Raw genomic sequence first — 229,094 nt, 5'->3', positions numbered from 1 at the left:
GGTGTCATGCAGTGGAAACAGGGTCGCAGAACCCTCAGTAGCCCCTTGTTCGTGATAAATGCCGTCTGGGAGTTTCCACCTGCACAGGTCGTCGTTAGGATCGTGCGATATCCCAAATCCCGCCGTCCGGCTCAGCCCGTAGCCGTAGGCGGCGATTGCCGTCAACATGGTCCCGGCTGTCAGCAACCATGCGGCACGCCTGCGCCGTTTCGGCGTGTCCAGGGCACGTGTTCTCGTTCGCTCACGAAGCACGACGAGCAGGCCCGAAGCGGGCAGCACCCCGGCACCCACCGCGAGCAACGGCCAACCCATCACGAGGACGGGCACCATCACGAGGTAAACCGGCGCCAACACGTAGTCCATGAGCTCCATAGCGCCCGACACCCTAGCGACCACGGCCACCTCGGTCCAGTGCCATCGCCCCTGGTCATCCCGCCTGCCCGACCCACACACCGTGGAGTGGGCCTGCCTCAGGACGGCACGGTGGAGCGCCCGACCGGACGAACGACCTCTGCCGCCCTGGCGCTTGATGCCATTCCGCGGATGCCCGGTGAACCTCGGAATTGCCGGTCCTCGTGTGGGTGCGGGCGTGCTCCCCCGGTGACCAGGCCGTGCCCGGCCGCCATCGTCGAAGGCGTAAGGCCGGCCGCGCGGCCGGCCTGCGTGCCAGGGTGCGCCGCGTCAGCTCTGCCGGGAGGGAATCACACGTAGCAGGGGTGCGGCGTGATGGTGTCGCCGTCGTCGTCGACCTGGATGCAGCGGTGCAGCCCCTTGTTCTGCCAGATGCCGAGGCTCTTGAGGACCACGGTCCCTGCGACCGAGCCGTTGAACACCTCGAACTGCTGGTAGCTACCAGAGTTGCAGGCGTTCGTGCGCACCCCCGACTCGGGAATGGGCGGCCTGCCCGGCGCGGTCCGCACGTGGCCGTGACCTCGGAGAGTCGTCTGCGCCTCAGGCGCTACCCGAGAGGCGCTACTGTGAAGCCTTTTCCACCAGCCGCTTGCCATCGGCGGCGAAAACCTCCGTGGTTCGGTGGTCAGGCTGTGCGCAGGCCCCCGTACATTCCCGCACTCCACTCCTACGGACCGTAGGCCTGCACCTCGTAGTCCTTGACCCGCAGCACGCGGCCTCCGATCACCACCGCGTGGTGAAGCTGCGAGCTGTAGGTCGCGCTCAGCACCAACGACCCGTTCGTCGGCGACAAGATGATTCCCGCCATGTACAGCAGGCCGCCGGCCCGGATGGGTCGACTGTTCGGTACGCCTGCCCGGCGCCAAAGCGGGCGGCCGTCTTCCGCGTCGTACGCAGTGACGTTGTCCTCGCGCGATACATAGACGCGGCGGCCATCCGCGGCCAATTTGCCGGCCGCCATCGGGGTCGACCAGATGACCTCGCCTGTCGCGGCATTCAGGGCTGCAAGCTGGTCGTCGGGCCCGCTGACATAGAACTGGTTGCCTGCGGGGTTGGAGGCGAGCACCGACCACGCGGTGTCCGACCTCCAGAGGACCCTTCCCGTCGTAGCGGCCACCGCGAACGAGCCTGCGTCGACTCCGGTGAGCAGAAGCCGCCCGGTGGCGGAGACCGGGTTGCCCAGCGCCCCCTCCTGTTCCCACATGGAGGCGCCGTCGCTTGCTCGGTAGCCACTGACCAGGTAACTGGAGCAGATTTCACACACCGAATAACTGATCAGCATGCCCCGGTCCGCGACCACACTCTCCGTTGCGCTTCCCTCAAGGACGGTCCAGCGCACGTTGCCGGTCTTCGCATCGAACGCGATGATGTGCCCGCTGGGATTGCTGACACCGAAGCAGTTGTAGCCCGTACTGATGACCAGCCCGCCGGCGACGGTCATCGTCCGGTGAACCAGATCTTGAAGAAATGTCGTGTTGTTCCACAGCCGACGTCCGGTCTTGAAGCTGTAGGCACCGACTCCACCGCCATCAATCATGAACATGCGGCCGCTGGCGACCACCGGTGTGGTCTGCTCCTGGCAGTCCCCGATATCCGGTCGCGGCGTCGCCCGCCATTTAAGGCGCAGCTTCTTGATCCTGCTGGCATTGACGACGGACTCCGCCGGGTTGTAGCCCGTGTTGCCGGGGCCGTAGCCGTCATGCGTCCAGGCCGGCGTCGACGCCTGCGCTGCCGGCGGTGCGCTCAGCGGGGAAAGGCTGAGCAACACTCCCGCCAATAGCAGGCACACCGTACGCCGAACGCCAAGCGATCGCGTCCCCACAGCACCCCATCCCTTCCGCCACCTCCCCCGATGATGGAGGCGACGGGCGTGGCTGCGGGCCGATTCGTCAGCCTGCCGGGGCAACTTCACTCTGCTCACGCGGCACTGCGAACAGAACGGTGTCTGCTCCGCGTAGCCATCGGGCAGAACGGGTAGGGCAGCCGAGGGTCCGGGGGCACAGCCACACCGTGTCCCCCGACCGGCACGGCGAGCGCCGCGCAGCTCTGGGAGGAAGGCGCTGGGTCCAGCAGAATGGGCGCCCCGACCCCTGTGCCGATCACGACGCCTGGAAGGCGCTGCCCAAGGTGGCGGGGCTGCTCTGGAATACGAACCGAGGGGGTGGTTCGAGTTCCTTGGGCCGATCTATACGTTAGATCGGTTTAGAGATCGTTCTACGGTTTGATGCAGATATAGATCACGTATGGCTTCAAGATGAATCGGATATCTCTGCGCTTCATTGCGTGGCGATGCATTTCTGAGGCAAATTCGTCCAGCCTATGAATTACATGATCATGACAATACCCATACGTGGCGGTGACACGGGTTTGTGTATGTTGCCCTCGATCCATAATTCACGAGGGGATTTTGCATTGCGAATCGGTAGACGTCTCTCCACTGTCATGGCGGCCGTACTCGCCGCAGTCCCTCTGGCCGCCTTCGCTGGCAGTAGCCCCGCTGCCGCCAGCACGGATCCCCCGCCAGTGACGGGCGAATGGCAAATCGCCTTCGACTTGGACCTGAGGTCGAATGCCGCCAAGATTCGTTGCGTCGAGGTTCGCGACAGCTCCAAGTCCGACAATGCGCCGATCCAGTTGGCCACCTGTCGGCCGAATTCTCCGAATCAACGGTGGCGCTTCACCCATTTTATTGGCATCGACAACTGGGAAGTTATCAACATCAACAGCGGGAAATGCATCCAGGTCAAAGACAACTCCAGAAATCCCAACGCCGAGATTGTCCAGCATACCTGCGCCAAGAGTGAGTTCTGGGACCTGAACAACGACATCCACTACAAAGAGGGAAAACTCGACTACCACCAATTTCTGAACCGTTTCACCAATGGATGCATGGAGTCAAACCAGTCCGTGGGGAAGCCCTTGCACCAGAGACCTTGCGAGGTCACCAACCCCAACCAAAGGTTCGCCTGGCGGAAGCCGGCCGCCTGAGCGAAATGCCCGCCTCCGACTGGACCGGCGTCGACAGTCCGCCGTTGCTAGCGACCAGCGCACCGGCCGACGTCAAAGGCAGTGACGGCGACGACATCCCGCTGGCAGAGTGCGCGGAGATCGAAGGACCGTTTCGTGGACCGGCCCCCGGCCCCTGGAGCGGTTAACGCTTGTCGGCTGCCCCGTGCTGTCGTGCCCATGAGCGTTGTCGACAGCGGCGCGGCGGCTTGATCGATCGGAAGACCCCGGCGAGGCGGAAGTTGCGACGCTTTCAACCCGAACCCGGGGTCTAATTGAGACCGGACGGGCCACCGAGAGATCGGTGGCCCGTTCCGGTGCTGGTCGGAACGGTGGGCACTGTTGGTTTCGAACCAACGACCCCTCGCTTTCCCGGTTGCTGTCGGGGTTGCTGTCAGGAGCCCCTTTGCACTTCGTGCAGACGGTCATGAAGCGACTCGGGTGTATTGCCCTGCACAGGCGTCTCTGGATATCGGGTCGACGTCGGAGTGGTCTCTTGGCATGATGCCCATCCATGGTGGGGTACCGACCCGGATTGCGGCCGACTCTGAGCTCCTGGACGGAGGTCGACCCGGCGCTGTACCCGTTCGACCCGAGCGACGTTGCGGCATCAATGCCAACGGGGCTGCCCGGGCCTGGGCAGTCCGAGTTCCAGCAATGGCGCGAGGCGGTCAGCATCGGCTTGTCCGGTCGTTACGGGCCATGGGCCTACTTCTGGTATTGGTCGCCCGAGGGTCGCGGGCCGTACAACTGGGTCACTCGCTTTCCCCCGCCGGCCGACGCGCCGGCGTTCGCCGCCGACTCGCTGCGAACCTGGCGGCGGTGGTTGGAGAGGATCGCCGAGCGATTCGACGAGTTCCTACCCTTGCTCGAGCGGGCTGCAGTCGCCGGACCGGCCGATCTCGCCGCCACCTGGGAGTCTGCCACCATAGCCCTGATGCGGACCGCCATCGCATGGGTCATTGACGACGACTATTGGCCTGGCTCGTGCCGCACGGTTCTCAAATGGTTTCTCACCGCCACCGGCGTTCCGGCGGAACAGGCTGGGACGTTGGTCGCGAACGCCATCGACGGGCGCTTCGATGACTGGTTACCGCCGAGATCGGCCGACATAGCCGACGTGGCCGAACGACTTACCCGAAGCGTGCTCGACCTTTCCGGCACCGCCCAGGACGCCGTTACCGGCGAGTGGCCGGACACCTGGCCCCAGAACTGGCCGATCTGGCGGGCGACGAACACAACAGGTTCCCCGTCGGCCTGATCGGATCCCGGCACCGGACGTCCGGATTTGCCGCGGACAAGGGCACGTCCCGCCTCCGGCGCCCGTCACCGTGTATGCGCGGTGCGCCGGCCAACGGCAGGCGTACCCCGTCCCAGCCGAGGGGGCGGCCAAACTCGCGAGCATCGAGATCAGTGGGATTTAGCTGTGCCGAACCTCAGCGAGACTGGTGCCGGGATCTCCGGCGTTGTTCTTCTCGGTTCTCACTCGGTTGGTCACCCGGCCACCACTCGGTCTCGATCGGCCCTCCCTCCATCAAGCCGCATGGCGCTGTCTGGCGGTAGCTCACGCGCGCGTCTCCCGCTCTCCGGGCAAGCGTTCATTTGCTTCCCGGATGATGCGGCGGACTTCTGCGGCTTCGGGGCTGTCGCCTTGTTACTTTTTGGCTTCCTGGTCACGGATGTACGCCTCGATCTCTTCCTCGGTCGGATCTGCGAGGTAGTCGTAGGTGGCGACCGAAACACCCTCGCAAACCTGACGGGGATCGTCCTCGGACGCGTCCGGATCCAGATCCCCCGCCCAGCGCGAGCCCATGGAGAAGATCGCGAAGCCAGGCTCGAAACGGTAGCCGATATCAACGGGCTCGTATCGGTAGCCTTTCGCCGCCAGATCGGCCACCACGTCGTCCATGAACCGAAACGTCAGCTGGACGCCGTCGAAGAACACCTCTTCCGCGCCGTCACCGGAGTACTTGATCTCGACCAACTCGACCAGCTCGTCATCCGTGTAGGTCAGCACCAGCAACGGGCTTGTCGCATACACCGCGCGGCTCGCCCGGCCAGGGTGGAGGGGCGGCCCCAGCCGACTCTCAACTACGTCGCGGGCCTCCCCGACCTTCGCCATCGCTACACCTTCACCAGGCAGAATCTCCATGCAGCGCATGGTGCCAGGGCCAAGCCTGGATCGCCCACCCGTCGGCGTGGTGTTGATCGGATATCGCCGCCGCTGTCCGGACCGACGTACAGCGGATTCGACTCGCCCCCTCGGCGTCAATAACGTCCTCACGCGCGGCCAACTGGCGTCGAGAGTCGGTGACGGGTGCGGTGACGCGCGACGCTGAAACGGGCGGCCGCCAGGCCGGCGCGCGCGACGCGAAGCGCCCTTGAGCTTGGAGGGGCGGCCCGGACACAATGCGCGCCGCCGCGCATGGCTCCGACGACCGCAGCCCGCCCGACGGCCTGACGCGGCAGCTCGCCGCGGCCCGGACCTGCTTCCCACGCCAGCCGACGGGCGTTGGCATGGGCCGCCGGCGATCTCCCGGCCGGCGGCCCATGACGCCCTGGGCGGCGGCGTTGGCGGCCCGTTTCGGGCCGCATTACGGACTTCAGGTCCAACATGTACGGACGTTCCTCGACGGGTTCCGCAACAAGTGCTTGTGCTGTGGTCTTCCCGTCCGAGCTAGGCACCCCGATGGAACCGCGCAACCCGAACCGGCACTTCGCCCGCCTCCGGACAACGGCCGGGCTCCCCGGCATCCGGCTGCACGACTTCCGCCACACCGTCGTATCGATGCTCATGGAGCTGGGCGTACCGCCGCACGTCGTCCAGGCGATCGCACGGCACGCCGACGTGAAGATCACGTTGAAGATCTACTCGCACGCCAACCCGGACGCGATGCGTCAGACGCTCGGCAAGTTGGATGGGCGGCTGTCCTGAACCTCGTTGCTGTCAACAGCCGCCCGATGGATCTTGCGGATTGCTCCGCTGCTGGTCGGAACGGTGGGCACGGTTGGTTTCGAACCAACGACCCCTCGCTTGTAAGGCGAGTGCTCTCCCACTGAGCTACGCGCCCGCTTCGCACGGCGAACCGGAGCCGTCATCGTACCCTGATGTCCGCCTCAAGGTCCGCGATGGCCTGCCGCCAGATCCGCTGGTCGCGCGCCTGGCCGGGCGCGCCCACCTCGGCGAGGCGCACCACCCCGGCCGCGTCGATCAAGAACGTGGCCCGCTCGGCGTGGCCGCGGGTCTCGTCGAGGACCCCGTACGCGCGGGCGACCGCCCCGTGCGGCCAGAAGTCGGCGAGCAGCGGGAAGTCCCAGCCTTCCCGCTCGGCCCACACCTTGTGGCTGTACGGCGAGTCGACACTCACGGTAAGCACCTGGACGGCGTCGTTGGCGTACGCGGGCAGGTGCGCCTGGATCTCGCCCAGCTCGCCCTGGCAGGTGCCGGTGAACGCGAGCGGGTAGAAGACCAGCAGGACCGCCTTGCGGCCCCGGAAGTCGCCGAGCGTGATCTCCTGGTTGTTCTGGTCCCTGAGGGCGAAGTCGGGCGCCGGCGCGCCGATGTCGACAGGCATCGCGGCTATTTCTTCTTCGCGCCCCGGGGCGAGACCAGCCGGTGGGCGGTCCAGTCCTTGCCGGCGTTGACCGTGGAGGTCTGTTGCAGGCCCGCGGTGGGCGCGGACTCGCTGATCTCGCTGGGCTCGACGTGGCCGTCGCGGCCCGCCTTGGGGGTCAGCAGCCATACGACGCCGTTGTCGGCGAGGGGGCCGAGGGCGTCGGTGAGCAGCTCGAACAGGTCACCGTCGCCGTCGCGGTACCAGAGCAGCACCGCGTCGACCACCTCGTCGGTGTCCTCGTCGACCAACTCTCCCACGCGTTCGGTCAGGGCCTCACGGAGATCCTGGTCGACGTCCTCGTCGTAGCCCATCTCCATGACCACCATGTTCGGCTCCAGGCCGAAGCGGTCCGCCAGGCTACGTACGCCGTCGGCGGCCTGACCAGCGGTCGCGCTCACTGTCGAATGCCTCCTCACCTCTTGCTGTGTGGTCGGCCACGGGCGCCGACCTTGTTTGGGGGTAGTCCACACACTTGCTGGCCCGGGCGCAAGTGGCGCACCGAGTGTGAGGCAATTTACCGCGCCAGCAGGGCGTGGGCACCCTGTGTGATGGCATCTTCCCCGATCAGGACGTGTTGCGCCGCCGGTCCGAGCGGAATGAAGGTGTCGGCGGCGGCGATCCGGCGGGCGGCGCCCACGTATCCGCCGTCCACCAGCGTCGCCAGGATGCCCTCGCCCACACCGCCGGTGCGGCGGGTCTCGTCCACGATCAGCACCCGGCCGGTGGCCGCGGCCTCCCTGGTCAGGTCGGCGGCGGGCAGCGGATTGAGCCAGCGCAGGTCGACCACCCGGGACCCGTGGCCCTGCCCGGCCAGGCGCGCCGCGACCCGCAGGGACATGGGTACGCCGTTGCCGAACGTGATGATGGTCAGGTCTTCCCCGGAACCGATCATGTACGTCCGGGCGCGGCCGATCGGGACGTGTCCGGCGGCCCACTCGTCCGGGGGCGCGTACGCCGACACCCACTGGTCGTCGCCCGGCTGGTAGAGGTCCCGCGCGTGGTACTGCGCCGCGGGCTCCAGGAAGACGCAGACGGAGCCGTCGGCCGTGGCGGCGGCCAGGCAGGAGCGCAGCATGGGTGCGGCGTCGTCGGGGCGGGCCGGTACGGCCACGATCAGCCCGGGCACGTCGCGCAGGGTGGCGACGGAGTGGTCGTCGGGGGCCTGGTCGTCGGCCGCCTGCGGGCGGGCGAGCCCGGCGACCCGCACCACCATCGGTGTGGGCAGCCCGGCGGCGCTCAGGAACGGCAGCGTGGCCGCCTCGCCGCGCATCTGGGCCGCGGCGTGGTGCAGGGCCGTCAGGTGCCGGATCTGCGGGATGGGCAGCAGCCCGGCCAGGGCGAGACCGAACCCGAGGCCGAGGACGGAGGTCTCGTCGCCGAGGATGTCGAAGACGCGTTCCGGGCCGAACCGTTCGCGCAGTGGCGCGGTGATGCCCGCGCCGGTGCCGCGGGCCGTCACGGCGGTGCCGTACACGACCCCGTTCGACGCGGCGAGCAGGGCGTCGGTGAGCGCGGCGGTCATCGTCTGCGCCAGGGTCAGCGGCCCAGCCTGCTCGGGCGGCCGGCCACCGAAGGCGGCCGACCGGTCGGCGGCCCCGCAGACCCGTGCGGCTTCGGCGACCGTACGGGCGACGCGGACGGGCCGGCGGGGGGCGACCGGGGCCATGACCTCGACGGCCGTGGTGAGCTTCGGTTCGCCCAGGACCTCCTCGGCGACCTTGCGGACCTGCCAGCCCACCTCGTCGTAGCGGGCGATGATTTCGCCCGGGGTGGCCAGCCCGGCGTCGACGAGCAGCCGGGCGGTGCCGACCAGGGGGTCCCGGGCGAGATCCGTGGCGTGATCCGCGGGCGTGCGGGCGGCGGGGATGGCGATCGAGCCGGTCAGGGCGGCGGGGATCGTGGCGGCGGCGCGGGCGGCCGGGATGCCGGCCATCCCGGCGCGGGCCGCGGCGCCGGAGTCCGCCCCGGCGGGGCGCAGGAGCGGCACCATCGACAGGTGCAGCACGGCGGGGCGGCGGTGCTCCCGGACCCAGGTGGCGGCCTCCGCGGCGGCCTCGTACGTGGCGACCAGGTCGCATCCGTCCGCGGCCGTGTATCGCAGGCCGGGCCGGGAACGCAGCACGTCGGCGGCCCACCCGGTGGACGTGGCGCCCGCGCCGGTGTCGTCCTCGCAGACCAGCAGCAGCGGAAGCCGCTGTCCGGCGTGGTCGTAGCGCCCGGCGGTGTTGAGCGCGGTGACCGCCGCCAGGTGGTCGATCGTTGCGGCGGACAGGGAGGCGATCACGATCGCGTCCACGGGCCACCGGTGGTGCACGCCCCCGCCCAGTTCACCCGTACGGGTGAGCCCGAACGCGAGGCCGACCGCGCGGAGAACGTGCGCGGCGGCCGTCGGGGCGGTGGGGACGACGTGCAGATCGGTACGGCCGAAGATCGTGTACCGGCCGCCGGAGGTGGGTTCGCTCGCGGACGCGACCACGCCACGCAGCACGTCCCGGGCGGTGTCGACCAGCGGGTCGGCGGTCCCGGATGCGGTGTCGGCGGCCGGGGTCGCGGCGTCCTGACCTGGGCCGGCCCCGGCGAGGGTGATCGGGACCGTCGCCGGGGCCGCCGCGGCGGCACGGGCGCAGGTGAACGCCGCGCCTTGGTCGTGCAGCAGGACCGGATCGTCGGCGCGCACGGCGGCGGCCAGGGCGGCGCTGCCCTCGTGGCCGGCGGAGCCGACCGCTTGGAAACCCTCGTGGAAGCTGCGCAACCATCGGGCGGCGAGGTCGAGGTGGCGACTGGTGAGCTGGGCGTCGAACAGCATGCGGGCCCGCGCGCCGGAGATGGCGGCGCCGTCGCGGACCGGCTCGTCGGGCGTACGGCGCGAGGACGGGGACGGCAGCGCCGACACCGCGTCGCGGAACCGCTCGTCGAGGTTCTGCGGGGTGGTCACGCGACCCAGCATTGCCGACCCGCGCGAGGGGTGCCATGTCAGAAGTACGCCTTGACAACTTCCCCGAAGCGCTGCGGCGGCCCCTCGGCCGGTGCTGTACTCGATACATGATCTTGCGGTCGCTTGTGGTGCGACTGGCGCTGGGGGCGGTCTGGTTCGCCGCGGTGGCACTGACGTTCCTGGTCCTCGACCTGTACACGTGAGACAGCGAGCGGGGAGCGGCAATGGGGGGCAGGCCGGGGCTCGAACGGGCCGGTGTCGTGGCCGTGATCGCATTGCTGACCGCGGCAACCGGCTGCTCGGGCGGAGCTCCGCGGGATGCCGGGCCGCACGCCACATCGGCCGGCAGTCCGGCGAGCCCGTCCGGGACGGGCGCAGCGCAGTCCGGGGTGGGCAAGGCGCCATCGGGGGCGGGCACGGCACCCGCCGGGACAGCGGGCCCGGTGCCGTCGGCGGGCGGCTCGGCCGGGCAGGCACAGGGAAACGCGGCCGCAGCGCCGCCGGGCGCCGCCGCGGCCGGCAGCGCCGTCCTGATCGGCGCCGGCGACATCGCCACCTGCGAGGGATCGGCGGACGACCGGACGGCCGCGCTCGTGGCGGCGCAGCCGGGCACCGTGTTCACCCTGGGCGACAACGCCTATCCCGACGGCACGGCGGCGGATTTCCAGCGGTGCTACGGGCCGGGCTGGGGCCGGTTCCGCGGCCGCACCCGGCCCGCACCGGGCAATCACGAGTATCACGTCGCGGGGGCCGCGCCGTACTTCGCCTACTTCGGCCGGGCGGCGGGACCGCGTGGCCGCGGCTACTACTCGTACAACGTGGGCGGCTGGCACGTCGTGGTGCTCAACACGAACTGCGGCGCGGTGGCCGGCGGGTGCCGTACCGGGTCGCCGCAGCAGCGCTGGCTGCGGGCGGATCTGGCGGCCTCGGGCGCGCGGTGCACCGTGGCGATCGTCCACCATCCGCTGTTCACGTCGGTCGCCCGCCACCCGCCGGACACGGCCACCCGCCCGTTGGTGCGCACGCTCTACGCGGCGGGCGCCGAGCTGCTGCTGGCCGGGCACAACCACACGTACGAGCGGTTCGCGCCGCAGGACGCCGACGGGCGCTCGGACCCGGCGCGCGGTATCCGGGCGTTCGTGGTCGGCACCGGCGGGGCGCCGCTGCACACGTTCGGGCGGCGGGCGGCGCACAGCCAGGTACGCAACGACCGGACGTTCGGGGTGCTGAAGCTGACGCTGTCGGCGGGCGCGTACCGGTGGCAGTTCCTGGCCGTGCCGGGGTCGCACTTCACCGATTCGGGCGGCGGGACGTGTCACTGACCGCTGACCGTGCCGGGGCGGCGTGACAGACTCGGCGGGTGCGTACCGAGGTGATCACCGTCCGGACCGGCGACCGGCCCACCGTCCACGACATCACCCGGGAGGCGGAGAACTTCGCCGAGGGCCGCGGCGACGGGCTGCTGCACGTGTTCGTGCCGCATGCGACCGCCGGGGTGGCGATCATCGAGACCGGGGCCGGATCCGACGAGGACCTGCTGACCGCGATCGGCGAGCTGCTGCCGGCCGACGACCGGTGGCGGCACCGGCACGGCTCGGCCGGGCACGGCCGTGACCACGTGCTACCCGCGTGGATCGCACCGTACGCGACACTGCCCGTGATCGGCGGACGGATCATGCTGGGTACGTGGCAGTCGATCTGCCTCGTCGACCCGAACGGCGACAACCCGAGCCGGCAGGTCCGCTTCTCGTTCCTCGAAGGATAAGAAGTTACTGGTCAGTACGTGTGTCGAGCGTCGCGTACGGGGCCGGTAGGCGTGACGCCAGCCACCGCCAGGGGGCAGGATGGAGACATTCCCGCGCGCCCGGACCCGAGGGGCCCGCGGTCCGACACGAACCCAGAGGAATGCCTGTGGCCACGGAGCGCAAGCGTCCGGTGATCAGCGATGGCCTGCCGAGCCAGCTCCCGGACATCGACCCCGAGGAAACCTCGGAGTGGGTGGAGTCGCTCGACGGAGTCATCGACGACCGCGGGGCCAAACGAGCCCGGTACGTCATGCTGCGCCTGCTGGAGCGCGCCCGGGAGCGGCACGTCGGCGTCCCGCCGCTGACCGCCACCGACTACATCAACACGATCCCGCCGGAGGCGGAGCCGTGGTTCCCCGGTGACGAGAGCCTGGAGCGCCGGATCCGCCGCTTCGTGCGGTGGAACGCCGCGATGCTGGTGCACCGGGCGCAGCGCCCGGAGATCGGTGTGGGCGGCCACATCTCGACGTACGCGTCGAGCGCCAGCCTCTACGAGGTCGGCATGAACCACTTCTTCCGCGGCAAGGACCACCCCGGCGGCGGCGACCACATCTTCTTCCAGGGGCACGCCTCGCCGGGCATGTACGCCCGGGCGTTCCTGGAGGGCCGGCTCAGCACCGACCAGCTCGACGGGTTCCGCCAGGAGCTGTCGCACCCCGGTGGCGGCCTGCCGTCGTACCCGCACCCGCGGCTGATGCCGAACTTCTGGGAGTTCCCCACGGTCAGCATGGGCCTGGGCCCACTGAACGCGATCTACCAGGCCCGGTTCAACCGGTACCTGCACAACCGCGGGATCAAGGACACCAGCGACCAGCGGGTGTGGGCGTACCTGGGTGACGGCGAGATGGACGAGGTGGAGTCGCTCGGCGCGATCGGCCTGGCCGCCCGCGAGGAGCTGGACAACCTCACGTTCGTCATCAACTGCAACCTGCAGCGCCTCGACGGCCCGGTACGCGGCAACGGCAAGGTCATCCAGGAGCTGGAGTCGTTCTTCCGCGGCGCCGGCTGGAACGTCATCAAGGTCATCTGGGGCCGGGAGTGGGACCCGCTGCTCGCCGCGGACGGCGACGGTGCACTGGTCAACCTCATGAACGTCACCCCGGACGGCGACTACCAGACCTACAAGGGCGAGTCCGGCGCGTACGTACGTGAGCACTTCTTCGGCCGTGACCCGCGCACCCGCAAGATGGTCGAGGCCATGAGCGACGACGAGATCTGGGGTCTCAAGCGCGGCGGCCACGACTACCGCAAGCTGTACGCGGCGTACCAGGCGGCGGTGAACCACACCGGACAGCCGACCGTGATCCTGGCCAAGACCATCAAGGGCTGGACGCTGGGTTCGCACTTCGAGGCGCGCAACGCCACGCACCAGATGAAGAAGCTGACCCTGGACGACCTGAAGCACTTCCGGGACACGCTGCACCTGGAGATCAGCGACAAGCAGCTCGAGGAGAACCCGTACCTGCCGCCGTACTTCCACCCGGGCGAGAAGTCCGAGGAGGTGCAGTACCTGCAGGAGCGGCGCCAGGAGCTGGGCGGCTACCTGCCGTCGCGGCGGACCACGTCGATCCCGCTGGCGATCCCGGCCACGGAGAAGTTCGGCGACGTGAAGCGGGGCTCGGGCAAGCAGAAGGTCGCCACCACGATGGCGTTCGTCCGCCTGCTCAAGGACATCATGAAGGACAAGGAGTTCGGGGCCCGCTGGGTGCCGATCATCCCGGACGAGGCGCGTACGTTCGGCATGGACTCGTTGTTCCCGACGCGGAAGATCTACTCGCCGCACGGCCAGACGTACACGTCGGTGGACCGGGAGCTGTTCCTGTCCTACAAGGAGGCCACCAACGGCCAGATCCTGCACGAGGGGATCAACGAGGCCGGTTCGTGCGCCAGCTTCACCGCGGCGGGCACGGCGTACGCCACGCACGGCGAGCCGATGATCCCGCTGTACATCTTCTACTCGATGTTCGGCTTCCAGCGCACCGCGGACGAGTTGTGGGCGGCGGCCGACCAGATGGCCCGTGGCTTCCTGCTGGGCGCGACCGCGGGGCGGACCACGCTCAACGGCGAGGGCCTGCAGCACGAGGACGGGCACTCGATGCTGATCGCGGCGACGAACCCGGCCGTGGTGGCGTACGACCCGGCGTTCGCGTACGAGATCGCGCACATCGTGGAGAACGGCCTGCACCGCATGTACGGCGAGAAGCAGGAGAACGTCTTCTACTACCTGACGGTCTACAACGAGCCGATCGTGCAGCCGGCCGAGCCGGACGGGGTGGACGTCGAGGGCGTGCTCAAGGGCATCTACCGGTATGCGGCGGCGCCGCAGACCGGCGGCCCGGGCGCGCAGCTGCTCGCCTCCGGCACGGGCATGCAGTGGGCGCTGAAGGCGCAGCAGCTGCTGGCCCAGGACTGGAACGTGGGCGCGGACGTGTGGTCGGTGACGTCGTGGACGGAGCTGCGCCGCGACGCCGTGGAGACCGAGGAGCACAACCTCATGCACCCGGGTGACGAGCCGCGCAAGCCGTACATCGCGCGCAAGCTGGAGGGCTCGCGCGGCCCGGCGGTGGCGGTCAGCGACTGGATGCGGGCCGTACCGGACCTGGTGTCGCGGTGGGTGCCCAACGACTGGACGTCGCTGGGCACGGACGGCTTCGGCATGAGCGACACCCGGCACGCGCTGCGCCGCCACTTCCACGTGGACGCGGAGTCGATCACGGTGGCGACGCTGCGACAGCTCGCGCTACGCGGTGAGGTGCCGCCGCACGTCCCGGCGGAGGCTGCCAAGAAGTACGCGATCGACGACGTCAACGCGGCACCGGTCGGGGAGACCGGCGGGGACAGCTGACCCGTATCCGGCCCGGGGGCCCGTCGCTTCGCGGCGGGCCCCCGCGCATCCTGGCCTGCTGTTAGGGTCTGCCGCTTACCGACACGGGGAGCCGGAATGCAAGCGGACACATCAGAGACCAACCAAGAGCAGAAGATCGGGATGGCCAACGCCGGAGTGGCGGCGCCGGAGCTCGCTGCGGCGGCCGAGCGGGCCGCGGCCGGGCGGCTCGGGCAGCAGACCCGGACCCACTACCGGGCCGGCATCGCCACTGGCAAATTCCTTCTTCTGTACGCGGGCCTGATCCTCGGGTCGATCGTGCTGATCGCGGTGGGACTGTTCGGCGGCCTCCTCATCGGTTCCTCGGTCGGGGTTCCGGGCGCGCTGATCGGCGCGCTGCTGATCGGGGGGTCGATCACCATCATGCTGATCATGCCCAAGCAGCGGTCCGCGCTGGTGCTGTTCGAGCACGGGTTCGCCCTGGCCACGCCGGGGAAGGTGGACATGGTGCCGTTCGCCGACGTGCAGGAGCTGTTCATCAACGTCGAGCGCGTGTGGCAGGCGACGCAGAACCGCTACCGCACCGACTACCGCTACACGGTGCACCGGGCAGGGGCGCCGGAACTCATCTTCGACGGCGGCTACACCGAGGTCACCGTGCTCGCCGAGGGGCTGGAGACCGGGGTGGCTCGCGCGAAGCTCGGGCCCGCGCTGGAGGCACTGTCGGCCGGCCGGGAGCTGGAGTTCGGCGCCATCCGGGCCCGCGCGGACGGGGTGTCGTGCCCCGACGGCCAGGCGATCTGGGCGCAGATCACGGACGTGTCGATGAAGAACGGATGCCTGGTGATCGATGCGGCCGAGGGCGGTTTCGGCTGGTCGTACGAGAAGATTGCCAACGCACGACTGCTCGTCGCGATCGTCAATCTGGGCCGCCGGGGCGAGCTGCGCCTGGGCGGCTGATCGCGGGCCCTTCCCGGGCCCCTCGGCATCCACTAATCTCCGAGCAACTTTCGCGTTCTCGGGGAGGGGCCATGAGCGTCACCCAGGGCGCGCCGGCGGCGTTCGCCGAGCCGGTCGCACCGGTCCGGCGCTCGTGGATCGGGCTGCTGTTCGCCGCGAACCTGGGCCTGTGGATGGCCTTCTTCACCCCGGTCCAGATCCTGCTGCCCGAGCAGATCACCGCGCTCGGCGTGACCGGCAAGGAGGCGGCGCTCGGGTGGGTCACCGGCGTCGGGGCGCTGGTGGCCATCGTGGTCAACCCGCTCGCCGGTGCACTGTCCGACCGGACCCGGCTGCGCCTGGGCGGCCGGGCGTACGGGCGGCGGCACGTCTGGACGCTCGGCGGGACGGCCGTCTCCGCGGTGTCGCTGGTGCTGCTGGCACAGCAGGACACGGTCGCCGGCGTCGCGGCGGGCTGGGCGGGCGCCCAGGTCGGCCTGAACGTGATGCTGGCCAGCCTGTCCGCGGCCGTACCCGATCGGGTGCCGATCCATCAGCGCGGCCTGGTGTCCGGCTGGGTCGGCATGCCGCAGGCGCTGGGGCTGGTGCTGGGTGCGGTGCTGTGCACCGCCCTGGTGACCGGCGTGGCCAGCGGCTACCTGGCGATGACCGTGCTGGTGGTGCTGCTGGCGGTGCCGTTCGCACTGCTGACCCCGGACGACCCGCTGCCCGCCCACCACGAGGCTCCGGCGCGGCAACGTACCCCGCCGTGGTGGGCGGTGTTCCGTGACCACCCGGACTTCATGTGGGCGTGGGGCACCCGCTTCCTGGTACAGCTCGGCAACGCGCTGGGCACGTTGTACCTGCTGTACTTCCTCACCGACCGGGTCCGCCTGGCCGACCCCGAGACCGGCCTGCTGATCATGATCCTGCTGTACACGCTGGGAATGGTCGCCACCGCGGTGGTCGGCGGGCGGCTGTCCGACCGCCTGGGACGGCGCAAGCCGTTCGTGGTCTGGTCCGGGGCGGTGATCGCGGTCGCCGCGCTGCTGCTGGCGATCCGGCCCACCTGGGGCGCGGCGCTGGCCGGGTCGGTGCTGCTGGGCGCCGGCTACGGGGTGTACCTGGCGGTGGACACCGCGCTGATCACCCAGGTGCTGCCGGCCGCCACGGACCGGGCCAAGGACCTCGGGGTGATCAACATCGCGACGGCGGCGCCGCAGGTGCTCGGCCCGGCGCTGGCCGCCCCGCTGGTCACCCACCTCGGTGGCTACCCCACCCTGTACGCGGTGACCGCCGCGGTCACCCTGCTCGGGTCTGTGATGGTGGTGAAAATCCGTTCGGTCGCCTAGGTAGGCTGAGCGCGTGACAGTACGCGTACGCTTCGCCCCGTCTCCGACCGGAATGTTCCATGTCGGGAGCGCCCGCTCCGCCCTGCAGAACTGGATCGTCGCTCAGCAGTCCGGCGGCGTGTTCGTGCTGCGGATCGAGGACACCGACGCCGCCCGCAACCATCCGCAGTGGACCGAGGGCATCCTGACCGCGCTGGAGTGGATCGGCATCGCCCAGGGCGCGTACGAGGGCCCGCTCTTCCAGTCGTCGTACGCGGCCGAGCACTCCGCGGCGGCGGCCCGCCTGCTCGCCGAGGGCAAGGCGTACTACTGCGACTGCACCCGCGACGACGCGGTCGCCCGCACCGGCAACAAGCACACCGGCTACGACGGCTTCTGCCGCGACCGGGGCCTCGGCCCGGGCGAGGGGCGTGCGCTGCGCTTCCGTACGCCGGACGAGGGCGAGACCGTGGTGGTCGACCTGGTCCGGGGCGAGCCGACGTTCGAGAACAAGCTGATCGAGGACTTCGTCATCGCGCGCAGCGACGGCTCGGCGGTGTTCCTGCTCGCCAACGTCGTGGACGACATGACCATGGGCATCACCCACGTGGTGCGCGCCGAGGAGCACCTGCCCAACACCCCGAAGCAGCAGTTGCTCTGGGAGGCGCTGGGGGTCAAGCCGCCGGTGTGGGCGCACGTGCCGGTCATCGTCAACGAGAAGCGGCAGAAGCTGTCCAAGCGCCGCGACAAGGTGGCGCTGGAGGCGTACCGGGACGAGGGCTACCTCGCGGACGCGATGCGCAACTACCTGATGCTGCTCGGCTGGGCACCCTCGGGCGACCGGGAGATCGTGCCGTGGTCCGTCATCGAGCAGGAGTTCCGGCTGGAGGACGTCAACCACTCCCCCGCGTTCTTCGACGTCAAGAAGCTGCGGGCGTTCAACGGCGAGTACATCCGGGCGCTGTCCGCGCAGGACTTCGCCGCCGCCTGCGGCCCCTGGCTGTACGGCACGCAGACGATCCCCGCGCCGCCGTGGCGGCCCGAGGCGTTCGACCCGGCCGTGTTCGCCGCAGTGGCCCCGCTCGCGCAGACCCGCATCGCGGTGCTCGGCGAGATCGTCGAGTACGTCGACTTCCTCTTCCTCGACGAGCCGCCGGTCGATGACGCGTCCTGGGCGAAGGCCATGAAGGAGGGGGCGGCCGACATCCTCGACGCCGCCGCGCAGGCGTTCGGCGCGCTGGACAGCTGGACGGCGGAGCCGCTGAAGGCCGCGCTGGAGAGCGTCGGCGAGCAGCGCGGGCTCAAGCTGGGCAAGACCCAGGCGCCGATCCGCGTCGCGGTGACCGGGCGCACCGTGGGCCTGCCGCTGTTCGAGTCGCTGGAGGCGCTGGGTCGCGAGCGCACCCTGGCCCGGCTCGCCGCGGCCCGCACCCGCCTGGCGGCGTGACCGCACAGGCACCGGCCGCACCGGTGTGCGGCGCCCCGGTGTTCGCTGCGCCACATTGACGTGTATCACCCGCCACATCGAGGCCGTTTCGGCGGCCGAAACGGGCCTGAAACGTTGGCCGCCATGTGCGTTTCACGGTGAGCTGCGGTGATTTGCGCCGGGCGAGGGCACGCCAGATTTGCACCAGTGATCCGATTTCCATAGCGGACAGTCGCGCGAGCATGACGGTCAGCTAGACGGGTGACCACGCCCCACCAACTTGCGATCTGTGGGTACTATTCGGCCGCTGATCAACGGCTGTCGTCGCCGCTCAGCCGTTCCCTGATAGCAACCATTCGGCCATTCGGCAGATGCCTGCCGACCGCCGTCCGGGAAAGGCTGGCAGTACCACGCCGTGCCGACGCCGGATCCACCTGTCCGCCGTGGCGCGACCAGCTCTACACGAAGCCATGTCCACGGGGCGGGGAGGCCGGACGATGGTACGAGGGGCGTTTGCACGGCTCATGTCAGCGACCGGAGCGGCGGCGGCTGCCGGCGTGCTCGCTTTCGGACTCGCGCCCGTACCGGCCCATGCCGCATCGGACCATACCGCATTTGCACTGCCCGCAGCCGCCCGGTCGCTCACCGCAGCCGGCCCGCTCGCGGGGCCCAAGGCGCCGGACAAGCCGACCTCTCTGGAGATCACCGGCCAGGAGTTCGAGGGCAAGCTGGTCGTCGACGCCGCCCACCCCCAGATCTTCGACCGGATGCTGAGCGAGGTGAGCTGGCTCGCCACCGCGCAGGCACAGACCGTCGCCCCGCCGGCGGGGCGCCTCGGCCCCAAGTACACGGTCACCGTCATGGTCAAGGACGACCCGGCCCAGGTGTACGAGCTGTTCCCGCTGGCCAAGGGCGGGCCGCGCGCACACCGGCCCGGCCGCCAGCCGGAGGGCCGCAGCTCGGACGGCTGGTTCTACGGGCGGCTGAGCATGTCGGAGTCGCTGCGCGTCAGCGGGGTGCCGCTGGAGGCCAAGCCGGACGTGCTCAGCGGCGGCATCGGCGGCGGCATGGGCGAGGACGTGGAGGTCGACGAGCTGGACCCGGTGGCCGGCGTCAACGCGTTCCTGACCCAGATGCGCCGGCTCATGATGGTCAACGGCGCGGTGCTGGTGGTGATCCTCATCGGGGTCGGCAGCATCGCGTACCTGATCCGCCGCAAGGTCTGACACCGGCTCACCGCTGCTGGGCGGCCACCTCCACGAGCCGGACCAGGTCCTCCAGGTCGGCGTCGAATTCCGCGACCGCATCCGCCTGCGCCTCGTCGTCACCCGGGGGCAGCCCGCCGGTGACCTCACCGGTGGTGTAGCCCAGCAGGAACGCGCAGATCATCCGGGTCAGCCGCGGCACGGCCGGGGCGGGCACGTGCGCATCGTGCAGGGTGCCGCGCAACGCCGCGGTCAGCCAGGCTGCGGAGGCTCCGGCCGCGGGCCGGTTCAGCAGCAGCGGGTACGCGGCGGGATGCTTACGGGACAGGCTCCGCACCGCCCGGCCCAGGGCACGCAGCCGGTCGCGCCAGTCGATCTCGGAGAGTTCCGACCCGTACGCGGTCCCGAGCTCGTCGTGCAGAAGGTCGACAAGCCCGTCGAGTAGGGCGTCCTTGCCCCCGACGTACGGATACAACGCCATCGAGGTGAGCCCGACGCGTTCCGCGACGGCCCGCATCGACATCGCTCCCAGCCCCTGCTCGTCCACGAGTGCCAAGGCCTGATCGAGGATGAGCCGCCGTTTGTCGTCCACCTCGTCACGGTGTCCGGGCGAGTGCCCGCAGGGCGCCGGACGCGCCCGGTCCCGCCTCACCAACCACCCGAGTGGGTGAGGCGCTCAGCACCACCGGCCCGGTGGGCGGCCGCGGCCGGTCGCGCGGCGGCGCGGGCGGACCGCGCCGTGCAGGTGCGCTCCGGCCCAGCCGTGCAGAGTGGTGCGGCAGGCGCCACGGTGCGGGACGTCGCCGACCGGCTCGTCGGCAGCGGACGCGGCCACCGGTGGCTGTGCCTCGTCGGCGGGGAGAGCATCGTCGTCCGCGCGCATCGGAATGCCCGGCTGATCCGTCATCTCGCCCCCCTCGCTGTCGTCCCGGCACACCCGCTCGTGTGCCGTGGTGCTCGACGTTTCATCGGCACCGACGGGCCCGGCATTACCTTCAGCTGCGCCGTGGCCGGCAATGCTAGGCGAAACCCTGCCAGGTCACCGACCGAAGTTGCAGCCGGGGCGCACCGCGATTTCGGACACCCGACCCCAAGCCGGGGCACATGGCCGGAAAAAATTTTCGCCTTCGACGCCGCAACGAAAAATCCCGGTGCCCGCTCCGGGCGCCGCGCCCGGGCGTGACACGCTGGACCGCGTGGCACAGACGGTGACGCCGGGGGCGGGGGCGGACAAGCCGCCGCTCGCCGCCACACTGCGCCGCATCGAACGGCAGGCCGGCGCGCTGGCCACCGCCAGCGTCACCCGGATGGACGAGACCCTCCCGTGGTTCCGGGCGCTGCCCGCGGACCAGCGGTCGTGGGTCATGCTCGTGGCCCAGGCGGGGGTGCGCTCGCTGGTCGAGTGGCTGCGCTCGGGCGGGGCCGCGGCGAGCAGCCCGCAGGAGATCTCCGACGAGGTGTTCGCCGCGGCGCCGCGGGCGCTCGCCCGGTCGATCACGCTGACCCAGACCGTCCAGCTGATCAAGGTCACGATCGACGTGGCCGAGTCCCAGGTACGCGACCTCGCCGCCGCCGGCGAGGAGGAGGCGCTGACCACCGCGATCCTCAAGTTCTCCCGGGAGATCGCCTTCTCCGCCGCCCGGGTGTACGCCCGCGCCGCCGAGTCGCGGGGCGCGTGGGACGCCCGCCTGCAGGCCCTGCTGGTGGACGCGCTGCTGCGCGGCGACTCCCCGGACGTACTGGCCAGCCGGGCGGCAGCGCTGGGCTGGGCGGACGCCCCACCGGTCGCGGTCGTGGTGGGCCGCTCCCCCGGCGGGGACATCACCGCGGTGCTGCACACCGTCTACCGGGCGGCGCGCCGGGCCCGGATCGAGGTGATCGGCGGGGTGCACGGCGACCGGCTCGTGGTGGTCATGGGCGGGGTGCTGGATCCGGTCGCGACCGCGGGGCAGCTCGCCGCGAGCTTCGGCGAGGGGCCGATCGTGGTCGGGCCGGCCGTACCGTCGCTGGATCAGGCCACCGAGTCGGCGCGGGCCGCGCTGGCCGGGTTCCGGGCCGTCCCGGCGTGGCCGGGCGCTCCGGTGCCGGTGAGCGCGGACGCCCTGCTTCCCGAGCGGGCGCTGGCCGGGGATCTGGAGGCGCGGCGGGCGCTGCGGCACGACGCGTACGGGGCGGTCCTGCGGGCGGGCGGGGGCCTGCTGGAGACACTGGACGCGTTCTTCTCCGCGGGTGCGGTGCTGGAGAGCGCGGCCCGCGAGCTGTACGTGCACCCGAACACGGTGCGTTACCGGCTCAAGCGGGTGGCCGAGGTGACCGGGTTGTCCCCGCTGGACGGGCGGGACGCGTTCGCGCTGCGGATGGCGCTCGCGATCGGCCGGCTCGACCCCGCGAGCTGACAAACCAGGGCAAAACTCGCGTATCAACCAGCGGTTTGTAGGAATACCACAACGCTCGTAGTACGGTTTCGTGCCTGGCGGCTACCGCGTCGCAGCCTCGCATCCGGAAGAGTCAAGACGTGCTCGCCGTACTCGCGCCCGGACAGGGCGCCCAGAAGCCCGGTTTCCTCTCCTCCTGGCTCGACCTGCCCGGCACCGACGCCCGCCTGCGGTGGTGGTCTGCGCTCTCCGGTGTCGACCTGATCCACCTCGGCACCCAGGCCGACGCGGACGAGATCAAGGACACCGCACGCACCCAGCCGCTGCTGGTGGCGGCCGCCCTGATCGCCGGAGAACACCTCCCCCTCTACGACGTCGGCCTGGTCGCCGGGCACAGCGTCGGCGAACTGGGCGCCGCCGCCCTCGCCGGAGTGCTGCCCGCCGAGGCCGCCATCACCCTCGCCGGCGTCCGTGGCCGCGAGATGGCCGCCGCGTGCAAGGCCGAACCGACCGGTATGTCCGCGGTCCTGGGCGGCGACGAGGCCGAGGTGCTCGCCGCCATCGACGAGCTGGGCCTGTACACCGCGAACCGCAACGGCGCCGGCCAGATCGTGGTCGCGGGCGCCACGGACGCGCTCGGCAAGTTCGCCGCCGAACCGCCGGCCAAGACCCGGATCGTGTCGCTGTCGGTCGCGGGCGCGTTCCATACCCCGTACATGTCGCCGGCCGAGCAGGCACTCGCCGCGATGGCCGGCGGGGTGACCGTGAGCGACCCCGCCCGTATCCTGCTGTCCAACCTCGACGGCGCCGCGGTGATCCACGGCCGCGAGATGCTGCAGCGCCTGGTCCGCCAGGTGACCGCCCCGGTGCGCTGGGACCTGTGCATGCGTACGCTGCGCGACCTCGGGGTCACCGGGGTCATCGAACTCCCGCCGGCCGGCACCCTGGCCGGCCTGATCAAGCGCGAGCTCAAGGCGCACGGCGTCCCCGAGATCGTCACGCTGAACACCCCCGACGACCTGCCCGCCGCCCGCGACCTCATCGCCCGGCACGGCATGGCACCCAGCCTCGAACCGACCCCGCTGTTCCACGTGGCGGTCGCGGCGAGCGCGGGCATGTTCCAGCCCGCCGAGGGCCTGGAGGAAGGTCAGGACGTGCGCGCCGGCCAGGCGATCGGCCAGATCGTCACGCGGCAGGGCAATGTGGAGGTGACCGCGCACGCCGGCGGGGTACTCACCGAGTGGCTCGCCCACCACGACGACCCGGTGGCGCCCGGCCAGCCGGTCGCCCGCATCGGCGGACAGCAGTGACCCGGGGGATCGCGACAGAAGGGAGCAGGGCATGACGGCGGGTTCCCGCATCGTCGCGATGGGCCACTACCAGCCCTCGCGCGTCGTCACCAACGACGACCTCGCCAAGATCATCGAGACCAACGACGAGTGGATCCGCGACCGGGTCGGCATCGCGCAGCGCCGCGTGGCCGACTCCGAGACCGTGGCCGACATGGCCACGGCCGCGGCCGAGAAGGCCCTGGCCAACTCGGGGCTGACCGCGGCCGACATCGACCTCGTCACGGTCGCCACCTGCTCCTCGGTGGACCGCTGCCCGAACGTCGCCACCCGGGTCGCCGCCCGGCTGGGCATCACCGCCCCGGCCGCATACGACCTGAACACCGCATGCTCCGGCTTCTCGTACGCGCTGGGCACCGCCGACCACGCCATCCGCGCCGGCGCGGCCCGCAACGCGCTGGTCATCGGCGCCGAGAAGCTGTCCGACGTCACCGACTGGACCGACCGCACCACGGCCGTGCTGTTCGGCGACGGGGCGGGCGCGGCCGTGGTCACCGCGGTACCCGACGGCGAGGAGCCCGGCATCGGGCCGGTGCTGTGGGGCTCCGTGCCGGACAAGGGCGACGTGCTGCGCATCGAGGGCTGGCGGCCGTACATCAAGCAGGAAGGCCAGATCGTCTTCCGCTGGGCGACCACCGCGCTGCCGCCGTTCGCACGCCAGACCTGCGAGAAAGCCGGAATTCAGCCGGAGGAACTGGCAGCGTTCATCCCGCATCAGGCCAACACCCGCATCATCGACGGCATCGTCAAGCGCCTCGGACTCGGCCCCGACGTGGTCGTGGCCAAGGACATCGTCGAGTCCGGCAACACCTCCGCGGCAAGCATGCCGCTGGCCCTGTCCAAGCTGATCGAGCGCCGCGAGGTGCCCTCGGGCGCCCCGGTCCTGCTGTTCGGCTTCGGCGGCGGCCTCACGTACGCCGGCCAGGTCGTGCGCTGTCCCTGAGCAGCCCGACCCGGCCGCCGGCAAGTCCCACCATCGAGAGGAAACCAACCGACAATGGCAACCCGCGCTGAGATCACGTCCGGCCTCGCCGAGATCCTGGAGGAGGTCGCCGGGGTGAACCCGGACGACGTCGCCGAGGAGAAGTCCTTCACCGACGACCTGGACGTCGACTCGCTGTCCATGGTCGAGGTGGTGGTGGCCGCCGAGGAGAAGTTCGGCGTCAAGATCCCCGACAACGAGGTGCAGAACCTGAAGACCGTCGGCGACGCCGTGTCCTACATCGAGGCGAACCACTGACATGAGCACCACCGACGTCGTCGTCACCGGGCTCGGCGCGACCACCCCGTTGGGCGGGGACGTCGCGTCCACCTGGGACGCCATGCTGGCCGGCCGCTCCGGGGTGAGTCCGCTCGCCCAGGAGTGGGCCGCCCAACTGCCCGTACGCATCGCCGCGCAGCTCGCGGTCGAGCCCTCCGAGGTGATCGACCGGATCAAGATGCGCCGGCTCGACCGCGCCGAGGCGATCGCGCTGATCGCCGCGCAGGAGGCCTGGGCCGACGCGGGGCTGGCCGACACCGGCCTCGACCCCGAACGGCTCGCGGTCAGCTTCGGCACCGGCATCGGCGGGGCGCAGACCCTGCTCATCCAGGACGACATCCTGGAAGCGTCCGGGCCGCGGCGGGTCAGCCCGCACACCGTACCCATGCTCATGCCGAACGGCCCCGCGGCCTGGATCGGCCTGGAGCTGGGCGCACAGGCCGGGGTGCACTCGATGGCCAGCGCGTGTGCCACCGGCGCCGAGGCGCTGGCCTGGGGCCTGGACATCATCCGCTCCGGCCGGGCCGACGTGGTCGTGGCCGGCGGCGCCGAGGCGGTCATCCACCCGCTGCCCATCGCGGGCTTCGCCGCCATGCGCGCCATGTCCACCCGCAACGACGAGCCGGAGAAGGCGTCCCGGCCGTGGGACAAGGCCCGCGACGGGTTCGTCCTCGGCGAGGGTGCCGGCGCGATCGTGCTGGAACGCGCCGACCACGCGGCCGCCCGCGGCGCCACCGTGTACGCCCGGCTGGCCGGCGCGGGCATGACCTCCGACGGCTACGACATCGTCCAGCCGCACCCGCAGGGCCTCGGCGGTATCCGGGCGATGAAGCGGGCCGTGCAGGACGCCGGCCTGTCCCCGGTGGACGTCGTGCACGTCAACGCCCACGCCACCGCCACGCCGGTCGGCGACATGGCGGAGATCCACGGTGTCCGGACCGCCATCGGCGGGCACCCGGTGCTCACGTCCACCAAGTCGATGTCGGGGCACCTTCTCGGCGCTGCGGGGGCCTTGGAATCCATCGCTACGATTCTTGCCATCCGGGACAGCGTCGTACCGCCCACGATCAACCTCGACGATCCCGACGACGGGCTCTCGCTCGACGTGGCCGCCCACAAGGCGCGGCCGATGGAGATTCCGGCAGCGCTGAACAACTCGTTCGGCTTCGGTGGCCACAACGTGGCACTGATCTTCACCCGCGCGTGACCTCGCACCCCGACTTGGAGACCTCACCGTGACCGCTACTCTTCCCGCCACCGACTCCTCCACCGTCGACCACCGCGATCCCGAGCTGCGGCTGCGCTCGATGTTCGACGACGGCACCCTGCGCCTGGCCACCCCCCGGGACGACTCCGGCGTGCTGTGGGCCCGCGGCGAGGTCGACGGGACCCCGGCCATCGCCTTCGCCACCGACGGCACCCGCATGGGTGGCGCCATGGGCCTCGAGGGCTGCCAGCACATCGTCGACGCGATCGACACCGCCATCCGGGACCGGGTGCCGGTGCTCGGCCTCTGGCACTCCGGCGGCGCCCGCCTCGCCGAGGGCGTGGTCGCCCTGGACAGCGTCGGCCAGGTCTTCGCCGCCATGGTCCGGGCATCCGGCCGGGTGCCGCAGATCTCCGTCGTGTTCGGCCCGGCGGCCGGCGGCGCCGCGTACGGGCCCGCCCTCACGGACATCGTCATCATGAGCAAGGGCGGCCGGATCTTCGTGACCGGCCCCGAGGTGGTCCGCAGCGTCACCGGCGAGCAGGTCGACATGGAACGCCTCGGCGGCCCCGAGCCGCACGGCCGGCGTTCCGGCGTCGTGCACATCACCACCAAGGACGATGAGACCGCGATCCGCGAGGCCCGCAAGCTCACCGCGCTGCTGGGCCACCAGGGCCGGCTCAGCCCCGCCGACGCCGAGAACAGTGCCGGGCACGACCTCGGCGCGGCCATGCCCGCCGAGGCCAACCGGGCGTACGACGTCAAGCCGGTGGTCAAGGCGCTGCTCGACGAGCCGGGCGTGGAGCTGCACGGCAAGTGGGCGCCGAACGTGGTAACCACGCTGGGCCGCTTCGCCGGCCGTACGGTCGGGGTCATCGCGAACAACCCGCTGCGCCTGGGCGGCTGCCTCGACGCGTCCAGCGCCGAGAAGGCGGCCCGGTTCGTGCGCATGTGCGACTCGCTCGGCGTACCGCTGATCGTGCTGGTCGACGTGCCTGGCTACCTGCCCGGCCTCGGCCAGGAGTGGGACGGCGTGGTGCGCCGCGGCGCGAAGCTGCTGCACGCGTTCGCCGAGGCGGTGGTGCCGCGGGTGACGCTGGTGACCCGCAAGGCGTACGGCGGCGCGTACATCGCCATGAACTCCCGTTCGCTGGGCGCCACCGCGGTGTTCGCCTGGCCGAACGCGGAGGTCGCGGTGATGGGCGCCAGCGCGGCGGTCAACATCCTGCACCGCAAGAAGCTCGCGGCGGCCCCGCACGAGCAGCGTGAGGCGCTGCGGGCGGAGCTGATCGAGGAACAGACAAAGGTCGCCGGCGGCGTCAACCGCGCCCTGGAGATCGGCGTCGTGGACGCGGTCATCGAGCCCAGCGAGACGCGGCGCCGGATCGCCGAGGCACTCGCCGCCGCCCCGGCGGCGCGCGGCGCGCACGGCAACATCCCGCTCTGATCCACAGCGAAGCGCCCGGCCGGAGGTCCGGCCGGGCGTTTCGCATGCTGCGGTTCAGGTCACGCAGGCGCTGCGCGGCAGGCCCGCGACCGGCACCGGTGAGCGGCCCGGCGCGGTGGCCTTGCCCGCGATCACCGCGGCCAGCGCGGTCAGCGACAGCTTGCTGGACGAGTACGTCGCCACGAGCGTGGGCGAATCCGCCGCCGACAACAGGTACGGGGCGTCCATGCCGACCGTGACCGCCGCGGCGGCGCTGAGGTCGGCGCGCCGGTCGCCGTACCCGACAAGGTGGACCACCGTGCCGCCGGACGGCTGCACCGGTACGCCCGCCTCCTGCAGCGCGGTGACCAGGGTGCTGCGGGCCAGTTCGCGCCCGCCCGACGCGGTGACCGTGACCGGGCCCGTGACCAGCGGCCCGGAGCAGCGTCCCCGCAGCACGGTGACCGCGGCGGCGTCGGCGGCCAGCACGGCTCGCTGATGCTCGGCCGCGCCGAGCACGGAAAGCTCGGGCTGTGCACTGGCCGCGGTGCGGAACTTGAGGGTCAGGACCCGGGTGACCGCCTCCACGAGACGCTCCCGCGGCAGGCTGCCGTTCTTGAGCCCGGCCAGGATGCCGTCCCGGGCCGCTCCGATGTCCGGCGGCATGAGCAGCACGTCGTTGCCCGCGTTGAGCGCGCGCACGGCCGCCTCACCGGCGGGCCACTTGCGGGCCGGGGCCATGTTCATCGCGTCCGTGATCGCGACGCCGGTGAACTTCAGGCGACCGCGCAGCACGTCCGTCATCACCTTGCGGGAGAACGTGGCGGGCACTCCAGGGTCGACCGCGGTGAGGTCGAGATGGCCGGACATCACGACGCCCGCACCGGCCTCGATGCCGGCGGCGAACGGCGGCCAGTCCTGCCGTTCCAGCGCGTCCCGGCTCTGCGCCACGACCGGCAGCTCGTCGTGGCTGTCGCCGGTCGTGTGCCCGTGGCCGGGGAAATGCTTGAGCGCGGCGGCCACCCCCGCACCCTGCAGGCCGCGCACGGCCGCGGCGACCTGGTCGCCGTTGGCCTTCGGATCGTCACCGTACGAACGGGAGCCGATGACCGGGCTGCCCTGCGCGCCGAGGGTGTCCGCGACCGGTGCGAAGTCGACCGTGATCCCCATGGCGGCCAGTTCCGAGCCGGCGGCACGCCACGCGGCCTCGGTGAGCCGGGGCGTACGGGCCGCCCCGAAACTCATCGCCGAGGGCAGCATGGTCACGCCGTCCCGGATCCGGGTGACCACCCCGTACTCCTGATCCGTGCCGATGAGCAGCGGGGCCCGGGCGGGCAGTTGCGCGGCGGCGTTCTGCAGCCCGGCGGTGAGTTCACGGACCTGCTGCGGGTTCTCCACGTTGGTGGCGGGGTTGGTGGCACCGGTCGGGTCGTCGGCCGCGAAGCTCACCAGGATCAGCCCGCCGAGGCGGAACTTCGCCACGATGGCCGCGGGGGTGTCGACGCCCGCAAGGCGCCGGTTCCCCGCCGCGGAGGCCGCATCGACGCTGGTCGCGGAGTTTCCGTACGCGTACGGCATCAGCACCTGGCCGGCCAGGTCCTCGTCGGACAGCTGGGCGACGAGGGCGGCGGCCCGCTCGGCCGGATCCCCCGACGCGACAGCCGCCACGGCCGGGGTCGTGGCGGACGGGGCGGCGGCCGGCGTGGCCGGGTCGTCGCCGCATGCCGCGGAGATCAGGACGATCGGTAACGCCGACGCGATCCGGAGCACCTTTCTCACGAGCGACATTGGAACAGGTCCGGGCAACACCGGCACAATCAGGCGTCCGGGTGGCGCGCTCAGCCAACCCGGGTGAGCAGGGTCAGCGGTGCGCCGTCGCCCGCGTACCGATACGGCTCCAGCTCCGCGTCCCACGCGGTGCCCAGCGCTTTGTCCAGCGCGTGGGACAGGGCCTCCGGCGCCCGGGCCGACGCCATGATCGAGCGCAGCCGGTCCTCGCCGATCTGGATGTCGCCGGATGCGCCCGTGGTGCCCCGGAACAGCCCCCGGCCGGGCACATGCATGAAGCGCTCGCCGTCGCAGCCCGGGCTGGGTTCCTCGGTCACCTCGAAACGGACCATGGGCCACTGCCGCAGGGCAGCAGCCAGCTCCGCGCCGGTCCCGGGGCGCCCGGTCCAACTGCACTCGGAGCGGCGCATGCCGGGGTCGACCGGCTGGGCCGTCCAGTGCAGGTTGACCGGCGCGGTCAGGACGCGCGCGATCGCCCACTCGACGTGCTGGCACACGGCGAGCGGGGTCGAGTGGACGTATACGACGCCACACGTTGGCACGGTGACCTCCCGGGGACCGAGGTGCGTCTTCCCCTACGACCTCGACCGCGGTTGATCGTGTCCCATGATGCCGGGTGGTACGGATGGTGCGCCAGAGAAACCGCAATATCGACAAAGAGACTGGCCGTAGTGGCACACCCTGCTCAACGTTCGGACCCGGTCCGGCGGCACGGCATTCGTCGAAGCGTGTAGGATTGCCGCGGCAATTTCTGCCGACCACCTGCTTGTTCCAGCTTCTCAAGGAGTACCGCCGTGGCGAGCAACACCTCCAAGACCGCCCGCGCATCAGTCCGCGCCGGCCAGGCTGGTCAGAGCGGCGCCCTGAGCGTGCTCGGTGAGTTCAAGTACCTCATCCCGCTGGCCAACGGCCGCTTTGCGTACGTGCGCAACCTGACCAACGGCAAGACCAACCACCTCAAGACCGACTCCGAGGCGTTCGTCGAGGAGATCCGGGTCCTCTCGGCCGCCGGACACGGCGCCAAGATCCGGGCCGAGCTCGGCGCGCTCAGCGAGGCTCACCCGAACGACGGCTGGGACGCCACCGAGAAGCGTCTCGTGGACGCCGGCGTCTTCGAGGGCTGAGCACCCGCAACATCGACGAAGGCCCTCCCGGTTCATCCGGGAGGGCCTTCGTGTGTGTTCAGGGTGGCGTCAGAGCTGCTCGACCCAGCCGGTGTCGAGGTCGTAGACCGCGCCGACCACCTCGACCCGGCCGGCCGCGACGGCCTCCGCCACGCCGGGCGCGTCGCGCAGCCGCCGCACGGTACGCGCAACGTGGATCCGCATGGCCTTGCCCTCCACGTCCGGGTCGTCCGTGCCGACCGCCTGCACCGCGGGGGCGATCTCGTCGACGAGGTAACCAAGGTCGCCCTCGGGGCGCCGCCCGTCCTTCAGCGCCTCGACGGTGGCGGCCACCGCCCCGCACCGGACGTGCCCGAGCACCATGATCAGCGGGACGCCGAGGGCCGAGACGGCGAAGCCGACCGATCCCAGCACCGCGCGGTCCAGGACGTGCGCGCCGGAACGCACCACGCAGATCGACCCGAACGTCTGGTCGAAGATCGCCTCCAGCGGCACCCGCGAGTCGATGCAGCCGAGCACCACCGCGTGCGGCTGCTGCCCGCCGGACGCGGCGGCCGCGGCAGCGACGATGTGGCCGTGCGCGGGGCGGCCGGTGACGAAGCGTTTGTTGCCCGCGAGCAGGTTGGCGAGCGCGTCGCCGGGACGGGTGATCGGCGCACCGGCCGCGGTGCCGCTGACACCGGGCGGCGGGGCGGCGGTGCCGGACTGAACGGGAGCGCCGGGCTGGGCGGAAGCACCAGGCTGGGCAGCGGGCGTGGAGGCCGTCATAAGCCCCGATTGTCGTCGAGTGGTCGCCGCCGGTCAGCTACTGCGAGCGAGATCACGTCACGGTCGGTGTTACCGGCGGGTACACCGCCGAAACGGGTATCGGGCACCAGGCAAGACATCGGACAGATCGCCGACGAAGATCTGTTTCGGCAGTGGTAATTCCGTCATCGGCGCGTGATGCTTATTACCCGTGGGTACAACGGGGCCGTACATGCGGAGGTGCCCATGCCAGACCACTCCGAGCTGACGCTCGCCGACGGCGTCCGGCTGCACGTGCAGACCAGCGGGCCGGTGGACGCACCGGTGACCGTCGTGCTGCTGCACGGCTGGTGCCTGGATCGCCGTACCTGGCATCACCAGATCCGGGCGCTGAACGCCCGCGACGAGGTCCGCGTGGTCGCCTACGACGCGCGGGGGCACGGGCGCTCGACCGCCACCCGGCGGCTGTCCGCGACGCTTCCGCAGCTCGGCGACGACCTGGCCGAGGTGCTGAACACGTACGCCCCACGCGGCCCGGTGGTGCTCGCCGGCCATTCGATGGGCGGCATGACGATCATGGAGTACGCGCACCGGCACCCGGAGGACTTCGCCTCCCGGGCCGCGGGTCTGCTGTTCGCGGCCACCACCGCCGAGGGCACGACGCACACCAGCTACGGCCTGTCCCCCCAGCTCGCGGTGTTGTTGCGGGCCGCCGAGACGACCGGCGCGGGCGTACTGGCGCGGTGCGGGGCGTGGCGGCCGCACCGGGCGGTCCTGCCGGCGCTGCGCCCGGGGATCCGCTGGCTGCTGTTCGGCGACGGACACGGCGAGGACGCGGTCGAGGTCACGATGCGTGCGGTGGCCCGGGCATCGCTGCGCTCGATCGGCGGCTTCCGGGCCTCGATCGGCACCCAGCAGCGGCTGCAGACGCTCGCCGAGCTGGGCGACGTACCTGCCGCGGTGCTGGTCGGCGACCGCGATCGGCTGACCCCGCCGGCATGCGCGGCGTCGATCGCGCACGCACTGCCCGGTACGGAGCTGACCGTCTGCCCCGGCGCCGGGCACATGCTGATCGTGGAGCGGCCCGACGAGGTCACCGCGGCGCTGATCGCCGTGACAGAGCGTGCCGCCCGGAGCACGGCGGCCCAGCGGGCGCGGCGCCGGGCTCGGGCCCAGCGGCGCGGCGGCTACGACCGGGCCGCATAGCCCGGACCGGCAAGCCCCGGAACCAAGATCTAACGCAACGTACGCTGGAGACAACGCTGCGCTGCTGCAGGGCGTGCCGACATCGACGCGGGCACCCCGACAGGAGTAAGTTCGATTGCCCCCTGGCGCCCGCACAGGTGGCAGCGAATCGCCGACCGTGTTCTTCCAGGGAGCCTGAGCCACCTTGACCGACGCCAGCGTCCTGCAGCAGGAGATCGCCGCCGAGCAGCAGCACGTCGATCGGGTGTACACCCGGCTCGCCGAGCTGCGCCGCGCCGCATCCCGCGCCGAGAAGGAGGGCTACCAGCTCGCCGGGGTCGGCACCCACGGGGCTCTGGTGGAGCGCGACGCGATGGTCTTCCATGCGGCCCGCCGCCGGCACGCCCTCGACACGGAGTACGAGGGCCTGGTCTTCGGGCGGCTCGACCTGGGCACCGGCGCGGTGCACCACGTCGGCCGGATGGGCATCCGCGACGAGCAGTCCCACCCGCTGGTCGTCGACTGGCGCGCCCCGGCCGCCGCCGCGTTCTACCGGGCCACCGCCGCCGAGCCGCTCGGCGTGGTGCGGCGCCGGATGATCCAGTCCCGCGGTGAGCGGGTCACCGGCATCGAGGACGACCTGCTGGACCCGGAGGCTGCCCCGCCGGACATGCGCGTGGTCGGCGACGGCGCGCTGCTGGCCAGCCTGTCGCGGGCCACGGGCCGCGGCATGCGGGACATCGTCGCGACCATCCAGCGCGAGCAGGACGAGGCGATCCGCTCCCCCGCCGCCGGGGTCACCGTGGTCACCGGCGGCCCCGGTACGGGCAAGACCGCGGTCGCGCTGCACCGGGCGGCATACCTGTTGTATTCCGACCGCAACCGGTTCGCGGGCGGCGGCATCCTCGTGGTCGGCCCGTCCGGGGTGTTCGTCGACTACATCGCGACCGTGTTGCCGTCGCTGGGCGAGGACACCGCGACGCTGCGCTCGCTGGGTTCGCTGATGGCGGGCTACGACGCGAGCCGCACCGATCCGACCGCGGTGGCCGCGGTGAAGGGGTCGCTGCGGATGCGTACGGTGCTGGAACGGGCCTCGCACGACGCGGTGCCGGGCGCCCCCACCGAGCTGCGGCTGCTGTACCGGGGCACGCTGCTGCGCCTGGACGCGGCCGAGCTGGACCGGATCCGGCGCCGGGCCCTGCCGCGCGGGGCACGCCGCAACGAGGTCCGCGGCGCGGGTTTCGACGGCGTCTTCGGCGCACTGTGGACCCAGGCGCGCGCCCACCTGCGCAACCTGCCGGAGCGGGCGGAGTTCGAGTCGGAGCTGGCCGACCGCCAGGACTTCCGGGAGTTCCTGAAGGCGTGGTGGCCGCGGTTCACCCCGATGCGGGTGCTGCGCTGGCTGGCCGACCCGGCGCGGCTGCAGGCGTACGCGGAGGGGGTGCTCTCGCGCGCGGAGATCAAGCTGCTGCAGGGCACGTTCGACGCGCTGGGCGAACACGGCCCCACGATCGCGGACGTGGCGCTGCTGGACGAGCTGGACGAGCTGATGGGCCGCCCGAGGCAGCCGCAGCGGCGCAACCGGGACCCGTTCCACGTGCGCGACGGGGTACGCGAGGTCAGCACGTACGCCGACCGGCAGGCCGCGGCCCGCGCCCAGCAGATCCGCCGCGACGACGACTACCGCGAGTACGCGCACGTGGTGGTGGACGAGTCGCAGGACGTGTCGCCGATGCAGTGGCGGATGATCGGGCGCCGCGGCCAGTACGCATCGTGGACGATCGTCGGCGACCCGGCCCAGACCGCGTGGGCGGGCGACCCCGCGGAGCTGGACCGGGCCCGCGACCGGGCGCTCGGCTCGCGCGCCCGCCGCACGTACGCGCTGACCACGAACTACCGCAACTCCTCGGAGATCTTCGCGGTGGCCGCGTCGGTGATCCGGGTGATCATGCCGGATCTGCCGCTGCCCTCGGCGGTGCGCAGCACCGGGGTCGAGCCGGTCGACGTCGTGGTGGACGCCGCGGTGCTGCCCGCGGCCGTGCGCGAAGCCGCGGAGAAGCAGCTCACCGAGGTCGACGGCACGGTCGGGGTGATCACCGCGGTGCCGCGGCACGACGAGGTGACCGGTTGGGTGGCGGGCCTGCCCGAACGCGTCCAGGTGGTCACCGCGCTGGAGGCCAAGGGCATGGAGTACGACGCGGTGGTGCTGGTGGAGCCGGGCGAGATCGCGGTGGACCGGCCCGGCGTGCGCACGCTGTACGTCGCACTGTCCCGGGCCACCCAGCGCCTGACCACGGTCGGCACGGACCCCGCCTGGCACCCGTGATCAGGGGCCGGGGCACCGCCACGGCGGTGTACGGCGTGTCCGCGGTCGCCGGCGTGGTGAAGCGCGCGTTCGGCAGGTAGAACCGGTCGCCGAACTCGGCGATGGTCGTGGGCACGTCGAAGTGCGGGTCCGTGGTGCGCGACAGCACCGTGCCGTGGCCGTCCGCGCGGTCCAGCCGATCTTGGCGATGACGTCGAGCCGGTTCTGTACGACGTACAGCGTGCGGCCGCGCAGCCACATCCCGTCGCCGTTGGGCGCGCGACAATCGCGAGAGTACGTCCGGGCACAGAGCTTCCTTTCCCGACAGATCGAACATTTCTCTCGCCAGTACCCCAAGTCGGCTACCGAACCGCAACTTGCACACATAGCAATGTGAACATACATTGACCGGGGCGCGCCGCCGCGCCGGAAAGGTGGGGCAATGGGAGCCGGGCACGACCACGGTGGCCAGGTGCTACGCGCCGGCGCGCGACACCGCGCCCGGCTGTGGTGGGCCGCCGCTCTCCTGGCCGCGTACCTGGTCGTCGAGGCCGCGGTCGCCATCGCCACCGGCTCACTGGCGCTGCTCTCCGACGCGGGCCACATGTTCACCGACGTACTCGGCATCGGCATGGCCCTGGCCGCGATCACCGCCGCCGCCCGCGCGGACACCCACCCCCAGCGCACCTTCGGCCTGTACCGGCTGGAAGTGCTCGCCGCCCTCGCCAACGCGGTGCTGCTCACCGGCGTCGCCGGATACGTGCTGATCGAAGGGGTCCGTCGGTTCACCGAGCCGCCCGCCGTGCCCGCCGCCCCGATGCTGGTCGTGGCGAGCGGCGGGCTCGTGGTCAACCTGATCGCGTTCGCCCTGCTGCGGTCCGGCGCCCGCGAGAACATCTCGATGCGGGGGGCGTACCTGGAGGTCATCGGCGATCTGATCGGCTCCGCCGGGGTGATCATCGCCGCGGTGATCATCGCGGTCACCGGCTGGGCGTACGCGGACCCGATCGTCGCCGTCGCGGTCGCCCTGATGATCCTGCCCCGTACGTTCGGGCTGGCCCGCACCGCGACCCGCATCCTCGTGCAGGCCGCCCCCGCACACCTGGACGTGGTGGTCGTCCGGGACCGACTCGCGGCCGTACCCGGAGTCTGCGGGGTGCACGACCTGCACCTGTGGACCCTGACCTCGGGAATGGAGGTGGCCTCCGCCCACCTTCAGCTGGAGCCGACCGCCGAGCTCGGTGCGGTGCTCGCCACCGCACGGCACGCCCTGCACGAGGACTTCGCGATCGATCATGCGACATTGCAGGTCGAACCGGCCAACGGGGGCGGCTGCGCGCCTGCCGACTGGTGAACAGCTATGGCGATCATCACCCCTCATTGGGCACGATCGTCACAACCGTCACCGGCTGCGCCGACGGCCGGATCGTGACCCACGACCTCCTTACACTTCGTGGCTATGCAAAAGCGGAGGGAAACCATGGCTGTGCCCGTGATCCATCAACCCCGGGTGGCCTGGGAGGGCGCCCGGGCGTTCGTCCGCGCCGCGTGCGGACCGGAGTACGCCGCTTTCGCCGGCCAGGTGGTCAGCCGCCTCGGCGAAGACCTCTACGGCGAACTGTCCGACACCCGTGCTCGCCTGCTCGACGCGCGGACCCAGACCGGGGGCGACCGCCGGATGACCGACATCGAGCTCGGCCGGTGGCGGGTCCGGCTGGAAGACCTGCTGCGTACGCACCCGGAGCTCACCGGCGCGGTGCAGGACCTCATCGCCGAGCCGCGCTGACCTCAACTTCGGCGATCCGCCACGCGCAACCGGCCCATCGGTGACACTTGTGGGCATGAGTGCGCCTGTGCCCCATCCCACCTCGGCGCCGACATGACCAAGCCCAGAATCCTGATCACCAACGACGACGGCATCGACGCACCCGGGCTGCGCTGGCTCGCCCGCGCGGTCGCCGGGGCCGGCCATGACCTGGTGGTCGCCGCCCCGCTCACCGAGGCCAGCGGCAGCAGCGCCGCCATGACCGCGGTCGAGCAGGACGGGCGCATCGTGGTGCAGCCGCGCGAACTGCCCGGCACCACCAACGTGACCGCGTACGCGGTGGCCGCGTCCCCCGCGTTCATCGTACTGCTGGCGCTGCGGGAGGCGTTCGGGCCGCCACCGTCCATCGTGCTGTCCGGCATCAACCGGGGAGCGAACGCGGGCGCGGCGGTCGTCCACTCCGGCACGGTCGGGGCGACGCTGACCGCCTCCCACGCCGGCCTGCACGGTCTTGCGGTCTCGCTGGACGTGCTCACCCCCGCCGCAGCCACGGCGATCAGCGGGGGCGCGGCCATGGACCGCGGCGACGACGAGCTGCGGCACTGGAGCACCGCGGCCGACCTGGCCGTGCAGCTGCTGCCCACGCTCGTGCACACCCCGCCCGGCACGATTCTCAACCTCAACGTGCCGGACCTGCACCCCGACGGTGTGCGCGGCGTGCGCCGCGCCGGCCTGGCCCGCTTCGGCCAGGTGCAGATGAGCATCGCCGAGGCCGGCGAGGGCTACGTCCGGACCGCGGTGCAGGCCGCCGACGAACCCCTGGAGGAGGGCACCGACCTGGCCGCCCTCGCCGACGGCTTCGCGGTGGTGACGCCGCTGCGCGCCCCGGGCGAGGCCCTCGACGTACGGCTGCAGCTGGAGGGGATCCACTTCGCCGTGGCCGCCCACTAGAGCGGTCAGCCGAACTGCCAGCCGAGCAGATTCCACTGCCACAGAAACCAGGTCAGCCCGGCGGGCACGGCCAGCAGGACCACCTGGTGGATCCGTGACGCCACGCGGGCGCCGGAGCCGCGCCAGCCGGTGACCGTACCGGCCAGCGCGACGGCCGCGAGCGCCAGCATGACCAGCGGAAGCGTCAGCAGCACCCGGAACGACGTGGGCACCGCATAGAGGAAGTCGCCCGTACCTGTGGTGAGGGTGACGGTCAGACCCACCAGGAACGCAACGGCCAGCAGCGCTGCCGTGGCGGCCAGCGCCCTGGACACCCGCCACCGGGCAGCGAGTACCGGGCCGCGGGGCCGCAACCGCCGCCACCCCGCCGCGAGGGGCACCGCGACGGCACTGAGCCCCAATCCGAGCACAGCCAGCACGACCGCCGCGTTCACCAGCGGCTCCTCGGCGGAACCCAGCAGCTCGTACGCGGGGCCGTCCGTGGCCACGTACCGGGCGCTGCCGGGGCCGGACCGGAACATCAGGTGGTCCTTGCCGTCGTCGCGGCGGTACACCCCGTCGCCCTGCGGGATCCAGGTACGGCCCTTGAAGTGCACCGTGCCGTCGCCCGCCACGGTCAGCCGGAACTCGCCGAGCAGCGTGGTGAGTCTCTCGACCGTCGTGGCCGCGCGCCGGGTGGGTGCGTAGAACCCGGGCTGGGCCACTGCCGGTGAGGTGCCGCCCACGCCCGCAACGGGTGCTCCGGTGGGATCGGCCGCCCCGGTGGGCGGCGCGAAGCGGCCCATGAAGCCGTCGACCACGGCGCTGACCGTGTCCACGCCGTTGGTGCCGTTGGCGGAGACGAACAGGCCGAGGTCGCATCCGGGCACCAGCACCAGGGCACTCTGGAACCCCTCCCAGCTGCCGTCGTGCATCAGCACCCGGTGCCCGTTCATGACCCGGTCCATGAAGCCGTGGGCGTACCCGCCGAGCCGCGGGTCCGCACCGAACGACCGGGCGTGCATGAGCGCGGTGGTGTCCGGCGACAGGATGCCGCGGCCGCCGTCCAGGTGCGCGGTCATGAACTTCGCCATGTCGGCGGCGCTCGCGCTGATCGCGCCGTCCGGGCTCAGCGTGTCGAACGTGAACGGGATCGGCGCCGGCGGCTCGGCATCCGAGTCGTAGCTGCGGGCCAGGTCGCCCGCCAGCGCCGGCGGCACCGGCTCGGTGGCCGTACTGTGCGCCATGCCCAGCGGGTCGAGCAGGTGGCGTTGCACGTACCGGTCCCACGGCTCGCCGCTCACCTGCGCCACGACGTACCCGGCCAGGGCCGCGCCGTAGTTCGAGTAGGCGGTGATCTCCCCCGGCGGGCGGACCCGCGCGGGCATGGCGGCCGCAAGTTCGTCGGCCAGCGGCGGAACATCGCCCGCGGTGCGCGCGCCCGTGCCGATGACCCGGTCCTCGAAGCCGGCGGTGTGGCTCAGCAGCGCGCCCAGGGTCACCGGCGCGGGGAACGTGGCAGGGACGCGGAAACCGGTCAGGTACCGGTTCACGTCGGCGTTCAGGTCGAGCCGTCCGGCCTCGACCTGCTGCATCACGGCCGCCCACGTGAACAGCTTGGTGATCGACGCGATGCGCACGAGCGAGCGCTGCGGATCCATCGGGGTGTGCCGGGCCACGTCGGCGAAGCCGTATCCGCGGGCGAACTGGGTGCGGCCGCCGGAGACCACCGACATCACCGCGCCCGGCACCCGGTCGCGGCTGAGCCGTTGGGGCATGGTGCTGTCGGCGTAGCCGGCCACCGCGGCGGCCGTCACGCGGCCGCAGCCGGGCTGGGACCGGACCGCGGCGGCGCTGGGCGCCGGGATCGCGGTGACGCCGAGCAGCACACCGATGATCAGGGACGGCAGGCGCATGGAGGCTCCTCCAGGAACGGACGATCAGGGATGCGCTGAGCCTGCCGTCCGGTCCGGGCGGTCACATCGCCGCCGGGTCGCAAGCCGGGTACGACTTCCGTCGCAGTACCGCTCCGCCTCGGCGGCCTGGGCGGGACGGGACGCCGTCGATAGGCTGCCCCGCGTGAAGATCCAGATGCCGGTCTCGTGGCGGGCTCTGTTCGCCGACCCGCGCGTCGCCGACGGCGCCGTCGTGCTGGTCTGCCTGCTGCTCACGGCGTTCGCGGTGAAGGGTCACTGGGTGAGCCTGCCGCGCCCGGTGATCGCACTGGCGGGGCTGGCGGGCACCGCGGCGCAGTGGACGCGGCGTACCCGGCCGCACCTCGCCGCGCTGGCCGGCGCGGTGGCCTACCCGCTGTCCGGCAACCCCGCCCCGTTGCTGGCCGGCCTGTACGCCGCCGGGGTGCACGCTCCCCGCCGGCACCTCTGGGCGCTGGCCGGGACGGGCTGGGCCGGCATCGCCGGATGGTCCTGGATCGACGACGGGCACCTCGGTACGGACGACCTGATGATCGGCCCGGTCATCACCGGCCTGGCCCTCGGCGTGGGGGTGTACACCGCGACCCGCCGGGCGTTGCAGGAGTCGCTGCGGGAACGCGCCGAGCGCGCCGAGGCCGCCCGGGTGCTGCGCGAGGAGCAAGCGCGGGCGTCCGAACGCACGCGCATCGCCCGGGAGATGCACGACGTGCTGGCGCACAAGGTGTCGCTGATCGCGCTGCACGCGGGTGCGCTCGAGCTGCATGCCGACGGGCGGCCGGTGCTGGCCCAGACCGCGGGACTGATCCGGGTCACCGCCCGCGACGCGTTGCAGGAGCTTCGTACGGTCCTGGGGGTGCTGCAGGAAGGTGAGGCTCCGGCCCCGCTGACCGAGCCGGTCGGCGACCCGCAGGAGCTGGTGTGGGCAGCGACACAGGCCGGGAATTCCGTCACGCTGTGCGACGACGCGGGAGACCTGCCGCCCGGGACCGCCCGGGTGGTCCACCGGGTGGTCCGGGAGGGGCTCACGAACGCCCGCAAGCACGCCCCGGGCGCCCCGGCGACGGTCACGGTGCAGCGTCACACGGACGGGACGGTGGGGGTCACGATCGACAACGGTCCGCCCACCGGAGCCCCGCTCGACCTGCCCGGCTCCGGTGCGGGACTGATCGGCCTGGCCGAACGCCTCCGGCTGGTCGGTGGCCACCTGCACAGCGGCCCGGACGGGGCCGAGGGCTGGCGTCTGGCCGCGGTCGTGCCGTGGATCGAACACTCGGCGACGCCGGAGGGCCGGTCATGATCTCGGTACTGCTGGCGGACGACGAGGCCCTGGTCCGCGCGGGCCTGCGCATGATCATCGAGTCGGCCGAGGACCTCACCGTGGTCGGCGAGGCCACCGACGGCCGGGCCGCGCTCGACACGGCCCGCCGGTGCCGGCCGGACGTGGTGCTCATGGACATCCGGATGCCCCGCCTCGACGGCATCTCGGCCACCGCGGCGCTGCGCGCGGCCGAGCCCGCCATCGCGGTCGTCGTGCTCACCACGTTCAACACCGACGACGACGTGTTCCAGGCGCTGGAGGCGGGCGCGACCGGATTCCTGCTCAAGGACACCCCGCCGGCCGAGCTGCTGCACGCCGTCCGGCTCGCCGCCGCCGGTGACTCGATGCTGTCCCCCGCGGTCACCCGGCAGGTCATCACGCGGTTCACCGCGGAAGACCGGTCCCGGCGCCGCCGCGAGGCGCTGGCCCGGCTCGACGCGCTGACCGAGCGGGAACGCCAGGTGCTGGTCGAGGTAGGGCTGGGGCACTCCAACGCGGAGATCGCGGGGCGGCTGTTCCTGAGCGAGGGGACCGTGAAGACCCACGTGACACACCTGTTCGAGAAACTCGCCACCACCAACCGGGTCCAGCTCGCGATCGCCGCGTTCCGGGCCGGGCTGGTCGACTGACGGGCCGGGCAGGTCGACAGACGGGCCCGGCCGGTCGATCAGGCGGGAGCGCCGGCCGGTGTGCCGGACTCGTCGTGCGGCTGGGGGGTGCCGAACAGGCCCAGCAGCCCGGCCACCCACAGCTGGCGGTGCGCGAACCGGCTCGGCTGGGTCACCACGAGCTGCGTGCCGCCGACGCGCGCGAGCTGGAACGCGGCGACGAGCGCACTGATGCCCGTGGAGTCGATGAACGTGACGCCTTGCATGTTGAGTTCGATACGGGCTGGTTTCGCCGCAGCGAGCTGGGCGGCGACGGCTTCCCGGATCTCGTAGGCGTTCTCGACGTCGATCTCGCCGAGGGGCGAGACCTCCACCACGCCTGTGGTCAGCGTCGACGTCACTATCGACAGCGTCACGGCACTACCTCCACCCGCCCGGGATGCCCCGGGCGTCTCCTCTGTGCGCGGACCGCAACGCAGCGTACTTCTGCGGGCCGCCGCCGGGGGCACACTCTGCATCCCCCGCTGGGCTCTGGTGAAACTGACCGAAAGGTTAGTCCGTGAACCTGACAGGCGGCTGTGCGCCCCGTATGAAAATCAAGGCCGATCTTATCGAGCGGCGTCCAGCCAATTACCCGGAGTGACCTGCATCACAACAGATGGTCACCACTGGAAGCGGGGATGGCGGCGGCGCACAAGATTTGCTTTCCAGGCCGGGAAGGTCCGGATTGAAGGGTCCGCCGCGCCTGCTCGGTTCTGCCCCGCCTGGTGCCGAGAGCGGCGTTTTTCTTCCTTTACGCGCACCACATCGGCTTTGCATCGCGCGCGTTCACATTCACCGCGCAGCACGCCTGGTGGCGGCGCCTTCTGTTAACAAATGCATCGCACATCCCCATTCCGAGTCGGCCGCCGGACAGCGATATTGAAATGGATCAATTAAATTCGTTCATCGAATGTCATTTACGGAAAGGGGAATTCCGTATGAGATCGATCATCAGATCGGCGTCCGTCGCGGCGACCGCCCTGGTGGTGACGCTGAGCGGGGGCGCGGTGGCGCAGGCCCAGCCGTCCGCCGCGGCGTCAGGGAACGCGAGCACGGTCGCCCGGACAGCCGACGGGCAGGCGGTGACCAGCCCGGCCGCCGTCGCGGCGGTTCAGGCGTACTGGACCCCGGCGCGCATGGCCGCCGCCGTGGACCTGGACCTCAAGGCGCCCGACCCGTCCGGTTCCGGTACGCCCGCGGCACCGCACGGCAAGCCCGGCAGCATCGCCCCCGCGCTGCCGTCGCGGGGTCTGAGCGCGCTGAACCAGTCCATCGTCGTCGGCAAGGTGTACGTGACCGTGCCCGGCGGCACCGGCCAGTGCTCCGCCAGCGCCCTGAACAGCGGCAAGCGCCGCCTGGTGCTCACCGCCGGGCACTGCGTGCACGCCGGCGCGGGCGGCGGCTGGTACTCGAACTTCATCTTCGTGCCCGGCTTCCGGCAGGGCAGCTCGCCGGTGGGCCAGTTCGTGGCGGGCAGCCTGACGACCCGGACCGCGTGGATCAACAGCAGCAACAGCGACGAGGACATGGCCATCGCGATCATGAACAACGGCGGCATCTACAACGCCAAGGTCGTCGACACGGTCGGCGGCATGGGCCTGCGATGGAACTGGGGCTACTCCGTCACGGTGACCATTCTCGGCTACCCGGCGACCGGTGGCTTCCCCGGTGATCTCCAGTACTTCTGCCAGGGCACCACATGGAACGGCCACAACCAGCAGGTACGCGCCTGGTGCAACATGACGCAGGGTTCCAGCGGCGGTCCGTGGCTGCAGGAATACAACGATCAAACCGGCCTCGGCTACTCCAACAGCGTGGTGAGCCACCGCCACGACAACGCCGACCAGATGGACGGGCCGTACTTCGACGACGACATCAAGAGCCTGTTCGACTACGCCGAAGGATTGTCCCCGGCGTGATCTGCCCGTGATCGAGCGGCGGAGACCCGGCAGCGTCGCCGGGCCTTCGTCGTACCCGCCTGAATGCGAAATCTTGGGAACGTACGGGAAACCGCCGCCGTCCGAGCCGGTATGACGACCAGATGGTGGCCATTGCTCGCGGCGGTGACGCTCATGTCGATCACGGGATGCGGCCGGGACGGCGCCGCCGCTCAGCCCTCCCCCGCAACGGCCCTCGCCGGCCGGACGTTCGTCTCCGTGCCCTCCGCCTCCGGGCCGGGCCACAGCCCGGCCGGGCCACAGCCCGGCGGCGACCCGGCCGGGCCACCGGTCCCGGGCACCCGGGTGCGGCTGACCTTCCAGCCGGACACCGTGACCGCCGATGCCGGCTGCAACCACCTCAGCGGAAAAGTCGCCGCCCACGACGACCGGTTGGTCGTCTCAGAGCTCGGCGGCACGCTGATGGCCTGCTCACCCGCCCTGACGGCGCAGGACGCGTGGCTGACCGGCTTCCTCCAGGCCGGGCCCCGCTGGCAGCTCACGGACGACACCCTGCTGCTGAGCACCGGCACCGACCGGCTGCGGCTGATCGACCTCAGGTCCGCCGAACCCGACCGCCCGCTGGCCGGTCCGAGATGGTCACTGCGGACGCTGATCGACGGTGGCACCGCCGCGTCCGTGCCGGCCGGGGCCGACGTACATCTGACGTTCCGGGATGGACGGGTCACCGGCACCACCGGCTGCACTGGGCTCGACGGCCCCGCCACCATCGGCGACGGAACCGTCACGTTCGGCAATCTGACCACCCGTGCGGCGCAGTGTCCGCCGGCTCTGCGGGCATTGGACCGTACCGTCCGGGATCTGCTGCGTGGCCAGCTTTCGGTCCGGATATCGGGCACCCGGCTCGTACTGGCCCACCCGGACGGCCGGGCCTTGCAGTTCACGCCGGATCCTGACAGAGGGTGACGCCACACCGTCGCCTGTGGGACAGCGGTCTGTGGCTGGGGCTCGGTACAGTTGTCCGCGACCCGGCTCCGCCGCGAAATGTCGGAGCCATGCCCGCCTCTAATAGATAAGGTCCGCTGGTGCTCAGTTCGGGACACCTTCTGGACAACCGCTACCGGTTGGACGAGCGCATCGCGACCGGCGGCATGGGCGATGTGTGGCGCGGCACCGACGTCGTGCTCGGCCGTACGGTCGCCGTGAAGGTGTTGCGGCAGAACATGATGGCCGACCCGGAGTTCGCCGCCCGCTTCTACGGCGAAGCCCGGATGATGGCGGCGTTCCGCCACCCCGGCGTCGTCGAGGTGTACGACTACGCCAGCGCCGGCGACCCGGCCGACGAGACCCAGTGCGCGTACCTGGTGATGGCGTTCGTCGACGGTGAGCCGCTGTCCACCCGGCTCAAGGAGCAGGGCCAGCTCGGCGTCGCGGAAACCATGTCGATCGTCGCCCAGGCCGCCGACGCGCTGCACGCCGCGCACGAGAACGGCACGGTGCACCGCGACGTCAAGCCAGGCAACCTCATCGTCAAGCCGAACGGCACGGTGATCCTGGTCGACTTCGGAGTGGCCCGGTCCAACGCGGTCACCAGCGTCACCGGCCTCAACGCGATCGTCGGCACGGCCCTGTACATGGCCCCCGAGCAGGTGGCCAAGGGCAACGTCACCCCCGCCACGGACATCTACGCCCTGGGCGCGGTGGCGTACCACTGCATCGCCGGGCAGCCGCCGTTCGACGGGGACAACGCGCTGCAGGTCGCGCTGCGCCACCTGGAGGACGAGCCGGAGCCGCTGCCCGGCGACGTCCCCCTGCCGGTGCGTCACCTGATCAGCCGTGCGATGGCCAAGTCGCCCGCCGACCGGTTCGCCAGCGCGGCCGAGTTCGCGGACGCGGCGCTGGCGGCCGGCGGCCCGATGGACTGGCGCAGCCTCACGGGCACCGGCATGACCACGGCTCACCTCACCTCGGCCCGGCTGGCCGGCGCCGCCACCACCGGGGCCCGGCTGACCGGCACCCAGCTCACCGCCCCGCCCATGCAGCCGCGGACCGTGCCCGTGCCCCGCGGCGTCCCGGAGGCGGCTCCGCCCCGCCGCAGCTTCGGCCAGCGGACCCGGTTCGCCGGGCTGCTCGTGGTGCTCGGTCTGGTCGCCCTGGCCAGCGGCATCGCCCTCGCGTTCGCGTCGGTGGGCGGTGGCGGCCGGGAAAACACCGGCGGCACGACGAAGGCCCCGCCGATCGAGGCCACCACGGACCCGGCCGAGCCGGACCTGCCGGTGCTGCCGGCCCGCACCTTCGCCCCGACGAAGGCCCCCACCAAGACGACCGGCACCCCGCAGCACGAGAGCGCGTCCGCCCCGCCGCCCAGCTCGGCCCCGCCGTCCGCGCCACCCTCGACGAGCGCCGCCCCGACGGTGAAGCCCACGACCACCCCGCCGACACAGCCGACCACGACCGCCCCGCCGACACAGCCGACCACGACGCCGCCGGCCACAACGCCGACGACGGGCAACATCGGCGGCGGCACGAGCGTCGTCGGCACCGCCGGCGAGGGCTGATCCAGCGGGCCGGCGCGAGGTCAACCCGGCGCTGAGGTATTCCAGAGGGAGACTTGACCCCGGTCCCGGTCAAGTCCACCGGGGCGGGGCCGATGGGGCGGGAACTGGCGCGGTGTTGCAACCGGGCCGCTCCTCGAAAGGCCCCCGACATGACGACGCAGGCCTCGTACGGCCAGGACCTCGCGGGATCCCCGCACACGTCCGACCCGTACCTCTCGCCGCCCCGGCTGCCGGTGCCGCAGTACCCGACCGCGCCGCCGTGGGCACAGCAGCCGCCGGCCCCGCCGTACGCGGCCGACCCGGGCATGCCGCACACGCGTCACGGTCAGGTCCTGGTCCGCTACCCGGAGGAGTTGCGCCTGGCGGCCCGTCCCCGGCCGCCCGCGGTGTGGCCCGTCGCGGTGTGGACACTCCTGTTCGGTGTCTTCGGCGTCGTTTCGGTGCGGCGCCGCGCCGCGTCCGCGCGGCGCATCCGGTCGTCGACCGCGCCGTACTGGATCGTCTTCTGCCTCGCGCTGGTGGTCGGTGGTCTCGTGACCGCCGGGCTGGCCCGGACGGTCGCCGTGCCCGCCTACCTGGAATATCGCGAGACCGCGGTGCTCAAGCAGCTCCAGGAGAACATCGTCACCGACGGCGAGCTGCAGAAGTCGGCCCGGCTGACCGCGACGCAGGCGACGTGCCGGGCGCTCGGCGACCGCGGCAGCAACGGCCTGCGCAACTACGAATGTGAGCTCACGCTGGACGGCGGGCGGTTCCGTCCGCTGCGGGTGACAGCGGACGAAACCGGCGATTGGACGGTCATGAAGAAGAAGCAGTGAGCCCAGGGGCCGGTCAGAAGACGGGCACACCCGCCCGGACCAGCCGCCAGTTGGCGACGAAGAAGTCCGCGGGATCGATCTGACCCTTGGCCTGTGCCCAGTCGATGAGCAGCTGGCGAATCTCCAGCTGGGCGTTGTAGACCTGCGACTTCACGATGCCGGGGAAGTTGCCCCCGCCGCTGCGGCGATAGTTGTTCACCGCGACGACGAAACGCGCGTCGGCCGGCACGTCGGCGCCCCCGAACTGCAACCGGGTGATCCGGTCCCCCACCGGCCGGCTGATGTCGATGTCATAGTCCACGCCGGACAGGACGTCGTAGTTGTAGTCGGGCACCGCCGGGTCACTGAGCGTGGCCGGATCCACCGGAGCCTGCGGGTCCAGCGTCACGAAGTACTTCGCGGAATACTCCAGGTACGCCTTCACCTCCGCCCCGGTGAGCACGACCGCCTCCAGCGTGTTGTCGTAGATGTACAGCCCGGCGACGTCCTTGATCTTCACCTCGCCGCGGGGGAACACCGCGGTCCGGCTGAACGGCGCCGCGATCGACAGCACCGGCAACGCCGCGTCCGCGGTACCCGCCAGCGCGGCGGCAACCGTGTCGGTCTGCACCCTGTTGATGTAGTCGAGGATCGGCGTGTCCCGGTACCGCGACTCGGCGGCCGACAGCTCCGCGGTGGACGTGGCGACGACCTGGTTCACGTACGCGACCGTCTTGGCGTGCTGGGCCTGCACCGCCGCCAGAACCGCCGGGTCCTCGGCCACCGTGTTGGTGTTGAGCGTGGTCGACGACTTGCCGGTGACCTGCCAGCGGCCCCGGTCGCGGGTGAGCGTGAAATCCATCCGGGTCAGCCGCTCGCCCCACTTCGACGGCTCCGACAGCAGCACCTGCGCGCCGGTGGCGGCGTTGGTGACGAACCGCTGTGCGACCTCGGCGTGCGCGTGCCCGAACAGGATCGCGTCGATGCCCGGCACCTGCGCGGCGATCAGCGCGGACGGGTTCTCGTTCGGCAGCTCGGGGCCGTAGCTGGACGTGCCGCTGTCACCGCCGTGCGCGCTGATGATCACGAGGTCGGCGCCGCGGGCGCGGATGACCGGCACCCAGTGTGCGGCCGTCGCCACCATGTCGCGGAACTCGAGCTTGCCCTCGACGTTGGCCCGGTCCCAGATGGCGACGCCCGGGTTGGTCAGGCCGAGGATTCCCACGCGCAGCGTCGGCGCGCCGGGCCCGAGCGACACCTTCTTGATCACGTACGGGGTGAAGGCCGGCCGCCCGGTTGCCGCGTCGACCGCGTTCGCGGCCAGCGCCGGGAACCCGAGCTGGCGGATCCACAGGTTGAGCAGCGGAAGTCCGTAGTTGAACTCGTGGTTCCCGAGGGTCACCGCGTCGTAGTGCAGCACGTTCATGGCCCGCGACATCGGGTGCTTCTCACCGGTGGAGGTGATCGGCTCCTGCTTGGCGTAGTACGTCGCCAGCGGGGTGCCCTGGATCGTGTCGCCCGCGTCGAGCACCAAGGTGGCCTTGCCGCACCGCTGTGCCCGGATCTGGTTCACCAGCGCGGCGAGCTTGGCCACGCCGACGTCGTTGTGCGCCTTGTCGTCGAACTCACGGTCCAGGTAGTAGTCCCAGTTGAAGACGTTGCCGTGGGTGTCGGACGTGCCGAGCACGGTCAGGTCGTACGTCTTCGGGGCCGGGCGGCGCGGCCCCGCCTCCGCGCTGCCGGGCAACGCGATCGGAGCGGCGACGGAGGCGGCCGCGACGGCCAGGATGCTGCGTCGCGACACACGGGACGGAAGGGTCATCACGTGCCTTTCGGAGGGGCGAGAGGGCGCCTCGTGAGCGCCCCCCGCACCCTAACCGTCAAGACATCGACAAGCGAGAGTGGATGACGTCACGGACCGAGGAGAGCGGCCAGCGGCCGGGGCGCGCTCACAGCCGGTCCGGGGTGGCGATGCCGAGCAGGTCCAGCCCCTGGCGCAGCGTCCGGGCGGTCAGATCGCAGAGCGCCAGCCGGCTGTCGCGCACCGCGGGCGGGGCGGTCAGCACCGGGCACTTCTCGTAGAACGCGCTGAACGCGGTCGCGAGCCCGTACAGGTAACCGGTGAGCCGGTGGAAGTCCAGCGATCCGCCGACCCCGGAGACCATGGGCGCGAAAGCGGTCAGCTCCAGCGCCAGCGCCCGTTCGGGCGCCTCGGTCAGCACCACCTGCCCGGGCGCGGCGGTCCCGGCCCGCCGGAAGATCGAGCAGATCCGGGCGTACGCATATTGCAGGTAGGGCCCGGTGTTTCCGGTCAGGGCCAGCATCCGGTCCCAGTCGAACACGTAGTCCGAGCGCCGGTCGGCGGACAGGTCGGCGTACTTGATGGCGCCCGTGCCGACCAACCGGCCCACCCGGGCGAGCGCGGCCGGGTCCAGGTCCGGGGTCTTCGCCGCGGCCAGCGCCGACGCCCGCTGCGCGGCCTCGTCGAGCAGCCCGGCCAGTTTCACCGTGCCGCCGGCCCGGGTGCGCAGCATCCGGCCATCCGCGCCGAGGATCGAGCCGAACTCGACATGCTCGGCGGACACCCCGCCGGGCAGCCAGCCCGCCTCCCGCGCCACCGCGAACACCAGCTGGAAATGGGTGCGCTGCGGCGAGCCGACCAGGTACAGCATCCGCGTGGCGCCGAGCGTCCGTACCCGGTGCCGCAGCGCAGCCAGGTCGGTCGCCGCGTAGCCGAAGCCGCCGTCGCTCTTGCGCACGATCAGCGGCATCGGCTCTCCGTCGCGACCGGTGAAACCGGCCGGAAACGCACACAGCGCGCCGTCGCTGACCCGCAGCAGCCCCTTGTCGTCCAGCTCCGCCACCACCGACTCGAGCTGGTCATGGTAGCTGCTCTCGCCCGCGAAGTCGGCCGCGGTCAGGCTCACGCCGAGCAGGTCGTAGACCGCGAGGAAATGCCGCTCGGACGCCGCGAGCAGCCGCCGCCACAAGCGGGTGGTGTCCGGGTCGCCGCCCTGCAGGGCCACCACCCGCAGCTGGGCCCGCCGCTTGAACTCCGCGTCGGCGTCGAACTTCACCCGCGCAGCCTGGTAGAACGCGGTGAGGTCGGCCAGCGACCCGTCCCCCGTGTCACCGAGATCGACCAGATGCTCGATGAGCATCCCGAACGGCGTGCCCCAGTCGCCGAGATGGTTGGCCCGGATCACGGTGTGGCCCTGCCATTCCAGCAACCGCGCGGCCGCGTCCCCGATGACGGTCGACCGCAGATGGCCGACGTGCATCTCCTTGGCCACGTTGGGTGCGGAGTAGTCGACCACGATCGTCTCGGGCTTGCCGGTGGCCGCCAGGCCGAGCCGCGGGTCGGCGGCGATCGTGTTCGCCAGCTCCGCGAGCAGTTCGTCGGCGACGGTCAGGTTGAGGAAGCCGGGACCGGACACCTCGGCCACCGCAACGCCGGCCAGGTCGGCCCGGGCGACCACCTCGGCCGCGATCTCGCGGGGCGGCCGGCCGAGCTGCCGGGCCAGCGGCAACGCTGCGCCGGACTGGAAGTCGGCGTGCTGCGACCGCCGGACGGCCGGATCCACGTCGCCACCGGCCACGGCGGAGAACGCGGCGGCGAGCCGGGTGCAGAGCAGAGCTTCGAGATTCATCGGCAGACTCCTGGAACCGTACGCAGGGAGGCGGGCCGATCCGTGCCACAGACCGTGACGCCGGCGGGTCGACCCGCCGGCGGAAGACATGCGTCAGCGCTGGCGGACGGGGCGGACCCGGCGTCGCGCGCGACGGACGCAGTTGCTGTGCATGGCGCCATGCTAGCGGGTACGCCCGCCCCACGGGGACCCGATATGTGCCCGGCGCCCGCCAGGATGGGCGGATGGACGATGGCTGGGATCTCGACGCCCCCGGAGTGCTGACGCTGCCGTCCGGGCGGCGGATCCGTGGCCGCGCCCTGCGCCGCCCGCCTCCGCCCGGCCCGCATCCGCAGTTCGGGGTCTACCTGCTCGGCGATGCGCCGCCGCCGGTGCCGTGGGCGAGCCGTTGGGTGCCCTGGCCGGACTTCCGGCTGCCGCGCGACTCCGGACTCGCCGCGCGCATGCTGCGGGAAGCGTGGGAGCGGGCCGCCGGCGAGCGGGTGGAGGTGGCGTGCGCCGGGGGGCGCGGCCGGACCGGAACCGCCCTGGCCTGCCTGGCGGTGCTGGACGGCGTACCGGCGCCGCAGGCGGTCGCGTACGTGCGTGCCGGCTACGACCCGCGCGCGGTCGAGACCCTATGGCAGCGCCGCTACGTGGCCCGCTTCCCCGCTGGTCCGCCCGTCGGAGGGTAGACGGCGACCGGGCGCAGCGTGCAGGGGGACACGGACCACACGCTGCGCCGGTCGCCGGGCTCAGGGGTTGCTCGGGTAGCGGCTGCCGCCCGGGAAGTTGCCGTACATGTGGTCGTCGCCGGGACCGACCGTGACGGCCTGCACCAGCAGGTCGCCGCCCACGAACGCGCCTTTCCAGGACCCGCCCCGGCCGCCGAACGGCTCCTCCCGGTCGCCGCGCACGCGCGGCCGGTTGATGCCGATCTTGAAGGCCCGGACGTCGCGGGCGAGCTTGGTCGCCAGTTCCTGGTCGTCGACCGCGACGCTGGCCACCTGCGCGCCGTTCGAGGCGTTCATCGCGGACAGCAGCTCGTCCTCGGTGTCCGCGACAATGACCGTGTCGACCGGGCCGAACGGCCCGGCATGCCGGTGCCGTTCGGCCCGCCCGGGCGGAGCGAGCAGCGCGGTCGGGGCCACGTACGCGCTGGTGTCCTGCCCGGCCAGGTAGCGGCCCGTGTCGCGCGAGCCGCGGTAGAGCGGGACGGCCCCGCCGTTGATCGCCTCGTCGACCTGGCGCCGCAGTTCGGCGGCAGCGGTCGCACTGATGAGCGGGCCGTAGTCCAGATCGGGCAGTGGGTCGCCGTCGGCGGCCACGGCCAGGGGATGGCCGAACCGGGCCGCCTCCAGCACCGGCAGGTACGCGGCGAGGAACCGGTCGACCAGCTTGCGCTGCACGACGAACCGCCGGTACGCGGTGCCGCGCTGTTTGCCGTACTCCAGGCCGGCCCGCAGGTGGTCGGCGAGCAGGTCCCACTGGGAGAACTCCCAGATCCCCCAGGCGTTGAGACTCTCCTGCTCGATGGCGTGGCGTTTGCCGGTGTCCAGCAGCGCCGCGGCGATGGCGCCGCCGTCGCCGCGCCCGCCGACGGCGCTGACCGCTCCGATCTCCTGGGACCGCACCAGCACCGGGGACAGTTCGGTGCCACAGCCGGAGAGCAGCGTGACGGGCAGCCCGGCGCGGGCCATGAGCGCGTGCGCGACCGTCAGGCAGACGGCGCCGCCCTGCGACGGGACCTTCGCGACCGTCGCGTTGCCGGCGAGCATCTGCACGAGCTCGGTCTGCACCAGCACGCCGACCGGATGGTTCCACGAGGCGAGGTTGCTGACCGGGCCGGGCAACGGGTCACGGTCGCCGAGCTGCCGCTCGATCCGCTCGAGGTACCAGCGCACGCCGTCCAGCGCCCGGTCGACATCGGCGCAGGCCAGCCGCCAGGGCGTGCCGAGCTCCCAGACCTGGGTGAGCGCGAGCAGGTCGCGGTGGGCGCCCAGGTCGTCCAGCGCCGCCAGCACGCGGGCCCGGCGCTCCGGCAACCAGGTCTCGGACCACTGGTAGTGCTGGTCCGCGGCCGCCCGGACGGCCTGCGCGGCGGTCCGTGCGCCGAGCCGCGAGAGCGTGGCCAGCCGGCCGCCGTCGACCGGGCTGTGCAGCGGTACCGGCTCGCCGGCGTCCTGCCAGCAGCCGTCGAAGTGGTTGCGGAGCCGGTCGCCGGTGAACGCCTCGGGCGCGACAGCGGTGGCCCGGGACAGGACGTCGGCCCAGGCGGTGCCGGGGGCCAGGCGCAGTGTCATGGCGGGTCTCCCGTCGACGAGGCGGCGCGATGGCCTTACTCTGCCGAGAAGAATCCCGGTATCGCTACGCCGTGCCGGAGGCTGCCGCGCCAGTTCTTGACCTGATCAGAAAATGCGACGAACTTCTGCTCCACCCCGGCCGGGGGCACATTGCTGTCTCATCGGCACGTCTTGCGCTGGTCCTGAGAGAGTCGTTCTCAGACTTCCGGATGTGCTGCCGATCACGAGTGGGAGTTTCCTGGAGGTATCGATGCTGACGTTGTTCGCCAAGGTGCCCGCAAAGGCGCGGGCCAGCCTATCCATGCTGGTCCTCATCGGCGGTCTGTTCACGCTCAGCCTGTACGCGCGCTCGGTCGTCACCACCGTCGCAGAGACGCTGCCCGCGAACTCCGCCGGTCAGCAGCAGCTGCAGGACCTCGCCGGTGTCCTGCTGTGGGCGCCCGTGACCTTCGCCCCGATCGGCCTGTTCTTCCTCGCCGCCACCTGGACCAAGATCGCCCGGGAGCTGCGGCACGATGCGCGGATCATCAAGATCGCGGCGGACGGCGACCTGAGCCCCCGGATGCCGGTCATCGGCAAGGACGAGCTGGGCCAGATGGCCGTCGCGTTCAACGCGATGATGGACCGCTTCCAGGCGACCGTGGACGGCATCCGCCGGGCCGTCGAGGAGGTCACCACCTCGGCGGGGACGCTGGAGCAGACCAGCACCACGATGACCGAGGCGGCGGCCGCCACGGCCACCGAGCTGGAGACCGTGGCCCGCTCGGCGCGCCGGACCAGCACCGAGGTCGAGTCGATCGCCGACGGCACCCAGCAGCTGCGCCAGGCGATCGTGGAGATCAGCACCAACGCGAGCGAGGTCTCCCGTACCGCCGACGAGGCGGTCGCGGGCGCCGGCCGCGCCACCGGCAACGTCACCAAGCTGCACGAATCCAGCCAGCAGATCAGCCAGGTGCTGCAGACGATCAGCGCGATCGCCGCGCAGACCAACCTGCTCGCCCTGAACGCCACGATCGAGGCCGCCCGCGCGGGCGAGGCGGGCCGCGGCTTCGCCATCGTCGCGGGCGAAGTGAAGGAGCTGGCGCAGGCCACCGCCGGCGCCACCGAGGAGATCGCGCGCCGGATCGAGGAGATCCAGCGCGACACCAGCGAGGCCGTCACGGCGGTCGGCGAGTTCACCGGGGTCATCGGCTCGATCGCACAGCACCAGGTCACGATCGCCGCGGCGGTCGAGGAGCAGACCGCCACGACGGGCGCGATGGTCGAGGGCGCCGGCACGGTGAGCGCCGGTGCCGAGCAGATCAGTCACGCGATCAGCATGGTCAGCTCGGCGGCGGCCGAGGTGCACGGCGCCGCCGACGAGACCCGGCGCGCCGCGGAGAGCCTGACCGGTACCGCGGGACGCCTGCACGACCTCGCGTCGGTGTTCCGCTATTGACCCGCCGGCACCGGCCCGCCCGGCATTGCACCGGGCGGGCCGGGCCGGACGCTTCCCTGCCACCCGAGCGCCCCGGCGAGGGTCGAACCCGCCGGGGCGCTCGGCCGTCAGTGGCTCGCGCGCATCAGCCGCTGCAGGTGCCGGGTCACCTCGTCGGTGCCGAGCTGGGCGCGAACGGCCGCGCTGCTCTTGGCGGAGCTGTCCTTGGTGGATGTGGCGGGCGTGGCCGTCACCGTCCAGTCCGGGTGGCCGGGCATCGGCGGGGTCTTCGTCCCGTACAGCCAGGCGATCAGGAACGTGCGCAGGTCGCGGTGGGCGATCCGCGACGCCAGCGCGATGAAGTCGTCCGTGGACGCGGACTTGCCCATGTTCATCCGCACCCAGGCCCGCTCCAGTTCCCGGAAACGGTCCACGCCGATCTTCTGCTGCAACGCGTACAGCGCGAGTGCGCCGCCGTAGTAGACGTTCGGGTTGAACACGTCCCAGATCGACGCCGCTCCGGACGGCCGGGCCACCGGACCCCAGCGGTCGCGCCACTGGTCGCCGCGGGCGTAGACGGACTTGAACAGCGCCTCGCGGTTGTCGAAGTCGGTGTACTGCTTGAAGACGCCGGTCTGCTCGGCGTAGAGCAGCTCGTACCACGTGGCGTGGCCCTCGTTCTGCCAGACGTCGCTCCAGGACTGCGGTGCCACGCTGTCGCCGAACCACTGGTGGGCCAGCTCGTGCGCCATCACCGGGTCGAGCACGAACTTCGGCGCGGCGAACAGCGACGTGTCGTACAGCGACAGCGTCTGCGTCTCCAGCGCGAAGCCGAGGTTGCCGTCGATGACCAGCGAGCCGTAGTTCCCGAACGGGTACGGCCCGACCTGCTGCTCCATCCAGGCCACCTGGTCCCGCTCGACCGCGATCTTCGGCAGCAGGGTGTCCGCGAGCCGGCGCGGCACGACGTCGCGGATCCGCACGCCGTGCACCGCCGGCTGCCGCTGCACGAGGAAGTCGCCGACCGCGATCTGCACGAGCTCGCTGGCCATGGGCTGCGACTCGCGGAACGTGGAGACCGCGTAGTCGCCGTGCTGCCGGCCGCCGAGCGGGGTGCCGTTCGCCGTGGCCGTCCAGCCGGCCGGCGCGGTGAGCCGGATCGTGTACGTCGCCTTGTCGCGCGGATGGTCGTTGCTGGGGAACAGCAGGTGCGACGAGGCGGGCTGGCCCGCCAGGACCGTGCCGTCGGGGGTGGTGACGAAGCCGACCGGCGCGTCCGCGTCCGGCTCCACCGGGGTCGCGGTGAACCCGGTGACCGTGACCCGGAACGGCCGGCCCTTGGGCAGCGGGGACTTCGGGGTGATGACCAGCTCGTCGCCGGAGCGCGTGAACGCGGCGCGGTGCCCGTTGACGGAGACACCGCCGACCGAGCCGCCGCCGAAGTCCAGATCGAACCGGGACAGGAACTGGGTCGCGAGCGCGGTGATGGTCACGTCGCCGGTGACCGTCTGCCGGGGATCCTTCTTGGGATAGCGGAGGCTGAGGTCGTAGTCCTGAACGTCGTAGCCGCCGTTGCCGAGCAGGGGATACAACCGGTCACCGAGGCCGGAGGCGCCCGGTGTCGGGGGTGGACCCGCAGCGTACGCGGGGGCGGCGGTCAGTCCCAGGACGGCGGTGGCGCCGAGCGCCACCAGTGTGGTCAGTCCGCCGGCCGTGCGGCGGGTACGAGACAACGATGTCATGGTCGCCGACGTTACCCGTGAGATACGACACGTCCATCGATTTGCCGACCTGCACCTCGATGGTGGCCGGGGCGTACCCGTAATCATCCGTGGCGGGTGACGCCCGCCGGGCCGCCGGGCGTGATGATCGCGACACGACCGGTGGCTGGAGGTGGCGACATGGGGTGCCTGTTCGCGCTGTTCGCGGGGGTCTTCCCGCGGCTGGCCCTGTTCATCATCTGGATCGCGCGGCCGGTCCTGGTGAACACCGCGTTCGACACCTGGATCTTCCCGCTGCTCGGGATCATCTTCCTGCCGTTCGCGACGCTGATCTACGTGGTGCTCTACACCCCGGGTGTCGGTCTGACCGGGTGGGGCTGGTTCTGGGTCGTCTTCGCCGGCCTGCTGGACATCAGTCACTGGGCCGCGAGCGCCACCCAGCGCCGGCAGATCCCCGGCTACCGCGGAGTCTGATCACGACCCTGGACGACCCGGCCGGTGGCAGGAATCGGCAATTCCTTGGCATTGCTGCCGATACGCCTGGCACGACAGGCTGGGGTCGTGACGCATCGACGGATTGTGATTGTCACCTACGAGGGTTGCCAGGCGCTCGACGTCACGGGCCCGGTCGAGGTGCTGGATACGGCCAACCGGTTGCTCGGTGACGCGGAGTCCGGGTACCGGATCGACTTCGTGTCCCCCGCCGCCCCGCTGGTGCGCACCTGCTCCGGTGTGGTCATCGCGGCCGACCCGCTGGAGGCCGGCGAGGGGCCGATCGACACGCTGCTGGTGCCGGGCGGCTGGGGGCTGCACGACACGCTCGCCGACCGGGCCCTGGTGTCCTGGATCGGGAAGGCGGCCGGGCGCTCACGGCGGGTGACCTCGGTGTGCGGCGGGTCGTTCCTGCTCGCCGAGGCGGGCCTGCTCAACGGCCGCCGGGCTACCACGCATTGGGCGTACACCGACGACCTGGCCCGGCGGTATCCGGAGGTGACGGTCGAGTCCGACTCGATCTTCGTGTGGGACGAGCCGTTCATCACCTCCGCCGGGGTGTCCACCGGCATCGACATGACGCTGGCGCTGGTGGAGGAGGACCACGGCGCGGCGTTCGCGCTGGAACTGGCCCGCTTCCTGGTGCTGTTCTTCCGCCGCCACGGCGGCGAGTCGCAGGTCAGCGCGCTGCTGGATGCCCAGTTCGCGGACACCAGCCCGATCCGTGAGGCGCAGGAGTGGATCCTGGACAACCTGGACCGGCCGGTCTCGGTGTCGCAGATCGCCGCGCACGCCAACATGAGCGCCCGCAACTTCGCCCGGGTCTTCCGCCGCGAGGTCGGCATGACGCCGGGCCAGTACCTGGAACGGATGCGCATCGCCCACGCGCGCAAGCTGCTGGAGACCACGGACCTGCCGATCCGGCAGGTGGCCCGCCGGTGCGGCTTCGGCGCCCCGGAGACGTTCTTCCGCTCGTTCGGGCGGGCGCTGGAGGTCACCCCGGCCGAGTACCGCCATCGCTTCCAGACGATCTCGGCGAGCTCCTTCGCCGAGGCCGCCCCGGCGAGGTAGGCGGCCGTGCGACTGGTGGACTTCCTCGTCCGGGAACTGACCGGAGCCGGTGTGGACCACGTCTTCGGTGTGGGCGGCGCGAACATCGAGGACCTGTACGACGCGCTGTACGCCGCAGGCCCACCGATCCGCGCGGTGGTGGCCAAGCACGAGTTCTCCGCGGCCACGATGGCCGACGGGTACGCCCGGGCCACCGGACGGCTCGGGGTGGTCGCGGCCACCTCGGGCGGCGGGGCGATGAACCTGCTGCCGGGACTGGCGGAGGCGTACGCGTCGCGGGTCCCGCTGCTGGCGCTGGTGGGTCAGCCGCCGATGGCACAGCAGGGCCGCGGCGCGTTCCAGGACTCCAGCGGAATGGCGGGCAGCCTGGACGCGCACCGGCTGTTCGCGCCGGTCTCCCGGTTCTGCGCCCGGGTCGAGGACGCCGGCCAGATCCCCGAGCTGCTGCCGCGGGCGATCGCGGCGGCGCTGCGGCACCCGCGCGGCCCCGCGGTACTCCTGCTGCCCAAGGACGTGCAGCAGGCCCAGGTCGCGGCGGCGCCGGTACCCCCGGCCCTGCCGCTGCCGGACCGCGTGGACCGGGAGGTACGCGACCGCGTGGTCCGGGCGCTGCACGGCGCCCAGCGGGTCCTGGTCATCGCGGGTGAAGGGGTGGCCGCCGGGCACGCCCGGGCGGACCTGGCCGAACTGGCCGGGCGGCTCGGCGCGTGGGTGGCGGTCACCCCGGACGCCAAGGACGTGTTCGACAACACCGACGCCCGCTTCGCCGGGGTCGCCGGGGTCATGGGCCATCCCAACGTCGCCGACTGCCTGCGCCGGGCCGACGTGTGCCTGCTGATCGGCACGCGCTGGCCGGCGATGGCCCGCGGCGCTCTGGAGGCGGCGCTGGGCTGCGCGCTCGTGGTGTGCATCGACCCGGAACCGCCGTACGTGTCGGGCGTCGCGCTGCGCGGCGACCTGCGTACCGTGCTGCGCGATGTCACCGCGCGGCTGCCGGCCGGGGCCCGGCCGTGCCCGCCGCACGACGGACCCGTCCCGCTGCCGGTCGTCGGCCGCGCCGTGACCGGCGGGCCGGACCGGATGTCGGCGATCGACGCCGTGGCCGCGGTCGCGGCGGCCCTGCCCGACGACGGGCACGTCTTCGTGGACGCCGGGAACGCCGGGGCCGCGGCGATCCACCTGCTGCCCGCGCCGCGGCGGGGACGCTTCGTCGTCGCGGTCGGCATGGGGGGCATGGGGTACGCGTTCGGCGCCGGGATCGGCGCGGCGCTCGCCACCGGGCAGCGGACCTATGTGCTGGCCGGCGACGGCGCGTTCTTCATGCACGGCATGGAGGTGCACACCGCGATCGAGTACGGCGCACCGGTCACCTTCGTGATCTTCAACAACAACGCACACGGCATGTGCGTGACCCGGGAGCAGCTGTTCTACGGCGACGCGTACAGCTACAACCTGTTCCGGCCGACCGACATCGGTGCCGGGGTGGCGGCCGCGTTCCCCAGCCTGCCGGTGGCCCGGCCGGGTGATGCCGCGCAGGTGCGAGCCGCGCTGCTGCACGGCAACGACCCCGGTCGCGGGCCTGCATTCGTGGCCGTGGACCTCGACCCGCACGAGATCCCCCCGTTCCAGCCGTTCCTGACCGTTGACGGCCGGCATCCGGCCGACGCCGAGGAGACCATCGATGAACCCGAACCCATCCCTGCCGGCTGACATCCCGGGCCTGATCCGGGTGGAGAACACCGGACGCGACGAGGTGATCGCCCGGTGCGCGGCGATGACCGAGCCGGCATACCCGCACGAGCAGGTGTACGGGCGCTACTGCACGATCGAGCAGTACGTCGACTGCCCGCCCGAGCAGGTCTTCGCGTACCTGCGCCAGGGTCACCACCTGGAGGAGTGGACGTACAGTCTGCGCGATTTCGGGCCGACCGGGACGCCCGGCCTGTGGATGGGCGACGACCGGCTGGCACCGGGGACCCGCATCTACTGCCGCGTGGCCGCGAACGAGCAGGCCATGACGGTCGACTACCACTGTGCCTGGGACCAGGCCGACACTCTGTGGATGATCTACCTGATCCGGGTGGTGCCCGCCGAGCTCGTGCTCGGCCGCCCGGGCTCCGTGATCCTGTGGACGAACTGCCGGCACCCGTACTACGACGACAACCCGCACCCCGAGCTGGCCCCCGCACCGGACCGGCCGTGGGTGGGCGCGTTCTGGGACCTGTTCTACGCCGGACACACGCTGGAGATGGCGAACCTCAAGACGATCCTGGAGCACCGCCACCACAGCGGGAGCCCGGTCTCCGTGGCGCCGGCCACCCTGGTGGGACGGTGATCGCGTCACCGGCGCGTACGGTCAGCCTCACCGATGTGGCGGGCTATCTGCCCGGGGCTCCCGTGCCCGCCGAGTTCTACACCGAGGTGCCCGGCGCGCAGGACCAGCTGCGAGACAACGCGATGTTCCGGGTCCCCCGGTGGCGCCATCATGCGGCGCCCGACGAATCCAACGTGGACCTGATCGAACGGGCGGCGCAGCCGCTGATCGACCGGCACGGCGCCGACGACATCCGCGCGGTCGACGTGCTGCTGGTGCACAGCCAGCTGCCGGACGTGCCGTTCGTGGGTGCGGGCACCGAGGTGGCGCAGCGGCTGGGCCTGCGCCCGGAGTGGCTGATCGACGTCGCCAACGCCGGGTGCGCCTCGTTCGTGTACATGCTGAAGCTCGCCCGGCAGATCCTCACCACCACGACCGCGCGGCGCGCGCTGATCTGCAATGCCCAGAACGTGGCCGGGCAGTGGTTCATCCAGCCGCAGGTGCGGCGGATGGCGCAGGCGGCGATCCCGGGCGACGGGTGCGGCGTCGGCTACCTGACCACCTCCGCGGAACGCCCGGTGCTGGACGTGACCACCCGGCACCTCGGCGAGTACGCCGGGCAGATGCGCCACGAGCTCGACGACGGCCGCAAGTACTGGCAGCCCGGCAGCTCCGAGATCCGCATCGGGTTCACCTCCGACGGGGTGACCCAGGTGCTGGAACGCGGCAACCGCCTGGTCCCCGACGTCGTACGGGAGTTGTGCGGTCGCATCGGCGCCACACCGGCCGATGTGGACGTACTGGTGACCAACCAACCCAACCGGACGTTCCTGCGTACGTGGCACGAGCGGCTGGGGGTGTCGGCGCAGCGGCATCCCGACACGTTCGACGACTGCGGGAACCTGTTCGGCGCGGCCATCCCGGTCACGCTGGACCGGGCGATCCGGCAGGGCCGGGTCGGCGACGGGGACCTGGTCGTCCTCGGTGGATTCGCCCACGCCGGGGACTTCGCGGGCGCCGCCGCCGTCCGCTGGACCCACTGAACCGGGGCGGCCGGTCCCGGTTCAGTGGGGCAGACGGACCACGAAGACGGAACCCGCGTCGTCGCCGGGCTCGTAGCGGATGTCGCCGCGGTTGGCCCGGGCGAGTTCGCGCACGATGTACAACCCCAGGCCGGTCCCCCGGACCGTGCCCGCGGTGCTGTCGGCGCGGGTGAACCGGTCGAACAGATGCTCCCGGAACTGCGCCGGCACCCCGGGCCCGCGGTCCTCGACCGCGATCTCGACGTGGTCGTCGAGGCGCCGGGCGGCGATGCGGGTGGCGCCGCCGCCGTACTTGTCGGCGTTGGAGAGCAGGTTCGCCAGGATCTGGTCGAGGTGGCCGGGCTGCGCCAGCGCGGTGAGTTCCGGAGGGCAGTCGATGTCGGGTTGCCGGGAGCCAGGGCTGTGCAGGACCGCCGCCCACAGGTGTTCGCGCAGTTCCACCGGCTGAGGGTGCGCGGTGAGGCGACCGGCGTCGACCGCGACGAGGGCCAGCACCTCCCGGACGATGACGTCGAGGCGCCGGGCGTTGCGGTGGATGCTGTCGAGGAGCTGGTGCCGGCGATCCTCGGTCAGCGTCGTCCAGGATTCGGTGGCCACTTCGGCATACCCGAGGATCGAGGTCAGCGGGGTGCCGATCTCGTGGCCCAGCATGCCGATGAGGTCCAGCTTGAGCTGGTTGGCCGCTTCGAGTTCGGTGTTGCGGTCGGCGAGTTCGGCCGCGGCGGCGTCGCGGGCCTGTTCGGCCGACTTGCGGGCCGAGATGTCGACGAACACGCCGATGAGGTGCAGCGGGCGGCCGTCGGTGTCGCGTACCAGGGACACCGTGGCCTCGACGTCGATCCAGTGGCCGTCGGCGTGGCGGACCCGGCCTTCGTGGCTGTAGGCGTCACGTTCCCCGCCGTACAGGTCGGCGACCTGGTGGCGCATGTCGGCGGCGGTGTCGGGGTGCAGCAGCGCGTCGGTGGGGTTGCCGATCAGGTCCGCGGTGGCGCGGCCCAGCATCGCGGCGAAGGCCGGGTTGACGTCCAGCAAGGTGCCGTCGAGCGCGCGGACGATCTGCCCGACCGCGGAGTGCGTGAACTGGGCACGAAACCGCTGCTCGCTCTGGTGCATGGCGGCCTGCGCCTCGCGGACCGCGGTGATGTCAGTGTTGATCTCCAGCACGGTGGCGGTGCCGTCGAGCGCGTCCTGCAGGACCTGGCGGCTGAGCACCGTGATCGTCCGGCCGTCCGCGGTGAGGTGGTCGAGCTCGCCGTCCCACACCCCGTCACGGCGCAGGATGTCCGTCTGCTCCGCCGGGCTGGAGCCACCGGGGAACGCGGTGGCCAGCAGCCGGTGGGTGACCTTGCCGTGGGCGGCGCTCGCCGGCCACCCGTACGTGGCCTCCGCACCGGCGTTCCACCAGCGGACCGTGCCGTCCAGGTCGCGGACGATGACGGCGGCGGGCATCAGTTCGAGCAGGCGCGCCTGGCGGCGGAGCTGGGCCTGGGCGGCGCGGGCGGCGGTGACGTCCTCGATCTGGCTCACCAGGTACCCCGACGGGGACTGCCCGTCGTGGGCCACCGCGGTGCGGATGCGCACCCACAGGATGTGCCCGTCGGCGTGGCGGTACCGCTTCTCTATCGTGGCCGTGTCGACCTCGCCGGAGGCGAGCCGCGCCACCGTACGCATGGTGTCGGCGACGTCGTCGGGGTGCTGCAGGTCGGACGCGTGCATCCGGACGAGCTGCTCGACCGGGTAACCGGTGATCGCGGCCATCGCCGGGTTGGCCTGCAGGAACGCGCCCCGGTTCGCCGGGTCGAGGCTGGTCAGCACCATGCCCAGCGGCGAGTTGTCGAACGCGACCCGGAACCGCTGCTCGCTGGCCTCCAGCGCGGCCAGCGCACCGGTGCGTTCGGCGAGCAGGGTGGCGTTGCGCGCGTACTCCTCGGCGTGGCGCAGTGCGGCACTGAGGCTGCCGGCCAGGAGTTCGATCTGATAAACGTCGCCGTCGTCGAACGCGTCCACCTCGGCGCTGGAGATCTTCAGTACGCCGATCGGCCGGTCGCCGCTGAACAGCGGGGCGACGCACATCGAGCGCAGGCCGACCCGCCGGCAGACTTCCCGGTTGACCCGGGGGTCGGTTTCGCTGTCGTGGCATTGCACCGTCGTACGCTGCGACATGGCCACGCCGGACAGCGACCCTTCGATCGGCAGCCGGGTCCCCAGGTGCCCGGACAGCGTGCCGATCGCGGCCACGTAGTCGAGATCGTCGCCGACGACCAGTTCCACCACGGCGCCGTCGGCGGACGGGAACGCCTTCATCGCCTGGTCCGCGACGACCTCAAGCACCTGGCCACGGTCGTGGGAGGCGGCGGTCACGGCGCGCTGCGCGTTGATCGTGGCGAGCAGGATCTGGCTGTGCCGGGTGGCGCGGGCCTCGTCGCGGCGGCGGCCGGTGAGGTCCTCGACCTGGACCAGCCGGTAGCCGAGGCCCTGCGGCCCGGGGATCGGGATCAGGGTGATCCGGGCCCAGACGGTGTCACCGGCGCGGCGCACGAACCGCTGCTCGTAGCTGATCACGGCGGCCGGGTCTCCGCTGGCCGCGGCACGGGCCGACTCGCGGACGCCGAGATCGTCGGGGTGCGTCAGGGTCACGCATTCGACGCCGAGAAGGTCCGGGGCGTCCCGCTTCACCAGCTCGCAGAACGCCGGATTTACCTGTACAAACCGGTAGTTTTCGTCCAGGATCGCCATGGCGACCGGGCTGGCGTGGAACGCGGCCTGCTCTGCGCCGTACGCGTGCGCCTGCGGCAGAACCGCCACCCGCTCGCTCATGCTGCCCCCACCGCCGCTCGGAACCGAGACCACAGATCCGTCCTACGATTCGGCGGGCTCGCCAGGAACCTGAGAGTGATGTGTCAGTTACTCTCAGCTCTGGTGCCGCGGATCATGGCGTCGCGGACTCCGCCGGGATACACGCACGCATGGTGGTCCCCGTATCGGCGCTGCTGTGCAGCACGGTGATCTCACCGTGGTGACGTTGCGCGATCAGCTGCGCCACGGGCAGGCCCAGCCCGGCGCCGGGGATCGCCTGCTCGGTGGTGATCTGCCCGCGGTAGAAGCGCCGGAAGACGTGCGGACGCTCGTCCGCGGGGATGCCCGCCCCGGTGTCCGAGACGATCAACTCGGCCATGTCGTCGACGCGCGACAACCGGACGTCGATCCGCCCGCCCGCCGCGCTGAACGTACTCGCGTTGGTCAGCAGCTCCGCCACCATCTGGCCCAGCCGCTCCCGGTCGCCGATCACGGGCAGTTCCGCCGGAAGATCCGCGACGATGTCCAGCTGCTTGCGGGCGGCGGCCGCCCGCACCACGTCGACCACCCCGGCGACCACCCCGGAGAAGTCGATCGGATCCTGGCGGACCTCGGCCTGGCCGGAATCCAGAGCGGACAGATCCAGCAGGGCTTCCACGAGACGACGCAGCCGGTCGCTGCCGCGGCGGATCGCCGCGGTCATCGGCGCGGCCTCGGCCAGGGTGGTCGCCGGGTCGGCCTCCTCGATCAACTCCACGTACGCGGCGATCACGGTCAACGGGGTACGCAGCTCATGCCCGACCAGGTGCAGGTACTCGTCCTTGCTGGCGGACAGGGCGTTCTGGAGTTCCTCGGCGCGGCGCCGTTCGATGAACTGCCCGAGGTGTGCGGCAATGCCGGACAGCAGGGCGACGAGGGCGTCCTGCCGGTCCTCGTCCTGGTCGGTGAACAACGTCATCACCGCCAGAGTCCGGCCGCCGGAGGAGATCGGCAGCGCGAGCGCGGTGCGCAGCCCGTACAGGTCCGCGGGCTCGATGAAGGTCGCCGGGCCGCCCTCGGTCTGCCACACCGGCTCGGCGCGCTGCCATGCCGCACCGGCCAGGCCCTCCCCGGGCATCAGACGCACCGGCACGGGCAGGTCGATGTCCATGCTGGGCCCCCGGTACCGGTCGATGTGGCGCAGCACCTCGCCGCCCGGGGTCGGTTCGACCAGCCACAGTTCCGCGTACGGCCAGCCGAGCGTGCCCGCGACCGCCTCCAGCACCCGCGGCGCGGCCTCCTCGACGGTCGTGGCCTCGTTCAGGGCGAGCGTGACCGCCAGCTCGCACCCGCGGAACCGTTCCGCACGGCGGCGGGCGGTGATGTCGTGGAACACCGACACCGCGCCGAGTCTCTTCCCGTCCGCGTTGGTGATCGGATGGGCGTTGACCGCGAACAGCCGCCGCCCGCCGTCGGGGCTGGTGGCGACGTGTTCCACGCCGTGGACCTGCTCCCCGTCCAGGGCTCGCAGCACCGGCACCTCGTCGGCCGGGAACGGCTGCCCGTCCGGCCGCGTCACCGGCAGCACCGGCAGCCACCGCTCCGCGGGCTGGTCGATGGGGGCGACCCCGATCCGCTCCCGCAACGACCGGTTCACCAGCACCAGGTGACCCTGCGCGTCGCAGGCCATGACGCCGGTGTCCAGGCTGTTCAGCAGCGTGTCCAGGAAGCTGCGCTGCTCCTCGATCTCCTGGCGGGCGTACCGCTGGCCGACCAGAGCGGTGCACGTCTGGGCGGCCTCGTCGACCGCGGCGAGTTCCTCCGAGTCCCAGTGCCGCGGGCGCGTGTCCATCACCGCGCACACACCGACGATCTGTCCGCCGGGGTCACGGACCGGGAAGCCGATATAGGAACGGATCCCCAGGGCCCGGGCCGGGGCGTCGGCCGGGACGCGGGCATCCTCCTGCACGTTCTCGATCATCAACGGGAAACCGTGCTTGATCACCAGGCCGGACAGCGTGAGCGAAGCGGGCACCGCCTCCATCCGCGGGAGCGCCTCGGGCACCGCCCAGGCACCCATCAGCCGCATCCAGGAGCCCTCGGCCAGATGGATCATCGCGATGGGAGCGGCGGCGGCCCGGGCCGTCAGGGCGGCGAGCCGGTCGGCGGTGACGTGAGCCGCCGCGCCGGGGTTCCGCTTGAGCTCCGCCAGCGCATCGCCGCGCACCGAAGGATCGATCGATGCATCGGCCGCGGAGGAGGACCTGCGACCGTGCTTCGCCACGTGATAAAGGTTACCCTTCCGGCCTATGCCGTATACCCGGACAGAGCCGCCAACTCAACCCGCCCGCCAGCCCGCCGGGTCCACCCCGCCCGGCACCGGCGCCGCGGGGTCGTAGGGCTGCCGGGTGAAGACGAACGTGGCGACATCGAGGTGGGTCACCACGCCCGCGGCATCGCGGACGACCCGGAGCGGCTCACCGGTGAAATAGCCGCTGAGCCCCTCCCACCGCCCGTCGCCGGTCGGGCGCAGCCGGGTGCTCCGCCCAACCGGCCAGCGCGGCCAGCTCCAGGCAGCCGTCGGCCTGCGGCCGCAGCACGTACGGCGACGGCCCCCAGTACCACGGCCCCGCGAGATCCAGCAGGGCCGGATCGACCGTCGGCAGCGGGCGCCACGGCTCCGGGATCCGCGGCTCCCGGACGGCGACCGTCTGCAGCAGGTCGGCGGCGAGCCCACCGATGGGCAGGCCGGAGGTCACGTTGCCCAGCGCGACGACACCGAGGTCCTCGTCGGCGCTGGTCCAGACCGTAGCCACGAAACCCGGCAACGAGCCGGTGTGCCCGGCCAGCAGGCGGCCGTCGCGGCGCAGCAGCTGGGTGCCGAGCCCGTAGCCGCTGTCCCACGCGGTCGCCTCCGGCGGGCAGGCGGGCACCCGCATCTGCGCGACCGAATCCGGGTTCAGCACCCGCGGGTCACCGTCGAGGAGGAACGCCGCGAACCGGGCCAGGTCCGCGGCCGTGGACCACAACTGCCCCGCCGGCGACATCCGGCCGGTGTCCACGTCGGGTTCGGGCAGCAGTACGTCGGCCCACGGGTGCACCGCCCAACCACGGGCGTGCGGCGCGACCTGGTGCATGGTCGTCCGGGTCATCCCGAGCGGCGCCAGCACCTCCCGCTGCAGCACCCGGTCCCACGCGTCGCCCCGGATCCGCTCGACGAGCGCGCCGAGCAGCGCGTACCCCGGATTGGAGTAGTGGTGGCGCTGACCGGCGGGAAGCAGCTGCGGGTCCTTGCCGAGCACGTCGGCGAGCTCGGGCCGCAGGGCGCCCGGGGTGCGCTCCCACCACGGGCCGGGAGGTTCCGCGGCCAGGCCGGCGGTGTGCGCGAGAAGGGCGCCGACGGTCGCCTCACCCACCGGCGTACCGGGCAGGTGCCGGTCCAGCGGGTCGGACAGGTCGAGCAGGCCCTCGTCGCGCAGCCGCAACACCAGCACCGCCACGAACGTCTTGGTGATCGAGCCGATCCGGTACTGGGTGTCGCCGTCCGGCACGACACCGTCCACCTGGCCCCAGCCGTGCATCCACACCGGACGGCCGCTGCGCACCACGGCGGCGACCACCGAGGGCGCCCGTCCCTGCACCTGGCCGGTGGCTAGCCGGTGCACCAGAGCGCGCCGGGTCTCGGGCAACAGATCCGCTTCGATCATCGACATGGCGGCCAACCTACCCGCCGTCCGAAAACTCCGCTTCCGTACCCGGCCCTGGGGGCTGGCACTGAGGTGCCGTCCGTGGTTTCATTGACGACGGAACGGCCGGACATCTCCCCCCGTGGATGCCCGGCCTTCCGTCTGTCTGGGCACCGATCTGTTTGGGCACCGATCGGTGCCCGCGCGCCTAGCGCGCCTAGCTCGCCGCCGCCGCGCCCGGAATGACGATCTTCCCGTCACTGAGCTGCTGCTCGAACGCGTCCAGCTGAGGCTTGATGTCGTCCACCTTGCCGCCGGAGGTGGCGTACTCGATGCCGTCGCTGCGCAGGCCGAACGTCACCGTGCCGGCGGTGAACTTGTCCTCGCTGACCGACTTGATGAATTCGAACACTGCCGTGTCCACCCGCTTGATCATGGAACTGAGGATGACGTCGCGCAGCTCCGGCGGCACCAGCTGGTACTGGTCGGAGTCGACCCCCAGGGCCCACTTGCCGCTCGCCTTCGCGGCCCGGAAGACACCCAGGCCGGAGCCGCCCGCGGCGTGGTAGACGACGTCGGCGCCACCGGCGTACATCTTGGCCGCGGCCGCCTGGCCGGCGGTCGGGTTGATGAATCCGGAGCAGGCGTGCTGCGGCGTCGACAGATACTTGACCGCCACTCCCGCGGACGCGCGTACGGCCTTGACCCCGGCCGTGAACCCGACCTCGAACCGCTTGATCAGCGGCAGGGTGCAGCCGCCCACGAAACCGACCTTGCCGGTCTTGCTCTTGAGCGCGGCGGCCGCGCCCATGAGGAACGAGCCCTGGTCGTCCGCGAAGACCAGGTTGGTGAGGTTCGGGGCGTGCACGGTGTCGACGTCGACCGCGGCGAACTTCGTGTTCGGGCAGTCGTGCGCGGCGCGCGCCAGCGGGCCGTTGGCCGGGTCGTTCCCGGCGTACACGAAACCGACCGCGACGACGGCCTTGTAACCGGCGTCACAGAGCAGCTTCAGGCGGCCGTACCGGGCGTCGTCGTCCTCGCTCTGCAGTGCCTCGAGCTCCTTGATCTGGACGTCGAGGCTCGTCTTGGCCTTCTCCAGCCCGGCTGCGGCGGCGTCGTTGAACGACTTGTCCCCACGCCCGCCGATGTCGTACGCGAGGCCGACCGTGATCGCCTTGTGGGCGGCCGCAGGCTGGCCGGAGGAGGCCTTCCCGCAGCCCGCCGCGGCGAGGGTCACCAGCGCAACCGCTGCAAGAACGACTGATTTACGTGCCAATGTGCCGGACACCGCACTGGATCCTTTCCGACGACGCTCACCGACCCGTGCCGGTTGTCCTCATATCGGAAAACGTACGACCGATGTGAGCCTTAGAAGTCATAAGACTTCTTGACCGCGCGAAGAGGTTCCGTTGAGTGCAGTAAGGCGTTCCACCGTCGTGATGCTGACGGCTGCGCTCATCTTCATGATCGCAGCGCTCGGCAGCGCCGCGTCGGGGCGGGCCAGCGCGCTCAAGACGGAACAGTCCGAACTCGCCCAGCGCTCCGCGGTCGGCTCGCACAAGATGAGCGAGTTCTTCGAACGTGCCAGCACGATCGTCGAGCTCAGCGGCCGCAACTACTCGTTCGTCGACTACTACGGCGGGGAGATGTACGGCGACCACGGCCAGCTCCCGCTGAAGGCCAAGCCGACCGACCAGATCGTCGAACGGGTCAACCAGGACCTCGCCCACATGGGCCGGATGTACGCCGACCGGACCGGCACCGCCGCTTTCCTCGACGTCTCCGGCGTCACCAACGCCGCCGTGGTGCACGGCGAGCCGGTCGCCCGCGACAAGCTGCCCCAGAACAGCCGCACCGCGCCGTACTTCGCGCCGGTCTTCGGCGTCTCCCCGGGCGTGGTGCGCCAGTCCCGGCCGTACCGGTCGGCCGCCGACGGCGACTGGGTCATCTCCAGCGGGACCCAGGTGCTCATGCCCGACCACATCAAGCACGCGATGGTGCAATTCGAGATCACCGTCGACGGCTTCCGCCGCGAGCTGGACGACGGGAACGGACGCCTGCTGGTCGTCGACGCGAACAGCGGCGCGGTCGTCATCGACAGCGCCCGCCCGCAGACCGCCGGCACGCCGCTGGGCGATCCGGGCAACCGGCAGTTCTCCCCGCTGCTGGGCAACTGGGACGACGCGGGCTTGATGAAGATCGACGGCCGCCAGGCCGCGTACCAGCGGGTGCCCTCCGAGGTCGGCAACGACAACCACTGGTACGTGGTGACCATCGCGCCGGGCGCACCCGGCGTTTTCACGGGCGTCGGCGTGCTGCCCGGCGTCGTCGTCCTCACCGCGGCCCTGATCATCGTGTACGCGGTGATCATGCTGCGCAAGAGCCAGTCCGCGCTCGTCCGGGCTGCCAACACCGACCCGCTCACCGGCCTGCGCAACCGCCGCCGGCTGGAAGCCGACCTCGCCGTCCTGCTGCCCAAGTGCAGTGCGGACGATCCGCTGTACCTCACGCTCAGCGACCTCAACGGCTTCAAGGCCTACAACGACACGCTGGGGCACCCCGCCGGGGACACGCTGCTCGCCCGCCTCGGGAAGGGACTGTCGGAGGCGCTCGAGGGCCGCGGAGGGGCGTACCGGATCGGCGGCGACGAGTTCTGCGTCCTCGCCCGCGCGTCGGACATCGACAGCCCCGACGCGCTGATGTCCCTGGTGAACCAGGCCCTGCGCGCGGACCACGACCGCGTACCGGTCACGGCGTCGCACGGGCTGGTCGTGCTGCCGCACGAGACCAGCGAACTGAGCGCCGCCATGAGCCTCGTCGACCGCCGCATGTACCAGCAGAAGCAGGCCGAACGGGACCGCGTCGCCCGCTGAACCCGCCCGCCGGTTGTCATGGCGTAGCAAGGTCCCCCGACTGCTTCAGCGCCGCCCGCCCGGACCGATGAGGCGGAGGACGGCGGGAGGTGGACTCGTGGACGGCGCACTGATTGACGCTGACCGGCTGTCGGCGGCCCTGCTGGCGCAGGAGGAGCAGGTCACCGTGCACGCCGAGGCCGGCTACGTCGCCGCGGTGGAGCTCGAACGGCAGGCCACCGCCCTGGGCGACGAGATGCTCATCGCCCGCGCCCGCCTCGTGCACGCCAACATGCTCAGACGGACCGGCGACGTGGCGGCGGCCACCAAGCAGGTCCACGACATCCACGAGTGGGCTCTTCAGCACGGCGATCGCCGGTTGCAGGCCCGCACCCATCTGTCCTGGGCGTACATCAAGCGGCTGACCGGCGACACGGCCATGCGCCTGGAACACGCGCTGAGCGCGGTCGAACTGCTCGACGAGACCGCCACCCCGTACATGCAGGTCTGGTATCGCTGCACGCTGGCCGACGCGCTGGCCGACAACGGTGACATGGACGCGGCACGGCCGCGTTTCCGCCAGGCCGAGGCGCTGGCCCGGGAGCTGCACCAGTGGGAGCAGCTCACCATGGTGCTGAACAACTGGGCCGTCTCCGAGTACGAGAACGGCAGCTTCCCGCGGGCCCGGGACGTCGCCGACCGGATGCTGGCGCACGCCGCCGAACACGGGTTCGACCTCGAGCTCGCGCAGCTGGACACGATCGGCGTGATCCAGATCGAGAGCGGCGAGTACGCCCAGGCCGAGCAGACCATGCTGACCTGCATCGCGAGGCGCGACGCCGGGGAGAGCGACAACGCCGACGACCTGGCCGAGTACCTGCTCAACCTCGCCCGTGCCCAGCGCGGGACCGGCGCCACCGACCGGGCTCAGGAGAGCCTGGACGCCGCCCGCGACCTGTGCGTCGACCGGGAGCTGCACGGGATCCTGGTCCGCGTGCATCAGGAACAGTCCGAACTGCACGCCGCCCGCGGCCAGTACGCCGAGGCGTTCGCCGCCCAGAAGGTCTTCGTGGCGGCCAAGGAGAGCCTGCGTGCCCGCCAGGAGCAGGCCAAGGTGCTGGCCCGGCAGGCCATGTTCGAAACCGCCGAGGCGCGCGAGGAGGCCGACCGGTTCCGGGAGCAGGCCCGCCGCGATCCGCTGACCGGGCTGCGGAACCGCCGCTTCGTCGACGAGGAACTTTCCGCGCTGATCGCCGGCGATCCCGACCTCGCCGTGGCGATCGCGGACATCGACCATTTCAAACAGATCAACGACAAGCTCTCCCACGACACCGGCGACCAGGTGCTGGTGCAGGTCGCCAAGCTGCTGGAGACCGAACTTGCGGCGGTGGCCCCGGAGGGGTTCGTCGCCCGCCTCGGCGGCGAGGAGTTCCTGCTGGTGCTTCCCGCGACCCCGGTCACGCCGGCCACCGGTCACCTCGACGGGATCCGCCGCGCGATCGCTGAGTTCGACTGGCACGGCGCCACGAACGGCCTGCCCGTCACGGTCAGCATCGGCGTCGCCGGGGTCAGCGAGACCTCACCGCGGAGCCAGTCGGCGGCGCTGGCCACCGCCGACCGCAACCTGTACGCGGCGAAGAAGTCCGGGCGCAACCGGGTCGTGGCCGGAACCGAGCCCGAGCCCTTGCAGCGCGCTTACCGCGACCGCCACGTTCCCTGACTCACGACTCGCGGTTGAACAGCCGTTTCGACCACAGGTATCCGCCCGCCGCGATGGCCGCGCACCAGCCGAGCGCGATCCACCCGTCGTTGCCGATCGGCGTGCCCATCAGCAGACCCCGCAGGGTTTCGATGATCGGCGTGAACGGCTGGTGCTCGGCGAACCAGCGCAGACCGGCCGGCATGGATTCGGTCGGGACGAACCCGCTGCTGAGGAACGGCAGCAGGACGAGCGGCATGGGCAGGTTGCTCGCGGTCTCGACGCTCTGGCTGACCTGGCCGAGCGCCACGGCCAACCACACGAGCGCGAACGTCACCACCACCAGGAAGCCGGCCGTCGCCAGCCACCCGCCCAGCCCGGCGGCGGGCCGGAAGCCGACCAGCAACGCGACACCGATCACGATCGTCACGCTGAACATCGCCTGGATCACGCTGCCCAGGACGTGCCCGGTGAGCACCGAGACGCGGGCGATGTGCATCGTACGGAACCGGGCGATGATGCCTTCGGTCATGTCCATGGCGATCGAGATCGCGGTCCCCTGGACCGTGGCGGTGATGGTCATCAGGATGATCGCGGGCGCCACGTAATTGGCGTACGCGGCGCGACCGTCGGCCGCACCGAGCCCAGCGCCGAGCGTGCCGCCGAACACGTAGACGAACAGCAGCAGGAAGACCACGGGCATCGCCACCAGCGTCACCGTCATCGACGGGTACCGCAGCATGCGCTTGAGATTGCGGCGCAGCATCGTCGCCGAGTCGCGCAGCGGATGGAAACGGAGGCTCGCCGGCGCGGGGCCGGTAAGGGCGTCGGAGCTCATCGGGCGCTCACCTTCTCGTCGTCGGGGTTGCCGGTGATGGCGAGGAACACGTCATCGAGATCCGGGGTGTGCACGGACAGTTCGTCGACCTCGACGGCCCGGTCGTCGAGCCGTCCGATCAGCGCCTTGAGCGAGCGCAGGCTGCCGTCGCTGGGCACCCGCAGGGTGAGCGCGTCGGCGTCGTGCGAAGCCTGACCCAGCACCTTCAGGGCCGCGTCGAGGCCCTGCGGGTCGGCGAACCGCAGACGGATGTGTCCGCCGGGGATGCGGCGCTTCAGTTCCTCCGCGGTGCCTTCGGCGACGACCCGGCCGCCGTCCAGGACCGCGATCCGGTCGGCCAGTTCGTCCGCCTCTTCCAGATACTGTGTGGTCAGAAAGATGGTGACGCCGTCGGCCACCAGGTCGCGGACGATCTGCCACATGTCCCGGCGGCTGCGCGGATCGAGCCCGGTGGTCGGCTCGTCGAGGAAGATCACTTGCGGGCTGCCGACCAGAGTCATCGCCAGGTCCAGCCGCCGCAACATCCCCCCGGAGTACGTGGAGGCGGGCTTGCCCGCCGCCTCGGTCAGGCCGAACCGGGCGAGCAGCCGGGTTGCGCGCCTGCGGCCGTCGTCGCGGGTGAGGTGGTGCAGATCCGCCATCAACCGCAGGTTCTCCTCGCCGGTGAGCAGCTTGTCCACCGCGGAGAACTGGCCGGTGACACCGATCGCGGCGCGCACCGCGTCCGGCTCGCGGGCGAGGTCATGCCCGGCGACCTGGACGTCACCGGCGTCCGCACCGACCAATGTGGACAGAATTTTTACGGTCGTGGTCTTCCCAGCACCGTTCGCGCCGAGCAGCGCGAAAACTGTGCCTCGTGGCACGTGCAGATCGACGCCGTTGAGCACGAGCTGGTCGCCGAACGACTTCCGTAGCCCGGTCGCGACGATCGCCGCCCGGGATTGCGTGGTGGTCATGATTCCCTCTCTGCGGGCCGGGGTGGATCAGGAGCGGTGGACGGTGATGTCGCCGTACGAGGTGCGGCCGCGTACCTCGACGGTCTGGTCGGTCTCGTCGGGCCGGGTGATGTCGTCCATCAGGTTGCGCACCTGCCCGAACGCGGTGTTGACCTCCAGCCAGGCGGCGGTGCCCTCGGCGATGCCGATGTCCAGGTCGCCCATGGCGGTGCCGACGACGATCGAGCCGCGCGCCACCCGGCCGAGGCGGATACTGCCGTTGGACGACTTCGCGTCGACGCCGGCACCCGCGCGTTCGACCTGGATGTCGCCGTTGGCGGCCCGCACCCGTACGTCGTCGGTGACCGCGCCGATCGTGGTGTCGCCGTTGGAGTTCTTGACCACCGCGGTGCCTTCCACCTCGCCGACCTCGACCCGGCCGGTCCCGGTGGAGATCTCGGCGTTGCCGGCGACGGCGGCGACGGTGACGTGGCCGGCGGAGGTGCTCAGGCGCAGCGGGCCGGTCCGGTCGAGCTGGACGTTGCCGCCGGAGGTCTTGAGCCGGCACGCGCCGAGCGGGCCGGCGGAGCGGATGTCACCCATCTGCATCTCGGCCGAGATCTGCGAGCCGCCGGGCAGCTCGATGGTGACGTCGGCCGACTTGAGCCGGTTGCGGGCGTAGTCGAAGGGGCGCGCCTTCGGGCCGGTCACCCGCAGCACTCCGTCGTTGTAGTCGACGCGGATCTGCTGGGCGGCTTTCACATCGAATTCGTTGGCGTCGTCGCTCGGGCGGACCTCGACGATCGTGTCGGTGCGGTCGCCGGCAACTATCCGTACGTCGCCGACGCCGAGTTCGAGCGTGACGGAGATCGGTCCGGGCGTTTCGTACTGTGGCATGGTTGTCCCCGCATCATGGGTGGGTGAGTCGTCCCCGCAGGCCGGGGGACGCGGTGTGAAGAAGCGTGGTGTGGCGACGGCGAACGGCGCGGTCAGCGCACCCAGCCGGTGAAACCCTGCTTGCTGCGTCTGGCGCTGCCGCGTTGCTCGGGCCGCTCGGTGGTGGGCTCCGGCCGCTGCAGGGCGGTGGCGGCCGCCCGGACCAGCCAGGCGTTCACCGAACGCCCCTCCTTGGCTGCGGCCTCCTCGATCGCTGCCTTGAGCTGCTCGGGCAGACGTACGTTGATCCGCGCAGCGGGGCCTTCCTCGGCGATCAGCAGCTCGGTGTCCGGCGCGCGGCTTGCCGGCGTGGCGGTGTCGTCGGCCGCGAGCCCGGGTGGATCGGTGGGCGGTGGGGTCACGACGAAGTTCGGGTCACGGCCGCGCAGGCGCAGCTCCACCGAGCCCGGGGCGAGATCCCGGGTGATCTCCTCGGTGGCGGCCGACAGCGCGTCGAGCAGCGTCATCCGGATCGCGGATTCGAGCGGCCCGGTCAGGCGCTCGACCAGCGCACGCGCCTCCTCGCCGCCGGCGTCGGCAAGCGTGGCGAACTCACGTCCGAGGTTGCTCACATACGTGGTCAAGTCCATGGTGCCATGGTGGCACACAGATGGCACCACTGCAAGAGACTTTGGCTCAGCCGTGTGCCACTTTGGCACCACCCTTGTTCATCTTCCTCCGCGGCGCACCATCTCGGCGATCCAGATGGGCGCGAACGGAGACGTACAGTTCGGCGGCGTCGGGTAGTCCTTGAGCACCTCCAGGCGCTCACCGATGTCGATCGCCCGGGCGCGGAACTCGGCGTGCTCGATCCCGACCTGCGCCAGGCAGTGGTTCATCGCCCACTGCAGGCGCGCCGGGGCGTCCTTCATCTCCGCCTCGATGTCGTCGAGCAGCCCCCCGAGGTCCAAGCCGTCGGGCTGTTTCGACACGCGCTCGACGGTCAACGCCCAGCCCGCACTCGCGACCACCGGATCCGGATCGGCGAACCAGGCCAGGCGCAGCTCCTCGGCGTACGGGCTCTTCTTGACCACGTAGTTCACGAGCCAGTCGTGCACCTTCGGGGTACCCGCCTCGCGCAGCATGACGTCCAGCTCGTCGCGCGTGAACGCCTTCGGACGGCAGATCAACAGCGCCAGCAACCTCGCGGCGCTGTCCCCGCTGTCCCACAGCCGGCGCGCGAGGTCCTGCTGTGTCTTCAGGCGCTTCGCGATCGCGCGCAGCTTGCCGAGGTTCACGCCGTGGTCGTCACCGTGCTTCTCGTTGACCTCGCGAATCCTCGGGTCCTCGAGCGCGGCCAGCTCGGCCATCACGTCGGCCACCGTAGTCTCCGTCACCTGAGCCTCCCGTCCGTCCGGACATGCTCCGCCGCCATTCCTCGGCGAGCCGACTCGGCCGGCATGCGGGTGCGCACGGAGCCTAACCTCGGCGCATGGCCATTGTTCGCTGTCAGCGCGGAGGACTGTTCGAAACCATCTGGGTGCCGCTGGTCTCGTTCAAGGCGGTACGCCTGGGGAGCCGTCGGTTCCAGCGTTGCCCGGTCCATGGTCGCTGGGAACTCATCGAGCAGGTGGATGCGGCCACGCTCTCCGACCAGGAACGCGCGCAGGCAGCCCGCTTTCCGGCCGGCCCCGTCCCGTAGGAACGGCTGGCGAAGCCGACCGACGGACACCAGGCCCGCCAGCAGCTACTCATGCGGTGACCGCGGGAAGCAGCGGCCGGGTAGCGGTGGACCGCTATGTTCGTCGATGTTGCGGGCGGTCACGGGACCCTGCCTGGCCACGCGGTAGGGGGCTGTTCATGTTCAAGGTGCGCGGTGTCGTTCTGCCCGAGCGGGAAGAGCGGACGTTCTGGATCGACGGCGACCGGCTGCGTACCGATCCGGTGCCCGGCGGCGACCTGATCGTCGACGGCGGATGGATACTGCCCGGGCTGGTCGATGTCCACACGCACCCGGGCAGCACCGACACCCCCGAGGACCCGTTCGACGAGGAGATCCTGCGCAAACACCTGGTGGATCATCGCGAGGCGGGTGTGCTGCTGGTCCGTACGCCAGGCACGGCGGGCCGCATCCCCGACTGGGTCGACGCCGATCCCGACCTTCCCCGGGTCCATTCAGCCGGGCGCTGGCTGGCGACTCCGAACCGGTTCGTGCCCGGGTACGGCCGCGAGGTCACCGAGGAGGAGCTGGTGGCCGCCGCAGTGGAGGAGGCGACCGCCGCGTCCGGATGGTGCAAGATCCACGCCGATTGGGGCTTCGACTATCCCCCGCTGCCGTTCGAGGTGCTGTGTGAGGTCGTGAAAGCCGTCCACGCCGTCGGCGGACGGGTGGCCACACACTGCCAGACCGCGCAGGGAACGCGTAACGCGGTGCTGGCCGGTGTCGACAGCCTGGAGCACGGCTGGTTCCTCGATCAGGAACTGATCGACCACATGGTCCACAACGGCACGGCTTTCGTCCCCACGCTGACCGTCTTCCAAGACAAGATCGCGGAGGTGCGCGCACGCGAGGACAGCCCGCGACGCGACTGGGCGCTGAAGGGTTGCGAAGGGACACTGGACACCGTCCGCGCCGCCGTGGACGCCGGCGTCCTGGTCCTGGCAGGGACGGACAGCTATCCGTGCGGCACGATCGCGACCGAGGTGGACTGGCTCATCCGCGGCGGGTTGTCGTCCGAGGCGGCGATCGGAGCCGCATCGTGGACAGCCCGGTCATGGCTCGGACTGCCGGGGCTGGTCGACGGCGCACCCGCGGACCTGGTCGTCTACGACAGTGACCCCGCCCTCGACCCGCGGGTTCTCGCCCATCCCAGCGCGATTATCCTGCGCGGGCGGGTCCACCGTTCCCGCCGCGCCTGACATCGGGGCGGACGCCCTTCCCGTCTTCGGATCGGAGCGAATGCCGCTACCCGCGGTGCTCGGCGCCCACTGCTCAACGTCTGCGGTGTCCTCCGCCATCGCTGCCGACGTTGGACACCGCTGCGGCGGATTGGATGCCGTCGGATGAACAGATTGCGCACCGATCAGTTTCCTGCGCTCGACTGGTCTAGTCTTCCGACACCGACGCAACGAAGGAATGGCGCCATGCGGAAACTGATCTACGGCATGAATCTGACCCTGGACGGCTACATTTCCGCGCCCGGCGACGACCTCGACTGGAGCGGGCCGAGCGACGAGCTTTTCCAGTGGTGGCTCGATCAGGAGCGGGCGATCAGCCTGTTTCTGTACGGGCGCCGACTGTGGCAGACCATGAGTGCCTACTGGCCGACCGGCGACCAGAGGCCGGGCGCCACCCCGGCGCAGATCGAGTTCGCGCGAAACTGGCGGGACACGCCGAAGGTGGTGTTCTCCTCAACGATCGACCAGGTCGACTGGAACTCTCGCCTGGTCACGGGCGACGCGATCGCCGAGATCACCCGGCTCAAGGCCGAGGACGGCGGGCCGATGAGGGTCGGCGGCGCCACGATCGCGGGGGCGGCCATGCGGGCCGGGCTGATCGACGAGTACGAGATCGTCACTCATCCGGTCCTCGTGGGCGACGGCACACCATTCTTCAGTGCGCTGGACGGCTGGGTGAACCTGAACCTGGTGGAGACGCGGACGTTTCCCCGCGGCGTGATCCTCACCAGGTACGAGACGAATCGCTGAGCGCGATTCCTTGAGGACGAGCGGCGAGCTCGGCCAGGTCGGAGATTTCAGCGGGTCCGGCCGGGTCTCGGAGGGTCAACTCGGCAACCCAAGGCACAGCGGCAACACCATCGCAGCGGTGGCCGCCAATTCGCGGTCGAGTACCTCGTCGCGGGGAACGAAGACCATGGCTCGTCCCTCGCCGAGCACGATGTCGTCCTGACACGCATCGGTGGTGCCGCGGAAGACGTGGACCGTGACGGTGTGTGGGAAGCCCTCCTCGAAGGGCCGCGGGCCAGACCACACCGGGTGCAGATCGGCGACGGTGAGGCCCGTTTCCTCCACCAGTTCACGACGAGCAGCCTGCTCCGGCGTCTCGCCGGGCTCGATGCGGCCGCCTGGCAGGCCCCACTGATTCGGCGAAACCTCGGCATGCTCGTCGCGGTGCTGCAGAAGCACCGCGCCTGACGCTTGGAGGAGCAGGACGAGCGCGACTTCGTAGCTGGCCACAGCAGATCCTCCCATGAGAACGCACGGAACCAGGCACCCGTACGCACCAGAGCCGCTCAGCGTACTGGCAGCGACCAGACGTAGGTGCCGGCCGCGGCCAGCTTTCGCCCGTCACCGCTGATCGTCGGTGGGGTGAGCGGGTGGAACGCGCCCGATCGGCTGGCGAACGTTCGGCCGGGCACACGTGCGGGCCAGTCGATGACGTCCAGAGTTGCGGCGTCCCACAGGAAAAAGGTGCCGTAGGTGTGGCCCGACCCGACGAGCGTACGGCCGTCTCGGGTGAAGGCGACGCCGGAGACGTCCTCGACAGCGTCACCGGCGATCGTCTCGTCGAGTTTCCGCAGCGACGGCACCTCGAGCATCACGATCTTGGAAAAGGACGGAAAGCTGAGGCGGTGTCCGTCCGGGCTGAAGGCGAGCGTGCCGGTGGGATTCGCCGATTGGGAGAAGGCGAGCTGCCTGCCGGTACGCACGTCCCAGAGGCGAATGCTGGAGTCGTCCGGCCCGTGGTGGTCGGCGCTGGCCAGCCACTGCCCGCCCGGGCTGAACACCAGCTCGCGGACGGATTGCGGATGGTCGTCCCGCCACTGCCTCTGCAGCTTGCCGGTCGCGGTGTTCCAGATCCTCACCATCGATTTGCCGCCATCACCGCCCGCCGTGGCAATCTCGTTGCCCGACGGGCTGACCGCCACCGCAGTGACGAACTCGTCGCCGGTGCGCAGCGACGGCCGCTTCCGCTGCCGGCTGGCCACGTCCCACAGCTCCACGAGGCCCACCCGCTGGCCCGTCGAATCCTTCCCCGCACACCAGCAGAGTGCCGCCATCAGGGGTGAAGGCCATGTCGTACGCGTCGGTCAGGTCGGTCCGGACCGGGACACCGTCCTGACGGCCCGCCCCGATGTCGAAGAACCGAAGCTCGGGGCGCGCCGAGGTGACGGTAGCCAGCAGTGGCGCCCGCGGGCTGAACGCCACGTCGTGAATCCAGCCGGCACCGCCGGCGAGGGTCAGCTCCGGTGCAACGATCCGCTCGCCGGAATCCGGCTTCGGGATCGTGCATCCGGCCGCCAGCAGAGTCAGCGCGGACACCAGAACGATCAGTCTGATCCTCGTCACGCGTTGCAGGATGCCAGGGCAGGCCAAACTCGCAGGACCTGCTCACCTCGTGACGGGATGACGGTCGGTGGGGTCGGCAGTGGTCTGGCCTTGTCTGTCGGCTGCCGTGTTGCCGGTCATGCGCTTGGCCGCGACAGCGCCGAGGGAAAGCATGGCGACCGCGGTGTTCACCGTCCAGAGCAGGGACTCGTCACCATCCGCAAACAGCGTCAGGATCACGACATTGACAAGCCAGTGCATCAACGTCGCTGCGCTGATTCGTACCAGAAGGCCATGTCCGGCGGTGAGCGCGGCCAGGGCCACCGACATACCGACCGCCGACATCAGAAAAACCAGGTAGGTCCAGACGCCTGAGGCCAATACGTAGAAGTGCCCGATTCCGAACAGTACGCCCGTCACCAGGCCTGCCCGGACGACCGGCAAACGCCTCTCGAGAGCCGGCTGCACCACGCCGCGCCAGCCGATTTCCTCGCCCGCGGCCCCCAGCAGTTGTACGACCAGCACGACCAACAACGGCGCGGGCAGCGTCGAAGGACTCAGCAGCGGCCAGCGCGATCCCTCGGCGCGGGTGACGATCAACAGAACGACTGCCACGGCACCCGCCATGGCGAATGCCACCAGGCAAGTCCGTGCAATGCCGGTCCTGATTACTGGCGGCCGCAACACGTACGGACGCCAGATCGACCAGACCACGGCGGCACCCACGGCGGTGGCGAAGACCGGCAACCTGACCAAGGACTCCGGCACACCGCTTCGCTGCTGTGCCAGAGCGAGTAACGGTGAAGCCAGTGCCGAGACCGCGAGGAAGACGATCAGAACAGCACTCAGGCGGCGGGTGGGCATGAAGAGCTCATTTCGACAATCGAAGCAATGCCTCGGGAGGCGGTGATCAGGCTTGCCATTTCGCCGCGGCGAGCCGTGCCCGTGCGGTTCGCGCTGACCACGCCCAGTAGCGAAGGCACGCGCCAACCCAACGCCGCAAACGCCACCGCGGCCGGCGTGGATGATCTTGATCGACTCACCCGCGCAAGACTAGAAGCACGAGCGGCGGGCTGTGTCACCCGGTCGGTCAGACGACAGCGCCGGCCGGTTACAGTGCGGCCCGTTGCCTGCTCCGCCGGGTTGATCGCGATCCACTTCCAGCGAACGGCCCGGTCGAGCGCCCCGCCGAGGATCCAATGGATCCGTTCAGTCCACGACTTTTACAGCGCATGGTCCAGCGGTAGGACGTGGGTGTTCATCCATTGCGCGAGCGCAGGTCGGTCGACGAGCACGATTCGGCACCGTCGGGCAACTTCGCGCGCCGGTCCCGTCGGGCTGCCGGAGGTCACCAACAAGGCAACGTCTGCGCCGTGAATCTCGCGGGCGGTACCCGCGAAGCGCTGCACATGAGGGCTGCCCAGGCTGCCGGCATAGCGCTTGCACTGCACGACAACACGGCGTCCGCAGGGTGATCGGCCGACAACATCAGCACCCATGTCACCGGCGCCGCCCTGCACGGTCACACCTCGATAGCCGCTGGCACGCATCAGCCGGGCTACGAACTGTTCAAACTCCGACCCACTCATGCCGTCGACGACCGAAACATGGCGTTCGTACGCGGCCAGCTTTCGCATGGCCCTCCACCTCTTGTATACCCAGGCACTTGGGCCGAGCAGGGCAACGAGCGCGATCGAAGTGAAGATGTACGGATGATCGTGGACCAATTGCGCAATGGCGGCCAGCGCCAGCAGGCCAATGCCCAGGGCCGTGGCGGTCGCGTTGCTCTTGTTGCGGCGGCGCTTCTTGGGCACTTCGACCTCCCGGAGTTCGACTGTGCACGGGAAGGCACATACGGAGAGTAGGGCGGGAATGCGAAACCGAGGGGACCTGGCAGGGAGCAGGACGGTCACATCAGAAGCGCGAGTCGTTAATGCAGGTGCCGAGTCCCACGCCTGCCGTGGAGGCGGCCACGGCCCTGCCGCCCCGCGTCAGGCCCAATCAAAGATGTGGCGCGAACCACAGATCTTGTCAGCAGACCCGCACTCAACGACACCCTCGATGCCACCGAGGCCCCCGTTTGGTGAGGCTTGACGCGGCCGTCAAGGGCCAGAGGAAGCACGCTCGTACTTCCCCACGCAGTTACGGAGACATCGGGCCAGAATCGGCGTCTGACCGTGATTGATGTTGAGCGAAGGCGGCTCGTCGCGCGGTCAAGCCCCCGCTACCGTCGCCGCATGCCCGAACTGATCCTGCCGACGACCCGCCTGCACGCCGCCTTCCTGGACTGTCGTGACGACTGGGGCCCCGGCCTCCACGAGGACGGCTTCGGCCTGGGCGCCGACGACGACGTGGACTCACCCGACGGCTTCGCCGCCTGGGTACACCAGCGGACCCGGCTGACCCACCGGGCCGGGACGCCCTGCCCGCCCGAGATGCACGGCTCACCCCGGTGGATCGTCGAGGACGGCCGGGTACTCGGCGGGATCGCCCTGCGCCACTACTTCCACGACCGATTCGGCCACATCGGCTACGGCGTACGCCCGTCCGCGCGCCGCCGCGGCCTTGCGAGCTGGGCCCTGGGCCAGATGCTGGCCGAAGCCCGCGCCGCCCTGGGACTGGACCGCGTTCTCATCCCGTGCCTCGCGCACAACATCGCCTCAGCCCGCACGATCGAACGCAACGGCGGCGTCCTCGAAGGCATCCGCCACAACGGGCACAACCTGGTAAGGCGCTACTGGATCAACCTCGACCACGCCCCTGACTCGGGGCTCAGCCACAGATAGCGGTTGAGGCTGGCCTCAGGCGGAGGGCGGCCCCCTCCCTGAGCTGGACCGAAGCAACGGCCTTTGTCGGCGTGCGAGTTCAAGTGCAAAGTCGGGTACGTCACCTGCGCAAGGCTTAGGACCCGAAGCACTCGGGACGCCACGACGGCGGCCCGGCGACTCGCGTCTGTCACTACCTGTGAGTAGGCGGCCACTGTGGGCTGACACCCGGATTTCGCATGTGAGTGATGTCAAATGACAACCTTTGAGGCCCTGGCCACTGTGGCCGATAGATTGCGGTAGCCAACGGCGCAAGGTAACCGGGAGACGCAATGAACAGACCTTTCGGTCGTCTGACCATACTCGTCACTGCCATCGCGATCGTGTTCGGTTTCGCGGGACCAGCGCAGGCGGCTACGAAAACGGTCAAACGCTGCAACCGCTACGTATGCGCCACCTTTAAGGTCACCACCGCAGGCCGGAAGGTAACGGTTCGTACGACCATCGCCAGGAAGGTCAGAATGTACACCTGCAACTCCTGGGCTGGCGTCACACCACCCCCGCCAACCGGCGGAGATCCAGTCGCCTTCGGCGATCTGACCCACCGCCGTTCCGTGACCTACAGGTTCACTAGCAAGAAGTCCACCACCTACACGTTTGGACTTATGTGCACGACTGCGCCGCCAGCCTGGAAGGACGCCTCCATCAACTCTCGGATCAAAGTCAGACTCTGAAATGTAGTCGGAGCAAGGCACTTGAATGGGTCCCGGAGCTGTCACGATCTGGCGGTTCCGGGCCTCCTTTGTATCCGTTCGCGCCTGGAAGCCTTACGGGTCGCACGGCGCGGCGAAAGCTCGCATCCAGGCCAGCGGTCAGGTCGACGCCCTCATTGTCTCCGCGCCGCAGACTGTCCGGCATCCGCTGCGCGAGCCGACCGGCAAGCATCGCATCCGCGGTTGCGCCGCCCTCCGACCTGGGTCGATCACCGACCCGGCTGCGGCCTACAATCTGGCCCTGCACAGCGCCGCCCGGCGTTAATTGGCCCGGCAGGCCGAGATCGACGACCTCGACGTCCATCTGACGGCCCTGGTCACCGCCGCACCCGATCTCGTCGCACTGCCCGGCGTCGGCGTCGGCACCGCAGGGCAACTGATCGTCACCGCTCGCGACAACCCGATCGCCTGCGCTATGAGGCGGCGTTCGCCCGCCTCTGCGGAGCAGCACCGATCCCGGTCAGTTCCGGACGCACCGACCGGCACCGACCGGCACCGTGGCGGCGACCGCGACCCGAACAGCGCCCTGTAGCGAATCGCCCTGCTCCGCATGCGCTGCCATCCACCCACCCGCGGTGTGCGACTCGTATCTCATGCCGCCCAGAAGATCGTGCATTGACCGTGACGCGCGGCCGCGCGGTAGAAGTTGGTCAGGTCGTCGTACCTATCGGCTAGGCGGATTCGGTAGGACTCGACCTGCTCATCCGAGAATGTGGGCGTCACGATCCGCTGGAGCGGCAGCGGCCGCCCGTATGTCGGCGACTCGCGGTCGAAGTCCACGCGCACCGTGTCCCGTTCCACCAGTGCGTCGCGCAGACGCGGGACAAGTACGGTGAACGGTGTCTGCTCGAGGAGGTCAGATGCCTCCACCACCTGATCGGGATCCAAAGAGCGGGCGTCGCCCAGGGCGCCGAACGCGGTCTCCTCGTCCGGGAACAATGCCCCGGAGCGGAATGGGTTGACCCGGAAGCCGGCGGCAGCGAACAGCGGCGCGAACACCTTCCATTCCCAGTCGAGTTCAAGCCGCTCCACCCCGTCAAACGATGTCACGCGGTCGTACGCGGTTGCCGCGTCGGCTCGAATCTCCTCCCGCAATTCCGGCGAAAGGCGGATGACATCACCGAGCAGGCTCATCGCTCATCAACTCCCCGTCGGCCGCCGGCTCAAGCGTGCAGTAGCAGCTGGTCGATGACGCAGACCCGGTAAACCCGACCACGACCGACAGGCGCCGGGAGACCGTTGACGGCTGGTACCGGCGGATGTCCTGCAACCAGTGTACGTACCGCTCGATGTCCACCCGGACCGCGGCGAGCGGGTCGATCTCCCGATCGGTACACCACTGGAGGAAGATCCGCAGGTCGGACTCGGTGTGGATTCTGGTCTGTCCGCGGTAGCGGCCCAGGTACGCGGCGACCGCGGCTCGCAGGACGAACTCGTTGACAGGTACGACATTGACGCGCAGACAGACGATTCAGCCATCCTTGACCGTGCGTCACCACGACGCTGAACACCAGCTTTCCGGAGTGGCAGTTGAGCGCATCTGGTCGTGGCCCCGCAACGCTTCGCTGGAATTGTAAGCGCCCCGAATGTTCACTCTCCTTGATGCCCTATGCGCATGCCATGCAGAAGCGGGCGAACGGCCGCGCGGCGAGCCGTTCATCGCCGATCGGCTGCCCGCATCGTTCGCAGACGCCGTAGGTCGCCGCGTCCACCCGACGCAGCGCGTCGTCAACGTCGGCGATCCGCTCCCGCGCCCCGGCCAGCAGCGCGGTCAACTGGGCGCGTTCGAAGCCGATGGTGGCGCCCTCCGGGTCGTGCTCGTCGTCGGCATTCGAATCCCGCGATGCCAGGAACAGCGCCTCCAGATCCTGGGCCAGCGTCGCCGCCTCAGCCTCCGCCCTCGCTCGCAGCCGCAACAGCTCATCCCGGACCACATGTGCAGCCTAACGGCCTCAGCCAGCACAGACAGGCCATGGAGGGGTCGCGCACGGGTGGCGGCAGACATCCGGATGCCGCACAGCGACGACCGTCACGTTTCGCATCCTTCAGATCACGAGACGTTACGTTTGCCTCTCCTGCTCATAGCGGAGCCCTTCGGACCGGCGTTGCGGGGCTTACATCCGGCTCATGGCCTTACGCGCCAGTGTGGTCAGCGCATTCTCGCTCGCGCCGACCACACAGACGTTCGCCGTTCCGCGGTGCGCGCAGAGCGTCTGTGCCCGTGCGACGTATCCGGCCTGGTCGCCCACGTCTGTCACGGTGCGGACCTCGCCGTTGGCGATGCTGGCGGCGCCGTTGATCGCCTTGTGGAAGACGTCGTCGCCCCCCGCCGGGTATGCCTCGATCAGCAGGATGTCGTTGCCGGCGGTGAACCGGCAGATCCGTACCAGGTCGCCGGGTGTGGCGGTGCCCGACCCGTAGTTCCTGCCGGTGGCGGCCTTGACCTCGGCGGCCGTCACCAGGGAGCAGGCGTCGGCCGAGGCACCGCCGGTGGCCGGCGATCCGGTGGCCGGTGCGGCGACGGCCGCCGGGCCGGTCGTGGCGCTCGCCGGGGCCGACTCGCCTGCGGGCTGCTGCGCCGCCGAGCGGCCGCAGCCCGCCGGGGCCGTGGCGGGCAGCACCGCCATGGCGAGCAGGGCAAGGGAACGCGCCGCCGCGCCGCAACCTGTCATGTCCGGTCCTCCGTCGCAAGATTTGTGACGTCGATGGTGCACCATGGCGTAGTTCTATGGCGACACGCGGAGGGATGCCGTTCGCATACTGCTGCTGGACCACGAATCGGCGGCGCAAGCTTCGCAACGAGCATGCGACGTCGACGAGCACGGCCCGTCACCCGTGTCGGCTACCCGTCGGGCCGGCATCTACCCCGAAAGAGCCGAGGCAGCTCGCTGGTCAGCCTCGCTGCGTACACCCGACGTTGGGGGCTCCTCTCCCGGCCGTAACCGAGAGCCAGCCCGCCACCCTCGGAGGTCGGTGCCAGCGGCGATCAACTCGGTAGCCGAGTAGTGCTGCAGGGCGTGCAGGTGCCGGGCTAATCCCCGCTGGGTGGATGGCGCGTGGAGGGGGAATCTACCCAGGTGGCGCCGTGGCTTCGCTCGGGTACTGTCGTGGCTCGGCTCGGGCGGTCGCGCCCGGGCGCCGCCTCCCGGAAGGAGCCCGATCGTGATCTCTGTGAACCTCGACGACGTGCTGGACAAGGCGTACGAGTCCAGCTCCCTCGCCGAACTGGCCAACGCGCCGGTCGCGGCGCTGTCCGGTGTAAGCGAGGCCGACGCGGAGGCTCTGCAGAAGGCATTCAACATCAAGACCGTCGCCGACCTGGCCGGGAACAAGTACATCCGCGCCGCGCAAGCCATCGTCGAACTCAGCCAGATCAGCAAGTAGCCGCGTCGCCGGCCACCGGGTCGACAGCCCAGCAGTCGACCCGGTGGCGCAGGACCGCACTCACGTCGGCAACGCGGTTGTCGTCCACTCGCGACGCCAGCGCCGACCCACACTCGGATCGACGTCAGCGGCGCGGGCGATGTCCGCGCCACTCGGGGACCTCCCCGCGGCGATCTCCTTCATCCACCACTCGTGCGCGGACTCTTTCGCAGCCCTCGGTGCCGGTGTCCGGCGCGGAGCACGAACCTGCGCTGCCCGCGACGGTGAGCTGTCGGCCACCGGGCGCGCCGGCATCCGACCGGAGAGGGCCGACGCGGCCCGCTGGTCCGCCTCGCTGAGCCACGTGGTGGCTCCTCCCCCGCCATGACCGAGCCGGCCCGCCACCGTCCGGACGTCAGTGCCGGCGGCGATCAGCTCCGTCGCCGAGTAGTGCCGCAGTGCGTGCAGATGACTGTCGATCCCTAAACGCTTGGCCAGCCGGTCATATCGCTGCGTCATGGTGTCCGGCACAGGGAACGTACTCCCGTCCGGCGACGCGGAGAACACAAACGCTGCGGGCGACAGATCCAGGCCGAGCGCATCGAGTCGCTCCTCCCAGCGGCGCTTGTGTTCGGCCATCACCGCGGCGGTATCGGCGTCGATGACGGTGCGCCGCTGCTGGTGGGTCTTCGTACCCTTCACCACCAGCTCCCCGCCCGCGCCCACGGAGATCGCCCTGCGCAAGGGTGACGACGACGTTGGTGTCCAGGTCGACGTGCTGCCAGCGCAGCGCGCAGAGTTCGCCGCGGCGCGCTCCGAGCGTCATGGCGCACCACACGAAGGTCCCCCAGTCCGGGTCACGCCACGCCTCGGTGACGATCCGGGCCGCCTCGTCGACGCTCGGCGGCTGCGGATCCGGATGCGGCAGCGCCGGCTTGTCCGCCCGCTCCGCCGGGTTGATCGCGATCCACTTCCACCGCACCGCCCGGTCCAGCGCCCCGCTGAGGATCCAGTGGATCTGCCGAATCGTGGACACGGACAGGCCCACGCAGGCATGCCGGCGGCAACGGTCGTCGCACTCGTGCGGCCGCGGCGTCCGGTGCTGGACATACCGGCGGCCGTCGCAGTGATCCCGGCACTTACGCAGCCGGGCATAGAACGTCTCCAACAGCTCGGCGTCCACCCTGGCCACCTGGACGCCGCCCAGCATCGGCCGCACATGCTTCTCGATCTTCAGGACATAGCCGCGCCTCGTGGACGGTTCGGCGTGGAGCACTTCGAGCCACCGGTCCAGCAGCTGGTTCACCTTCGCCCTGGTCCGCGGGTTGCGCCGCTCGTCCACCTGGTTCAGCAGCCGGGTCCACGCCTTCTCCGCCTCCCGGGCCGCGTTCGATCCAGGTGGGATCACTTCGGTGAGGTCGTGCCGCCGCTTCGTCAACGGGTCGGGGCCGGCATACACGCGGACGCGGAGCGCGCCGCTGGGAAGGGCATCGATGGTGCCGCGCTGTCGCTGGCGGGGGCCGCCTGTCACGTCATGAGCCCGACGCTAGCACCGTTTGCGTCACGCGCCGTGTCATGTGACGCTGGACCGAGCGGGTTCCCGCCACATTTTTGCTGGTGGGGCGGGCGGGACTCGAACCCGCGACCGAGGGATTATGAGTCCCCTGCTCTAACCCACTGAGCTACCGCCCCCGTACCGGCGGCGATCCTATCCCGCGCATCCATCTCCGAGCCACCGAACCATGCAACGCGTCCAGGTGGCGGCCGCCTGGACTCGCCTGCCGGATACGACCGCTCACGCCGCGGTCGGCCTGGCGTCAGCATCGCAGGTGCAGCTCGCCCGCCGACGCCCAGTCCGGCTCGGGAGACCGGATTCTGGGAGGACTGGAAGAACGACCACTTCGACGACCTGTGGGGAATCCCGATCCCGAAGCTGCCGGAAGCACCGGTCGGTGTGCCCGGCGAACCGGTGCCGATCGAAGTCCCGATCGTCGGGTGACCAACGAATAGAGGCCGACCAACGATGGAGGACCAACCAGTGACCGAGACCTAGTTGTCGACCGCCGGCGTCGACTGGCTGCGTCAAGAACTGCTCGACCCCCGCACACGGTCTATCTCAACGTCGAACAGCTCAACCAGTACGGCGAGGCGCAGCGCCGGTCCTTCAGCGCACAGATCACTCCGCCCCAGCATGCACCCGGATGGCTGCAGCTCAGCGTCTACTGCCGTCGCCGGAGGCGACCGACCCGGCCACGGGCGCAGAGGTCCAGCAGCGCTGGCTGACCGCGTTCGCGGAGCTCGCCGACCTGGTCAATCCGGGCTTCGGGCACATTGCCCCGTACGCGCACGGCGGGCAGACCGCGTCCGAGGCCCGGATCGACAAGAAGCAACATCCCGGCCGTGAACTGCGGGACCCGTCCTGGACGGTCGGCCGGTGCCGGCAGGTCCTGCGCGGATATTCCTGGGTCACGATCCTTGCCGGAGATCTCGCGGACCGGGTCGGCGGCGCCGAGGCACTGATGTCAACCGGAGCGTTCGTGGCGGCGCGCCGGCTCGCGAACGGTGGGATGTGGCTGCAGGCCACCGCCGACTACCGCGAATACGACGAACGGGCCTCCGACCCGGTCTTCCGGGCACTGGTCCCTGCTGCTTCCGGGGGCCCCGGTCCGCCGGCCCAGGCGGCGGGCCAGCCTCCCGTGATCTTGGTGTACGCGGACCCGGCCGCAGCGGCCGACGACCGCCCGAGGTAGCCAGGGGCCGCGGAGCCGAGACAGCGGCCCACTCCAGCGGCCCCGCGAGGGCGGGGCAGACCTCATGAACGATCGAGCCCCAGGCCATGGGCCTGGGGCTCGTGATGGTGCTGATGAGGCTCCCCCGATTGGACTCGAACCAATAACCTGCCGGTTAACAGCCGGCTGCTCTGCCAATTGAGCTACAGGGGATCGCTGCCGACGCGCCGGGTAACCCGGATCGTCGTGGCGACCCGATAAACAGTACAGGACGCGGCGGGAGTTGTGCGGGGCGGGTGGTGGGACGCGCCGAACGGGCGAAACCCCGGGTTACGTGTATGACGGACCGGCAGGATGGGTACGTAACGGAGCAGACGCACCGCGCGTCACCGAACGGAAGGAGCCGCCATGCGCGGAAAGCTCATGTTCATCAGCGGTCTCGCGGCGGGCTTCGTCCTGGGCAGCCGGGCCGGCCGGGAGAAGTACGAGGAGATCCGGGCCAGCGCCAAGAAGGTGTGGGAACACCCGACGGTGCAGGAGGCCGCCGGTGTTGCCCAGGCGCAGGCCACCAAGCTGTACAGCGAGGGCAAGGACAAGCTGAACTCGTCGAAGGTCGGTGAGAAGCTGCATGCGATGGCGGACTCGGCTGCGGACAAGCGCCCCGCGAGCATGACGGCGTCCACCGACTCTCTGGCCGGGTCGAACAGCGCCGGCAAGACGTACTGACGCCGTACGTGAGCGAGGCCGTCCCGTCCGGGGCGGCCTCGTCGCGTGTGGGATCAGGCGGCCTGGGCCGGGGCGGGGGGTGTCAGGCCGCGGCCGGTGAGTTCGGCATGGACGTACGAATAGTCGGCGGCGACGGAGTCGGCCCGCGCGGCCGGGTCCGTGGGGCGGGTCCAGCGCGGCGTCGCGATGTCGATCGGCGCGCCGGGGGGCCGCGAGATGTCCGGCGCGTCCGTGGCCACGTCGATGAACTCCGTGGCAGGCGTGTCACCGGCCAGCAGGTGCCGCACGGCGGCACGCCACACCTCGGTGGTGGCGGTCAGCGGTGGCGCCGGATCGGCGTGCAGGGGCGCGGGACAGCGCACCCGCCACGGGCCGGGTGGCGCGGCGGCGAACGCCTCGGGCAGGTCCTCGAAGAAGTCCCCGCCGCGTGTGGTGACCGGGCATGGCCGGGCCTCGTCGAGGTACGCCCCCAGCGCGTCGGCGGCGGCTGCCGGGTCGGTGGCCTCGACGGCCGCGGTCACCTGGGCTTGGACGATCGACAGTCCGGCCCCGGCGAGACGGGCGAGCGCGTCGGCCGGGTCCTGCCAGGTGCAGGCAAGGTTGGCGAGGTCGAGGCTGACACCGAGCCGGTCCTTGTCGATGTCCGCGAGGGCCGTGGCGGTGCGTTCGGCGGTGTCCAGCACGTGCCCGGGGGCGGGCTGGAAGCCGACCCGGACGGCGCGGCCGGTCTGCCAGGCGACCTCGGCGAGCCCGCTGGAGAGCCGGGGAAGGATGCGGGCGCAGGACTTCTCCCGCTCGGAATCCCATTCCTCGCGGCGCCCCAGGCCGAGGGTGGTGACGGCACCGCGGACGGTGTCGTCGGGCAGCAGGTCGACCAGGACGCGGGCGAGGTCGAGCGTGTAATCCAGCCGGGCCGTACTGCTCCAGTCAGGCTGACTACGCAGCGTATACGGATCGTCGGCATACCGTACGCCACTGAGGGTGACGATTTCGAGCCGTCGGGCGTCGAGTGCGGCCCGCAGCCGTAGCCGGGCACGGCCGTTACCGGCCAGCGCGGATGCCAGGGCGGGTGACAGCCACAGGCTGACTCCCAGGGTGTCGACCTCCAGGCGGGCACGGACGGCGCCGGCGTACACGTCCAGCTGGGCGATGAGTGTGGTGAGATCACGGGCGGGCGGAAGGTCGAGGCCACAACCGAGGTGGACGATTCGGCCCGAACGGTGACGCAGCCGCATCAGTGCCCTCCCTGGACCGGTGCCGCGCCGATGCAGATGCAGATGCACGTGCATCGGAACGTGCGTGAGCGTCCAGTATGGATCAGTTGATCGTCGGCTTCCGATGTTCGCGTGGCGGACCGCAGCGTTGCCATGACGCCTCCATCCGTGGGTTGCTCGTCCCGGGATACGAGGGTGGGCGGCCCGCCGGATCACCGGTCCCACGGATGCGCGACGCTGCGACCGGCCCGAACACGATCCCCGGGACGAGGACGCATCGCCGCCTGTCTATCAGCTTGCCTGCGGTGACCTGCTTCGGGAACCCGTCGAGGACAAGTCGGCACACCACGGAGAGCAACGGCCTACGTGCATCAAATGCACGTTCGGACAGGATCACTCCAACGGAGGACGAGACTCCCATCACGGCCGGGATCCCGCGCCGGGCTACCGCATGCTGAGGCCCTTCTCGCTGCCCTTCTTCAACTTGCGGTCGTCACGCAGTTGCAGGTAAGGCTCGTCGCCGGGCGAGTGGCCGGCCGCGATGGCGCGACTGCGTTCCAGCTCGGCATCCAGTTCGGCGCCCAGCAGAATCGCGATGTTCGAGATCCACAGCCAGACCAGGAACGCGATGACACCGCCGAGCGTGCCGTACGTCTTGTTGTAGTTGGCGAAGTTGGCCAGATAGATCGCGAACGCCGCTGAGGCGACGATCCACAGCAGCACCGCGAACACGCCGCCGGGGCTGATCCAGCGGAAGCCGCCTGTCTTCGCGTTCGGTGAGGCCCAGTACAGGATCGCGAACATCAGGCTGACAAGGACCACCAGCACCGGCCACTTCACGATGTTCCACGTCGTGACCGCGGCCGAGCCCAGGCCGATGTGGTCGCCCAGCACCTGGGCGAGATCGCCGGTGAAGACCACGATGAACGCCGAGGCCACAAGCATGACGCCGATGACGGCGGTGACCCCGACCCGGATCGGCAACGTCTTCCAGATCGGGCGGCCCTCGGGCACGTCGTAGATGGCGTTGGAGGCGCGCATGAACGCGGCGATGTACCCGGACGCCGACCAGAACGCGACCACGAGACCGACGACGGCGGCCAGCCCGGCGGAGCCGGGATCCTTCACCTGCACCAGCACGGTGTTGACGAGGCCCTGCAACTGCTCGTTGGGCGCAATCTCATGGATCGCGTCCTGCACGGTCCGCTGACCATCCGAGCTGAGCATGCCCATCACCGAGACCAGCACCAGGGCGGCCGGGAAGATCGACAGGACGCCGTAGTACGTCAGCGCGGCAGCCCAGTCCGACAGGTTGTCCTGGGAGAACTGTGCAAACGTCCGCTTGAGCGCTTCGACCTTGCCCTTCCCCGACAGGTCCGACGGGCCGCGCGGACCGTCCTCCGGGCCCGGGATCGACCGATCGTGCGCGCGGTCCGCATCCCCCGACGCCGACCCGTCGTCCGCGCTGTCCGCATCCCCCGGAGCCGACCGGCCGCGGTCGGCGTCTTCCAGGTGCCGTGCGGTGTCGCGTTCGCCGGCCTCGGTGGCCCGTACGTCGTCCGTCCTCACGTCAGGCTTGTGAAAGTGCTTCATGGCGGGATTCCCCTCCGGGCCCGTGCGACGCTGCATCTGCCTGGCCGCCGCCCGCGGGCATGCGGCCCGCCCACCTTGTTCCCGCCACCAGTGTGGCCTAACCCACCCCCGCACACGGCGTAACCGGTGAGTGCGCGGATGCGGCCCACCCTTACTTGCACAGGAGCCGCTCCATCCGCCGGCCCGCCACCGCCAGCCCTACGGCGACCACGGCGAGCAGGTACGCCACGTCGGCGACCTGACCCGGCGTGAACGTGCCCGTGGTGATCCCGCGGATCAGGTGGACCGACCGGTACAACGGGGTGACCTCCACCAGCCAGCGCAACACCGGCGGGTACGCCTGCGCGGGCACGAACGTCCCCGAGAACAGGAACAGCGCGAACTGCACCGCCACCATCAGGTCGAAGTCCTGCCAGCTCCGCATGAACGTCGACAGCGCCATGCCCGCCCCGCCGAACGCGAACCCGACCAGCACCGCCGCCACGAACGCCACCAGGGCCAGCCCGATCGTGGTGAGGCCCATGGCCACCATGACCACGAGGAACGCCGCGGCGTACAGGTTGCCGCGGATCATCGCCCAGGCCAGCTCGCCGAGGGCCACCTCGATCGGCCGCACCGGGGTGGCGAGCATCCCGTCGTACAGCCGCATGTACTTCATCTTCCCGAAGAAGTTGAAGGTGGTTTCGGACAGCGCCCCGCTCATCGCGGACGAGGCCAGCATCGCGGGCGACACGAACGCCGCGTAGCCGACCACCCGGCCGTCGGGCAGCCGCAGATCACCGATCAGGGCGCCCACGCCCACTCCGATCGAGAACAGGTAGAGCACGGGCTCCAGGAAGCCGGAGAGCAGCACCACCCAGTACGCGGTGCGCAGCGCAGCCATGTTGCGCTCCACCACCGACGCGGAACGGCGGCTGGAGCCCTCGAAGGCCACCAGCCGTGGCAGCACCAGAGTCACCATCACGTCCCCCTCACACCACGAGCCGACGGCGGAACTGCCGGTACGCCAGCCACCAACCGATACCTGCCCACGCCCCCAGGAACGCGACGTGCGCGGCCACCGGCCACGCCGGTGCCACGCCGAGCGTCGCGGCCCGGCTCAAATCCACGGCGTGCCACAGCGGCAGCGTGTACGCGATCGCGCGCAGCACGGCCGGCAGTGACTCGACCGGGAAGAACACCCCGGAGAACAGCGACATCGGCAACACACCCAGCCGGAACAGGATCGCCAGGTAGCTGTCGCTGCGCACCGAGGACGCGTACGCGAACGTCGGGGTTGCCACCGCGAGCCCGACCAGTGCGCCGACCAGCACCGTGACCGGGGCCCACGCCGAGTGCATCGTGCCGAACGCCGCGGCGATCAGCAGGAACGCGCCGGCGCTGGACACCACCCGGAACACGACGAACGCGAGGTGCCCGGCGAGGATGTCCGCCACCCGCAGTGGCGCGGCGGCCTGCCCGAAATACACGCGGATCCACTCGAAGTTGCCGAGCACCGGCCACGACGAGTCGCCGATCGCCACCTGCGCGGCGGTCGACGCGATCAGCCCGGGCACCATCCAGTCCAGATAGGGCACCCCGCCGACGCCGCCGGTGACGTACGCCCCCACGCCCACCCCGAAGCCGAGCATCGTCATCAGCGGCAGCACGAACGACGACAGCACGCTGGAACGCCAGATGCGCCGATAGGTGACCAGGTGGTACTCCAGCACCGACAGCGTCGCGGTCACGACGCCCGCCCCACGGTCGGCGGGTTACCCCGATCGGGGGTGCGTGCCGCAGCGGCCCTGTCGGTGCGGCTGCGCGGCGTGGCAAAGTGAATGGCGCCGCACGCACCGAGGAGGTACGTGGCGTGCCCGCCACCAACCCGCACCGACCGGACCCGCACCGGGTCGAATTCGCCACCACCGACCCCGACAGTGCCCAGCGTTACCTCACCGCGGCCTACGACGCGACCATGGCCATCAGCGGCGATCACCGGGCCTACCGTTTCCGGCACGTGCGGTTCGACAGTGGACCGTTCCATCTCGACACCCTGGATCACCGCGCCACCACCGAATACCGCTGCGGGCCGGTCTCGACGGTCGTCGTGGGGCGGGTGCACCGTGGCGTGCGCACGGACCTCGACCTCGACGAGCGCTTCGGACCCGGCGACCTCGGCCTGCACGCCCACGCGGACCGGCCGTACCACGTCCGGCAGGAGTCCGTGCTGGAGTCGGTCGTCGCCCTCCCGCCGGAGGCGGTCGCCGAGGCGGCCTGCAACCACCCCGACGGCCCGCTGCCGCCGCTGCGGTTCACCGCGCTGCGCCCCGCCCACCCGGCCGACGCGCGCCGCTGGCTGCGGGTCGTCGACTACGTCTCCGAGACCATGCGGGCCGCGCCCGACTTCATCACCCACCCGCTGCTGGTCGGCCCGTTCACCCGGCTGCTCGCCGCCGCGCTGCTGACCGCGTTCCCCAACACGTGCCTCGCCGAACCGCATCACCACGACCGCACCGACGCCACCCCGGCGGCGCTGACGCGCGCGGTCGCCTACATCGACGCCAACGCCGACCTGGACATCACCGCGGTCGACATCGCCCGCGCCGCCCACGTCAGCGTGCGCGCCGTCCAGCTCGCCTTCCGCCGCCATCTCGACACCACCCCCACGTCCTATCTGCGGCGCGTCCGGCTGGAACGCGCCCACCAACAGCTACTGGACCTCAAGCCCGGTGACGGCATCACCGTCGCCGAGATCGCCGCCCGGTGGGGCTACGCCGACCGGAGCCGGTTCGCCGCCGCCTACCGGACGGCTTTCGGCCGGTCACCCGGCCGGACGCTGCGCGGCTGAGCAGCAACCCGAGCGCGTCCTTCGTCAATCCACGAGTGTCCGGCCGGTCAGGTGCAGGAAGACGTCCTCCAAGCTGCTGCGGCGCACCAGGACGCTGGCCGGGGCGAGCGCGCGCCGGTGCACCTCGGCCACCGCCTCGTCGCCGTCCGCCACATACAGCAGGATCCGGTCGGGCAGCACCTCGACCCGCTCCCCCACCCCGTCGAGCTTGCCCGCGACCAACTCCTGGGACTCCACGTGGAACCGCAGCTCCACCACCTCGCGGGTCGAGTGCCGCTCGATCAGCGCCCGGGGCGAACCCTCCGCCACGATCCGGCCGCCGTCCATCACCACGAGCCGGTCGCACAACTGCTCCGCCTCGTCCATGTAATGGGTGGTCAGCACCAGGGTGACGCCCTGCTGCTTGAGGCGGAACAGCCGCTCCCACACGAGGTGGCGGGCCTGCGGGTCCAGGCCCGTGGTCGGCTCGTCGAGCAGCATCAGCTCGGGCTCGTTGACCAGCGCCCGGGCGATCGTGAGCCGCCGTTTCATGCCGCCGGACAACGGCTCGACCTTGCTGGTAGCCCGCTCGCTGAGCTGCACGAAGTCGAGCAGCTCGGCGGCGCGGGCGCGCGCCACCCGGCGCGGGATGCCGAAGAACCGGGCGTAGGTCGTCAGATTTTCCTGGACGGTCAGCTCGGGGTCGAGATTGTCGAGCTGGGGGCACACCCCCAGCCGCGCCCGGATCGCCGAACCGTCGCGGCGGGGATCGCGGCCGAGGATGCGCAGCACACCGTCGGTCGGCGGCGAGACGCAGCCGATCATCCGCATGGTCGAGCTCTTGCCCGCGCCGTTCGGCCCGAGGAAGCCGAACGACTCGCCGCGCGGCACCTCGACATCGATGCCGTCGACCGCGGTGAAGTCACCGAACCGCTTGATCAGACCGCGCGCCGTGATCAACGGTTCGTCGATGAGTGGTTGGTCGCTCACCCGGCAGACGCTAGTGAGGGGGTCCGACATTCCGCGCCGGAATCACGGCAGCGGGGCGGTGGCCTCCTGCGCCGCCTCGACGAGCTCCCCGGTGAGCTGCACCACCGACTCCGCGTCCACGGGCGTGCCGGAGTCGTAGCGGACCGCCCAGCTCAGGCCGTCTACGCCGCTGATGCGCCGGCCCACCACCCGCACCCCGCCCGCCGGTAGCTGGTGGTGCTCCGTGTACGCCACCGAGCGGGTCACCCGGGCCCGCACCTGATCCGGCAGCTCCCACGGCTCCAGCAGCAGGTACGTCACCACGGGACCGTCCACCAGCACGGTGTAGCCGTCCCGCTGCTCCGCCACCTCGGCGGGGGTGATCCGCAGTTCCCGGCCGGACCAGGCGGCCTTGTGGATCTCGTGCCAGCCGGTCCGGGCACGGTCGGGCAGCCACAGCCCCCGGTTCGTCGCCACGGCCACCGGGCCGCCCGGCTCGGCACCGACGTACGCCCACGCCAGCACCCGTTCGTCGGGCTGCAGGGCGGGGCGGGCAGCCGCGGGCAGTTTCGGGCGTCGTCGGAGCAGCTTCACAGTCCACCTGCCGCTTGGTCGCGCAGCGCACGCGCATGCTGTTCGAGCGAGAAGAGTTCCCCGGCCAGCGCCAGGTACTCGTCCTTGTGGGCGACGGGGTTCACCCGCTGCACCTTGGACTTCAGGTCCCGGATCCGGGTGGTCACCGCGCCGACCTGCAGCCGGGCCAGGGTCACCTGCACGTACCGGGGGTCGGGCTCGGCGTCGACGTGCAGCGGCTCCACCGCAAGCTCGCCGACCAGCGCCTTGCCGCCCAGATCCGTGCACGCGTCGCGGACCGCCTCGATCCACACCGCGCCGCCGGTCGCCGCGGCCGTGCCACCCGCGTCGGCGATGGCCACACGCACGGCCTGCGACACCGGATGCCCGTACGTCTCCGGGCCCAGCGCGTCGAACATCGGCCCGGCCAGCACCGGCAGCTGCAGGGCCAGCTTGAGTGCCTCCCGCTCGACCAGCCGTTGCGGGCTGTCCGCGGGCTGCGCCGGGATCCGCGGGGACGGGGCCGGGGACTCGCCGCCCGCGGCGGCGGCCACGGCCCGCTGCACCGGCTCGATGTCCATGCCGAGATCGCCGGCGAGCTTGCGGGCGTACTCGGGGCGTTTCTCCCGGTCCTTGATCTTGGCGACCAGCGGGGCCGCGCGCCGCATCGCCTCCACCCGGCCCTCGACCGTGTCCAGGTCGAAGCGGGACAGCACCTGCCGCAGCGCGAAGTCCACCAGCGGCTCCCGGCGCGCGACCAGGTCGCGCACCGCCAGGTCACCCTTGGCCAGGCGCAGCTCGCACGGGTCCATGTTGTCCGGACTGACCGCGATGAACGTACGGCCGACGAAGCGCTGATCCTCCTCGAACGCCCGCAGCGCCGCCTTCTGCCCGGCCGCGTCACCGTCGAACGTGAAGATGATCTCGCCGGCGAAGCTGTCGCTGTCCATCAGCAGCCGGCGCAGCACCCCGATGTGGTCCGCCCCGAACGCGGTGCCGCACGTCGCCACCGCGGTCGGCACCCCGGCCTCGTGACAGGCCATCACGTCGGTGTAGCCCTCCACGATCACCGCGCGGCCCTGCCGGGCGATCTCGCGTTTCGCGTGGTCGATGCCATACAGCACATGGGACTTCTTGTACAGCGGGGTCTCGGGGGTGTTCAGGTACTTGGGCCCGTCGTCATCCTCGAACAGCTTGCGGGCTCCGAAGCCGATCACGTCGCCGGTCAGGTCCCGGATCGGCCAGATCAGGCGGCGCCGGAAGCGGTCGATCAGCGAGCCGGACCGGGCCGGTTTCGCCAGCCCGGCGCTGGTCAGCTCATCCGCGGTGAAGCCCTGCTGGCGCAGGTGCCGGGTCAGGTTGTCCCAGCCTTCGGGGGCAAAGCCGCAGCCGTAGCGCTGCGCGGCGTCGCGGCCGAAGCCGCGCTCGGCCAGGAACTCCCGGGCCACCCGTGCGGCCGGGGTGGTGAGCTGCCCGCGGTAGAAGTCGGCCGCGGCGGCGTGCGCGGCGATCAGCCGCTGCTTCTGGCCGGCGGCGGGCCGCGGGCCGGTCGGGGCCCGGCCGGTCTCCTCGTACCGGAGCTGGAGGCCGGCCTTGCCGGCGAGGCGCTCGACCGATTCCAGGAACGTCAGGTGCTCGGCGTCCATGAGGAACTTGATCGCGTCGCCACCCGCCCCACACCCGTGGCAAAAGTACACATTTCGGGCGGGTGAGACCGTGAACGAGGGGGTCTTCTCGTCATGGAACGGGCACAGGCCCTTCAGGTTGCCGCCGCCCGCCGAACGCAGCGTCACCGTCTCGCTGATCACCTCGGCGATCGAGGTACGGTCGCGGACCAGCGCGATGTCTTCGTCCTTGACCCTGGCCACCGGTACATCCTGCCCTGGGCTACCCGCGATCCGCCACGAGGGTCCGGTGCCACGCCACGGCCGCGTGATCGGTCAGCGACGCCACCTGGTCGATCACCACCCGCAACCGGGCCGCGTCGTCCCCGGCCGCCTTCCACAGCGGGCCGAACAGCGGATCCAGGTGCTCGGGAGCGCACCGGGTCAGCACGTCGACCAGCTCGGTCAGGATCTGCCGCTGGCGCTCGTACCACTGCTCGGCGGCGCGGGCGCGCATCACGTACCGCAGGGCCATGCCCTTGAGCAACGCGCACTGGTTACGGACCGTACGCGGGACGATCAGGTCGGCGCCGTAGCGGCGGACCGGGTCGGGACCGTGCCGGCCTGTGGTGGCACCGACCGCGGACGCCACGAACCGGCCGGTCAGCACGCTGGTCATCCGTTTGAGCGCGATCTGCGCGGCGTACCCGCCGTCGTAGTCGGCCACCGCGCGGACCACCTCGTCGGCCAGCAGCTGATCGAGGGTCGCGCCGAGCACGTCCGCGGACTCCTGCGAGTACGCGGCCGCGTCCGCGCACAACGCCGCGCGCTCGCCGGCGTCGTCGAGCAGCGGGCGCAGCGACACGTACCCGCCGTGGACGCCGTCCTCGACATCGTGCACCGAATACGCGACGTCGTCCGCCCAGTCCATCACCTGCGCCTCGAGGCAGCGCCGCTCGCCGGGCGGAGCGCCCTGGCGGATCCACGCGAAGACCTCCGCGTCGTCGGCGTACACCCCGAACTTGCGGGTGCCGGGCTTACGCGGCCAGGGGTATTTGGACGTGGCGTCGAGCGAGGCCCGGGTGAGGTTGAGGCCCGCGCCGGGGAGCTTGGCCTCCAGGCGGGTGAGCACCCGCAGCGTCTGGGCGTTGCCCTCGAAGCCGCCACACGGCTGTGCCACCGCGTCCAGGGCCTGCTCGCCGTTGTGGCCGAACGGCGGGTGGCCCAGGTCGTGGGCGAGCCCGGCGACGTCGACCACGTCCGGGTCGCAGCCCAGCCGGGCCCCCATCTCGCGGGAGATCTGCGCGACCTCCAGGGAGTGGGTCAGCCGCGTACGCAGGAAGTCGTCGGACCCCGCGGTGTGCACCTGGGTCTTGGCGGCGAGCCGCCGGAACCCGGCGGAGTGCAGCACGCGGGCCCGGTCCCGCTCGAACGGGGTGCGCCCGTACCCGCTGTCCTTGGCGGGCTCGGGCACCCGGCGCTCGGCGTCCGCGGTCACGTGGTCGAGACTAGGGCGTCCGGGCGCGCAGCACGCAGAACTCGTTGCCTTCCGGGTCGGCCAGCACCACCCAGCCGACGTCGCCCTGGCCGATGTCGACCGGCCGGGCACCCATGTCGACGAGCCGCTCGACCTCGGCCTCCTGGTCGTCGGGGCGCAGATCGAGATGGAGCCGGTTCTTCACCGTCTTGGCGTCCGGCGCGGTGAGGAACAACAGGCCGGGCAACTCGTCCGGGGTGCGGCGAATCTCCACCTCGTCCGGTTCCTCGTGGACGATCCGGTAGCCGAGCGCCTCGGCCCACCAGCGCGCGAGCCGCGCCGGATCCTCCGCGTCCACGACGACCTGCTCCCACCGGCTCGGCATACGCCCTCCCGCGCTCGACAGCAGCGATCATGCTACGCCTCCGCGATCACGGCCGGTGACGCACAGCGGGTGCGATCGGATTCTGGCGCGCAGCCCGAAGATGGCCCGCGCAGGAGCACGGCCGAGGGCGGCGAGACGCCCTGACTTCCCGCCGGCGGCCGGGCAGGGGAACGGCGGGAGCATCACTGGGCTGAGGAGAGATGTGCCCGGCGTCGACAACTGTCTGCGGGAAGCCATGGCGATTCCCGGCGCGATCGGTGCCGGGATCGTCGACTGCACGACCGGGTTCCCGGTCGCCACCACCGGCGCGGCGCCCAACTCGGATCATCACGCCACGGCGGCGGGCACAGCCGACGTCGTACGGGCGGCCAACAGCCGGTCGCTGTTCGTCTCCGCCGTACCACATGACCTGCTGGAGGACCTGATCATCACGACCGCCGGGGGTTATCACCTGCTGCGCCCCCTGCACACCGACTTCGACAGCCGGCTGGTGCTCTACGTGTGGCTGGACCGGATGCACGGCAACCTCGCGGTGGCCCGCCGCCGGATGCAACGACTCGCCCACGAACTGGTCACCACCTGAGGCGCACGGCAGATCCACCTGAGACGTACCGGAGAAAAGACCAGACAGGAGCGACGCCGATGGCCGCCGAGACCGCCGCACCCGGACGCCTGCTACGGCAGGCCGCCGCCGAGCGGCGGACCGGTGCGCTGGTCGTCACGGGCCGGCCCGGCGGCACGCTCTACCTCACCGACGGCCTCGTCACGTACGCCGAGTCGCCGGCCGCCCCGGGCGTGGGCGAGTTGCTCACCGCCTCGGGACGGCTCGCGGCGCGCACATGGCAGGCGGCGCTGGACGTCGGCACCGCGCGGTCACAGGTCGGCCGTCTGCTGCTGGACCAGGGTCATCTCACCCGGGGGGAGCTGGAGCTGTGCGTGCACGGCGCGACGTACGACGCGGCCTACTTCGCGCTGGGCCCGGCGGCGGCCGGGGCCGACTTCGTCGCGGGAGAAACGCACTGGCTGGGCGCGATGGTGTGGATCGACCCGGAGGCGGTGGACCACGAGTCGCGGCGCCGCCAACGGCTGCTGGACGAGATCTTCCCGTTCCCGCACCTGGACTCGGCTCCGGTCAGCCCGGTCGCGCGCCCGCCAGCCGAACGTATCTGGCTCACCGCGCCGCAGTGGGAGCTGATCGTGCACGCCGACGGCCAGCGCACCCCGGCCGACCTGGCCCAGTTGCTCGGCCGGGCGGGCTTCGCCACCATCCAGGAGTTGCGCCGGCTCGGCGCGCTCGGCCTGCTGGAGCTGCCGGAGCCACGGACACACCCCCCGGACGTCGTCCGGCCGTCCCGGGCGGCCGGCGCCGCCGTGGACATCACCACCCGTACACACGTCGCTGTGGCGGATGGCAACCCGACCGTACGCATCCTGGCCCCTCAGCATCCGGCCGTGACCGTCCAAGCCGCCGTGCCCGCGCCTGCCCAAACGGCCGTGACCGCCCAGGCGGCCGTTCCCGCGTCTGCTCATGCCGCCGTGCCCGCCCCGGCGGAACAGCCGCCGGGAATGGACGGCGCGGGCCTGCCGCCGCCCCGGCTCGCCCGGCGCGAGCCCGGGGCCCGGCTACCCGCGGAGTTCGTCGACATCGGGGCGGCGGAGCCCCCGGCCACCGACGAGGTCCTGCTGAAACGCATCCGCACCGCGCTGAGGTCGCTGCGGTGACGCGCGCACCACCCGGAGGGAGCCAGGAAAGGATGACATTCGGTGCGGCGGTCTTGACGGAGCTGGGCAACCTGCGGGCCAGGTTGCCGGAACTCTGCGGCAGCGTGCTGGCCACCGTCGACGGCATGGTGGTGGCGCACGACTCCCAGGGCATCGAGCCGGAGGTCCTGGCCGCGCTGGCCGCCGCGCATCTCGCGCTCGCCCGCCGGTTCGCGCACGCGGTGAACCACGGGGAGCTGCGCGAGTGCGTGGTGGAGTGCAACGGCGGCTACCTCACGTCGTACGCGGCCGGGCCGGAGATGATCCTCACGCTCGTCACCACCGGCGACGCCAATCTGGCCATGGTGCACCTGGAGGCCCGCCGCTGCGTACGGCGCATGGTGCGCCTGCTCGACCGGGAACCGTCGGCGCCCACCAACCCGCCGCTCCCGGCACCCGTTGTCCCCCGGATCCCGGCCCAGGCGGCGCCGGAAGGTCCCGCGCAGACCGGACCGGAGATCCCCGCTCAGGCCGGACCTGCGGGGCCGCTGGCCCGGCGTACACCGATGGCCGCCCTGCGCCACATCCGCGGCCGTGGCGCCCGATGACGCTGCCACCGGCACCAGACGTGACACCCGGCACCGCCGGCACCCAGGCCCGGCGGGCCACCCCCACCCTGACGGAGGTAACACCGTGCCTGACATGGAAACCGCACTCAAGGACATCATGGAGATCGACGGCACGATCGGCGTCGCCCTCGTGGACCACACCAGCGGCATGGCCCTGGGCACCCTCGGTGGCGGCAAGGACCTCGATCTGACGGTCGCCGCGGCAGGCAACACGGACGTGGTGCGCGCGAAGCTGCGGGCGATGGAGATGCTGAACCTGTCCGAGAAGATCGAGGACATCCTCATCACGCTGGACACCCAGTACCACATGATCCGGCCGCTGACGAGCCGCGGCGGCAAGGGCCTCTTCCTGTACGTGGCACTGCGCCGGGACCGCGCGAACCTGGCGATGGCCCGCCACCGGCTGCGCATGATCGAGGCGGACCTCGACGTGTGAGCCGACCGGACCGGCCGGGGCGGAATCGCCCCTCCGTCCCGGCCTGTCCCGCCCACCCATCACCCGGCAGATTCAAAGTCCGCCCTTCCCGCCTCGGCGCTCTGGACCACCACACGATGACAATTGCTGTTGACGGGCGGGCCTGGCGGTGCCATGGTCGCGGAATGGCCGACGCCACGCGACACCCGAATTGACCTGAGGGCGGCCACGCCGCCCGCCGTCTGACCCGGCGCCTGTACGCGGTCCGCGGGTGCGAGGAAGCCATCCTCTTCTACCCGCTGTACGCGCTGCTGTTCGCGGACGCCGGGCTGTCCACCGCGCAGATCTCGTCGCTGTTCGTGATCTGGTCGGTGGTGTCGTTCGTCTGCGAGGTCCCGTCGGGCGCGTGGGCCGACTCCTGGTCGCGCCGCCGCCTGTACGCGATCGGCGCGTTCCTGACCGCCGCGGGCTACGCCACGTGGACGGTCTGGCCCGCGTACACCGGTTTCGCGCTGGGTTTCGTGCTCTGGGGCGTCGGCGGCGCGTTGCAGTCCGGCACCCTGGAGGCGTTGGTCTACGACGAACTGTCCGCGGTCGGCGCCGCCGACGCGTACGCCCGCGTCGCGGGCCGCAGCGGCACCGTGGCGATCCTGTCGATGCTCGCCGCCACGACTCTGGCCGCCCCGGTGTTCGCGCTGGGCGGCTACCCGCTGGTCGGGGCGTTCAGCGTCGCCGTACCGGCGGTGGGCGGGTGTCTGGCGCTCGGGTTCGCGGAGACGCCCCGCCGCGAGCGGGCCGACGAGTTCGGCGGCGTACGCGGGTACGCCTCGACCCTGACCGCGGGCCTGCGCGAGATACGCCGCAGCCGGATCGTCGCCGGCGCGGTGGCGGTCGCCGCACTGGTGCCGGGTTTCACCGCGCTGGACGAGTACCTGCCGTTGCTGTCGCGTGCCGTCGGCGCACCGACCGCACTGGTGCCGCTGCTGTTCGCGCTGCCTGCCCTGGGCATGGCGGTCGGCAGTGCGCTGGCCGGAAGGTGGGCGGCGATCGCGCCGCGCACACTGGCGGCGGTCCTGGCCGGGGCGGGCGGGCTGCTGGCCGCGGGGGCGCTCAGCGGACGTCTCGCGGGCATGGTGCCGATCGCGGTGGCGTTCGGTGCGCTGCAGTTCGCCATCGTGGTCGCGGAGACCCGGTTGCAGCAGGTCATCGGCAGCGGGGCGCGGGCGACCGTGCTGTCGGTGAGCGGGTTCGCGGCCGAGGTGTGCGCGGTAACGATCTACGCCGGGGTGGGCGCGGGCGGGGCGGTCGCGTCGACCCCGGTCCTGGTCGCGGGCTGCGCCCTGCCGTTGACGGCCACCGCTCTGGCCGTGGCCCGGCTGCTGCCGGGCCACACGCGGGACGGGAACCCGAGCCGCCCGGCCCCGGCCGGGGACGGGCCCAGCGGGGGTCAGGACAGCAGGTCGCCGAGCGTGACGAGCTGAAAGCCGCGGTCCCGGAGCTGCTTGATGATCGACGGCAGGGCTTGCGCGGTCTTCGGGGCGTTGGCCTCGGTGATGTGCAGGACGACGATCGAGCCGGGCCGGGCCTGCGCCACCGTGTCCGCCGCGATGCGCCGCGGATCCGAGCCGAACGCGTCGCCGGACACGTCGTCGTACTCGACGACGGTGCAGCCCACCGGCGCGATCGCGGCCAGCGCCGCCTTGTCGTAGCAGCCACCGGGGAAGCGGAAGTACCTGCTGGGGTGGTCGGTGAACCGGCCGAGCACTTGGAACGACCGCTCGACGTCGGCGGCCATGCCGTCGCGGGCGATGGTGCCGAGCCCGTAACACCCGGCCCGGAAACCCTCGTGCGCCCAGGAGTGGCTGGCCAGCTCGAAACCGGGGTCGGCGGCGATCCGCCGGGTCAGTGCGGGGTACGCCTCGACCCACTTACCGGCCAGGAAGAACGTCGCCGGCGTACGGGTCCGCTGCAGCTCGTCGACGACGGCGGTGTTCGCGTACGACTTGACCTGGCCGGCGGCGAGCTTGCGCAGCATCGAGTCGGTCATGTTCGAGTCGAAGGTGAGCGCGATCCGCTTGCGGTCGCGCGGTCCGTGGAAGACCACGGGCGCCTGGGTGCCGCGCGGCTGCGCGCCTTTCCCGGCCGGCGCGGGCAGTGCGGCGATGCTCGTGGCGGGGACGTGGCTCGCCTCGCCCAGTTCGGCGCCGGCGGCGCGGCCGGCGTGCGGGTCGGTCACGCCGATCGACTGTGCCGCGCTGCCGCCCGGCGCGGGCTGCCCCGGGCCGGCCGGCGAGGAGGCGGGTGGCGGCGGCACGGCGACGGGCCGCGGCGCCGTACCGGGCTGGCAGCCGGTGAGCGCCGCGGTCAGGGTCAGGGCGGCCGCCGCTAGGACGTGACGGTGGTTCACAGCCGTCGAACCCTATCCGGTCGTGGCAACCATCGGGAGATCTTCCGGACCGCTACCTACGCGAGGAACCGCGTGCGACGGCGGCGGGCGACCAGGTAGCCCGTACCTCCGAGGAGCAGCAACGCTGCGCCCGCGGCGCCGAGCAGGCCGGCCGGCGCGCCGGTGACGGGCAGCCCTCCCCCGCTGCCACCCGCCGCCTGCGGCGCCAGCATCCGCACCGCCCAGGTGATCAAGACCATAGGGCGGTGAGGGCGCGGGTCAGCCGCCGGAGTCGTCCATCTCGGCGCCCTCCGGAACGGTGTCGTCGTCCCGGCTGTCGAGCCAGCCGTACGGCAGGGACACCTTGCCCGGGGCGTTGACCCGGCCCCGGGGCTGGCCCAGCGACTCCGACGGGAACGGCACCTGCGGGTCGAGCTGGCCGAGCAGGTCCTCCAGCTGCGCCACCGACGAGATCATCGCCAGGCTGCGGCGCAGGTCACCGCCGACCGGGAACCCCTTGAGGTACCAGGCGACGTGCTTGCGGAAGTCGGCGCAGCCGTGCCGCTCGTCCTCCAGTGCCTCGACCAGCAGCCGGGCGTGCCGGGCCATGATCGTGGCGACCTCACCGAGGGTCGGCAGGACCTGCGACGGGGTGCCCGCGAACGCGGCGGACAGGTCGGCGAACAGCCACGGCCGGCCCAGGCAGCCACGGCCGACGACGACGCCGTCCGCTCCCGTGTGCGCCACCATGCGCATGGCGTCGGACGCTTCCCAGATGTCGCCGTTGCCGAGTACGGGCACATCGAGGGCCTGCTTGAGGGTGGCGATGGCATCCCAGTCGGCGTTGCCGGAGTAGCGCTGCTGCGCCGTACGCGCATGCAGGGCGACCGCGGCGACGCCCGCTTCCTGCGCGATCAGCCCGGCCTCGACGTACGTGAGGTGGTCGTCGTCGATGCCCTTGCGCATCTTCACCGTGACCGGGATGCCGGCCGGTGCCGCCGCCTCGACCGCCTGCCGGACGATGCGGCCGAACAGGCGCCGCCGCCACGGCAGCGCGGAGCCGCCACCACGGCGGGTGACCTTGGGTACGGGGCAGCCGAAGTTGAGGTCGATGTGGTCCGCGAGGCCCTCCTCGGCGACCATCCGGACCGCGGCGGCCGTCACGTCGGGGTCGACGCCGTAGAGCTGGAGGCTGCGGATCTCCTCGTCGGGGGCGAACGCGATCATCTTGAGCGTTTTCGGGATGCGCTCGACCAGCGCCCGCGTGGTGATCATCTCGCAGACGTAGACGCCGCCGCCCTGCTCGCGGCAGAGCCTGCGGAAGGCGACGTTGGTGATCCCGGCCATCGGCGCGAGGACGACAGGCGGATCGACCGCGAGGCTTCCGAGTTTCAGCGTCACCCGACGAGCATCGCATGCCGCCGGCCGGGGCCTCTATTGCATCAAATCAGTTTGATGTAATCTGCGGTCATGGGGCGCGCCAGGGAAAACGCCATGCCCGCGCCGCCGCTGTTCGTGACCGCGGCGGGTCATCCGCTGCGGTGGCGTCTGCTGGGCGAGCTGGCCCGCAGTGACCTGGCCGTCCGCGAGCTGACCGCGGCGGTGGGCGAGCCCCAGAACCTGGTGTCGTACCACCTGGGCAGGCTGCGCCGGGCCGGTCTGGTCTCCGGGCGGCGTAGCAGCGCGGACGGCCGCGACACCTACTACACGCTCGATGTGGCGGGCTGCGGGCGGCTGCTGGACGCGGCCGGCGGCGCCCTGCATCCGGCGCTGCACCGGCGCCCGGCCGAGCCCGCGGTTCCGGCCGCCGCGCGGGTGCTGTTCCTGTGCACGGGCAACAGTTCGCGGTCGCAGATGGCCGAGGCGATGCTGCGCGACCGCGGCGCGGGCGTGGTCGAGGCGTACAGCGCGGGGAGCCGTCCGAAGGCGGTCCATCCGCTCGCGGTGTCCGTGATGGCGGCCCGGGGCATAGATCTGAGCGGCGCGCGGCCCAAGCATCTCGACGAGTTCACCGGCACCGCGTTCGACTTCGTGATCACCTTGTGCGACCGCGTCAAGGAGGTCTGCCCGGAGTTCCCCGGCGTCTCCCGCGCGGTGCACTGGAGCATTCCCGACCCGGCCGCCGACCCCGCCGGCCTGCCCGCGTTCGTGCAGGTGGCCGACCAGGTCGCCGCGCGGATCGACGTCCTGATGCACACCATCGCCGCCCGTACCGGAAAGGAGACGCAGTCATGATCAGCCCGATTGACAGCACCGTGCACGTCCGCTACCTGGTCGACGACGTCCAGGCTGCGATCGACTTCTACACCGACCATCTCGGCTTCACGGCGAACACGACGTTCCTGCCGGCGTTCGCCGACGTCCGGCGCGGGAACCTGCGGCTGCTGCTGTCCGGCCCGGCCAGTTCGGCGGGCCGGGCCATGCCCGACGGGCGGCGACCGGAGCCCGGCGGCTGGAACCGCATCCACCTGCTGGTCGACGACATCGACGCGGAGGTGGCCCGGCTGCGCGCGGCCGGCATCAGCTTCCGCAGCGAGGTCGTCCGCGGGCCGGGTGGCCGGCAGATCGTGCTGGACGACCCGGCCGGTAATCCGGTCGAGCTGTTCCAGCCCGCGGATTCCTGAGTGTCCTCGGCTCCGGCCCGCGTCGGGCTCGGCACTGTGCTGCGGGAGTGGGGCCGCATCGGCTGCATCGGGTTCGGCGGGCCTCCCGCGCACATCGCCCTGCTGCGCAAACTGTGCGTACAGGACCGCAAATGGCTGGCGGCGCAGGAGTTCGAGGACGCCATCGCCGCCTGCAACCTGCTGCCGGGCCCGGCCTCCACCCAGCTCGCGATCTTCTGTGCGTGGCGGGTCCGTGGCCGCGCCGGTGCGCTGGTGGGTGGCGCGGCCTTCATCGTCCCCGGCCTGATCGTGATCCTCGGGCTCGCCGCGCTGTTCCTCGAAGGCGACCCGCCGGTGTGGGTCAGGGCTGCGGGCGCGGGCGCGGGCGCGGCCGTTGCCGCGGTGGCCGTTCATGCCGGGGCGGGCCTGATCCCTCCGGCCTGGAAAAGTACGCCCGACCGCGCGCGCTGGGTCGTGTATCTGCTGCTCGGTGCTGCCGCCGCCGCCACCGTGGGCCCGTGGCTGGTCCTGCTGCTGCTCGCCTGCGGCCTGGCCGAAGTCCTCGCCCAGCGCCTGCACCGGAGCACCTCGGGCCGACCGGCGGACGCGCACCGTCGCCCACCGGCACCACTGATGCTGGCCGCGGCCGGGGTGGGTGGCGGGGTGCTGCTGCCGCTCGCCTGGGTCGCGCTCAAGGTGGGCGCGCTGTCCTACGGCGGCGGGTTCGTCATCATCCCGATCATGCAGGCCGACGCGGTCGACCATCACCACTGGATGACCGGAGCGCAGTTCCTCAACGCCGTCGCGCTCGGCCAGATCACGCCCGGCCCGGTCGTGCAGACCGTCGCGGTCGTCGGCTACGCCACGGCCGGACTCGGTGGCGGGTTACTCGCCTCGGTCGTCGCGTTCAGCCCGTCGTTCGCGTTCATCCTGATCGGCGCGGAACGTTTCGACCGGCTGCGCGCCGACCGGCGCGTGCGCGCGTTCCTCGACGGCGCCGGCCCGGCGGCGATCGGCGCCATCCTCGGCTCCGCGATCCCGCTGGCCCGCGCGCTCGACCAGCCGTGGCAGTACGCCGTCCTCGCGGGCGCCGCCGTCCTCACGCTGGCCCTGCGCCGCGGACCCGTCCTGACGCTGCTGACCGCCGCCCTGGCCGGGGTCGTCATCGTCCTGGCCGGCGGGCCGCTCCCCCACTGACCCGAAACGGCCCCCGGGAGATCCTCCGGGGGCCGTTCGTCGAACGTGCTGCCGGGCCGACTCTCAGCAGCCGGGCAGGCGGTCGATCAGGTAGCGCTCGATCTGGTCCAGCGACACCCGCTCCTGCTTCATCGTGTCGCGGTCCCGGACGGTCACCGCGTTGTCCGTGAGCGTGTCGAAGTCGACCGTCACGCAGAACGGCGTACCGATCTCGTCCTGGCGGCGGTAGCGGCGGCCGATGGCCTGCGCGTCGTCGAACTCCACGACCCAGCGCTTGCGCAGCGTGGCGGCCAGCTCGCGGGCCTTCGGGGACAGCTCCGGGTTACGCGACAGCGGCAGCACGGCCACCTTGATCGGCGCGAGCCGGGCGTCGAAGCGCATCACCGTACGCTTGTCGACGCCGCCCTTGGTGTTCGGCGCCTCGTCCTCGTCGTACGCCTCCAGCAGGAACGCCAGCACCGCGCGGGTCAGGCCGGCCGCGGGCTCGATCACGTACGGCACCCAGCGCTCACCCTTCTCCTGGTCGAAGAACGACAGGTCGACGCCGGAGTGCTTGGAGTGGGTGGACAGGTCGAAGTCGGTGCGGTTGGCGATGCCTTCCAGCTCCGCGAACTCCGTGCCGCCGAACATGAACTTGTACTCGATGTCGACCGTGCGCTTCGAGTAGTGCGACAGCTTGTCCTTCGGGTGCTCGAACATCCGCATGTTGCCCTCGGACAGGCCCAGGTCGCGGTACCAGTTCCAGCGCTCCTGCAACCAGTACTCGTGCCACGTCTCGTCCGTGCCGGGCTCGACGAAGAACTCCATCTCCATCTGCTCGAACTCGCGCGTACGGAAGATGAAGTTGCCCGGGGTGATCTCGTTGCGGAAGCTCTTGCCGACCTGCGCGATGCCGAACGGCGGCTTCTTGCGCGCGGCCGTGGCCACGTTGTTGTAGTTGACGAAGATGCCCTGGGCGGTCTCGGGGCGCAGGTAGTGCAGGCCCTCGTCGCTCTCCACCGGGCCCAGGTACGTCTTCATCAGGCCGTTGAACATCCTCGGCTCGGTGAAGGTGCCCTTGTTGCCGCAGTTGGGGCAGTTCAGCTCCTGCAGCGAGGCGGGGACCTTGCCGTGCTTGGCCTCGTACGCCTCCTCCAGGTGGTCCGCGCGGAACCGCTTGTGGCAGGACTGGCACTCGGTCAGCGGGTCGACGAACGCGTCGAGGTGGCCGGAGGCGGCCCACACGTCGCGGGACAGGATGACCGCGGAGTCCAGGCCGACGATGTCGTCGCGCTGCTGGACCATGCTGCGCCACCACTGCCGGCGGACGTTCTCCTTGAGCTCCACGCCGAGCGGACCGTAGTCCCACGCCGAGCGCGTACCTCCGTAGATCTCGCTGGAGGGGAAGACGAAGCCCCGGCGCTTGGCCAGGCTGACGACGGCGTCGATACGGTCGGCGGGCATGTTCCTCCTACGCCGGCTGGTTTGTCGGCGGGGATCAGGTGATGGGACGAGTCAGGAGATTACTCTTCCACGCCGCAGACCTGGAATTGGCCCGTGTCGCGGCTCTGGTCCAGGTAGACCTCGACGTGGCTGGTCTGGCCGTCGGCGAACGTCACGTCGACCGGCACGGTCAACTGGACCGCGGCCAGGTCGACGTCGCCCACCTCGTACGAATCGATCTTGCCGGCCTCGCTCTGCACCGCGGTGAACTCGGCCGCGCTCTGGCGGTCCTTCTCGCTCTCGCACTGCATCGCGTACGCGTCGTTGTACTTGCCCTGCTCCAGCGCGTCGAAATACTTGCCGATGACGACATGGGCCTGCTCGTTCAACGCGCTGGTCATCACCGCGCCGAGCCCGATCGCCGCCGCGAAGGCGCCCCCGCAGACCAGCACGAGCACGCCGGCGCCGATCCCCAGGCCGAGCCCGATGCGCCGGCCGCGCCCCTCCACGGGCGGCGCGGGGAACGGCGGCTGCACGCCGGGACCGGGCGGGGGCGGTGGCACGACCGGCTCGGCCGCGGGCGCCCCGGGCCCCGCGGGTGGTGGCGGAAAGGCCGCAGGCGCCGTGGTCATGCGCCCCAGACTAGTGCTCAGCGCCAGGGCTGCGCGGCCCGGTCACTGGCCGTGACCCGCACCGGGCCGCCCGGCTCCGCATCGGCCAGCGTCTCGAACGCGGACGGCTCGTCGATCGATTCACTGAGCAAGGGGATCGACCGCACCTTGACGTCGAAATCGCCCAGTGCGCGCCGGTAGGCTCCCACCGATTCCCACTCGGTGACCAGCGTCCAGCAGGCGGGGTCGTCGAAAGCACGGGTCAGCCGGCCGCTGCGGTATCCGGGGCGGGCGGCCAGTGCGGCGAGGGCCGCGTGCGCCCGCTCGGCGAATGCGTCCTGCGTGTCCGGGGAGATCAGGAACCGGTTGAGCACCAGCATGACCGTCAGCGTACGCACTGCAGATGAGGTCGCCGTGGCACCGTCCGAGAAGCTGCTCCGCCGGCTCGCCGGGGTCAACCCGACGACCGCGTTCTTCGTCGCGCTGGCCTTCCTGCTGGCCGGGCTGTTCCTGCCGGGCATCGTCGGTGCGGCGTTGCTGGGCGTGGTGGCCGCGGGGGCGGCGGGGCTGACGTACACGACGTGGCCGGTGCAGTCCGTGCCGACCCGGGTGGTGCGGGTGCTGCTGCTGGCCGCGCTGGTCGCCGCGGCCACGGCGAAGGCGCTGTGACGGGTGCACGCATGCGCTTTTGACAATCATTGTCATTATCGCCCACAGTTGGCGGTATGACGCGCCTCCGGCCCCTGCTCGCCGCCGCGGCCGTCCTCGCGCTCGGCGCCGTCACCGGCTGCACCGCCCGGGCGGACGACGCCGCCGACGGGCGGCTGCGCATCGTCACCGCGTTCTATCCGCTGCAGTTCCTCGCCCAGCGCCTCGGCGCGGACCAGCCCACGGTCGGCAACCTCACCAAGCCCGGCGCCGAACCCCACGACGTGGAGCTCAGCCCGCGGCAGGTCGGCCAGATCGCCGACGCCGACGTCGTCGCGTACCTGAAAGGGTTCCAGCCCGCGGTCGACCAGGCCGTCGCGCTGGAGGCGCGGGGCCGGGCGTTCGACGCCGCGACCGCGGTGCCGCTGCTGCCGCTGGGCGGCACCGACGCCGAGGCCGGCGAGGAGCCCGCCCGGCTCTCCGGGGGCATGGACCCGCACGTCTGGCTCGACCCGCAGCGCTTCGCGACGATCGGCGACGGGCTCGCCGCCCGGCTCGGCCAGGCCGACCCGGCGCACGCGGCGGACTACACGGCGCGGGCCGCGGCGCTGCGCCGCGACCTGGGCACCCTCGACTCCGAGTACGCGTCCGGCCTGGCCACCTGCGCCCGGCGCGAGATCGTCACCAGCCACAGCGCGTTCGGCTACCTCGCCCGGCGCTACGGACTGACCCAGGTCGGTATCACCGGCGTCACGCCGGAGAGTGAACCGTCGCCGCGGCGCCTGGCCGGCGCGGCCGCCGAGGCCCAGCGCACCGGCGCCACCACGATCTTCTTCGAGACGCTGGTCAGCCCGAAGGTCGCCGAGACCGTCGCCCGCGACGTCGGCGCCCGGACCGCCGTCCTCGATCCGCTGGAGGGGCTGACCGAGCCCGGGGAGGACTACTTTTCCGTGATGCGCCGCAACCTCACCACCCTGCGGACCGGTCTGGGATGCACGTCGTGACCGCGCCCGTCGTCTCCGTACGGCACGCCGCGGTCGCGTACGGCGGCCGGCCCGTGCTGCGCGACGTGTCGCTGACCGTGGCGCCGGGCACCGTCGTGGCCATCCTGGGCGCCAACGGTTCCGGCAAGTCGACCCTGGTCCGTACGGTGCTGCGGCTGGTGCCGCTCGCCGACGGCGAGATCGACCTGTTCGGCGTGCCCCAGCAGCGGTTCCGGCAGTGGGCCCGGATCGGGTACGTGCCGCAACGCGTCGGCGCCGCAGGCGGCGTCCCCGCCACGGTCGGCGAAGTGGTCGCGTCGGGGCGGCTGGCCCGCCGCGGCATCCTGCGCCCACCGCGCGCCGCCGACCGGGCCGCCGTACGCGCCGCCCTCGACGACGTCGGGCTCGCCGACCGGGCCGGCGACCCGGTGGCCACTCTGTCGGGCGGCCAGCAGCAGCGGGTGCTCATCGCCCGGGCGCTGGCCGGTCAGCCCGACCTGCTCGTGCTCGACGAGGCCACCGCCGGGGTGGACGCGAGCAGTCAGGAGGCGTTCGCGGCCACGCTGCGCCGGTTCGCCGGGCGCGGCGGCACGGTGCTGCTGGTGGCGCACGAGCTCGGCCCGCTGCAGCCGCTGATCGACACGGCCGTCGTCGTGCACGAGGGCCGCATCGCGCACGAGGGTGCGGTGCCGGAGCCCGCGGGGCACCACGCCGAGCCGGGCCACGACCACGTGCACCCGCACGCCGAGGAGCCGCGTGGCGGCATCTGCGTGGCGCCCACCGACCGGATGGCGGCGAACTGATGGCGCTGTACGCCCACGACTTCATGATCCGGGCCCTGGTCGCGGCGCTGATCATCGGCTTGGTCGCCCCGGCGCTCGGCGTCTACCTGGTGCAGCGGCGCCTGTCGCTGATCGGCGACGGGATCGGGCACGTCGCGCTGACCGGCGTCGGGGTGGGGCTGCTGCTGCACCAGTCCCCCGTGATCACCGCGGTGGTGGTGGCCGCGGCCGGCGCGGTGGGCGTCGAGCTGGTACGCCAGCGCGGCAGCACGTCCGGCGACCTGGCGCTGGCGCTGCTGTTCTACGGCGGCATCGCGGGCGGGGTGATGCTGGTCGGCCTGTCGCCGGACAGCACCAGCGCCAACCTCGTGCAGTACCTGTTCGGCTCGCTGATCACCACGTCGCCGCAGGACCTCGCGGTGATCGCGGGGCTGGGCGCGGCCGTCCTGGTCGCGATGCTGGTGCTGCGGCCCGCACTGTTCGCGGTGTGCACCGACGAGGAGTACGCGCGGGTATCCGGCCTGCCCGTCCGTACGCTGAATCTGCTGATGGCGGTGACCACCGCGGTGACCGTCACGATCGCCATGCGCACCGTGGGGCTGCTGCTGGTCAGCGCGCTGATGGTGGTGCCGGTGGCCGCCGCCCAGCAGGTCACCCGGGGTTTCCGCAGCACCATGACCGTGGCCATGGTCATCGGGCTCGGGGCCGCTGCGAGCGGGGTGTGGCTGTCCGGCGAGATCGACACCGCGCCCGGGGCGACGATCGTGATCCTGGCGATCGCGGCGTTCGTCGCGCTCACCGTCGGCGCCGGGACGTGGCGGATGCTGCGCCGGCACGCCGCCCCGGCGACGCCGGACCGGGTCGCGGCCGAGCCGCCCGACGTGGTGCTGCACGGGTGAGCGGTACCGTGACTGCGGTGACGACGACGACCGGTTACGAAGCGTACGAGGCGGCCGGGGAGCTGCTGCGAGCACTCTCCGCGCCGATCCGCGTGGCGATCGTGGCCGAGCTCGGGGCGGGCGAGCGGTGCGTGCACGAGCTGGTGGAGAAGCTGGGGGCGCCGCAGCCGCTGGTCTCCCAGCATCTGCGGGTGCTGCGCGGCGCCGGGGTGGTGCGGGGGGCTCGGCGCGGCCGGGAGATCGCGTACTCGCTTGTGGACGAGCACGTCGCGCACATCGTCGCGGACGCGGTCAGCCACGCGAAGGAGGGCGCCCCGTGACCGGGGAGCCCGCCGCGGCAGTCCGCAACACCCGCCAGCGCAGCGCGGTCAGCGCGGTCCTGGCGGCCGTCGACGGATTCCACAGTGCTCAGGACCTGCACGCCATGCTGAAGGCCCGCGGCGAACGGGTCGGCCTCACCACGGTGTACCGGACGTTGCAGGGACTGGCCGACGCGGGTGAGATCGACGTGATGCGACCGCCCGGCGGCGAGCACCTGTACCGGCGGTGCAGCCAGGGCCACCACCACCATCTCGTGTGCCGGTCCTGTGGCCGGGCGGTCGAGGTGGAGGGCCCGGCCGTGGAGGCATGGGCGGACCGGGTAGCCGGTCAGCACGGCTTCGTGGACGTCTCGCACACGGTCGAGATCTTCGGCACCTGTCCCGGGTGCGCCCGGGTCTGAACACCCGCGGCGCCGCACTGCACCGGGCGCCCCTTCATGCGACGCTGTCGCGCGTGAAGTGGTACGCCGACCGGCTCCCCGTTGCCGTCCGCCAGATCGTCACCGACCTGTGCGTCGTGCTGTGGATCTACCTGTGGATCCGCGCCGCGCTGTGGGTGCACTCGACCGTCCTGAAACTGGGTGTGCCCGGCGCGAAGCTGCAGAGCGCGGGCACGAGCATCGCCGACAACCTCGCCGACGTGGGCGGCAAGGTGGGCCGCGTACCCGTCGTCGGTGATCAGCTCACCAGGCCTTTCACCGGGGCGTCCGACGCGGCTCGGTCGCTGGCCGACGCGGGGCGCCAGCAGCAGGAACTCGTGAGCACCGTGGCGCTGCTGATCGCGTTCACGGTGGTGGTGCTGCCGCTCACGCTGGTGGTGCTGGGCTGGCTGCCGCTGCGGCTGCGGTGGATGCGCCGGGCCGGGGTGGCCAGCCGGGTCCGGGAACAGGCGGCGGGCCGGGATCTGCTGGCGTTGCGCGCCTTGACGCGCCGTCCGCTGAACGAGTTGACCCGGCTCGGCCCGGACATCGCACAGTCCTGGCGCGACGGCGACCCCGACGCGGTGGACGCGCTGGCCGCGCTGGAGTTGCGCAGCCTGGGTCTGCGCGCCGCCCGGCGCTGATCGGGTACGCCGGACCGCTGTCAGTCGTCCGCGACGAACTTCTCGTCCTCCTCCAGATCCTCGGCCTCGATCCAGCTCCGCCGCACGTACGGCACGACCACCCAGTGCGTCACGAACCAACCGCCCACGATGACCGTCAGGCTCAGCGCGGCCCAGATGTTCAGCAGATAGTCGGTGATCAGCAGCACGCTGCTGACCATCGAGACGAGCAGGCACGCGAGCCCAGCCGTGGCCATCCGGTGCGCGTACCTGACCAGTTCGGGCTTGCGACCCTGGCGGAACAGGGCGCGGTGGAACGCCACGGGCGCGATGAGCTGGGTGGCGGCGAACGCCGCGGAGATCAACGCCACCAGGTAGACGCCGCGCTGGAAATGGTTCGTGTGGGGGAACCCGTTGCTGAACGGCAGCGTCAGCAGGAATGCGAACAGGATCTGCACCCCGGTCTGCGCGACCCGCAGCTCCTGCAGCAGGTCGGCGAAGTTGCGGTTCCAGCGCTGCCGCTCGGTCTCGCCGGGCAGCCCGCCCTTCTCCCGGGCCATCCGCCCTCCCACGGTCACTCTCCGGCGCAAACCCGCGCAGTTCCCCGGTGCCGCCCCGCGGTTCCCCGGGGGCATCCCCGCAGCGGCGAACGGTCAAACACCCGTCCGCTCCAGCACCGCGTCCGCGAGTGCTCGGGGGGCCTCCTCCGGCACCCAGTGCCCCACGTCGTGCAACGCGACGAGCCGGTAGTCCGCATCGACACAGTCGCCGGTGGCCAGCGCGGCCGTGCGGCCCAGCACCGGGTCCGCCTCACCCCACACGTACGTGGTCGGCACGGTGATCTGCCCGACGCCCGCGAGCTGGCCTTTCGTGAGCGCCCGGTACCAGTTCAGGGCGCCGGTCAGCCGTCCCGGGGTGCGCATCGCCGCGGCGTACCCGGCCGCCCGCGGACCGATCGGTTTCAGCATCGAACGCAGCATCGCCCCGTCGCGGGCGAGCATCAGCCGTTCCGCGAACCGTGCCCGGAACATCCCCATGTACGCGAATCGCAGCCGTTGCCGCGGTTCCCGGCTCAGCGCGGTCGCCAGCGCCCGCGGGTGCGGCACCGACACGGACGTATACGAGCGCACCCGCTGGGGCTGCTCCGCGGCCAGCAGCCAGCCCACATGGGCACCCCAGTCGTGGCCCACCACATGCACCGAATCGAGACCGAGCGCGTCGAGCACCGCGACCGCGTCCGCGCACGCTTCGGGCAGCCGGTACGCGGCCACCCCGTCCGGGCAGGCTCCCGGGCTGTAGCCGCGCTGGTCCAGCGCGTACGTGCGCAGGCCCGCCTCGTGCAGCCGCGGGGCGATCAGCTCGAACTCGCGGTGGTCCTGGGGGAAGCCGTGCAGCAGGAGCACCGGCTCGCCGTCGGGCGGACCGTCGGCGTACACGTCGAAGGTGAGCCCGCGGGCCTCGATCTCCATCGCGATCCTCCCTCGCTGTTCCCCCGCACGACCTGGTGTTAGCGTCATCGAAACACATGCCATCCGACAGGGGAGCGCGCAGCGCTGAGAGTGCGGGCCGCCGGCCCGCAGACCCTCGAACCTGATCTGGGTAATGCCAGCGCAGGGAGTTCGGTCGTCTCCAGCCGAGTTGCTGGCGCGCGCCTTCTCTCGGTTCGCGATAGAGCTGGAGGCACCATGACCAACCGCTGGCGGACGATCGACATCGTGATCGCTTCGATCATCGCGGTCACGTTCGGCGTCGTCTTCTGGGCGTGGAACATTCTGTGGGGAGCCACGCAGGGGGCGTTCGCGTTCTTCCCGCCGGCCCAGACCGTGCTGTACGGGGTGTGGCTGATGCCGGCCGTGCTGAGCGGCCTGATCATCCGGAAGCCGGGCGCATCGCTGTACACCGAGACGCTGGCCGCGATCATCTCCGCGCTGCTCGGCGACCAGTGGGGTGCCACGGTGATTGCGCAGGGCTTCGTGCAGGGGCTCGGCGCGGAGCTGGCGTTCGCGGCGCTGCGGTACCGCTCGTTCCGGCTGCCCGCGGCGCTGTTCGCCGGGGCGCTGACCGGTCTCGGTGCCGCCCTGTTCGACTTCTTCGTCTGGAACGGCGCGTACGCGCTGTGGAGCTACCGGATCCCGTACGCCCTGCTGACGATCGTCAGCAGCACCGTGATCGCCGGGGTGGGCGGCTGGGCGCTGGTGCGGGCGCTGGCGCCCACCGGGGTGCTGGACCGCTTCGCGGCGGGCCGCGACCGCGCCCTGGTCTGACCGATGGCGGAGGTCGTGCTGCGCGGGTTCGGGTGGCGCCACGCCGGACGCCGCGCCTGGGCCGTACGCGGCGTCGACCTGCGCATCGCGCACGGCGAGCGGGTGCTCCTGCTGGGCCCCTCCGGGGCGGGCAAGAGCACCCTGCTCGCGGCGCTGGCCGCGCTGCTGCCCCGGGACTCCGGCGAGGCCGAGGGGGCGGTCGAGATCGACGGCCTGGACCCGCACAAGGCCCGCGAGCGCGTGGGCATCGTCTTCCAGGACCCGCAGACCCAGCTCGTCATGGCCCGCAGCGGCGACGACGTGGCGTTCGGGCTGGAGAACCGCGGGGTGCCCGCCGAGGCGATCTGGCCCCGGGTGGACGCTGCGCTGGGGCGGGTCGGCTTCCCGTACGCCCGGGACCGGCCGACCGCGGCCCTGTCCGGCGGTGAACAGCAGCGCCTCGCGCTCGCCGGGGTGCTGGCGTTGCGCCCCGGGCTGCTGCTGCTCGACGAACCCACCGCCAACCTCGACCCGGCCGGTGCGGCCCGGGTGCGCGACGCGATCACCCGTACCCGGGACCCGGACACCACACTGATCCTCGTGGAGCACCGGGTGGCCGAGGCGCTGCCGCTGGTCGACCGCGTGATCGTGCTCGAACCCGGTGGAGGGATCCGCGCGGACGGCCCGCCCGGGACCGTCTTCGCCACGCACGGCGCACGCCTCGCCGAGGAGGGGGTCTGGGTGCCGGGCCGGCCGGTCACGCCCCGCAAGGCCGTCGCCCCGCCGGCCGATCCTCTGGTACGGGCACGCGCGGTCGCCGTACCCGGCCGCCTCGCCGCGGTCGACCTGACCGCACACGCCGGGGAGGTCGTCGCCGTGACCGGCCCGAACGGGGCAGGCAAGAGCACCCTCGCGCTGATCCTGGGCGGGTTACTCCCCCCGGGTTCCGGGGCGGTCGAGGCGTTCGGTGACGCCCGGCCGCCGCACCGGTGGCGGGCCGCGGTGCTGGCCCGGCGCATCGGGTCGGTGTTCCAGCAGCCGGAGCACCAGTTCGTGACCGCCCGGGTCAGCGACGAGCTGGCGCTGGGCCCGCGCCGGCTGGGCCGCCCGGCGACCGAGATCGCCAGGACGGTCGACGAGCTGCTGCACCGGCTGCGGCTGACCCGGCTGGCCGGAGCGAACCCGCACACCCTGTCGGGCGGCGAGGCGCGGCGCCTGAGCGTGGCGACCGCGCTGGCGAGCGCCCCGCGGCTGCTGGTGCTGGACGAGCCGACGTTCGGGCAGGACCGGCGTACCTGGATCGAGCTGGTGGACCTGCTGGCGCAACTGCGCGACGACGGGCACGGGGTCGTGGCGGTCACCCACGACGACGCGTTCATCGCGGCGCTGGCCGACCGGGTGCACGAACTGGACGGCCGGGCGGGCCCGGCATGAGTCTCACCGTTGCGCCGATCGCCGACCCGGACGCTCCGCTGGCACGCCGCAACCCGGTCGCCAAGCTGGGTGCGGCGTTGCTGTTCTCGATGATGCTCGTGCTCACCCTGGACCCGTTGACGCCCGCCCTCGCGCTCGCGGTCGAGCTGGCCGTGGTGCCGCTGTTCGGGCTGCGTTATCCGGCGCTGGCCCGCCGCGCCTGGCCGCTGGCACTGGCCGGTGCCGGGGTGCTGGTGACGATGGTGCTGTTCGCGGCGGACCGGGCGGGCACCACCCTGCTCGCGCTGGGGCCGTTCGACATCACCACCGGGGTACTGGGCACCGCGCTGGCGCTGGTGCTGCGCGTGTTCGCGGTGGCGCTGCCCGGGGTCATCGTGTTCGCCACCACCGACCCGACGGACCTGGCGGACGCGCTCGTGCAGAACGCGAAGGCACCGCCGCGGTTCGCGATCGGCGCACTCGCCACGTTCCGGATGCTGCCGCTGCTGGGCGCCGAGTGGCAGATGCTCACGCTGGCCCGGCGGGCGCGCGGGGTGGACGCCGGCCGCAACCCGGTGGCCCGGCTGCGGTTGTTCGCCGCGACCACGTTCGCCCTGCTGGTCGGTGCGATCCGGCGCGGCACCCGGCTGGCGGTGGCGATGGACGCGCGCGGCTTCGACTCCGGCGCACCCCGCACGTACGCGCGGCGGCAGGTCTTTCGCGGGGCGGACGCCGCGCTGCTGGCAGGGGCGGCCGCCGTCGCCGGCGCGATCCTGGCCATCAGCGTGGTCACCGGGGTGTTCCGCCCGATCATCGGTTGAGCGCGCGCACCTGCCGGGCTGCGATGATGGCGGCATGCTCGTCGCGTTCTCCGTCACCCCGCTCGGCGCGGGCGATGCCGTGGGCGACCTGGTCGCCGAGGCCGTCCGCGTGGTCCGCGCATCCGGCCTGCCCAACCGCACCGACGCCATGTTCACCACGATCGAGGGTGAATGGGACGAGGTGATGGCCGTGGTCAAGCAGGCCGTCGACGCGGTCGCCGCGCATGCGCCCCGGGTCAGCGTCACGCTCAAGGCCGACGTCCGGCCCGGCGTGACCGGCGCGCTCGACGCGAAGGTCGCGCACATCGAGCGACGCCTGTCCCAGCCGTGACCCGGCCGGCCGTGGCGTCCGACGTGGACCGGTTCCCCGCGGCCGACGCGGGCTGATCCGGCACACCGTGCCGGGAAACGGCACGCGCCGCCGACGGGGTGGTGTCGGCGGCGCGTCGGTCCGTACGGAAATCAGATGCGGAACGCGCTGACCGCCATGGTCAGCTCGGTGCTCATCCGGGCGAGTTCCGAGGCGGCGTGCTGGGACTGGTTGGCGCCCGCCGCGGTCGAGGCGGCGGCGTCGGCCACCCCGGCGATGTTGCCGGCGATGGCGGTGCTGCCGTCGGCAGCCGCGGTCACGTTGCGGGTCATGTCGTCCGTGGTCGCGGTCTGCTCCTCGACCGCGGTCGCGATCACCGTCTGGTAGTCGTTGACCTGGTTGATGATCGAGGCGATCTTGTCGATCGCCGCGACCGCGTCCGCGGTGTCGGTCTGGATGGCCAGCACCCGCCGGGAGATGTCCTCGGTGGCCTTCGCCGTCTCCTGAGCCAAGTCCTTCACCTCGCCCGCGACGACCGCGAAGCCCTTGCCGAGGTCGCCGGCCCGGGCCGCTTCGATCGTGGCGTTGAGGGCGAGCAGGTTCGTCTGCTCGGCGATCATGTTGATGGTCTGGACGACCTCACCGACCTCCTGCGACGAGACACCGAGGCGGGTCACCGTGGACATGGTCGACTCGGCGACCGACACGGCCTCCGACGCGACGCCGACGGCCTGGTTCGCGTTCTGGGCGATCTCCCGGATCGACGCCACCATCTGCTCGCTGCTGACCGCGAGCGTCTGCACGTTGCCGGAGATCTGACCGGCGCCGTCGGACACCAGCCCGGCCTGCGCGCTGGTCTCCTCCGCGTTCGAGGCGATCTGGGTGGCGGTGGCAGACAGCTGCACCGATGCGGACGACAACGACCCGGCGCCCGCGGCCACCTGGGTCACCAGCCCGCGCAGGGAACCGACGGTCTGATCCACCGCCCGGCTCAGCTCGCCCAGCTCGTCGGAGCGCGGCAGTTTAGCCCGTACGGTGAGGTCACCGTCCGTCGCTCGCCGCAGCGCCGCGGAGATCGACTTCAACGGCCTGGTCACGGACCGGGTCGCCGCGATGGCGAGCAGAGTTGCCAGCACGAACACGACGAGCGTCACGCCGAGCCGGATCATCTGGTTGGTCCGCAGGTCGGCCGCGGCCTGCGCGGTCATCGCCACGGAACGCCCCTGGATCGACGCGAGCACCTTGTCGGTCAGCTTCACCACGTTGCCGTACGCCTGCGCGACCTGCCCCTTGGTGATGCTGTCCATGCCCGCGACCCGCGCCGCCGGCGACTCGTCGGCGCGCAGCTGGCCGGTGAGCGCGTCGAGCGTCGAGAACAGCGCCGTCCAGGCCGTCTTCAGGTCCTTCCAGGACGTACGTTCGGCCGGGGTCAGCGAGGCTGCGGGCACGGCGTCCATGGCGGCGAGGATGGCCTTACGGTCCGGCGCAACGGTGTTGCCGACGGCGGCCGCGTTGCCGTAGGCGCCCGCGCTGCCGAGCAGCTGCGCCTGGTAGGTCGCCACGTCCTCGGCGAGCAGGCGTACCCGCTGCACCTGGTCCGCGGTCACGCTGAGGTGGCTGATCCGGGCCTGGGCCGCGGTCTGCTGCTGGGAACCGCGCAGGCCGGCGAACAGCGCCCCCGCGATGAAGACCCCGAGGATGGCGAACGCGCCCCCCAGCCGTACGCCAACAGTGATCTTCCTGCGCTTCATCGCGGTCCCTCGTCGTTGTTCGGTGTGTCTCTTGAACACCGAAATCGGCGAGTGGTCGGCGGCGGGCCCGTGGCGCAGGCAGTGAAACGCGTCACTCCAAAAGTCAGACAAAGGCCCCAGAGCGCGGCGGTTGACCGAACGGATGACACGGTCGAGCCGACCGGTCGGCAGCCCGTCTCGGCACGGCGAAGAGGGAACCGAGCAAGCCAGCGCGAGGGGTGCGCCGCGATGCGGTTCTGAATCGGGTCAGCTCGGGGCGACCGGGTTGGGCACGGCACCGCCGAAGCGGCGATCCCGCTGGGCGTACAACTGGCACGCATACCACAGGTGACGGCGGTCGAAATCCGGCCACAGGGTGTCGAGGAAGATCAGTTCCGCGTACGCGGACTGCCACAGCAGGAAGTTGCTGGTCCGCTCCTCCCCCGACGGGCGCAGGAACAGGTCCACGTCGGGGACCTCGGGGTGGTACAGGTACTTCGCGATCGTGCGCTCGTTGACCTTGTCCGCCTTCAGCCGCCCGGCCGCCACGTCCCGGGCGATCGCCGCGGCCGCGTCGGCGATCTCAGCCTGACCGCCGTAGTTGACGCAGAACTGCAGCGTCAGCTTCGTGTTGTGCCGCGACATCTGCTCCGCGGTCTGCAGCTCGGAGATCACGCTCTTCCACAGCCGGCCGGAGCGCCCCGACCAGACCACCCGCACCCCCAGCTCGACGAGCTGGTCGCGGCGGCGGCGGATGACGTCGCGGTTGAAGCCCATGAGGAAGCGCACCTCGTCGGGCGAACGCTTCCAGTTCTCCGTCGAGAACGCATACGCCGACAGGTACGGGATCCCCAGCTCGATGGCGCCCTCGATCGTGTCGAACAGCGAATACTCGCCCTGCTCGTGGCCCTTGGTGCGGGACAGGCCACGCTCCTTGGCCCACCGGCCGTTACCGTCCATGACGATCGCGATGTGCTTGGGCAGCGCGTCGCGTGGCAGGTCGGGCGGGGTCGCGCCGGAGGGGTGCGGGGTGGGCGGACGCGTCACGACATGCTCTCCCGTCGATCGACCAGCGGCAGAGAACGCAACGCGCGCTCCATGTGCCACTGCAGGTGGGCCGCCACCAGACCGCTGCACTCGCGGCGCACCGGCGGCTCGGCGGCGTCGGCGACTGTCCAGTCGCCGCTGGTCAGGGCCAGCATCAGCCCCAGGGTGGCCGGCGCGGGGTGCGCCGAGCCGGGCGGACGGCAGTCCGGGCAGACCGAACCCCCGGCCGGTACGGAGAACGCGCCGTGCGGGCCCGCCTCGCCGCAGACCGCGCACTCGGCCAGCGCGGGCGCCCACCCGGCCAGGGACATGCCGCGCAGCAGATACGCATCCAGGACGAGACTGCCGTCGTGCTCGCCCGCCGCGAGCGCCTTGAGCGCGCCCAAGGTGAGCTGGAACAGCCGCAGCGCGGGCTCCCGCTCGACCGGGGTGAGCCGCTCCGCGGTCTCGGCGATCGCGCTGGCCGCGGTGTAGCGCGGGTAGTCGCCGAGGAACCGCTTGCCGTACAGCGTCACGGCTTCCACCTGGCTCACCGAGTGCAGCGTGCTGCCCACCCCCTCGGGGGAACCGGCCAGCTGCAGATCCACGTGGCCGAACGGCTCCAGCCGGGCACCGAACCGCGACGTCGTACGCCGCACCCCGCGGGCCACCGCCCGCAGCCGCCCGTGCCGCCGGGTCAGCAGCGTGATGATCCGGTCGCTTTCGCCCAGCTTCTGCACGCGCAGCACCACCGCGTCGTCGCGGTAGAGCTGTCGGCGGTATCCGGCGGGCACCCGGCCATTCTGCCCCGCCGGTACGACACCGCCCGACCGGGTCCGGCAAACCCCGAGCCGCATCTCAGGGTCGAATCCGGGATCGTTGGGTGGGAGAACCGATGGTCCGGCCGCACGGCGGGTCATACCGTCTCCACCATGAACCCCACCCTGATCCGGCGCGCCGGCGCATTCACCATGGTCTCCGCGGCGGTGGCCGCGCTCGCCGGCTGCGGTGGGATCGGTGCGCAACTGACGTACCACGACGTCGAGAAGGTCAAGGTCACCGAGATCCTGATGACCGGCGCCAGCGGCGACGTCACCGTGCACACCTCGGCCATCGGCGAGACCCGGATCACCCGGACCGTACGCAGCAGCAGCGATCCCGACCGCGGCTACACGCTCGACGGCACCGTACTCACCCTGGACACCGACTGCGGCGCGGACTGCACGGTGTCCTACGACGTCGAAGCACCGGCCGGGGTCACGGTCCGCGGCAAGCTGCAGTCCGGCGACGTCAACCTCACCGGCGTGAGCGCCACGGACGTGACGCTCAACTCGGGCGACATCCTGGTCCGCGACGCGGCCGCCGACGTCAAGGCGACCACCACGTCCGGCAACATCACGGTGGAAGGCGCCAAGGGCGCGACCACGCTGCACGCGACGTCCGGCGACGTGGATGCGAACGGGGTCGGCGGCGGCCCGGTCCAGGCGACGTCCACCAGCGGCGACGTGACCATCACCCTGAACACGCCCGCCCCGGTGACCGCCGAGACCACCAGCGGCGACGCCGTCGTGCGGGTGCCCGCGTCGGGCAGCTACCACGTACGGGCCGACAGCCACTCCGGCGACACCCGGGTCGAGATCCCCGACGATGCGAAGTCCTCGAATCTGATCACCGTGAAAGCCACCAGCGGCGACGCCATGGTCCAGACCGCGTAGGGTCGCCGGAGACCGCCGCCCCGAGGACGACATGTACGAACTTCAGGCCGTCATCGGCCGCGCCGACCTGCTGCAAGAACTCGCCGCCGACACACGGCGCGCCGAGGTCGTCGCGCTGCGCCAGGGCCTGGGCATGATCCTGGTGACCTACGACCTGATCGCCGAGATCGCCGGGCCCGACACGGGCCGGATCGGCCCCGAACCGGGAGCGAAATTCACCCCGATCCGGCCGGCCGTCGCCCGATGGTCCCGGCATGGCGTGTTGGCCTGCGTTGATGCGTCCTTCTTCGGAGGCGACGGCGAACAGTACGCCGAAGTCTGGCGCGAAGGCGCCCGCGTGTGGGGACCGGTCGTCGACTCCGCGTTCACCGGCCCCCGCGACCAGTGGCCGATCAACGCGGCGCTGCACCTGATCGGCGCCCGCCCCACCGCCGGCGACGACCCTGCCCGGGGCCCGGCCGACATGTTCGCCGAGGTCGGCCTCGGCCTGCGACGCGACATGGACGGCTGGCTCAGGTGCGCCCGCACCGGGTGGACACCCGAACTGGACGACGCCCAGGTGGAGCAGTACCGGCGCGCCGAGGCCGAGCGCGCGCTCGATCGACTGCCCGCCGATCTCGACGGCGAGGAGGTCATGGCCGTATTGGGCATCCCTGCGGGGCCCGCGGTCGGCGCGGCCTTGCGGCACCTGCGGCTGCGGCGGTCAGAGCTCGGGCCGCTAAACCGGGAACAGGCCGAGACCGAGCTCAGGACCTGGGCGGCGCGCGACTAGGATGCCCGGGTGCTCATCGCGAAGAGGGTCAGCATCTGGCGCAGCAGCTACCTGATCAGCGCCGAGGGCCGCCCGGTCGCCACCTGGGACAGCGCGTTCTGGAAATCCGGCGGCACCTTCGACCTGGACGGGCAGCAGTACCGGGTGAACGCCAACGCGTGGGGCACCCGGTACACCCTGACCGGCCCCGACGGCACGCCGCTCGCCTCGGCCGACCGGGTGGGCCGCAAGAACTGGACCGTCCAGGCCGGCGGCCAGACCTACCGGTTCCAGCGCCGCTCCTTCTGGAGCACCGACCAGGAACTGCACACCGACCAGGGCCCGGCGGGCTCCGTCCGGCGGACCAGCATGTGGGGTGACCAGGTCGCCGTCGACCTGCCGGGCATGCCGATGCCCGTACAGATCTTCGTGCTGGGAGTCGTCATCACGATGTGGAACGCCCAGGCCGCCGCCGCGGCCGGCTAGAAGCCGAGGCGGCGCAACTGCTTCGGATCGCGCTGCCACTCCTTGGCCACGCGTACGTGCAGGTCCAGATAGACCTTCTTGCCCAGCAGCGCCTCGATCTGCGCGCGTGCCAGCGTGCCGACCTGTTTGAGGCGGGAGCCGCGCGCGCCGATCACGATCGACTTCTGGCTGTCACGCTCCACGTACACGTCCGCGTAGATCTTGGTGAGGTTGCCTTCGACGAGGATTTCCTGCACGAGCACGGCGATCGAGTGCGGCAGCTCGTCGCGTACCCCCTCCAGGGCCGCCTCGCGCACCAGCTCGGCGATGAGAACCTGCTCCGGCTCCTCGGTCAGCACGTCGTCCGGATAGAGCTGCGGCGACTCCGGCAGATGCCGGACCAGCACCTCGACCAGCGTGTCGACCTGGTGCCCGGACACCGCGCTGACCGGAACGATCTCCGCGAAGTCGTACAGCTCGCTCACCGCGATCAGGCGCTGGGCGAGCGTCGCGGGGTCGACCAGGTCGACCTTCGTGACCACGGCGATCACCGTGGCCTTCAGCTCCGCGATCTCCGCCGAGATGAAGCGGTCCCCGGCACCGACCGGCTCGTCCGCGGGGAAGCACACCCCGATCACGTCGACCTCGCTCCACGTATCGCGGACCAGGTCGTTGAGACGCTGGCCGAGCAGCGTACGCGGGCGGTGCAGGCCCGGCGTGTCGACGAGCACGAGCTGGCCGTCCGGGCGGTGCAGCACGCCACGGATGATGTGCCGGGTCGTCTGCGGTTTGTTCGACGTGATCGCGATCTTCTGCCCGATGATCGCGTTGGTCAGTGTGGACTTGCCGGCGTTGGGCCGCCCCACGAAGCACGCGAAACCGGCCCGGTACGCGCCGTCCCCGGCCGCTGCGGGCGCCACGCCCGCCCGGTGCCGGTGGCTGCCCGCCTCGCGGCCACGCCGCCCGCCCGGTTCGGCACCACTCTGGCCTCGGGCCGAAGGCTTGCCACCCCCCGCGCGGGCCGAGCGCTTGCCACCCCCGGCGCGGGCCGAAGACTTGCCACCCCCTGCGCGGGCCGCAGGCTGGTCACCGCCCTTTGCTTGCTGTGGCGGTTGGGAACCGGAACGGCCACGCCGTGCGCCCGCGGAGGGCCGGGAGCCCGACCCGCTGCCGGACCGGCCATCGCGCGGCGACTGCGGCGCGTCGCTCATTCCGTGACCGTGCCCAGCAGCGCGCCGTCCGGCCCCGCGACATGGATCGGAGCATCCGCGGCCAGGTCACGCACCGCCGCGTGGCCGGCACCGTCCAGATTCGACGCCTCGGTCACCACCGCGGCGGCCTCCAGCCGGGTCGCACCCGCCGCGACCGCGGACGCGACCGCGAGCTGCAACGCGGTGATGGACATGCTGGGCAGCGCAACACTGGCCGCCGCGTACGTACGGCCGTCCTGATCGCGCACCGCGGCGCCCTCGACGGCCCCGACGCGGGCCCGCGCGCTGCGGGCGAGCGTGACCAGCTTGGCGTCCTCGGTGCTCAGCGCCGCATCGGCAGCGGCGGGGGCGATGGTCGGATCAGGCATCGGCGTGCTGTCTCTCTTCGGATTCCGGGCTGGATTGGGGATGCTCGGCCTTGGCGGGCACCCGCCGCACGAGCACCGAGTCGATGCGGTTGCGCCGCCCGGTGGTGCCTTCCGCGATCAGGTGCAGCCCGCCCATGTCCACGGACGCGCCGGGGATCGGCACCCGGCCCAGCGTCTGGGCGAGCAGGCCACCGACCGTCTCGACCTCGTCGGCGGGCAGTTCGACCCCGAACAACTCGCCCAGGTCCTCGATCGGCAGCCGGGCGGTGACCCGCACCGCGCCGTCGTCCAGGTGCTCCACAGGTGGGCGCTCGACGTCGTACTCGTCGGTGATCTCACCGACGATCTCCTCCAGGATGTCCTCGATCGTGACCAGGCCGGCGGTGCCGCCGTACTCGTCGACGACGATCACCAGGTGGGTGCGGGCGGCCTGCATCTCCGACAGCAGGTCGTCGACCGCCTTGGACTCCGGCACGAACGTGGCGGCCCGCATCACCTCGGCGACCGGCTCGGCGCCCGCCGCCGGGTCGCCGCTCTGGGTACGCCGGATCACGTCCTTCAGATACAGCACGCCGAGCACGTCGTCGACGCTGTCGCCGATCACCGGGATCCGCGAGAAGCCGGAACGCAGGAACAGCACCAGTGCCTGCTGCAGCGTCTTGGGCGCCTCGATCCACACCATCTCGGTACGTGGCACCATCACCTCGCGGGCGATCGTGTCGCCGAGCGCGAACACCGAGTGGATCATCTGGCGTTCGCCGTGCTCCACCACCCCGCGCTGCTCGGCCAGGTCGACCAGTTCGCGCAGCTCCACCTGACTCCCGAACGGCCCCTCCGGGAACCCTTTGCCCGGAGTCACGGCGTTGCCGATGAGGATGAGCAGGGAAGCCAGCGGGTTCAGGACCCGGCCCAGGCCCCGGACCAGCGGTCCCGCGGCCCGGCCGATCGCGTACGCGTGCTGACGCCCGATCGTGCGCGGCGCCACGCCGACCACCACGAAGCTCACCACGGTCATGGCGCCCGCCGTGATCAGCGCGGCCCGCCAACCCGCCCCGTACGTGTCCACCGCGACCAGCGCGACCAGCGTGGTCGCGGTCAGCTCACACAACAGCCGCAGCAGGAGCAGCAGATTGACGTGCCGGACCACGTCACCCGCGACCGCGGCCAGCGCCGCCGCGCCACGCTGACCCTCGCGGGCCATCTCCGCGGCACGCGCCGTGGAGACCGTGGTGAGGGCGGCATCCGTCATCGAGGCCAGGCCGGCCAGCAGCACCAGCACGAGCGCGTAGCTGAGCAGTTGCACATCCGGCAGGCCGCCGGTGGCGTCCGCGGCGAGCAGCGGGGTGTCCACGGCGTCAGCCGGCCCGCCGCCCGGCGTGCCAGCTCTGCAGGAGCCGGTTCTGCAACGCGAACATCTCGCGCTCCTCCTCCGGCTCGGCGTGGTCGTAACCCAGCAGGTGCAGCGCGCCGTGGACCGTCAGCAGATGCAGCTCGTCGGCTGCGGTGTGGCCCGCGGCCACCGCCTGTTTCGCGGCCACCTCGGGGGCCAGCACGATGTCGCCGAGCAGGGCCGGCTCACCCGTGCCTGCCTCGCCGGGGCCGTGGTCGACGCTGCCCTCGTCCATCGGGAACGCGAGCACGTCGGTCGGGCCCTCGCTGCCCATCCAGCGGTGGTTCAGCTCCGCCATGTAGTCGATGTCGACGAGCAGGATCGACAGCTCCGCGAGCGGGTTGACCCCCATCTCGTCGAGCGCGTGCCGGGCCACCGCGAGGATCGCGTCGGTGTCGACCTCGACTCCCGACTCGTTGGCGATCTCGATGGACATCAGGTGCGGTTACCCCCGTGATCAGCGCCGCCGCCCGGGGCGGCCACCACTGGCGGCGCGCCCGGGCACGGCATGGACGGACTGCGTGGCTTGCTGGTCGGCGTCATACCGTGCGTACGCGTCGACGATCTCGGAGACCAGGCGGTGCCGGACGACGTCGTTGCTGCTCAGCTCCGCGAAGTGGACGTCCTCCACGCCGTCGAGGATCTGCCGGACGACCTGCAGGCCGCTGACCGTGCTGTTGGGCAGGTCGACCTGCGTGACATCGCCGGTCACCACGATCTTGGAGCTGAAGCCGAGCCGGGTGAGGAACATCTTCATCTGCTCGGGCGTGGTGTTCTGCGCCTCGTCGAGAATGATGAACGCGTCGTTCAAAGTCCTACCGCGCATATAGGCCAGGGGGGCGACCTCGATCGTGCCCGCCTGCATCAGGCGCGGGATGGAGTCCGGCTCCAGCATGTCGTGCAGCGCGTCGTACAACGGCCGCAGGTACGGGTCGATCTTCTCGTTGAGCGTGCCGGGCAGGAAGCCCAGCCGCTCCCCCGCCTCGACCGCCGGCCGGGTCAGGATGATGCGGTTGACCTGCTTGGCCTGCAGCGACTGCACGGCCTTGGCCATCGCCAGGTACGTCTTGCCGGTGCCCGCGGGCCCGATGCCGAAGACGATCGTGTTGGCGTCGATGGCGTCGACGTACCGCTTCTGGCCGAACGTCTTGGGGCGGATGGTGCGTCCGCGCCGGGAGAGGATGTTGAGGGTCAGCACGTCGGCGGGACGCTCGGAGATGTTCTGCGCGAGCATCGCGGCCGTACGGCGAACCGCGTCGACCGTCAGCGTCTCGCCCTTCTCGATCAGCTCGATGAGCTCGGAGAACAGGCGCTCGGCGGTGGCGTTGTCGGCGGGCGAGCCGGTCACGGTGATCTCGTTGCCGCGGACGTGGACGTCACTGACGACGGTCCGCTCGATCAGCTTGAGGATCTCGTCCTTCGGGCCCAGCAGATTCACCATGATCTTCGGGTCGGAGACCTCGATCCGGGTCTGCACCCGAGCGGCGGCGCTGCTGTGTTCGGTGCCGGTCATATGGGGCGGCCCTACGGCCTACGCCACCTGCTCTCGTTCTCGTCGCCGTCGCTGGTAGGCGGCGCCCTGAAGGGGATCGTGCCATCGTATCCGCTCGGCGCGGCCGCCGCCGATCCCATTATCCGCGGGTCGCGGCGGCGGCCGGGCCCCGCTCAGCCGTCGGAGGGCGAACGCTGGTCGAAGGTCTCCAGGTTGCGGGTGAGCCGGTACGTCGCCCAGTGCATGCGGACCACGGTGCCGTGCTCGTCGCGGGTGAGCCGGAGCAACTCGCCGACTTCGCGCCCGGAAATCGTGCGCAGGATGTCCGGGTTGTCCGGCAACGGGCGGAACACCGCGGGGGGCCGCTCCGGGGCCGCGTCGGCGGCTCGGGCCTGCAGGGTGCCGTCGTGCCAGCTGAAGACGTGCGGGAAGCCCTCGCTCCACCACTGGCCGAGGACGGGACGGTACGCCGGTGGCGCGGGCTCGCCCGGGGCCCAGGGCTTGATCTCGGCGGGGTCGGCCTCGAGCGCGATGCCCATCAGCTCGTGCACGAGGTCGATGGCCGCGACCGCGGTCCCGGACGAGGCCAGCACGGCGGCACCGAGCGCCCCGGGATTTCCCTCCCCGCCGCGACGGCCGTAGACGCCGGCCAGGAAACCCGGCATGGCGCCGTCGTGGCCCACGTCGACGACCCGCTTGCCCTGCGGCAGCAACAGCAGCCCGAGGCCGAAGCCGGCGGCCCACAGCGCCTCGTCGGTGGTGGTGTGCGGCCAGCGCATCTCCTCCAGCGTCGCCGCGGAGAGAACGGCCCCGGCCGGGTCCACGATTTCGGGACCGGCCAGGAACGCCGCCCAGCGGGCCATGTCCGTGGCGGTGCTCCACAGCTGCGCGGCGGGAGCGACACCGCCGAGGTCGGGCTGCGGCTCGGGGCGGACCGCGTCGGAGTACGCGTCGACGAGGTAGCCGACCGCGGCGTCACCGGTGGGCGCCACCGTGGTCGCGGTGAGCCCGAGCGGGGTGAGGATGCGCTCGGTGAGCACGGACTGCCAGGTGCCGCCGCGCAGCCGCGCGACGAGCTGGCCGAGCACCGCGAGGCCCAGGTTGGAGTAGTGGAACCGGCGGCCGGACGGCAGCACCCGCTCGGCGCGGTCCAGCTCGGTGAGCAGGCCGGCAGCGTCGGGGGAGACCAGCGTGTCCCAGACGTCGCCGTGGGGCTCGCGCTGGAATCCGGCGGTGTGCGAGAGCAGCCGGCGGATCGTGGCGTCGCCGTGCCCCGGGACGTCGAGGTGGGCGGAGATCGGGTCGTCGAGGTCGAGCAGCCCGTCGTCGCGGGCCTGCATGACCAGCACCGCGGTGAAGCTCTTGGTGACCGAGCCGATGCGGAACCGGCTGTCGGCGTCCAGCGGGTGTGCCGGGTTGCCGGACGTGCCGATGGTGAAGCTCCACGGCTCGCGGTCGGCGCGGTGCAGTGCGACGGAGAGGGCGGGGACGCGCGCGTCGGCCTGGACCCGGCGGACGGCGCGCTCCAGGCGGTCTGCTGCGCTCACCGGCACACCATCGGGCCGAGCGGGGCGCCGCCGAGCACGTGGGCGTGCACGTGCGCGACCTCCTGCCCGGCGTGGGAGCCGTTGTTGACGATCAGCCGGAAGCCGTCCGTCCGCAGGCCCTCGGCCTCGGCGACCGTGGCGGCCGCGGCGAGCACGTCGGCGGCGACGCCCGGGTCGGCGAGCGCGAGCGCGGCGATGTCGGGGTGGTGGTCCTTGGGGATCACCAGCACGTGCACGGGGGCCTTGGGCTGGATGTCGCGGAAGGCGAGCGTGGTGTCGGTTTCGTGCACGACCGTCGCGGGGATCTCGCCCGCGACGATGCGGCAGAACAAGCAGTCGGTGTCCACGCAAGGATCCTAGGGTCTAGGTATGACAGGAGATCGGCTGCCCGCTGACTAGAGTGGACCGAGACGATCGAGGGAGCGCTCTCATGGCCCAGTACGACGAGGTGATCGAGCCTCTGCTCGCCCAGCTGGACCTGACCGAGAAGGTCTCCCTGCTGACCGGCGCGGACTTCTGGTCGGTGCCCGCCCTGCCGCGCATCGGCCTGCGTTCGCTCATCATGTCGGACGGTCCGGTCGGCGTCCGGGGCACCGGCTGGTCCTCCGACGACCCGTCGGTCGCGTTGCCCAGCCCCACCGCGCTCGCCGCGACCTGGGACCCGGAACTGGCCCGCACCGCCGGACGGCTGCTCGGCCAGGAGTCGCGCCGCAAGGGCGTGCACGTCCTGCTCGGCCCGACGGTCAACCTGCAGCGCACCCCGCTGGGTGGCCGCCATTTCGAGTGCTACTCGGAGGATCCGCTGCTCAGCGGCGAGATCGGGGCCGGGTTCGTGGCCGGAGTCCAGGCGCATGGGGTCGGCACCACGGTGAAACACCTCGTGGGCAACGACTTCGAGACCGACCGGATGACCGTGGACGTGCACATCGGCGAACGCGCACTGCGCGAGCTGTACCTGGCGCCGTTCGAGCGGGCCGTCGCGGCCGGTTCGTGGGGGGTGATGAGCGCGTACAACGCGGTGAACGGGCTGCCCATGGCGAGCAACGGGCCACTGCAGAGCGACGTGCTCAAACGCGAGTGGGGCTTCGACGGGGTGGTGGTCTCCGACTGGCGGGCCGCCCGGTCCACGGTCGACGCGGCGCTGGGTGGCCTCGACGTCGCGATGCCCGCGATGGAGAACCCGTGGGGCGAGCGGCTGGTCGCGGCGGTGCGCGCCGGGCAGGTGCCCGAGGACGTCGTCGACGACAAGGTACGGCGGGTGCTGCGCCTCGCCGCCCGCGTCGGCATCCTGGACGGGATCCCGCCGGCCGTGGCCGCCCCGCCCGAGGACCTCGACGGCGACGCGGTCGCCCACGAGGTCGCCATCCGCTCGTTCGTGCTGGCCCGCAACGAGAACTTCGCCCTGCCGCTGGAGCCGGCCGCGCTGACCCGGGTCGCGGTGATCGGCGCGCTCGCCATGGACGCCCGGGTCCTGGGCGGGGGCAGCGCCCACCTGACGCCGCCGCACGTCGTCTCACCGCTGGAAGGGCTGGGCCGGGCACTGTCCGGGGTGGACGTCGCGTACGCGGTCGGCGCGGACCCGCGCCCGTTCCTGCCGGCGGCGCACGGGCCGCAGTGGGGCGACGGCTTCACGGTCACGCTGTCGGGCGGCACCACGCACACGTTCACGTTGCCCGGCGCCGGCCTGCGCTGGATCGGTGATCTGCCCGGTGGGCTCGCCCCGCGCGAGGTAACGACGATCGAGCTGCGGGCCGTGTTCACCCCGGAGGAAGAGGGCGAGCACACGTTCGCGGTTTCCGGGTTCGGCACGTTCGAGCTGGTCGTCGCCGGGGAGTCCCGGTTCGCCGGGACGCTGCACCCGCCCGGGGCGGGCCGTACCGAACTTCTGCTGTCGCCGCAGGAGCGGCGGACCGGGGTGCGGCTGGCGGCCGGCGTACCCGTGGAGGTGGTGTTGCGGCAGCACATCGCGCCCGGCCTGGCGCACACCGTGGCGACCACGCTCGGGCACCGGGCGCCGGGCCCGGCCGCCGACGGCATGATCGCCGAGGCCGTCGCGATCGCGGCCGAATCCGACGTGGCCGTGGTCGTGGTCGGCACCACGGAGCAGGTCGAATCGGAGGGCTTCGACCGGACGTCGCTGGCGTTGCCCGGCCGCCAGGACGAGCTGGTGGCGCGGGTCGCCGCGGCCAATCCACGTACGGTCGTGGTGGTCAACGCGGGCTCGCCGGTGCTGTTGCCGTGGGCCGACGACGTGGCCGCGGTGCTGCTGACCTGGTTCCCCGGGCAGGCGGCGGGTGCGGCGCTGGCGGATGTGCTGCTCGGCGTCGCGGAACCCGGCGGGCGGCTGCCCACGACGTGGCCGCGGCGCGCGAAGGACTGTCCCGTGCTGGCCGTCGACACCACCGGCGGGGTCGTCGGGTACGACGAAGGGGTGTTCGTCGGCTACCGCGGCTGGCTGCGCAGCGGCCGCACCCCGCGGTACGCGTTCGGCCACGGCCTCGGCTACACCACCTGGGTGTACGAGGCGCTGGAGGTGGGCCCGGACGAGGCCGTGGTCACCGTGATCAACGTCGGTGCCCGGTACGGCCGGGAGGTCGTCCAGGTGTACGCGGGCCCCACCGAGCCCGACCCGGAACGGCCGCAATGCTGGCTGGCCGGGTTCGCCTCCGTCGACGGCCACCCGGGTGAGCGGGTCACGGTGCGGATTCCGTTGCCGGAGCGCACCTGGCAAGTCTGGGAGTCCGGCTGGCGCACGGTGTTCGGCGCGTACGACGTCACGGCCGCGCACGCGCTGGACGACCCGCGACTGACGGCCACGCTCACGCTCGTCCCCGCCGGGACGCCGGTCACCGGCGCCTGAGCGGCAGCCGGCTCCCGGAGCGCCGCAAGCACCGTACGCTGGGCGGGTGCTGTTCCGCGAGGACGCGCTGGACCGGATCCGCGCGGGCCGGGTGTCGGTGGTGTTCCGCCGCTGGCGCACCGCCCGGGTGCGGGCCGGCACCCGGCTGCGCACGATGATCGGCCTGGTCGAGGTACGCGCGGTCGCCCGGGTCCCCGACGTCGCGCCGGCGGATGCGGAACCTGCCGGCTACCCCGACGTGGCGGCGTTGCGCGGCGACATCCCCGGTGATCCGGCGCACCCGCTGTACCGGATCGAGGTGGGATACGCGGGGGCCGACCCGCGAATCGCGTTGCGCGCGGACGTGTCCGGGCTGCCCGAGGTGGTGGCGGAGCTGGAGCGGATGGACCGGGCGACCCGGCGCGGCCCGTGGACCCATACCGTGCTGGGGCTCATCGGGGCGCGGCCGGCGGTGCGGGCCGGGGACCTGTTCACGGTGGCCGGCTATCCGGATCTGGCGTCGTTCAAACGGGACGTGCGGCGGCTCAAGGAGCTGGGGCTGACCGAGAGCCTGGAGGTCGGCTACCGGTTGTCGCCGCGCGGGCGGGCGGTGCTGGGCGAGGACTGACCGATGTGGCCGGTCACCACCGGCCCAGGCGGGTGGCGAGCACGGACAGCGCGGCCACCCCCGCCGTGGAGGTACGCAGCACGGAATCGCCCAGCCGCATCGGCAGCGCCCCGGCGGCCACGAACCGGCCCAGCTCGGCGTCGGCGATGCCGCCCTCGGGCCCGACGATCAGCACGATGTCACCGGAGCCGGGCAGCTCGGCCGCCGTGAGCCGGTCGGTGGCCTCCTCGTGCAGCACGAACGCGGCCGCCGCGGCGGAGATCCGGGCCGCCACCTGCGGGGTGGAGCAGTCCGGGTCGCCGCCGACCGCGGGCAGCCACGCCCGGCGGGCCTGCTTGGCGGCCTCCCGGGCAGTGGACGCCCATTTCTCCCGGGCCCGTACCCCGCGTTCGCCACGCCACTGGACGATCGCCCGGGAGGCGGCCCACGGGACGATCTCGTCGACGCCCACCTCGGTCATGGCCTGCACGGCCAGCTCGCCACGGTCCCCCTTGGCGATCCCCTGCACCACGGCCAGCCGCGGGTCCGGGGCCGGCGCGAACGTGCGCTGGCCGAGCGCCACGTCGATGGTGCCGCGGCCCACCCGCAGCACCGAGGCGGCGACCGTCCCGCCCCGCCCGTCGGCCAGGATCAGCCCCTCACCGGCGCGCAGCCGCTGCACGTCGGCGGCGTGGTGGCCCTCGGGCCCGGCGAGCGTGAAGGTCTGCCCCGTGGGCAGGTCATCGACGAGGAACAGCGGCGCGGACATGCCCGCACGGTACCGGTTGTGATCGCACGGACCTGGCAGGGCGCGGGCGCCCGGTCATGAGCCGTCCGGCGAATGGGCTCCCGCGCCCGTTGTCCGCGGGAGCGACGGCCCGGCCCCCGGCGGACCTGGGGCAAGAAAGACCCTCAGGCCACGACCGGGAGCGCCACTCAATGGCCGTTGAACGCGTCCCGCATCCGGGAGAAGAAGCCGCCCTGCTTGCTGAGCTCCGCCACGTCCTCGCCGCGGGTCTTCGCGAAGTCGCGCAGCAGGCGCTCCTGCTCCGCGGTCAGCTTGGTCGGGGTCTTGACGTCGAGGTGGACGAAGAGGTCGCCGCGCCCCTGGCCGCGCAGGTGCGGCACCCCCTTGCCGCGGATGCGCAGCGTGGAGGCGGGCTGGGTGCCGGGCTTGACCTCGATCGCCTCCTCGCTGTCGAGGGTCTTGATGGTCAGCCGGGTGCCGAGCGCGGCCGCGGTCATCGGCAGGGTGACGCGGCAGTGCAGGTCGTCGCCCTTGCGGGAGTAGACGTCGTGCGGGCGCTCGTGGATCTCGACGTACAGGTCGCCGGCGGTGCCGCCGCCGGGCCCGACCTCGCCCTGCTGGGCGAGGCGGATCCGCATGCCGTCCTCGACCCCGGCCGGGATCTTGACGGTCAGCGAGCGACGGGTACGGATACGCCCGTCGCCCGCGCACGTCGGGCACGGGTGCGGGATGACCGTGCCGTGGCCCTGGCAGACCTGGCAGGGCCGGGACGACACGACCTGGCCCAGGAACGTGCGCTGCACGGACTGCACCTCGCCCCGCCCGCCGCAGGTCTCGCAGGTGGCCAGGTGGGTGCCGGGTGCGGTGCCCGCGCCGGTGCACTGGGTGCACAGCACCGCGGTGTCGACCGTGATCGGCGCCTCGACGCCGAACGCGGTCTCCACCAGGTCGAGTTCGAGGCGCAGGATCGCGTCGGCGCCCGGACGGGTCCGCGGGCGGGGGCCGCGCGCACCACCGCCGGCCGCGGTGCCGAAGAACGCGTCCATGATGTCCTGGAAGCCGACGAACGGCCCGGCCCCGCCGGGGCCCGCCGGTCCGCCGCCGCCCCCGGGAGCGAGGGGGTCGCCGCCGAGGTCGACGATCTGCCGTTTCTGGTCGTCGGACAGGACCTCGTACGCCGCGTTGATGTCCTTGAACTTCTCGTGCGCCTCCGGGTCAGGGTTGACGTCCGGGTGGAACTGGCGAGCGAGCTTGCGGTACGCGCGCTTGATCTCGTCGTCGGTGGCATCCCGGTTGATCCCGAGAATTCCGTAGTAGTCCTTGGCCACTGGGTTTCGAGTCCTCATGTCTGCCACGCCCGTGCGGGCACTCGTCGCGAATCCGTCAGTTCTGGGCCAGCAGGTCGCCCATGTAGCGTGCCACGGCACGCACAGTGGCGATGGTGCCGGGGTAGTCCATGCGGGTCGGCCCGAGCACACCCAGCCCGCCCACAATCGTGGCGCCCGGGCCGTAACCCGTGCTCACCACCGATGTCGACCGCAAATTGTCGATCTTGTTCTCGTCGCCGATGCGGACCCGGGTGGTGCTGGGCTCCACCTCGCCGATCAGTTTGAGGAGGATGACCTCCTCCTCCAAGGCCTCCAGGACGGGCCGCAGGGTGCCCTGGAAGTCCAGCATGCTGGCGCGGGCCAGGTTGGCCGTACCGGCCAGGGCGACGCGCTCCTCGGTGCGCTCCACCAGAGTCTCCAGCAGCACCGAGGCCAGGCACGCCACCATGGTCCGGCGGTCCGGGGCGGTCTCGTCGACCAGGCCCTGGACCAGCGGCGGGGCATCCGCCAGCTTCTGCCCGGCCAGTTTCTCGTTGCACCGGCGGCGCAGCTCCGTGACGTCGTCGGGGCCCACCGGGGCGGGCAACTCGACCAGGCGCTGCTCGACCCGGCCCGTGTCGGTGATCATCACGAGCAGCAGCCGGGTCGTGGAGATCGGCACCAGCTCCAGGTGACGCACCGCAGAACGGGACAGGCTCGGGTACTGCACGACCGCGACGTGCCGGGTGAGCTGGGCCAGCAGCCGCACCGTCCGGTGCACCACGTCGTCGAGGTCGACCGCGCCGACCAGGAACCGCTCGATGGCCCGGCGCTCGGCCGGGCTGAGCGGCTTGACCCGGGACAGCCGGTCCACGAACAGCCGGTAGCCGAGATCGGTGGGGACCCGCCCCGCGCTGGTGTGCGGCTGGCGGATGTAGCCCTCCTCCTCCAGCACGGCCATGTCGTTACGCACGGTCGCCGGGGAGACACCGAGCTGGTGCCGCTCGACCAGGGCCTTGCTGCCGACGGGTTCCTGAGTGGCGACGTAGTCCTCGACGATGGCGCGCAGCACGTCGAGCTTGCGGTCATCAAGACTCATCGGACCCCTCCCCCCGCTCTGTCGACAGCACCTCACTGGCACTCGGCTTGAGCGAGTGCCAGTCTACGTCGCCGCGACCGATGGCGCGATGATCGCGCGCCACCCGGCCGGGGGTCCCTTAGCCGACTGTCTATTCTTCGACGCCGTTGGCATGTTGACCTCGACCGTGTTGAGCTGCGGCCCTACCGTGTCTGGCATGACTGAACCGCCGCGCCCGCCCGGTGAGGGGAACCCTACGGACCCCACCGCGCCGTTCAACCCATACACAGGCAACGAGCCGACCTCCGGGTCGGCTCCGCCGCCTCCGCCCGGGGCACCTCATCCGCCCACGTACGGCACCCCGACCTCCGGGGGCGGCTACCCGCCGCCCGGCTCCGGGGCGGGCGGGTACGCTCCCCCGCCGTCCGGCGGCTACGGCCCGCCGCCCGGGGGCTACCCGACCGGCGGCACCCCGCCGCAGTACGGCGGCTACGGCCCGGGCAGCGCCAACGAGGACAAGACCTGGATCATGGTCGCCCACTTCGGCGGCGCGGCCGGCGCGTTCCTCGGTGGCGGCGCGTTGGGCTGGATCGCTCCGCTGGTGGCCATGATGGCCCGTGGCAACCAGTCCCCGATCGTGCGCCAGCACGCGGTGGCCGCGCTGAACTTCCAGCTGCTGTGGACCATCATCGCGGTGGTCGGCTACGCCCTGTCGTGCATCTTCATCGGGTTCATCCCGATCCTCGCCGCGGTGATCGTCGGCACGATCTTCGGCATCATCGCCGGGGTCAAGGCCAGCAACAACGAGCCGTACCAGTACCCGATGACAGTCTCGATGATCAAGTAAGTCCCCCGGTCGTGGCGCCGGGTTCACCCCCGGCGCCATCGCCGACGCGCTACGGCAGCAGGTCGCGGATCACCGCGTCGGCCAGCAGCCGGCCGCGCAGCGTCAGCACCACCCGCCCGGCCGCGTACGCCGCCGGGTCCAGCAGGCCGGTCTCGTGCGCCCGGCGCGCCCCGGCCAGCCCGGCCGCGTCCAGCGCGGCGAGGGGCAACCCGTCGGCGAGGCGGACCCGCAGCATGACGTCCTCGGTATGCCGGTCCGTGTCGCCGAGCAGCTCCCGGGCCTGGCCGGGCGAGGCACCCTCGGCCATCCGGGCCGCATACGTCGCCGGATGCTTGACATTCCACCAGCGCACCCCGCCGACGTGGCTGTGCGCCCCGGGCCCCAGGCCCCACCAGTCGCCGCCGGTCCAGTACAGCAGGTTGTGCCGGCAGCGGGCGGCGGGCGTGGCCGCCCAGTTGCTCACCTCGTACCAGGACAGACCGGCCGCGCCGAGCGCGGCGTCCGCGGCCAGGTAACGGTCCGCGGCCACGTCGTCGTCCGGGTACGGCAGCTCGCCGCGGCGCATCCGCGCGGCCATCCGGGTGCCGTCCTCCACGATCAGGGCGTACGCGCTGACGTGGTCGACCCCGGCGCCGGTCGCGGCGGCCAGCGAGGCCGCGAAGTCGTCCGCGCTCTCTCCCGGGGTGCCGTAGATCAGGTCGAGGTTGACGTGGTCGAACCCGGCCTCCCGGGCCTCGGTCGCGGCCTGCGGGGCCCGCCCGGCGGTGTGCCGGCGCTCCAGCACCGCGAGCACCCCGGGTGCGGCCGACTGCATGCCCAGCGAGATGCGGGTGTACCCGGCCTTGCGCAGCCGCTGCAGCGAGCGCGGGGTGACCGACTCCGGGTTGGCCTCCGTGGTGACCTCCGCGTCCGCGGCCAGGCCCCACGTGACGTCGATGCCCTCCAGGATGCGGGCCAGGTCGTCCGGGTCGAGCAGGGTCGGGGTGCCGCCGCCGACGAACACCGTGTCCACCCGGGGCGGCGGGTTCTCCAGTACGCGCGCGGCCAGCGCCAGCTCCGCCAGGACCGCGTCGGCGTACCCCTCCCGGCTCGCCCCGCCGCCCAGCTCGCTCGCGGTGTACGTGTTGAAGTCGCAGTACCCGCACCGGCTCGCGCAGAACGGCACGTGCACGTAGACGCCGAAGCCCCGCGCACCCACGTCGGTCAGGGCGGCGGCGGGCAGCGAGCCGTCGCTGGGTACGGGCTCGCCGTCGGGCAGGGGGCCGGGCATCTCTCAAGTGTGCACGGTCGCCGATAAGGTCGGGCGCATGGATCTGGTCCGTTCCGTCACCGCCGCCGGGGTGACCACCGTGACGCTGGACAGCCCGGCGAACCGCAATGCGCTTTCCTCCCAGCTGATGGAGGAGTTGCTCGACGCACTCACCGCAGCCCACGACGACCCCGCCGTGCGGGCCGTCGTGCTCTCCCACACCGGCCCGGTGTTCTGCTCAGGCGCCGACCTGAAGGAGACCGCGCAGGCCAAGGAGGGCGCCCGGGTGCCCGCCGAGCTGCTCGCCGACGTGCTGGCCGAGCTGTGGGAGTTCCCCAAACCCGTGGTGGCGCGGCTCGCCGGTCCCGCGCGGGCGGGCGGGCTCGGCCTGGTCGCGGCCGCCGACATCGCGGTCTGCACGCGCACGGCGACGTTCGCGTTCTCCGAGGTACGCCTCGGAGTCATCCCGGCCGTGATCAGCGCCACGGTGCTGCCGCGGCTGACCACCCGCGCCGCCGCCGAGACGTACCTCACCGGCGACGTGTTCGACGGGGTCCGGGCCGCCGAGATCGGGCTGGTGACCCGGGCGGTCGAGGACGACGCGCTGGACGCCACGGTCGCCGCGTACTGCGATTCGCTGGTGCGGGGCGGCCCGCTCGCCCTGGCCGGCGCCAAACAGCTGCTGCGCCGGGTGCCGTCCGACTCGATCCGCGAGGATCTGGCCGAGCTGTCCGAGGAGTCCGCGGGCTACTTCCGCTCGGACGAGGGCGTCGAAGGGGTGGCCGCGTTCCGGGAAAAGCGCCCGGCCACCTGGGTACCCAGCGCCACGGACGGCTGATCGCAGAGTCACGCGCACCCGTTGACTACGCTGGGGGACCTGCGGAGAGGGGGTGCGCGTGCGGAAACGGCCGGTCATCGTGGCCGCGGTACTCGTCCTCGTCGCCGCAGTCGCCGTGGTCACCGCGGTCAACTCGATGGGCGGCAAGCTGCCGCACCTCGGTCCGGAGTGCATCGTGCAGGCCGGCGGCCAGGTGGCGATGGACGCCGTACAGATGGCCAACGCCGCCACGATCGCCGCCGTCGGCATGCGGCGCGAGATGCCGGAACGGGCGGTGGTCGTGGCGCTGGCCACCGCGTTGCAGGAGTCGAAACTGGAGAATCGCGGCGACGGCGACCGCGACTCGGTCGGCCTGTTCCAGCAGCGTCCCAGCCAGGGCTGGGGCAGCGCCGAGAAGATCCAGGACCCGCGGTACGCCGCGGACCGGTTCTACTCCGCCCTGAAGAAGGTCAAGGGGTGGGAGGAGATGCGGGTCACGGACGCGGCGCAGCGGGTGCAGCGCTCGGCGTACCCGAATGCGTACGAGAAGTGGGCGGACGAGTCCGCGGTGCTGGCCAAGGCGCTCACCGGGCGTGCCACGGGCGCGGTGGCGTGCACCGTGGCCGGCCAGCCGGCACTGCGCGGCGCCGCGGCGGCAGCGGCCCTGACCGAGGGGCTGCGGCGCGACTGGGGCGACAGTGTCCCGGCACGTGCCGGGCAGGCCGGCGACCTCACGTTGGCGGTGACGGACCCGAGCACCGGGTGGCGGTACGCACACTGGCTGGTCGCGCACGCCCGCGAAACCGGACTCGAACGGGTACGGTTTGCTGACCTTGAGTGGCGCGCGCCGAGCGGCAAGTGGCAGCCGGTAACCGGGACGGGGGCGGCGGACGGCCGCACCGTGGTCGCCGAAGTGTTCCGCTGACCTCGGCATCGACGAACGTGCGTGACATGGTGAGCAATCCCGTTCGTCCGTTCACATTGCTCTGCGTGGCGTGACAGACCGTCGCTCTCGATAGCGCTGCGTATACATCGACGTGGACAGACCGCAACCGCCCTGGTACTAGTAGGGGCGTGTCAGGGGCCGTGGAATGGATCGCGCTGGGAGTCGCGAGCGTCACCGCTGTCCTCGTCGGAGTCCACCGGCACCGGCCCGCCCGCATCGGGCCGTGGCTGCTGCTGGCCGGCGCGCTGGCGAGCCTCGCGAGCGGCGACGCGTGCTACGCGCTCGGTGAGACGGCAGCCGCCGGCCTGTGTTACACGATGATGTTCCCGCTCGTCGCGCTCGGCCTGCTGCAGCTCACCCGCGGCGGCGCCGTCCTGGTCGACCGGGCCCGGCTGATCGACCTGCTCGCGTTCACCTGCTCCGCCCTGCTCGTCGTGTGGATCTTCGTGCTCGGGGGCACCAGCCACGTCGGCTCGATCTCCGCCGCCGACGTGCTCGGTGATCTGCTGCTGATCGTGGTCGCGGCCCGCCTGTCGGTCGCCGCCTGGCGCAACTGGTCCGCAGTGCTGCTGCTGATCGGCGCGCTCGGCCTGCTCGCCTCCGACATCGGCTACCCGCTGGCCCCCGGCCGCCTGGCGGACACCGGCTACATCGCGCTGTACGTGGCGTGGGGCGCCGCGGCGCTGCACCCGTCCATGGTCCGGTTGACCCTGCCGCACCAGGCCCGGCCGACGCCGTGGCGGGGCCGGTGGGCCGCACTGCTCGCGGTCTCCGTGGCGACGCCGCCGGTGGTGCTGCTCATCGAGGCGGTCACCACGGGGGTCACCGACGGGGTGGTGATCGCCGCCGCCAGCATGATCACGGTGGTGCTGACGTTCACCCGCCTGGCCGACTCGCTCAGCCAGCACAGTGCCGCGCTGACCCGCGAGCGGGGGCTGCGCGAGGCGAGCGCCGCCCTGGTGGCCGCCGCCGACCTGCCCGCCGTGGACGCGGCGGTCCGCGCCGCGGTGACCGAGCTGCTGCCCGACGGGGTACGTCGGATCACGTTCGCGACGGACGATCGCCAGCTGACCCACGCGCTGCCGTCCACCATGGACGGCACGTGGGTCCTGCCGTCGTTCATGGACAGTGTCCGGATCGACCGCCCGACTCCGCCCGCCGTGGACGGTGCACCGCACCATCCCGGGCCGCCCAAGGACCATGAACTCGGCTCGCCCGGCAGCCTGGGGATCCGCGACCGGAGCTGGTGGCTGCCCGAGGCGTCGACCACCGACGGCGAGGCCACCCTCGTGTGCCCGTTGTGGCTGGAGCCGCTGGCGGTGGCCCGGCCGAGCGGTGGGGCGCTGGTGCTCACCGGCGCCCGCGACCTGCTCGGCGCGGCCCGCGACACCCTGGAGGTCCTGGCCGGGCAGGCCGCGCTGGCACTGGACCGCATCTCGCTCGTCGACGCGGTGGGCCGCCGCGACAGCGACCTGTACCTGCGGGCGGTCATCCGCAACACCGCGGACGCCATGCTGGTCATCGACTCCGACCAGCGCATCCGGTACGCCAGCCCCGCGGTGCGCCGGCTCGTCGGCGTCGCGGAGCTGGCGCCCCTGGCCACGTTGTACGACCTCGTGCACCCCGACGACCGCAGCCAGGTACGCCAGGCCCTGCAGGCCGAGGGCGACGGGGTGGTGTTCTGCGCCCTGCTGCGCCCGGACGGGACCCAGGCGCTCGTCGAGGCCACGTACCGGGACCTGCGCGAGGACCGGCTGGTCCAGGGTTTCGTGGTCACGATGCGGGACGTCACCGAAGGTCATGAGCCGGGGGAGCGACTCCCCCGGCTCGACCACATCGACGAGCTGCCCGCCCGGGTGAACCGGCGCAGCGCCCAGCACAAGTTCCGCTACTGAGCGCCGCACCGGGAGCCGGTCGGGTCAGCGGGTGACACCGCGGCGGCCGGACACCCCGACCACGAGGGCGACCCCGATCGCCGCGAGCACCACCTGGAACAGCAGTTCGGTCCAGTCGACGCCGCGGGTGTCCGCGACACCGGCCGCGCGGGCCAGCACCGTCCCCAGCAGCGCGGCGACGACACCGATCACCATCGTCAGCCAGATCGGGATGTTCTGCCGGCCGGGTACGACCAGACGGCCCAGTGCGCCGATGATCAGGCCGACGATGAGTGCGCTGATGATGCCGGTGACGGTCATGGGAACCTCCTTGGGGCTCGACCTCGGGCTCCCACAGTGCCCGGCCCCACCGGTTCCCAAACCGCGGCTACTTCTTTCCGGGGCCCTTCACGTCGGTCGAGTCGGACGTCGACAGTGCGGCGATGAAGGCCTCCTGGGGCACCTCCACGCGGCCGACCATCTTCATCCGCTTCTTGCCTTCCTTCTGCTTCTCCAGCAGCTTGCGCTTACGGCTGATGTCGCCGCCGTAGCACTTGGCCAGCACGTCCTTGCGGATCGCGCGGATCGTCTCGCGGGCGATGATGCGGCTGCCGATCGCCGCCTGGATCGGCACCTCGAACTGCTGCCGCGGGATCAGCTTCTGCAACTTCGAGGCGATCGTGACCCCGTAGTTGTACGCCTTGTCCTTGTGCACGATGGCGCTGAACGCGTCGACCGGCTCACCGTGCAGCAGGATGTCAACCTTGACCAGGTCGGCGACCTGCTCCCCGGACGGCTCGTAGTCCAGCGACGCGTACCCCTTCGTCTTGCTCTTGAGCTGGTCGAAGAAGTCGAAGATGATCTCCGCGAGCGGCAGCGTGTAGCGCAGCTCGACCCGTTCCGAGGACAGGTACTCCATGCCCAGCAGGCTTCCGCGGCGGCTCTGGCACAACTCCATCACCGCGCCGACGTACTCGTTGGGCACCAGCACCGTGGCGCGCACGACCGGCTCGTGGATCTCGGCGATCTTGCCCTCGGGGAACTCGCTCGGGTTCGTGACCACGTGCTCCACGGCGTCCTCCGTGTACACGCGGTACACCACGTTCGGCGCGGTCGAGATGAGGTCGAGATTGAACTCGCGCTCCAGCCGCTCCCCGATGATCTCCAGGTGGAGCAGGCCGAGGAAGCCGCACCGGAACCCGAAGCCCAGCGCCGCGCTGGTCTCCGGCTCGTACGTCAGCGCGGCGTCGTTGAGCTTGAGCTTGTCCAGCGCGTCGCGCAGCGCCGGGTAGTCCGAGCCGTCGATCGGGTACAGGCCGGAATACACCATCGGCTTCGGGTCCTTGTAGCCGCCCAGCGGCTCCGTGGCCGGGCGCGCGTTGCCGGTCACCGTGTCGCCGACCCGGGACTGGCGCACGTCCTTCACGCCGGTGATCAGGTAGCCGACCTCGCCGACGCCGAGCGCGCCCGCCTTCTCCATCTCGGGTGAGACCACCCCGATCTCGAGCAGCTCGTGCACCGCGCCGGTGGACATCATCCGGATCCGGTCCCGGGCCTCGATCCTGCCGTCGATCACCCGGACGTAGGTGACCACGCCGCGGTACACGTCGTACACCGAGTCGAAGATCATCGCCCGGGCCGGGGCCGCCGCATCGCCCACCGGGGGCTTGAACTGGCGCACGATCTCGTCGAGCAGGTGGTCGACACCGACCCCGGTCTTGCCCGAAACCCGCAGCACGTCACCCGGCTCGACCCCGATCAGCTTCGCCAGCTCCTCCGCGTACTTCTCGGGCTGCGCGGCCGGCAGGTCGATCTTGTTGAGCACCGGGATGACGTGCAGGTCGTTCTCCATGGCCAGATACAGGTTGGCCAGCGTCTGCGCCTCGATCCCCTGCGCGGCGTCGACCAGCAGGATCGCCCCCTCGCAGGCGGCGAGACTGCGCGACACCTCGTACGTGAAGTCGACGTGGCCCGGGGTGTCGATCATGTTGAGGACCGCGGACTGGCCCTGCTGGTCGCCCTCCCGGACCACCCACGGCATCCGCACGGCCTGTGATTTGATCGTGATGCCGCGCTCACGCTCGATGTCCATCCGGTCGAGGTACTGCGCGCGCATCTGGCGCGGGTCGACCACCCCGGTGATCTGCAGCATCCGGTCGGCCAGCGTCGACTTGCCGTGGTCGATGTGCGCGATGATGCAGAAGTTACGGATGCGGCCGGGGTCGGTCGCTCCGATGACGTTCGCGGGGTCGAGCGGTGCAGGCACGATCGTCCGTTCTTCTCGAGCTGGATGCGTCTGCGACGGCCGGCGGACACGCCGACCGCCACCTATCGTCCCACGCCCGCCGACAGCGCTCGGCCGACACCCGGGCCCGGGGGCTTCCGCCAGCCGGCCGACCCCGGGGTCAGTTCGACGGACACCTGGTCGATCGGTACGACATGAACGGCGTGCCGAACACTTTGCCTCCCGTGCACGGCACCGGTGCGGCCGAACCGCTCGACCGCGACGACGCGAACCGGATCTTCGACGCATACGAGGACAGCTCCGACTTCGACATGGCCGGGGCCGAACAGCTGGCGGCCCGGTTCGAGTCAGCCGCCGGGGCCAGCGGGGAGACCGAGCTGCTCTGGCGCGCCCGGCTGCTGCGCGCCGACATGCTCGAATGCCGCGGCGAGCCCGCCGAGGCGGTGCGGATTCTGTCGGATGCCCTGGACTGGGCGAAGATCCACGACTGCCGGCGGGTGCAGGTGCGCGCCCACCGCGTGCTGGCGCGGCTGTACCGGGTGATGGGCGACCTGGCCGCCACCCTGGATCACACGATGCAGTGCGTGAGCGCACTGGACGACACCACCCCGATCTCCCAGCGGATCGGCTGCCTGATCGCGCTCGCCGACGCGTTCGCCATGACCGGCTCCATCCCGGAAGCGCGGGAACGGTACGAGCAGGCCGAACGGCTCGCCGCCGGGCACGGCATCGTGGCCCGGCGCATGGGCGCGCTCAACAACTGGGCCTACACCGAGTACGAGGCGGGCGACGGAGACAGCGCCCGGGCGGTCCTCGCCCGCCTGCGCGAGGTCGCGATCGTGCACGGCGAATCACTCAACTCCAACGTGCTGGACACGGTCGCCCGGGTCGAGACGCTGTGCGGCGATCACACCGCGGCGCTGCAGGCGGCGAACAACGCACTCGGCGTCTTCCGGCGGGAGAACCGCGCGCGGGAGGCGGACGCCGAGACGGACCTGATGCTCACGCTCGCCCTGGTGCAGCGGCGCGGCGGCGACCTGGCCGGCGCGCTGGACACCGTCACCGAGGTGCAGGGCATGTGCGAGCGGCTCCCGCTGGTGAACAACGCCGCGCAGGCTCTGAACGAGCTGGCCGAGATCCACGCCGCCCGCGGCGATTTCGAGCGCGCCTACCGCGCCGTACGCGAATTCAACGCCGCCCAGGAGCAGCTGCGCTCCGCCCAGCACGAGATCCAGGCCCGCAACCGCCAGGTGATGTTCGAGGTGGCCGAGGCTCGACGGCAGGCCGAATGGTTCCGCGAGCAGGCACACCGCGACGCGCTCACCGGCCTGCACAACCGCCGGTACGTCGACGAGCACCTGCCCGCGCTGCTGCGCCGCGCTGCCGCCGACGGCTCCCCCGTCACCATCGCACTGCTCGACCTCGACCACTTCAAGCGCATCAACGACACCCTCTCGCACGAGGCCGGCGACCAGGTGCTGACCGCGGTCGCGGGCCTGCTCGATGCGGTCGAGACCGGCCCCGACGGGTTCACGGCACGGCTCGGCGGAGAGGAGTTCCTGGTGGTGGTACGCGGCACCGACGTGGCCGGTGCGGTGACCGAGCTGGAGACCCTGCGCGCGACGATCGCGGGCCACGGCTGGCACCCGATCACCGGGGAACTGCCGGTCACCGTCAGCATCGGTGTCGCCGCGGCCACCGCGGAGAGCACCCAGAGCACCCTGCTCGGCACGGCCGACGCGGCGCTGTACACAGCGAAGCGGGAGGGCCGCGACCGGATCAGCCTCGACCCGGCGGTCAGCGGGCCGCACCGCCGTCGCTGGCGTGACGCCCCCCGCCTGGCCTCTTAGCGCACGCCCCGGCCCCTGGCTGCCCGGCGCAGCCCAATGGCCGCGCTCGGCAGGTTAGCGCCGCGACCTTCCGCAGATCGACCGGGCACCGGTCGATGGGAGAGGTGACCGGACACTCGACAGGGGGCGAGATGAGCGCAGCGCCGCGAGCGGAATCCACACCGCCGTTCGACCCCGCCGCGGCCGCCCGCATGCTCGACAAGTACGAGGACGACGGCGACTTCGACCTCGCCGAGACCGAACGCACCGCCGCCGAGCTCGAACGCGCGGCCGACGCACATGGTGAGACGGAGCTGCTCTGGCGCGCCCGGTTGCTGCAGGCAACCATGCACGAGTACCGCGGTGACCTGGCCGCCTCGGCACGGATCCTGTCCGATGTGCTGGCCTGGGCCGACGCGAACGAACGCCGCCGGCTGCAGGCGAGCGCCCACCGCGTCCTGGCCCGGCTGCACCGCGCGATGGGCGACATGGGCGCCTCCCTGGATCACAGCCTGCAATGCGTGAACGCGCAGGACGACACCACCCCCGTGTCGATCCGGATCGCCTGCGTGATCAAGCTCGGCGACGCGTTCGCCCGAACCGGATCCCCCGGCGCCGCGCGCGAGCGCTACGAGGAGGCCGACCGGCTCGCGGTCGAAACCGGCAACGTCTACAAGCGGATCATGGCCCTCAACAACTACGCGTACGCGGAATACGAGGAGGGCAACGGCGAGCAGGCCCGGGGCGTGCTGGCCCGGCTGCGCGAGGTCGCACAGGCGCACGGGATGCCGCTCGGCTTCTCGGTGCTGGACACCGTGGCCCGGGTGGAGACGCTCTGCGGCGACCACGACACCGCGGAGCAGGCCGCCCTGGCCGCGCTCGACGCCCTGCGCAGCGAGGAACTCGCCCAGGACGCCGACGCCGAGACGGATCTGCTGCTCACCCTGGCCCTCGTACAGCGACGCAAGGGCGACCTGGCCGCGGCCCTGCGCACGGCCGTCCAGGTGCAGCAGGAGAGCGCGCGGCTGTCGTTGACGTACAACGCCGCCCAGGCGCTGTTCGAACTGTCGGAGATCCACGCCGCCGCTGGCGACTACAAGGACGCCTACCTCGCATTGAGTGAGTTCAACGCCGCCCAGGAACGGCTCAGCTCCGCCGAACGCGACGTCCAGGCCCGTAACCGGCAGGTCATGTTCGAGGTCGCCGAAGCCCGCCGCCAGGCCGAATGGTTCCGTGAGCAGGCGCTGCGCGACGCGCTCACCGGCCTGCGCAACCGCCGTTTCGTCGACGAGCACCTGCCGCCCCTGCTGAACCGCGCCGCCGCCGACGGCTCCCCGGTCACCATCGCGCTGCTCGACCTCGACCACTTCAAGCGCATCAACGACACGCTCTCGCACGAGACCGGCGACCAGGTCCTCACCACTGTCGCGGGCCTGCTCGACTCGGTGGAGACCGGCCCGGACGGCTTCGCCGCCCGGCTCGGCGGCGAGGAGTTCCTGCTCGTGGTGCGCGGCACCGACCCGGGCTCGGCCGTGGCCCGCCTGGAAGGCCTGCGCCACCGCATCGCCGACCACCCGTGGCAGCCGATAACCGGGGAACTCCCGGTCACGATCAGCATCGGCGTATCCGCGGCCACCCCGGACAGCACCCAGCGCACCCTGCTCAGCCAGGCGGATGAGGCCCTCTACCGGGCCAAGCGGGGCGGCCGGAACCGGATCCACCTGGACCCGAGCGCCGTCACCCCGCCGCAGCGGCGTCGCTGGCGGGACTCCGCCGCCCTGGCGTCCTAGCACCTCCGCGACGCTGTGCCGGCCTCGCCCGAGCTCACTCCGGCGGCGCCAGAAACAGGGTGGACAGGCGCGGCAGGCGGCGGTGCATCTCGTCCTCGTCGTCGAAGTCCCAGAGCTGGGCAGGGTCCGGCCTTCCGGGCGGCGCCGGGGACGCCGGCAACGCGCTGCCGGTGGCCCGCTCGTACGCCTGCGCCGGAACGCACAGCACCTCCTCCGCCTCGAACACGGCGCCGGTGCGCGCGGCGGCCTGCACCGAGGGCAGCTCGGACAGCGAATCCGGCGCCCGCACGGCACGGGCCAGCACGTCGCGGCCGTGCGCGATCAGCCAGCCACGGAAGTGGTCGAAGCCGTCGTCGGAGCACCCGCCATTGATCAGATATGCCGCCGCCCACAGGTCTTCCGTCGCGGAAGCGGCCATGACCTTGTCGAGGTGACGGGCCCAGGCGATGATCTCCTGCGGGTCGCGGCCGGCCAGCTCGGCCACCGCCCGATCGGCCACCTCGCCCGGTGTGCCCGGGCGGTCGGCGGTCGCCCGGCCGATGACCGCCCAGAAGTCGTCCGTTCTCATGCCGGGGATGCTGCCAGCCGGGTGCGACATCGTCGGCCGCCGCCGTGGTACGTGGACGCCCGCGAAAGGTACCGGGCCCGCATGCCGGCCGACCTGTTCGGCGGCGAAGGCGTCCGCTCCCGGGTCGCCGGTCACCCGTTGTCCGCGCCCGGCAGGATGGTCCGCATGCGCGCCGTCACGCTGCCCGAGGTTCCGTACGGGGCCACCGCCGTGCGCCCCGACTGGGCCACATTGCCGGACGCGGTGCGGGCGGCGATCGAGGCGCGCCTGGGCACCCCGGTCGCCACCACGGTCTCGGCGGGCGGCGGCTTCACCACCGCGTTCGCGGCCACGGTGACGACCACCACCGGCGCCCGCGCGTTCGTCAAGGCCGCGGCCACCACGGATCCGACCGCCGACTGGTACGCCCGCGAGGCCGCCGTCACCGCCGCCCTGCCACCCGCCGTACCCGCCGCCCGACCGCGCTGGACGCTGACCGCGGCCGGCTGGTTCGTGCTCTGCCTCGACCCGGTTGACGGGCACGTACCCGCTCTGCCGTGGGACCCGGCCGACCTTGCCGCCGCCCTGCACGCCTGGTCCTGCGCCGCGGACGCGCTGCACGCCCCGCCCACGGCGCTGTCGGCGGTCGGGCTGCCGCCGCTGGACGGGATTCTGCGTGCGGAATTCTGCTCGTGGCAGGCCATCGCCGCCGGGCACGAGGCGTTGCCTCCGGCGCCGCCGTGGGTGCCGGCCCGGCTGAGTGAGCTGGCGGCACTCGAAGCGGCCCTGCCACCGCTGGCGGCAGGCACCGCGATGGTGCACGGCGACCTGCGGGTCGACAACGTGATTATCGACCGTACGGGAGCCGCCTGGCTCTGTGACTGGACCTGGCCCTGTCTGGGCGCCCCCTGGTTCGACACGGTGACGTTGCTGATCAGCGCGTACGCAAGCGGCCTGGACGCGGACGCGCTGATCGAACCGTGGGCGGCACCCCCGGGCGGGGTCGACGGGGCGCTGGCCGCGCTGTCCGGGTATTGGCTGGTCCGGGCGGCGGGCGGCCCCAGCAGCGCCTCGCCGCACAGCCGGCAGCACCAGCGGTTCAGCGGGGGCCAGGCGCTGGAATGGCTGGCCGCACGCCGCGGCTGGGCGTGAGTGCGGAGGCCTCCGCACGGCCCGGTCGGGTGTGATGGCGTTACGCTGCCGACCCGGGCGTTTTTGCGGGCCGCGGCGGTGCTGGTAACCTGGTTCCTCGCGTGTGGTGACGCGCCGTTGTCGGCTGCTGTGACCGCTCGCACGAGACATCATCCGAACCTAGTCAGGACAAGGCTGTCGCGTGGCGAACATCAAGTCCCAGATCAAGCGCAACCGGCAGAACGAGAAGGCCCGGCTGCGCAACAAGTCGGTCAAGTCGTCGCTGAAGACCGTGATCCGCAAGCTGAACGAGGCGAGCGAGGCCGGCAACGCCGAGACGGCGACCGCGCTGCTGCGTGACGCTTCCCGTCAGCTGGACAAGGCTGTCAGCAAGGGCGTCATCCACAAGAACCAGGCGGCGAACCGCAAGTCGGCCATCGCCAAGCGGGTTTCCTCGCTCTCTGCCTGAGCTGTCCGGGCCGCTCTGGCGGTCCCGTCCCGCCTGACAGGCGGGACGACTGCGGGCACCTCCGGACCGCCAGGTCCGCGACGGTGCCCGTTGTCATGTCCGGAGACGCGCGGGGAGCCCGCACACCCGAGCCGAGGTGAACAGACCCAGGTACCCCCGAGCAGGGATGCCGGTTGACGCCCGCGGGACAGCGGGACGCATTCGGCGGCTGACGGATCAGGCGACCGGGGCGCGGCTACTCGTAGCGGCGGGTGGCCGCCTGCCGTGCGCGCTGCTCCGCGTCCAGCTCATCCGCCCACAGCCGCGCCGTCGGCGCCTCGTTGAGTGGGGTCGGCGCCTCGTCCAGGGGCAGGGCGTCGATGGCCGTGGCCGCCTGAATCGCCGCGCGGGCGACGTCGACCCGCGCGCGCAGATCGACCGGGCTGTAGCGCCCGAGACCGGCAGCGCCGTACGAATACCCGGTCTCCGGCCCGGCATTCTCGTACCGGAACCCCGCATCCTCGAACGCGGGGGCGGAATCGTCGAACTCGCGCCGCGACCCGTCGGACGCGTGTCCGACGTCGTCGTACTCCGGACCGGCCTCGTAGTCGCGCCCGCCCTCGTACTCCCGCCCGGCTTCGTACTCCCGTCCGGACGCGTACTCAGGCCCGGCCTCGCCGAATTCGGGCGTGTCGGTGTATGGGGGTGTCCACACGAGCAGACCCTCAGGCGGTGGCGGCGCCACGGCCGACCGCAGGGTCGGACCGGTACGGGCGACCGCTTCACCGGCCGGCCGCAACCGTGGGATCCGCGCCTGCGCGCCGGTCCGGTTACGCCCGGTCCGTCCGGTACGGGCCGGCTCGGCCGCGGCCGCGGCCGCCGGGCGGTTGACCGCGCCCGCGATCACGTCGTTGAGCTTCACCATGGCTGCCACGGTCACGGGCAGGACCAGCACCCCCCACCAGCTCACCAGCTCGGCGAGCGCGAGGAGGACGGCCACCGCCACCGTGCCCTCGAGGAGCGCGAAGCACAGAAAACCGCTGGGGGCGAGATGGCGCAGCCGCAGCATCCTGGCGTAGAGCGGGGGCTGCTGACTCGCGGGGGCCCGCCGGGACCGAATCGTGCGGGTCACCGGCCACTCCCCAAGCCGCGGGCGGCGGCAACCGCGACGACGGCCTGCTCCAGGGCGTACCCGCGGTCCTCCGCGCCGCCCTTGACCGCAGCGTTGCAGTCGGCGGCGGCACGCATCGCGTCGACCAGCCCTTCGGGGGTCCAACCGCGGCTGCGCTCCTGCGCCTTCTGGATCTTCCACGCCGGCATCCCCAGCGTGCTCGCCAGCTGGTACGGATTACCCCGCCCGGCCGACGCCACCCGGGCGACCGTGCGGACCCCGTCGGCGAGCGCGTCCGCGATCGGCACCGGGTCGACGCCGACGTGCAGCGCCCAGCGCAGCGCTTCCAACGCACCAGGCACGTCGCCGACCATCGCCGCGTCGGCGACCGTGAACCCGCTGACCTCCGCTCGGCCCCGGTAGTACCGGGCGACCACGGCCTCGGTGATGCGGCCGTCGGTGTCGGCGAGCAGTTGCGAACACGCGGCGGCGATCTCCCGCAGGTCGTTGCCGACCGCGGCGAGCAGCGCCGCGGCGGCCGCCTCGTCGCACCGGCCACCGTTGCGGCGGAACTCGTCGCGCACGAACGCGATCCGCTCGCGCTCGCCCTTGAGCTTGGCGGCGGTGATCACGAAGGCGCCCGCGGCGCGCAGGCCGTCCGCGAAGGCCTTGCCCTTGGCCGCCCCGAGGTGCGCGACGATCAGCGTGACATCGGGGTCCGGATTCTTCGCGTACGCCAGCAGCGCCGTGACGAGGTCCTTGCGGGCATCCTGGCCGGCCCGGACGACCAGCACCCGACGGCCGCCGAACAGCGACGGGCTGACCATCTCGGCGACCTCGCCCGCGGTGAGGGCGGCTGCCTCGTACTCGCGGACATCCGCGCCCGGATCGGCCGCGCGGGCCGCTTCGACGGCCGCCGTGACCGCGCGGGCGGAAAGCAACTCCTCGTCGCCGAGGACGAGCACGAGCGGGACAGGTGGGGCTGCGGCGTTCACGCCCCACATCGTCGCACGGTGACAACGGTTGTCATCTCGCCTCACTCCTGTGCACTCACCGCCGAACAGAGAACACGAAACGTGACATATCGGCGATCCGCCATAAACCCTTCGGGGCACCCGGGGCCGAACAGGCGCAGGGCGACCCTCCAACGACCGACGTGACCTGGAACACATCCGCCCTGATCGTCGGCTGTCGAACCCGGTCGGCCAATGTTCCGGGCGTGTCGCACGCATCGCTGGGGCTCGACGGGTGGGCTTTTCCGGGCTCCGGTGGCGACGGCGACGGACCCGGCTTTCCGCAGCCGTCACCGTCGCGGCCCTCCTGTGCCCCGGGCGGCGCCGGCGGGCGGGTCGCCACGGGCCGCCACGGCCAGCCCCGTCGGGGTCGCCACCGCCGCCACGTCGCCGTCCAGGTCGGTACGCAGGACCCGGGCCCCCGCGCGCGTCAGGCCGGCCAACAGCGCCGCGTTCGGGTGGCCGTAGTCGTTGCCGAGCCCGACCGACACGAGCGCCACCACGGGATCCACCGCGGCCAGGAACCTGGGCTCCTGGTAGGCGCTGCCGTGATGGGCGACCTTCAGCACCTCGGCCCGAACGACCTCCGGGCCGAGCCGGCTCAGCAGGGCGTCCTGTTCCTCGGTCTCCGCGTCGCCGGGCAGCAGCACCGTGTGCCCGTGCGCCACGGCTCGCATCACGAGCGAGTTGTTGTTGGGATCCGAGTTGGTGCCGTGCAGCGGTGTCACCGGGCCGAGCGCGGTCAGCCGCAGGTCACCCACCGCGTACGACCAGCCGGGCGTGACTGGCTGCACCGGAACGCGTGCCGCGGCGGCGGCTGCGTTCACCGCGGCCCGGCCACTGGGCGGATCGTCCCAGTCGGGGGTGACGACCGCGCCGACCCTGCGGCCCCGGAACACGCCCGCCAACCCGCCCACATGGTCGGCGTGGAAATGGCTCACCACGAACACCGCCACGTCGCCGATCCCCAGGCGGCGCAGGCACCGGTCAACCGCGGTCGGCTCCGGTCCCGCGTCGACCACCACGGCCCGACCGGGGCCTGCGGGCAGCACGATCGCGTCGCCCTGCCCGACCGCGCACGCGACGACCAGCCAGCGCGGCGGCGGCCAGCCCGCGGCAAGCAGCCGTACGGGCAGGGTGCCGAGCACCGCACCGACGGAGACCACCGCGACGATCCGGCGCACGAGGGGACGGCGAGCCGCCACCAGCAGGCCCGCCGTCACCACGGCGAGCAACAGGGCGCCCGGAACGCCACCCGGCCACGGCACCGCACCGGCCGGGACCCGGGCACCCACCGTGGCCACGAGCACCAGCCAGCGGGCGGGCCATTGGCCGGCCCACGCCGCGAACTCCGCACCCGCCGGCCACAGCGGCGACAGCACCGCCGATGCCACGCCCAGCAGCGTGGCGGGCGCGATCGCGGGGACGACGACGAGGTTCGCCGGTACCGCGACCAGGCTTACCGTGCCCGACAGCCCCGCCACGACAGGCCCGCACGCGAGCTGCGCGGCCGCCGGTACGGCGATCGCCTCCGCGGCCCATGCCGGCCACCCGCGACGGCACAGCGCGTCGCGCCAGCGCGGAGCGAGAAGCAACAGACCGCCCGTGGCCAGTACGGACAACGCGAACCCGGCGTCCCCCGCGAGCTCGGGGTCAAGGAGGACGAGCACCGCGATGCCCGCCGCGAGTGCCGGTAACGCCGCCCGTGGTCGCCCTGTGGCGAGACCGATCAGCCCGATCGCGCCCATCGCCGCGGCCCGCACCACGCTCGGCGAAGGGCGAGCCAGCAGGACGAAACCGACGAGCGCCACCGCGCACACGGCCGCGGTGAGCCCCGGGCCGGCCCGAGCCCAGCGCAGCACGAACAGCACCACGCCGAGGACAATCGCCACGTTCGCACCGCTCACGGCGTTGAGGTGGGTCATTCCGGTGGCGCGGAAATCCTCCTCCAGCCCCGGATCCAGTCGGCTGGTGTCGCCGACGACAAGACCCGGCAGCAAACCACCGGTGTCGTCCGGCAGCGGCGCGCACGCCCGCTGCAGGCCGGCCCGCAGTGCCCCCGCCGCACGCTGCGTCCATGGTGGACGGCCCCGCAGGATGGGCGCCTGCCGCACGGACAGGACGGCGGCGCGCAGGTCGCCGCCACGCGGAGCAAGCAATCGGCCGGTCGCGCTGACATGCTGGCCCGGCAGCAGCGTGCGCCAGCCAGGATCCGCGGCCAGCACCAGCGCGCGCACGTCGAGCCGCAACGTCACCGCCGGCTCACGGGCCTGGACGCCGGCCAGATCCACCGCAACCAGATACGTCGTCGGCCGCCCCGGCCCACCGGCCAGCGCCCGCGGGTCATCGCGGACGACGAGGTCGGCATCGACCGTCGCGCCGCGGGCGACCAGAATGGCGAGCGGACCCGCGTCCCGTACCGCCACCCGGGCGGCGGTCGCGGTCTCGCCGCACGCGGCACCCAGAAGCCCGGCCACCACGATCCACCGGACGGCGCCCACCTGCCGCCACCCGCCATCGCGCGGCGAGGAGACGCGGCGCGCGCGGTCGAGCCATTCGACGGGAACGGTGGCGACGCCGATTGCCAGTACGAGGGCGGCCGCGGCCAGTACCGCTCCGGTGACGGCGGACGAGTGCAGCGCCGCCAGGGCGGCCAGCCACGCCGCCACCGCGAACCCGGCCAGCCGCAGATCCGGCGGGCGCGGCGACCCGACACGCGGCGACCCGGCGTCAGGTGCCGGGCTCACACCGTCACCAGGTCCTTCAGTTGCTCGTACCGGGCCTCGCCGATGCCGTCCACCCGGCGCAGGTCGCTGACGGCCGTGAAACCGCCGTGGGCCTGCCGGGCGTCGAGGATCCGCTGGGCCAGGACCGGCCCGACGCCTGGCAACGAGTCGAGGTCGGCCAGTGTGGCGGTGTTCAGGTTGACGGGTCCGGGAGGCGCCCCCGGGGGCGCAGTGCCGGGCGCCGCCGCCAGTCCGGGTGGTGCAGTGACACCGACCATGATCAGCTCGCCGTCGACAACCTTGCGGGCCAGGTTCAGCAGGGCCACGTCGACTCCCGGGTCGGCACCTCCGGCGGCCTGCAACGCATCCGCCACGCGTGCTCCGGGCGTGAGCCGAACCAGGCCGGGCTTACGGACCTTGCCGCCCACGGCCACCACGATGTCGCTACCGCCGGATCGTCCGGCGGCGGAGGTGGTGACCGTGGCCGGTCCCGGCGTCGTGTCGACCCGCCCGGCCACGGTCGGCGCGGCAGCGGCCGAAACCGGTTCGACGTGGGGGCGTGCCCGCCACGCGAGCGCCGCGGCCACCAGCACCACCAACGCCGCGACGACCGCGAGCGACCGGACGCCGCGACGACCGGGATCGAACGCCGCCAGCCCGCTCAGCGCCCGCTCGCCGCCCGGCGCCGGGCCGAACGCACCACCACCGGCGTGTTGTGCCGCCGCGGCCGCCAGAGCGTCGACACGCTCGGGCGAGGAGTCCGGAAGCAGTGCGGCTGCGCCTGCCGCGTCGACGGCGCCGGGCTCCGCAGATGCCGCCGGGCCGTGAGCCCTCGCCCGCCGGACCGGCAGCCCGCCCTCGCTGCGGCGACCATCAGCAGCCGCCACGACAAACGGATCAGCCCGGCCCAGGCGCTGCCCCGGCCCGCCTTGACCGCTCGCATCAGCCGCCACGACAAACGGATCGGCCCGGCCCAGGCGCTGCCCCGGCCCGGCTTCACCGCTCGCATCAGCCGCCACGACAAACGGATCGGCCCGGCCCGGATACTGCCCAGGGCCGGCTCGGGCCGTGACATCAGCAGCCGTGACGACCCGGTCGGTGGCGCCGAAGACGGCCCGCAGCCGGGCCCGAACGGCCTCGTCGGGATCGGAAGCGTCTCGCACGTCGTGACCGTAGTGGCGTGGAACTCCCCGCGGCTGAGCGCCTGTGGACGACCGCGCACTGTGGAGAATCGTCGGCCGCCGCACGTGTGTGCTAGGTATGGTCGGTGACCTCGGGAATCCCGGCGTTGGCCCTGGCCCGTGCCGTCGACACACTGCGCGCGGCGGGTTGCGTGTTCGCGGAGGATGAGGCCGCCGTGCTGGCCGCCGCGGCCACGGACGCGGCGGCGCTCATGGCGCTGGTCCGGCGTAGGTCCGACGGGGAGCCGCTCGAACAGGTGGTGGGTTACGCCGACTTCTGCGGGGTGCGGGTGCGCCTGCGGCCGGGCGTCTTCGTGCCACGGGTCCGCAGCGAATTGCTGGTCCGTCTGGCAGCCGAGCATGCGCGGGACATCCGATCACGCCGTCCGGTCGTCGTCGACCTGTGCTGCGGCTCCGGCGCGCTCGGACTCGCCGTACGCCACCGCGTGCCCGACGCGGAGCTGTACGCGGCCGACGTGGACCCGGTCGCCGTGGCCTGCGCCCGGGACAACCTGGCCCTCACGGACGCCCAGGTCTTCGCCGGCGATCTCTTCGACGCCTTGCCACCGGGTCTTCGTGGGCGGGTCGACGTCCTGATCGCCAATGTCCCGTACGTCGCCACCCGCCACCTTCCCCTGCTCCCGGCGGAGGCCCGGCTGCACGAGCCACGCACCGCCCTGGACGGCGGCGCCGACGGGCTGGATGTCTTCCGCGCGGTCGCGGCGGAGGCGCCGGCCTGGCTCGCCGCGGGTGGCGTGCTGTTTTCCGAGATCACCGACGCTCAGGCGGACGCGGCCTCCGCCGCGACACACGCCGCGGGCCTGCATCCGGCCGTATGCCACGACGCGGACCTGGAAGCGACCACGATCCAGGGCCATCGAGCACCGCCCGACTGACCCGAGCCACCGAGAACCCGAGCCACCGAGAAAGGAGATGGGAAGGGCTCAAGGACGCCGGTGCACAACCACCCCGGCCACGCCCGGGCCGACATGCGCCGCCACCACAGCCCCGATCTCCGTGACGTAGCAGTCCTGCATCCGGTCGCCGAGGCGCACCGACACCGCGTCCGCGAGGGCCGCCGCCCGGTCCTGCGCCCCGAGGTGGTGCACCGCGATGTCGACGTCACCGGTTCCAGAGGCTTCCACCGCGAGGTCGACGAGCCGGGCCAGCGCCCGCCCGGCCGTGCGGACCTTGTCGCGCACCACGATCGTCCCGTCCACCACGTGCAGGATCGGCTTCACCGACAGGGCGGTGCCCAGCAGCGCGGACGCGGCCCCGATCCGCCCGCCGCGGCGCAGGAATTCGAGCGTGTCAACGTAGAACAGCGTGCTGACGTGGGCGGCGTGCACGTCCGCGGCCTGCCGCACCTCGGCCAGGGAACGGCCGTGCCCGGCCTCGGTCGCGGCGGCCAGCGCGGCGAAGCCCAGCCCCATCCCCGTGGTGCCGCTGTCCACCACCTCGACCTGCGGGCCCAGCTCGGCCGCGGCCAGGCAGGCGGCATCGTACGTTCCGGACAGCTTGCCCGACAGGTGGACGGACACGACCCCGTCGGCGCCGGACTCCAGCAGCTCCCGGTACGTGGCGAGGAACCGCTCCGGGGCGGGCCGGGACGTGCTGACGGCGACGCGGCGCGCCGCGAGCGCCCGGGCGACGTCGTCCGGTGCGATCTCCAGCCCCTCCCGCCCTTCGTGACCGTTCACCACGACGGTGAGCGGGACGACGGTGAGGTCGTACCTGCCGCTCAACTCCGCGGGCAGGTACGCCGTGGAGTCGGTCACGACCGCGACGGGCATGCGGGCACGGTAACCGATCGGCGTGCGGTTCGTACGGTCCCGGCGTGTCGCGTCGCCCGCCGCGGGCCGCGCGCTCAGACCGGCGGCGGTACGGGCTGCTGGGTGAACGGGCCGACGTTGTACGCCCCGATCTGCCAGCCGCGTGCCTCGTCGTGGGTCAGCTCGACCCAGTGGCAGTTCTGCAACGCCCGCAGCGTGCGCAGTTGCTCGGTGGGCCAGCCGACGAGGTGCCCGATGCCCTGCCGGGCGGCGGCGCCGTGTGTGGCGGCCACAACCGTGGCCCCCGGCGGCACCAGGTCGGCGGCGGCCTGTAGCCCATCCGCCACGCGTTTGCCCAGATCGGAAAGGGTTTCGATGTCGTCGCCGATGACGTCGTCGCCGACTTTCCAGCGAGCGTGCTCCTGCGGGCGGGCCTGTGCCACCTCGGCCATGGTGAGCCCCTGCCAGGGGCCGAAGTAGCGCTCACGCAGCCGCGGGTCGGTGTGCACGTCCAGGCCCGTGAGCGCGGCCAGCGCGGAGGCCGTGTCCGCGGCGCGGCGCAGGTCGCTGGAGACGATGGCGGCGGGCCGCAGGCGGGCCAGCAGCTCGGCGGCGTCCACGGCCTGGCGCTGACCGAGGTCGTTGAGGGGCACGTCGGTCTGACCCTGGACGCGGCGGGCAGCGTTCCAGTCGGTGTTGCCGTGCCGCCAGACGATGAGGCGGGTCACGCGGCGCCGGAGGTGTCGGCCTGCACCATGTCCCGGTCGACGAACGGGATCGTCGGGCAGTCCTTCCACAGCCGGTCGAGCGCGTAGAACTCGCGCTCCTCGGTGTGCTGGACGTGCACGACGATGTCGACGTAGTCCAAGAGCACCCAGCGGCCCTGCCGCTCGCCCTCGCGGCGGACCGGCTTCGCCTTTTCCGGCAGGTTGAGCAGTGCCTCTTCGATGGCGTCGACGACGGCGATCACCTGCCGCTCGTTCGACGCCGACGCGATGACGAACGCGTCGGTGATGTACAGCTGGTCGGCGACGTCGATGAGGACGATGTCCTGCGCCTTCTTGTCGGCGGCGGCCTGCGCGGCGGCCAGCGCCAACTCACGAGCGCGTTCGGTGACTGGCAAGAGGCTCCCTTCGTCAGACCTTTACCTCCGGGAACCACCTGGTCCGGCGTTCCCGGGATACAAGCCTCTCACACCCGTCCGACATCGCCAGCCGGGCGATACAGCCGCCGCTTGGCGATGTACTGCACGACCCCGTCGGGCACCAGGTACCACACCGGCTTACCCGTACGGACCCGGTCCCGGCAGTCGCTCGATGAGATCGACATCGCGGGCACCTCGACCAGGGTGACCGTGTCGGCGGGCAGGTGCTCGTCGGACAGCTCGAACCCCGGCCTGGTCACCCCGATGAAATGCGCCAGGGACAGCATCTCCAGCGCGTCTTTCCACGACAGGATGCGGGCCAGCGCATCCGCCCCGGTGATGAAGAACAACTCCGTGTCGGGGCCGTACACCGCGGCGAGCTCACGCAGCGTGTCGACCGTGTAGGTGGGTCCGGGCCGGTCGATGTCCGCCCGGCTGACGTGGAACCGGGGGTTGGAGGCGGTCGCGATGACCGTCATCAGGTAGCGGTCCTCGACGTCGCTGACGACGCCCTTCTGGTAGGGCTGCCCGGTGGGCACGAAGACCACCTCCTCCAGGTCGAAGAGGTCGGCGGCCTCGCTCGCGGCCACCAGGTGGCCGTGATGGATCGGGTCGAACGTCCCGCCCATGATCCCGATCCGTCGCCTGTTGGACATCCGGGCATGGTAGATCACCCGGATCGGGCGCCGCCCCCGGTCACCCGGATCGGAGACGGCCGGCACGGGGCCAGCCGCCCGGCACGGTCACCGCCCGGCGGCCAGGGCCCGGCGTACGTCGTCGTCGCAGTCCATGACCGCCCGCCGCAGCACGGCCGGCAGGTCCGCGGTGGCCAGCAGGTCCGCGGCCAGCTCGCGGATCCGCGGTGCGGCGGCCACGGTCGGGTACGCCAGAATCGCCACCTGTTCCGCCACCTGGCCGGGCCGGACCTTGGCCATCTCCGGCATCTCCGCGAAGTACCGCTGGACGTAACTCTCGGTGAGCGCCAACTGCTCACGCTGCCAGAACCCGGCCGCGGCCGACTCGACCAGCCGGTTCGACACCGAAGTGTCGCCGATCAGGGTGGCCCAGGCCCGCGCCTTCGCGTCCGGGTCGGGGCGGGCGGCGTGGCAGCGGGCCGCCCACTGCTCTCCGGTGGCGCTGCGGTCGCCCGCCAGCTCCGTCTCGATGTCGTCGGCGCCCGCGTCGCCCAGAACGGCCTGCCGGTACCGGATCAGCCAGCGCAGGTCGGCGTCGATCGCGAGGCCTGCCGGCACCCCGTCGCCGGCCAGCCAGCCGCGCAGGCGGGCGGTGTCGGAGGTGGCCCCGATCAGGCCGCGGGCGGCGGCGAGCTGCCCGGAACTGCCCGGATCGGCCGCGCCGAGCATGCGGTCGCACGCCTGGGCGAGCAGGTCCAGCGCGGCGGGCCGCGCCTCGGCGACGGCGTACCGGTCCACCAGCGTGCGGGTGGTGCGCAGCACGTGCTCGACGATGATCACCTCGGTCTCCACCGGCAGCGCGGCGAGTACGAGCGCGACCAGCTCGGCGACCGGGCGTTCGGCATCTACCACGGTGTCCAGCACCGCGGCCCACAGCACCGCACGGGCCAGCGGATCACCGATCGCGGGCAGCACCTTCGGCAGCGCGGCGGCGGACGCGGCATCGAGGCGGATCTTCGCGTACGTGAGATCGCCGTCGTTGACCAGCAGCAGGTCAGGGGCCGCCGCGCCGGTCAGCTCCGGCACCGGGGTGCGGCCGCCGTCGGTCGCCGGGTCCAGGTCCAGTTCGATGCGCCGCCGCAGCACCGCCGCGTCGGCGGTGAGGTCGTACAGGCCGACGCCGAGCCGGTGCGGCCGCAGCGTGGGGTGATCCGGCGTGGCGGTCTGCGCGAGGGCGACCGCGGTGTACCGGCCGTCCGGGTCGCATTCGACCTCGGCGCGCAGCGTGTTGACCTGGGCGCGGCGCAGCCACACGTCGGCCCACCCGGACAGGTCCCGGCCGCTGGCCTCGGACAGCGCGGCCAGCAGGTCGGCCAGCGTGGCGTTGCCGTACGCGTGCGCGGCGAAGTGGGCGTTGAGCCCGGCCAGGAACGGCTTCTCCCCCACCCACGCGACGAGTTGCTTGAGTACCGCGGCGCCCTTGGCGTACGAGATGCCGTCGAAGTTCAGCAGCGCCATGGCGGTGTCGGCCACCTCGACCGGCGCCACGGGATGGGTGGAGGGGCGCTGGTCGGCGCGCAACCCCCACGCCTTGTCACCCATCGCGAACGTGGTCCACGTCCCGTGGAACCGGGTCGCGTCCCCCGCCACCCGGACCCCGAGGTAGTCGGCGAACGACTCGTTGAGCCACAGGTCGTCCCACCACTTCATGGTCACCAGGTCGCCGAACCACATGTGCGCCATCTCGTGCGCCACCACGACGGCCCGCAGTTCGCGCTCGCTTTCGGTGACCGCGGAGCGGAACACGAACTCGTCGCGGAACGTGACCAGACCCGGGTTCTCCATCGCCCCGGCGTTGAACTCGGGCACGAACGCCTGCTGGTAGTGCCCATACGGGTAGCGCACGTCGAACATCTCGTGGTACCGGTCCAGGCACTGCCGGGTCACCGTGAACAGCTCGTCGGCGTCGGCGTCCAGGTGCTCGGCCAGCGATTGTCGGCAGTAGATCGCCAACGGGATGCCGTCGTGCTCCGCGGTGCGCGCATGGTACGGCCCGGCGATGAGGCTGACCAGGTACGTCGACATCGGCGGGGTGGGGGCGAACTCGTGCCTGCCACCGGACGGTTTCCCGGCGGGCATCCCGTTCGCCGCGACCAGCCAGTCCTCGGGTGCGGTGACGCTGAGCCGGACCGGCGCCTTCAGGTCCGGCTGGTCGAAGCAGGCGAAGATCCGCCGGGCGGCGTCCAGGAAGGAGTGCGCGTACAGGTAGACGTTGCCGTCGGCCGGGTCGACGAAGCGGTGCAGGCCCTCCCCGGTGTTCGAGTACGCCATGTCGGCCTCGACCACCAGCTCGTTGTCGGCCACCAGCCCGGTGAGGGTGAGCCGGTGCTCCACGAGCGCGTCCGCGGGCAACGGCGTCCCGTTGAGCCGCGCGCTGCCGAGCGTGGCCGGTTCCACCTCGACGAACGTCGTGGCACCCGGCTGCGCGCTGAACCGGACCGTGGTGCGGGACCGGAACGTCTCGGCCCCGGTGGTGAGATCGAGATCGATCTCGTACCCGGTCACGGTGATCGTCGCGGCCCGGGTGACCGCCTCGTCGCGGCTCAGGATCGGCATGTCGACCATCATGCCGGTCCGGCCTGCCCGCCGCGACGGCACTCCCCCAGACCCGGAAAACCGGGGCGGCAGGGCCGCCGGGGCTGCGCTACTCTCGTCGGCATGCGCGTGCACAGTTTCTGCTGGTGGCCGTCCTGACGGGCGGTCCGACCCCACGCGCATGACTTCATCCGCGGCCGCCTCCACGCAGGCGGCCGCGTTTGTGTCTGTGCAGGCGGCGTCCAGCGCGCGAGGCGGCTCCCCGTACCTGATCGAAGGAGCCCGCCATGACCCTCACCGTGACCCGCACCCGCCGGCTCAGCGGTTTCAAGCCCACCGGCCACCTGCACCTGGGCAATCTGCTGGGCGCGCTGCGGCCGATGGCCGCGGCGCAGCACGACCACGATTCGATCGCGCTGATCGCGGACCTGCACGCGCTCACGGTCGAGCACGACCCGCAGACGGTACGGGCGCTGACACGCGAACAAGCGACCGTGATGCTGGCCGCCGGCGTCGACCCGGCGCGCACCGCCATCGTGGTGCAGTCCCAGGTGCCCGAGCATACCGAGCTGCACTACCTGCTGGAATGCGCCACGGGCCACGGCGAGGCGGCCCGGATGATCCAGTTCAAGGAGAAGTCCGCGGGCGGCGGCCCGGTCCGGCTCAGCCTGCTCACCTACCCGGTGCTGATGGCTGCGGACATCCTGCTGCACGACATCCGCGAGGTGCCGGTCGGCGACGACCAGCGCCAGCACCTGGAGCTGGCCCGGACGCTGGCCCTGCGGTTCAACGCCCGGTACGGCGAGACGTTCGTGGTGCCCGAGGCGGTCCGGCCGGAGTCCGCGGCCCGGATCATGGACCTGGCCGATCCACACGCCAAGATGGGCAAGAGCGGCGCGGCCGGGGCGGGCCGCATCGGGCTGCTCGACCCGCCCGAGCTGGTACGCCGCACGATCGCCCGCGCGGTCACCGACACTGCCGGGGTGGTGCGGCACGACCCGGACGCGCAGCCCGGGGTGACGAACCTGCTGGAGATCCTGGCCGGCTGCACCGGGACCCCGCCGGGCCCGCTGGGCTCGTACGCGGCCCTCAAGCGCGAGGTGACCGACGCAGTGGAGGCGGCGCTGGCGCCGATCCGGGCCCGGCACGCCGAGCTGGCGGCCGACCCCGGGTACGTCGCCGAAGTGCTGGCCGACGGCGCCGCCCGGGTACGCGACACCGCCCGCGCCACGGTCCGCCGGGCCCGCGAGGCGATCGGCCTACTGGGCTGAGACCGCGAGCCGCTTCTCCAGGCACACGCTGAACGGGTTTCCCGCGTACTCGCCGTACGGCGGGATCTCGGCGTAGCCGCACGAGCGGTACAGGGCGATCGCCGCGGGCAGGTACGTGCCCGTCTCCAGCCGCAGCGTCGGCCGGCCCGCGGCGAGCGCCTCCTCCTCCAGCGCGACCACGAGCTGCCGGGCGATCCCGCGTCCCCGGTACGCCGGCCGCACGAACATCCGCTTGAGCTCGGCCGCGCCGGGCTCCAGGGGCTGCCACGCGCCGCACGCCACCGCCCGGCCGTCCACCACCGCGACCAGGTACGACGCGGCGTCCCGGACGGCGTACGCCACGTCGTCGGCGCCGCCGTGGGCCTCGGCCAGCTCCCGCTGCTGGGCGAGCAGCAGCGTGCCCAACTCGGCGTCGGTGAGGGGCCGCGATTCGATCAACACGCTCGCCACGCTAGCCACCCACCGTTTCCCCAGGGTTGCCGAGAGCTGGCCATGGCGCTATTCGTCCGTGTCGTCCAGATCATCCGTGGCGTCGTCGGTGAGGTCGTCGACGAGCACCGGGCGCTGCGCGTTGGCGATCGTCGACACCGTGCCGTCCGCGGACATGTGCAGCAACTCGTCGTCGGAACGCTGGCGGCGGGCCTTGCGGGCGGCCAGCCGCTGCGCCGCGGTCGTCCGGGCACCCGGCTCGGCCAGGCGCTGGTCGGTGCCGCGCGGGCCCGCCACGTACGCCGCGGACGTCGGCTGCCAGTCGAACTCCCGGTCGGCGATGCGCACCGCGTCGCCCGGCTGGGCGCCCGCCTTGGCCAGCGCGGTCTCCACCCCGAGGCGTTCCAGGCGGTCCGCGAGGTAGCCGACGGCTTCCTCGTTGTCGAAGTTCGTCTGCCGGATCCAGCGTTCCACCTGGGGGCCGCGGATCACGTACACCCCCTCGGGGTCCTGCTCGATCGTGAAGCCGGTGTCGTCGACCGCGCGGGGGCGCAGCACCGTACGGGTCGGCTCGACCACCGGGGCGGCGGCCCGGTGCGCGGCGACCGCCTCGGCCAGCGCGTACGTGAGCTCCTTGAGCCCTTCCCGGCTCACCGCGCTGACCTCGTACACCGGCAGACCGCGAGCCTGCAGGTCGGCGCGGACCATGTCGGCCAGGTCACGCCCGTCCGGGATGTCGATCTTGTTGAGGACCACGAGCCGGGGCCGGTCCTCCAGCCCCCCGTACGCGGCCAGCTCCGCCTCGATCGCGTCCAGGTCCGCCAAGGGGTCCCGCTCGATCTCCGGCGCGGCCGAGTCCAGCACGTGCACCAGCACCGCGGTCCGCTCGATGTGCCGCAGGAACTCCAGGCCCAGACCCTTGCCGGTGGCCGCGCCCGGGATCAGCCCGGGCACGTCCGCGATCGTGAACGTCTGATCCCCGGCCTGGACGACCCCGAGGTTCGGCACGAGCGTGGTGAACGGGTAGTCGGCGATCTTGGGGCGGGCCGCGGACAGCACCGAGATCAACGACGACTTGCCCGCCGACGGGAAGCCGACCAGGCCCACGTCGGCGACGCTCTTGAGCTCCAGCACGACGTCGAGGCGGTCGCCGGGCTCGCCCAGTTCCGCGAAGCCGGGCACCTTACGCCGTGCGTTGGCCAGCGACGCGTTGCCGCGCCCGCCCCGGCCGCCGCGGGCCACCTCGTACTCGGTCCCGGCGCCGACCAGGTCCGCCAGCACCGTACCGTCCGCGGTCTGCACCACCGTGCCGTCCGGTACGGGCAGCACCAGGTTCTTGCCGTTGGCGCCGTCGCGGTTGCTGCCGGCGCCACCACCGCCGTTGGCGGCCTTCACGTGCGGCCGGAAGTGGAAGTCCAGCAGCGTGTGCTGTTGCGGGTCCACGACCAGCGTGACGCTGCCGCCGTGCCCGCCGCTGCCGCCGTCCGGCCCGCCGAGCGGCTTGAACTTCTCCCGGTGCACGGAGACGCAGCCGTGCCCGCCGTCACCCGCCTGCAGGTGCAGCACGACCCGGTCGACGAACGTGGTCACTGGCGATCTCCAACTTCTCGTGGTCCCCGTGAACGCAACAACGGGCCGGGGACGAAACGTCCCACGGCCCGTCGTGAAGCGGAACTACTGCGACACCGGCTCCGCGGCCGGGACGATGCTGACGGTCTTGCGGCCGCGCTTCGTGCCGAACAGCACGTTGCCGGACGCGAGCGCGAACAGCGTGTCGTCGGCGCCGCGGCCGACCAGCTCGCCCGGGTGGAACTTCGTGCCGCGCTGACGGATCAGGATCTCGCCCGCGTTGACCAGCTGGCCGCCGAACCGCTTGACGCCGAGCCGCTGGGCGGCGGAGTCACGGCCGTTCCGCGAGCTGGATGCACCCTTTTTATGAGCCATGGCTGCGCCCTACTTCCCGGTCGAGATGCCGGTCACCTTGACGCGGGTCAGCGGCTGGCGGTGCCCCTGGCGCTTGTGGTAGCCGGTCTTGTTCTTGAACTTGTGGATCCGGATCTTCGGACCCTTGGTGTGCGCGGCGATCTCGCCGGACACCGCCACGCTGGCAAGCTTGGCCGCATCGGTCACCAGGTCGTCACCGTCGACGAGGAGCACCGCAGCGAGCGTCACCGCATCGCCGGGCTCACCCGCGAGCTTCTCGACCTCGATCACGTCGCCCTCGGCAACCTTGTACTGCTTGCCGCCGGTCTTGACGATCGCGTACATCGGACGCGGACTCCCTGAGACTTACGCAGCAGGTCGCTGCTGGCGGATGGAACTGGGGGTTCCCGGGTTGGCAACCCCGGTCGCTAACCCGAGCGGTGCCCACAGGAACGAGACGCATCAAAATGCGCCGTCAGAAAGAGTACTTCATCGGCGGCCCGGCACCCAAACCGGGGGCCCGTCAGCCCTTTCCGCAGGCCTTCTCGAGCGTTGCCTGCAGCGCAGCGAGCTGCGCGGCGTCGAGCTTGCGTACGTCGCCCTTGAGCGCGCCGACCTGCTTGCTCATGGCGGTGAGGGCCTTCTTGAGGCCCGGCTCGGAGGCGAGCTTGCCCATGTCGGCCAGCGCGTACGCGTAGTTCTGCACGTCCCTGGACGTCTTCGCCCGGGCCTGCGTCACCGCGGCGGAATCCTGCCCGGTTTCAGCATCGATGAGTAGTTTGAGGTCCTGCGCGAACGTCGCGCCCGCGTGCGCGCCGGTCGTGGCGGCCTGGTCGCAGATGGCGGCGGAGTTGCCCTTCAACGCGGCATCCCCGCCCGCCTCGGCGGACGCGGCGGCCGACGCCGCACCAGCGGCAGGGGCGGAAGTGCCACCACCGGCGGCCGTCGGTGCAGCGGGAGCCACCGCGGGCGCCGCAACCGGCCCGGCCTTGTCCGGGCCGGTGGAACAGCCCGCGCCGAACAGGACGAGAGCACCGCTCACGGCGGTCAGGCACAGGCGTCGCACGGTTGTCTCCTCAGGGGACGGGTGCGGCGAGGGTATCCGAGATCGACCACCGGCCATGCCCGGGGGCGTCACTGTTCCCAGGACGGAGCCGGGCCCGGTTTCCCGGACCCGGCTCGACCGCTGTCGCTCAGGGCCGGGTACGGCGGCGTGCCCCGCCCCGGCGCGACCGGCGGCGACCGCCGGACGCCGCACCCACGGGCTCGTCGTCGTCCTCGTCCTCGTCCTCGTCGTCGGCCGCGTCCGGGTCGTCCGCACCGGTGAGGCGCAACGGCTCCGCCTCGTCGGCATAGTCCGACGTCTGGTACCGGGACAGGTCGTACCCGCTGATGTCGTACTCGTCGTCGCCGTCCGACGCGGTGAGCTGCGGGGCCGACGGGGTGATGACACCCGAGCCCGCGCCGGCGTCCACGGCCGGGGCGGACGCCTCGATCACTGGAACCACCGGCTCGGCCATCGGAACCGCCGCCTCCGCGGCCGGAAGATCCACGGACGACGGCACCTCGGCCGCGGCCGGCTCGGCGCCACCGCGGCGTCGCCGCGACCGGCCGGTCGGCGCCTCGCTCCGGGCGGGAGCCGACGCCACGGCCTTGACCTGGTTCGCCGCCCCGGCCGGACGCTTCTCCGGCACGGGCTCGGTGTGCACGATCACCCCGCGGCCCTTGCAGTGGTCGCAGGTCTCGCTGAACGCCTCCAGCAATCCCGCACCGATCCGCTTCCGGGTCATCTGCACCAGACCCAGCGACGTGATCTCGGTGACCTGGTGCTTCGTGCGGTCCCGGCCCAGGCACTCGGTGAGCCGGCGCAGCACCAGCTCCCGGTTGCTCTCCAGCACCATGTCGATGAAGTCGATGACCACGATGCCGCCGAGGTCGCGCAGCCGCAGCTGGCGCACGGTCTCCTCGGCCGCCTCCAGGTTGTTGCGGGTGACGGTCTCCTCCAGGTTGCCGCCCGCCCCGGTGTACTTGCCGGTGTTGACGTCCACCACGGTCATCGCCTCGGTACGGTCGATGACCAGGTGCCCGCCCGACGGCAGGAACACCTTGCGGTCCAGGCCCTTGAGGATCTGCTCGTCGATCCGCTTGTCCGCGAAGACGTCCGCGGTGCCGTTGTGCCGGCGCAGCCGCTCGACCAGGTCCGGGGAGACCGCGTTCAGGTACGCCTCGATCTCGCCGTACGCCTGCTCGCCCTGCACGACCAGCTCGCGGAAGTCCTCGTTGAACAGGTCCCGGACGACCCGGATGACCAGGTCAGGCTCCTCCGACAGCGCACGCGGGGCGCCACCCTCGGCCGCCTTGGCCTGGATGTCCTCCCACTGCGCCTGCAGCCGCTTGACGTCGCGGGCCAGGCCGTCCTCGCTGGCGCCCTCGGCGGCGGTACGCACGATGACGCCCGCCCCGTCCGGAACGAGCTTCTTCAGGACGTCGCGCAGCCGCTTGCGCTCGGTGTCCGGCAGCTTTCGGCTGATCCCGGAGGCGTTGCCGTTCGGCACGTACACCAGGTGCCGGCCGGACAGCGCGATGTGGCTGGTCAGGCGTGCGCCCTTGTGCCCCAGCGGGTCCTTGGTCACCTGCACGAGCACGGAGTCGCCGGACTTGAGCGCCTGCTCGATGGAGCGGGCCCGGCCCTCCAGCCCGGTCGCGTCCCAGTTGACCTCGCCTGCGTACAGCACCGCGTTGCGGCCGCGGCCGACATCGACGAACGCGGCCTCCATGCTGGGCAGCACGTTCTGCACCTTGCCCAGGTACACGTTGCCGACCATGGTGCCGGAGGTGGCCCGGGCGACGTAGTGCTCGACCAGGATGCCGTCCTCCAGCACCGCGATCTGCGTACGGTCGGACTTCTGGCGCACGACCATGACCCGGTCGACCGCCTCGCGGCGGGCCAGGAACTCCGACTCGCTCAGGATCGGCGGGCGGGTCCGGCGCTGCTCACGGCCGTCCCGGCGGCGCTGCCGCTTGGCCTCCAGCCGGGTGGAGCCGGAAACCCCCTGCACCTCGTCCGTGCGGCGCGGCTCGCGGACCCGTACGACCGTGTGCACGCCGTCCTCGACGCCCCCGGTGTCGGTGTCCCCCGCACCCTTGCGGCGACGACGGCGACGACGGCGGGTCACCCCGTCGCCCTCCTCGCCTTCCTCGTCCTCGGGTTCGGCCTCGGCGGCGGGCTCAGCCTCGGGCTCGGCGTCGCCGCCCTCGACTTCGTCCGCGGGGCCCTTGCCGCGGCCCCGGCCCCGGCGTCCGCGGCGGCGACGGCGACGGGCGCCGTCCTCGTCGTCGAGATCCTCGTCGACGCCGTCGTCGATGTCGTCGGCGCTCTCGTCGGGCTCCTCGAGCAGCGACTCGGTGGTGTCGGTGGTCGTCTCGGCCACCTCGCCGGGCTCCTCGGCACCACGGCGGCGGCGCCGGCCGCGGCGGGCGGGCTCGGCCGGTTCCTCGGCCACCTCCGCCGTCTCGGCGGCGACCGGCTCGGCCGCGACCTCGCCGGCCTCGGCGGCGGGCCGGCGTCCGCGGCGGCTGCGCGGGGCCGGGGCGGCCTCGGGCTCGGGCGGCATGAACAGTACGGCGGGAGGCAGCGCGGCGGCGCGGGCCCGGGGGGCGGGCTCCTCCTCGACCAGGTCGTCGTCGAGCGGGACGACCGCGATCACCGGGCCGAGCTCGGCCTCTTCGTCCGGCTCCTCGGCGTCCTCGGCCGGGACCGGCGGGGGCGCGGCAGCCTTCTTGCGGCGGCTCCGGGTCGCCTTGGCGGCCGGGGCGGGCTCGGGCGCCGCGACCGGCTCCGGGGCCGCGACCGGCTCCGGGGCCGCGACCGGCTCGGCGGCCAGCACCGGCTCGGGCGCCACGACGGGTTCGGGCGCCCGGACCGGCTCCCGGGCCGCGGCGGGCTCAGCGTCGCTGAGCAGGCTTTCCACCACGGCGGCCGGATCCGTGGCGGAGGGCTCGGCAGGGGGATGGTCCGCGGCGGGCGGGGCAGCCGCCTTGCGGCGGCGCCGGGTGGGCGCGGCCTCGGGCTCGGCCGGGGCTGCGCCGTCGGTCCCGGCGGTCTCCGCAGGGGCGGCCGCCTTCCGGCGCGGGGCCCGCGTACGGCGCGGGGTGGTGCTGTCGGCGGCGGCATCGCCGGACGGAGCGGAAGCGCCGTCCCGTTCACCGCCCTGGTCTCCCAAGTTGTCTTGGGGCTCGTTGTCGAGCATGGGCGTTCTCCAGTTCCTGGCAACCCCGGGCGCGGGTGAGCGCTGCCACGCAGGGTCGCCGCACGTGTTTCGGCCCCGGCCTCGTCGGACGGGCAGCCGAAGTCTGCCAACGGGACGCCGGCCGAAGCGGCTAGCGCCCTCCGATGGGGGCGTCCTCGCGATCCGCGTCCAACGGATCGACGATCTCCCCCTGCGGGGTGAGCGTGCCCTGTGCCAGCCGGGTCGCGCGGGGCGGCACCGGCGGCTCCAGACCAGCCACGACACGAAGGCCGGAGAGGACGTCATCGGGTCGCACGGCGGGCGTGACCTGCCGCACGACAAGGTCGATTATCGCACACGACGCGCCCGGTGCCCCCGACGGTGCATCCGGGTCACCCGAGACAACGAGAGCGGTCACTGCCTGACGGGCGTCGAAGGCCCGGCGTCCCTGCTTGGTCATGCGCTCGACCAGCACCTCTTCGGCAGCCAGGAACGCCGCGACGGCCGTCTCGGCGGTCGCGAGCTCGACGCCGGGCAGCTCCAGCCGCCACCGGGAGGCGTCGATCCGGTCGGCCAGGCTGGTGCCCTCGCGGGCCACAACCGCATCGAGCACGTCCAGTCCCGGGGACAGCGCCGCGTCCAGTGCGGCGCGCAGCTCGCCCGGATCCACGGGCGCCTGCAGGCCGATCTCCAGGTATTCGGCCTCGCTGGCCACGCCGGTCGGGGCTGCACTGGCGTACGAGATCTTGGGGTGGGGGGTGAAGCCCTGGGAGTACGCGATCGGGACGGCGGCGCGGCGTACCGCCCGTTCGAGGGCACGGGCGAAGTCCCGGTGCGAGGTGAAGCGCAACGGCCCGCGCTTGGCGTACCGGATCCGGATGCGCTGGACGACCGGTGCCTGGCCGCCCGGGGGCTGGTTCTTGGGAATCGCTGCACTCCTGTTCGCGTCGACGTCGGCTCTCATCATCCCTCGCCGCCCGGACGACCGGCCCACCGCCCGATCGTTGAGCCCGGCATGAAAGCTCTCGTGCTGGCCGGGGGCCGCGGCACCCGGCTACGCCCGTTGACCAACACCTCCGCAAAACAGCTGTTCCCGGTGGCGAACAAGCCGGTGCTGTTCTACGGGCTGGAGGCGATCCGGGCCGCGGGCATCGTCGAGGTCGGCATCGTCGTCGGCAGCACCGGCGACGAGGTACGCGCCGCGGTCGGCGACGGCTCACTGTTCGGCCTGCGCGTCACGTACCTGCCGCAGGGGGCTCCGCTGGGCCTGGCGCACTGTGTGCTGATCGCCCGCGAGTTCCTGGCCGGCGACGACTTCGTCATGTACCTGGGTGACAACTTCCTCGTCGGGGGGATCCAGGAGCTGGTGGCCGCGTTCGGCACCGGCGACTACAGCGCGCAGATCCTGGTCACCCCGGTCGACGACCCCCGCTCGTACGGGGTGGCCGAGCTGGGCCGCAGCGGGCAGATCGTAGGCCTGGCCGAGAAGCCCGACGACCCGGCCAGCGATCTGGCCATCGTAGGGGTGTACATGTTCACCCCGGCGGTGCACGAGGCGGTCCGCGCGATCGTCCCGTCGCCCCGGGGGGAGCTGGAGATCACCGACGCGGTGCAATGGCTGATCGACCACGGGCATCACGTGCACTCGCACCTGATCACCGGTTACTGGAAGGATACCGGGCGGGTGCAGGACATGCTGGAGTGCAACCGGATCGTGCTGGAAGCGATCGAGACCCGGCTGTCCGGGACGGTGGACGACCGTACTGAGATCGTCGGACGGGTCGTGCTCGAACCGGGCGCGGTGGTGGAGAACTCGGTGATCCGCGGGCCGGTGGTGATCGGCGCGGACACCAAGATCATCGACTCGTACCTGGGGCCGTTCACGTCGATCGGCGCCGACTGCACGCTGGAGGACGCCGAGATCGAGTACTCCATCGTGATGAACTCGTCCACCGTGCGGGGGGTGGCCCGGATCGAGGCATCCTTGATCGGCAAGGGCGTCACGGTGATGCCGGCCCGGCGCGCCCCCAACACCCACCAGCTCGTCCTCGGTGACCACAGCACGGTCCGGCTGCGCGGATGAGGATCCTGGTCACCGGTGGTGCCGGTTTCATCGGTTCACAGTTCGTCCGGGACCTGCTGGACGGCGGCTGCCCCGGTTTCGAGGACGCCCGGGTCACGGTTCTCGACAAGCTCACGTACGCGGGAAACCTCGCCAATCTCGCCGGGTACGCCGGATACCGGTTCGTGCGCGGCGACATCGCGGACCCGCAGGTGCTGGCCACGGTGCTGCCCGGCACGGATATGGTGGTCAACTTCGCGGCCGAGACGCATGTGGACCGGTCGATCGCCGATGCCGCGGCGTTCGTGCACACCAATGTGCTCGGCGTGCAGACCCTGTTGGAGGCCGCCCGGCACGCCGCGGTGACCACGTTCCTGCAGGTGAGCACGGACGAGGTGTACGGGTCGATCCCGTCCGGGTCGTGGCCGGAGACCGACCCGCCGCGGCCCAACTCGCCGTACGCGGCGGCCAAGGCGGGCGCGGACCTGCTATGCCTCGCCTACCACCGCACGTACGGGATGGACGTCCGGGTCACCCGCTGCTCGAACAACTACGGGCCGTACCAGTTCCCGGAGAAAGTCATCCCGCTGTTCGTGACGAACCTGCTCGACGGGCTGCCGGTGCCGCTCTACGGCGACGGGCTCAACGTACGCGACTGGCTGCACGTGGCGGACCACTGCCGGGGTATCCGGCTGGTGCTGGCCAAAGGGGCACCCGGGGAGATCTACAACATCGGCGGCGGCACCGAGCTGACCAACCGCGAGCTGACCCGGCTGCTGCTGGACGCGTGCGGCGCGGACTGGTCGAGCGTCCGGCAGGTCGCCGACCGGCCCGGCCACGACCGCCGGTACAGTGTCGACATCACCAAGATCCTTGCCCTTGGGTACACCCCCGAGATCGGCTTCGCGGCCGGGCTGGCCGACACCGTCGACTGGTACCGCATTCGTCGCGCGTGGTGGGAACCACTGCGGATCAGCGCGGAACGAGCACGGTGAACCCGCCGGTCTCGACGGGCGGGGCCAGCTGCCGGTAGTCCGGCAGCTGCAGTCCGCACGGTGCGATCAGGTCCGCGTCGGTCGCCCGTACCGGGCGGGTCAGTACCAGGATCGGGGCCCGGCCGGCCGGCCACGGTGGACCGTCGGCACACTCCGCGGCGATCCCAGCCCGGATGCGCGCCGGGTCGTTCGCCGAATACCAGAACTCCCCCACCGACCGGCCGCCCAGCAGCAGGACGACCCCGGCGATCATGTCCAGCCCGATCACCTTTCGGCCGGGCGGCGTGAGGTACGGCCCCAGGCGGGCGCGCAGGTCCGCGTACGCCCGCGCCTGCGCCGGTTCGATCCGCACCCCGTCCAGCGCGGGCACCCCCGGCACGGCGGCCGTGGCCCGGTCCAGACGTTCGGTCAGGTACGGGTTGCGCCACAACCCGCCGATCGCCAAGCACGTCGAGACCAGCAACGCCCCGGCTGCCACGGCGGCCATCAGCCCCCGGGCCGCCGGCGCCCGGCGATCCAGCCCGGTGACCACCGCGACCAGAATCGCCATCCACGCGCCGAACGCCAGCACCGCCACCTTGAGCGGAGGGTTGCTGGTCCCGAACGCGTAGCCCAGCGGCAGCACGACGAGCGTGCCGAGCAGCACCCCGGCACGCAGACCCGGACGGGCTGCGGGACAGCGATCGTCCCGACGACCGGCCACCGGACCGGGCGTTGCTGGGCGTGTACCGGCTGGGAGCGGGTCGGACGCTCCCGCCGCCCGCTGAACGGCCGCGCGGCGATCGCGTACCAGCCCGGCGCCGCCTGCCACCAGCGCGGTCAGCAGGGCCGCGAGCATTGGGACGAGGAACTTCCCGGAGTTGACCGGGCCGCCGCCGAGCCCGCCGTCGCGCACCGTGTGCTGCACCGCCACGGCCAGCCCGGCGACGCCCAGCACCGCGGCGACCGCCTGGGCGACGGGGCGGCGGATCAGGGTTGCGGCCACCATCGCGACCAGCAGGATCGCGTACACGTGGGCGACGGTCTCCACGGTGGGCCGGGTCTCCCGCACATACCGCGCCAGCAGCGTGGGGATCGCGAACGAATTCTGCGCCATCAACCGGTTGACCGCGATGATCGGCGGCAGCGCGGTGGTCAGCGGTACCACGAGGACATGGAACGCCACGGTGGCCGCGGCGGCTCCGGCCAGCGCAGCGCCGGCCGCGCGCAGCAGCGCGCGCACCCGGCCGGGGGCGAGCGCGACCGCCGCGGCGCCGGCGATCAGGCCGAGCAGCGCCAGAGCCGCCCACTTGGCGAGCAGCACAGGGACGACGAGCACGCCAAAGGCGACCGGCAGCCACACCGGCACCCGGTCACCGCGCTCGGCGTGCCTGGCCATGGCAAACACCACCGCCGTGGCGAGCAGCGCGCCCACCAGGACGACGTCGTTGTAGCCGGGGGTCTGCGGGGGCCAGGCGTATACCGCGCCACCGGCCGCGACGATGGCAGCCGCGCCGGCCGCTTCCCACAGCCGGGTGGCGGGGGCATGCGGTCGCCGCGGGCGCAGCCATCGCATGAACTCCACACCGAACACGAGATGCGCGATGAGTACGGTGCCGAGACGGACCGTACGCAATCCTGCGATATCGTGACCGAGCAGCGCGAACACCGGGCCGTAGAGGTACTGGACGCCGGTGAAACTGCGGTGGTCGCTGTTCCACCACCGGTAGCTCAGCAGATAAAAACCCTCGTCGGTGACGTCGAAACCGCGCCCCGCGGCCCGCAGCGCAACGACGCTCCACACCGCGGTGAGGGCGGCGGCGAAGATCAACACCGTCGCGGGCACCGCACGCCGCTTCGGCGCCGGCCCGGCGGGTGCGCTCTCCTCCGGGGCCGGACCGGCGCCCACGCGGGTCAGCGGGATGGTCGACATCGGCTCACGCCTCCTGTCCGGCGGGGCTTGCGGAAGGCCCACAACCGGCTGAACTGGTAATTGATCACCGGGCCGGTGACCACCACGATCGCCTGCGCCACGAGCACATGCAGGCCGGCCGCCTCGACCAGGATGGACAGTCCGCAGACCGTGTACCCGAGCGAGCCGAGACAGAGCAGGTAGAAGCGCAGGAACCCGCCGACGACCGGGCCGCCGGCGCGGAACACCAGCACGCGGTAGATCGGATAAGTGCCGACCGCGCAGACCGTGCTGACCCCGACCGCGATCCCCAGGTACGGCACGGTGCGCCCGACGACCAGCCAGGCCGCGCTGAACAGCACGTAGTAGAGCACGGCGCCCGAGCCACCGGCCGCGAGATAGCGCACCCGCTGATCGGATGCGGCGCGCACGAGGACCGACGTGGTCACGCTGTTTCCTCCGGGGAGTCGCGGCCGTTGGTTCTCGCGACGGGCGTATTAAATCGGGCTAGATACTATAACCGTCTCAAAGACTCACAAATTGTCCCTCCCGAACATTCCACTTGATCAAGGATCTTTCTCGTGGCCGTGTCCATCGTGGTTCCCTGCTTCCGCTCGTACGGCACGCTCCCCGAGCTGGTCGACCGCCTCGGCCGGGTCATGCCGACCTGCACGGACCGGTACGAGATCTGGCTCGTCGTGGACGACGGCGAAGCGGCTACCTGGCAGGTCGCGGCCATGCTGGCCGCCGAGCAGCCGGACGTACGGGCGATCCGGTTGTCGCGCAACTACGGCCAGCACAACGCCCTGGTCGCCGGCCTGCGCGCAGCCCGGCACGACGTCATCGTCACCATGGACGACGACCTGCAACACCCGCCCGAGCAGATCCCCGAACTGCTCAAAGCGCTCACCAGTGACGTGGACCTCGTGTACGGCGTCGCCGGCCAGGAGGAGCACGGCATCCTGCGCAGCTTCGCCTCCCGTACGGTGAAAGCGGCGATGGCCCGCATGCTCGGTGTTCGGCACGCGCGCCAGCTCAGCGCGTTCCGGGCCTTCCGGGCCCACCTGGTCGCCGCGTTCGCGCACATCGCGGGCCCGCACACCTCGGTGGACGTGGCACTGTCCTGGGGCACCACCAGCGTCGCCGCGGTAACCGTGCCGATGCAGCAGCGCACGAACGGCAAGTCCGGCTACACCGTACGCACGCTCGTCCGGTACACCGCGAACCTGCTGTTGGGCTACTCCATCCTGCCGTTGCGCCTGGTCACCTGGATCGGGCTGGCCATCGGCACGGTCGGGTTGGTGTTGTTCGCGCGCCTGGCCTACCAGTACGTCACCGGCTCCACGACGGTGGCCGGCTTCACCACCATCGCGTCCGCGGTGGCGATCTTCGCCGCAGCCCAGCTCATCGCGCTCGGCGTACTCGGCGAGTACGTCGGCAGGATCCACACCGCGGGCATGGGCCGGCCCGCCTACCTGGTGCGGGAAACGGCCAGCGGCGACCCCGTGATCGACCTGCCGGAGCAGCCCTCCGGGCCGGTGACCGCCGGGCTGGTCCGCCACTGACCGCGCACGCCGGTCCGCGCGACGCCGCCTGGTCAACTCCGGCGGGCGAGCAGCATCAGGGAGACACCCGGTGCGCGCCGCACCGGCAGGTACCGCTCGGCCACCACCACGGAACGCAACGCGGCGTTCACCGGCCTCGGCATCATCGTCAACTCGTTGCCGGAGGCCCGCTTACGGGTCATCGCGACCACCGGGCGCAGCAGCACGTTCCAGTTCCACAGCTGCTCCACGTGCAAGCCCGCCTTGGAGACGACACGGTGCAGCGACGCCCGGTCGTAGCGGCGGAAGTGATGGCTGCCGACATCGTGCGCCGACCACAGGCGCATGTCGGCAGGCACGGTCACCAGCAGGATGCCGCCCGGACGCAGCACCCGCCGGATCTCGGCCGCCGCGAGGTAGTCGTCCTCGATGTGTTCCAGTACGTCGAAGGCGGCGACCAGATCCAGCGTCCTCGACCCGCAGGGCAGGTTCGTGGCGTCACCACGGATCACGGTCAGGCCGCGTTCGCGGGCTATCGCGGCGCCGTCCGCGCTGTACTCCAGCGCGATCGGGCGCCAGCCCGCCGCACGCAACACCCGGGTGTTGCCGCCCGCGGCCGCGCCGATGTCGAGAGCCGTACCGGGTGCGGTCCCGCACCGGCGCAACTGCCGAAGCCACCGGGCCAGGATCGCCCGGCGCTCGCCGAACCACCAGTGCCGGTCCTCCAGCGTGGCGAGCCTGCGGATGTCGCCGGCGTCCATGTCACCCTCCTCAATCAGCCGAACCGGCTGCGGAATCGGCTCAGCGGCAGACAACTCGCCGCGGGGTCGTCGTCCTGCGTCATCGCGTCGACGCGCAACAGTCCCGTACCGCACACCACGGTCGGCCGGCCCTCGCGCAGGAAGATCACTTTTCCGGGTACGCGGTTGGCCACGTCGACGTCCGGCTCGACGGTGACGTCCCAGACCCGCACGCCCTGGCCGTTGAGCCGGGTCCGGGCACCTGCGTACGGCGGGCCGACCGCGTACACAAAGTCGCGCAGCCGATCGGCAGAGCCGGTCCAGTCCATCTCGTAGTCCGCGTCGTCGCGCCACAGGCTGTACGAGGCCAGCCGCTCGTCCTGCGGCACCCCGGTCAACCGCTGCCCCGCCGCAAGCCGCGCGCCGAGGTCGGCGGCCAGCTCGGCGTACCCGGCGGCGACTCGGTCGATGGCATCGGCGATCCGGATCGGGCGGGGCAGCGGCACCGCCACCTGGCCCAGGATGTCCCCCCGGTCGTACTCGGACGTGGCCAGCAGCGCCGTCACCCCGGTCTCGGCGTCACCGGCGAGCAGCGCGGTCACCAGCGGGTTGAAGCCCCGGTGGCGCGGCAGCAGCGAGTCGTGGAAGGCGACGAGGATGGTTCCCGGCCGCTCCGGGATGATCCAGCGCCAGCCGACCGCCATGGCGATGGCCGCGGCCGGCACCTCGTCCGCCCGGGACCGGTCGAGGAACGGCACCGCCCGCTGCGCGCACGCCCGCTCCAGCCGGTCGTACGAGCCGTCCCGGGTGCCCGGGTCGCGGGCCGACACGACCGCCTGAACCACCCCGGGCACAGCCGCGCACAACGCCTTGAAGACGGCCACACCTTTGACGGTCATGGCGTACAGGTTCAGGGCGGTCACCGCTGAGCGCTCCGCGTGAGCGAAGCCGTCACGACGGCACCTCGGCGCGGTGCCCGCGCTGAGTGGGGGTGCCGCCCGGGCTCGGACGGAACGACCGGACCGCGTCGATGACCCGGCCGGTCTCCGCATCGGACAGTCCGGCGTACAACGGCAGCCGGGCCAGCCGGTCGGCCACCGCGGCGGTGACCGGGCACCCGCCCGGCCCGGTACGCCCGAACCGCCGCCCGGCTGGGGCGCTGTGCAGCGGCTGGTAGTGGAACGTGCCCTGCACACCGTGGCCGGCCAGGTGGTTCAGCAGGTCCTGCCGCTGTTCCAAGGTGGGCAGCAACAGGTGGTAGAGGTGCGCGGCATGCACCACCTCAGGCGGCACTACCGGGCGCATCGCATCCAGGTCGGCGAAGGCCGCATGGTACGCCCGCCAGACCGCGTGGCGCCGCCGCTGGATCTCTCCGAACGCCTCCAGTTGCGCGGTGAGCCCGGCCGCCAGCACGTCCGACGGCAAATAGCTGGATCCCAGGTCCATCCACCGGTACTTGTCGACCTGGCCGCGGAAGAAGCGGCTGCGATCAGTGCCCTTCTCCCGCATGATCTCCGCCCGTTCCACGAACCGCGGGTCGTTGATCAGCAGCGCGCCGCCCTCGCCACACTGGACGTTCTTGGTGGCGTGGAAGCTCTGCGTGGCCAGCGCGCCGAACGAGCCGAGCGGCCGCCCGCGATAGCTGCCGCCGAGCCCGTGCGCGTTGTCCTCGATCACCGGGATGCCGTGCCGTGCTGCGATCGCCGTGACGGCGTCCATGTCGCAGGCCACCCCGCCGTAGTGCACCACCACGACCGCGCGGGTCTGCGGCGTGATCGCCGCCTCCAGCGCCCGCTCGTCGAGGTTCAGCGTGTCTGGGCGGCAGTCCACGAACACCGGCACCGCGCCGCGCAGCACGTACGCGTTCGCAGTCGAGACGAACGTAAAGGACGGCATGATCACTTCATCGCCGGGGTGCAAATCCAGCAGCAGCCCGGTGAGCTCCAGGGCGTGCGTGCACGACGTGGTGAGCAGCACCGACCGCGCCCCGGTCAGCTCGCCGAGGAGCGTGGTGGCGCGCCGGGTGAACGGCCCGTCGCCGGACGTGTGCCCGGACGACGCCGCCTCGATCAGATAGTCAAGCTCACGGTCGGCGAGAAACGGGCGGTTGAACGGGATCTGCACACCCCGTTCAACCGTTCACCGGCCTTGCGGGGTATGCGCCGTGATGAAGCCGTCCAGGACTACCGTCGAGCGCCCCGGGGGTCCGTTGACCACGATCTTCAAGGTGTGCCTGCCGTAGCCGGTGGTGGCGGCCCAGATCAGCTGGCGGTTGGCGGTACGGCCACGGGTCTGCGCGGTGGCTACCCGCTTCCCGTCGAGGTAGACCGTGGCCGCACCCGTGGTGCCGGACCGGGAACCGATCCAAGCGACCTGCGAGCCGGTGAACCGGTACGTCGCCACGGCGCCCGCCCGGGCCGAGACCTTCGCCGTACGGCCGGCGTACGCCCCGGAACGCCGCGTGCTCCAGCCGCTGGTGTACCGGGCGGCGGTCTCGGCCGCGGTGGACACGGTGACCGGCGTCGTCGCGGTGGCCTCGTTGCCCACGCAGTCGCGGGCGGTCACGCGTACGGTCGCGGTGCCACCGGCGGGAAGTGTCGCGTTCACGCGCAGCGCGCCGCTCGATCCGGTGCCGACCACCCGGCCGTCCACTGTGGTGGTCATGGCGCAGATCCCGGCGCCGGTGTCGACGGCGGAGGCGGTGATGGTGACCGGCGTGCCCGCCGCGGCGGTTCCCGGCCGCAGAACGACCGTCGGCATCGACACGACCGGCGTGCTGCCGTCCACCCGGATGGTCGTGGTCGCGCCGGTGGCGGTCAGTCCGGCGCCGTTGACGGCGTCGACGCGCAGCCGGTACGTGCCGCTGGGCTGAGCGTTCACCTGCACCGGGTTGCCCGCGGTCGGCGCGTCCGCGACGAGGGTGTCGCCCACGTATACGCGGTACGCGACGGTGCCGGAGTCCGGGTCGTTCACCGAGAGCCAGCTCACCTGCAACGCGCCACGCAGGACCCCGTGCTGTTGCACGGCCGCCGTGACCGTCGGCGCAGCCGGCACCGGCGGCGGTGAGGCGTCGACCCAGAAGCCGGTCGCGGCGCTGCTCACGCCGAGACCGAGGGCGTTGACCGCGGCCACCCGCGCACTGTGATACCCCGTCGGCAGCGCATCGGCCCGGTAACGGGAGCTGCCGGGACCCACCGTGTCGAGCAGGGCCTCGTCCACGTAGATCTGATAGCCGGTGATGTCGCCGCCGGCCACCGTCGGCCAGTCCAGGGTCAGCTCGCCACCGAGTTGCGAACCGTGCGTGGCCGCGGTGACGGTCGGGGCGTCGGGTGCCGGTGGCGCCGGCTCCGTGTGGAACGTCGTCTCCGCGCCGGCCGTGGTCAGGCCGGCGTTGTTGGTCGCGTCGACGCGTACGCGGTGGGCGCCGGGAGTCAGCGCCGGCAGGTCGGACGCGAACGTGGTGCCGCCCACGGTCCGCACCTCGGTGTCGTCCACGTAGACGTGGAACGCGGCCAGGCCGGACTCCGGATCGTCGAGCGCGGGCCAGTTGACGTACAGGTTCCCGCCGATGATCCCGTCGCGCTGGGCGGTGCCGGAGGCGGTCGCCGTGCCGCCCGCGGTGGGCGCTTGCGGGACCGGTGGCGGGGTGCTGTCGGGCCGGGCGGCGAACCGGATCCGGGCCCCAGCGGCGTCGGCGCTGTCGACCACGAGCGTCAGATACGTGCCGGGGATGTCCCACCCGACGCCGACGCGGGCCGCCACGTTGGCGAGCAGGCCGTCGCTGCCGTCCGGGTTCAGCGCGAGCACTCGCGAGAAGTAGCCCCAGGTGTCGCGTTGCCGGACCTGCACCCCGGACCACCCGGGCGGCTCGTTGGCGTCGCGGCCGACCCGCGGCCGGTACTCGACGTAGAGGAAGGAACCGGACAGCGGGACCTTGACCGCCATGAGGCCGGTGTGCGAACTGACCGGCGCCAGCGTGAACGAGGCGCCCACGCTCGCCGTGCGCACGGCGTTCGGATCGAGCAGCCCGATCCGGTCGGCCAGGGCCGTGTTCAGGGTGAACGGGTCGCCCCCGCGGTCGGCCCCCATGAGGTCGTAGTCGTAACCGTCGCGCGTGGAGCAGGTGTCGCTCAACGGCACCTGGGTGGCGCCGCTGTAGCAGGTCGCCGCCCGCGCCGAACCGAGGCCGAAGTTGCGTCCGAACTCGCGGGCCCAGACGTCCACCGACGTGTACCCGTTGATCCACATCCAGCCGTACACGCTGTGGTAGATGTTGCCTTCGTACTCGGGATACGCCGAGCCCGATCCCTTCCACGTGCAGTACGCGGTCTGCGGGAAGTACACGATCACGTGCTTGTGGTACGCGCCCGCGCGCTCGTTCGCCGCGCCCAGCGCCGCGTAGAAGATGGCGTCCCGGTCGCATGTCACGGGGTCGGCGATCGACATCCAGTCACGGACAGTGATCTTGGCTTCCGGAACGGTGATCGCGCCGTTGGTCTGCTCGCTCCAGTAGTCGCCCATCTGCCGGGCGAGCGCGCGCAGACTCGTGGTGGTCTGCGCGTCGGGCGCGGTCCAGTAGACCGGCAGCACCACGACGGTATGCTCCCCGGCCGCGTCGAAGTTCGAGTACGCGGCCCCCGCCGCGGTCGCGCCGGCGTGCGCCACCCCCGCCCCGAACACCGACAGAGCGGCGACCAGGGCGGCGACCGCGGCGCGCGCAAAGAGTTTCATCGGGGCCTCTATCGACACCGAGGACCCACACTTGAGCACAAGCAGTCATGGGATGATCACGGAACGGAGTGACCAGCCTCCGGGCGCAGCGCCGCTAAAGGGTCTGTGCCGGCACCCGCATCCCGTTGATCGGGGTCAGCGGCAGCAGCTTCTGGCCCGTGGGCCCGATCTGGATCTCGGTGTCCATGGCCGGGCACACCCCGCAGTCGAAGCACGGCGTCCACCGGCAGTCGTCCTGCTCGTACTCGCCGAGCGAGTCCTGCCAGTCCTGCCACAGCCAGTCCTTGTCCAGCCCCGAGTCGAGGTGGTCCCAGGGCAGGACCTCCAGCTGGTCCCGCTCGCGGGTGGTGAACCAGGCCAGGTCCACGCCGAACTCCGGCAGCACCTCGGCGCACGCGTCCACCCAGCGGGCGTACGAGAAGTGCTCGCTCCAGCCGTCGAAACGGCCACCGGACTCCCACACCTTGCGAATGACCCGGCCGACCCGGCGGTCACCGCGCGACAGCAGGCCCTCGATCAATGACGGCTCGCCGTCGTGGTACCGGTAGCCGATCGCCCGGCCCAGCGAGCGGTCGCTGTTGATCTCCTGCTTGAGCAGCTTCAGCCGGTGGTCGATCACCTCGGGCGGGGTCATCGCGGCCCACTGGAACGGGGTGTGCGGCTTGGGCACGAACCCGCCGATCGACACCGTGCACCGGATGTCCTTGGTGCCCGCGGATTCACGCCCGGCCTTGATCACATGGTGTGCCATCCGGGCGATCTGCACCACGTCGTCGTCGGTCTCGGTGGGCAGGCCGCACATGAAGTACAGCTTCACCTGCCGCCAGCCGTTCGAGTACGCCGTCACGACCGTACGGATCAGGTCCTCCTCGGTCACCATCTTGTTGATGACCTTGCGGATGCGCTCCGAGCCGCCCTCGGGGGCGAACGTCAGGCCGGTGCGGCGCCCGTTGCGGGACAGCTCCTGGGCCAGGTCGATGTTGAACGCGTCCACCCGCGTCGAGGGCAGCGACAGCGACACGTTGGTGTCGGCGTACTGCTGGGCCAGGCCGGAGCACATGTCGCCGATCTCGGAGTGGTCGGCGCTGGACAGCGACAGCAGGCCGACCTCGTTGAAGCCGGAGAACTCCAGCCCGTCGCGCACCATCTGCCCCACCGTGGTGATCGACCGCTCCCGCACCGGGCGGGTGATCATCCCGGCCTGGCAGAACCGGCAGCCGCGGGTGCAACCCCGGAAGATCTCCACCGCGTACCGCTCGTGCACGGTCTCGGCCAGCGGGACCAGCGGCTTCTTCGGGTACGGCCAGGCGTCCAGGTCCATCGTCGTGCGCTTGGCGACCCGGAACGGCACGTCCGGGCGGTTCGGCACGACCCGCTGGATGCGGCCGTCGCTCAGGTAGTCGACGTCGTAGAAGCGGGGCACATAGATGCTTTCCGTACGGGCCAGCCGCAGCAGCAGCTCCTCGCGCCCGCCCGGGCAGCCCTCGGCCTTCCACTCCCGGATGATCCCGGAGATCTCCAGGACCGCCTCCTCGCCGTCGCCCAGCACCGCGGCGTCGACGAAGTCCGCGATCGGCTCCGGGTTGAAACTCGCGTGGCCGCCCGCCAGCACGATCGGATCGGCCTCGGTACGGTCCTTGGCCTCCAGCGGGATGCCGGCCAGGTCGAGCGCGCTGAGCAGGTTCGTGTAGCCCAGCTCGGTGGCGAACGACACCCCGAGCACGTCGAACGCCCGCACCGGCCGGTGCGTGTCGACCGTGAACTGCGGCACCCCGTGCTCGCGCATCAGCGCCTCGAGGTCGGGCCAGACCGCGTACGTCCGCTCGGCCAGCACGTCGGGCTGCTCGTTGAGCACCTCGTACAGGATCTGCACGCCCTGGTTGGGCAGGCCCACCTCGTACGCGTCCGGGTACATCAGCGCCCACCGCACCACGGCGGCGTCCCAGTCCTTGCTGACGGCACCCAACTCGCCGCCCACGTACTGGATCGGCTTGCTCACCCGGGGCAACAACTGCTCCAGCTGCGGAAAGACGGATGCGACACTCATAACGCTCCAGGGTACGCGGGTCCTCGGCCCACGTCGGCCGCGGCCCGGACGTCGGTCAGCGACCGTCCCGGCGGCCCCGCCTCATCGTCACGGTGGTGCCCTCGCCCCGGGCGATCACCACCTCGTCCATCACCTGACGGATCAGCCGCAGGCCACGCCCGCGGGAGTCCTCCTCGCGCGTCTGGCGCCACGTCCCGCGGTCGGCCACCCGCACCTCCACCGCACCACCCGCCACCGACGCCACCACCCGGACCGTACCGAACGGGTCGTCGCGGTAACCGTGCTCGATCGCATTGGCCACCGCCTCGGAGCAGGCCAGCAGCACCGCCTCGCTGCTGTCCTCGTCCACCGCGTGCGCGGCGAGCCAGCCTCGCAGATCCTTGCGCAACAGCGCGATCTGCATCGGATCGGCGCCGATGCTGCGTTCCAGCCGGTCCTCCGTGCCCATCGCCAGGCACAGCAGGCAGACGTCGTCACCGTGGTCGCGGCCCACCAGCAGGTCGGCCAGGCGCGCGGCGAGACCGGGCAGCGGGGCGTCCCGGCAGCGGGCGTACGCGCGGGCAAGCACCTCGAAACCGGCGTCCAGCGGCCGGTCCCGGCGCTCGATCAGACCGTCGGTGTACAGCAGGATCCGGCTCCCCGCGGTCAGCCGGATGCGGTGCTCGATGCGTTCCCCGGCGGCCCGCGAACCCAGCGGACCGGACCGGCCGTCCAGCAGGTAGCGGGGTGCGCTGCCGGGCTCGGCGAGCAGCGGCGGCAGATGCCCCGCGCACGCGTACGTCATCTCGCACGCGGTCAGGTTGATCTCCGCGTACGCGACCGTGGTCATCCGCGCCGACTCGACCCGGTCGACGAAGCGATCCAGCCGTTCCAGCAGGCGCGCGGGCCCCGCCTCGGCCGACGCGAGCGCCCGGATGGCGCTGCGCAGCTGACCCATCGTGGTCGCGGCGTCGATGCCACGGCCCACCACGTCACCGACCACCACCCCCAGCTTGTCGCCGGTGATCCGGAACGCGTCGAACCAGTCCCCGCCCACCTCCAGGTCCTGCCCGGCCGCCTGGTAGTACGTCTCGACCGTGAACCGGGAGTCCGCGGGCAGGTCCCCGGCGAGCAGGCTGCGCTGCAGGGTCCGGGCGATCGCGCGTTCCTGCTCGTACAGGCGGGCGTTCTCCAGGGACAGGGCCGCCCGGTCGGCCAGGTCGCCGAGGAAGCACGCCCCGGACAGCCGCTGTCCCGGTGCCGGTCGCAGCGCGAGCGTGCCCAGGACGTGACCCCGCACGGTCAACGGCAGCACCGCGCAGCCCGGTTCGGTGTACTCGTGGTCCGCGAATCGGGGTTCGCCGGAGGCGATCACCGCCGCCACACGCTCGGCCAGCGCGGACGCGTCCGGCGCCGGGCCGCCCGCGTCGGCCACCACACCGGCCGGACCGACCCGCAGGCGCACCTCGGCCCACGCCGCCACCTCCGGGACGAGGCGTTCCGCGAGCCGCCGGGCCCGGGGCAGCAGCCGGGGCAGTTCCTCCAGCGCGCGGGTGGTCTCGGCCAGGAACGTCGCCCGCTGCTCGCGGCGGCGGGTGGCGTCGTAGAGGCGGGCGCGGTCCAGCGCCTGCCCGGCCTGGTGCCCCAGCAGCCGCACCACCCGCAGCTCGCTGTCGCTGAGCGCGCGCTGCTCCACGAACCCGAAAACCAGCACACCCAGCACGTCCGGGGGGCCGGAATCGGATCCGGGCCCGGCGGTCAGCGGCAGCAGCACGACCGTACGCCGCCCGGTGCCGCGCATCGTTTCGGCCAGCTCGGGGAAGTGCTCGTCCGCCTCCGGCACCGACCCGACGACGTGCAGGTCGCCGCGGCGGGCCACCTCCGCGACCGGGCGTGCGGACGCGCGCGGCATCTCCTCGTCGCCCGGCCGGGCGGGCCCGGTCGTGGCCGCCACGAAAAGGCGGTCACGTTCCGGGTCGACCAGCCAGATGCTGGCGTCCAGCGCGCCGAACGCCGGCCCGGGCGCCCGGACCACCGCCTCGGCCGCCTCGGCCTCGGTCGGCGCGGCGGCCAGATCCGCGACGATCTGCTGCAGTACGCCGACCCGCCGCTCGGAGGCCTCGGCCGCCCGCCGCGCGGTGAGCAGTTCCTGCTCGTAGCCGTGCCGCTCGGTGGCGTCGAACACCGTCGTACGGATCAGCCGGGGCAGCCCGCCCGGGTCGCGGCTCAACACCGAATTGACCAGGGCGGGCAGATGTCGCCCGTCGGCACACACGATGTCGAACGCCACCTCACGCACATCGCCGTGCATGCTGAGCGACGGCGCGTAGCGGGTGTCGTGGTAGCTGCGACCGCCCGGAGTGAGCAGGTCCCTGAAGCGGCGGTGCCCGACCAGGGCGGCGCGGGGATAGCCGGTCCAGGTCAGGAACGTCTGGTTGACCCGTACGATCGTGCCGTCCGGCAGGGTCGTGAGGTAGCCGCAGGGGGCGTGCTCGTACAGCTCCTCCGGGTCCTCCTCCCAGGGCAGCCGCAAATCCTGTGTCCCGTCGGGCCGGCTCGGGTCGTCACCCATGCCCGTACCCCGCCGGGGCCATCGGCCCGCTTCGTTCGCTCATCGCTCGCCCTGATCGTCCCTGACCGGCCGCACCCGTCGACGGATCCCGCCGCGCACGACGACACCCCGTGCCCGCGAACACGACCATCGTCCGTGCTCACCCCGCATGTCCAGCACGTCCGCAGCGTAACCGTCGAGAGTGGAATCACGTACCGCCGCACCCGGCCCGGGCGGAACACACCGCGCCGATGTGAGCGAAAGGGACGTTGTGGGCCGCCGTGCCCGGGTGGCAGCCCGGCTCTAACCTGGCAGAAGGCCCGCCGGGCCACGGGGAGGGGAGCAAGGATGGCCGACCAGCCGGGCGACTCGCCCCCGGCCTCCGACCAGCCGGGCAATCCACCCGCCACGGACGCCCGTCCCGCACCCGCCTCCGCGGACGACGCCACCCGAGCCGAGACGACCCGGGTACCGCAGGACGCGGCGGCCACCACCCCGCTGTCAGCTGGACCCCCGACCACGCGCGCCGTGACGGAACCGTCGACCACGCCTGCGTCGCCGGAACCGCCGACCACCCCCGCCCCGGTGCGCTGGAGCGGATCCGCGGCCGTACCGGCGGGTGAGGCCAAGCGCCCGTGGTGGTCACGGCTTCGGGCGACTCCCCCTCCGGAACCGGAGGAAGACGACTGGGCGATGACGCCGCCGGTGGATCCGTGGGCCGACCAGGACACACCGTGGGATCTGCTGCCGCCGCCCGCGCCGATGGTGCTGCCGCCGACGCGCATCGACGCCCCGCAGGAGCTCCCGCCGACCCGGCTCGACGCGGCACCACGGGCTCCCGATCCGGCACCGCCCGTCGCGGCACCACCCGTCGCGGCACCACCCGTCGCGGCACCACCCGTCGCGGCACCGCCGACCGGCCGACGTCCGACCGATCCATCCATGTCATCAGACCTAGAGGGGACGGCAGTGGATGGCCGCACCCCTCCGGTCACGGCGGCGGGCGCGCCGCCCGCTGCGAAACGCCGCTGGTGGAGCCGCCGCGCGCAGCCCACGGCCCACAATCCGGCGGCACCGCCGACCGCACCCGCCCCGACGCGCCCGCGGCCGCCGGCAAACCGCGCACACCCGCAGGACCCGGCCCACCATTCACCGGCACCCGCCGCGCCACCGCACCATCCGTACGCATCGGCCGGGTCGCGGCCGACCCACCCGGCACCGCCGAGGGCCTCGCGCCCACCCACCCGCCCACCGACGGCACTGCCGCCCGCAGGCCGTCCCACCATGCCCCCGCCCGGAGGCCGTCCCGCCACGCTCCACCCCGGCAGCGGCCCGGACGGGCGGCCGGGGCCCGCGCCGCGCCGCCGACGCCGCCCGCTGCGCAGAACGCTCCTGGTCATGCTGCTGGGCGCGGCCTGCTGCTGCGGCGTTCCGGCCTACTTCGCGTGGCCGGCGAGCCACCAGTACCCCGTGACAGCGAACCTCCCCGACGCCGTCGCCGACCTCAACCTGCGCAACGACGCCGCCGCCAAGCGCACGACCGGCCGGTTGCAGCAGGAACTGCGCGACACCGGGCTGGCCGCCGACGAGGTCTTCGGCGGCGCGTACGGCGACGGCCACGGCAAACGGGTCACCATCGTCGGCACCACCGGCCTGCGGCTGCGGCCGGAGGCCGACCTGGAAGCCGAGCTGCTCCACCTGGGCGGCGACTACAAGCTCGGCGATCTCGCCTCGTACGACCTGGGTGAGGCGGGCGCGCACGAGCGCTGCGGCGTCGGCCGCAACGGCGGCAGCGCGGTCGTGGTGTGCGGCTGGGCCGACCACGGCAGCCTGGCCACGGTGCTGCTGACCCGCCGCTCGATCGACGAGAGTGCCGAACTGGTCGGCGTCCTGCGCGACGCCGTACTCAGCCGCAGTGGCTAGGACTGCTGCTGGCGCGGCGGCGCGTACCGGGGCACGTACTCCTGCCCGGTGAGCTTCTGGATCTCGGCCATGACCTCGTCGGTCAGCGTCCGCAGCGACGTACGGTCGTCCGCCCGCCCGACCGTCTCGATCGGCTTGCCGAAGCGCACGATGACCTTGCCGCGCCCCTTGCCGGGCTTGGGGTACGGCTGCCCGATGGGCTGCACTTCGTCCGTGCCGAGCATGCCGACCGGGATGATCGGCACCTCGGCACCGACCGCGAGCCGGGCCACCCCGGTACGGCCCCGGTAGAGCCGCCCGTCCGGGGAACGGGTGCCCTCGGGGTAGACGGCGACCATGTCGCCGCCCTTGAGCACCGGGATCGCCCCGTCGAACGCGGTCAGCGCGGCCCGCCCGCCCGCGCGCTCCACCTTGATCGCGCCGAGGCCGCGCATGAGATTGCGGGTGAAGAACCCGCCGAGGCCGGTGCCGGTGAAGTACTCCGCCTTCGCCCAGAACGCGATGTGGCGGGGCACGACCGCGCCCAGGAACAGTTCGTCGGCGACGGACAGGTGATTGCCGGCGAAGATCGCGCCGCCGGTGGCCGGGATGTGCTCCAGGCCGTCGACCTGAGGTCGCCAACCGAGGATCATGGCGTTACCGACAGTGACTTTGCCGATCGAGTAGAGCAGCGGCAACGGTTCCTCCGGCGGGCGTGCAAAATGTGGGGGCGATGTGAGGCTATCTGACCCGCGCCCACGACTTCGCGTGGATCTTGTATTGCGGGGTCCGGCATCCGCCGCCGAGGCGGCGGACGCCGGACCGGGAGACGCTTGTCACACCGCGCGGGACACCGAGACGGTCACCTGTTCCCCGTCACCGACCTCGCCGGTGAAGCCCGCCTCGGGGGCGAGTTCGCCGAACGACAGCGACGTCGCGAGTGTCTCCTCCGCCACGAACGTCCGGTGCCGGTCCACCGCGGCCTCGACCTCGGTCGATGCGGCGACGGTCAGGGTGACCCGGTCGGACACGTCCAGGTCGGCGTCGCGCCGGGCCTGCTGCACGACCCGGATGACGTCGCGAGCCAAGCCCTCGGCGGCCAGTTCCGGCGTGACCGTGGTGTCGAGGACGACGACGCCCGCACCGCCGGGCAGCGGCGCGGAGTTCTCCACGTCCGCCGCGACCAGCCGCAGCTCGTACTCGCCCTCGGCGAGGGTGACCCCGGCCGCGACCGGTGCGCCGTCGACCAGTTCCCACTCCTCGGCCTTCACCGCCTTGATGACCTGCTGGACCTGCTTGCCGACCCGCGGGCCCAGCACCCGCGGCACCACGGTCAGCACCTGCCGGCAGTACGTCGCCATGTCCGCGCTGAACCGCACCTCCTTGACGTTGACCTCGTCGGCGAGCAGATCCGCGAACGGTTCCAGGCTCGCCGCCCCGGCCGTGGCCACGGTCAGCGACGCCAGCGGCAGCCGTACCCGCAGACCCCGGGCCTTGCGCAGCGACAGCGCCGCCGACGCCACGTCCCGGATCGCGTCCATGGACGCGACCAGTTCGTGGTCGGCCGGGAACGGCTCCGCGGAAGGCCAGTCGGTCAGGTGCACGGAACGGTCGCCGGTCAGGCCGCGCCAGATCTCCTCCCCGGTCAGCGGCGCCAGCGGCGCCACCACCCGGCACAGCGTCTCCAGCACGGTCGCGAGCGTGTCGAACGCGTCCGCGTCGCCCGCCCAGAACCGGTCCCGGGACCGGCGCACGTACCAGTTCGTCAGCGCGTCCAGGTACGACCGCACGGTCGCGCACGCCCCGGAGATGTCGTACTCGTCCATCTGCCGCTGCACGTCCGTGACCAGCTCACCGGTCTTGGCGAGGACGTAGCGGTCGAGCAGGTGGGTCGAGTCGGTCCGCAGCCGGGCCTCGTGGCCGGACGCGTTGGCGTACAGGCTGAAGAAGTACCAGACGTTCCACAGTGGCAGCAGCACCTGACGCACCGCGTCGCGGATCGCCGTCTCGGTGACCGGCATGTCGCCGCCGCGCAGCACCGGCGAGGACACCAGCATCCAGCGCATCGCGTCGGAGCCGTACCGGTCGAAGACCTCGTACACGTCCGGGTAATTGCGCAGGCTCTTGGACATCTTGCGACCGTCGGCGCCCTGCAGGATGCCGTGGCTGAGGCAGTTGCGGAACGCGGGCCGGTCGAACAGCGCCGTGGCCAGCACGTGCATGGTGTAGAACCAGCCGCGGGTCTGCCCGATGTACTCGACGATGAAGTCGCCCGGGTAGTGGTGCTCGAACCACTCCTTGTTCTCGAACGGGTAGTGCACCTGCGCGAACGGCATCGACCCGGACTCGAACCAGCAGTCCAGCACCTCCGGCACCCGCCGCATCACGGACTGCCCGGTCGGGTCGTCCGGGTTGGGCCGGGTCAATTCATCGATGTACGGCCGGTGCAGATCCTTGACCTGCACGCCGAAGTCCCGTTCCAGCTCCGCGAACGAGCCGTACACGTCGACCCGGGGGTAGTTCGGGTCGTCGGACTTCCACACCGGGATCGGCGAGCCCCAGAACCGGTTCCGGCTGATCGACCAGTCCCGCGCGCCCGCCAGCCACTTGCCGAACGAGCCGTCCTTGATGTGCGCCGGAGTCCAGGTGATCTCCTGGTTCAGCTCGACCATCCGGTCCCGGAACGTGCTCACCGCCACGAACCACGACGACACCGCCTTGTAGACCAGCGGGGTGTCGCACCGCCAGCAGTGCGGATACGAGTGGGTGTAGCCGTCGTGGCGCAGCACCACGCCGCGCTCTTTCAGCTTGGCGATCACCGGCTTGTTCGCGTCGAAGACCTGGGTGCCCTGGTGGTCGGGCACCAGCGCGGTGAACCGGGTGTGATCGTCCACAGTGACCACGGTCGGGATCCCGGCCGCGTTGCAGACGTTCTGGTCGTCCTCACCGAACGCGGGCGCCAGGTGCACGACCCCGGTGCCGTCCTCGGTGGTCACGAACTCCGCGCCGAGCACCTGGAACGCGTTCGGCCCGCCCTGCTCGACCAGGTAGTCGAACAGCGGCGTGTACCGCTTCCCCACCAGGTCCCGCCCGAAGACGGTGCCGGTCTGTTCAAACCCTTCCAGCTCTTTTCCGTACGCCGCGACGCGCCCCGCCCCGAACAGGTACTTCTCGCCGTCGCGCTCCAGCACCGCGTACTCGATGTCCGGGCCGACCGCGAGCGAGAGGTTCGACGGCAGCGTCCACGGCGTGGTGGTCCAGACGCCGACCTTCTCGCCGGACTCCAGCTGGAACCACACCGTCAGCGCCGGATCGGTCCGGTCCCGGTAGACGTCGTCCATCCGGGTCTCGGTGTTCGACAGCGGCGTCTCGCACCGGAAGCAGTACGCCAGGACCCGGAAGCCCTCGTACACCAGGCCCTTGTCGTGCAGGGTCTTGAAGGCCCACATGACCGATTCCATGTAGTCCGGGTCGAGGGTCTTGTAGTCGTTGCCGAAGTCCACCCACCGGGCCTGCCGGGTGACGTAGCGTTCCCAATCCTTGGTGTACGCGAGCACCGAGGCACGGCAGGCCTCGTTGAACTTGTCGATACCCAGATCGACGATCTGCGCCTTGGTGGTGATGCCGAGCTGCTTCTCCGCCTCCACCTCGGCGGGCAGGCCGTGGGTGTCCCAGCCGAAGCGGCGCTCGACGCGCCGCCCGCGCATCGTCTGGTAGCGCGGGACGACGTCCTTGACATAGCCGGTGAACAGGTGGCCGTAGTGCGGCAGCCCGTTGGCGAACGGCGGCCCGTCGTAGAAGACGAACTCGTTTGTCCCGTTGTCACCGGCGGGGCGCCGCTCGACGCTGGCCTCGAACGTGTGGTCGGCGGCCCAGTGCTCGAGCACCGAGCGCTCGACCGCGGGCAGGTCGGGGCTGGCCGGGACTCCGGCCGCATCGCTGTGCTTGGGGTAGGCCATCGGTGGTCCGTCTCCTCGGGCAGCTCACGTTGTCGTGGTCTGCGAGGACGAGCCGTGCGGCCCGCGGTACCACCTCGCTTGGCGCCCCGCGTACGGGACGCCCGCTCGTTGTCCGGCGAGGGTGCGGGCCGGTCCGCCCGGTTCTACTGGGGCGGGGTGGGCCCGCCCGTTCTTCCGGAGGCTCCCCGGTGATGGCCGGTTCGTCGCCTGGCTGACCACGATACCGGCCTTGGCCGCGTCACCTCACCCGGATTACCCGGCCCGGGGCGGTAAGGGCCGCCCGGGATCACCGGGCCGCGCTCAGTAGCCGAACGAGGAGACCAGTTCGTCCAGTTCGCGGGCGGTGGCGCCCAGGTCGCGGGCGGATTCCCGGGTGGCGTCGGCGTCGCGGGTGGTGGCGGCCGCGATGTCCGCGACCCCGCCCACACCGTGGGCGATCTGCTGCGAACCGGCGGAGACCTCCGAGACGTTGCGGTTGATCTCCGCGGTGGTGGCGGACTGCTCCTCCACGGCTGCCGCAATGGTGCTCTGCAGCTCGGAGATCTGCTTGACCACGCCGGAGATCTGCCCGATGGACGCGGCCGCCCGTTCGGTGGTCTGCTGGATCGCGTCGATCTTGGCGATGATGTCCTCGGACGCGCGGGCCGTCTCCTGCGACAGGTCCTTGACCTCGCTGGCCACCACCGCGAAGCCCTTGCCGGCGTCGCCTGCGCGGGCCGCCTCGATGGTCGCGTTCAGCGCCAGCAGGTTGGTCTGCTCCGCGATCGCGGTGATGGTCTTGACGATCTGGCCGATCTCGATGCTGGCCTGGATCAGTTCGCGCACCGCGGAAGAGGTCTCCTGAGCGGTGTTCACCGCTTCGCCGGCCACCGAGGCCGCGGCCTCGGTGCTGCGCGCGATCTCGTTGATCGAGGCGTTCATCTCCTCGGCCGCAGACGCCATGCCCGCCACGTTGTCGGACACCTCCCCGGCCGCGCCCGCCACCACGTTGGCCTGCAGGCTGGTGTCCGCGGCCTGCTCCTGCATCCGGTCGGACACCTCGGCCAGGGCCCGCGAGGACGACGCCACCGCGGACGCCCGCGCGCCGACGCTGGCCAGCGTCTCCCGCATGGCCGCGGTGGCCTCGTTGAACGCTCCGGCCATGACGGTGAGCTCGTCGTGGCCCTCGACCGGGAGCTTGCCGGTGAGATCGCGCCGAGCCAGCGTACGCAGGGCATCCGCGACCGCGGCGACCGGCTTGACGACGCTGCTGGTGATGGCCAGACCCATCAGTACGGTCAGCACGACCGCCAGGCCTGCGCCCACGAACAGCAGCATCCGCAGCCGCTGCGCGGCGACACGGGCCTGGTGCTGCGCCGCGTCGGCACGCACGTGCACGGAGTCGATCAGCTGAAGGGTGTTGTCCATGATCGCGTAGTACGAGTCGTACCCGTTGCCGAGGATCAGCATGTTGGCGAGCTTCATCGACTCGGGGGAGTCCTGCCGGAACAGGTCGACGACCTGGTCGTCGTACTTCTTGTAGTCGGCGAAGCTGGCTTTGATCGCCCCGAGGAGTTTCTGCTCGGCCGGGGTCAGGTTGCCGACCGGCACCGCCTTCAGATCCGCGTCGGCGCTCTTCAGGACGTCCAGGAAGATCTTGCGGTTGGACGACTCCGGATCTGTGGCCGCCTTGCCGCCGAGAAACGGCACGTCCCAGGCGTAGGCGAGCTGGCGTCCGCTGACGTCCGCGGCGCGGAACTTGAGCTGCATGACGTCACGGGTCAGCACCTGCAGCCGCGCCACCTCGTCGGTGACCGCCGCCTGACGGCCCGACTCGGACACCCCGACAAAGGTCATCGCCGAGATCAGCAGGCAGAACGCACCGAACGCGAGGAGCAGCCGTGAGCGCAGCCGCACTCGCCGCAGAATTCGCACCATGGGTCGTCCTTCCACACAACATCGTGTCGCACGTCACCCCAGGATTCGGCGGACGCCAAGCTCACTTGAGGTTGCTCACAGTCAGTCTTTTCTCAAGACATGGCGCACGCAGTGTGGCAATTGGTGCCCGATTGGTCACTCTACGTCCGCCTTGGGCAGGGCGCCGGTTGCGGACCGCTACCGAGCCCCGGCCACCTCCGCAGAGCGTGCCCACGTGACCGCCCGGCCTAGGATCCCGTCGTGATCCGCATCGAACTCGATGAGCAGACGCTCGCCCGTACCCGGATCGCGATCAGCCCGCTCGCCGAACTCACCGTCGGGCTGTTCCTGCTGCGGCGCCCCGCCGACGAGGTCCCCTGGCCGTACGGGCCGTGGGCGGCGCGCGCCCGCCAGGTCCTGCGCACCAATCCGGCGACCGCCCCGGTGCACGTGTACCTGCAGTTCGACGACGCCGCCCCCGATCTGTTCGCGCCCGTGCCGACCGGGTCGATCCCGACCATCACCGAACAGCTCGACCGGCTGCGCGCCACCCCGGCCGAGGTGGTCGAGGAGCAGTTCGCGAAGCACTACCCGGGCGGCGAACCGGTGTCCCTGCGCCCGTTCCGCACCAACCGGCACGCCGCGTTCGGGCGGCTCGCCGACGGGCTGGCGGCCTACTGGGACGCGGCGATCGCGCCGTACTGGCCGGCGATGCGGGCCGCGCTGGAGGAGGAGGTGCTGCTGCGTTCCCGGGTACTGGCCGCGGACGGCCCGGGCGCCGTGCTGTCACAGCTGCACGAGCTCATCCGCTGGGAACCGCCGGTGTTGACGCTGATGAAGTCGACGGAACACCGCCTGCGGGTGGTCGACCAGCGGCTGCTCCTGGTGCCACTGATCTTCTCCCGGGGGACGCTGATGTGCTCCAGCGACCACCCCGACGTGTTCATGGTGACGTACCAGTCGCGCGGCGCCGCGGTGCTCGCCGACGGCCCGGCACGGCCCGCCCCCGCCGACCACGATCCCCTGGCCATCCTGCTCGGCCGGGGCCGCGCGGCGGTCCTGCGGGCCTTGACCGTCCCGGTCACCACGACCGGCCTCGCCGCCACGCTCGGGCTGGCACCCAGCACGGTGTCGCAGCACCTGGCCGCGCTGCAGGAGGCCGGGGTCGTACGCCGCCGCCGGGTGGGCCGGCGCGTCCTCTACGGGCTGGAGCCCGCGGGCCGAGCCCTGCTCGGGCTGCTCGATGCGAACATCACCGAATTCGTTTCCTGACCCGGCAGCGACTCACCGCCGGGACCTCGCCCTGCTGTGAGCGGCGCCACTGTCGCATTGTTGGCAGGTGCCCGCCGGTCGTTCAGAGGTGCGGGAACCAGAGCGCCAGCTCCCGCTTGGCACTGTCGGGCGAGTCGGACGCGTGCACCAGGTTCTCCCGGTTCGACAGCGACAGGTCACCGCGCAGCGTCCCCGCCGCGGCCTTGCGCCCGTCCGTGGCGCCGATCATCGCGCGCACGACGTCGATCGCCCCGTCACCGCTGATGACGAGCGCGACCAGCGATCCACCGGTCATGAACTCCTTCAGCGGCGGGTAGAACGCCTTGTCCACGTGCTCGGCGTAGTGCTGGTCGGCCAGCTCCCCGTCCATGGTGCGCAGCACCATCTCCTCGATCACGAGCCCCTTGCGCTCGAAGCGGCCGATGATCTCGCCGACGAGGCCGCGACGCACCGCGTCGGGCTTGATGAGCACGAGCGAGCGCTCGGCAGCGCTGGTGGACACAGGTTCCTCCTGGTCGGGACGGGACGAGGCGCCGGATCCCGGCACCGGCCTGTCAGCCTATCGGTACCGGCGGCGGGGCGAGCGGCTACCGCCCACAACGCCGACTTTCCCGATAGCGTCGCGGCGGCCTAGCCTTGCGGTAATACTCGGGAGGTCCACAGTGGCGAACCAGAACGGCCGCCCCATCGCGCCGGCCCGCAAGCTGCTGGCCGCGGTGCTCGGCACCATCGCCGTCTTCGTCATGCTGTTCGGGTTGGGCCTGTCGAGCTGGTCGATCGTCGCCCTCGGGGCCGCGCTGCTGGCGCTCGCGATCGCCCTCGCCATGGTCAATGTCGTGCGCCGCGGGGCCCGGGCTTGGATCAGCGGCACCGCCCAGGTCAAGGCCATCTCCGACCCGCCGTCCTCCTCCGTGTACGGCCGGGCCGAGTTGCAGGTCGTCGTCGTCGCCCCCGGCCTGCCGGTCTCCGAGGTGATCATCCGGGATCCCCGCGTCCCGGTCGACCGGTGGCCCGTCCCGGGTGACACGCTGCCCGTGACCGTGGATGTCGACGACATGCGCCGGGTGCGCATCACGTGGGACGAGGCACCCTCGCGGGCAAGCGCCGAGGTGCTCGACCATCATTCGCCCGCCTACGACCCGGTCGGCGACCCCACCGATCTGCCCGACGACCTGCTCGGGGAGAACGAGCCGCCGCCCTGGACCCTCCGCGAGCGTTCCTGGAGCCGCAACCTCGACGAATCGCCTCCCGCTCCCCGCACCGGCGAGCAGGCCGAGGCACCCCTCGGCTCCGTGGTGGTGCGCGAGGCACCCGGCGCCACGGTCCTGGAGGGCCAGTTCGTCGCCCGCGACGACCACCCCGGCCCGCTGCCGCAGCGGGCCCGCCCGGCACCCGCGGCGGACACCGATCCCCCCGCGCCGGCGCCGGACACCGATCCGCCCGCACCCGACCCCATCGACAGCCCGCCCCCGCCCCCGGCCGCGACGGCCGGGCCCAGCGGCCCGGCCGGGCCGCGGCCCAGCGGCTCACGTCCCAGCCCACGGCCCCGCGCCGCGACCGCGACGTTGGACCCCGATCCAGGTACGGACGCCCCCGCCCCGGACGCAGCGCCCACCACCGCCGCGACACCACAGTCCCCCGCGCCGCCGCCAGGCCCGCGCGTATCCCCCGAAGGCGGCACGCCGGACCGGGACCACGACATCGACATCGCACTCGACGCCACCACCCTCCAGCCGGATCCGGACGCGACGTCCGGGCCCGACCCGGACTTCGGCACCGAGCAGCCCACGACCCCGCAGGACGGGGCGCAGCCCGATCCGCAGCCCGCCGGGCGTCCCTGGACGGATCTCGACGGCGGCTACGAGCCGGACGAACGCGCCGACGAGCTGATCACGGCGTATCCCAGCGCCCGCCCCGGCCCCGCCGCCGCCATCCACGGCGTCGGCATCACGGTCCTGGTCACCGACCTGGCCCGCTCGGTCGCGTTCTACCGGGACGTACTCGGCTTCTTCGAGATCGACAGCGGGGCGGGCAGCGCCGTGCTCGCCTCCGGCGACACCCGGCTCGTGCTGCGCACCGTCCATGACCTGTCCAGCGCCGGAGGGCGGCTCGTCCACGTCAATCTCGAGGTCGGCGACATCGACGCCGTGTACGCGGAACTGAAACGCAAAGGCGTCCCGTTCGTGCACGCACCCCGCCCGGTCAACCGCGGCGACCGGCTGGAGCTGTGGGCGGCCTCGTTCCACGACCCGGACGAGCACAACATCGCGATCACCCAGTGGCGGGCGATCGACTGAGGCTCGGCCGGTTCTGCCACGGCTCAGCCCAGGATGGTACGCCGCACGTGCGTCGCGTACGCCCAGGCCGCGCCGAAGATGAGCCCGAGCACCGCCAGTGACCAGTGCAGCAGCCCGCACGCGAGCAGCAGCACCTGAATCGCGGTACCGGCGTGCCACGCCCACCGGCGGCGCATGCTGCCCGCAACCACCACGCACGCAACCGCGAGCAGGACGACCGCGCCGACACCCCAGCCGCTCAAGTGGCCGCCCAGCACGCGGATCGGCTGGATGGCCAGCAGCAGCACGATCGCCTCCAGCACGAGCGTGCCCGCGCCGAGCCCCCGTACGGCCGCGCCAGGGTTCCGCAACCCCGACGGCCGTGGCGCGCCCCCCGGAGCAGCGTCCTCACCGGACGGTGGTGCAGCGCTCACCGCTTCAGCAGCTTCCGCGCGTCGGCGACCGTCACGATCGAACCGGTGATGAGCACACCGACCCCGCTCAGCTCACCTTCCAGGTCGGCCTCGGCCAGCACCACGGCCTCCTCGATGGCATCGGGCATGCTCTGCGCGGTCGTCACCCGTTCCTCGCCGAACACATTCGCGGCGTACCGGGCCAGCTCCTCGACCGGCATGGCGCGCGCCGAACTGTTGCGGGTGACCACGATCCGGTCGGCGACCGGTTCCAGCAGATCCAGCAACCCGGACACGTCCTTGTCGCTGAGGACCGCCACCACGACGACGAGCCGGCGGAACGAGAACTCCTCGTCCAGCGCGCTGACCGTGGCGGCCATGCCGTGCGGGTTGTGCGCCCCGTCGAGCAGGATCGTCGGGGCGCTGCGCACCCGTTCGAGGCGGCCCGGCGAGTCGACCGATGCGAACCCCTCCCGAACCAGATCGGGCTCCAACTGCTTGTGCGCCCCCGCCCCGAGAAACGCCTCCACGGCGGCCAGCGCGACCGCCGCGTTCTGCGCCTGGTGCGCGCCGTGCAACGGCAGGAACACGTCGTCGTACACGCCGCCCAGCCCCTGCAGGCTGAGCACCTGGCCGCCGACCGCGACGCTGCGCCTCATGACCCCGAACTCGGCACCCTCACGGGCGATCGTGGCACCGACCTCGGCGCAGCGTTCCAGCAGCGGGCGCATGGCCTCCTCGGTCTGCGCCGCGCTGACGACCGTGGCACCGGCGTGGATGATCCCGGCCTTCGCCCAGGCGATCTCCTCGATGGTGTCGCCGAGCCACTCCGTGTGGTCCAACCCGATCGGCGTGATGACGCAGACGCCGGCCTCGATGACGTTGGTGGCGTCCTCGGCACCGCCCAGCCCCACCTCGACGACCGCGATGTCGACCGGGGCGTCCGCGAACGCCGCGTACGCCATCGCCGTGGTCATGTCGAAGTAGGTCAACGGCTCGGCCACCCGCGCGTCGATGAGCGCAGCCAGCGGCGCGACCTCCTCGTACGTGGCGACCAGCCGCTCCTCGGACACCGGCGCACCGTCCAGGCTGATCCGCTCCCGCACGGTCTCCAGGTGCGGGCTGGTGTACCGGCCGGTGTGCAGGCCGTGCGCCCGCAGCAACGCATCGATCATCCGCGCCGTACTGGTCTTGCCGTTCGTGCCGGTGAGGTGGATCGCCGGGTACGCCCGCTGCGGACTGCCCAGCACGTCCATCAGGTCACGGATCTTCTGCAGGTCGAAGTCCATCCGGGTGAAACCGCGCTGCTCCAACGCGTCCGCGACCTCGTCGTACCGGCTCATGCGCCGCCTTCCCCTCGCATGCGCTCGCGGCCCTCGCTGCGCTCGGTGCACTCGCTCATGCAGTGCCTACCCCTCGCATGCGCTCGCGGCCCTCGCTGCGCTCGGTGCACTCGCTCATGCAGTGCCTGCCCCTCGCATGCGCTCGCGGCCCTCGCTGCGCTCGGTGCACTCGCTCATGCGGCAGGCAGGGCGGTCAGGGCCGCGGCGATCCGGGCCAGGTCGGCCTCGGCAGCGGCCAGGCGGTCCTTGATCTTCGCGACCACCTGCTCGGGGGCCTTACCGACGAACGCCTCGTTCCCCAGCTTGGCCCGGCACTGGGCGGCTTCCTTCTCCGCGGCCGCACGGTCCTTCTCCAGCCGGGCGCGCTCGGCCGCGACGTCGATCGTGCCGCGGGTGTCCAGGTCGACCGTGACCCCACCGGTGACCGCGAGCGTCGCGGTGGCCGCGAAGTCCGCGCCCGGGCTGTCCAGCCGAGCCAGCGAACGGATCAGCGACTCGTGCACGTCGATGCCGACGTTGCCCAGCCCGGTCAGCGCGGCGGTGACCCGCTGCCCCGGCCGCAGCCCCTGATCCGAGCGGAACCGCCGGACCTCCGTGACCACCTTCTGCAACGCGGCCAGCTCCTCCTCCGCGGCGTCGTCGATCCGGGTACGGTCGACCACCGGCCACGCGGCCCGCATGACGGTGTCGCCGCCCGTAAGCACGGTCCACAGCTCCTCGGTGACGAACGGGATCACCGGGTGCAACAGCCTCAGCAACTGGTCGAGGACGTGCCCGAGCACCCGCCGGGTCCGCTCACCGTCGGCATCGCCGGCCGCGAGCACCGGCTTGCTCAGCTCCACGTACCAGTCGCACACGTCGTCCCACGCGAAGTGATACAGCGTGTCGCATACCTTCGCGAACTCGTACGCCGCGAACTGCTCGTCGACCTCCGCCGTGACGTGCTGCAGCCGGGACAGGATCCACCGGTCGATCGTGGACAGTTCCCCGGTCGGCGGCAGCTCACCGGCCACGGTGGCGCCGTTCATCAGCGCAAACCTGGTCGCATTCCACAGCTTGTTGCAGAAGTTGCGCGACCCTTGACACCACTCTTCACTGATCGGTACGTCCGAACCAGGGTTGGCGCCCCGGGCCAGGGTGAACCGTGTCGCGTCCGCCCCGTAGCGGTCGATCCAGTCGAGCGGGTCGACCACGTTGCCGAACGACTTGGACATCTTCTTCCCGTGCCCGTCGCGCACCATGCCGTGCAACGCGACCACGTCGAACGGCTGCCGGCCGTCCATCGCGTACAGCCCGAACATCATCATCCGGGCGACCCAGAAGAACAGGATGTCGTACCCGGTGACCAGCACGCTGGTCGGGTAGAACGTCGCCAGCTCGGCAGTCTGCTCCGGCCAGCCCATGGTGGAGAACGGCCACAGCGCCGAGGAGAACCACGTGTCCAGGACGTCCTCGTCCTGGCGCCAGCCCGCACCCGAGGGCGGCTGCTCGTCCGGCCCGACGCAGACGACCTCGCCGTCCGGGCCGTACCAGACCGGGATCCGGTGTCCCCACCACAGCTGGCGGGAGATGCACCAGTCGTGCATGTTGTCGACCCATGCGAAGTACCGCTTCGCCAGCTCGACCGGCTCGATCTTCACCCGCCCGTCGCGCACCGCATCGCCCGCGGCCTTGGCCAGCGGCCCGGTGTTCACGAACCACTGCAGCGACAGCCGCGGCTCGACCGTCGTCTTGCACCGCGAGCAGTGCCCCACCGAGTGCACGTACGGCCGCTTCTCCGCGACGATGCGGCCCTCCTCGCGCAGGGCTGCCACGATCGCGGGACGAGCCTCGTACCGGTCCAGCCCCTCGAACGGACCCGGCACCGTCACCACGGCCCGTTCGTCCATGATGGTCAGACTGGGCAGATTGTGCCGTTGACCGATCTCGAAGTCGTTCGGGTCGTGCGCCGGGGTCACCTTCACGGCGCCCGTGCCGAAGGCCGGGTCGACGTGGTGGTCGGCCACGATCGGGATGCGCCGCCCGGTCAGCGGCAACTCCACCTCGGTACCGATGAGGTGCTTGTACCGGTCGTCGTCGGGGTGCACCGCCACCGCGGTGTCGCCGAGCATCGTCTCGGCCCGCGTGGTCGCCACCACGATGGCGTCGTCCCCGTCGCCGTACCGGATCGACACCAGCTCGCCGTCGTCGTCGGTGTGCTCCACCTCGATGTCACTGAGCGCGGTCAGGCAGCGCGGACACCAGTTGATGATCCGCTCGGCGCGATAGATCAGCTCGTCGTCGAACAACCGCTTGAAGATCGTCTGTACGGCCCGCGACAGCCCCTCGTCCATCGTGAAACGCTCGCGTGTCCAGTCGACCGAATCGCCCAGCCGGCGCATCTGTCCCAGGATCGCCCCACCGGACTCGGCCTTCCACTGCCAGACCCGCTCCACGAACTCCTCGCGGCCCAGGTCGTGGCGGGACAACTGCTGTGTGGCCAGTTGCCGCTCGACGACGTTCTGGGTAGCGATGCCGGCATGGTCCATGCCGGGCAGCCACAGCACCTCGTACCCCTGCATCCGCTTGAGCCGCGACAGGGTGTCCTGGATCGTGTGGTCCAAGGCGTGGCCGACGTGCAGGGAACCGGTCACGTTCGGTGGCGGAATGACGATCGAGAACGGCGGTTTGTCACTCGCCGGATCCGCCGCGAAGTAACCGCCCGATACCCACCGCTCGTACCGCCGCTGCTCTACGTCACCCGGCTGGTACTGGGCCGACAGCCCACCGGTCGGACGGCTGTCAGGGGTACGGTCCTGCGCTGCATCGGTCACCCGACAATTCTACGGACGGCGCCCTGGGCCGCTGCGCTCGCACCGCCTCGCCCGGGTGACAGTTGCTACGCTCGCGCAATGCCCGAACGCGACCCCCCACTCACCCCAGGTACGCCGCTCCCGGCCGCCCTCGGGCTCGGTGCGGGCGCTGCGTCCCGCACCGCCGACGGTTCGACGACCGCCGGGACGGTTCCTGCCGTACCGGTGGACCCAGCGTCGCCGCCCGACGACCGTTCCGCATCCAACGGGAAGGGCACCGACAAGGGCCGCCCAGCCGAGCCGGGCGGCCTCACGCCAGCCAGCGGCAACGGCACCGGCAAGAGCGGCCCAGTCGACCTCGGCGCTGCCACGCCCTCCAGCGGCAACGGCACTGACAGAAGCCCAGTCGAGCTGGGCGCTGTCACACCACCGGCCGACGAGCGCACAGCGCGCGGCGACAAAGCCACCGAGGAGAATCGCCCCATCGAGTTGGGCGCCGTCGCGCCGGCGGCCGGGGGCCCGGACAGCGAGGCCGCTGCAGACGGAACGGAGTCCCTCCGCCCCGGCGAAGCGGCCATCAAGTCAGGCTCTCGTGCCCGCCGCATCGCACTGGCCGTCCTGCTGGCGGCAGGCGTCACCGGCATTGCGGCCGCCGGTGTGACCGGCTGGCGAATTGTCGCGCAGAAGGACGCCACGGTCAGCGCCCCCGCTCAGGTGGCGGGGCTGCGCCTGGACGACAGCGAGAACGGCCGGAGCACGGCCGACTATCTGCAGACCGCGCTGGCGGCCGAGATCGACCTGGACCACGCCGTCGCGGCGGCGTACGCCGACTCCAGCGGGCACGACATTCTTTTCGCTGGTGGCACCGGTTTGATCTGGCGGCCCGGGGACGACCTGGACGCAGCCATCGCGATGGTCTCGGACGCCCAAGGCGCCGTGACGCACGTGCATGAGGTCCCCGCCGGCCCGCTCGGCGGCACGGTGAAATGCGGCAAGACCGCCACAGACGGCGGCGACATGGCCGTATGCGGTTGGGCGGATCACGGCAGCGTGGCGCTGGCGTTGTTCCCGAACCGATCCGAGGACGACGCCGCGGGCCTGATTCTCACCATTCGCCAGGCGGCCCAAAAGCGCGACTGACCTCGGCAGAATTAGTACGGCGGAATGCCTGGTGGCAAACCGGAGAAATACGGACCGGGGAGCGGACCGCTTCGGCCGACCAGGGCAGCGTTGCGGCGGGCACGCGGGTCCGCATGGCACGCGACAGCACCAGGGCGCCCGACGGCCCGGCTTCCCAGGGTCAGCCGCGAGCAACGGCTGTGGCCGAGGCAGCGTTTTCAGTTCGCGGCTGGTGTGTCACCGCAGCGTCTTCGTTCCGCGGTTCGTAGCCGCCGCAGCGTTGCCGTTCCGGGACTGGCCTTCGGCCGAGGGCAGCGTTTGCCGTTCCGGGGGCGGGTGTGCGGTTGCAGCGGTTGGGTTCCACTGCGGGGTAGTCGGCTGCGGTTTCGGGGCTGGTCTGGGCCGGGGGCAGCCGTTTGCCGTTCTGGGGGCTGGTGTGCCGGGGGCAGCGGTTTTCCGTTGCGCGGTGTGTTGCCTGCGTGGTGTTGCCGTCCGGGGGCTGGTGTGGGCCGGGGAGGACTTTTTGTGGTGGTGGGGGTGGCTGGGCATAGCAGTGAGGGCCGTCCCGGGTTCGGGACGGCCCTCACTTGTGGTTTGAGTCCGGCGGCGTCCTACTCTCCCACACCCTCCCGGGTGCAGTACCATCGGCGCTGGAGGGCTTAGCTTCCGGGTTCGGAATGAGACCGGGCGTTTCCCCTCCGCTATGACCACCGGCACAATGTGCCAGCCAACCACACCATTGTTTCCCCTGCACCGTTTGCCACCATGTTGTGGTGGTGGTGTTGGGGGGGTGGTTGTTTGCTGAGAGATCACACAGTGGACGCGTTGAGCACCAAATTTATGGTTGTGGTTAAGCCCTCGGCCTATTAGTACCGGTCGACTGAACCAGTTACCTGGCTTACATCTCCGGCCTATCAACCCAGTCGTCTAGCTGGGGGCCTTACCCACTCGAAGGTGGTGGGATACCTCATCTCGAAGCAGGCTTCCCGCTTAGATGCTTTCAGCGGTTATCCCTTCCGAACGTAGCTAACCAGCCGTGCCCCTGGCGGGACAACTGGCACACCAGAGGTTCGTCCGTCCCGGTCCTCTCGTACTAGGGACAGCCCTTCTCAAGTATCCAACGCGCACGGCGGATAGGGACCGAACTGTCTCACGACGTTCTAAACCCAGCTCGCGTACCGCTTTAATGGGCGAACAGCCCAACCCTTGGGACCTGCTACAGCCCCAGGATGCGACGAGCCGACATCGAGGTGCCAAACCATCCCGTCGATATGGACTCTTGGGGAAGATCAGCCTGTTATCCCCGGGGTACCTTTTATCCGTTGAGCGACACCGCTTCCACACGCAAGTGCCGGATCACTAGTCCCGACTTTCGTCCCTGCTCGACCTGTCAGTCTCACAGTCAAGCTCCCTTGTGCACTTACACTCAACACCTGATTGCCAACCAGGCTGAGGGAACCTTTGGGCGCCTCCGTTACCTTTTAGGAGGCAACCGCCCCAGTTAAACTACCCACCAGACACTGTCCCTCGACCCGATCAGGGCCGCAAGTTAGATACCCAAATCCAACAGAGTGGTATTTCAAGATTGCCTCCACCCGAACTGGCGTCCGAGCTTCACCGGCTCCCACCTATCCTACACAATTGCATTCGGATACCAATGTCAAGCTATAGTAAAGGTCCCGGGGTCTTTCCGTCCTGCCGCGCGTAACGAGCATCTTTACTCGTACTGCAATTTCGCCGGGCCTGTGGTTGAGACAGTGGGGAAGTCGTTACGCCATTCGTGCAGGTCGGAACTTACCCGACAAGGAATTTCGCTACCTTAGGATGGTTATAGTTACCACCGCCGTTTACTGGCGCTTAAGTTCTCCGCTTCGCCCCGAAGAGCTAACAGGTCCCCTTAACGTTCCAGCACCGGGCAGGCGTCAGTCCATATACATCGTCTTACGACTTGGCATGGACCTGTGTTTTTAGTAAACAGTCGCTTCCCCCTGCTCTCTGCGGCCATACCACGCTCCACCCGCAAGGGGCTTCACGCGTCCGGCCCCCCTTCTCCCTAAGTTACGGGGGCAATTTGCCGAGTTCCTTAACCACAGTTCGCCCGTCGCCTCGGTATTCTCTACCTGACCACCTGTGTCGGTTTGGGGTACGGGCCGCTCGGAACATCGCTAGAGGCTTTTCTCGGCAGCATAGGATCACTGACTTCACCTGAATCGGCTCGGCATCACGTCTCAGCCACATGTGCCACGGATTTGCCTATGGCACGGCCTACACGCTTACCCCGGCACAACCACCGGCCGGGATCAGCTACCTTCCTGCGTCACCCCATCGCTCAACTACTACCCACCAGGATCCCAGCCTCCCCCACCTCACCCCGAAGGGATCAGCAGGATCGGGTGGTTAGCACAGTGAGGTTCATCGCTGGCGCTCCTACGCGGGTACGGGAATATCAACCCGTTATCCATCGACTACGCCTCTCGGCCTCGCCTTAGGCCCCGACTCACCCAGGGCGGATTAGCCTGGCCCTGGAACCCTTGGTCATCCGGCGGAAGGGTTTCTCACCCTTCATTCGCTACTCATGCCTGCATTCTCACTCGTATGGCGTCCACACCTGGGTCACCCCGGCGCTTCACCCGCCATACGACGCTCCCCTACCCACCCACACACCTGCACGAAAGGATCAAGTCCTTCCGCGAAGTTCATGTGTGAGTGCCACAGCTTCGGCGGTGTGCTTGAGCCCCGCTACATTGTCGGCGCGGAACCACTTGACCAGTGAGCTATTACGCACTCTTTAAAGGGTGGCTGCTTCTAAGCCAACCTCCTGGTTGTCTATGCGACCCCACATCCTTTTCCACTTAGCACACGCTTAGGGGCCTTAGCTGGTGATCTGGGCTGTTTCCCTCTCGACTACGAAGCTTATCCCCCGCAGTCTCACTGCCGCGCTCTCACTTACCGGCATTCGGAGTTTGGCTGATTTCGGTAAGCTTGTAGGCCCCCTAGACCATCCAGTGCTCTACCTCCGGCAAGAAACACGCGACGCTGCACCTAAATGCATTTCGGGGAGAACCAGCTATCACGGAGTTTGATTGGCCTTTCACCCCTAACCACAGGTCATCCCCCAACTTTTCAACGTTGGTGGGTTCGGTCCTCCACGCAGTCTTACCCACGCTTCAACCTGCCCATGGCTAGATCACCCCGCTTCGGGTCTAGGACACGCGACTCAACGCCCTATTCAGACTCGCTTTCGCTACGGCTACCCCACCCGGGTTAACCTCGCCACATGCCACTAACTCGCAGGCTCATTCTTCAAAAGGCACGCCATCACCCCGAAAGGCTCTGACGGATTGTAGGCGAACGGTTTCAGGTACTATTTCACTCCCCTCCCGGGGTACTTTTCACCATTCCCTCACGGTACTAGTCCGCTATCGGTCACCAGGAAGTATTCAGCCTTACCAGGTGGTCCTGGCAGATTCACGGCAGATTACAGGGGTCCGCCGCTACTCGGGACACTCGCCAAAGAGGTCGAAGATTTTCGTCTACCGGGCTCTCACCGTCTACGGCCGACTTTCCCACGTCGTTCGACTAACCCACGACTTTGTAACTCTCCGGGAGACTGTCAGATCTCCCCCACGAATCCCACAACCCCGGCAACGCAACCCCTGACAGGTATCACACGCCACCGGTTTAGGCTACATCCGCTTTCGCTCGCCACTACTCACGGAATCACTGTTGTTTTCTCTTCCTACGGGTACTGAGATGTTTCACTTCCCCGCGTTCCCCCCACCACCCTATGAATTCAGATGATGGTGACACGACATGACTCGTGCCAGGTTTCCCCATTCGGACACCCTGGGATCACAGCTAGGTTGACAGCTCCCCCAGGCCTATCGCGGCCTCCCACGTCCTTCATCGGCTCCTGGTGCCAAGGCATCCACCGTTCGCCCTTGACAACTTAACCACAGAAAACAAGATGCTCGCGTCCACTGTGCAATTCTCAACCAACAACCAACCCACAACCCACAACGCCCCCCACCAAACCCCCAACACACCAACCCCACAGGGCTGATCCGCTGAAATGGTATGGAGGGCCAGGTCGTGCCTGGCACTGAAACAACAACCCCCGGCCTCCCGGCCGACCCACCAGCCTCCCGGCCGGGGTGCCCGAACCACGTCTCACGCGGTACCGGGCCTGGTTGTTCTTTCAGGACCCAACAGGGTGTTCACCGCCAGATCCAGCCGCACCCGCCCACCCGTTCCCCCACCCCGCGAACGGGATGCGTACTAGGAAGGGCCGGCCGTTGCCGGAACCCGACTAGCCAGTGTCTCCGCCATCGAGCACCCCGGTCCGGCATTCGCAGACCGCGGGCCACTGGACACCTTTCAGTGTCTAGTTGCTCCTTAGAAAGGAGGTGATCCAGCCGCACCTTCCGGTACGGCTACCTTGTTACGACTTCGTCCCAATCGCCAGCCCCACCTTCGACGGCTCCCTCCCACAAGGGGTTAGGCCACCGGCTTCGGGTGTTGCCGACTTTCGTGACGTGACGGGCGGTGTGTACAAGGCCCGGGAACGTATTCACCGCAGCGTTGCTGATCTGCGATTACTAGCGACTCCGACTTCACGGGGTCGAGTTGCAGACCCCGATCCGAACTGAGACCGGCTTTTTGGGATTCGCTCCACCTCACGGCATCGCAACCCTTTGTACCGGCCATTGTAGCATGCGTGAAGCCCTGGACATAAGGGGCATGATGACTTGACGTCATCCCCACCTTCCTCCGAGTTGACCCCGGCAGTCTTCGATGAGTCCCCGCCATAACGCGCTGGCAACATCGAACGAGGGTTGCGCTCGTTGCGGGACTTAACCCAACATCTCACGACACGAGCTGACGACAGCCATGCACCACCTGTCACCCGCCCCGAAGGACCCCGCATCTCTGCGAGTTTTCGAGTGATGTCAAACCCAGGTAAGGTTCTTCGCGTTGCATCGAATTAATCCGCATGCTCCGCCGCTTGTGCGGGCCCCCGTCAATTCCTTTGAGTTTTAGCCTTGCGGCCGTACTCCCCAGGCGGGGCGCTTAATGCGTTAGCTGCGGCACAGAGAACCGGAGAGGCTCCCCACACCTAGCGCCCAACGTTTACAGCGTGGACTACCAGGGTATCTAATCCTGTTCGCTCCCCACGCTTTCGCTCCTCAGCGTCAGTATCGGCCCAGAGACCCGCCTTCGCCACCGGTGTTCCTCCTGATATCTGCGCATTTCACCGCTACACCAGGAATTCCAGTCTCCCCTACCGAACTCTAGCCTGCCCGTATCGGCTGCAGGCCCGCAGTTGAGCCGCGGGTTTTCACAGTCGACGCGACAAGCCGCCTACGAGCTCTTTACGCCCAATAAATCCGGACAACGCTCGCGCCCTACGTCTTACCGCGGCTGCTGGCACGTAGTTGGCCGGCGCTTCTTCTGCACCTACCGTCACTCTCGCTTCGTCGGTGCTGAAAGAGGTTTACAACCCGAAGGCCGTCATCCCTCACGCGGCGTCGCTGCATCAGGCTTCCGCCCATTGTGCAATATTCCCCACTGCTGCCTCCCGTAGGAGTCTGGGCCGTGTCTCAGTCCCAGTGTGGCCGGTCGCCCTCTCAGGCCGGCTACCCGTCGTCGCCTTGGTAGGCCATCACCCCACCAACAAGCTGATAGGCCGCGAGCCCATCCCACGCCGAAAAACTTTCCACCCCCAACCATGCGGCCGGAAGTCATATTCGGTATTAGCCCCGGTTTCCCGGGGTTATCCCAAAGCATGGGGCAGGTTACTCACGTGTTACTCACCCGTTCGCCGCTCGAGTACCCCCGAAAGGGCCTTTCCGCTCGACTTGCATGTGTTAAGCACGCCGCCAGCGTTCGTCCTGAGCCAGGATCAAACTCTCCAACAAAAACTTGAAGAAATCATCCCGGCAACAAACAAATGTTGCCAAAGGAACCCCACCAACCACAAAGATTGGCCAGGGACATAACAATCACAATTGGCACTGGCTTATCAAACACCCTGTTGAGTTCTCAAAGAACAACCACACACCGAAGTCAACATCTCCGAACAGAAGATCCGATCTCGGGGCAACCGCTCTAGCTTACCTGGTCGAGGCCGCCAGCACAACCCCCGAGTTTTCACGGACCCGAAGACACGCTGACATCGCCCAAGCACGATCCCCGCGCAAACGCCCACCTATTGGTGGTTGATGCAGCGGGTTGGCCTTGCAGACCGTCCGGAGATCAAATAGTGATCCATCCGCCCGGCTCCTGCAGACCTACATACTCTACCCGGTCGGCTTCGCTGGTGCAATCCGGTCTCCCCGGACTCCAGCACCGCCCGGCACCGTTCGCAAAGCATATCGCTTGCGGCGGGCCACCTCTGGAGAAACCGATCGGGCGGTCACTTTCGTGCCGTTCCGTCCGGGTTCCCCGCGGGCAGAGAGAAAGTTACTTGACTGCGGGGCGCAACGCAAATCGACCCCCTCCACAGCAGCACCAACCGCCCCACTGTCCGTGCCACAGTGGCAGGCATGCGTCCTCCCTCGCCGCGCGCCGCCGAAGCACTGACCGACCTTCTGCTGCCGTTCTGGCAACTGGTGATTGGCCTTTTCGTCCTGGCCACGGTGATCGTGGCGGGCTTTCGTCTGGTGCAGCGCGGCCCCTCGCGAATGGGCGCCGCGCTCCTGCTGGCGGGTGGCGCTGTGGTGTGCGTCGCGGTCCTCAGCTACTTGGCACAGTCGCTGTAGCGACCCCGCCGGTCGCGGTGCGCTACCCGTGAGGTTCGAGGCGTCACAGACGGCGATTCGCCAGGCTGGGTAGTTCGCTCCGGATCGTCTCGAGGCGGATCAGATCGAGCTCGGCCGTGACGACGCCCTCGGTGTCTGCCGCCTGCGCCAGCACAGTGCCCCACGGATCGACGATCATGCTGCGTCCGAAGCAGGTACGGCCCGGCTCGTGATCACCGATCTGGCCGGCAGCCACCACATAGCACTGGTTCTCGATTGCCCGTGCTCGTAGCAGGACCTCCCAGTGGTCGCGGCCCGTGTGCATCATGAACGCCGCGGGCACCACGAGGACTTTGGCTCCCCCGTCAACGCTCAGCCGACGATAGAGCTCGGGGAACCGCAGGTCGTAGCAGATCGAGAGGCCGACGCGTACGCCGCCGATCTCGGCGACCACTGGCTCGTCACCGGCCGCCACCGACCGGGACTCCCGGTAGGACACTCGCCCCGGGATCTCCACGTCGTACAGGTGGATTTTCCGGTAGCTCGCGGCCAGGTCGCCCGACGGATCGAAGACCAGGGTCGTGTTGTAGGTGTGCTCCGCGTCCGGGCCGCTTTCGTGGAACGAGCCGGCATGTACCCACATGCCGAGGTCCCGCGCGGCTGCGGCGAAGAACGAGCCGAATTCGCCGTCGGCCGGCTCCGGTTTCGGCGCACCCTCGGCCGCGCCGAGGTAGTCGACGTACTCGGGCAGGACGGCGAGCTCCGCGCCGGCCGCTGCGGCGCGGTCGAGCAGCGCGCGAGCGGTCGCAAGGTTGGTGCTGCGGTTGTCGCGGGCGTTCATCTGGCAGACGGCGACGCGCATGCGTGTCAGCGTACGGTGCGACCCTCGTCACCGCCTCCCTCGACATCCGGCCCGCCGGACCGGATGCGTGCGGGTGTCACGGCGTCGTGGAATTCAGCGGGCTCAACAGCACCTCGGCGCCCACGGGGACGAATCCGGCCGCGAGGAACGCCCGCAGGCTGGCCACGTTGCCCGCGGCCACCTGCGCCCACACGGGACGGCCCTCGGGCACGAGATGGCGAGCAGCCGTGGCGAGGGAGCGACCCATCCCGGCGTCCCGTGCGCCCTCGTCCACCTCCAACGAGGCCTCCCACCGGCCCGTCACACCACGGCCGATGGTGATGATGCCCGAGCCGGTGCTCCAGCACTGGACGTCGGAGCGGTGCAGCCGGGCGCGGACCGCCCGAGGATGGTCGCTGTCGGTCACGGGTGTCAGCGTGGCCTGCGGATCCCCACCGCAGGGCGATGCCAGCAGGACCATGTCGGTGCTGCCCGCGACCAGGCGGAGCCGCTCCTCCAGCGCACCCAGAAACTGCGGTCCGAGCGGCGCCGCCAGGTCGTCGCCGTTCATGAAGGACTCCACGAACGGCCGGTCCACGTCGGCGGCGACCACGACGTGGCCCGGGAACGAGGCCACGACCGCGGTGTGTGGCGCCGGAGGTGGCACGACGTCCAGCCACGGGTCGGCCGGGAGGCGTTCGTCGCGCTCGATCCGCGCGACGACCTCCACGAGGTCGAACCGGGTGAGCGTCAGGCCGACTTCTCCTCGCGCTCGCGGCGGCGACGGCCGACGAACTCGCGCGGGACGATCGTCGGGTTGACGTTCTCCAGCACGGCCTCGCGGGTGATGACCACGCGAGCGGCATCGGGGTTGCTCGGCACCTCGTACATCACGGAGAGCAGGACCTCTTCCATGATCGCGCGTAGGCCGCGAGCTCCCGTGCCGCGGAGCATCGCCTGGTCCGCGATCGCTTCGAGCGCCCCCTCGTCGAATTCGAGCTCGACGCCGTCGAGCTCGAACAAGCGCTGGTACTGCTTCACGTACGCGTTACGCGGCTCGGTGAGGATCTTGATGAGCGCGGTCCGGTCGAGGTTGCGCACGGTCGTGATGACCGGCAGGCGGCCGATGAACTCCGGGATGAGCCCGAACTTCAGCATGTCCTCCGGCATGACCTTGCTGAAGATGTCGTCCGTGTTCCGCTCGGTCACCGAGCGCAGGTGTGCACCGAAGCCGACGCCGCCCTGGCCGATCCGGGTCTCGATGATCCGGTCCAGCCCGGCGAACGCCCCACCCACGATGAACAGCACGTTGGTGGTGTCGATCTGGATGAACTCCTGGTGCGGGTGCTTGCGGCCGCCCTGGGGCGGCACGTTCGCGACCGTACCCTCGAGGATCTTGAGGAGGGCCTGCTGCACGCCCTCGCCCGAGACGTCGCGCGTGATCGACGGGTTCTCGCTCTTCCGGGCGATCTTGTCGACCTCGTCGATGTAGATGATCCCCTGCTCGGCGCGCTTGACGTCGTAGTCGGCGGCCTGGATGAGCTTGAGCAGGATGTTCTCGACGTCCTCGCCGACGTAGCCGGCCTCGGTCAGCGCGGTGGCGTCGGCGATCGCGAACGGCACGTTGAGCATCCGCGCGAGGGTCTGCGCCAGGTGTGTCTTGCCGCATCCCGTGGGGCCGATGAGCATGATGTTGGACTTGGCGACCTCGACATCGCTGCCCGCGCCGGGCGCGCCGGAGGACTCCGCCTGAATCCGCTTGTAGTGGTTGTAGACCGCGACGGAGAGGGCCTTCTTGGCCTGCTCCTGCCCGACCACGTAGTTGTCGAGGAACTGGCAGATCTCCATCGGCTTGGGAAGCTCTTCCCACTTCACCTCGCCGGTTTCGGCCAGTTCCTCCTCGATGATCTCATTGCAGAGATCGATGCATTCATCGCAGATGTAGACACCGGGACCTGCAATGAGCTTTTTGACCTGCTTCTGCGACTTTCCACAGAACGAGCACTTGAGTAGGTCGCCACCGTCGCCGATCCGTGCCACCTACGTTCTCCCTGCGCTCATCGGCCGGCCTGCGCCGGCCCGTGGCCTGAGGACGATCTGCCTCGTTGTTCACTCATCGACTGCCGACCCGCGTTACTGAGGTTGCAGGCTCGACGTTACCCGCTGAGGGGCTGTTCTCCGACCCCCAAAACGGGCGTGTCAGGGGCCAGCAAGTGTAGCGTCTCCCACCGGCCCCTGACGTCCCGCGCTCAGCTGCCGACGCCCGCCGTCTGCAGGCTCTTCTTCCGGCTGGCCAGAACCGTGTCGACCAGGCCGTACTCCTTGGTCTCCTCGGCCGTCATGATCTTGTCACGGTCGATGTCCTTACGGACCTTCTCGACCGCCTGGCCGGAGTGCCGGGCGAGCATCTCCTCCAGCTGCGTACGCATGCGGAGAATCTCCCGGGCCTGGATCTCGATGTCCGAACCCTGGCCGTAACCGCCCTCGGTGGCCGGCTGGTGAATGATGATCCGCGAGTGCGGCAGCGCCATCCGCTTGCCCGGGGTGCCCGCGGCGAGCAGCACGGCCGCCGCGCTGGCCGCCTGGCCGAGACAGACCGTGATGATGTCCGGACGGACGTACTGCATCGTGTCGTAGATGGCCGTCATGGCCGTGAACGAGCCGCCCGGAGAGTTGATGTACATGGTGATGTCGCGGTCCGGGTCGGTGCTCTCCAGCGTCAGCAGCTGGGCCATCACGTCGTTGGCCGACGCGTCGTCCACCTGCACGCCGAGGAAGATGATCCGGTCCTCGAACATCTTGTTGTACGGGTTCGACTCCTTGATCCCGTACGAGGTGCGCTCGGAGAACGAGGGCAGCACGTAGCGGTTGTGCACCGGAGCGAACCCGGGAGGCATGGTCAGGTCGGTCATTGCTCAGCTCCTCAGTTCAGCGTTCCGGCGCCCTCGGGGACCTGCGTGGCCCCGGTGATCACCTTGTCGATGAAGCCGTAGTCCTTGGCCTCCTGCGCCGTGAACCAGCGGTCCCGGTCGGAGTCGGCCTCGATGGTCGCCTGGTCCTGGCCGGTGTGGAACGCCACCCGCTCCTGGAACATGCGCTTGGTGTAGAGCATCTGCTCCGCCTGGATGGCGATGTCGGCGGCGGTGCCGCCCATGCCGCCGGACGGCTGGTGCATCATGATGCGCGCGTGCGGCAGCGCGTAGCGCTTGCCCTCGGCACCGGCGCAGAGCAGCAACTGGCCCATCGACGCGGCCATGCCCATGGCCACGGTGGCGACGTCGTTGTCGATGAACTGCATGGTGTCGTAGATCGCCATGCCGGAGTAGACCGAGCCACCCGGCGAATTGATCCACAGGTTGATGTCGCGCTCGGGGTCCTCCGCGGAGAGCAGCAGCAGCTGCGCGCAGATTCGGTTCGCAACCTGGTCGGTCACTTCACTGCCGAGGAAGATGATCCGTTCGCGCAGCAGACGGTTGTAGACCGAGTCGTCGAGGTTGCCACTGATGGAGTCGCCGCCCCGCAGGAGGGGACTCGCCGGGAGTTGCAGATCGCTCATGGCAGCCCTTCACAGCTGACTGTGCCGGCCCGATCACGCAGCCGGCAGGTTGTCCGTCGTACGACCAACCTAACCGGTCCCCCGTGCGGGAGCTTCCCGCTCGGGCAGGTGTTCGCTGACAGCGCACGGCGCCGGCCCGTACGGCAGGAAGCGGGCCGGCCGTGACGGCCAGACCCGCTTCCGCACCGTCAGTGGTCGTGGCCGGCGTGCTCGTCCTCGCCCTCGGCGCGCAGGTCGTCGAGCGAGAGGGTGTTGCCCTCGCTGTCCTTCATCGTGACCTGCTCCATGACCGACGCGAGGGCCTTTCCGCGACGCACGTCGCCGAAGACGGCCGCCGCGGCGCCCGACTGCACGAGCTGGTCGTAGTACTGCTGCGGCTGCATCTGGGCGCGCTGAGCCCGGTGCACGATCTCGTGGCCGAACTCGTCGTCGGAGACCTGCACGTCCTCCGCGTCCGCGATCGTGTCCAGCAGCAGCTGGATCTTGACCCCCTCGGTCGCGGCCTCGGTGAGCTCCTCGTCGATCTGCTCCTCGGTCTTGTCCTCCGAGGCGAGGTAGTCCGCCAGGCTGGCGCCGATCCGCTCGAGCTGGTCGGTCATGGCCTGCTTGCGGCCCTCGACCTCTTCCTTGACGATGCCCTCGGGCGCCGGGATCGCGGCGGCCTCGACGAGCTGCTTGAGGGCCTCGTCACGGGCGGCGTAGATCTGCTCGACCTTCTTGACCTTGCCGAGCCGCTGCTGCAGGTCACCGCGCAGCTCTTCGAGGGTGTCGAACTCGCTGGCCAGCTGAGCGAACTCGTCGTCGATCTCGGGCAGCTGCTTGTCCTTGACCGTACGGACGGTGATGTGCACCTCGGCGTCACGCCCGGCGTAGTCGCCGCCGACGAGCTGGGTGGTGAACGTCCGGTCCTCGTCCGCGGACATCCCGACCAGCACCTCGTCCAGGCCCGGCAGGAGCTGCTTGCTGCCGACCTCGTGGGAGATGTTCGTCGCGCTTCCGCCCGGAACCTCCTCGCCGTCCACGGTCGCCTTCAGGTCGAGCTGGACGTAGTCGCCCTCGGCGGCGGCGCGCTCGACGGTCTTGAGCGTGGCGAAACGCTCCCGCAGACCCTTGACCTGCTCGTCCACGTCGCTGTCGGCGACCTCGACGGCCGGGACCGTGACCGAGATGGTCGACAGGTCCGGGATCGTGATCTCCGGGCGGACGTCCACCTCGGCGGTGAACTTCAGCGGGCTGCCGTCGTTGAACTCGGTGATCTCCACCTCGGGGCGGCCCAGCGTCTTGACCTCGTGCTCCCGGACCGCGGCGAGGATCTGCTGCGGGATCGCCTCCTGAACGGCCTCGTTGAGGACGGCCCCGCGGCCGACCCGCTGGTCGATGACCGCGGCGGGCACCTTGCCGCGCCGGAAGCCCGGCACCTGCACCTGAGAGCCGATCTCCCGGTACGCCTTCTGCAGGCTCGGCTTGAGCTCCTCGAACGGCACCTCGATGGCGAGCCGCACCCGGGTCGGGCTCAGGGTCTCGACGGTGCTCTTCACAGGTGTACTCCTTGTTGCTTGCGAGGTTGGTGGCAGTCGGGGTGGCGGGATTTGAACCCACGGCCCCTCGCTCCCAAAGCGAGTGCGCTACCAAGCTGCGCCACACCCCGTGGCGCCGTCAGTGTATGCGGTCGCGCCAGGCGCGTGTGCCGTGGAGTCACCCGCCCGGCGATCCGGTTCGCGCGGCGGGCGCGCGTTCAGTACCCTGGTGCGCGGTCCCCGGGTAACCGGGGCTCGCGGGCGTAGCTCAATGGTAGAGTTTCAGTCTTCCAAACTGACTACGCGGGTTCGATTCCCGTCGCCCGCTCCACAGCGTAACGGCCCAGGTCACCGGGTATATCCCGGACCCGGGCCGTCGTCGTTTCAGAGCTCCGAACGCCCTGCCGTGCCATTCCTGCGCCGTTAGGCCGTCAGGTGCCCAGGCTCGTGCCAGAGCCCGCAGTCCCTCCCCCGGGATCCAGGCCGGCCCCCGCCGCCCGAGTGGAAGGCGGGCGGCCTAACCTGGCATCAGCCGTTGGCGAGGCAGCGCGCAAAGCAGGACTCCCGCGGTGAACGCCTGGATGTGGTCGAGTTCAGCCCACTACGCCCGTGCCCGGACCGGGCAGCGGCACCCCCATGCCGGGGCGATGCCACATCGCGGTTCCGGTCGACGGTACCGATCCGGCTGTTCAGGCTCAGGCGATCGCGCACCGACTGTGCCGTGAGGACCTGAAACCGCGGTCCGTTCACCGGCCCGGTCGACGGCGCTGACGGCACTCGTCGGCCGCGCGCGACGCGCTCCTGCGTCGCGGACTGTGACGGCTCCCGATGCGTCTTGGTGCGACGTAGAGCGTCCGCCGGGAGACGACGGTTTGCACGTCGTATGCACCTCGTCGCGTGAGCCATCAAACAGGGGGGCGATGCCAGTTCGCCGGATGACCTGCGACCGCAGAGGGGCCGGCAGGCTCTCGAGGTGGCCGCGGCATGGATCTGCCGCGAGGCGATCGGTACGGAGCGTTATGTCACCTGGGGGGCCCGGCCGGTCTCGGCGCGGATTCGCTTCCCGCCTCGCTCTGACGCTTGGTTACTGGCGAGGAATGAAGCATTCAGAGTGCATCCAGTCGGGCATGCTTGGATTGTTTGTCATGGCCAACCCTTTGCAGCGCCGCGCCGGTCACCCCGGGTCGCGCATCCTGAGCGTCGCCACGTACCGCCCGCGGACCGAGGTGGGCAACGAGACGATCGCCGCCCTGATCGACTCGAGCGACGAGTGGATCCGCCGCCGATGCGGCATCGAGTCGCGCCGGCGCGCCGCACAGGACGAGGACCTGGTGACGATGGCCACGGCGGCCGCGTCCAAGGCCCTTGCCAGCGCCGGCGTCGATTCGCACGACGTCTCGGCCGTCCTGGTGGCGACGATGTCCCACCGCGGCCGCGCAACCACCGCAGCGCCCCTGGTGGCCGACGCGTTGGGCGCCGGCGCGGCGGCCGCGATGGATCTGGGAGCGGCGTGCGCCGGATTCCCGTACGCTCTGGCGACCGCCGACGCGCTCGTCCGCAGTGGCGCGGCCGGCTACGTGGTCCTGGTCGGCGCCGAGCGCATGACCGACATCATCGACGAGCGCGACCGTGGCACGGCGTTCCTCTTCGGCGACGGCGCGGGTGCGGTGGTCGTCGGTCCGGCGCAGACGTGCGGCATCGGCCCCGTGGTGTGGGGCTCCGACGGCTCCCGGAGCGAGCTGCTGCGGTACGACGAGGCGGGCATTCTTCGGATGGCGGGCCCTGAGGTCTTCCGGTGGGCGACCTCCGTCATTCCCGACCTTGCCCGGCGCGCGCTGGACGCGGCGGGCATCTCCGCTGTCGACCTTGCGGCCTTCATCCCCCACCAGGCCAATCTGCGCATCACCTCGGTCGCGGCCAAGGCCCTGGGGCTCGGCCCGCATGTCCGGGTGGCCACCGACATCACGACCAATGGCAACACCGGCGCGGCCTCCATTCCCCAGGCAATGGCATCCCTGGCCGACACGACGGGTCCCGCACTGCTCGTGGGCTTCGGCGCCGGCCTCTCGTACGCGGCTCAGGTCGTCACACTGCCCTGACCTGCTTTCTTGCGCGGTTGCCCGCGCCGCCGGAACGCCCCGCAGCGGCGGTGAACCGATGCGGGGCGTCGCCGATCAGCTGCCGGCGCCGCCGATCAACGCGGCGAGGCGGATCCGGGCGTTCTCGATCGCCGCGGGGCTGGGCGCCGCCACGTGCATCGACGGGTACAGGCCGTTCGCGACGGCCCGCGCCTGGGCGGCGTGACCCGCCTTGTCGGCCAGCCGCAGGTACTCGTAGTCCTGGTAGCCGTTGCGGATCATCTTCATCGCAGCGACTCCAGCGGGATCGGCGTGCTGCCGCCGATCCGGGCGGTCGTGCCGGGGTAGAACAGCGTGCCGTCACCGGTACCGGTACGCCAGCCAGCCCATGGCGCGGTTCTGCGCGGCCTGCGTGTCGATGGTGTAGTCGATCCAGGGCTCGGCGAACTTGGCGTCCTTCTCGCCCGCGGCACCACAGCCGGAGACGTCGCACGACGTGTACAGCCACATCTGCTTGCCGGGTTGCGCCGCGAACGCCCGATAGCCGGCCGGCTGGTCCCCGGAACTCTCGTCGAGATGGTCGACCACGGGCGTGATCACGTCGGTGATCGTGTGCTGCGGGTCGTGGCGGCCGGCGTGCACCAGCTCGGTGGTCATCACGTTGGGCAGGCCACATGTTCCGCGTTGTCCACAATGAACAGCACGGGCTGTTGCCCGGCCAGCTCACGGACCCGGCGGGCCCCGGCCGCCGGGGCGGCCGGTCCGGCGCCGGGCAGGGCGGTCGCCACGTCCACCGCCACCCAGTTCCCTTCGCCGTCCACAGCCGTTCGCCGCGCCGGATGCTACCCGCCGGCCCTTCACCTCCACAGGGCTCGAGTGTGTGCGGCTTCGTCCACGGACTCCGGCCGTCCGGGGCGCAGAGGTTGCTGCGCGCGCCCTTTCGGTCTGATCCGAATGGGTCATCGGGCGTGCACGGCGGCCCGCCATGCGGGGCTACAGGAATTCGCGGCGGAACATGTCGATGAACTCGGCGTAGCGGGGGCCGATGTTCGCCACGTACACCTCGTCGAAACCCGCGTCGGCGTACGTCTTGAGCTGTTCCGCGTACGGTGCGGGGTCGGGCCCGCAGGGTAGCGACTCCCGCGTCATCTCCGGGGTGACCAGCTGCGCGGCCTGCTCGAAGTGCCGCGGCGACGGCAGTACCTGTGCCAGCTCGCCAGGCACACCGGACGTACCCCACAACCGGTGGGCGACCCGCACGCCCTCGTCCTCGGTTGCCGCGTAGCAGCCCTTGAACGCGCCCTGCGCGGGCTTGTCGCCGCCGCCGAACTGCCGGAACTGCTTGACCAGGTCGGCGTCCGGCTGGGTGGAGATGTAGCCGTCGCCGATGCGCGCCGCGACCTGGACGGACCTGGGGCCGAACGCCGAGACGTACACCTTGGGCGCTGCCGGCGGCCGCGTGTAGATCCGGGCCTGCTCCACCGTGTAGTGGCGGCCGTGATGGGTGACGAAGTCGCCCTCCCACAACTGCCGCATCACGTCCACGGCCTCCTCCAGCATGTCCAGACGTTCCTCGGCGAACGGCCAGCGCGCGCCGGTGATGTGCTCGTTGAGCGCCTCGCCGGTGCCCACCCCGAGGACGAACCGGCCGTCGTGCAGCACGGCACTGGTGGCGGCGGCCTGGGCGATCACCGCCGGGTGGATTCGCAGGATCGGGCAGGTGACAGCGGTGGTCACCGGGATCCTGACGGCCTGGCTCAACGCCCCGATGATCGACCAGACGAACGGGCTCTGCCCCTGGGCGTCGTTCCACGGGTGGAAGTGGTCGGAAATCCACAGCCCATGGAAACCCGCGTCCTGGGCGAGCCGGGCCTGCTCGATGAGCTGGTCGGGCGCGTACTCCTCGCAGGAGAGGAAATATCCGATACGCATCCCCTGCCGATACCCGGTTTTCCGAAAACGATGCTCCGCCGGTGGGGGACGCCGCGGGTCAGCCTTCCACGCCGGTTGCCATGTGCGCGGCGCCGACCGGCTTGGACTGCGGGGAGCCACGCTGCCGCAGATAGATCGACAGGATCGCCATCGACGCGACCGCAAGCAGTTCGGACTGCCAGTTCTGCAGCGTACGGTTCCAGAAGTCGGGCTCGGTCAGGTACGTCGCCCACGACGCCGGGTCCTCCCGGTTGCTCAGTTGCAGCTCGTTGTAGGCGGCGACACCGGCGATCGACTGGGTCAGCCAGGACAGCAGGAAGATCAGGCCCATCACGAGGCCGAGGGAGTTCGCGTAGAGCCACAACCGGAGACCGCGGGCACGGGCCCAACCGGGGGAATCGTCCTCGGCGTACGCGCCGATCTTCTGCTGCCGTTCGGATTCGCGGCCGCGGTTGTCGACCTGCTTGGACTCCGGCGAGCCGCGCTGAACAAGCCAGACCGTCAGAAAGATGTACAGGAAGAACTGCAGGTACTCGGACTGCCAGTTCTCCGCGACATCGACGCCGAAGCTGGCCGAGGTGAGGTAACGCGCCAGCGAGACTCGGGCCAGCCCCTCGGCGGTCTGCTGCTGGTTGAAGTCGGCATGCCCCGCGATCGCCTGCCCGGCCAGCACAAGCACGAACAGGGCACCGAACACCAGGCCCAGCGAGTTGTCCCGCAGCCGAGTTCTCATCGGTGCAGCCGTTTTCTCATCGGTGCAGCACCCCGAGCACGACGATGCAGGACAGGCCCGCGACGACCACCAGCAGCACCAGCACGAACATCAGTCGCATCGGTCAGCTCCCGCCCAGCACACAGTCGTACGGGCGGCCGTCGCCGCGGGGACTGCACCCTGCGGCGACCACGCGCCAGCCGCCGCGGAAGACCGCGAGGAACACGGTGCCGCCGTCGAGCCGGACCTGCGCCCATTGTCCGTACACGTCGACCCCGCGCCCCGCCCCGGGCGCGGGCAGGTCCTCACCGAGAACGGCCTCGGCGCACGACGGGCCGGGCGACTCGGCCAGGCCGGCCGCGGTCTCGGGGGCGAGCAGGGCACACGCGGCCGCGCCGTCCCGGTCCGCCACGGCGCGCAGCATCTGCACCGCGACGTCGGTTGCCGCCTGCGCCCGCCGATCGACCGAGTCGCAACCCCCGGCCATCAGCGCCACCAGCGGCGGGAGGAGCAGCAGTGTGCGGATCACGGCTCGGGACTTTCCCCGAACCGGCGCGCTTCAAGCCTGCCGTTAGAGGGCGTGCCGCCGGGGTAAGTCGGGTGAAGTCGGACGCCCCACCCCGCTAGGAGCCGTCACATGGATTCCCGCAAGGACGCCGCGGACACACCCGCCGGCGCGGTCCCGGGCTGCCCCGCGCAGCAGGGCGCGTTCCTCACCACCGCCGACGGAGCCCGGCTGCGCGACACCGACCACTCGCTGAAGGCCGGGCCGCGCGGGCCGACCCTGCTGCAGGACCACCATCTCCGCGAGAAGATCACCCACTTCGATCACGAGCGGATCCCCGAGCGGGTGGTGCACGCCCGCGGCGCCGCAGCCCACGGCATGTTCACGGGGTACGGCACCGCCGAGGCGATCACCCGGGCCGACTTCCTGAAGAAGGGACGCGAGACGCCCGTCTTCGTCCGCTTCTCCACCGTGCTGGGCTCGCGCGGCTCGGCCGACACGGTCCGCGACACCCGCGGTTTCGCGACCAAGTTCTACACCGCCGAGGGCACGTTCGACCTGGTCGGCAACAACATGCCGGTCTTCTTCATCCAGGACGCGATCAAGTTCCCGGACGTCATCCACGCCGCCAAACCCCAGCCGGACCGGGAGATCCCCCAGGCCCAGAGCGCCCACGACACGTTCTGGGACTTCGTCTCCCTGCACACCGAGGCCCAGCACCACACCATGTGGAACATGTCGGACCGGGCGCTCCCCCGCTCATTCCGGACCATGGAGGGCTTCGGGGTACACACGTTCCGGCTGGTCAACGACGCGGGCGACACCGTGCTGGTGAAGTTCCACTGGAAGCCCAGGCTCGGCGTGCACTCGCTGACCTGGGAGGAGGCCCAGCTCATCGCCGGGATCGACCCCGACTTCCACCGCCGCGATCTGTACGACGCCATCGAGGCGGGCGCCTGCCCCGAGTGGGAGCTGGGTGTGCAGGTCTTCCCCGACACACCGGACGAGACGTTCGCGGGGATCGACCTGCTCGACCCGACCAAGATGGTGCCGGAGGAACTGGCCGAGGTGCAGCGCCTGGGCCGGATGGTGCTCGACCGCGCGCCGGGCAACTTCTTCGCCGAGAGCGAGCAGGTCGCGTTCGACGTCGGCCACCTGCCGCCCGGCATCGACGTGACCGACGACCCGCTGCTGCAGGGCCGGCTTTTTTCGTACGTCGACACCCAGCTCACCCGGCTGGGCGGCCCGAACGTCGCCCAGATCCCGGTCAACCGCCCGCACGCCCCGGTCGACGACATGCTGCGCGACGGCTTCCACCAGCAGGCCGTGCACACCGGGCTGGCACCGTACCGGCCGAACTCGCTGGGCGGCGGCCGTCCGCTGCCGGCCGGTGACGCCGAGAGCACGTTCGTCGACGTGCCCGTCCGGGTGGCCGAGGCACCGAAGATCCGGGCCAACCCGGTCTCCTTCGACGATCACTTCAGCCAGGCCCGGCTGTTCTGGCGGAGCATGACGCCGGTCGAGAAGGAGCACATCGTCGCGGCGTACGCGTTCGAGCTGGGCAATTGCTCCGAGCAGGCCGTCAAGGAGCGGCAACTGCAATGCCTGGCCGACATCGACCCGGTGCTCTGCGACCAGGTCGCGACCGGACTGGGGCTGTCAGCGCCGAAGCCGACGAGCCCGCCGGCCGACGTGGCACCCAGCCCGGCGCTGTCGCAAGTGGGCGCCGCGTGGCCCGCTGACGGCCGTACGGTCGGCATCGTCGTCGGCACGGACGCCGACCTGGCCGCGGTCGCCGCGGTGCGCGAGGCGGTCCTCGCCGCCGGGCTGGTCCCGTTGGTGGTCGCGCCGCACGGCGGACGGGTCGGGGATCTGGCCGTGCAGCGCACGTTCGACACGGCCCGGTCGGTCGAGTTCGACGCCCTGCTGCTGGCCGCCGCACCGCGCCCGGCACCCGGCGCGACACCGGCCCGCGACGCCAAGGCCGCCCCGCTGCGCGCCCGCGACCCAGTGCCCGCCGGAGTTGCCACGGACGAGGACACGATCGATCCGCGCGTGCTGCGGCTCGCCGACGAGGCGTGGCGGCACGCCAAGGCGATCGGCGCCTGGGACGGCGGGACCGAGGTCCTGGACAAGGCCGGGATCACGGGTACGCCCGGCGTCGTCGCGCCCGGTGGCGGCGGCGACACGTTCGCCGCCGTCCGGGAACTTCTGGGCCGCCACCGCGTGTGGGACCGCTTCGCCACCTCGATCACGTGACCGCGGTGGACGAGGAATCATCCGGCAGGCGGGAGGCCCGTGCCGGGCCCCCGCCGCCGGATCTGTCATCCGTTCTTGGACGCTGCCACCGCGATCAGGATCACCGTGATCAGGACCACCGCCGCGACCACCGCGGCGGCGATCTTGGCGGCACTGTACGGCCGCTCCCCCAGCACCTCACCGGTACGACCGTTGACCACGACTTGGTACGTCTTGCCGGCGTGCAGGTAGCAGGCGAGCCACACCGGCAGCAGCATCAGCTTGAACGTGACGTCGAAATAGCTGGTGTGCACGGAGCTGACCCGCTGCTCGTCACCGCCGATGTCGTCCCGGCAGTCGTCCTCGATCACGTCGGCCATCCGCGATTTCGCGGTCTCCAGCGCGCTCTCGGGCTCGACGTCGTAGCGCAGCGTCTCGTGCCCGGCGAGGAACTCCGGCCGGTACGGCTCCGCCTCCTTCAGCGGCCACGGCTCCAGCTTTTCCAGGTACTTCGGCGCCACCTTGCCGGTCCCCGCGACCAGCACGTCGTCGAAGTCGCGGGCCACCTCGCCGGACGCCGGCCACCACTGGGTCCGCTGCACCTGACGGGTCTTCGTCTCCCCGTCCTCGGTGTAGGTCTCGGTCTCCCAGTAGTGCACGCCGCGCTGGCCGGTGTACTGCGACTGCGTGCGCGCGTCGTACGTCCAGTGCGGCAGATACGTGCTGTGCGTGGACTCGGCCTCGGTGATCTTCTTCAGCGAGTTCGGCGCGAACCAGCGCGACGACGCCCAGCCGCGCAGCGCCTCCCGGACCGCGGCGCGGTCCACGCCGAACGGCAGCACGGCCTCGGGCGCCACCATCTCGCCCGTGGTGGCATCCGCGACCAGCGGCGCGCTGCAGAACTGGCAACGATCCGAGATCTTGTCACTCTGGGTCACCGCCCCGCAGCCACGGCAGGTGAACGTGTACGCGGCCAGCGATGCGACCGGCTTGCGGGGCAGCCCGGCGAACTCGGCGTACGAGTGCTCGCGCACCCGCGCGCCGGTCGCCTCCAGCGGCGTCTCCGCCCCGCAGTACGGGCACTTCAGCACCGTGGTGCCCGGCGCGAACTCGACGTTGGCTCCGCACTTGGAGCACGGGTACTGGTTCACCGGAGCGGCTTCACTGCGGCGGCAGGGGCGGCGGGACGGCGGCGAACACGCTGCCGAGCTCGGGCACCTGACCGGCGGCGAGCCAGCCGGCCATGCCGTTCTTCCAGACCAGCGTGTCCCGGGTCAGGCTGCCCGCCTGAGCCTGCGCGGCCAGCCCGGTCAGGTCGAACGGGCCCTGCTGCTGGCCGTTCACCCCGACGTACCACTCGGCGGCGGGCAGCGGCGGCGGCATCGCGGGAGCGGCCGGTGCGCCCGGGGTGTTCATCGCCTGAACTGCCCGCTGACCGGCGGCCATGCCCAGGCCGAGGCCGATCGCGGCCCCGCCCTCGCCCGGGTTGTTCGCCGCGTCCTCGATCGCGTTCGCGGTCTGGAACTTCGTGTACGCGTCCAGGTTGCCGACCACCCCGATCGAGGTGCGCTTGTCCAGCGCGGCCTCCACCTCCGGCGGTACCGAGACGTTCTCGATGATGAACTTCGTGATCGCGATGCCGTTGGGCGCCAGCTCGTCGGTGAGCACCGAGGCGAGCGTGTTGCCGATGGTGAGCTGCTGGGCGGCGAGGTCGAGCAGCGGCACGTTGGCCCGGCCCAGGGCGCCGCCGAGATGCCCGACGACGAGCTGGCGCAGGTACTCCTGCACCTCCTCGGTGCGGAACTGGGAATCCGTGCCGACCAGCTCACGCAGCAGCCGGGCCGGGTCGACCACGCGCATCGCGAACGCGCCGAACGCGCGCAGCCGCACCGCGCCGAACTCGGGGTCGCGGACGATGATCGGGTTCTGGGTGCCCCACTTGAAGTCGGTGAACTGCCGGGTGTTGACGAAGTACACCTCGGCCTTCCACGGCGACTCGAAGCCGTACTTCCAGCCCTTGAGGGTCGACAGGATCGGCAGGTTCTGCGTTTCCAGCGTGTGTGTGCCGGGCGTGAACACGTCGGCGATCTGGCCTTCGTTGACGAAGACCGCGGTCTGCGACTCCCGCACGACGAGCTGGGCGCCCATCTTGATCTCGTTCTCGTAGCGGGGGAACCGCCACACGATGGTGTCCCGGCTGTCGTCGGTCCACTCGATGATGTCGACCAGCTCGCCCTTGAGCTTGTCCCACAAACCCATGACGAACCCCCTTCCACGTACGCCAGGGCCTCGTGTTCGGGGCCGCGCGGAACGGTACCAACACCGTACGACTTCCGGCGCGGATGGTCAGCCCTGAGCGGTGTGGTCGTCCCGTCCGGGCGCCGACGCGGCGATTCCGCCCAGCGGGTTGGTGCCGGCCGCGGCCAGCAGGTACCAGGCGGTCGCGGCGACGTGCGCGTACGGGAAGTAGCCGGAGTCCACGAACCCGACATGCAGCGGGCTGGTCGCGGCGAGCAGACCGCCGCCCGGCGGCAGGAGGCTTCCGTCGACCGTCTGGCCCGCGCCGAGCCGGGCCTGCGCGGCGATCAAGGTCCGCAACGGGCCGGCCACCTGCGCCGCCCCGAGCGGGGACAGCCGCACCGCGAGCGCGTACTGGGCGGTGCCCTCCAGCCACACCGCGTCCGGGTCGGGCCGGGGCAGCCCGGGCTCGATCGGGACGGTCGGGTCGGCCGTACGGGAAGCGGACGACACCGTTACGCCGGTGAAGCTGCTGCCCGGAGCCACGGCGCTGTTGGGCGATCGTGCGGAGTCGGTGACGCTCAGCCGGCGCTCGACCGTGTCCAGGCAGCCGACCTGGTCGAGATCCGACAGTGCCAGCCAGGCGTGGGTCTGTGCCTCCAGCAGCGTCAGGGACTGCTCGACGGACGCCCCGTCGGGCGCACCGGACGCGAACGCCTGCCGGACCGGGTTCCACAT

The 229,094-nt window shown here is 71.4% G+C and carries 205 protein-coding genes, 5 tRNA genes, 3 rRNA genes, 2 pseudogenes and 1 riboswitch (2 of these 216 only partly in view); of the genes and pseudogenes, 91 read left to right on the top strand and 124 right to left on the bottom strand.

Going from position 1 to position 229,094, the window contains the following annotated elements; all coding sequences use genetic code 11:
• The 3 genes from ACMCNK_RS30905 to ACMCNK_RS30895 all read right to left on the bottom strand — a co-directional run.
• Window positions 1–363 carry the 5' portion of a hypothetical protein gene (locus ACMCNK_RS30905; protein ID WP_412739860.1) on the bottom strand. It extends 141 nt beyond the left edge of the window, so only the first 363 of its 504 coding nucleotides appear in the window; it begins with the start codon at window positions 361–363; its stop codon lies beyond the left edge, outside the window.
• A 338-nt stretch (window positions 364–701) separates the two neighbouring features.
• On the bottom strand, window positions 702–920 hold the full coding sequence (locus ACMCNK_RS30900; RefSeq protein WP_412739859.1) for a hypothetical protein: 219 nt from the start codon (window positions 918–920) through the stop codon (window positions 702–704).
• Window positions 921–1,078: 158 nt separating this feature from the next.
• Entirely contained in the window at window positions 1,079–2,179 is a 1,101-nt protein-coding gene (locus ACMCNK_RS30895) for a PQQ-binding-like beta-propeller repeat protein (protein ID WP_412739858.1), read from the bottom strand.
• Between the two features lie 674 nt (window positions 2,180–2,853).
• On the opposite strand from ACMCNK_RS30895, the gene ACMCNK_RS30890 reads away from it, so the two are divergent.
• Entirely contained in the window at window positions 2,854–3,399 is a 546-nt protein-coding gene (locus ACMCNK_RS30890) for an RICIN domain-containing protein (protein ID WP_412739857.1), read from the top strand.
• Between the two features lie 532 nt (window positions 3,400–3,931).
• Complete coding sequence (locus tag ACMCNK_RS30885; RefSeq protein WP_412739856.1) at window positions 3,932–4,678, top strand: hypothetical protein; 747 nt, start codon at window positions 3,932–3,934, stop codon at window positions 4,676–4,678.
• 393 nt (window positions 4,679–5,071) lie between these two features.
• On the opposite strand, the gene ACMCNK_RS30880 is transcribed toward ACMCNK_RS30885, so the two are convergent.
• A complete protein-coding gene (locus ACMCNK_RS30880; RefSeq protein WP_412739855.1) occupies window positions 5,072–5,569 on the bottom strand; it encodes a hypothetical protein in 498 nt (165 codons plus the stop codon).
• 462 nt (window positions 5,570–6,031) lie between these two features.
• Here ACMCNK_RS30880 and ACMCNK_RS30875 point away from each other — a divergent pair, with 462 nt between their 5' ends.
• Window positions 6,032–6,352, top strand: a complete 321-nt coding sequence (locus tag ACMCNK_RS30875; protein ID WP_412739854.1) for a tyrosine-type recombinase/integrase — start codon at window positions 6,032–6,034, stop codon at window positions 6,350–6,352.
• Between the two features lie 64 nt (window positions 6,353–6,416).
• Here ACMCNK_RS30875 and ACMCNK_RS30870 read toward each other — a convergent pair.
• From ACMCNK_RS30870 to ACMCNK_RS30855, 4 genes are all read right to left on the bottom strand, one after another.
• Window positions 6,417–6,488: transfer RNA gene (locus ACMCNK_RS30870), tRNA-Val, on the bottom strand.
• A gap of 24 nt (window positions 6,489–6,512) precedes the next feature.
• Complete coding sequence (locus tag ACMCNK_RS30865; RefSeq protein WP_412739853.1) at window positions 6,513–6,992, bottom strand: peroxiredoxin; 480 nt, start codon at window positions 6,990–6,992, stop codon at window positions 6,513–6,515.
• A 5-nt stretch (window positions 6,993–6,997) separates the two neighbouring features.
• A complete protein-coding gene (locus ACMCNK_RS30860; RefSeq protein WP_412739852.1) occupies window positions 6,998–7,432 on the bottom strand; it encodes a DUF3052 domain-containing protein in 435 nt (144 codons plus the stop codon).
• A gap of 116 nt (window positions 7,433–7,548) precedes the next feature.
• The gene (locus ACMCNK_RS30855; protein WP_412739851.1) at window positions 7,549–9,981 is read right to left on the bottom strand and encodes a transketolase C-terminal domain-containing protein; all 2,433 of its coding nucleotides are present in this window, start codon (window positions 9,979–9,981) and stop codon (window positions 7,549–7,551) included.
• A 212-nt stretch (window positions 9,982–10,193) separates the two neighbouring features.
• Between ACMCNK_RS30855 and ACMCNK_RS30850 the strand changes: the two genes are divergently transcribed.
• From ACMCNK_RS30850 to ACMCNK_RS30820, 7 genes are all read left to right on the top strand, one after another.
• A complete protein-coding gene (locus ACMCNK_RS30850; protein ID WP_412739850.1) occupies window positions 10,194–11,291 on the top strand; it encodes a metallophosphoesterase family protein in 1,098 nt (365 codons plus the stop codon).
• A 38-nt stretch (window positions 11,292–11,329) separates the two neighbouring features.
• Complete coding sequence (locus ACMCNK_RS30845; RefSeq protein ID WP_412739849.1) at window positions 11,330–11,734, top strand: YjbQ family protein; 405 nt, start codon at window positions 11,330–11,332, stop codon at window positions 11,732–11,734.
• Between the two features lie 146 nt (window positions 11,735–11,880).
• Complete coding sequence (aceE, locus tag ACMCNK_RS30840) at window positions 11,881–14,619, top strand: pyruvate dehydrogenase (acetyl-transferring), homodimeric type (protein ID WP_412739848.1); 2,739 nt, start codon at window positions 11,881–11,883, stop codon at window positions 14,617–14,619.
• A gap of 141 nt (window positions 14,620–14,760) precedes the next feature.
• Window positions 14,761–15,558: a DUF6585 family protein gene (locus tag ACMCNK_RS30835; protein WP_412739847.1), complete on the top strand. Its 798-nt coding sequence runs from the start codon at window positions 14,761–14,763 to the stop codon at window positions 15,556–15,558.
• 71 nt (window positions 15,559–15,629) lie between these two features.
• Window positions 15,630–16,889: an MFS transporter gene (locus ACMCNK_RS30830; RefSeq protein WP_412739846.1), complete on the top strand. Its 1,260-nt coding sequence runs from the start codon at window positions 15,630–15,632 to the stop codon at window positions 16,887–16,889.
• A gap of 13 nt (window positions 16,890–16,902) precedes the next feature.
• Window positions 16,903–18,315: a glutamate--tRNA ligase gene (gene gltX / locus ACMCNK_RS30825; RefSeq protein ID WP_412739845.1), complete on the top strand. Its 1,413-nt coding sequence runs from the start codon at window positions 16,903–16,905 to the stop codon at window positions 18,313–18,315.
• Between the two features lie 503 nt (window positions 18,316–18,818).
• A complete protein-coding gene (locus ACMCNK_RS30820; RefSeq protein ID WP_412739844.1) occupies window positions 18,819–19,520 on the top strand; it encodes a hypothetical protein in 702 nt (233 codons plus the stop codon).
• Window positions 19,521–19,527: 7 nt separating this feature from the next.
• On the opposite strand, the gene ACMCNK_RS30815 is transcribed toward ACMCNK_RS30820, so the two are convergent.
• Window positions 19,528–20,091: a TetR/AcrR family transcriptional regulator gene (locus ACMCNK_RS30815; RefSeq protein WP_412739843.1), complete on the bottom strand. Its 564-nt coding sequence runs from the start codon at window positions 20,089–20,091 to the stop codon at window positions 19,528–19,530.
• A gap of 84 nt (window positions 20,092–20,175) precedes the next feature.
• Window positions 20,176–20,406, bottom strand: coding sequence for a hypothetical protein (locus tag ACMCNK_RS30810; RefSeq protein ID WP_412739842.1), 231 nt, complete (start codon window positions 20,404–20,406; stop codon window positions 20,176–20,178).
• 280 nt (window positions 20,407–20,686) lie between these two features.
• Here ACMCNK_RS30810 and ACMCNK_RS30805 point away from each other — a divergent pair, with 280 nt between their 5' ends.
• From ACMCNK_RS30805 to ACMCNK_RS30780, 6 genes are all read left to right on the top strand, one after another.
• Complete coding sequence (locus tag ACMCNK_RS30805) at window positions 20,687–21,895, top strand: PucR family transcriptional regulator (protein WP_412741040.1); 1,209 nt, start codon at window positions 20,687–20,689, stop codon at window positions 21,893–21,895.
• 119 nt (window positions 21,896–22,014) lie between these two features.
• Window positions 22,015–23,184 (top strand): acyltransferase domain-containing protein, encoded by a 1,170-nt coding sequence (locus tag ACMCNK_RS30800; RefSeq protein ID WP_412739841.1) that lies wholly within the window; start codon window positions 22,015–22,017, stop codon window positions 23,182–23,184.
• A 31-nt stretch (window positions 23,185–23,215) separates the two neighbouring features.
• Window positions 23,216–24,166, top strand: a complete 951-nt coding sequence (locus ACMCNK_RS30795) for a beta-ketoacyl-ACP synthase III (protein WP_412739840.1) — start codon at window positions 23,216–23,218, stop codon at window positions 24,164–24,166.
• A gap of 54 nt (window positions 24,167–24,220) precedes the next feature.
• On the top strand, window positions 24,221–24,463 hold the full coding sequence (locus ACMCNK_RS30790; RefSeq protein ID WP_130511318.1) for an acyl carrier protein: 243 nt from the start codon (window positions 24,221–24,223) through the stop codon (window positions 24,461–24,463).
• A gap of 1 nt (window position 24,464) precedes the next feature.
• Entirely contained in the window at window positions 24,465–25,691 is a 1,227-nt protein-coding gene (gene fabF / locus ACMCNK_RS30785; protein ID WP_412739839.1) for a beta-ketoacyl-ACP synthase II, read from the top strand.
• A 100-nt stretch (window positions 25,692–25,791) separates the two neighbouring features.
• Window positions 25,792–27,138, top strand: a complete 1,347-nt coding sequence (locus ACMCNK_RS30780) for an acyl-CoA carboxylase subunit beta (protein WP_412741039.1) — start codon at window positions 25,792–25,794, stop codon at window positions 27,136–27,138.
• 54 nt (window positions 27,139–27,192) lie between these two features.
• Here ACMCNK_RS30780 and ACMCNK_RS30775 read toward each other — a convergent pair whose 3' ends face one another.
• The gene (locus ACMCNK_RS30775) at window positions 27,193–28,905 is read right to left on the bottom strand and encodes a glycoside hydrolase family 3 protein (RefSeq protein WP_412739838.1); all 1,713 of its coding nucleotides are present in this window, start codon (window positions 28,903–28,905) and stop codon (window positions 27,193–27,195) included.
• A 50-nt stretch (window positions 28,906–28,955) separates the two neighbouring features.
• Window positions 28,956–29,447 (bottom strand): DUF3145 domain-containing protein, encoded by a 492-nt coding sequence (locus ACMCNK_RS30770; protein ID WP_412739837.1) that lies wholly within the window; start codon window positions 29,445–29,447, stop codon window positions 28,956–28,958.
• A 252-nt stretch (window positions 29,448–29,699) separates the two neighbouring features.
• Here ACMCNK_RS30770 and ACMCNK_RS30765 point away from each other — a divergent pair, with 252 nt between their 5' ends.
• On the top strand, window positions 29,700–30,029 hold the full coding sequence (locus tag ACMCNK_RS30765; protein ID WP_412739836.1) for a hypothetical protein: 330 nt from the start codon (window positions 29,700–29,702) through the stop codon (window positions 30,027–30,029).
• 69 nt (window positions 30,030–30,098) lie between these two features.
• Here ACMCNK_RS30765 and ACMCNK_RS30760 read toward each other — a convergent pair whose 3' ends face one another.
• Window positions 30,099–30,797, bottom strand: coding sequence for a carbonic anhydrase (locus ACMCNK_RS30760; protein ID WP_412739835.1), 699 nt, complete (start codon window positions 30,795–30,797; stop codon window positions 30,099–30,101).
• Window positions 30,798–31,022: 225 nt separating this feature from the next.
• On the opposite strand from ACMCNK_RS30760, the gene ACMCNK_RS30755 reads away from it, so the two are divergent.
• From ACMCNK_RS30755 to surE, 5 genes are all read left to right on the top strand, one after another.
• Entirely contained in the window at window positions 31,023–31,982 is a 960-nt protein-coding gene (locus tag ACMCNK_RS30755) for an alpha/beta fold hydrolase (protein WP_412739834.1), read from the top strand.
• 184 nt (window positions 31,983–32,166) lie between these two features.
• Window positions 32,167–34,287: a HelD family protein gene (locus tag ACMCNK_RS30750; protein WP_412739833.1), complete on the top strand. Its 2,121-nt coding sequence runs from the start codon at window positions 32,167–32,169 to the stop codon at window positions 34,285–34,287.
• A gap of 421 nt (window positions 34,288–34,708) precedes the next feature.
• Entirely contained in the window at window positions 34,709–35,620 is a 912-nt protein-coding gene (locus ACMCNK_RS30745) for a cation diffusion facilitator family transporter (protein WP_412739832.1), read from the top strand.
• 126 nt (window positions 35,621–35,746) lie between these two features.
• Window positions 35,747–36,052 carry a hypothetical protein gene (locus tag ACMCNK_RS30740; protein WP_412739831.1) on the top strand — a complete coding sequence of 102 codons (306 nt, stop codon included), beginning with the start codon at window positions 35,747–35,749 and terminating at the stop codon, window positions 36,050–36,052.
• Window positions 36,053–36,145: 93 nt separating this feature from the next.
• On the top strand, window positions 36,146–36,982 hold the full coding sequence (gene surE, locus ACMCNK_RS30735) for a 5'/3'-nucleotidase SurE (RefSeq protein ID WP_412739830.1): 837 nt from the start codon (window positions 36,146–36,148) through the stop codon (window positions 36,980–36,982).
• 5 nt (window positions 36,983–36,987) lie between these two features.
• On the opposite strand, the gene ACMCNK_RS30730 is transcribed toward surE, so the two are convergent.
• Window positions 36,988–38,877 (bottom strand): serine hydrolase domain-containing protein, encoded by a 1,890-nt coding sequence (locus tag ACMCNK_RS30730; RefSeq protein WP_412739829.1) that lies wholly within the window; start codon window positions 38,875–38,877, stop codon window positions 36,988–36,990.
• Window positions 38,878–39,040: 163 nt separating this feature from the next.
• Between ACMCNK_RS30730 and ACMCNK_RS30725 the strand changes: the two genes are divergently transcribed.
• Both ACMCNK_RS30725 and ACMCNK_RS30720 read left to right on the top strand, forming a co-directional pair.
• On the top strand, window positions 39,041–40,192 hold the full coding sequence (locus ACMCNK_RS30725; protein WP_412739828.1) for a sensor histidine kinase: 1,152 nt from the start codon (window positions 39,041–39,043) through the stop codon (window positions 40,190–40,192).
• Window positions 40,189–40,842 (top strand): response regulator, encoded by a 654-nt coding sequence (locus ACMCNK_RS30720; protein WP_412739827.1) that lies wholly within the window; start codon window positions 40,189–40,191, stop codon window positions 40,840–40,842. Before ACMCNK_RS30725 ends, ACMCNK_RS30720 begins: the two co-directional genes overlap by 4 nt.
• A 38-nt stretch (window positions 40,843–40,880) precedes the next feature.
• Here ACMCNK_RS30720 and ACMCNK_RS30715 read toward each other — a convergent pair whose 3' ends face one another.
• The gene (locus tag ACMCNK_RS30715; protein WP_412739826.1) at window positions 40,881–41,237 is read right to left on the bottom strand and encodes an STAS domain-containing protein; all 357 of its coding nucleotides are present in this window, start codon (window positions 41,235–41,237) and stop codon (window positions 40,881–40,883) included.
• 564 nt (window positions 41,238–41,801) lie between these two features.
• Here ACMCNK_RS30715 and ACMCNK_RS30710 point away from each other — a divergent pair.
• The 4 genes from ACMCNK_RS30710 (at window position 41,802) to ACMCNK_RS30695 (ending at window position 46,137) form a co-directional block, all read left to right on the top strand.
• The gene (locus ACMCNK_RS30710; protein WP_412739825.1) at window positions 41,802–42,782 is read left to right on the top strand and encodes a trypsin-like serine peptidase; all 981 of its coding nucleotides are present in this window, start codon (window positions 41,802–41,804) and stop codon (window positions 42,780–42,782) included.
• 153 nt (window positions 42,783–42,935) lie between these two features.
• Window positions 42,936–43,727 (top strand): META domain-containing protein, encoded by a 792-nt coding sequence (locus tag ACMCNK_RS30705; RefSeq protein WP_412739824.1) that lies wholly within the window; start codon window positions 42,936–42,938, stop codon window positions 43,725–43,727.
• A gap of 119 nt (window positions 43,728–43,846) precedes the next feature.
• Window positions 43,847–45,319, top strand: a complete 1,473-nt coding sequence (locus ACMCNK_RS30700; protein ID WP_412739823.1) for a serine/threonine-protein kinase — start codon at window positions 43,847–43,849, stop codon at window positions 45,317–45,319.
• A 149-nt stretch (window positions 45,320–45,468) separates the two neighbouring features.
• A complete protein-coding gene (locus tag ACMCNK_RS30695; RefSeq protein ID WP_412739822.1) occupies window positions 45,469–46,137 on the top strand; it encodes a hypothetical protein in 669 nt (222 codons plus the stop codon).
• 13 nt (window positions 46,138–46,150) lie between these two features.
• Here ACMCNK_RS30695 and ACMCNK_RS30690 read toward each other — a convergent pair whose 3' ends face one another.
• Window positions 46,151–47,938 carry a bifunctional metallophosphatase/5'-nucleotidase gene (locus ACMCNK_RS30690; protein WP_412739821.1) on the bottom strand — a complete coding sequence of 596 codons (1,788 nt, stop codon included), beginning with the start codon at window positions 47,936–47,938 and terminating at the stop codon, window positions 46,151–46,153.
• 127 nt (window positions 47,939–48,065) lie between these two features.
• The gene (gene argS, locus ACMCNK_RS30685) at window positions 48,066–49,766 is read right to left on the bottom strand and encodes an arginine--tRNA ligase (RefSeq protein ID WP_412739820.1); all 1,701 of its coding nucleotides are present in this window, start codon (window positions 49,764–49,766) and stop codon (window positions 48,066–48,068) included.
• A 224-nt stretch (window positions 49,767–49,990) separates the two neighbouring features.
• On the opposite strand from argS, the gene ACMCNK_RS30680 reads away from it, so the two are divergent.
• Window positions 49,991–50,440, top strand: coding sequence for a protein phosphatase (locus ACMCNK_RS30680; RefSeq protein ID WP_412739819.1), 450 nt, complete (start codon window positions 49,991–49,993; stop codon window positions 50,438–50,440).
• A gap of 60 nt (window positions 50,441–50,500) precedes the next feature.
• Here the strand turns inward: ACMCNK_RS30680 and ACMCNK_RS30675 are convergent, their stop codons facing one another.
• On the bottom strand, window positions 50,501–52,048 hold the full coding sequence (locus ACMCNK_RS30675; RefSeq protein WP_412739818.1) for an aldehyde dehydrogenase family protein: 1,548 nt from the start codon (window positions 52,046–52,048) through the stop codon (window positions 50,501–50,503).
• Window positions 52,049–52,298: 250 nt separating this feature from the next.
• Between ACMCNK_RS30675 and ACMCNK_RS30670 the strand changes: the two genes are divergently transcribed.
• Window positions 52,299–53,486, top strand: coding sequence for a methyl-accepting chemotaxis protein (locus tag ACMCNK_RS30670; protein ID WP_412739817.1), 1,188 nt, complete (start codon window positions 52,299–52,301; stop codon window positions 53,484–53,486).
• 107 nt (window positions 53,487–53,593) lie between these two features.
• Here the strand turns inward: ACMCNK_RS30670 and ACMCNK_RS30665 are convergent, their stop codons facing one another.
• A complete protein-coding gene (locus tag ACMCNK_RS30665; protein WP_412739816.1) occupies window positions 53,594–55,207 on the bottom strand; it encodes a M1 family metallopeptidase in 1,614 nt (537 codons plus the stop codon).
• 159 nt (window positions 55,208–55,366) lie between these two features.
• On the opposite strand from ACMCNK_RS30665, the gene ACMCNK_RS30660 reads away from it, so the two are divergent.
• The 5 genes from ACMCNK_RS30660 to ACMCNK_RS30640 all read left to right on the top strand — a co-directional run bounded on the left by ACMCNK_RS30660 (window position 55,367) and on the right by ACMCNK_RS30640 (window position 60,106).
• Window positions 55,367–55,660 (top strand): hypothetical protein, encoded by a 294-nt coding sequence (locus ACMCNK_RS30660; protein ID WP_412739815.1) that lies wholly within the window; start codon window positions 55,367–55,369, stop codon window positions 55,658–55,660.
• Between the two features lie 87 nt (window positions 55,661–55,747).
• The gene (locus ACMCNK_RS30655) at window positions 55,748–56,749 is read left to right on the top strand and encodes a GlxA family transcriptional regulator (RefSeq protein WP_412739814.1); all 1,002 of its coding nucleotides are present in this window, start codon (window positions 55,748–55,750) and stop codon (window positions 56,747–56,749) included.
• 6 nt (window positions 56,750–56,755) lie between these two features.
• Window positions 56,756–58,459 carry a thiamine pyrophosphate-binding protein gene (locus ACMCNK_RS30650; protein ID WP_412739813.1) on the top strand — a complete coding sequence of 568 codons (1,704 nt, stop codon included), beginning with the start codon at window positions 56,756–56,758 and terminating at the stop codon, window positions 58,457–58,459.
• Window positions 58,431–59,084: an SRPBCC family protein gene (locus ACMCNK_RS30645; protein WP_412739812.1), complete on the top strand. Its 654-nt coding sequence runs from the start codon at window positions 58,431–58,433 to the stop codon at window positions 59,082–59,084. Before ACMCNK_RS30650 ends, ACMCNK_RS30645 begins: the two co-directional genes overlap by 29 nt.
• Entirely contained in the window at window positions 59,081–60,106 is a 1,026-nt protein-coding gene (locus tag ACMCNK_RS30640) for a 3-oxoacyl-ACP synthase III family protein (protein ID WP_412739811.1), read from the top strand. Before ACMCNK_RS30645 ends, ACMCNK_RS30640 begins: the two co-directional genes overlap by 4 nt.
• Before the next feature lie 21 nt (window positions 60,107–60,127).
• On the opposite strand, the gene ACMCNK_RS30635 is transcribed toward ACMCNK_RS30640, so the two are convergent.
• The 4 genes from ACMCNK_RS30635 to ACMCNK_RS30620 form a co-directional block, all read right to left on the bottom strand.
• Window positions 60,128–62,923, bottom strand: coding sequence for a PAS domain S-box protein (locus ACMCNK_RS30635; RefSeq protein ID WP_412739810.1), 2,796 nt, complete (start codon window positions 62,921–62,923; stop codon window positions 60,128–60,130).
• A 112-nt stretch (window positions 62,924–63,035) separates the two neighbouring features.
• Window positions 63,036–65,165 (bottom strand): ATP-binding protein, encoded by a 2,130-nt coding sequence (locus tag ACMCNK_RS30630; protein ID WP_412739809.1) that lies wholly within the window; start codon window positions 65,163–65,165, stop codon window positions 63,036–63,038.
• 193 nt (window positions 65,166–65,358) lie between these two features.
• Complete coding sequence (locus ACMCNK_RS30625) at window positions 65,359–66,594, bottom strand: serine hydrolase domain-containing protein (protein WP_412739808.1); 1,236 nt, start codon at window positions 66,592–66,594, stop codon at window positions 65,359–65,361.
• A gap of 190 nt (window positions 66,595–66,784) precedes the next feature.
• Entirely contained in the window at window positions 66,785–67,804 is a 1,020-nt protein-coding gene (locus tag ACMCNK_RS30620; protein WP_412739807.1) for a BMP family lipoprotein, read from the bottom strand.
• A gap of 202 nt (window positions 67,805–68,006) precedes the next feature.
• Here ACMCNK_RS30620 and ACMCNK_RS30615 point away from each other — a divergent pair, with 202 nt between their 5' ends.
• Together ACMCNK_RS30615 and ACMCNK_RS30610 are read left to right on the top strand one after the other, a co-directional pair.
• A complete protein-coding gene (locus ACMCNK_RS30615; protein WP_412739806.1) occupies window positions 68,007–69,440 on the top strand; it encodes a GGDEF domain-containing protein in 1,434 nt (477 codons plus the stop codon).
• A 97-nt stretch (window positions 69,441–69,537) separates the two neighbouring features.
• Window positions 69,538–71,139: a diguanylate cyclase gene (locus ACMCNK_RS30610; RefSeq protein ID WP_412739805.1), complete on the top strand. Its 1,602-nt coding sequence runs from the start codon at window positions 69,538–69,540 to the stop codon at window positions 71,137–71,139.
• Window position 71,140: 1 nt separating this feature from the next.
• On the opposite strand, the gene ACMCNK_RS30605 is transcribed toward ACMCNK_RS30610, so the two are convergent.
• From ACMCNK_RS30605 to ACMCNK_RS30585, 5 genes are all read right to left on the bottom strand, one after another.
• Window positions 71,141–71,956: an ABC transporter permease gene (locus ACMCNK_RS30605; protein ID WP_412739804.1), complete on the bottom strand. Its 816-nt coding sequence runs from the start codon at window positions 71,954–71,956 to the stop codon at window positions 71,141–71,143.
• Window positions 71,953–72,912: an ATP-binding cassette domain-containing protein gene (locus ACMCNK_RS30600; protein WP_412739803.1), complete on the bottom strand. Its 960-nt coding sequence runs from the start codon at window positions 72,910–72,912 to the stop codon at window positions 71,953–71,955. Before ACMCNK_RS30600 ends, ACMCNK_RS30605 begins: the two co-directional genes overlap by 4 nt.
• A gap of 27 nt (window positions 72,913–72,939) precedes the next feature.
• The gene (locus ACMCNK_RS30595; RefSeq protein WP_412739802.1) at window positions 72,940–73,788 is read right to left on the bottom strand and encodes a DUF4097 family beta strand repeat-containing protein; all 849 of its coding nucleotides are present in this window, start codon (window positions 73,786–73,788) and stop codon (window positions 72,940–72,942) included.
• 92 nt (window positions 73,789–73,880) lie between these two features.
• Window positions 73,881–74,417 carry a YlcI/YnfO family protein gene (locus ACMCNK_RS30590; RefSeq protein WP_412739801.1) on the bottom strand — a complete coding sequence of 179 codons (537 nt, stop codon included), beginning with the start codon at window positions 74,415–74,417 and terminating at the stop codon, window positions 73,881–73,883.
• A gap of 78 nt (window positions 74,418–74,495) precedes the next feature.
• Window positions 74,496–75,164: a DNA alkylation repair protein gene (locus tag ACMCNK_RS30585; RefSeq protein WP_412739800.1), complete on the bottom strand. Its 669-nt coding sequence runs from the start codon at window positions 75,162–75,164 to the stop codon at window positions 74,496–74,498.
• 95 nt (window positions 75,165–75,259) lie between these two features.
• On the opposite strand from ACMCNK_RS30585, the gene ACMCNK_RS30580 reads away from it, so the two are divergent.
• From ACMCNK_RS30580 to ACMCNK_RS30570, 3 genes are all read left to right on the top strand, one after another.
• Window positions 75,260–75,469 carry a hypothetical protein gene (locus tag ACMCNK_RS30580; RefSeq protein ID WP_412739799.1) on the top strand — a complete coding sequence of 70 codons (210 nt, stop codon included), beginning with the start codon at window positions 75,260–75,262 and terminating at the stop codon, window positions 75,467–75,469.
• 158 nt (window positions 75,470–75,627) lie between these two features.
• The gene (locus ACMCNK_RS30575; RefSeq protein WP_412739798.1) at window positions 75,628–76,686 is read left to right on the top strand and encodes an amidohydrolase family protein; all 1,059 of its coding nucleotides are present in this window, start codon (window positions 75,628–75,630) and stop codon (window positions 76,684–76,686) included.
• A gap of 144 nt (window positions 76,687–76,830) precedes the next feature.
• Complete coding sequence (locus tag ACMCNK_RS30570) at window positions 76,831–77,475, top strand: dihydrofolate reductase family protein (RefSeq protein ID WP_412739797.1); 645 nt, start codon at window positions 76,831–76,833, stop codon at window positions 77,473–77,475.
• Between the two features lie 75 nt (window positions 77,476–77,550).
• Here the strand turns inward: ACMCNK_RS30570 and ACMCNK_RS30565 are convergent, their stop codons facing one another.
• The 5 genes from ACMCNK_RS30565 to ACMCNK_RS30545 form a co-directional block, all read right to left on the bottom strand.
• The gene (locus tag ACMCNK_RS30565; RefSeq protein ID WP_412739796.1) at window positions 77,551–77,964 is read right to left on the bottom strand and encodes an NUDIX hydrolase; all 414 of its coding nucleotides are present in this window, start codon (window positions 77,962–77,964) and stop codon (window positions 77,551–77,553) included.
• Window positions 77,965–78,020: 56 nt separating this feature from the next.
• Window positions 78,021–78,656 (bottom strand): WD40 repeat domain-containing protein, encoded by a 636-nt coding sequence (locus ACMCNK_RS30560; protein ID WP_412739795.1) that lies wholly within the window; start codon window positions 78,654–78,656, stop codon window positions 78,021–78,023.
• Window positions 78,610–79,077 (bottom strand): hypothetical protein, encoded by a 468-nt coding sequence (locus tag ACMCNK_RS30555; RefSeq protein ID WP_412739794.1) that lies wholly within the window; start codon window positions 79,075–79,077, stop codon window positions 78,610–78,612. Before ACMCNK_RS30555 ends, ACMCNK_RS30560 begins: the two co-directional genes overlap by 47 nt.
• Window positions 79,078–79,119: 42 nt before the next feature.
• Complete coding sequence (locus ACMCNK_RS30550; protein ID WP_412739793.1) at window positions 79,120–79,920, bottom strand: CPBP family intramembrane glutamic endopeptidase; 801 nt, start codon at window positions 79,918–79,920, stop codon at window positions 79,120–79,122.
• Between the two features lie 359 nt (window positions 79,921–80,279).
• Window positions 80,280–80,870 (bottom strand): restriction endonuclease, encoded by a 591-nt coding sequence (locus ACMCNK_RS30545; RefSeq protein ID WP_412739792.1) that lies wholly within the window; start codon window positions 80,868–80,870, stop codon window positions 80,280–80,282.
• A gap of 423 nt (window positions 80,871–81,293) precedes the next feature.
• On the opposite strand from ACMCNK_RS30545, the gene ACMCNK_RS30540 reads away from it, so the two are divergent.
• On the top strand, window positions 81,294–81,842 hold the full coding sequence (locus ACMCNK_RS30540; RefSeq protein ID WP_412739791.1) for a GNAT family N-acetyltransferase: 549 nt from the start codon (window positions 81,294–81,296) through the stop codon (window positions 81,840–81,842).
• Window positions 81,843–82,859: 1,017 nt separating this feature from the next.
• Window positions 82,860–83,126: a hypothetical protein gene (locus ACMCNK_RS30535; RefSeq protein ID WP_412739790.1), complete on the top strand. Its 267-nt coding sequence runs from the start codon at window positions 82,860–82,862 to the stop codon at window positions 83,124–83,126.
• Window positions 83,127–83,185: 59 nt separating this feature from the next.
• Here ACMCNK_RS30535 and ACMCNK_RS30530 read toward each other — a convergent pair whose 3' ends face one another.
• From ACMCNK_RS30530 to ACMCNK_RS30520, 3 genes are all read right to left on the bottom strand, one after another.
• Window positions 83,186–83,728 carry a hypothetical protein gene (locus ACMCNK_RS30530; RefSeq protein ID WP_412739789.1) on the bottom strand — a complete coding sequence of 181 codons (543 nt, stop codon included), beginning with the start codon at window positions 83,726–83,728 and terminating at the stop codon, window positions 83,186–83,188.
• 473 nt (window positions 83,729–84,201) lie between these two features.
• Entirely contained in the window at window positions 84,202–84,528 is a 327-nt protein-coding gene (locus ACMCNK_RS30525) for a TraR/DksA family transcriptional regulator (RefSeq protein ID WP_154937180.1), read from the bottom strand.
• A gap of 180 nt (window positions 84,529–84,708) precedes the next feature.
• Entirely contained in the window at window positions 84,709–85,266 is a 558-nt protein-coding gene (locus ACMCNK_RS30520; RefSeq protein WP_412739788.1) for a hypothetical protein, read from the bottom strand.
• A 490-nt stretch (window positions 85,267–85,756) separates the two neighbouring features.
• Between ACMCNK_RS30520 and ACMCNK_RS30515 the strand changes: the two genes are divergently transcribed.
• On the top strand, window positions 85,757–85,978 hold the full coding sequence (locus tag ACMCNK_RS30515) for a hypothetical protein (protein ID WP_412739787.1): 222 nt from the start codon (window positions 85,757–85,759) through the stop codon (window positions 85,976–85,978).
• 60 nt (window positions 85,979–86,038) lie between these two features.
• Here the strand turns inward: ACMCNK_RS30515 and ACMCNK_RS30510 are convergent, their stop codons facing one another.
• The 3 genes from ACMCNK_RS30510 to ACMCNK_RS30500 form a co-directional block, all read right to left on the bottom strand.
• Window positions 86,039–86,476, bottom strand: a complete 438-nt coding sequence (locus ACMCNK_RS30510; RefSeq protein ID WP_412739786.1) for a tyrosine-type recombinase/integrase — start codon at window positions 86,474–86,476, stop codon at window positions 86,039–86,041.
• Window positions 86,460–87,488 (bottom strand): tyrosine recombinase XerC, encoded by a 1,029-nt coding sequence (xerC, locus tag ACMCNK_RS30505; RefSeq protein WP_412739785.1) that lies wholly within the window; start codon window positions 87,486–87,488, stop codon window positions 86,460–86,462. The genes ACMCNK_RS30510 and xerC overlap by 17 nt, the downstream gene beginning before the upstream one ends.
• 84 nt (window positions 87,489–87,572) lie before the next feature.
• Window positions 87,573–87,649: transfer RNA gene (locus tag ACMCNK_RS30500), tRNA-Ile, on the bottom strand.
• Between the two features lie 509 nt (window positions 87,650–88,158).
• Between ACMCNK_RS30500 and ACMCNK_RS30495 the strand changes: the two genes are divergently transcribed.
• A complete protein-coding gene (locus ACMCNK_RS30495; RefSeq protein ID WP_412739784.1) occupies window positions 88,159–88,707 on the top strand; it encodes a hypothetical protein in 549 nt (182 codons plus the stop codon).
• Between the two features lie 119 nt (window positions 88,708–88,826).
• Here ACMCNK_RS30495 and ACMCNK_RS30490 read toward each other — a convergent pair.
• Window positions 88,827–88,899: transfer RNA gene (locus tag ACMCNK_RS30490), tRNA-Asn, on the bottom strand.
• A gap of 195 nt (window positions 88,900–89,094) precedes the next feature.
• On the opposite strand from ACMCNK_RS30490, the gene ACMCNK_RS30485 reads away from it, so the two are divergent.
• Window positions 89,095–89,412, top strand: coding sequence for a hypothetical protein (locus ACMCNK_RS30485; RefSeq protein WP_412739783.1), 318 nt, complete (start codon window positions 89,095–89,097; stop codon window positions 89,410–89,412).
• 53 nt (window positions 89,413–89,465) lie between these two features.
• On the opposite strand, the gene ACMCNK_RS30480 is transcribed toward ACMCNK_RS30485, so the two are convergent.
• The 4 genes from ACMCNK_RS30480 to ACMCNK_RS30465 form a co-directional block, all read right to left on the bottom strand.
• A complete protein-coding gene (locus ACMCNK_RS30480) occupies window positions 89,466–90,647 on the bottom strand; it encodes a xylose isomerase (RefSeq protein ID WP_412739782.1) in 1,182 nt (393 codons plus the stop codon).
• A 423-nt stretch (window positions 90,648–91,070) separates the two neighbouring features.
• Window positions 91,071–92,195: a YihY/virulence factor BrkB family protein gene (locus ACMCNK_RS30475; RefSeq protein WP_412739781.1), complete on the bottom strand. Its 1,125-nt coding sequence runs from the start codon at window positions 92,193–92,195 to the stop codon at window positions 91,071–91,073.
• A gap of 175 nt (window positions 92,196–92,370) precedes the next feature.
• Window positions 92,371–93,180 carry an ABC transporter permease gene (locus ACMCNK_RS30470; protein WP_412739780.1) on the bottom strand — a complete coding sequence of 270 codons (810 nt, stop codon included), beginning with the start codon at window positions 93,178–93,180 and terminating at the stop codon, window positions 92,371–92,373.
• Window positions 93,181–93,190: 10 nt separating this feature from the next.
• On the bottom strand, window positions 93,191–93,949 hold the full coding sequence (locus ACMCNK_RS30465) for an ABC transporter permease (RefSeq protein ID WP_412739779.1): 759 nt from the start codon (window positions 93,947–93,949) through the stop codon (window positions 93,191–93,193).
• A 122-nt stretch (window positions 93,950–94,071) separates the two neighbouring features.
• Between ACMCNK_RS30465 and ACMCNK_RS30460 the strand changes: the two genes are divergently transcribed.
• Window positions 94,072–95,049: a helix-turn-helix transcriptional regulator gene (locus tag ACMCNK_RS30460; RefSeq protein WP_412739778.1), complete on the top strand. Its 978-nt coding sequence runs from the start codon at window positions 94,072–94,074 to the stop codon at window positions 95,047–95,049.
• 24 nt (window positions 95,050–95,073) lie between these two features.
• Here the strand turns inward: ACMCNK_RS30460 and ACMCNK_RS30455 are convergent, their stop codons facing one another.
• From ACMCNK_RS30455 to ACMCNK_RS30435, 5 genes are read right to left on the bottom strand one after another with little or no spacing between them, the layout of a single operon-like run.
• On the bottom strand, window positions 95,074–96,000 hold the full coding sequence (locus tag ACMCNK_RS30455) for an ABC transporter ATP-binding protein (protein ID WP_412741038.1): 927 nt from the start codon (window positions 95,998–96,000) through the stop codon (window positions 95,074–95,076).
• A gap of 60 nt (window positions 96,001–96,060) precedes the next feature.
• Window positions 96,061–96,591, bottom strand: a complete 531-nt coding sequence (locus ACMCNK_RS30450; protein WP_412739777.1) for a hypothetical protein — start codon at window positions 96,589–96,591, stop codon at window positions 96,061–96,063.
• Entirely contained in the window at window positions 96,588–98,438 is a 1,851-nt protein-coding gene (gene dnaG, locus ACMCNK_RS30445) for a DNA primase (RefSeq protein ID WP_412739776.1), read from the bottom strand. The genes ACMCNK_RS30450 and dnaG overlap by 4 nt, the downstream gene beginning before the upstream one ends.
• Before the next feature lie 19 nt (window positions 98,439–98,457).
• The gene (locus ACMCNK_RS30440) at window positions 98,458–99,672 is read right to left on the bottom strand and encodes a deoxyguanosinetriphosphate triphosphohydrolase (RefSeq protein ID WP_412739775.1); all 1,215 of its coding nucleotides are present in this window, start codon (window positions 99,670–99,672) and stop codon (window positions 98,458–98,460) included.
• A 10-nt stretch (window positions 99,673–99,682) separates the two neighbouring features.
• Complete coding sequence (locus tag ACMCNK_RS30435; RefSeq protein ID WP_412739774.1) at window positions 99,683–100,036, bottom strand: VOC family protein; 354 nt, start codon at window positions 100,034–100,036, stop codon at window positions 99,683–99,685.
• 202 nt (window positions 100,037–100,238) lie between these two features.
• Here ACMCNK_RS30435 and ACMCNK_RS30430 point away from each other — a divergent pair, with 202 nt between their 5' ends.
• The 5 genes from ACMCNK_RS30430 to ACMCNK_RS30410 all read left to right on the top strand — a co-directional run bounded on the left by ACMCNK_RS30430 (window position 100,239) and on the right by ACMCNK_RS30410 (window position 104,262).
• Window positions 100,239–100,619: a hypothetical protein gene (locus ACMCNK_RS30430; RefSeq protein WP_412739773.1), complete on the top strand. Its 381-nt coding sequence runs from the start codon at window positions 100,239–100,241 to the stop codon at window positions 100,617–100,619.
• Between the two features lie 59 nt (window positions 100,620–100,678).
• Window positions 100,679–101,758 carry a DUF4388 domain-containing protein gene (locus tag ACMCNK_RS30425; RefSeq protein WP_412739772.1) on the top strand — a complete coding sequence of 360 codons (1,080 nt, stop codon included), beginning with the start codon at window positions 100,679–100,681 and terminating at the stop codon, window positions 101,756–101,758.
• Between the two features lie 32 nt (window positions 101,759–101,790).
• On the top strand, window positions 101,791–102,345 hold the full coding sequence (locus tag ACMCNK_RS30420; RefSeq protein WP_412739771.1) for a roadblock/LC7 domain-containing protein: 555 nt from the start codon (window positions 101,791–101,793) through the stop codon (window positions 102,343–102,345).
• 85 nt (window positions 102,346–102,430) lie between these two features.
• Window positions 102,431–102,802: a hypothetical protein gene (locus ACMCNK_RS30415; protein WP_412739770.1), complete on the top strand. Its 372-nt coding sequence runs from the start codon at window positions 102,431–102,433 to the stop codon at window positions 102,800–102,802.
• A gap of 221 nt (window positions 102,803–103,023) precedes the next feature.
• The gene (locus ACMCNK_RS30410) at window positions 103,024–104,262 is read left to right on the top strand and encodes an MFS transporter (RefSeq protein WP_412741037.1); all 1,239 of its coding nucleotides are present in this window, start codon (window positions 103,024–103,026) and stop codon (window positions 104,260–104,262) included.
• Here the strand turns inward: ACMCNK_RS30410 and ACMCNK_RS30405 are convergent.
• Genes ACMCNK_RS30405 through dusB form a run of 3 tightly spaced genes read right to left on the bottom strand, consistent with a single transcriptional unit; the run spans window position 104,229 to window position 106,568 of the window.
• Entirely contained in the window at window positions 104,229–105,188 is a 960-nt protein-coding gene (locus tag ACMCNK_RS30405; RefSeq protein WP_412739769.1) for a polysaccharide deacetylase family protein, read from the bottom strand. The genes ACMCNK_RS30410 and ACMCNK_RS30405 overlap by 34 nt on opposite strands.
• A gap of 56 nt (window positions 105,189–105,244) precedes the next feature.
• Window positions 105,245–105,421, bottom strand: coding sequence for an LPXTG cell wall anchor domain-containing protein (locus ACMCNK_RS30400; protein ID WP_412739768.1), 177 nt, complete (start codon window positions 105,419–105,421; stop codon window positions 105,245–105,247).
• Window positions 105,422–105,446: 25 nt separating this feature from the next.
• Window positions 105,447–106,568, bottom strand: coding sequence for a tRNA dihydrouridine synthase DusB (dusB, locus tag ACMCNK_RS30395; protein WP_412739767.1), 1,122 nt, complete (start codon window positions 106,566–106,568; stop codon window positions 105,447–105,449).
• 93 nt (window positions 106,569–106,661) lie between these two features.
• Between dusB and ACMCNK_RS30390 the strand changes: the two genes are divergently transcribed.
• The 3 genes from ACMCNK_RS30390 to chrA are packed head-to-tail and all read left to right on the top strand — an operon-like array spanning window position 106,662 to window position 108,967.
• Window positions 106,662–107,402 (top strand): ArsR family transcriptional regulator, encoded by a 741-nt coding sequence (locus ACMCNK_RS30390; RefSeq protein ID WP_412739766.1) that lies wholly within the window; start codon window positions 106,662–106,664, stop codon window positions 107,400–107,402.
• On the top strand, window positions 107,399–107,791 hold the full coding sequence (locus ACMCNK_RS30385) for a VOC family protein (protein WP_412739765.1): 393 nt from the start codon (window positions 107,399–107,401) through the stop codon (window positions 107,789–107,791). The genes ACMCNK_RS30390 and ACMCNK_RS30385 overlap by 4 nt, the downstream gene beginning before the upstream one ends.
• Complete coding sequence (gene chrA, locus ACMCNK_RS30380) at window positions 107,792–108,967, top strand: chromate efflux transporter (protein WP_412739764.1); 1,176 nt, start codon at window positions 107,792–107,794, stop codon at window positions 108,965–108,967.
• A gap of 63 nt (window positions 108,968–109,030) precedes the next feature.
• Here chrA and ACMCNK_RS30375 read toward each other — a convergent pair whose 3' ends face one another.
• Genes ACMCNK_RS30375 through ACMCNK_RS30365 form a run of 3 tightly spaced genes read right to left on the bottom strand, consistent with a single transcriptional unit; the run spans window position 109,031 to window position 111,380 of the window.
• Entirely contained in the window at window positions 109,031–110,410 is a 1,380-nt protein-coding gene (locus ACMCNK_RS30375) for a glycine--tRNA ligase (protein WP_412739763.1), read from the bottom strand.
• A gap of 59 nt (window positions 110,411–110,469) precedes the next feature.
• The gene (locus ACMCNK_RS30370) at window positions 110,470–111,021 is read right to left on the bottom strand and encodes a hypothetical protein (protein ID WP_412739762.1); all 552 of its coding nucleotides are present in this window, start codon (window positions 111,019–111,021) and stop codon (window positions 110,470–110,472) included.
• 17 nt (window positions 111,022–111,038) lie between these two features.
• Complete coding sequence (locus ACMCNK_RS30365; RefSeq protein WP_412739761.1) at window positions 111,039–111,380, bottom strand: antibiotic biosynthesis monooxygenase family protein; 342 nt, start codon at window positions 111,378–111,380, stop codon at window positions 111,039–111,041.
• 34 nt (window positions 111,381–111,414) lie between these two features.
• Here ACMCNK_RS30365 and ACMCNK_RS30360 point away from each other — a divergent pair, with 34 nt between their 5' ends.
• From ACMCNK_RS30360 to ACMCNK_RS30330, 7 genes are read left to right on the top strand one after another with little or no spacing between them, the layout of a single operon-like run.
• Window positions 111,415–111,669, top strand: a complete 255-nt coding sequence (locus tag ACMCNK_RS30360; protein ID WP_412739760.1) for a DUF6703 family protein — start codon at window positions 111,415–111,417, stop codon at window positions 111,667–111,669.
• A 56-nt stretch (window positions 111,670–111,725) separates the two neighbouring features.
• Window positions 111,726–112,652, top strand: coding sequence for a metal ABC transporter substrate-binding protein (locus ACMCNK_RS30355; protein ID WP_412739759.1), 927 nt, complete (start codon window positions 111,726–111,728; stop codon window positions 112,650–112,652).
• Window positions 112,649–113,434: a metal ABC transporter ATP-binding protein gene (locus tag ACMCNK_RS30350; RefSeq protein ID WP_412739758.1), complete on the top strand. Its 786-nt coding sequence runs from the start codon at window positions 112,649–112,651 to the stop codon at window positions 113,432–113,434. Before ACMCNK_RS30355 ends, ACMCNK_RS30350 begins: the two co-directional genes overlap by 4 nt.
• Entirely contained in the window at window positions 113,434–114,312 is an 879-nt protein-coding gene (locus ACMCNK_RS30345) for a metal ABC transporter permease (protein WP_412739757.1), read from the top strand. The genes ACMCNK_RS30350 and ACMCNK_RS30345 overlap by 1 nt, the downstream gene beginning before the upstream one ends.
• A 17-nt stretch (window positions 114,313–114,329) precedes the next feature.
• Window positions 114,330–114,632 (top strand): ArsR/SmtB family transcription factor, encoded by a 303-nt coding sequence (locus ACMCNK_RS30340; RefSeq protein WP_130511222.1) that lies wholly within the window; start codon window positions 114,330–114,332, stop codon window positions 114,630–114,632.
• Window positions 114,629–115,033, top strand: coding sequence for a Fur family transcriptional regulator (locus ACMCNK_RS30335; protein WP_412739756.1), 405 nt, complete (start codon window positions 114,629–114,631; stop codon window positions 115,031–115,033). The genes ACMCNK_RS30340 and ACMCNK_RS30335 overlap by 4 nt, the downstream gene beginning before the upstream one ends.
• A 53-nt stretch (window positions 115,034–115,086) precedes the next feature.
• Window positions 115,087–115,695 (top strand): hypothetical protein, encoded by a 609-nt coding sequence (locus ACMCNK_RS30330; RefSeq protein WP_412739755.1) that lies wholly within the window; start codon window positions 115,087–115,089, stop codon window positions 115,693–115,695.
• Window positions 115,696–115,715: 20 nt separating this feature from the next.
• Here the strand turns inward: ACMCNK_RS30330 and ACMCNK_RS30325 are convergent, their stop codons facing one another.
• The gene (locus ACMCNK_RS30325) at window positions 115,716–116,234 is read right to left on the bottom strand and encodes a DUF6328 family protein (RefSeq protein ID WP_412739754.1); all 519 of its coding nucleotides are present in this window, start codon (window positions 116,232–116,234) and stop codon (window positions 115,716–115,718) included.
• 93 nt (window positions 116,235–116,327) lie between these two features.
• On the bottom strand, window positions 116,328–117,143 hold the full coding sequence (locus ACMCNK_RS30320; protein ID WP_412739753.1) for an alpha/beta fold hydrolase: 816 nt from the start codon (window positions 117,141–117,143) through the stop codon (window positions 116,328–116,330).
• 58 nt (window positions 117,144–117,201) lie between these two features.
• A riboswitch (TPP riboswitch) is annotated at window positions 117,202–117,309 on the top strand.
• A 50-nt stretch (window positions 117,310–117,359) separates the two neighbouring features.
• Between ACMCNK_RS30320 and ACMCNK_RS30315 the strand changes: the two genes are divergently transcribed.
• The 4 genes from ACMCNK_RS30315 to ACMCNK_RS30300 are packed head-to-tail and all read left to right on the top strand — an operon-like array spanning window position 117,360 to window position 120,482.
• Entirely contained in the window at window positions 117,360–117,938 is a 579-nt protein-coding gene (locus ACMCNK_RS30315; RefSeq protein ID WP_412739752.1) for an ECF transporter S component, read from the top strand.
• A 3-nt stretch (window positions 117,939–117,941) separates the two neighbouring features.
• Complete coding sequence (locus ACMCNK_RS30310) at window positions 117,942–119,351, top strand: ABC transporter ATP-binding protein (RefSeq protein WP_412739751.1); 1,410 nt, start codon at window positions 117,942–117,944, stop codon at window positions 119,349–119,351.
• Window positions 119,348–120,151, top strand: coding sequence for an energy-coupling factor transporter transmembrane component T family protein (locus ACMCNK_RS30305; protein WP_412739750.1), 804 nt, complete (start codon window positions 119,348–119,350; stop codon window positions 120,149–120,151). The genes ACMCNK_RS30310 and ACMCNK_RS30305 overlap by 4 nt, the downstream gene beginning before the upstream one ends.
• Before the next feature lie 34 nt (window positions 120,152–120,185).
• Window positions 120,186–120,482 (top strand): MTH1187 family thiamine-binding protein, encoded by a 297-nt coding sequence (locus ACMCNK_RS30300; RefSeq protein WP_412739749.1) that lies wholly within the window; start codon window positions 120,186–120,188, stop codon window positions 120,480–120,482.
• Between the two features lie 131 nt (window positions 120,483–120,613).
• Here ACMCNK_RS30300 and ACMCNK_RS30295 read toward each other — a convergent pair whose 3' ends face one another.
• The 3 genes from ACMCNK_RS30295 to recO all read right to left on the bottom strand — a co-directional run bounded on the left by ACMCNK_RS30295 (window position 120,614) and on the right by recO (window position 124,011).
• On the bottom strand, window positions 120,614–122,212 hold the full coding sequence (locus tag ACMCNK_RS30295) for a methyl-accepting chemotaxis protein (protein ID WP_412739748.1): 1,599 nt from the start codon (window positions 122,210–122,212) through the stop codon (window positions 120,614–120,616).
• A gap of 246 nt (window positions 122,213–122,458) precedes the next feature.
• Window positions 122,459–123,238: an isoprenyl transferase gene (locus ACMCNK_RS30290; RefSeq protein WP_412739747.1), complete on the bottom strand. Its 780-nt coding sequence runs from the start codon at window positions 123,236–123,238 to the stop codon at window positions 122,459–122,461.
• Window positions 123,235–124,011 carry a DNA repair protein RecO gene (recO, locus tag ACMCNK_RS30285; RefSeq protein ID WP_412739746.1) on the bottom strand — a complete coding sequence of 259 codons (777 nt, stop codon included), beginning with the start codon at window positions 124,009–124,011 and terminating at the stop codon, window positions 123,235–123,237. Before recO ends, ACMCNK_RS30290 begins: the two co-directional genes overlap by 4 nt.
• Window positions 124,012–124,149: 138 nt before the next feature.
• Between recO and ACMCNK_RS30280 the strand changes: the two genes are divergently transcribed.
• From ACMCNK_RS30280 to ACMCNK_RS30270, 3 genes are read left to right on the top strand one after another with little or no spacing between them, the layout of a single operon-like run.
• Window positions 124,150–124,932, top strand: a complete 783-nt coding sequence (locus tag ACMCNK_RS30280; RefSeq protein WP_412739745.1) for a DUF4097 family beta strand repeat-containing protein — start codon at window positions 124,150–124,152, stop codon at window positions 124,930–124,932.
• Between the two features lie 31 nt (window positions 124,933–124,963).
• On the top strand, window positions 124,964–125,704 hold the full coding sequence (locus ACMCNK_RS30275) for a hypothetical protein (protein WP_412739744.1): 741 nt from the start codon (window positions 124,964–124,966) through the stop codon (window positions 125,702–125,704).
• A gap of 9 nt (window positions 125,705–125,713) precedes the next feature.
• A complete protein-coding gene (locus ACMCNK_RS30270; protein ID WP_412739743.1) occupies window positions 125,714–126,169 on the top strand; it encodes a hypothetical protein in 456 nt (151 codons plus the stop codon).
• Here ACMCNK_RS30270 and era read toward each other — a convergent pair.
• The 7 genes from era to ACMCNK_RS30235 all read right to left on the bottom strand — a co-directional run bounded on the left by era (window position 126,166) and on the right by ACMCNK_RS30235 (window position 132,503).
• Complete coding sequence (gene era / locus ACMCNK_RS30265; RefSeq protein ID WP_412739742.1) at window positions 126,166–127,068, bottom strand: GTPase Era; 903 nt, start codon at window positions 127,066–127,068, stop codon at window positions 126,166–126,168. The genes ACMCNK_RS30270 and era overlap by 4 nt on opposite strands.
• A gap of 287 nt (window positions 127,069–127,355) precedes the next feature.
• Window positions 127,356–127,727: a cytidine deaminase gene (locus ACMCNK_RS30260; protein WP_412739741.1), complete on the bottom strand. Its 372-nt coding sequence runs from the start codon at window positions 127,725–127,727 to the stop codon at window positions 127,356–127,358.
• Window positions 127,720–129,078, bottom strand: coding sequence for a hemolysin family protein (locus ACMCNK_RS30255; protein WP_412739740.1), 1,359 nt, complete (start codon window positions 129,076–129,078; stop codon window positions 127,720–127,722). Before ACMCNK_RS30255 ends, ACMCNK_RS30260 begins: the two co-directional genes overlap by 8 nt.
• A gap of 4 nt (window positions 129,079–129,082) precedes the next feature.
• Entirely contained in the window at window positions 129,083–129,553 is a 471-nt protein-coding gene (gene ybeY, locus ACMCNK_RS30250; protein ID WP_412739739.1) for an rRNA maturation RNase YbeY, read from the bottom strand.
• A gap of 21 nt (window positions 129,554–129,574) precedes the next feature.
• On the bottom strand, window positions 129,575–130,630 hold the full coding sequence (locus ACMCNK_RS30245) for a PhoH family protein (protein WP_412739738.1): 1,056 nt from the start codon (window positions 130,628–130,630) through the stop codon (window positions 129,575–129,577).
• A gap of 152 nt (window positions 130,631–130,782) precedes the next feature.
• Window positions 130,783–132,156: a serine hydrolase domain-containing protein gene (locus ACMCNK_RS30240; protein WP_412739737.1), complete on the bottom strand. Its 1,374-nt coding sequence runs from the start codon at window positions 132,154–132,156 to the stop codon at window positions 130,783–130,785.
• The gene (locus tag ACMCNK_RS30235; RefSeq protein ID WP_412739736.1) at window positions 132,153–132,503 is read right to left on the bottom strand and encodes an HIT domain-containing protein; all 351 of its coding nucleotides are present in this window, start codon (window positions 132,501–132,503) and stop codon (window positions 132,153–132,155) included. Before ACMCNK_RS30235 ends, ACMCNK_RS30240 begins: the two co-directional genes overlap by 4 nt.
• Before the next feature lie 83 nt (window positions 132,504–132,586).
• Here ACMCNK_RS30235 and ACMCNK_RS30230 point away from each other — a divergent pair, with 83 nt between their 5' ends.
• Window positions 132,587–135,016, top strand: coding sequence for a beta-glucosidase family protein (locus tag ACMCNK_RS30230; RefSeq protein ID WP_412739735.1), 2,430 nt, complete (start codon window positions 132,587–132,589; stop codon window positions 135,014–135,016).
• Window positions 135,017–135,062: 46 nt separating this feature from the next.
• Window positions 135,063–135,623: a hypothetical protein gene (locus tag ACMCNK_RS30225; protein ID WP_412739734.1), complete on the top strand. Its 561-nt coding sequence runs from the start codon at window positions 135,063–135,065 to the stop codon at window positions 135,621–135,623.
• Window positions 135,624–135,636: 13 nt separating this feature from the next.
• Here ACMCNK_RS30225 and ACMCNK_RS30220 read toward each other — a convergent pair whose 3' ends face one another.
• From ACMCNK_RS30220 to hrcA, 3 genes are all read right to left on the bottom strand, one after another.
• A complete protein-coding gene (locus ACMCNK_RS30220; RefSeq protein ID WP_412739733.1) occupies window positions 135,637–136,371 on the bottom strand; it encodes a 16S rRNA (uracil(1498)-N(3))-methyltransferase in 735 nt (244 codons plus the stop codon).
• Between the two features lie 167 nt (window positions 136,372–136,538).
• Window positions 136,539–137,678 (bottom strand): molecular chaperone DnaJ, encoded by a 1,140-nt coding sequence (dnaJ, locus tag ACMCNK_RS30215; RefSeq protein WP_412741036.1) that lies wholly within the window; start codon window positions 137,676–137,678, stop codon window positions 136,539–136,541.
• Window positions 137,679–137,733: 55 nt separating this feature from the next.
• Window positions 137,734–138,756, bottom strand: a complete 1,023-nt coding sequence (hrcA, locus tag ACMCNK_RS30210; protein WP_412739732.1) for a heat-inducible transcriptional repressor HrcA — start codon at window positions 138,754–138,756, stop codon at window positions 137,734–137,736.
• Between the two features lie 196 nt (window positions 138,757–138,952).
• Here hrcA and ACMCNK_RS30205 point away from each other — a divergent pair, with 196 nt between their 5' ends.
• Window positions 138,953–139,582 carry a DUF4870 domain-containing protein gene (locus ACMCNK_RS30205; protein ID WP_412739731.1) on the top strand — a complete coding sequence of 210 codons (630 nt, stop codon included), beginning with the start codon at window positions 138,953–138,955 and terminating at the stop codon, window positions 139,580–139,582.
• Between the two features lie 49 nt (window positions 139,583–139,631).
• Here ACMCNK_RS30205 and hemW read toward each other — a convergent pair whose 3' ends face one another.
• Entirely contained in the window at window positions 139,632–140,852 is a 1,221-nt protein-coding gene (gene hemW / locus ACMCNK_RS30200; protein WP_412739730.1) for a radical SAM family heme chaperone HemW, read from the bottom strand.
• Window positions 140,853–140,889: 37 nt separating this feature from the next.
• Between hemW and ACMCNK_RS30195 the strand changes: the two genes are divergently transcribed.
• The 3 genes from ACMCNK_RS30195 (at window position 140,890) to ACMCNK_RS30185 (ending at window position 144,489) form a co-directional block, all read left to right on the top strand.
• Window positions 140,890–141,669, top strand: a complete 780-nt coding sequence (locus ACMCNK_RS30195) for an enoyl-CoA hydratase-related protein (RefSeq protein ID WP_412739729.1) — start codon at window positions 140,890–140,892, stop codon at window positions 141,667–141,669.
• Between the two features lie 52 nt (window positions 141,670–141,721).
• Window positions 141,722–142,573: a hypothetical protein gene (locus ACMCNK_RS30190; RefSeq protein ID WP_412739728.1), complete on the top strand. Its 852-nt coding sequence runs from the start codon at window positions 141,722–141,724 to the stop codon at window positions 142,571–142,573.
• A gap of 149 nt (window positions 142,574–142,722) precedes the next feature.
• On the top strand, window positions 142,723–144,489 hold the full coding sequence (locus ACMCNK_RS30185) for a PAS domain-containing protein (protein WP_412739727.1): 1,767 nt from the start codon (window positions 142,723–142,725) through the stop codon (window positions 144,487–144,489).
• 24 nt (window positions 144,490–144,513) lie between these two features.
• Here the strand turns inward: ACMCNK_RS30185 and ACMCNK_RS30180 are convergent, their stop codons facing one another.
• Both ACMCNK_RS30180 and lepA read right to left on the bottom strand, forming a co-directional pair.
• Window positions 144,514–144,789, bottom strand: coding sequence for a GlsB/YeaQ/YmgE family stress response membrane protein (locus tag ACMCNK_RS30180; protein ID WP_412739726.1), 276 nt, complete (start codon window positions 144,787–144,789; stop codon window positions 144,514–144,516).
• A gap of 67 nt (window positions 144,790–144,856) precedes the next feature.
• The gene (gene lepA / locus ACMCNK_RS30175) at window positions 144,857–146,734 is read right to left on the bottom strand and encodes a translation elongation factor 4 (protein WP_412739725.1); all 1,878 of its coding nucleotides are present in this window, start codon (window positions 146,732–146,734) and stop codon (window positions 144,857–144,859) included.
• A 203-nt stretch (window positions 146,735–146,937) separates the two neighbouring features.
• On the opposite strand from lepA, the gene ACMCNK_RS30170 reads away from it, so the two are divergent.
• Window positions 146,938–148,563 (top strand): diguanylate cyclase, encoded by a 1,626-nt coding sequence (locus tag ACMCNK_RS30170; RefSeq protein WP_412739724.1) that lies wholly within the window; start codon window positions 146,938–146,940, stop codon window positions 148,561–148,563.
• A 131-nt stretch (window positions 148,564–148,694) separates the two neighbouring features.
• Window positions 148,695–150,332: a diguanylate cyclase gene (locus ACMCNK_RS30165; RefSeq protein WP_412739723.1), complete on the top strand. Its 1,638-nt coding sequence runs from the start codon at window positions 148,695–148,697 to the stop codon at window positions 150,330–150,332.
• Between the two features lie 34 nt (window positions 150,333–150,366).
• Here the strand turns inward: ACMCNK_RS30165 and ACMCNK_RS30160 are convergent, their stop codons facing one another.
• Window positions 150,367–150,900, bottom strand: coding sequence for a DUF4240 domain-containing protein (locus ACMCNK_RS30160; protein ID WP_412739722.1), 534 nt, complete (start codon window positions 150,898–150,900; stop codon window positions 150,367–150,369).
• 81 nt (window positions 150,901–150,981) lie between these two features.
• Between ACMCNK_RS30160 and ACMCNK_RS30155 the strand changes: the two genes are divergently transcribed.
• Together ACMCNK_RS30155 and rpsT are read left to right on the top strand one after the other, a co-directional pair.
• The gene (locus tag ACMCNK_RS30155) at window positions 150,982–152,031 is read left to right on the top strand and encodes a phosphotransferase (RefSeq protein WP_412739721.1); all 1,050 of its coding nucleotides are present in this window, start codon (window positions 150,982–150,984) and stop codon (window positions 152,029–152,031) included.
• Between the two features lie 181 nt (window positions 152,032–152,212).
• Window positions 152,213–152,479: a 30S ribosomal protein S20 gene (gene rpsT, locus ACMCNK_RS30150; RefSeq protein WP_412739720.1), complete on the top strand. Its 267-nt coding sequence runs from the start codon at window positions 152,213–152,215 to the stop codon at window positions 152,477–152,479.
• Window positions 152,480–153,332: 853 nt separating this feature from the next.
• Here rpsT and ACMCNK_RS30145 read toward each other — a convergent pair.
• The 4 genes and pseudogenes from ACMCNK_RS30145 to ACMCNK_RS30130 form a co-directional block, all read right to left on the bottom strand.
• Window positions 153,333–153,527 (bottom strand): annotated as a pseudogene (locus ACMCNK_RS30145) (hypothetical protein); the annotation flags it as partial.
• A 59-nt stretch (window positions 153,528–153,586) separates the two neighbouring features.
• Window positions 153,587–154,573, bottom strand: a complete 987-nt coding sequence (holA, locus tag ACMCNK_RS30140) for a DNA polymerase III subunit delta (RefSeq protein ID WP_412739719.1) — start codon at window positions 154,571–154,573, stop codon at window positions 153,587–153,589.
• Window positions 154,574–154,872: 299 nt separating this feature from the next.
• Window positions 154,873–157,329 carry a ComEC/Rec2 family competence protein gene (locus ACMCNK_RS30135; protein ID WP_412739718.1) on the bottom strand — a complete coding sequence of 819 codons (2,457 nt, stop codon included), beginning with the start codon at window positions 157,327–157,329 and terminating at the stop codon, window positions 154,873–154,875.
• Window positions 157,326–158,219, bottom strand: coding sequence for a helix-hairpin-helix domain-containing protein (locus tag ACMCNK_RS30130; protein ID WP_412741035.1), 894 nt, complete (start codon window positions 158,217–158,219; stop codon window positions 157,326–157,328). The genes ACMCNK_RS30135 and ACMCNK_RS30130 overlap by 4 nt, the downstream gene beginning before the upstream one ends.
• Before the next feature lie 356 nt (window positions 158,220–158,575).
• Between ACMCNK_RS30130 and ACMCNK_RS30125 the strand changes: the two genes are divergently transcribed.
• Entirely contained in the window at window positions 158,576–159,385 is an 810-nt protein-coding gene (locus ACMCNK_RS30125) for a putative protein N(5)-glutamine methyltransferase (RefSeq protein WP_412739717.1), read from the top strand.
• A 48-nt stretch (window positions 159,386–159,433) separates the two neighbouring features.
• Here the strand turns inward: ACMCNK_RS30125 and ACMCNK_RS30120 are convergent, their stop codons facing one another.
• The 5 genes from ACMCNK_RS30120 to pepN form a co-directional block, all read right to left on the bottom strand.
• Window positions 159,434–160,282: a DegV family protein gene (locus tag ACMCNK_RS30120; RefSeq protein WP_412739716.1), complete on the bottom strand. Its 849-nt coding sequence runs from the start codon at window positions 160,280–160,282 to the stop codon at window positions 159,434–159,436.
• A gap of 74 nt (window positions 160,283–160,356) precedes the next feature.
• Window positions 160,357–160,989: a histidine phosphatase family protein gene (locus tag ACMCNK_RS30115; protein WP_412739715.1), complete on the bottom strand. Its 633-nt coding sequence runs from the start codon at window positions 160,987–160,989 to the stop codon at window positions 160,357–160,359.
• Window positions 160,986–161,384 (bottom strand): ribosome silencing factor, encoded by a 399-nt coding sequence (rsfS, locus tag ACMCNK_RS30110; RefSeq protein ID WP_412739714.1) that lies wholly within the window; start codon window positions 161,382–161,384, stop codon window positions 160,986–160,988. Before rsfS ends, ACMCNK_RS30115 begins: the two co-directional genes overlap by 4 nt.
• 68 nt (window positions 161,385–161,452) lie before the next feature.
• Window positions 161,453–162,061, bottom strand: coding sequence for a nicotinate-nucleotide adenylyltransferase (gene nadD, locus ACMCNK_RS30105; RefSeq protein WP_412739713.1), 609 nt, complete (start codon window positions 162,059–162,061; stop codon window positions 161,453–161,455).
• An 87-nt stretch (window positions 162,062–162,148) separates the two neighbouring features.
• Entirely contained in the window at window positions 162,149–164,656 is a 2,508-nt protein-coding gene (gene pepN, locus ACMCNK_RS30100) for an aminopeptidase N (protein ID WP_412739712.1), read from the bottom strand.
• Between the two features lie 266 nt (window positions 164,657–164,922).
• Here pepN and trpS point away from each other — a divergent pair, with 266 nt between their 5' ends.
• On the top strand, window positions 164,923–165,906 hold the full coding sequence (gene trpS, locus ACMCNK_RS30095) for a tryptophan--tRNA ligase (protein WP_412739711.1): 984 nt from the start codon (window positions 164,923–164,925) through the stop codon (window positions 165,904–165,906).
• Here trpS and ACMCNK_RS30090 read toward each other — a convergent pair.
• The 7 genes from ACMCNK_RS30090 to ACMCNK_RS30060 form a co-directional block, all read right to left on the bottom strand.
• The gene (locus ACMCNK_RS30090) at window positions 165,895–166,347 is read right to left on the bottom strand and encodes a GNAT family N-acetyltransferase (protein ID WP_412739710.1); all 453 of its coding nucleotides are present in this window, start codon (window positions 166,345–166,347) and stop codon (window positions 165,895–165,897) included. The genes trpS and ACMCNK_RS30090 overlap by 12 nt on opposite strands.
• A 57-nt stretch (window positions 166,348–166,404) precedes the next feature.
• Window positions 166,405–167,925 carry a GTPase ObgE gene (obgE, locus tag ACMCNK_RS30085; protein WP_412739709.1) on the bottom strand — a complete coding sequence of 507 codons (1,521 nt, stop codon included), beginning with the start codon at window positions 167,923–167,925 and terminating at the stop codon, window positions 166,405–166,407.
• Window positions 167,926–168,009: 84 nt separating this feature from the next.
• Complete coding sequence (rpmA, locus tag ACMCNK_RS30080) at window positions 168,010–168,279, bottom strand: 50S ribosomal protein L27 (protein WP_412739708.1); 270 nt, start codon at window positions 168,277–168,279, stop codon at window positions 168,010–168,012.
• 9 nt (window positions 168,280–168,288) lie between these two features.
• Entirely contained in the window at window positions 168,289–168,603 is a 315-nt protein-coding gene (rplU, locus tag ACMCNK_RS30075; protein WP_130511172.1) for a 50S ribosomal protein L21, read from the bottom strand.
• Window positions 168,604–168,781: 178 nt separating this feature from the next.
• Window positions 168,782–169,324 carry a hypothetical protein gene (locus ACMCNK_RS30070; protein ID WP_412739707.1) on the bottom strand — a complete coding sequence of 181 codons (543 nt, stop codon included), beginning with the start codon at window positions 169,322–169,324 and terminating at the stop codon, window positions 168,782–168,784.
• Between the two features lie 127 nt (window positions 169,325–169,451).
• A complete protein-coding gene (locus tag ACMCNK_RS30065) occupies window positions 169,452–172,508 on the bottom strand; it encodes an Rne/Rng family ribonuclease (protein WP_412739706.1) in 3,057 nt (1,018 codons plus the stop codon).
• A gap of 130 nt (window positions 172,509–172,638) precedes the next feature.
• A complete protein-coding gene (locus ACMCNK_RS30060; RefSeq protein ID WP_412739705.1) occupies window positions 172,639–173,451 on the bottom strand; it encodes a TIGR03936 family radical SAM-associated protein in 813 nt (270 codons plus the stop codon).
• 51 nt (window positions 173,452–173,502) lie between these two features.
• Here ACMCNK_RS30060 and ACMCNK_RS30055 point away from each other — a divergent pair, with 51 nt between their 5' ends.
• Both ACMCNK_RS30055 and rfbB read left to right on the top strand, forming a co-directional pair.
• Window positions 173,503–174,570, top strand: a complete 1,068-nt coding sequence (locus tag ACMCNK_RS30055) for a glucose-1-phosphate thymidylyltransferase (RefSeq protein WP_412739704.1) — start codon at window positions 173,503–173,505, stop codon at window positions 174,568–174,570.
• Window positions 174,567–175,544 carry a dTDP-glucose 4,6-dehydratase gene (gene rfbB, locus ACMCNK_RS30050; RefSeq protein ID WP_412739703.1) on the top strand — a complete coding sequence of 326 codons (978 nt, stop codon included), beginning with the start codon at window positions 174,567–174,569 and terminating at the stop codon, window positions 175,542–175,544. The genes ACMCNK_RS30055 and rfbB overlap by 4 nt, the downstream gene beginning before the upstream one ends.
• On the opposite strand, the gene ACMCNK_RS30045 is transcribed toward rfbB, so the two are convergent.
• Together ACMCNK_RS30045 and ACMCNK_RS30040 are read right to left on the bottom strand one after the other, a co-directional pair.
• Window positions 175,522–177,456 carry a hypothetical protein gene (locus ACMCNK_RS30045; protein ID WP_412739702.1) on the bottom strand — a complete coding sequence of 645 codons (1,935 nt, stop codon included), beginning with the start codon at window positions 177,454–177,456 and terminating at the stop codon, window positions 175,522–175,524. The genes rfbB and ACMCNK_RS30045 overlap by 23 nt on opposite strands.
• Window positions 177,438–177,884, bottom strand: a complete 447-nt coding sequence (locus ACMCNK_RS30040; protein WP_412739701.1) for a GtrA family protein — start codon at window positions 177,882–177,884, stop codon at window positions 177,438–177,440. Before ACMCNK_RS30040 ends, ACMCNK_RS30045 begins: the two co-directional genes overlap by 19 nt.
• Before the next feature lie 132 nt (window positions 177,885–178,016).
• On the opposite strand from ACMCNK_RS30040, the gene ACMCNK_RS30035 reads away from it, so the two are divergent.
• A complete protein-coding gene (locus ACMCNK_RS30035) occupies window positions 178,017–179,000 on the top strand; it encodes a glycosyltransferase family 2 protein (RefSeq protein WP_412739700.1) in 984 nt (327 codons plus the stop codon).
• Between the two features lie 32 nt (window positions 179,001–179,032).
• On the opposite strand, the gene ACMCNK_RS30030 is transcribed toward ACMCNK_RS30035, so the two are convergent.
• The 6 genes from ACMCNK_RS30030 to ACMCNK_RS30005 form a co-directional block, all read right to left on the bottom strand.
• Window positions 179,033–179,740: a class I SAM-dependent methyltransferase gene (locus ACMCNK_RS30030; RefSeq protein WP_412739699.1), complete on the bottom strand. Its 708-nt coding sequence runs from the start codon at window positions 179,738–179,740 to the stop codon at window positions 179,033–179,035.
• A gap of 14 nt (window positions 179,741–179,754) precedes the next feature.
• On the bottom strand, window positions 179,755–180,642 hold the full coding sequence (locus ACMCNK_RS30025; RefSeq protein ID WP_412739698.1) for a methionyl-tRNA formyltransferase: 888 nt from the start codon (window positions 180,640–180,642) through the stop codon (window positions 179,755–179,757).
• Window positions 180,643–180,670: 28 nt separating this feature from the next.
• The gene (gene rffA / locus ACMCNK_RS30020) at window positions 180,671–181,843 is read right to left on the bottom strand and encodes a dTDP-4-amino-4,6-dideoxygalactose transaminase (protein ID WP_412739697.1); all 1,173 of its coding nucleotides are present in this window, start codon (window positions 181,841–181,843) and stop codon (window positions 180,671–180,673) included.
• 15 nt (window positions 181,844–181,858) lie between these two features.
• On the bottom strand, window positions 181,859–184,450 hold the full coding sequence (locus ACMCNK_RS30015; RefSeq protein WP_412739696.1) for a hypothetical protein: 2,592 nt from the start codon (window positions 184,448–184,450) through the stop codon (window positions 181,859–181,861).
• Window positions 184,451–184,544: 94 nt separating this feature from the next.
• On the bottom strand, window positions 184,545–186,497 hold the full coding sequence (locus tag ACMCNK_RS30010) for a TIGR03960 family B12-binding radical SAM protein (RefSeq protein WP_412739695.1): 1,953 nt from the start codon (window positions 186,495–186,497) through the stop codon (window positions 184,545–184,547).
• 55 nt (window positions 186,498–186,552) lie between these two features.
• Complete coding sequence (locus tag ACMCNK_RS30005; protein WP_412739694.1) at window positions 186,553–189,048, bottom strand: SpoIIE family protein phosphatase; 2,496 nt, start codon at window positions 189,046–189,048, stop codon at window positions 186,553–186,555.
• A 1,263-nt stretch (window positions 189,049–190,311) separates the two neighbouring features.
• Here ACMCNK_RS30005 and ACMCNK_RS30000 point away from each other — a divergent pair.
• A complete protein-coding gene (locus ACMCNK_RS30000) occupies window positions 190,312–190,950 on the top strand; it encodes a hypothetical protein (protein WP_412739693.1) in 639 nt (212 codons plus the stop codon).
• Here the strand turns inward: ACMCNK_RS30000 and ACMCNK_RS29995 are convergent.
• The 3 genes from ACMCNK_RS29995 to ACMCNK_RS29985 form a co-directional block, all read right to left on the bottom strand.
• Entirely contained in the window at window positions 190,947–191,627 is a 681-nt protein-coding gene (locus ACMCNK_RS29995) for a lysophospholipid acyltransferase family protein (protein ID WP_412739692.1), read from the bottom strand. The genes ACMCNK_RS30000 and ACMCNK_RS29995 overlap by 4 nt on opposite strands.
• Window positions 191,628–191,765: 138 nt before the next feature.
• Window positions 191,766–194,888 carry an isoleucine--tRNA ligase gene (gene ileS / locus ACMCNK_RS29990; RefSeq protein WP_412739691.1) on the bottom strand — a complete coding sequence of 1,041 codons (3,123 nt, stop codon included), beginning with the start codon at window positions 194,886–194,888 and terminating at the stop codon, window positions 191,766–191,768.
• 300 nt (window positions 194,889–195,188) lie between these two features.
• A complete protein-coding gene (locus tag ACMCNK_RS29985) occupies window positions 195,189–196,805 on the bottom strand; it encodes a methyl-accepting chemotaxis protein (protein ID WP_412739690.1) in 1,617 nt (538 codons plus the stop codon).
• A 240-nt stretch (window positions 196,806–197,045) separates the two neighbouring features.
• On the opposite strand from ACMCNK_RS29985, the gene ACMCNK_RS29980 reads away from it, so the two are divergent.
• The gene (locus ACMCNK_RS29980; protein WP_412739689.1) at window positions 197,046–198,056 is read left to right on the top strand and encodes an ArsR/SmtB family transcription factor; all 1,011 of its coding nucleotides are present in this window, start codon (window positions 197,046–197,048) and stop codon (window positions 198,054–198,056) included.
• An 82-nt stretch (window positions 198,057–198,138) separates the two neighbouring features.
• On the opposite strand, the gene ndk is transcribed toward ACMCNK_RS29980, so the two are convergent.
• On the bottom strand, window positions 198,139–198,558 hold the full coding sequence (gene ndk / locus ACMCNK_RS29975) for a nucleoside-diphosphate kinase (RefSeq protein ID WP_412739688.1): 420 nt from the start codon (window positions 198,556–198,558) through the stop codon (window positions 198,139–198,141).
• Between the two features lie 160 nt (window positions 198,559–198,718).
• Here ndk and ACMCNK_RS29970 point away from each other — a divergent pair, with 160 nt between their 5' ends.
• Window positions 198,719–200,353 carry a VOC family protein gene (locus tag ACMCNK_RS29970; RefSeq protein ID WP_412739687.1) on the top strand — a complete coding sequence of 545 codons (1,635 nt, stop codon included), beginning with the start codon at window positions 198,719–198,721 and terminating at the stop codon, window positions 200,351–200,353.
• 23 nt (window positions 200,354–200,376) lie between these two features.
• On the opposite strand, the gene ACMCNK_RS29965 is transcribed toward ACMCNK_RS29970, so the two are convergent.
• The 3 genes from ACMCNK_RS29965 to ACMCNK_RS29955 all read right to left on the bottom strand — a co-directional run bounded on the left by ACMCNK_RS29965 (window position 200,377) and on the right by ACMCNK_RS29955 (window position 204,901).
• Window positions 200,377–200,766 carry a DUF4233 domain-containing protein gene (locus tag ACMCNK_RS29965; protein ID WP_412739686.1) on the bottom strand — a complete coding sequence of 130 codons (390 nt, stop codon included), beginning with the start codon at window positions 200,764–200,766 and terminating at the stop codon, window positions 200,377–200,379.
• Window positions 200,763–202,088 carry a bifunctional folylpolyglutamate synthase/dihydrofolate synthase gene (locus ACMCNK_RS29960; protein ID WP_412739685.1) on the bottom strand — a complete coding sequence of 442 codons (1,326 nt, stop codon included), beginning with the start codon at window positions 202,086–202,088 and terminating at the stop codon, window positions 200,763–200,765. Before ACMCNK_RS29960 ends, ACMCNK_RS29965 begins: the two co-directional genes overlap by 4 nt.
• Before the next feature lie 173 nt (window positions 202,089–202,261).
• Window positions 202,262–204,901, bottom strand: a complete 2,640-nt coding sequence (locus tag ACMCNK_RS29955) for a valine--tRNA ligase (RefSeq protein ID WP_412739684.1) — start codon at window positions 204,899–204,901, stop codon at window positions 202,262–202,264.
• Between the two features lie 204 nt (window positions 204,902–205,105).
• Here ACMCNK_RS29955 and ACMCNK_RS29950 point away from each other — a divergent pair, with 204 nt between their 5' ends.
• On the top strand, window positions 205,106–206,020 hold the full coding sequence (locus ACMCNK_RS29950) for a hypothetical protein (protein WP_412739683.1): 915 nt from the start codon (window positions 205,106–205,108) through the stop codon (window positions 206,018–206,020).
• Window positions 206,021–206,597: 577 nt separating this feature from the next.
• Here the strand turns inward: ACMCNK_RS29950 and rrf are convergent.
• The 3 genes from rrf to ACMCNK_RS29935 all read right to left on the bottom strand — a co-directional run bounded on the left by rrf (window position 206,598) and on the right by ACMCNK_RS29935 (window position 211,917).
• Window positions 206,598–206,714, bottom strand: a 5S ribosomal RNA gene (gene rrf, locus ACMCNK_RS29945).
• A 131-nt stretch (window positions 206,715–206,845) separates the two neighbouring features.
• Window positions 206,846–209,954 (bottom strand): 23S ribosomal RNA (locus ACMCNK_RS29940).
• A gap of 444 nt (window positions 209,955–210,398) precedes the next feature.
• Window positions 210,399–211,917 (bottom strand): 16S ribosomal RNA (locus ACMCNK_RS29935).
• Together the 16S, 23S and 5S rRNA genes form the textbook arrangement of a ribosomal RNA operon.
• Window positions 211,918–212,544: 627 nt before the next feature.
• Between ACMCNK_RS29935 and ACMCNK_RS29930 the strand changes: the two genes are divergently transcribed.
• On the top strand, window positions 212,545–212,760 hold the full coding sequence (locus ACMCNK_RS29930; RefSeq protein ID WP_412739682.1) for a hypothetical protein: 216 nt from the start codon (window positions 212,545–212,547) through the stop codon (window positions 212,758–212,760).
• 43 nt (window positions 212,761–212,803) lie between these two features.
• On the opposite strand, the gene ACMCNK_RS29925 is transcribed toward ACMCNK_RS29930, so the two are convergent.
• From ACMCNK_RS29925 to ACMCNK_RS29895, 7 genes are all read right to left on the bottom strand, one after another.
• Window positions 212,804–213,601: a carbon-nitrogen hydrolase family protein gene (locus ACMCNK_RS29925; protein ID WP_412739681.1), complete on the bottom strand. Its 798-nt coding sequence runs from the start codon at window positions 213,599–213,601 to the stop codon at window positions 212,804–212,806.
• Window positions 213,602–213,677: 76 nt separating this feature from the next.
• Complete coding sequence (locus tag ACMCNK_RS29920) at window positions 213,678–214,310, bottom strand: GNAT family N-acetyltransferase (protein WP_412739680.1); 633 nt, start codon at window positions 214,308–214,310, stop codon at window positions 213,678–213,680.
• Between the two features lie 20 nt (window positions 214,311–214,330).
• A complete protein-coding gene (gene clpX / locus ACMCNK_RS29915) occupies window positions 214,331–215,620 on the bottom strand; it encodes an ATP-dependent Clp protease ATP-binding subunit ClpX (protein WP_412739679.1) in 1,290 nt (429 codons plus the stop codon).
• A gap of 209 nt (window positions 215,621–215,829) precedes the next feature.
• Window positions 215,830–216,492 carry an ATP-dependent Clp protease proteolytic subunit gene (locus ACMCNK_RS29910; protein ID WP_412739678.1) on the bottom strand — a complete coding sequence of 221 codons (663 nt, stop codon included), beginning with the start codon at window positions 216,490–216,492 and terminating at the stop codon, window positions 215,830–215,832.
• Window positions 216,493–216,503: 11 nt separating this feature from the next.
• Window positions 216,504–217,136 carry an ATP-dependent Clp protease proteolytic subunit gene (locus ACMCNK_RS29905; protein ID WP_412739677.1) on the bottom strand — a complete coding sequence of 211 codons (633 nt, stop codon included), beginning with the start codon at window positions 217,134–217,136 and terminating at the stop codon, window positions 216,504–216,506.
• A 188-nt stretch (window positions 217,137–217,324) separates the two neighbouring features.
• Window positions 217,325–218,674: a trigger factor gene (gene tig / locus ACMCNK_RS29900; protein ID WP_412739676.1), complete on the bottom strand. Its 1,350-nt coding sequence runs from the start codon at window positions 218,672–218,674 to the stop codon at window positions 217,325–217,327.
• 36 nt (window positions 218,675–218,710) lie between these two features.
• Window positions 218,711–218,784: transfer RNA gene (locus ACMCNK_RS29895), tRNA-Pro, on the bottom strand.
• A gap of 126 nt (window positions 218,785–218,910) precedes the next feature.
• Here ACMCNK_RS29895 and ACMCNK_RS29890 point away from each other — a divergent pair.
• Both ACMCNK_RS29890 and ACMCNK_RS29885 read left to right on the top strand, forming a co-directional pair.
• Window positions 218,911–218,984, top strand: a tRNA-Gly gene (locus ACMCNK_RS29890).
• Between the two features lie 814 nt (window positions 218,985–219,798).
• Window positions 219,799–220,752 carry a beta-ketoacyl-ACP synthase 3 gene (locus ACMCNK_RS29885; protein ID WP_412739675.1) on the top strand — a complete coding sequence of 318 codons (954 nt, stop codon included), beginning with the start codon at window positions 219,799–219,801 and terminating at the stop codon, window positions 220,750–220,752.
• Window positions 220,753–220,827: 75 nt separating this feature from the next.
• Here the strand turns inward: ACMCNK_RS29885 and ACMCNK_RS29880 are convergent, their stop codons facing one another.
• The 6 genes from ACMCNK_RS29880 to ACMCNK_RS29855 form a co-directional block, all read right to left on the bottom strand.
• On the bottom strand, window positions 220,828–221,019 hold the full coding sequence (locus ACMCNK_RS29880) for a hypothetical protein (RefSeq protein ID WP_412739674.1): 192 nt from the start codon (window positions 221,017–221,019) through the stop codon (window positions 220,828–220,830).
• Window positions 221,020–221,091: 72 nt separating this feature from the next.
• Window positions 221,092–221,391: a hypothetical protein gene (locus tag ACMCNK_RS29875; RefSeq protein WP_412739673.1), complete on the bottom strand. Its 300-nt coding sequence runs from the start codon at window positions 221,389–221,391 to the stop codon at window positions 221,092–221,094.
• On the bottom strand, window positions 221,388–221,552 hold the full coding sequence (locus tag ACMCNK_RS29870; RefSeq protein ID WP_412739672.1) for a hypothetical protein: 165 nt from the start codon (window positions 221,550–221,552) through the stop codon (window positions 221,388–221,390). The genes ACMCNK_RS29875 and ACMCNK_RS29870 overlap by 4 nt, the downstream gene beginning before the upstream one ends.
• A 172-nt stretch (window positions 221,553–221,724) precedes the next feature.
• Window positions 221,725–222,663 carry a TIGR03557 family F420-dependent LLM class oxidoreductase gene (locus ACMCNK_RS29865; protein ID WP_412739671.1) on the bottom strand — a complete coding sequence of 313 codons (939 nt, stop codon included), beginning with the start codon at window positions 222,661–222,663 and terminating at the stop codon, window positions 221,725–221,727.
• A gap of 58 nt (window positions 222,664–222,721) precedes the next feature.
• Window positions 222,722–223,396, bottom strand: a complete 675-nt coding sequence (locus tag ACMCNK_RS29860; protein ID WP_412739670.1) for a DUF6766 family protein — start codon at window positions 223,394–223,396, stop codon at window positions 222,722–222,724.
• 103 nt (window positions 223,397–223,499) lie between these two features.
• Window positions 223,500–223,904 (bottom strand): hypothetical protein, encoded by a 405-nt coding sequence (locus tag ACMCNK_RS29855; RefSeq protein WP_412739669.1) that lies wholly within the window; start codon window positions 223,902–223,904, stop codon window positions 223,500–223,502.
• 135 nt (window positions 223,905–224,039) lie between these two features.
• Here ACMCNK_RS29855 and ACMCNK_RS29850 point away from each other — a divergent pair.
• Window positions 224,040–226,139: pseudogene (locus tag ACMCNK_RS29850) on the top strand (catalase); the annotation flags it as partial.
• A 65-nt stretch (window positions 226,140–226,204) separates the two neighbouring features.
• Here the strand turns inward: ACMCNK_RS29850 and ACMCNK_RS29845 are convergent.
• The 3 genes from ACMCNK_RS29845 to ACMCNK_RS29835 all read right to left on the bottom strand — a co-directional run.
• Window positions 226,205–227,269 carry a hypothetical protein gene (locus ACMCNK_RS29845; RefSeq protein WP_412739668.1) on the bottom strand — a complete coding sequence of 355 codons (1,065 nt, stop codon included), beginning with the start codon at window positions 227,267–227,269 and terminating at the stop codon, window positions 226,205–226,207.
• Between the two features lie 10 nt (window positions 227,270–227,279).
• The gene (locus ACMCNK_RS29840; RefSeq protein ID WP_412739667.1) at window positions 227,280–228,377 is read right to left on the bottom strand and encodes an SPFH domain-containing protein; all 1,098 of its coding nucleotides are present in this window, start codon (window positions 228,375–228,377) and stop codon (window positions 227,280–227,282) included.
• An 87-nt stretch (window positions 228,378–228,464) separates the two neighbouring features.
• Window positions 228,465–229,094 carry the end of a hypothetical protein gene (locus ACMCNK_RS29835; protein ID WP_412739666.1) on the bottom strand. Its footprint extends 792 nt past the window's final position, so 630 of the gene's 1,422 nt are visible here — the last part of the coding sequence; its start codon lies beyond the right edge, outside the window; its stop codon occupies window positions 228,465–228,467.

Source organism: Krasilnikovia sp. MM14-A1259 (assembly GCF_047159535.1).
Classification (GTDB): domain Bacteria; phylum Actinomycetota; class Actinomycetes; order Mycobacteriales; family Micromonosporaceae; genus Actinoplanes.
The sequence above is the reverse complement of the archived record's forward strand: the minus strand, read 5'-3'. Positions and strand labels throughout refer to the sequence as shown.

Bases quoted from the DNA above. Each gene is read 5' to 3' on its own strand.
- ACMCNK_RS30120 (WP_412739716.1), bottom strand. From the start codon at position 160,282: ATGCCCGTCGCGGTCGTGACCGACTCCACGGCGTACCTGCCCGCGGAG.
- ACMCNK_RS30155 (WP_412739721.1), top strand. From the start codon at position 150,982: ATGCCGGCCGACCTGTTCGGCGGCGAAGGCGTCCGCTCCCGGGTCGCC.
- ACMCNK_RS30375 (WP_412739763.1), bottom strand. From the start codon at position 110,410: ATGCCCGCCGACCGTATCGACGCCGTCGTCAGCCTGGCCAAGCGCCGG.
- ACMCNK_RS30850 (WP_412739850.1), top strand. From the start codon at position 10,194: ATGGGGGGCAGGCCGGGGCTCGAACGGGCCGGTGTCGTGGCCGTGATC.
- ACMCNK_RS30635 (WP_412739810.1), bottom strand. From the start codon at position 62,923: ATGAGCGAGCGGGTGGCGGTTCTGCCGCAGGCGCACGCGTACGGCGCA.
- ACMCNK_RS30495 (WP_412739784.1), top strand. From the start codon at position 88,159: ATGGCTGCAGCTCAGCGTCTACTGCCGTCGCCGGAGGCGACCGACCCG.
- ACMCNK_RS30280 (WP_412739745.1), top strand. From the start codon at position 124,150: ATGAACCCCACCCTGATCCGGCGCGCCGGCGCATTCACCATGGTCTCC.
- ACMCNK_RS30010 (WP_412739695.1), bottom strand. From the start codon at position 186,497: ATGAGTGTCGCATCCGTCTTTCCGCAGCTGGAGCAGTTGTTGCCCCGG.
- ACMCNK_RS30605 (WP_412739804.1), bottom strand. From the start codon at position 71,956: ATGAGCTCCGACGCCCTTACCGGCCCCGCGCCGGCGAGCCTCCGTTTC.
- ACMCNK_RS30485 (WP_412739783.1), top strand. From the start codon at position 89,095: ATGCGCGGAAAGCTCATGTTCATCAGCGGTCTCGCGGCGGGCTTCGTC.
- ACMCNK_RS30580 (WP_412739799.1), top strand. From the start codon at position 75,260: ATGGCCATTGTTCGCTGTCAGCGCGGAGGACTGTTCGAAACCATCTGG.
- ACMCNK_RS30195 (WP_412739729.1), top strand. From the start codon at position 140,890: ATGGATCTGGTCCGTTCCGTCACCGCCGCCGGGGTGACCACCGTGACG.
- ACMCNK_RS29840 (WP_412739667.1), bottom strand. From the start codon at position 228,377: ATGGGTTTGTGGGACAAGCTCAAGGGCGAGCTGGTCGACATCATCGAG.
- ACMCNK_RS30530 (WP_412739789.1), bottom strand. From the start codon at position 83,728: ATGAGCCTGCTCGGTGATGTCATCCGCCTTTCGCCGGAATTGCGGGAG.
- ACMCNK_RS29880 (WP_412739674.1), bottom strand. From the start codon at position 221,019: ATGAAGATGATCCGCAACGGCTACCAGGACTACGAGTACCTGCGGCTG.
- ACMCNK_RS30705 (WP_412739824.1), top strand. From the start codon at position 42,936: ATGTCGATCACGGGATGCGGCCGGGACGGCGCCGCCGCTCAGCCCTCC.
- fabF (WP_412739839.1), top strand. From the start codon at position 24,465: ATGAGCACCACCGACGTCGTCGTCACCGGGCTCGGCGCGACCACCCCG.
- ACMCNK_RS30885 (WP_412739856.1), top strand. From the start codon at position 3,932: ATGGTGGGGTACCGACCCGGATTGCGGCCGACTCTGAGCTCCTGGACG.
- ACMCNK_RS30820 (WP_412739844.1), top strand. From the start codon at position 18,819: ATGTCAGCGACCGGAGCGGCGGCGGCTGCCGGCGTGCTCGCTTTCGGA.
- ACMCNK_RS30625 (WP_412739808.1), bottom strand. From the start codon at position 66,594: ATGTCGATGATCGAAGCGGATCTGTTGCCCGAGACCCGGCGCGCTCTG.
- rfbB (WP_412739703.1), top strand. From the start codon at position 174,567: ATGAGGATCCTGGTCACCGGTGGTGCCGGTTTCATCGGTTCACAGTTC.
- ACMCNK_RS30370 (WP_412739762.1), bottom strand. From the start codon at position 111,021: ATGACCACGGCGCCTGCGGCCTTTCCGCCACCACCCGCGGGGCCCGGG.
- ACMCNK_RS30675 (WP_412739818.1), bottom strand. From the start codon at position 52,048: ATGACACTGCGCCTGGCCCCCGGCACCGCCTGGGCCGACGTCCTGTCC.
- ACMCNK_RS30600 (WP_412739803.1), bottom strand. From the start codon at position 72,912: ATGACCACCACGCAATCCCGGGCGGCGATCGTCGCGACCGGGCTACGG.
- ACMCNK_RS30730 (WP_412739829.1), bottom strand. From the start codon at position 38,877: ATGCGCCTGCCGTCCCTGATCATCGGTGTGCTGCTCGGCGTCACCGCG.
- rplU (WP_130511172.1), bottom strand. From the start codon at position 168,603: ATGTACGCGATCGTCAAGACCGGCGGCAAGCAGTACAAGGTTGCCGAG.
- ACMCNK_RS30245 (WP_412739738.1), bottom strand. From the start codon at position 130,630: ATGACCGGCACCGAACACAGCAGCGCCGCCGCTCGGGTGCAGACCCGG.
- hrcA (WP_412739732.1), bottom strand. From the start codon at position 138,756: ATGAGTCTTGATGACCGCAAGCTCGACGTGCTGCGCGCCATCGTCGAG.
- ACMCNK_RS30325 (WP_412739754.1), bottom strand. From the start codon at position 116,234: ATGGCCCGGGAGAAGGGCGGGCTGCCCGGCGAGACCGAGCGGCAGCGC.
- ACMCNK_RS30615 (WP_412739806.1), top strand. From the start codon at position 68,007: ATGCTGACGGCTGCGCTCATCTTCATGATCGCAGCGCTCGGCAGCGCC.
- ACMCNK_RS30160 (WP_412739722.1), bottom strand. From the start codon at position 150,900: ATGAGAACGGACGACTTCTGGGCGGTCATCGGCCGGGCGACCGCCGAC.
- hemW (WP_412739730.1), bottom strand. From the start codon at position 140,852: ATGCCCGGCCCCCTGCCCGACGGCGAGCCCGTACCCAGCGACGGCTCG.
- ACMCNK_RS30835 (WP_412739847.1), top strand. From the start codon at position 14,761: ATGGCCAACGCCGGAGTGGCGGCGCCGGAGCTCGCTGCGGCGGCCGAG.
- ACMCNK_RS29885 (WP_412739675.1), top strand. From the start codon at position 219,799: ATGGCCAACCCTTTGCAGCGCCGCGCCGGTCACCCCGGGTCGCGCATC.
- ACMCNK_RS30810 (WP_412739842.1), bottom strand. From the start codon at position 20,406: ATGACGGATCAGCCGGGCATTCCGATGCGCGCGGACGACGATGCTCTC.
- ACMCNK_RS30205 (WP_412739731.1), top strand. From the start codon at position 138,953: ATGACTGAACCGCCGCGCCCGCCCGGTGAGGGGAACCCTACGGACCCC.
- ACMCNK_RS29865 (WP_412739671.1), bottom strand. From the start codon at position 222,663: ATGCGTATCGGATATTTCCTCTCCTGCGAGGAGTACGCGCCCGACCAG.
- rpmA (WP_412739708.1), bottom strand. From the start codon at position 168,279: ATGGCTCATAAAAAGGGTGCATCCAGCTCGCGGAACGGCCGTGACTCC.
- ACMCNK_RS30665 (WP_412739816.1), bottom strand. From the start codon at position 55,207: ATGACATCGTTGTCTCGTACCCGCCGCACGGCCGGCGGACTGACCACA.
- ACMCNK_RS30645 (WP_412739812.1), top strand. From the start codon at position 58,431: ATGAACCCGAACCCATCCCTGCCGGCTGACATCCCGGGCCTGATCCGG.
- ACMCNK_RS30540 (WP_412739791.1), top strand. From the start codon at position 81,294: ATGCCCGAACTGATCCTGCCGACGACCCGCCTGCACGCCGCCTTCCTG.
- ybeY (WP_412739739.1), bottom strand. From the start codon at position 129,553: ATGTCCATCGAGATCGCCAACGAGTCGGGAGTCGAGGTCGACACCGAC.
- ACMCNK_RS30220 (WP_412739733.1), bottom strand. From the start codon at position 136,371: ATGTCCGCGCCGCTGTTCCTCGTCGATGACCTGCCCACGGGGCAGACC.
- ACMCNK_RS30420 (WP_412739771.1), top strand. From the start codon at position 101,791: ATGACATTCGGTGCGGCGGTCTTGACGGAGCTGGGCAACCTGCGGGCC.
- ACMCNK_RS30780 (WP_412741039.1), top strand. From the start codon at position 25,792: ATGTTCGACGACGGCACCCTGCGCCTGGCCACCCCCCGGGACGACTCC.
- ACMCNK_RS30875 (WP_412739854.1), top strand. From the start codon at position 6,032: ATGTACGGACGTTCCTCGACGGGTTCCGCAACAAGTGCTTGTGCTGTG.
- ACMCNK_RS30510 (WP_412739786.1), bottom strand. From the start codon at position 86,476: ATGACGCAGCGATATGACCGGCTGGCCAAGCGTTTAGGGATCGACAGT.
- ACMCNK_RS29930 (WP_412739682.1), top strand. From the start codon at position 212,545: ATGCGTCCTCCCTCGCCGCGCGCCGCCGAAGCACTGACCGACCTTCTG.
- ileS (WP_412739691.1), bottom strand. From the start codon at position 194,888: ATGGCCTACCCCAAGCACAGCGATGCGGCCGGAGTCCCGGCCAGCCCC.
- ACMCNK_RS30345 (WP_412739757.1), top strand. From the start codon at position 113,434: ATGGCGCTGTACGCCCACGACTTCATGATCCGGGCCCTGGTCGCGGCG.
- ACMCNK_RS30520 (WP_412739788.1), bottom strand. From the start codon at position 85,266: ATGACAGGTTGCGGCGCGGCGGCGCGTTCCCTTGCCCTGCTCGCCATG.
- ACMCNK_RS30790 (WP_130511318.1), top strand. From the start codon at position 24,221: ATGGCAACCCGCGCTGAGATCACGTCCGGCCTCGCCGAGATCCTGGAG.
- ACMCNK_RS30760 (WP_412739835.1), bottom strand. From the start codon at position 30,797: ATGACGGCCTCCACGCCCGCTGCCCAGCCTGGTGCTTCCGCCCAGCCC.
- ACMCNK_RS30230 (WP_412739735.1), top strand. From the start codon at position 132,587: ATGGCCCAGTACGACGAGGTGATCGAGCCTCTGCTCGCCCAGCTGGAC.
- ACMCNK_RS30275 (WP_412739744.1), top strand. From the start codon at position 124,964: ATGTACGAACTTCAGGCCGTCATCGGCCGCGCCGACCTGCTGCAAGAA.
- ACMCNK_RS30005 (WP_412739694.1), bottom strand. From the start codon at position 189,048: ATGGGTGACGACCCGAGCCGGCCCGACGGGACACAGGATTTGCGGCTG.
- ACMCNK_RS30775 (WP_412739838.1), bottom strand. From the start codon at position 28,905: ATGTCGCTCGTGAGAAAGGTGCTCCGGATCGCGTCGGCGTTACCGATC.
- ACMCNK_RS30880 (WP_412739855.1), bottom strand. From the start codon at position 5,569: ATGGAGATTCTGCCTGGTGAAGGTGTAGCGATGGCGAAGGTCGGGGAG.
- nadD (WP_412739713.1), bottom strand. From the start codon at position 162,061: ATGTCCAACAGGCGACGGATCGGGATCATGGGCGGGACGTTCGACCCG.
- ACMCNK_RS30355 (WP_412739759.1), top strand. From the start codon at position 111,726: ATGACGCGCCTCCGGCCCCTGCTCGCCGCCGCGGCCGTCCTCGCGCTC.
- ACMCNK_RS30065 (WP_412739706.1), bottom strand. From the start codon at position 172,508: ATGCTCGACAACGAGCCCCAAGACAACTTGGGAGACCAGGGCGGTGAA.
- ACMCNK_RS30550 (WP_412739793.1), bottom strand. From the start codon at position 79,920: ATGCCCACCCGCCGCCTGAGTGCTGTTCTGATCGTCTTCCTCGCGGTC.
- ACMCNK_RS29985 (WP_412739690.1), bottom strand. From the start codon at position 196,805: ATGGTGCGAATTCTGCGGCGAGTGCGGCTGCGCTCACGGCTGCTCCTC.
- ACMCNK_RS30590 (WP_412739801.1), bottom strand. From the start codon at position 74,417: ATGGACTTGACCACGTATGTGAGCAACCTCGGACGTGAGTTCGCCACG.
- ACMCNK_RS30260 (WP_412739741.1), bottom strand. From the start codon at position 127,727: ATGCCTGATCCGACCATCGCCCCCGCCGCTGCCGATGCGGCGCTGAGC.
- ACMCNK_RS30030 (WP_412739699.1), bottom strand. From the start codon at position 179,740: ATGGACGCCGGCGACATCCGCAGGCTCGCCACGCTGGAGGACCGGCAC.
- ACMCNK_RS29905 (WP_412739677.1), bottom strand. From the start codon at position 217,136: ATGAGCGATCTGCAACTCCCGGCGAGTCCCCTCCTGCGGGGCGGCGAC.
- ACMCNK_RS30300 (WP_412739749.1), top strand. From the start codon at position 120,186: ATGCTCGTCGCGTTCTCCGTCACCCCGCTCGGCGCGGGCGATGCCGTG.
- ACMCNK_RS30745 (WP_412739832.1), top strand. From the start codon at position 34,709: ATGGGAGCCGGGCACGACCACGGTGGCCAGGTGCTACGCGCCGGCGCG.
- ACMCNK_RS30595 (WP_412739802.1), bottom strand. From the start codon at position 73,788: ATGCCACAGTACGAAACGCCCGGACCGATCTCCGTCACGCTCGAACTC.
- ACMCNK_RS30315 (WP_412739752.1), top strand. From the start codon at position 117,360: ATGACCAACCGCTGGCGGACGATCGACATCGTGATCGCTTCGATCATC.
- ACMCNK_RS30740 (WP_412739831.1), top strand. From the start codon at position 35,747: ATGGCTGTGCCCGTGATCCATCAACCCCGGGTGGCCTGGGAGGGCGCC.
- ACMCNK_RS30385 (WP_412739765.1), top strand. From the start codon at position 107,399: ATGATCAGCCCGATTGACAGCACCGTGCACGTCCGCTACCTGGTCGAC.
- ACMCNK_RS30695 (WP_412739822.1), top strand. From the start codon at position 45,469: ATGACGACGCAGGCCTCGTACGGCCAGGACCTCGCGGGATCCCCGCAC.
- ACMCNK_RS29925 (WP_412739681.1), bottom strand. From the start codon at position 213,601: ATGCGCGTCGCCGTCTGCCAGATGAACGCCCGCGACAACCGCAGCACC.
- ACMCNK_RS29910 (WP_412739678.1), bottom strand. From the start codon at position 216,492: ATGACCGACCTGACCATGCCTCCCGGGTTCGCTCCGGTGCACAACCGC.
- ACMCNK_RS30670 (WP_412739817.1), top strand. From the start codon at position 52,299: ATGCTGACGTTGTTCGCCAAGGTGCCCGCAAAGGCGCGGGCCAGCCTA.
- ACMCNK_RS30795 (WP_412739840.1), top strand. From the start codon at position 23,216: ATGACGGCGGGTTCCCGCATCGTCGCGATGGGCCACTACCAGCCCTCG.
- ACMCNK_RS30720 (WP_412739827.1), top strand. From the start codon at position 40,189: ATGATCTCGGTACTGCTGGCGGACGACGAGGCCCTGGTCCGCGCGGGC.
- ACMCNK_RS30015 (WP_412739696.1), bottom strand. From the start codon at position 184,450: ATGAAACTCTTTGCGCGCGCCGCGGTCGCCGCCCTGGTCGCCGCTCTG.
- ACMCNK_RS30855 (WP_412739851.1), bottom strand. From the start codon at position 9,981: ATGCTGGGTCGCGTGACCACCCCGCAGAACCTCGACGAGCGGTTCCGC.
- ACMCNK_RS30180 (WP_412739726.1), bottom strand. From the start codon at position 144,789: ATGACCGTCACCGGCATCATCAGCGCACTCATCGTCGGCCTGATCATC.
- ACMCNK_RS29860 (WP_412739670.1), bottom strand. From the start codon at position 223,396: ATGAGAACTCGGCTGCGGGACAACTCGCTGGGCCTGGTGTTCGGTGCC.
- ACMCNK_RS30890 (WP_412739857.1), top strand. From the start codon at position 2,854: ATGGCGGCCGTACTCGCCGCAGTCCCTCTGGCCGCCTTCGCTGGCAGT.
- ACMCNK_RS30575 (WP_412739798.1), top strand. From the start codon at position 75,628: ATGTTCAAGGTGCGCGGTGTCGTTCTGCCCGAGCGGGAAGAGCGGACG.
- ACMCNK_RS30830 (WP_412739846.1), top strand. From the start codon at position 15,630: ATGAGCGTCACCCAGGGCGCGCCGGCGGCGTTCGCCGAGCCGGTCGCA.
- ACMCNK_RS30045 (WP_412739702.1), bottom strand. From the start codon at position 177,456: ATGTCGACCATCCCGCTGACCCGCGTGGGCGCCGGTCCGGCCCCGGAG.
- ACMCNK_RS29960 (WP_412739685.1), bottom strand. From the start codon at position 202,088: ATGAGCCGGTACGACGAGGTCGCGGACGCGTTGGAGCAGCGCGGTTTC.
- ACMCNK_RS30365 (WP_412739761.1), bottom strand. From the start codon at position 111,380: ATGCTGGTGCTCAACCGGTTCCTGATCTCCCCGGACACGCAGGACGCA.
- ACMCNK_RS30305 (WP_412739750.1), top strand. From the start codon at position 119,348: ATGAGTCTCACCGTTGCGCCGATCGCCGACCCGGACGCTCCGCTGGCA.
- ACMCNK_RS30480 (WP_412739782.1), bottom strand. From the start codon at position 90,647: ATGCGGCTGCGTCACCGTTCGGGCCGAATCGTCCACCTCGGTTGTGGC.
- ACMCNK_RS30060 (WP_412739705.1), bottom strand. From the start codon at position 173,451: ATGAGAGCCGACGTCGACGCGAACAGGAGTGCAGCGATTCCCAAGAAC.
- trpS (WP_412739711.1), top strand. From the start codon at position 164,923: ATGACCCTCACCGTGACCCGCACCCGCCGGCTCAGCGGTTTCAAGCCC.
- ACMCNK_RS30425 (WP_412739772.1), top strand. From the start codon at position 100,679: ATGGCCGCCGAGACCGCCGCACCCGGACGCCTGCTACGGCAGGCCGCC.
- ACMCNK_RS30310 (WP_412739751.1), top strand. From the start codon at position 117,942: ATGGCGGAGGTCGTGCTGCGCGGGTTCGGGTGGCGCCACGCCGGACGC.
- ACMCNK_RS30000 (WP_412739693.1), top strand. From the start codon at position 190,312: ATGCCCCCGCCCGGAGGCCGTCCCGCCACGCTCCACCCCGGCAGCGGC.
- holA (WP_412739719.1), bottom strand. From the start codon at position 154,573: ATGTGGGGCGTGAACGCCGCAGCCCCACCTGTCCCGCTCGTGCTCGTC.
- surE (WP_412739830.1), top strand. From the start codon at position 36,146: ATGACCAAGCCCAGAATCCTGATCACCAACGACGACGGCATCGACGCA.
- pepN (WP_412739712.1), bottom strand. From the start codon at position 164,656: ATGCCGATCCTGAGCCGCGACGAGGCGGTCACCCGGGCCGCGACGATC.
- ACMCNK_RS30690 (WP_412739821.1), bottom strand. From the start codon at position 47,938: ATGACCCTTCCGTCCCGTGTGTCGCGACGCAGCATCCTGGCCGTCGCG.
- ACMCNK_RS30755 (WP_412739834.1), top strand. From the start codon at position 31,023: ATGCCAGACCACTCCGAGCTGACGCTCGCCGACGGCGTCCGGCTGCAC.
- ACMCNK_RS30390 (WP_412739766.1), top strand. From the start codon at position 106,662: ATGCCCGCGCCGCCGCTGTTCGTGACCGCGGCGGGTCATCCGCTGCGG.
- ACMCNK_RS30295 (WP_412739748.1), bottom strand. From the start codon at position 122,212: ATGAAGCGCAGGAAGATCACTGTTGGCGTACGGCTGGGGGGCGCGTTC.
- ACMCNK_RS30680 (WP_412739819.1), top strand. From the start codon at position 49,991: ATGGACGATGGCTGGGATCTCGACGCCCCCGGAGTGCTGACGCTGCCG.
- ACMCNK_RS30055 (WP_412739704.1), top strand. From the start codon at position 173,503: ATGAAAGCTCTCGTGCTGGCCGGGGGCCGCGGCACCCGGCTACGCCCG.
- ACMCNK_RS30710 (WP_412739825.1), top strand. From the start codon at position 41,802: ATGAGATCGATCATCAGATCGGCGTCCGTCGCGGCGACCGCCCTGGTG.
- ACMCNK_RS30570 (WP_412739797.1), top strand. From the start codon at position 76,831: ATGAACAGATTGCGCACCGATCAGTTTCCTGCGCTCGACTGGTCTAGT.
- ACMCNK_RS30165 (WP_412739723.1), top strand. From the start codon at position 148,695: ATGAGCGCAGCGCCGCGAGCGGAATCCACACCGCCGTTCGACCCCGCC.
- ACMCNK_RS30320 (WP_412739753.1), bottom strand. From the start codon at position 117,143: ATGGAGATCGAGGCCCGCGGGCTCACCTTCGACGTGTACGCCGACGGT.
- ACMCNK_RS30435 (WP_412739774.1), bottom strand. From the start codon at position 100,036: ATGCCGAGCCGGTGGGAGCAGGTCGTCGTGGACGCGGAGGATCCGGCG.
- ACMCNK_RS30865 (WP_412739853.1), bottom strand. From the start codon at position 6,992: ATGCCTGTCGACATCGGCGCGCCGGCGCCCGACTTCGCCCTCAGGGAC.
- ACMCNK_RS30470 (WP_412739780.1), bottom strand. From the start codon at position 93,180: ATGGTGACTCTGGTGCTGCCACGGCTGGTGGCCTTCGAGGGCTCCAGC.
- ACMCNK_RS30660 (WP_412739815.1), top strand. From the start codon at position 55,367: ATGGGGTGCCTGTTCGCGCTGTTCGCGGGGGTCTTCCCGCGGCTGGCC.
- argS (WP_412739820.1), bottom strand. From the start codon at position 49,766: ATGAATCTCGAAGCTCTGCTCTGCACCCGGCTCGCCGCCGCGTTCTCC.